At 65.5% G+C, this 169,216-nt stretch carries 147 protein-coding genes and 4 pseudogenes; 73 read left to right on the top strand and 78 right to left on the bottom strand.

The genetic code is table 11. From position 1 onward, the window contains the following. Positions 1 to 43: 43 nt before the first annotated feature. Together U5775_RS02265 and U5775_RS02260 are read right to left on the bottom strand one after the other, a co-directional pair. Positions 44 to 778, bottom strand: coding sequence for an ABC transporter substrate-binding protein (locus tag U5775_RS02265; protein WP_322056495.1), 735 nt, complete (start codon positions 776 to 778; stop codon positions 44 to 46). Positions 779 to 925: 147 nt separating this feature from the next. Next, positions 926 to 1,444 (bottom strand): YbaK/EbsC family protein, encoded by a 519-nt coding sequence (locus tag U5775_RS02260; RefSeq protein ID WP_322056494.1) that lies wholly within the window; start codon positions 1,442 to 1,444, stop codon positions 926 to 928. 711 nt (positions 1,445 to 2,155) lie between these two features. On the opposite strand from U5775_RS02260, the gene U5775_RS02255 reads away from it, so the two are divergent. The 14 genes from U5775_RS02255 (at position 2,156) to U5775_RS02190 (ending at position 18,190) form a co-directional block, all read left to right on the top strand. Beyond that, a complete protein-coding gene (locus U5775_RS02255; protein WP_322056493.1) occupies positions 2,156 to 2,977 on the top strand; it encodes a DeoR/GlpR family DNA-binding transcription regulator in 822 nt (273 codons plus the stop codon). A 286-nt stretch (positions 2,978 to 3,263) separates the two neighbouring features. Then, positions 3,264 to 4,454 carry a 2-aminoethylphosphonate--pyruvate transaminase gene (locus U5775_RS02250; RefSeq protein WP_322056492.1) on the top strand — a complete coding sequence of 397 codons (1,191 nt, stop codon included), beginning with the start codon at positions 3,264 to 3,266 and terminating at the stop codon, positions 4,452 to 4,454. Positions 4,455 to 4,465: 11 nt separating this feature from the next. After that, positions 4,466 to 5,728 (top strand): phosphonoacetate hydrolase, encoded by a 1,263-nt coding sequence (phnA, locus tag U5775_RS02245; RefSeq protein WP_322056491.1) that lies wholly within the window; start codon positions 4,466 to 4,468, stop codon positions 5,726 to 5,728. 141 nt (positions 5,729 to 5,869) lie between these two features. Then, positions 5,870 to 7,318, top strand: coding sequence for a phosphonoacetaldehyde dehydrogenase (phnY, locus tag U5775_RS02240; RefSeq protein WP_322056490.1), 1,449 nt, complete (start codon positions 5,870 to 5,872; stop codon positions 7,316 to 7,318). Between the two features lie 261 nt (positions 7,319 to 7,579). Further along, positions 7,580 to 8,611 carry a 2-aminoethylphosphonate ABC transporter substrate-binding protein gene (locus tag U5775_RS02235; protein ID WP_322056489.1) on the top strand — a complete coding sequence of 344 codons (1,032 nt, stop codon included), beginning with the start codon at positions 7,580 to 7,582 and terminating at the stop codon, positions 8,609 to 8,611. Then, the gene (locus U5775_RS02230) at positions 8,611 to 9,765 is read left to right on the top strand and encodes an ABC transporter ATP-binding protein (RefSeq protein WP_322056488.1); all 1,155 of its coding nucleotides are present in this window, start codon (positions 8,611 to 8,613) and stop codon (positions 9,763 to 9,765) included. Before U5775_RS02235 ends, U5775_RS02230 begins: the two co-directional genes overlap by 1 nt. Next, positions 9,758 to 10,654, top strand: coding sequence for a 2-aminoethylphosphonate ABC transporter permease subunit (locus U5775_RS02225; protein ID WP_322056487.1), 897 nt, complete (start codon positions 9,758 to 9,760; stop codon positions 10,652 to 10,654). Before U5775_RS02230 ends, U5775_RS02225 begins: the two co-directional genes overlap by 8 nt. Then, positions 10,638 to 11,435 carry an ABC transporter permease subunit gene (locus tag U5775_RS02220; RefSeq protein ID WP_322056486.1) on the top strand — a complete coding sequence of 266 codons (798 nt, stop codon included), beginning with the start codon at positions 10,638 to 10,640 and terminating at the stop codon, positions 11,433 to 11,435. Before U5775_RS02225 ends, U5775_RS02220 begins: the two co-directional genes overlap by 17 nt. 114 nt (positions 11,436 to 11,549) lie before the next feature. Continuing rightward, positions 11,550 to 13,229, top strand: coding sequence for a Na/Pi cotransporter family protein (locus tag U5775_RS02215; RefSeq protein ID WP_322056485.1), 1,680 nt, complete (start codon positions 11,550 to 11,552; stop codon positions 13,227 to 13,229). Between the two features lie 99 nt (positions 13,230 to 13,328). Beyond that, positions 13,329 to 14,003, top strand: coding sequence for a histidine phosphatase family protein (locus U5775_RS02210; protein ID WP_322056484.1), 675 nt, complete (start codon positions 13,329 to 13,331; stop codon positions 14,001 to 14,003). A 43-nt stretch (positions 14,004 to 14,046) separates the two neighbouring features. After that, positions 14,047 to 15,081: a phosphotransferase gene (locus tag U5775_RS02205; RefSeq protein WP_322056483.1), complete on the top strand. Its 1,035-nt coding sequence runs from the start codon at positions 14,047 to 14,049 to the stop codon at positions 15,079 to 15,081. Between the two features lie 49 nt (positions 15,082 to 15,130). Further along, positions 15,131 to 15,895 (top strand): SDR family oxidoreductase, encoded by a 765-nt coding sequence (locus U5775_RS02200; protein WP_322056482.1) that lies wholly within the window; start codon positions 15,131 to 15,133, stop codon positions 15,893 to 15,895. Positions 15,896 to 15,915: 20 nt separating this feature from the next. Next, entirely contained in the window at positions 15,916 to 17,166 is a 1,251-nt protein-coding gene (locus U5775_RS02195; protein WP_322056481.1) for an acyl-CoA dehydrogenase family protein, read from the top strand. A 73-nt stretch (positions 17,167 to 17,239) separates the two neighbouring features. Then, positions 17,240 to 18,190, top strand: coding sequence for a LysR family transcriptional regulator (locus U5775_RS02190; protein ID WP_322056480.1), 951 nt, complete (start codon positions 17,240 to 17,242; stop codon positions 18,188 to 18,190). A 21-nt stretch (positions 18,191 to 18,211) separates the two neighbouring features. On the opposite strand, the gene U5775_RS02185 is transcribed toward U5775_RS02190, so the two are convergent. Next, complete coding sequence (locus tag U5775_RS02185; protein ID WP_322056479.1) at positions 18,212 to 18,862, bottom strand: MarR family winged helix-turn-helix transcriptional regulator; 651 nt, start codon at positions 18,860 to 18,862, stop codon at positions 18,212 to 18,214. A gap of 110 nt (positions 18,863 to 18,972) precedes the next feature. Between U5775_RS02185 and U5775_RS02180 the strand changes: the two genes are divergently transcribed. Both U5775_RS02180 and U5775_RS02175 read left to right on the top strand, forming a co-directional pair. Further along, a complete protein-coding gene (locus U5775_RS02180; RefSeq protein ID WP_322056478.1) occupies positions 18,973 to 20,544 on the top strand; it encodes a sulfatase-like hydrolase/transferase in 1,572 nt (523 codons plus the stop codon). 79 nt (positions 20,545 to 20,623) lie between these two features. After that, a complete protein-coding gene (locus tag U5775_RS02175) occupies positions 20,624 to 21,958 on the top strand; it encodes an MFS transporter (protein ID WP_322056477.1) in 1,335 nt (444 codons plus the stop codon). A 42-nt stretch (positions 21,959 to 22,000) separates the two neighbouring features. Here the strand turns inward: U5775_RS02175 and U5775_RS02170 are convergent, their stop codons facing one another. From U5775_RS02170 to U5775_RS02120, 11 genes are all read right to left on the bottom strand, one after another. Then, the gene (locus U5775_RS02170) at positions 22,001 to 23,830 is read right to left on the bottom strand and encodes a chloride channel protein (protein WP_322056476.1); all 1,830 of its coding nucleotides are present in this window, start codon (positions 23,828 to 23,830) and stop codon (positions 22,001 to 22,003) included. Between the two features lie 201 nt (positions 23,831 to 24,031). Beyond that, positions 24,032 to 25,489: an APC family permease gene (locus U5775_RS02165; RefSeq protein WP_322056475.1), complete on the bottom strand. Its 1,458-nt coding sequence runs from the start codon at positions 25,487 to 25,489 to the stop codon at positions 24,032 to 24,034. 46 nt (positions 25,490 to 25,535) lie between these two features. Continuing rightward, positions 25,536 to 26,897 (bottom strand): LLM class flavin-dependent oxidoreductase, encoded by a 1,362-nt coding sequence (locus U5775_RS02160; RefSeq protein ID WP_322056474.1) that lies wholly within the window; start codon positions 26,895 to 26,897, stop codon positions 25,536 to 25,538. Positions 26,898 to 26,902: 5 nt separating this feature from the next. Beyond that, positions 26,903 to 28,129: an SfnB family sulfur acquisition oxidoreductase gene (locus U5775_RS02155; protein ID WP_322056473.1), complete on the bottom strand. Its 1,227-nt coding sequence runs from the start codon at positions 28,127 to 28,129 to the stop codon at positions 26,903 to 26,905. A 184-nt stretch (positions 28,130 to 28,313) separates the two neighbouring features. After that, positions 28,314 to 30,632: a TonB-dependent receptor gene (locus U5775_RS02150; protein WP_322056472.1), complete on the bottom strand. Its 2,319-nt coding sequence runs from the start codon at positions 30,630 to 30,632 to the stop codon at positions 28,314 to 28,316. Positions 30,633 to 30,955: 323 nt separating this feature from the next. Further along, positions 30,956 to 32,059 (bottom strand): ABC transporter substrate-binding protein, encoded by a 1,104-nt coding sequence (locus U5775_RS02145; protein ID WP_322056471.1) that lies wholly within the window; start codon positions 32,057 to 32,059, stop codon positions 30,956 to 30,958. A gap of 53 nt (positions 32,060 to 32,112) precedes the next feature. Next, entirely contained in the window at positions 32,113 to 32,523 is a 411-nt protein-coding gene (locus tag U5775_RS02140; RefSeq protein ID WP_322056470.1) for a biopolymer transporter ExbD, read from the bottom strand. Then, a complete protein-coding gene (locus tag U5775_RS02135; RefSeq protein ID WP_322056469.1) occupies positions 32,523 to 33,284 on the bottom strand; it encodes a MotA/TolQ/ExbB proton channel family protein in 762 nt (253 codons plus the stop codon). The genes U5775_RS02140 and U5775_RS02135 overlap by 1 nt, the downstream gene beginning before the upstream one ends. Before the next feature lie 67 nt (positions 33,285 to 33,351). Then, the gene (locus U5775_RS02130) at positions 33,352 to 34,173 is read right to left on the bottom strand and encodes an energy transducer TonB (protein WP_322056468.1); all 822 of its coding nucleotides are present in this window, start codon (positions 34,171 to 34,173) and stop codon (positions 33,352 to 33,354) included. 34 nt (positions 34,174 to 34,207) lie between these two features. After that, positions 34,208 to 35,293 (bottom strand): ABC transporter substrate-binding protein, encoded by a 1,086-nt coding sequence (locus U5775_RS02125; protein WP_322056467.1) that lies wholly within the window; start codon positions 35,291 to 35,293, stop codon positions 34,208 to 34,210. Positions 35,294 to 35,345: 52 nt separating this feature from the next. After that, a complete protein-coding gene (locus U5775_RS02120; protein WP_322056466.1) occupies positions 35,346 to 36,527 on the bottom strand; it encodes an LLM class flavin-dependent oxidoreductase in 1,182 nt (393 codons plus the stop codon). 478 nt (positions 36,528 to 37,005) lie between these two features. Here U5775_RS02120 and U5775_RS02115 point away from each other — a divergent pair, with 478 nt between their 5' ends. From U5775_RS02115 to U5775_RS02100, 4 genes are all read left to right on the top strand, one after another. Next, positions 37,006 to 38,082, top strand: coding sequence for an ABC transporter substrate-binding protein (locus tag U5775_RS02115; RefSeq protein ID WP_322056465.1), 1,077 nt, complete (start codon positions 37,006 to 37,008; stop codon positions 38,080 to 38,082). Positions 38,083 to 38,140: 58 nt separating this feature from the next. Next, positions 38,141 to 39,277: an ABC transporter substrate-binding protein gene (locus U5775_RS02110; protein ID WP_322056464.1), complete on the top strand. Its 1,137-nt coding sequence runs from the start codon at positions 38,141 to 38,143 to the stop codon at positions 39,275 to 39,277. Between the two features lie 82 nt (positions 39,278 to 39,359). Then, on the top strand, positions 39,360 to 40,178 hold the full coding sequence (locus tag U5775_RS02105; protein WP_322056463.1) for an ABC transporter permease: 819 nt from the start codon (positions 39,360 to 39,362) through the stop codon (positions 40,176 to 40,178). A gap of 14 nt (positions 40,179 to 40,192) precedes the next feature. Next, entirely contained in the window at positions 40,193 to 40,972 is a 780-nt protein-coding gene (locus U5775_RS02100; RefSeq protein WP_322056462.1) for an ABC transporter permease, read from the top strand. On the opposite strand, the gene U5775_RS02095 is transcribed toward U5775_RS02100, so the two are convergent. From U5775_RS02095 to U5775_RS02085, 3 genes are all read right to left on the bottom strand, one after another. Then, complete coding sequence (locus U5775_RS02095; RefSeq protein WP_322056461.1) at positions 40,963 to 42,162, bottom strand: sigma-54 interaction domain-containing protein; 1,200 nt, start codon at positions 42,160 to 42,162, stop codon at positions 40,963 to 40,965. The two genes, U5775_RS02100 and U5775_RS02095, sit on opposite strands and share 10 nt — an antisense overlap. A gap of 130 nt (positions 42,163 to 42,292) precedes the next feature. Then, positions 42,293 to 42,973 (bottom strand): class II aldolase/adducin family protein, encoded by a 681-nt coding sequence (locus tag U5775_RS02090; protein WP_322056460.1) that lies wholly within the window; start codon positions 42,971 to 42,973, stop codon positions 42,293 to 42,295. Positions 42,974 to 43,347: 374 nt separating this feature from the next. Next, a complete protein-coding gene (locus U5775_RS02085; protein WP_322056459.1) occupies positions 43,348 to 46,920 on the bottom strand; it encodes an indolepyruvate ferredoxin oxidoreductase family protein in 3,573 nt (1,190 codons plus the stop codon). 99 nt (positions 46,921 to 47,019) lie between these two features. Between U5775_RS02085 and U5775_RS02080 the strand changes: the two genes are divergently transcribed. Next, a complete protein-coding gene (locus tag U5775_RS02080; protein WP_322056458.1) occupies positions 47,020 to 47,925 on the top strand; it encodes a LysR family transcriptional regulator in 906 nt (301 codons plus the stop codon). Between the two features lie 11 nt (positions 47,926 to 47,936). On the opposite strand, the gene U5775_RS02075 is transcribed toward U5775_RS02080, so the two are convergent. Both U5775_RS02075 and U5775_RS02070 read right to left on the bottom strand, forming a co-directional pair. After that, positions 47,937 to 48,185 (bottom strand): hypothetical protein, encoded by a 249-nt coding sequence (locus tag U5775_RS02075; RefSeq protein ID WP_322056457.1) that lies wholly within the window; start codon positions 48,183 to 48,185, stop codon positions 47,937 to 47,939. 90 nt (positions 48,186 to 48,275) lie between these two features. Next, complete coding sequence (locus U5775_RS02070) at positions 48,276 to 48,539, bottom strand: hypothetical protein (RefSeq protein WP_322056456.1); 264 nt, start codon at positions 48,537 to 48,539, stop codon at positions 48,276 to 48,278. A gap of 844 nt (positions 48,540 to 49,383) precedes the next feature. Between U5775_RS02070 and U5775_RS02065 the strand changes: the two genes are divergently transcribed. Together U5775_RS02065 and U5775_RS02060 are read left to right on the top strand one after the other, a co-directional pair. Further along, complete coding sequence (locus tag U5775_RS02065) at positions 49,384 to 50,538, top strand: branched-chain amino acid ABC transporter substrate-binding protein (RefSeq protein ID WP_322056455.1); 1,155 nt, start codon at positions 49,384 to 49,386, stop codon at positions 50,536 to 50,538. Between the two features lie 150 nt (positions 50,539 to 50,688). After that, positions 50,689 to 51,207, top strand: a complete 519-nt coding sequence (locus tag U5775_RS02060; protein WP_322056454.1) for an Rrf2 family transcriptional regulator — start codon at positions 50,689 to 50,691, stop codon at positions 51,205 to 51,207. A gap of 84 nt (positions 51,208 to 51,291) precedes the next feature. Here the strand turns inward: U5775_RS02060 and U5775_RS02055 are convergent, their stop codons facing one another. Both U5775_RS02055 and U5775_RS02050 read right to left on the bottom strand, forming a co-directional pair. Next, the gene (locus tag U5775_RS02055) at positions 51,292 to 52,497 is read right to left on the bottom strand and encodes an NAD(P)/FAD-dependent oxidoreductase (protein WP_322056453.1); all 1,206 of its coding nucleotides are present in this window, start codon (positions 52,495 to 52,497) and stop codon (positions 51,292 to 51,294) included. Between the two features lie 131 nt (positions 52,498 to 52,628). Beyond that, entirely contained in the window at positions 52,629 to 52,889 is a 261-nt protein-coding gene (locus U5775_RS02050; protein ID WP_322056452.1) for a hypothetical protein, read from the bottom strand. Between the two features lie 62 nt (positions 52,890 to 52,951). Here U5775_RS02050 and U5775_RS02045 point away from each other — a divergent pair, with 62 nt between their 5' ends. The 4 genes from U5775_RS02045 (at position 52,952) to U5775_RS02030 (ending at position 57,964) form a co-directional block, all read left to right on the top strand. After that, a complete protein-coding gene (locus tag U5775_RS02045) occupies positions 52,952 to 53,788 on the top strand; it encodes an alpha/beta hydrolase (RefSeq protein ID WP_322056451.1) in 837 nt (278 codons plus the stop codon). A gap of 432 nt (positions 53,789 to 54,220) precedes the next feature. Beyond that, entirely contained in the window at positions 54,221 to 55,783 is a 1,563-nt protein-coding gene (gene hutH / locus U5775_RS02040; RefSeq protein WP_322056450.1) for a histidine ammonia-lyase, read from the top strand. A gap of 163 nt (positions 55,784 to 55,946) precedes the next feature. Further along, entirely contained in the window at positions 55,947 to 57,341 is a 1,395-nt protein-coding gene (locus U5775_RS02035) for an amino acid permease (protein ID WP_322056449.1), read from the top strand. Positions 57,342 to 57,481: 140 nt separating this feature from the next. Beyond that, complete coding sequence (locus tag U5775_RS02030; protein WP_322056448.1) at positions 57,482 to 57,964, top strand: hypothetical protein; 483 nt, start codon at positions 57,482 to 57,484, stop codon at positions 57,962 to 57,964. Here the strand turns inward: U5775_RS02030 and U5775_RS02025 are convergent. Beyond that, positions 57,961 to 58,851 (bottom strand): LysR family transcriptional regulator, encoded by an 891-nt coding sequence (locus U5775_RS02025; protein ID WP_322056447.1) that lies wholly within the window; start codon positions 58,849 to 58,851, stop codon positions 57,961 to 57,963. The genes U5775_RS02030 and U5775_RS02025 overlap by 4 nt on opposite strands. A gap of 205 nt (positions 58,852 to 59,056) precedes the next feature. On the opposite strand from U5775_RS02025, the gene U5775_RS02020 reads away from it, so the two are divergent. From U5775_RS02020 to U5775_RS01995, 6 genes and pseudogenes are all read left to right on the top strand, one after another. Continuing rightward, positions 59,057 to 59,803 carry a glucose 1-dehydrogenase gene (locus U5775_RS02020; RefSeq protein ID WP_322056446.1) on the top strand — a complete coding sequence of 249 codons (747 nt, stop codon included), beginning with the start codon at positions 59,057 to 59,059 and terminating at the stop codon, positions 59,801 to 59,803. Positions 59,804 to 59,879: 76 nt separating this feature from the next. Continuing rightward, positions 59,880 to 60,983 (top strand): alkene reductase, encoded by a 1,104-nt coding sequence (locus U5775_RS02015; RefSeq protein ID WP_322056445.1) that lies wholly within the window; start codon positions 59,880 to 59,882, stop codon positions 60,981 to 60,983. A gap of 230 nt (positions 60,984 to 61,213) precedes the next feature. Continuing rightward, positions 61,214 to 61,960: an SDR family NAD(P)-dependent oxidoreductase gene (locus U5775_RS02010; protein WP_322056444.1), complete on the top strand. Its 747-nt coding sequence runs from the start codon at positions 61,214 to 61,216 to the stop codon at positions 61,958 to 61,960. Positions 61,961 to 62,012: 52 nt separating this feature from the next. Beyond that, positions 62,013 to 63,131, top strand: coding sequence for an alkene reductase (locus U5775_RS02005; RefSeq protein ID WP_322056443.1), 1,119 nt, complete (start codon positions 62,013 to 62,015; stop codon positions 63,129 to 63,131). Positions 63,132 to 63,159: 28 nt separating this feature from the next. Next, positions 63,160 to 63,540 (top strand): DUF427 domain-containing protein, encoded by a 381-nt coding sequence (locus U5775_RS02000; protein ID WP_322056442.1) that lies wholly within the window; start codon positions 63,160 to 63,162, stop codon positions 63,538 to 63,540. Positions 63,541 to 63,562: 22 nt separating this feature from the next. Further along, positions 63,563 to 63,787 (top strand): annotated as a pseudogene (locus tag U5775_RS01995) (SDR family NAD(P)-dependent oxidoreductase); the annotation flags it as partial. Between the two features lie 232 nt (positions 63,788 to 64,019). Here the strand turns inward: U5775_RS01995 and U5775_RS01990 are convergent. The 3 genes from U5775_RS01990 to metE are packed head-to-tail and all read right to left on the bottom strand — an operon-like array spanning position 64,020 to position 66,961. Next, positions 64,020 to 64,412 (bottom strand): DUF3592 domain-containing protein, encoded by a 393-nt coding sequence (locus U5775_RS01990; RefSeq protein WP_322056440.1) that lies wholly within the window; start codon positions 64,410 to 64,412, stop codon positions 64,020 to 64,022. After that, positions 64,412 to 64,633 carry a hypothetical protein gene (locus tag U5775_RS01985; protein ID WP_322056439.1) on the bottom strand — a complete coding sequence of 74 codons (222 nt, stop codon included), beginning with the start codon at positions 64,631 to 64,633 and terminating at the stop codon, positions 64,412 to 64,414. The genes U5775_RS01990 and U5775_RS01985 overlap by 1 nt, the downstream gene beginning before the upstream one ends. A 33-nt stretch (positions 64,634 to 64,666) precedes the next feature. Then, positions 64,667 to 66,961: a 5-methyltetrahydropteroyltriglutamate--homocysteine S-methyltransferase gene (gene metE, locus U5775_RS01980; RefSeq protein WP_322056438.1), complete on the bottom strand. Its 2,295-nt coding sequence runs from the start codon at positions 66,959 to 66,961 to the stop codon at positions 64,667 to 64,669. A 229-nt stretch (positions 66,962 to 67,190) separates the two neighbouring features. On the opposite strand from metE, the gene U5775_RS01975 reads away from it, so the two are divergent. Continuing rightward, positions 67,191 to 68,432: a cystathionine gamma-synthase family protein gene (locus U5775_RS01975; protein WP_322056437.1), complete on the top strand. Its 1,242-nt coding sequence runs from the start codon at positions 67,191 to 67,193 to the stop codon at positions 68,430 to 68,432. Positions 68,433 to 68,519: 87 nt separating this feature from the next. On the opposite strand, the gene U5775_RS01970 is transcribed toward U5775_RS01975, so the two are convergent. After that, positions 68,520 to 69,668 (bottom strand): branched-chain amino acid ABC transporter substrate-binding protein, encoded by a 1,149-nt coding sequence (locus U5775_RS01970; protein ID WP_322056436.1) that lies wholly within the window; start codon positions 69,666 to 69,668, stop codon positions 68,520 to 68,522. A gap of 446 nt (positions 69,669 to 70,114) precedes the next feature. Here U5775_RS01970 and U5775_RS01965 point away from each other — a divergent pair, with 446 nt between their 5' ends. Both U5775_RS01965 and U5775_RS01960 read left to right on the top strand, forming a co-directional pair. After that, on the top strand, positions 70,115 to 72,718 hold the full coding sequence (locus tag U5775_RS01965) for an ATP-binding protein (protein WP_322056435.1): 2,604 nt from the start codon (positions 70,115 to 70,117) through the stop codon (positions 72,716 to 72,718). Positions 72,719 to 72,861: 143 nt separating this feature from the next. Further along, a complete protein-coding gene (locus U5775_RS01960) occupies positions 72,862 to 76,329 on the top strand; it encodes an adenylate/guanylate cyclase domain-containing protein (RefSeq protein ID WP_322056434.1) in 3,468 nt (1,155 codons plus the stop codon). A gap of 66 nt (positions 76,330 to 76,395) precedes the next feature. Here U5775_RS01960 and U5775_RS01955 read toward each other — a convergent pair whose 3' ends face one another. The 5 genes from U5775_RS01955 to U5775_RS01935 form a co-directional block, all read right to left on the bottom strand. Next, positions 76,396 to 77,727, bottom strand: coding sequence for a leucine-rich repeat-containing protein kinase family protein (locus U5775_RS01955; protein WP_322056433.1), 1,332 nt, complete (start codon positions 77,725 to 77,727; stop codon positions 76,396 to 76,398). A 110-nt stretch (positions 77,728 to 77,837) separates the two neighbouring features. Further along, positions 77,838 to 78,959 carry a dihydrolipoamide acetyltransferase family protein gene (locus U5775_RS01950; protein WP_322056432.1) on the bottom strand — a complete coding sequence of 374 codons (1,122 nt, stop codon included), beginning with the start codon at positions 78,957 to 78,959 and terminating at the stop codon, positions 77,838 to 77,840. A 4-nt stretch (positions 78,960 to 78,963) separates the two neighbouring features. Continuing rightward, positions 78,964 to 79,944 (bottom strand): alpha-ketoacid dehydrogenase subunit beta, encoded by a 981-nt coding sequence (locus tag U5775_RS01945; RefSeq protein ID WP_322056431.1) that lies wholly within the window; start codon positions 79,942 to 79,944, stop codon positions 78,964 to 78,966. After that, positions 79,937 to 81,034: a pyruvate dehydrogenase (acetyl-transferring) E1 component subunit alpha gene (gene pdhA, locus U5775_RS01940; RefSeq protein WP_322056430.1), complete on the bottom strand. Its 1,098-nt coding sequence runs from the start codon at positions 81,032 to 81,034 to the stop codon at positions 79,937 to 79,939. The genes U5775_RS01945 and pdhA overlap by 8 nt, the downstream gene beginning before the upstream one ends. Positions 81,035 to 81,136: 102 nt before the next feature. Further along, positions 81,137 to 81,466 (bottom strand): hypothetical protein, encoded by a 330-nt coding sequence (locus U5775_RS01935; RefSeq protein ID WP_322056429.1) that lies wholly within the window; start codon positions 81,464 to 81,466, stop codon positions 81,137 to 81,139. A gap of 260 nt (positions 81,467 to 81,726) precedes the next feature. Here U5775_RS01935 and U5775_RS01930 point away from each other — a divergent pair, with 260 nt between their 5' ends. Next, entirely contained in the window at positions 81,727 to 82,236 is a 510-nt protein-coding gene (locus U5775_RS01930; RefSeq protein ID WP_322056428.1) for a DUF1269 domain-containing protein, read from the top strand. 22 nt (positions 82,237 to 82,258) lie between these two features. Here U5775_RS01930 and U5775_RS01925 read toward each other — a convergent pair whose 3' ends face one another. Further along, positions 82,259 to 82,480 carry a hypothetical protein gene (locus U5775_RS01925; protein ID WP_322056427.1) on the bottom strand — a complete coding sequence of 74 codons (222 nt, stop codon included), beginning with the start codon at positions 82,478 to 82,480 and terminating at the stop codon, positions 82,259 to 82,261. Between the two features lie 322 nt (positions 82,481 to 82,802). Between U5775_RS01925 and U5775_RS01920 the strand changes: the two genes are divergently transcribed. Next, positions 82,803 to 83,204, top strand: a complete 402-nt coding sequence (locus tag U5775_RS01920; protein WP_322056426.1) for a hypothetical protein — start codon at positions 82,803 to 82,805, stop codon at positions 83,202 to 83,204. 20 nt (positions 83,205 to 83,224) lie between these two features. Here the strand turns inward: U5775_RS01920 and U5775_RS01915 are convergent, their stop codons facing one another. Further along, a complete protein-coding gene (locus tag U5775_RS01915) occupies positions 83,225 to 83,437 on the bottom strand; it encodes a DUF1059 domain-containing protein (protein WP_322056425.1) in 213 nt (70 codons plus the stop codon). 444 nt (positions 83,438 to 83,881) lie between these two features. Here U5775_RS01915 and U5775_RS01910 point away from each other — a divergent pair, with 444 nt between their 5' ends. Then, entirely contained in the window at positions 83,882 to 85,276 is a 1,395-nt protein-coding gene (locus U5775_RS01910; RefSeq protein ID WP_322056424.1) for an FAD-binding oxidoreductase, read from the top strand. Between the two features lie 50 nt (positions 85,277 to 85,326). After that, a complete protein-coding gene (locus U5775_RS01905; RefSeq protein ID WP_322056423.1) occupies positions 85,327 to 85,620 on the top strand; it encodes a GYD domain-containing protein in 294 nt (97 codons plus the stop codon). 79 nt (positions 85,621 to 85,699) lie between these two features. Here U5775_RS01905 and U5775_RS01900 read toward each other — a convergent pair whose 3' ends face one another. The 8 genes from U5775_RS01900 to U5775_RS01865 all read right to left on the bottom strand — a co-directional run bounded on the left by U5775_RS01900 (position 85,700) and on the right by U5775_RS01865 (position 92,984). Next, complete coding sequence (locus U5775_RS01900) at positions 85,700 to 86,056, bottom strand: hypothetical protein (protein ID WP_322056422.1); 357 nt, start codon at positions 86,054 to 86,056, stop codon at positions 85,700 to 85,702. A gap of 125 nt (positions 86,057 to 86,181) precedes the next feature. Then, complete coding sequence (locus U5775_RS01895; RefSeq protein ID WP_322056421.1) at positions 86,182 to 86,928, bottom strand: carbonic anhydrase family protein; 747 nt, start codon at positions 86,926 to 86,928, stop codon at positions 86,182 to 86,184. A gap of 111 nt (positions 86,929 to 87,039) precedes the next feature. Then, a complete protein-coding gene (locus U5775_RS01890) occupies positions 87,040 to 87,630 on the bottom strand; it encodes a J domain-containing protein (RefSeq protein ID WP_322056420.1) in 591 nt (196 codons plus the stop codon). A gap of 90 nt (positions 87,631 to 87,720) precedes the next feature. Continuing rightward, positions 87,721 to 87,984: a hypothetical protein gene (locus tag U5775_RS01885; RefSeq protein WP_322056419.1), complete on the bottom strand. Its 264-nt coding sequence runs from the start codon at positions 87,982 to 87,984 to the stop codon at positions 87,721 to 87,723. A 236-nt stretch (positions 87,985 to 88,220) separates the two neighbouring features. After that, positions 88,221 to 89,705 carry an alkaline phosphatase family protein gene (locus tag U5775_RS01880; protein WP_322056418.1) on the bottom strand — a complete coding sequence of 495 codons (1,485 nt, stop codon included), beginning with the start codon at positions 89,703 to 89,705 and terminating at the stop codon, positions 88,221 to 88,223. Positions 89,706 to 90,023: 318 nt separating this feature from the next. Further along, entirely contained in the window at positions 90,024 to 90,179 is a 156-nt protein-coding gene (locus tag U5775_RS01875) for a DUF3309 family protein (protein WP_322056417.1), read from the bottom strand. 80 nt (positions 90,180 to 90,259) lie between these two features. Next, positions 90,260 to 92,002, bottom strand: a complete 1,743-nt coding sequence (locus U5775_RS01870; RefSeq protein ID WP_322056416.1) for an ATP-binding protein — start codon at positions 92,000 to 92,002, stop codon at positions 90,260 to 90,262. A gap of 76 nt (positions 92,003 to 92,078) precedes the next feature. After that, positions 92,079 to 92,984, bottom strand: coding sequence for a LysR substrate-binding domain-containing protein (locus tag U5775_RS01865; protein ID WP_322056415.1), 906 nt, complete (start codon positions 92,982 to 92,984; stop codon positions 92,079 to 92,081). Between the two features lie 105 nt (positions 92,985 to 93,089). Here U5775_RS01865 and phnA (U5775_RS01860) point away from each other — a divergent pair, with 105 nt between their 5' ends. The 4 genes and pseudogenes from phnA (U5775_RS01860) (at position 93,090) to U5775_RS01845 (ending at position 97,486) form a co-directional block, all read left to right on the top strand. Beyond that, on the top strand, positions 93,090 to 94,313 hold the full coding sequence (gene phnA / locus U5775_RS01860) for a phosphonoacetate hydrolase (RefSeq protein WP_322056414.1): 1,224 nt from the start codon (positions 93,090 to 93,092) through the stop codon (positions 94,311 to 94,313). Between the two features lie 65 nt (positions 94,314 to 94,378). After that, positions 94,379 to 95,679, top strand: a pseudogene (locus tag U5775_RS01855) (MFS transporter). A gap of 124 nt (positions 95,680 to 95,803) precedes the next feature. Beyond that, the gene (locus U5775_RS01850) at positions 95,804 to 96,724 is read left to right on the top strand and encodes a 3-hydroxyacyl-CoA dehydrogenase family protein (protein ID WP_322056412.1); all 921 of its coding nucleotides are present in this window, start codon (positions 95,804 to 95,806) and stop codon (positions 96,722 to 96,724) included. 51 nt (positions 96,725 to 96,775) lie between these two features. Further along, positions 96,776 to 97,486: an SDR family NAD(P)-dependent oxidoreductase gene (locus tag U5775_RS01845; protein ID WP_322056411.1), complete on the top strand. Its 711-nt coding sequence runs from the start codon at positions 96,776 to 96,778 to the stop codon at positions 97,484 to 97,486. Between the two features lie 79 nt (positions 97,487 to 97,565). On the opposite strand, the gene U5775_RS01840 is transcribed toward U5775_RS01845, so the two are convergent. Beyond that, the gene (locus U5775_RS01840) at positions 97,566 to 98,183 is read right to left on the bottom strand and encodes a glutathione S-transferase family protein (RefSeq protein WP_322056410.1); all 618 of its coding nucleotides are present in this window, start codon (positions 98,181 to 98,183) and stop codon (positions 97,566 to 97,568) included. A 91-nt stretch (positions 98,184 to 98,274) separates the two neighbouring features. Continuing rightward, entirely contained in the window at positions 98,275 to 98,640 is a 366-nt protein-coding gene (locus U5775_RS01835; RefSeq protein WP_322056409.1) for a hypothetical protein, read from the bottom strand. Between the two features lie 83 nt (positions 98,641 to 98,723). Between U5775_RS01835 and U5775_RS01830 the strand changes: the two genes are divergently transcribed. Together U5775_RS01830 and U5775_RS01825 are read left to right on the top strand one after the other, a co-directional pair. Beyond that, the gene (locus U5775_RS01830) at positions 98,724 to 99,170 is read left to right on the top strand and encodes a MarR family transcriptional regulator (RefSeq protein WP_322056408.1); all 447 of its coding nucleotides are present in this window, start codon (positions 98,724 to 98,726) and stop codon (positions 99,168 to 99,170) included. Positions 99,171 to 99,209: 39 nt separating this feature from the next. Then, positions 99,210 to 99,824: a LysE family translocator gene (locus U5775_RS01825; protein ID WP_322056407.1), complete on the top strand. Its 615-nt coding sequence runs from the start codon at positions 99,210 to 99,212 to the stop codon at positions 99,822 to 99,824. On the opposite strand, the gene U5775_RS01820 is transcribed toward U5775_RS01825, so the two are convergent. The 13 genes from U5775_RS01820 to U5775_RS01760 all read right to left on the bottom strand — a co-directional run bounded on the left by U5775_RS01820 (position 99,783) and on the right by U5775_RS01760 (position 114,525). Continuing rightward, positions 99,783 to 100,148, bottom strand: coding sequence for a DUF190 domain-containing protein (locus tag U5775_RS01820; RefSeq protein WP_322056406.1), 366 nt, complete (start codon positions 100,146 to 100,148; stop codon positions 99,783 to 99,785). The genes U5775_RS01825 and U5775_RS01820 overlap by 42 nt on opposite strands. Positions 100,149 to 100,322: 174 nt before the next feature. Continuing rightward, a complete protein-coding gene (locus U5775_RS01815) occupies positions 100,323 to 101,957 on the bottom strand; it encodes an FGGY-family carbohydrate kinase (RefSeq protein ID WP_322056405.1) in 1,635 nt (544 codons plus the stop codon). Between the two features lie 27 nt (positions 101,958 to 101,984). Then, positions 101,985 to 102,713 carry an SDR family oxidoreductase gene (locus U5775_RS01810; RefSeq protein ID WP_322056404.1) on the bottom strand — a complete coding sequence of 243 codons (729 nt, stop codon included), beginning with the start codon at positions 102,711 to 102,713 and terminating at the stop codon, positions 101,985 to 101,987. Positions 102,714 to 102,775: 62 nt separating this feature from the next. Then, on the bottom strand, positions 102,776 to 104,035 hold the full coding sequence (locus tag U5775_RS01805) for an ABC transporter permease subunit (RefSeq protein ID WP_322056403.1): 1,260 nt from the start codon (positions 104,033 to 104,035) through the stop codon (positions 102,776 to 102,778). An 11-nt stretch (positions 104,036 to 104,046) separates the two neighbouring features. Next, positions 104,047 to 104,913, bottom strand: coding sequence for an ATP-binding cassette domain-containing protein (locus U5775_RS01800; protein WP_322056402.1), 867 nt, complete (start codon positions 104,911 to 104,913; stop codon positions 104,047 to 104,049). 110 nt (positions 104,914 to 105,023) lie between these two features. Beyond that, entirely contained in the window at positions 105,024 to 106,082 is a 1,059-nt protein-coding gene (locus U5775_RS01795; RefSeq protein ID WP_322056401.1) for a sugar ABC transporter substrate-binding protein, read from the bottom strand. A gap of 56 nt (positions 106,083 to 106,138) precedes the next feature. Beyond that, on the bottom strand, positions 106,139 to 107,164 hold the full coding sequence (locus tag U5775_RS01790; RefSeq protein ID WP_322056400.1) for an AraC family transcriptional regulator: 1,026 nt from the start codon (positions 107,162 to 107,164) through the stop codon (positions 106,139 to 106,141). A gap of 358 nt (positions 107,165 to 107,522) precedes the next feature. Beyond that, the gene (locus tag U5775_RS01785) at positions 107,523 to 108,872 is read right to left on the bottom strand and encodes an NAD(P)/FAD-dependent oxidoreductase (protein WP_322056399.1); all 1,350 of its coding nucleotides are present in this window, start codon (positions 108,870 to 108,872) and stop codon (positions 107,523 to 107,525) included. A gap of 64 nt (positions 108,873 to 108,936) precedes the next feature. Further along, positions 108,937 to 110,340: a cytosine permease gene (locus tag U5775_RS01780; RefSeq protein ID WP_322056398.1), complete on the bottom strand. Its 1,404-nt coding sequence runs from the start codon at positions 110,338 to 110,340 to the stop codon at positions 108,937 to 108,939. Between the two features lie 109 nt (positions 110,341 to 110,449). Beyond that, positions 110,450 to 111,664, bottom strand: coding sequence for an acetylornithine deacetylase (gene argE, locus U5775_RS01775; RefSeq protein ID WP_322056397.1), 1,215 nt, complete (start codon positions 111,662 to 111,664; stop codon positions 110,450 to 110,452). Positions 111,665 to 111,695: 31 nt separating this feature from the next. Next, entirely contained in the window at positions 111,696 to 112,118 is a 423-nt protein-coding gene (locus tag U5775_RS01770) for a RidA family protein (protein WP_322056396.1), read from the bottom strand. Between the two features lie 140 nt (positions 112,119 to 112,258). Further along, positions 112,259 to 112,930, bottom strand: a complete 672-nt coding sequence (locus U5775_RS01765) for a DUF1028 domain-containing protein (protein WP_322056395.1) — start codon at positions 112,928 to 112,930, stop codon at positions 112,259 to 112,261. A gap of 143 nt (positions 112,931 to 113,073) precedes the next feature. Then, on the bottom strand, positions 113,074 to 114,525 hold the full coding sequence (locus U5775_RS01760; protein ID WP_322056394.1) for an MFS transporter: 1,452 nt from the start codon (positions 114,523 to 114,525) through the stop codon (positions 113,074 to 113,076). 140 nt (positions 114,526 to 114,665) lie between these two features. On the opposite strand from U5775_RS01760, the gene U5775_RS01755 reads away from it, so the two are divergent. Together U5775_RS01755 and U5775_RS01750 are read left to right on the top strand one after the other, a co-directional pair. Further along, complete coding sequence (locus U5775_RS01755; RefSeq protein ID WP_415913493.1) at positions 114,666 to 115,172, top strand: PRC-barrel domain-containing protein; 507 nt, start codon at positions 114,666 to 114,668, stop codon at positions 115,170 to 115,172. Positions 115,173 to 115,270: 98 nt separating this feature from the next. Then, positions 115,271 to 115,672, top strand: coding sequence for a DUF3022 domain-containing protein (locus U5775_RS01750; RefSeq protein WP_322056393.1), 402 nt, complete (start codon positions 115,271 to 115,273; stop codon positions 115,670 to 115,672). A 29-nt stretch (positions 115,673 to 115,701) separates the two neighbouring features. Here U5775_RS01750 and U5775_RS01745 read toward each other — a convergent pair whose 3' ends face one another. Further along, entirely contained in the window at positions 115,702 to 117,486 is a 1,785-nt protein-coding gene (locus U5775_RS01745) for a glycoside hydrolase family 15 protein (RefSeq protein ID WP_322056392.1), read from the bottom strand. A gap of 410 nt (positions 117,487 to 117,896) precedes the next feature. On the opposite strand from U5775_RS01745, the gene U5775_RS01740 reads away from it, so the two are divergent. Then, positions 117,897 to 118,817: a cation diffusion facilitator family transporter gene (locus U5775_RS01740; RefSeq protein ID WP_322056391.1), complete on the top strand. Its 921-nt coding sequence runs from the start codon at positions 117,897 to 117,899 to the stop codon at positions 118,815 to 118,817. A gap of 18 nt (positions 118,818 to 118,835) precedes the next feature. Here the strand turns inward: U5775_RS01740 and U5775_RS01735 are convergent, their stop codons facing one another. Continuing rightward, the gene (locus U5775_RS01735; RefSeq protein ID WP_322056390.1) at positions 118,836 to 120,794 is read right to left on the bottom strand and encodes a potassium transporter Kup; all 1,959 of its coding nucleotides are present in this window, start codon (positions 120,792 to 120,794) and stop codon (positions 118,836 to 118,838) included. Positions 120,795 to 120,962: 168 nt separating this feature from the next. Here U5775_RS01735 and U5775_RS01730 point away from each other — a divergent pair, with 168 nt between their 5' ends. Continuing rightward, positions 120,963 to 121,337 (top strand): DUF2784 domain-containing protein, encoded by a 375-nt coding sequence (locus U5775_RS01730; RefSeq protein ID WP_322056389.1) that lies wholly within the window; start codon positions 120,963 to 120,965, stop codon positions 121,335 to 121,337. A gap of 57 nt (positions 121,338 to 121,394) precedes the next feature. On the opposite strand, the gene U5775_RS01725 is transcribed toward U5775_RS01730, so the two are convergent. Then, positions 121,395 to 122,696: an aspartate aminotransferase family protein gene (locus U5775_RS01725; RefSeq protein ID WP_322056388.1), complete on the bottom strand. Its 1,302-nt coding sequence runs from the start codon at positions 122,694 to 122,696 to the stop codon at positions 121,395 to 121,397. Between the two features lie 153 nt (positions 122,697 to 122,849). Here U5775_RS01725 and U5775_RS01720 point away from each other — a divergent pair, with 153 nt between their 5' ends. Continuing rightward, on the top strand, positions 122,850 to 123,746 hold the full coding sequence (locus tag U5775_RS01720) for a LysR family transcriptional regulator (RefSeq protein WP_322056387.1): 897 nt from the start codon (positions 122,850 to 122,852) through the stop codon (positions 123,744 to 123,746). A 48-nt stretch (positions 123,747 to 123,794) separates the two neighbouring features. On the opposite strand, the gene pyk is transcribed toward U5775_RS01720, so the two are convergent. Then, a complete protein-coding gene (gene pyk / locus U5775_RS01715) occupies positions 123,795 to 125,219 on the bottom strand; it encodes a pyruvate kinase (RefSeq protein WP_322056386.1) in 1,425 nt (474 codons plus the stop codon). A gap of 631 nt (positions 125,220 to 125,850) precedes the next feature. On the opposite strand from pyk, the gene U5775_RS01710 reads away from it, so the two are divergent. After that, entirely contained in the window at positions 125,851 to 126,705 is an 855-nt protein-coding gene (locus tag U5775_RS01710) for a pirin family protein (RefSeq protein ID WP_322056385.1), read from the top strand. A gap of 119 nt (positions 126,706 to 126,824) precedes the next feature. Here U5775_RS01710 and fghA read toward each other — a convergent pair whose 3' ends face one another. From fghA to U5775_RS01650, 12 genes are all read right to left on the bottom strand, one after another. Then, on the bottom strand, positions 126,825 to 127,655 hold the full coding sequence (gene fghA, locus U5775_RS01705; RefSeq protein WP_322056384.1) for an S-formylglutathione hydrolase: 831 nt from the start codon (positions 127,653 to 127,655) through the stop codon (positions 126,825 to 126,827). An 18-nt stretch (positions 127,656 to 127,673) separates the two neighbouring features. Next, positions 127,674 to 128,783, bottom strand: a complete 1,110-nt coding sequence (locus U5775_RS01700) for an S-(hydroxymethyl)glutathione dehydrogenase/class III alcohol dehydrogenase (RefSeq protein WP_322056383.1) — start codon at positions 128,781 to 128,783, stop codon at positions 127,674 to 127,676. Positions 128,784 to 128,868: 85 nt separating this feature from the next. Then, positions 128,869 to 129,270, bottom strand: coding sequence for a BON domain-containing protein (locus tag U5775_RS01695; protein ID WP_322056382.1), 402 nt, complete (start codon positions 129,268 to 129,270; stop codon positions 128,869 to 128,871). Positions 129,271 to 129,303: 33 nt separating this feature from the next. Further along, complete coding sequence (locus U5775_RS01690) at positions 129,304 to 130,668, bottom strand: nucleobase:cation symporter-2 family protein (protein ID WP_322056381.1); 1,365 nt, start codon at positions 130,666 to 130,668, stop codon at positions 129,304 to 129,306. Positions 130,669 to 130,915: 247 nt separating this feature from the next. Further along, a complete protein-coding gene (locus tag U5775_RS01685; RefSeq protein WP_322056380.1) occupies positions 130,916 to 131,764 on the bottom strand; it encodes a hypothetical protein in 849 nt (282 codons plus the stop codon). Between the two features lie 118 nt (positions 131,765 to 131,882). Beyond that, positions 131,883 to 132,878: a xylose isomerase gene (locus U5775_RS01680; protein ID WP_322056379.1), complete on the bottom strand. Its 996-nt coding sequence runs from the start codon at positions 132,876 to 132,878 to the stop codon at positions 131,883 to 131,885. 57 nt (positions 132,879 to 132,935) lie between these two features. Continuing rightward, a complete protein-coding gene (locus tag U5775_RS01675) occupies positions 132,936 to 134,000 on the bottom strand; it encodes an aromatic ring-hydroxylating dioxygenase subunit alpha (RefSeq protein ID WP_322056378.1) in 1,065 nt (354 codons plus the stop codon). A gap of 65 nt (positions 134,001 to 134,065) precedes the next feature. Next, positions 134,066 to 135,076 carry a PDR/VanB family oxidoreductase gene (locus U5775_RS01670; protein WP_322056377.1) on the bottom strand — a complete coding sequence of 337 codons (1,011 nt, stop codon included), beginning with the start codon at positions 135,074 to 135,076 and terminating at the stop codon, positions 134,066 to 134,068. A gap of 589 nt (positions 135,077 to 135,665) precedes the next feature. Continuing rightward, complete coding sequence (locus tag U5775_RS01665) at positions 135,666 to 137,027, bottom strand: MmgE/PrpD family protein (protein ID WP_322056376.1); 1,362 nt, start codon at positions 137,025 to 137,027, stop codon at positions 135,666 to 135,668. Positions 137,028 to 137,050: 23 nt separating this feature from the next. Then, positions 137,051 to 138,292 (bottom strand): M20/M25/M40 family metallo-hydrolase, encoded by a 1,242-nt coding sequence (locus U5775_RS01660; protein WP_322056375.1) that lies wholly within the window; start codon positions 138,290 to 138,292, stop codon positions 137,051 to 137,053. A gap of 20 nt (positions 138,293 to 138,312) precedes the next feature. Next, positions 138,313 to 139,257 carry an allantoinase PuuE gene (gene puuE, locus U5775_RS01655; RefSeq protein WP_322056374.1) on the bottom strand — a complete coding sequence of 315 codons (945 nt, stop codon included), beginning with the start codon at positions 139,255 to 139,257 and terminating at the stop codon, positions 138,313 to 138,315. Positions 139,258 to 139,306: 49 nt separating this feature from the next. Next, on the bottom strand, positions 139,307 to 140,173 hold the full coding sequence (locus U5775_RS01650; RefSeq protein WP_322056373.1) for a GntR family transcriptional regulator: 867 nt from the start codon (positions 140,171 to 140,173) through the stop codon (positions 139,307 to 139,309). Positions 140,174 to 140,543: 370 nt separating this feature from the next. Here U5775_RS01650 and U5775_RS01645 point away from each other — a divergent pair, with 370 nt between their 5' ends. The 5 genes from U5775_RS01645 to U5775_RS01620 all read left to right on the top strand — a co-directional run bounded on the left by U5775_RS01645 (position 140,544) and on the right by U5775_RS01620 (position 147,441). After that, a complete protein-coding gene (locus U5775_RS01645) occupies positions 140,544 to 141,818 on the top strand; it encodes a M20 family metallo-hydrolase (RefSeq protein ID WP_322056372.1) in 1,275 nt (424 codons plus the stop codon). Between the two features lie 55 nt (positions 141,819 to 141,873). Next, positions 141,874 to 143,349: an NCS1 family nucleobase:cation symporter-1 gene (locus U5775_RS01640; RefSeq protein WP_322056371.1), complete on the top strand. Its 1,476-nt coding sequence runs from the start codon at positions 141,874 to 141,876 to the stop codon at positions 143,347 to 143,349. Between the two features lie 130 nt (positions 143,350 to 143,479). Further along, positions 143,480 to 144,502, top strand: coding sequence for a porin (locus U5775_RS01635; protein ID WP_322056370.1), 1,023 nt, complete (start codon positions 143,480 to 143,482; stop codon positions 144,500 to 144,502). Between the two features lie 306 nt (positions 144,503 to 144,808). Continuing rightward, entirely contained in the window at positions 144,809 to 146,032 is a 1,224-nt protein-coding gene (locus U5775_RS01625) for a Zn-dependent hydrolase (RefSeq protein ID WP_322056369.1), read from the top strand. A gap of 128 nt (positions 146,033 to 146,160) precedes the next feature. After that, entirely contained in the window at positions 146,161 to 147,441 is a 1,281-nt protein-coding gene (locus U5775_RS01620; protein ID WP_322056368.1) for an MFS transporter, read from the top strand. A 54-nt stretch (positions 147,442 to 147,495) separates the two neighbouring features. On the opposite strand, the pseudogene U5775_RS39400 reads toward U5775_RS01620, so the two are convergent. Continuing rightward, a pseudogene (locus U5775_RS39400) lies at positions 147,496 to 147,558 on the bottom strand (FitA-like ribbon-helix-helix domain-containing protein); the annotation flags it as partial. Continuing rightward, positions 147,559 to 148,491: a LysR family transcriptional regulator gene (locus tag U5775_RS01615; RefSeq protein ID WP_322056367.1), complete on the bottom strand. Its 933-nt coding sequence runs from the start codon at positions 148,489 to 148,491 to the stop codon at positions 147,559 to 147,561. It lies immediately after the preceding pseudogene. A gap of 98 nt (positions 148,492 to 148,589) precedes the next feature. On the opposite strand from U5775_RS01615, the gene U5775_RS01610 reads away from it, so the two are divergent. The 6 genes from U5775_RS01610 to U5775_RS01585 are packed head-to-tail and all read left to right on the top strand — an operon-like array spanning position 148,590 to position 155,071. Further along, positions 148,590 to 149,558, top strand: coding sequence for a PDR/VanB family oxidoreductase (locus U5775_RS01610; protein ID WP_322056366.1), 969 nt, complete (start codon positions 148,590 to 148,592; stop codon positions 149,556 to 149,558). 30 nt (positions 149,559 to 149,588) lie between these two features. Further along, positions 149,589 to 150,344, top strand: a complete 756-nt coding sequence (locus tag U5775_RS01605) for an SDR family NAD(P)-dependent oxidoreductase (protein WP_322056365.1) — start codon at positions 149,589 to 149,591, stop codon at positions 150,342 to 150,344. Between the two features lie 20 nt (positions 150,345 to 150,364). Beyond that, positions 150,365 to 151,426, top strand: coding sequence for an aromatic ring-hydroxylating dioxygenase subunit alpha (locus U5775_RS01600; protein WP_322056364.1), 1,062 nt, complete (start codon positions 150,365 to 150,367; stop codon positions 151,424 to 151,426). Beyond that, entirely contained in the window at positions 151,423 to 152,241 is an 819-nt protein-coding gene (locus tag U5775_RS01595) for an alpha/beta fold hydrolase (RefSeq protein WP_322056363.1), read from the top strand. The genes U5775_RS01600 and U5775_RS01595 overlap by 4 nt, the downstream gene beginning before the upstream one ends. 47 nt (positions 152,242 to 152,288) lie before the next feature. Continuing rightward, positions 152,289 to 153,668 carry a nucleobase:cation symporter-2 family protein gene (locus U5775_RS01590; protein WP_322056362.1) on the top strand — a complete coding sequence of 460 codons (1,380 nt, stop codon included), beginning with the start codon at positions 152,289 to 152,291 and terminating at the stop codon, positions 153,666 to 153,668. Further along, positions 153,665 to 155,071 carry an amidohydrolase family protein gene (locus U5775_RS01585; RefSeq protein WP_322056361.1) on the top strand — a complete coding sequence of 469 codons (1,407 nt, stop codon included), beginning with the start codon at positions 153,665 to 153,667 and terminating at the stop codon, positions 155,069 to 155,071. The genes U5775_RS01590 and U5775_RS01585 overlap by 4 nt, the downstream gene beginning before the upstream one ends. 54 nt (positions 155,072 to 155,125) lie before the next feature. Here the strand turns inward: U5775_RS01585 and U5775_RS01580 are convergent, their stop codons facing one another. Genes U5775_RS01580 through U5775_RS01570 form a run of 3 tightly spaced genes read right to left on the bottom strand, consistent with a single transcriptional unit; the run spans position 155,126 to position 158,842 of the window. Further along, entirely contained in the window at positions 155,126 to 156,109 is a 984-nt protein-coding gene (locus tag U5775_RS01580; RefSeq protein WP_322056360.1) for a VOC family protein, read from the bottom strand. 12 nt (positions 156,110 to 156,121) lie between these two features. Continuing rightward, a complete protein-coding gene (locus tag U5775_RS01575) occupies positions 156,122 to 157,918 on the bottom strand; it encodes an FAD-dependent monooxygenase (RefSeq protein WP_322056359.1) in 1,797 nt (598 codons plus the stop codon). Between the two features lie 60 nt (positions 157,919 to 157,978). Next, a complete protein-coding gene (locus U5775_RS01570; RefSeq protein WP_322056358.1) occupies positions 157,979 to 158,842 on the bottom strand; it encodes a fumarylacetoacetate hydrolase family protein in 864 nt (287 codons plus the stop codon). Between the two features lie 142 nt (positions 158,843 to 158,984). Between U5775_RS01570 and U5775_RS01565 the strand changes: the two genes are divergently transcribed. From U5775_RS01565 to U5775_RS01530, 8 genes are all read left to right on the top strand, one after another. Continuing rightward, the gene (locus U5775_RS01565) at positions 158,985 to 159,746 is read left to right on the top strand and encodes a GntR family transcriptional regulator (protein ID WP_322056357.1); all 762 of its coding nucleotides are present in this window, start codon (positions 158,985 to 158,987) and stop codon (positions 159,744 to 159,746) included. 383 nt (positions 159,747 to 160,129) lie between these two features. Beyond that, a complete protein-coding gene (locus U5775_RS01560) occupies positions 160,130 to 161,824 on the top strand; it encodes an FAD-dependent oxidoreductase (RefSeq protein ID WP_322056356.1) in 1,695 nt (564 codons plus the stop codon). A gap of 90 nt (positions 161,825 to 161,914) precedes the next feature. Beyond that, a complete protein-coding gene (locus tag U5775_RS01555) occupies positions 161,915 to 162,364 on the top strand; it encodes a nuclear transport factor 2 family protein (RefSeq protein ID WP_322056355.1) in 450 nt (149 codons plus the stop codon). 61 nt (positions 162,365 to 162,425) lie between these two features. Continuing rightward, the gene (locus U5775_RS01550; protein WP_322056354.1) at positions 162,426 to 163,160 is read left to right on the top strand and encodes a glucose 1-dehydrogenase; all 735 of its coding nucleotides are present in this window, start codon (positions 162,426 to 162,428) and stop codon (positions 163,158 to 163,160) included. A 207-nt stretch (positions 163,161 to 163,367) separates the two neighbouring features. Beyond that, positions 163,368 to 164,447 carry a porin gene (locus U5775_RS01545; RefSeq protein ID WP_415913492.1) on the top strand — a complete coding sequence of 360 codons (1,080 nt, stop codon included), beginning with the start codon at positions 163,368 to 163,370 and terminating at the stop codon, positions 164,445 to 164,447. Positions 164,448 to 164,462: 15 nt separating this feature from the next. Beyond that, positions 164,463 to 164,885 carry a BON domain-containing protein gene (locus U5775_RS01540; RefSeq protein ID WP_322056353.1) on the top strand — a complete coding sequence of 141 codons (423 nt, stop codon included), beginning with the start codon at positions 164,463 to 164,465 and terminating at the stop codon, positions 164,883 to 164,885. Between the two features lie 160 nt (positions 164,886 to 165,045). Further along, positions 165,046 to 165,453, top strand: coding sequence for an OsmC family protein (locus tag U5775_RS01535; RefSeq protein WP_322056352.1), 408 nt, complete (start codon positions 165,046 to 165,048; stop codon positions 165,451 to 165,453). 401 nt (positions 165,454 to 165,854) lie between these two features. Next, entirely contained in the window at positions 165,855 to 167,054 is a 1,200-nt protein-coding gene (locus tag U5775_RS01530; RefSeq protein WP_415913491.1) for a transglycosylase SLT domain-containing protein, read from the top strand. 42 nt (positions 167,055 to 167,096) lie between these two features. On the opposite strand, the pseudogene U5775_RS01525 reads toward U5775_RS01530, so the two are convergent. Beyond that, a pseudogene (locus tag U5775_RS01525) lies at positions 167,097 to 167,243 on the bottom strand (DUF488 domain-containing protein); the annotation flags it as partial. A gap of 119 nt (positions 167,244 to 167,362) precedes the next feature. Here U5775_RS01525 and U5775_RS01520 point away from each other — a divergent pair. Further along, positions 167,363 to 168,751: a uracil-xanthine permease family protein gene (locus U5775_RS01520; protein WP_322056351.1), complete on the top strand. Its 1,389-nt coding sequence runs from the start codon at positions 167,363 to 167,365 to the stop codon at positions 168,749 to 168,751. 60 nt (positions 168,752 to 168,811) lie between these two features. Next, positions 168,812 to 169,195 (top strand): SgcJ/EcaC family oxidoreductase, encoded by a 384-nt coding sequence (locus tag U5775_RS01515; RefSeq protein ID WP_322056350.1) that lies wholly within the window; start codon positions 168,812 to 168,814, stop codon positions 169,193 to 169,195. Positions 169,196 to 169,216 lie beyond the last annotated feature (21 nt).

Here is a 169,216-nt window from a genome sequence, read left to right as displayed (position 1 = left end):
CGCAACGTCCGACGCAACCTCTGAATCGCGCCGCTGCGCCAGCTCAGGCAGCGGGCGCGACCGAGGCGCCCTCGATGCCGTGACGCGCGAGCGAAGCGGCGACAAAACCCGACGCCTTCATCGCCTCGACGAATTCGCCGAGCACGGCAGCGGCGCGCGGGCCCCGGCTCTTCGCCACGCCCATCGCCTGGCGAATCACCATGAAACGCTCGTCGAGCAGGCGCAGTCCTGGCGACTTGCGCGCATCGGCTTCGAGTTGCTGCTTTACGCCCGCCGCCACTTCCAGTTCCCCATCGATGAACGTCTGCACCACCGTGGGCGACGACGGCGCGCGCACGATCTGCGCGGCCTTCAGCTCGCGCGTGAGAAAGAGATCGTAGGCACTCCCCTTGCCGACCACGACGCGATTGTGCGGCTGGTCCACGTCCGCGTTCGTGCGCACGGGCGAATCGGCGCGCACCAGATAAAAGCCTTCGATCAGCACATAAGGCGCCGTGAACGCGATGGTCTCGCCGCGCTTGGGATCGACGGCAAAGAAGCCGAAATCGGCGCGCTCGTCGCTCACGGCTTCCACCGACTGGCTCGCGGTGTCGAGCACCACGAGTTCGAGCGGCACGCCAAGCTGCTGCGCGAACGCCCGCGCGAGATCGACGGATACGCCAAACGCTTCACCCGAAGCCGGGTCGCGATTCGCGAGGATCGGATTGCCGAGATTGATGGAGGCGCGCAGCGTGCCGGTGGGCGCGAACGCTTCGACGATAGCGGAATCGATGGTCATGAGTGTCCAGGCAAGTGCCGCGCATGACACGTGCGGCTCGGTGCGAAAAGGTCGCCGGAACCCCGGCGCAAGGCATTATCGCACCGTGGCCGCCAGCCGCCGGTCTCTCGTGCCTGCGCGGCTGGCGCCGCAAGGGTCAGCCTGGCCTCACTGTTTTGTGCGCATACTGCTCATGCCACTCAGAGCGCCCATGCCGCGCATGCGCCGCGCGAAGTGCGCGCGCTCGGCATCGTTCATCAGCGCCAGAAACTGATCCGCGTCCATGTGAACCAGTTCTTCGTGGTCGCCAGCCTCGAAGTAGATATCGGGCTGCCCCGCAAGGCTCGTCTCAAGATAAGTTTTCATGCCATAGGCCATGCAGATCGGCGGCAATGCGCCCGCGTCGCAGTCCTTGAACAGCTCGCGCAACTCGACTTCCGTGGCGAGCGCGAGCCGGCGTCCCGTTTTGCTCCATAGCTCGGAAAGCTGCACGGCGTAGGTCGAGGGCAGCACCGCGGCCACGTAGCCGTGCTCGTCTTCGAGCAGCACCGTTTTCGCGAGACGGTCACCGGGAACGTGCGCCGCAGCCGCCGTTTCCATGCTGGTATGGCTGTATGGGTGACGCACGATTTCGTAGCGGGAACCTTTGCTGTGCAGGCACGCCTGCAGGGTAGGCGACATCGACATGGCACACCTCCTGTCGAAAACCTGGAAGGGAATGAACCTCTGGTGTCTCTCCAGAATAGGTCACTCGCGGCCAATAAGCACGCCGGCATAGCCGAACCGCGCGGCTTCGTAATTGCTGGCTCGCCGCGCGCCTGCATCGACTGTGCCCGCGGGGCGCGCGCCGATCGCGCTGGACTGAATCAACGCAAGAATAAAAGTGGGCAGCCCGATTGGCCTGCCTTCGGACGAAGGCGAGAGCATCGCGGATAAGAGGAGATTCGCGCCACCGCATCAGGCGCCATGCCCGACTCCTGTGCAAGGCGCGAATACGATCCTCACTGCCCGAGACTGTTTAATTAGCATCCCTGAATAGATGATGAAACCAACCGGCACGGCCGTATCGTTCGCGACGATACCTTGGGACACGTCTTGCGCATCGCAACCCGTGACGAGCGGGCCTGGCAAACGAGGTCATGTCGAAGCAGGACTATCCGTAAGCCGAAGAGTGCAACATAAAACAACAAAAAACAACACCAAAACCACACGCCGAAATCCTGCCACGATCCACGCAAATCGCCCCATCGGCCAAGCCTGTAGCCAGTTTTACGCGCATTCCGCACGGGATTTCGCCACGTTCCGCCCGTATCATTCCCGCCTCAGCCACACTGCCACATCGAAACGCGCGGCATTTTGTGGTAATTTGTGACTTAACATGTCCGGGAACCCGACACCATGGCCGCTAACCACTCCGTTCCGCCCGTTGCGCCGGCCGCGCTGCTGAACCGGCGTCTCGCCGTCGGCCGCATCGACTACATCCTGCAAAGCCTCGACGCAAGCGGTTCCGTGAGCGTCGCGGACATGTCGGCCTCGCTCGGGGTCTCGCGCGAAACCATCCGCCGCGACCTGAAAACGCTGGCCGAGCAGGGCCGCCTCTCGCTCGTGCATGGCGGCGCCGCAAAGCGGCCCCAGGACGAGCCCTCACTCGCCACGCGCGAGGCGGCCAACGCGCTCGGCAAGGCGGCGATCGGCGCGGCGGCGGCGCGGCTCGTGGCCAACGGCATGGTCGTGCTGATCGACTCGGGTTCGACCACGCTCGGCCTTGCGGCCTCGCTCGCGAACCACAGCGACCTCACGGTCATCACCAACAGCCTGCCGATCGCGCTGCTGCTGTGCCGCTCGCCGGGCGTGAAGGTCATCATGCTCGGCGGCGACATCGAGCCCAACGACGAGGCGGCGTTCGGCGTCGAGACCATGGCGGCGCTCGCGCATTTCCGCTGCGATCTCGTATTTCTCGGCGTGGGCGGCATCTCGCCCGAAGGCGAGTTCACCGACTATTCGCGGCTCGCCGCCGAGCAGCGCCACCTCATGATGAAGGCCGGCAAGGAGGTCTACGTGCTCGCGGACCACAGCAAGTTCGAGCACGGCACGCCCGTGCGGATCGCGCCGGTCCCGCACATCGCCGGGGTGATCGTCGACGCCCCGCCACCCGCCCCGCTGGCGCGCGTTTTCGCGCAGAACCAGTGGAGCGTGATCGTCGCCAGCGGCCAAGGCTAAAGCCGACGCGCGTTCGCGCCCTTCCCTTGCGGCCACCTGCGCCACTGGCCGCCCTCTCCGCTAATACCCAATCCAGCGCGCCTGTGCTCCACAGACGCGCTGAGCGCGCTCGCCGTTGCCGTTCTCCGCTCGCCTTGCGCAGTTCAGGCGCAACCGTCCGACCTATCGGTATATCTCCTGGGTATGTGGCAATTTATGGCGTATTGACTGTTTTTGTTGCAAGGCCTAAAGTGGGTTTAACAATGCAGTGACGTAGTGTCAGAACCGACCTCACGGAGACACCCACATGACGGCTTCTTCCACGTCTTGCCCGCCCGCCGCTTCAGAAACCGGCGATCCGCTGCTGCTCACCCCCGGCCCGCTCACCACCTCGCGCACCGTCAAGGCGGCGATGGTCCACGACTGGGGATCTCGTGACGCGAACTTCATCGAAATCAACCGCTCGGTGCTCACGCGCCTCGCCAGCATCGCCAACGGCGCCGGCGACTGGGTCACCGTGCCGATGCAGGGCTCGGGCACCTTCGCCGTGGAGGCGATGCTCACGAGCTTCGTGCCCGCGAACGGCGAGGTGCTGGTGCTCATCAACGGCGCCTACGGCAAGCGCGCGAAGCGCATCCTCGAGATCGCCGGGCGCAAGACCGTGGTGCACGAAACGCCCGAGGACACGCCGCCCGATCTCGCCCAGGTCGAGGCGCTGCTCGCGAGCCGGCCGTCGATCACGCACGTGTTCACGATTCACTGCGAGACCACCTCGGGCATCCTCAACCCCATCGCGCAGATCGGCGCGCTCGCGCACAAATATGGCAAGGGCTATCTCGTCGATTCGATGAGCGCGTTCGGCGCGCTGCCGCTCGACGTGCAGACCATGCATATCGACGCGGTCGCCGCCTCGTCGAACAAGTGCATCGAAGGCGTGCCGGGCCTCGGCTTCGTGATCTGCCGCCGCGCAGCGCTCGAACGCACCCAGGGCAACGCCACCACGCTCGTACTCGACCTGCACGAACAGTGGACCAACATGGAGAAAACGAGCCAGTACCGCTTCACGCCGCCCACGCACGTGATCGTGGCGTTTCACCAGGCGCTCAACGAGTTCGACGCCGAAGGCGGCGTGGCCGGACGCGGCGCGCGCTATCGCAACAACTGCCGGATCCTGCTCGAAGGCATGCGCGCACTCGGCTTCAAGCCGCTGCTGCCCGATGCGTTGCAGGCCCCAATCATCGTCACGTTCCATATTCCGGACGACCCGCGCTTCGTTTTTGCTCAGTTCTACGAAAGTCTCAAGGCGCGCGGCTACGTGATCTACCCGGGCAAGCTCACGGTGGCCGACTCGTTCCGTATCGGCTGCATCGGCCGCATCGGCGAGAAGGAGATGCGCGCGGCGCTGGTGGCGATCGGCGAAGTGCTGGAGGAAATGGGCGCGGCCGGCTCAGGCGCGGCCGGCTCAGGTGTAACCCGTCCGGTTGCAAAAACAGCTTGAAGGAAGAAGCAATGAGCACATTGAACGACAACGCATTGGCCGTGAACGGCCGCGAGTACCGCTTTCCCACGGCGCCCGTCGTGGTGATCTGCCTCGACGGCTCGGAGCCCGCCTATATCGAAGAGGCCATCAAGGCCGGGCGCGCCCCGAACCTCGCGAGGCTGCTGCGCACGGGCACGAGCCGCATCGCCCAGTGCGTGATTCCGAGCTTCACGAACCCCAACAATCTCTCGATCCTCACGGGCCGCCCGCCCAAGGTGCACGGCATCGCGGGCAATTACTTCTACGACCGCACGAGCGGCGAAGAAGTGATGATGAACGACGCGCGTTTCCTGCGCGCGCCCACGATCTTCGAGACCTTCCATGCCGCCGGCGCGAAGGTCGCGGTCGTGACCGCGAAGGACAAGCTGCGCACGCTGCTCGGCAAGGGGCTCGACTTTGCGAGCGGCCGCGCGATCGCGTTCTCGGCCGAAAAGGCCGACCAGGCGACGCGCGCGGGCAATGGCATCGGCGACGTGCTGGCCTTCGTCGGCAAGCCGCTGCCCGACGTCTATTCGGCCGAGCTCTCCGAGTTCGTGTTCGCGGCGGGCGTGAAGCTGCTCGATACCTTCCGGCCCGACCTGATGTATCTCTCGACCACCGACTACGTCCAGCACAAGGCCGCGCCCGGTTCGCCGAAGGCCAACGAGTTCTACGCGATGTTCGACCGCTACGTGGGCCAGCTCGACGAGGCCGGCTGCGTGCTCGCGATCACGGCCGATCACGGCATGAACGACAAGCACCGCGCGAACGGCGAGCCCGACGTGCTCTATCTCCAGGACCTGTTCGACGAGTGGACCGGCAAGGGCTGCGCGCGCGTGATCCTGCCGATCACCGATCCGTATGTGGCGCACCACGGCGCGCTCGGCTCGTTCGCCACCGTCTACCTGCCCGAAGGCGCGGACGCGGCGGCGCTCATCGAGCGCCTGCGCAAGACCGAGGGCGTGGAGCTCGCGCTCGACAGCGCAGCCGCATGCGAGCGCTTCGAGCTGCCGCCCGACCGCGTCGGCGACATCGTCGTGGTGGGCACGCGCAGCAAGGTGTTCGGCACGAGCGCCGCGCGCCACGACTTCTCGGGCCTCACCGAGCCGCTGCGCTCGCACGGCGGGATCTCCGAGCAGGACGTGCCGCTGCTCGTGAACCGCAAGACCGACTGGCCGCAGGACCGCGCGCTGCGCAACTTCGACATCTTCGACGTCGCGCTGAACTGCGTGGTGCAAACCGCCATCGCCTGAGCGACGGCCCGCACGGCACACACTGAACGCCATGTAGACACCGAACCTACCCTGCCCGCCGCCGCCCGCCTTCGCAAGCGGCGCGCGCAGGCCCCAGCAAAGTCCCCGGGAAACTCATTGGATCCCGCAACGAGGTACGCGATGAACGTCATGACCAAACCCGCATTCAAGCAGGAGTCCATGCGCATCGCCGGCCGGCAGGTCGCGACCGACGAAGTGATCGAAGTCTTGAACCCGTACACGAACGAGGTGGTGGGCACCGTGCCCGCCGGCCGTCCCGAGCACGTGCAGGAGGCCTTCGCCAAGGCCCATGCCGTCAAGCCGTCTCTCACGCGCTTCGAGCGCCAGCGCATCCTGCAGACCACGGCCGAGGCGCTGCGCGATCGCAAGGAGGACTTCGCGCGCCTCATCACGGCGGAGTCGGGGCTCTGCTGGAAGGACTCGCTCTACGAGGCGAGCCGCGCCTACGACGTCTGGTCGTTCGCCGCGCAGCTCACGATCAAGGACGACGGCGAAGTCTATTCGTGCGACATCAGCCCGAACGGCAAGAACCGCAAGATCTTCACGACGCGCCTGCCGCTCCTGGGCGTGATCTCGGCGATCACGCCGTTCAACCATCCGCTGAACATGGTGAGCCACAAGCTCGCGCCGGCCATCGCCACCAATAACCGCGTCGTGCTCAAGCCCACCGAGCTCACGCCGCTCACCGCGCTCGCGCTCGCCGACGTGCTCTACGAAGCGGGCCTGCCGCCCGACATGCTGAGCGTGGTCACGGGCAACCCGCGCACGATGGGCGATTCGATGATCACGGACCCGCACTGCGACCTCATCACCTTCACGGGCTCGGTGCGCGTGGGCAAGTACATCGCGCAGAACGCGGGCTACCGCCGCACGGTGCTCGAGCTCGGCGGCAACGACCCGCTCATCGTGATGGAGGACGCCGACCTCGAACGCGCGGCGCAGCTCGCGGTCACGGGCGCGACCAAGAACTCGGGCCAGCGCTGCACGGCCGTCAAGCGCATTCTCGTGGTCGAGAGCGTGGCCGACGAATTCGTCGAACGGGTGCTTGTGCACGCGAGGAAGCTCAAGTGCGGTGACCCGATGGACCCGAGCGTCGACGTGGGCACCGTCATCAACGAATCCGCGGCGCAGCTGTTCGAGCGCCGCGTGGCCGACGCCGAGTCGCGCGGCGCGCGCGTGCTCTATGGCGCGCCGCGCCGGGGCGCTCTCTTCGCGCCCACCGTGGTCGATCACGTGCCCTACGACTGCGAGCTCGTGCACGAGGAAACGTTCGGCCCGGTGATCCCGATCATCCGCGTGCCCAACAACCTCGACGAGGTGATCCGCATCTCCAACTCGACGGCCTATGGCCTGTCTTCGGGCATCTGCACGAACCGGCTCGACTACACGACGCGCTTCGTCAAGGACCTCGAAGTGGGCACCGTGAACGTCTGGGAAGTGCCCGGCTATCGCACGGAGATGTCGCCGTTCGGCGGCATCAAGGATTCGGGCAACGGCTACAAGGAGGGCATGGTCGAGGCCATGAAAAGCTACACCAACGTGCGGACGTGGTCGATGCCCTGGGAGTGACGCGCGCCAGGCGCCGCACGCGCGGCACGGCCCCGGACGGGGTTCCGGGCACGGCCGCGCGCATTGTCCTCGCCTTCACTCTCGACGTCACCCCGATGGCTTCAAATGCATTGCTTCAAATAAATTGAACAGGCAGCATTGTCACGTGCCTGTCACGTTGTTGTCACACGGCAGAACCAAGAAAGCGACGCAAGCCGCCAAAAGCGCGGCCACATGAGGTTTTTCCAGCATCCGAACCCAACGCAAGGAAGGATGATGAATATGAAGACTCCACTGATCGCCGCGGTGACCTGTGCTTTCGCCCTCGCAGCGGCCCCCGTCTACGCGCAATCCAACGTCGTGACCATTTATAGCGCGGACGGTCTGCACGACGGTTCGCCCAGCTGGTTCGGCAACGAATTCGAAGCCTTCACAAAGGCAACGGGCATCAAGGTACAGTACATCGAGGCCGGCTCCAGCGGCGTGGTGGATCGCCTCGGCAAGGAGAAGTCGAACATTCAGGCCGACGTGCTCGTCACGCTGCCGCCGTTCATGCAGAAAGCCGCCGCCGATGGTCTGCTGCAACCATACACGCCGGCCGGCGCCGACAAGATCGATGCGCGCGACAAAGACCCGAAGGGCCTCTACGTCGCGATGGTCGACAACTACCCCACCTTCATCTACAACTCGGCGGTGCTCAAGAGCCCGCCCAAGGCCTACGCGGACCTGCTCGCCCCGCAGTACAAGCAGAAAGTGCAGTACTCCACACCGGGCCAGGCCGGCGACGGCACCGCGCTCATGCTGCAGACCTTCCACGCGTTCGGCGGCAAGGAAGGCGGCTTCGATTATCTGCGCAAGCTCCAGGTGAACAACCTCGGGCCGTCCGCTTCCACGGGCAAGCTCACGGCGCTCGTGAACAAGGGCGAGCTCTACGTGGCCAACGGCGACCTGCAGATGAACCTCTCCCAGATGCGCGACAACCCGAACATCCAGGTGTTCTTCCCCGCTGGCCCCGACGGCAAGCGCACCACGTTCTCGCTGCCCTACTACGTCGGTCTCGTCGCCGGTGCGCCGCACGCCGCGAACGGCAAGAAGCTGATCGACTTCCTGCTGAGCGCCGAAGCCCAGCAAGCGGTCAGCAAGACCGCCTATGGCATGCCGGTGCGCACCGACGTGCATCCCACCGACCCCAACTTCAAGACGCTCAACGCCGCGCTGCAAGGCGTCGACATCTGGGTGCCCGACTGGAATCAGGTCATGCGCGACCTGAAGTCCGACGTGGCGACGTACAACCACGCGATTTCGAGTAACTAATGGCTAATTCCCTGACCATGGAACGGGGCTCGCAGCAGCAGGCCTCCCCGGTGCCGGCCGCTCTCGCGCAAGGCGCGAGCGGGATCGGTTTCGAGAACGTATCGGTGGCGTACAGCGGACAGACGATCCTCGATTCGCTCACGCTCACCGTGAAGCCCGGCGAGATCGTCGCGCTCATCGGCCCTTCGGGCTCGGGCAAGACCACGGCGCTGCGGGCGGTCGCGGGCTTCGTGCAGCCGAGCGCGGGACGCATCGTGATCGGCAACAAGGACGTGACGCGGCTGCCGCCCTATGCGCGCAACATCGGCATGGTGGTGCAGAACTATGCCCTCTTCCCGCACATGCGCGTGGAGGATAACGTCGCGTTCGGGCTGCGCGCACGCGGCACCCACGCCGACGTGATCCGTGCGCGCGTGCCCGAGTGCCTCGGGCTCGTGGGCATGTCGAAGTATGCGAAGCGCTATCCGCGCGAGCTTTCGGGCGGCCAGCAGCAGCGCGTCGCGATTGCCCGCGCGCTCGCGATCCGGCCGCAGGTGCTGCTGCTCGACGAGCCCCTCTCGGCGCTCGACGCGCAGATCCGGCGCTCGATGCTCGACGAGCTCGCGAAACTGCACCGCAGCCTGCCCTCGCTGACCGTGCTGTACGTGACGCACGACCAGACCGAGGCGCTCACGCTCGCGAACCACATCGGCATCATGCGCGACGGCAAGCTCGTGGCCTACGGCGATACCCAGGGGCTCTACCGGCATCCGCCGAACCGCTTCGCCGCCGAATTCCTCGGGCGCGCGAACGTGCTGCCGGCGAGGCAGCTCGAACCGCTCGCCGATGGTTTCGCTCGGGTGCGCTGCGGCGACTTCGTGATCGAAGGACGCAACCACCACGGCCTTGTCGCCAACAGCGAGTGCTACGTGTGCGTGCGCCCGCACGACCTGCACTTCGAGCCGAGCCCGCCGAAGTCCAACTGCGTGACGGGCATCGTGCGCAGCGTGCAGTGGCTCGGCGAGCTGCACAGCGTGGTGCTCGAAGTCGGCGACGAGACCCTGCGCCTCACGCGCGCGCCGCTCTCAAGCCCGCCCGAACCGGGCGCCGTGCTGCCCGTGCATTTCGATGCCGCGGACGTCACGCTCGTGCCGGAGGTCGAAGGCCATGGCTGATATCGCTAACCCGGTGATGGCGCCGCCGCCGGCGCGCGCGGGCCGCGCCGGCGCGCTCTCGCGCAACCTGTGGATCGCGCCGCCGCTCGTCGTGCTCGCGGCGATCTTCTTCTACCCGTTCGGGCTCATCGTGGCGCAGGCGCTGGGCGGCGATACCCACACGCTCACGCTCGCGAACTTCGGCACGGTACTGCATTCACGGCAGTTCCTGAGCGGCCTCTATCACACGATCGCGATTGCCGTGTGCGCGTCGGCGGGCTGTCTCGTGCTCGGCTTCGTGTTCTCGCTCGTGATCGCGTTCGTGCCGTTTCCGGGGGCGCGCTTCGTGGGCCGGCTGATCGACACATTCATCGCACTGCCAACCTTTCTCGTGGCGCTCGCGTTCACGTTCGTGTATGGATCGGCGGGACTCCTGAATCAATCGCTGATGGAGATCTTTCACCTCAACCTGCCGCCCGTCGACTTCCTCTACACGCAGTGGGGCGTCGTGCTCTCCGAGATCACGGTCTATACGCCGTTCATCATGCGGCCACTGCTCGCCTGCTTCTCGCAGATCGACAACGCGCAGATCGAAGTGGCGAGCAGCCTGGGCGCAAAGCCGCTGCGCATCATCCGCCAGATCATCTTGCCGGCCGCGCTGCCCGCGCTGCTCGCGGGCGGAAGCCTCTGCCTGCTGCTCACCGTGAACGAGTTCGGCATCGTGCTGTTCATCGGCGCGAAGGACGTCATCACGCTGCCGCTGCTCATCTACGGCAAGGCCATTCAGGAGTTCGACTACACCACCGCGTGCGTGATTGCCGTCATCAACATTGCGCTGTCGCTCGGGCTCTATGCCTGCTACCGCACAGTCTTGTCACTTTTCGGAGGTCGCCGTGCTGCTCTGGGCTAGATGGGCAAGAGTCTCGACATGGAGCGCCGCCGCGCTGCTGTTCTGCGCGATCTACGGCCTGCCGGTCGCCATGATCGCGCTCGCGAGCGTGAGCGGCCAATGGAACGGCATCCTGCCGAGCCACTTCACGCTCGCGCACTACACGCGGGCACTGCATGGCGATTCCGCCGACCTGCTGCGCGTGAGCGTGCTGACCGGCGCGCTCGCGAGCGGCGCGGCGCTCGTGAGCGGCACATGGGCGGCGCTCGCGCTCAAGCGCATGAAGGGGTGCCCCAAGCGCGTGCTCGACGTGATCTTCTTCGTGCCGAGCGCGGTGCCCTCGGTCTCGATCGGCCTCGGGCTGCTCGTGGCGTTCAGCCAGCCGCCGGTCCTGCTCAACGGCACGGCGACGATCGTGTTCCTCGCGCACTTCCTGCTGATCTCGGCGTTCACCTACGGCAACGTCTCGGCGGGGCTCTCGCGGGTCGCGCCCGAGTACGGCGAAGTGGCCGAGAGTCTCGGCGCGCGGCCCTTCTACGAGCTCACTCGCGTGACGCTGCCGCTCATCGCGCCCTACCTGCTCGCCTCGTTCAGCCTGAGCTTCGCGCTCTCGATGGGCGAGCTGGGCGCCACGCTGATGATCTATCCGCCGGGATGGGTGACGCTGCCCGTGGGCATCTTCGCGCTCTCGGACCGTGGGGCGATCTTCGATGCGTCGACGCTCACGATGGTGCTAGGCGCAGGCACGCTGCTCGTGCTGCTCGGCCTCTCGCGCATCTCGACGAGGGCAGCGGTGCGGTGATGGACTGACGAAACCAGAAAGAGCAATCGCGGAGCGCGGTTGCGCGGGGCAATACCCGGCGCAACTGCCGCGGGAACGCAGGTTGCGCACGCAAAAACAACGCAAGGAGGGGCCGTGATTCTGATCGTGCTTCATCTCGCAGGTGGCGTGGCGTTGCTCACGTGGGGCCTGCACATGGTCGAGTCGGGGCTGATGCGCGCGTTCGGCGCCTCGCTCAAGCGCTTCATGGCCAGAAGCCTCGGCAATCGCTTCAACGCGTTTTTCGCGGGACTCGCCATCACGGGCGCGCTGCAAAGCAGCACGGCGACGGGCATGATCGCGTCGTCATTCGCGGCGCGCGGGCTGATGCGCCCCGTCACGGGACTCGCCGTGATGCTCGGCGCGAACGTGGGCTCGACCCTCATCGTGCAGGCCTTCTCGCTCGACTTGAGCTGGATCTCGCCCGCCTGCCTGCTGGTGGGCATGGCCCTGTTCGAGAAGGGCAAGGGCTCGCGCAACCGCGACATCGGCCGCGCCATGATCGGCCTCGGTCTCATGCTGCTCGCGCTCACCCTGCTCGTCTCGACGGTGCAGCCCGCCGAAACCGCGCCCGCGCTGCGCACGGTGCTGGGCGCGCTGGCCGGCGAGCCCGTGCTCAACGCCGCGCTCGCATGCTTGCTCACCTGGGCCGCGCATTCAAGCATTCCTGTCGTGCTGTTCGTGATGTCGCTCGCGAACCTGCATTCGATTCCCATGGACAGCGCGATTGCCATGGTGCTGGGCGCCAACGTGGGCAGCGCGCTGAACCCGTATTTCGAAGCGGCCAAAGGCGACGACCGCAGCCGCCGCCGCTTGCCCGCCGGCAACCTGCTGCTACGCGGCGGCGTGTGCATGCTGCTGCTCGGCACCTGCGGGCCGCTCGGGCGCCTCCTCGACGGCTTGCCCGGCGACGCGAGCCATACCATCGCCAACTTCCATACCGGCCTGAACGTGGCGATCGCGATCCTGTTCATCGGCTTGCTGGACCCGGTGGCGCGGCTGCTCGAACGGCTCTTGCCCGCGCCCGGCATCGCCGACGATTCGAACGCGCCGCGCTACCTCGACGAAGGCGCGCTGGAGACGCCCGCACAGGCGCTCGCCTGCGCGGCGCGCGAAGTGATCCGGATGAGCGAAGTCGTGGAGGCGATGCTGCGCGCGAGCGTGCCGGTGCTGCTGGCCAACGACCGCCGCGCCGTGAGCGATCTCGCGAGCCGCGACGACACCGTGGACATGCTGCACGACGCGATCAAGGGCTATGTCACCGAGATCACGCGCGAGCCCTTGAGCGACGAGGACCGGCGCTGGGCCTCGGCGATCATGACCGCGGTGATCAACCTCGAACATATCGGCGACATCATCGACAAGAACCTGCTGGAAATCGCGCAGAAAAAGATCAAGGCGCAACTGAGCTTTTCGCCCGAGGGCGCCGAGGAATTGCGCGTGATGCACCGCTCGGTGACGGGCAGCTTCCATCGGGCTCAGGCGCTGCTCGTCTCGGGGCGCACGCAGACCGCCGCCCAGCTCATCGCCGACAAGCAGGCGCTGCGGCGGCTCGAACGCGCGGCGCGCGACCGGCATCTGGAGCGGCTGCGCGAGGGACAGCCGGACAGCATTGCGTCGAGCTCGCTGCATCTGGACGTGCTGCGCGACCTCGTGCGCATCCAGTCGCATATCTGTGCGCTCGCGTATCCGTTGCTGGAGCGGGAGCGCGAGGAAGCGCAGACGCAGGAAACGGCGGAGGCGCATCTGCCGGAGACGGGGTTTCGGAGGTCGTGAGGATCACCAACATGAATAGCACTTCATTCACCAAATAAACTTCATCAATACCCGCCCACCCACTAAGCTAGCCCCACTACTTCAATGGCTAGCGAAGCGATGGCGGAACTCTTTCTGGTCAGGCACGGCCAGGCGTCTCTCGGCGCCGACAACTACGACTGTCTCTCGGATGCCGGTGTGCAGCAAAGCCTCTGGCTCGGCGAGCATTTCGCGCGCGACGGCGTCCGCTTCGACCGCGTCGTGACCGGCACGCTGTTGCGCCACGCGCAGACGCTCGACGCGATCCGTCGCGCGATGCCGGACCTGCCGGCCGGGTGCGATATTCACGCCGGACTAGACGAATACGATTTCCACGCGCTCTTTGCCGCGCTCCCCGACGCGCATCGCGGCCTCGCCGACGCCCTGAAGCACAGCCCGCGCGAATTCTTCAAATCCTTGCGGCAGGTCCTGTATTTGTGGACCGAAGGCGCGCTCGACGAGCGCGCGCCCGAAACGTGGGCCGCCTTCCAGCAGCGCGTGGCCAATGCGCGGACCGCCATCCAGCAAAGCGGCGCGCAACGCGTGCTCGTGGTCACGTCAGGCGGCGTGATCGGCGCCCTTGTCCAGCAGATGCTGCACGCCCCCGCCGCCACGGCCATCGCGCTGAACCTGCAGATCCGCAATAGCAGCGTGACGCATTGCTACTTCAACCGCGAAGCGCTGCAACTGTCGAGCTTCAACGGCATCGCCCACCTCGACGATCCGCAACGCCATCCGTTTCACACTTACGGCTAGCCCATCGGGCAAGCCCGCCCAGACCCGTCCTGCAGCGAACGATATGACCAGCGAATCCTCCAGCCCGTCGCTCGACCTCGACCTCGACCGGCTCACGCCTTACCTCGAACAGCATCTCGCGGGCTTTCGCGGCCCGGTGCGCACGACGAAATTCCCGGGCGGCCAGTCCAATCCCACCTGGCTGCTCGAAGCACCGAGCGGACGCTACGTGCTGCGCCGCCAGCCGCCGGGACAACTGCTCAAATCCGCGCACGCCGTCGACCGCGAGTTTCGCGTGCTCAGCGCGCTCGCCGACACGCCGGTTCCCGTGGCGCGCGCGTGGCACCTTTGCGAAGACCGCGACGTCATCGGCAGCCTGTTCTATCTGATGAGCTACGAGGAAGGGCGTATTTTCTGGAGCCCGGCCCTGCCCGAACTCGATCGCGACGCGCGGCGCGACTATTACGCGGCGATCGTCGCGACGCTCGCGGCGCTGCACGAGGTCGATCCCGAAAGCGTCGGGCTCGGCGATTACGGCCGCCCCGGCAACTATTTCCAGCGCCAGATCGAGCTCTGGACCAAGCAATACCGCGCCGCCGAAACGGAGCCCATCGCGGCGATGGAGGCGCTGATCGCGTGGCTGCCCGCGCACTGCCCGGCCGATACGCAACGCCCCGCGCTCGTGCACGGCGACTTCCGCATCGACAACCTGATCTTCGCGCCCGACGCCCCGCGCGTGCGCGCGATACTCGACTGGGAGCTCTCGACGCTCGGCAATCCGCTCGCCGATCTCGCGTACTTCTGCATGTGCCTGCGCCTGCCGTCGAAGGGGCATATCACAGGGCTGCGCGGCCAGGACCGCAGCGCGCTGGGCATTCCAGAGGAAGCCGAAATGATTGCCCAGTACTGCGAACTACGCGGCCTGCCTGGCATCGAGAACTGGAACTTCTATCTCGCGCTCAGCTTCTTCCGCCTCGCTTCGATTGCTCAAGGCGTGAAAGCGCGTGCGCTGCAGGGCAATGCTTCGAATGCCAACGCGCATGAAGTGGGAAGCATGGTGGAGCCGCTCGCCGCCCTCGCAGCGGAACTGATTGCATAACCGAACACGCGCGGAACACGCACTGATACCCCGAATCAAGGAGACGAGATTGACCACGAACCTGTTTGACCTCTCGGGCCGCATCGCCCTCGTGACCGGCGCGAGCCGCGGCATCGGCGAAGCCATCGCCAGGCTGCTGGCCGGGCAAGGCGCCCATGTGATCGTCTCGAGCCGCAAGCTCGAAGACTGCGAAGCCGTTGCCGCCGGGATTCGCGCGGACGGCGGCAGCGCCGAAGCCTTTGCCTGCCACGTCGGCCGCATGGAAGACATCCCGGCCATCTTCGCCCATATTCGCGAGCAGCATGGGCGCCTCGACATTCTCGTCAACAACGCCGCGGCCAATCCGTATTTCGGCCATATCCTCGACACCGATCTCGCCGCCTACAACAAGACCGTCGAAGTGAACGTGCGCGGCTATTTCTTCATGTCGGTCGAAGCCGGCAAGATGATGAAGGCGCAGGGCCGCGGCGTCATCGTGAATACCGCTTCGGTCAACGCACTGCAGCCCGGCGAGCGCCAGGGCATCTACTCGATCACGAAAGCGGCCGTCGTCAACATGACCCGCGCGTTCGCCAAGGAGTGCGGCCCGCTCGGCATCCGCGTGAATGCGCTGCTGCCCGGCCTCACGAAGACGAAGTTCGCCGGCGCGCTGTTCGAGAACAAGGACATCTACGACCAGTGGATGAGCGAGATTCCGCTGCGCCGCCACGCCGAGCCGCAGGAAATGGCGGGCACCGTGCTCTATCTCGTGTCCGACGCGGCGAGCTATACGAACGGCGAATGCATCGTCGTCGATGGCGGACTGACGATCTAACCCTCCGGAGTGAACGCATCATGAATTTCGCTTATAGCCCCAAGGTCGAGGACCTGATCCGCCGCGTGCGCAGCTTCATGGACGAGCACATCGTGCCGCGCCAGCGCCAGTGGCACGAAGAAGTGCACGCGGGCCACTATCCCGTCTCGTTCATGGAAGACCTCAAGGCCCTCGCCAAAGCCGATGGCCTCTGGAATCTGTTCCTGCCGCACTTGAAGGACGACGAACCCGGCACGCGCCTCACGAACCTCGAATACGCGCCGCTCGCCGAGATCATGGGGCGCGTCTCGTGGGCGCCCGAAGTCTTCAACTGCAATGCGCCCGATACCGGCAACATGGAGCTGCTGCACATGTTCGCGACGCCGGCGCAGCGCGAACAGTGGCTCGAACCGCTGCTGGAGGGCAAGATCCGCTCGGCGTTCGCCATGACGGAGCCGGACGTGCCCTCCTCCGACGCCACGAACATCACGACGTCGATTCGCCGCGACGGCGACGACTACGTGATCAACGGCCGCAAATGGTTCATCACGAACGCGGCGCATCCGAACTGCAAGATCTATATCGTGATGGGCAAGACCGATCCCGATGCCGAAAGCCACCGCCAGCAAAGCATGATTCTCGTGCCGGCGAACACGCCGGGCGTGAAGGTCGTGCGCAATATCCCGGTCATGAACCACGTCTCGCCCGAAGGCCATTGCGAAATCACGTTCAATAACGTTCGCGTGCCCGCGTCGAATCTGCTCGGCGAGGAAGGCAGCGGCTTCGCGCTCGCGCAGGCCCGCCTGGGACCGGGGCGCATTCACCACTGCATGCGCTCGATCGGCGCGGCGGAGCTCGCGCTCGAACTGCTGATCGCGCGCTCGCAGGAGCGCAAGACCTTCGGCAAATATCTCCATCAGCACGGCACGATAGGCGAATGGATCGCGAAGTCGCGCATCGAGATCGATCAGGCGCGGCTGCTCGTGCTGAAGGCCGCGTGGCTCATCGACGAAGTCGGCGCGAAATCGGCGCGCAAGGAAATCTCGATGATCAAGGCGCTGGTGCCGCAGGTTCATACCGCCGTTTGCGACCGCGCGATGCAGGTGTTCGGCGCGATGGGCGCAAGCCCCGACACGCCGCTTGCCGATCACTGGACCTGGGGACGCGCGCTGCGCTATGCGGACGGCCCCGACGAAGTCCACCTCCAGGCCATTGCAAAGATGGAGCTCGCGAGCGGCAAGGAGCGGCTTGGCACTATGGCGGCCTACCTGAACGCGCCGCTGCGCGATTGAACGCCCGAGCATCGAAGCGAACGCATCGTCACGGCGCCCGTCGTTTATGATGACGGCAAACGGAGACTGTGCGATGCGTTCACCGAGGCTGGACCTGAATCTGTTCGTCGTATTCGAATCGATCTACGAAAAACGCAATCTGACTCGCGCGGCCGAGGCGCTTTCCATCACGCAGCCCGCCGTCAGCAATGCGCTCGCGCGTATGCGCAAGGCCTTCGACGACCCGCTGTTCGTGAGCACGTCCACGGGCATGGTGCCCACGCCGCTGACCGAGAACATCATTGGCCGCGTGCGCGAGGCGCTGCAGTTGCTCGAAGCGAGCGCGACCGAAGGCGACGTGTTCGTGCCCGCGACTTCGGAACGCACGTTTCGCCTGAGCATGCCCGACCTGACCGAGGCGATCCTGCTGCCCGCGCTGGGCGAAGTGCTTCAGCAACAGGCGCCCGGCATGAGCATCGAATGCTATTTCACACCGCGCAGCGAAATGTCCACGGCGCTCGCCACCGGCAAGATCGACTTTGCGATCGACGTGCCGCTCATCGACGATCCGCAACTGCGTCAGGCGCCGCTCGGCAACGACCACTATGCGTGCATGCTGCGTCACGATCACCCGTTTGCGGGCGAGACGCTGGCCATGGACGATTACCTCGCGCTCGGCCATATCCAGGTGTCGAGCCGCCGCCAGGGCAGCGGCTTCGTGGATGCGGAATTGAAGAAGCTCGGCAGGCAGCGGCGGATACAGATGCGCGTGCAGCATTACATGGTGGCGCCGCTCGTGGCGCTGCGCACCGACCTCGCGCTGACCGCGCCGGTCCAGCTTCTGCAACGCCATGACGCGCGCATTTTCGAGCTGCCGTTTCAGCTTCCGGACCTCGAATGGCATTTGTACTGGCATCGCAGCAGCGAGCAGGATCAGGCGGGACTGTGGCTGCGCGGGAAGATTCTTGAGTTGATGAGCGGGAAGGCCAGCACGCCGAAACCATCGAGGCCGACGAAGCGCCGCAGCGCGTGGGCCGCTGCATAGCGTCCGCTGCCGCGCGCGGCGTCACACATCATCCTCCGGCGCAACCCCGCCGCTCTTCTCGATCTCACGCTGCGTGAGCTCCTCCGCGCGCTGTTCCAGCCGCGTGAGCAGCGCGTCGAGCACACCCGCCTCCTCGTCGCTCAGGCAAGCCACGAACTCGACGTTGTACTTCTGTCCTCCCGCGCGCGCCCGCTCGTAGGTCAACTTGCCCGCCTCCGTGAGCGTGAGGACCGTGATGCGCTTGTTCGACGGCAGCCGCGAACTGGCGATCAACCCGCGCTTGACCAGCTGGGCGACGCACCGGCTCGCCACCACCGTGTCGAGCGACGCGAGCTCGGCGAGCCGCGTGAGGTTCAGGTCGGGATATCGTCCGACGAAAGCGAGGATGCGCCAGTCGCGCCGGCTGATGCCCATTTCGCGGCGGAACATCAAGCCGACGCCCTGGGTGGCGAGCCGGGCGAGATTATGAATCCGGTACAGCAGGAATTCCTCGATATGCGCGGGGTGCTTCAGCGCGGGCTGGCCGGATGCGGGAGGCGCGGGAGAAGCGGGTTTGGAGCGCGGCACGGTCGGATCGAATGAAAGCTGACGGAAGCTGATGAAAGCGGATCGATCCGCCATTATGCCGCCGTTACAGGGCCCGGCGGTGCGGGACGGCGCGCCATTGTGCATCTGCACACACGTTTGACTAGGTCAATCGTCGGTCCCTTCCCTACTATTCCCAACTATCCCGGCAACACCCCCACCGGCACCACCCACTCGCATCAGGAACGGCATCCAGCATGACATCGACACGAAACGTTCTCTTCATCATGTGCGATCAGTTGCGGCGCGATCATCTCGGCTGCTACGGGCATCCGTATCTGCGCACCCGCAACATCGACGCGCTGGCCGCGCGCGGCGTGCGCTTCGACAACGCGTTCGTGACCTCGGGCGTATGCGGTCCCTCGCGCATGTCGTACTACACGGGACGCACGATGAGCAGCCACGGCGCGAACTGGAATCGCGTGCCGATGTCGCTCGGCGAGCTCACGCTCGGCGAATACCTGATGCGCCACGGCAGGACGCTCGCGCTCGCGGGCAAAACGCATGTGCAGGTGGATGCACAAGGCATGGAGCGTCTGGAGATTGCCCGCGCGAGCGCGCTCGGCCAGCGGCTCTCGACCGGCTCCTTCATCGAGCTCGACCGCTACGACGGCCATCACGAGCCCGGCAGCGAAAGCGGCTACCCGGCCTACCTGCGCCGTCACGGCTATGTGAGCGACAAGCCCTGGAGCGATTTCGTGATCGGCGTGGAAGACGAAAGCGGCGCTGTGCATTCGGGCTGGCAGATGCGCAACGTGCGCTGGCCCTCGCGCGTGGCCGAGCCGCATTCGGAAACCGCGTACATGACCGACCAGGCGATCCGCTACATCGAGCAGCAAGGCGACACGCCGTGGGCGCTGCACCTCTCGTACGTGAAGCCGCACTGGCCCTATGTGGCGCCGCGCCCGTACCACGACATGTATTCGCTCGACCAGTGCCTGCCGCTCAAGCGTCAGCGCAGCGAACTCGACGAGGCGCATCCCGTGGTGGCCGCTTACCGCCAGCACGAGGAAAGCCGCAATTTCTCGCGCGAGGAAGTGTCGAACACCGTGCGTCCCGTCTATCAAGGCCTGATCCAGCAGATCGACGATCATCTCGGCCGCCTGTGGGAAACGCTGGAGCGCCTGGGCCGCTGGCAGGACACGCTGATCGTCTTCACCGCCGATCACGGCGATTTTCTCGGCGATCATTGGCTCGGCGAAAAGGAGCTGTTCTACGACACCGTGCAGCGCGTGCCGATGATCGTCTACGACCCGTCGCCGCGCGCCGACGCCACGCGCGGCACCGCGGAAACGCGCTTCATGTCGGGCATCGACGTCGTGCCGACCATACTCGATGCGCTCGCGCTACCTGCTTACGACGAGCGCGTGGAAGGCGCCTCGGTGCTGGCGCTCACGCGCGGCGACGCGGACAAGACCCGGGGCTGGCGCGACTATGTCGTTTCCGAACTCGACTACAGCTTCCGCGGCGCGCGCCTCACGCTGGGCCGCAGCCCCGACGCTTGCCGCGGCTGGATGGTGCGCGACGCGCGCTGGAAATACGTCTACTGGCAAGGCTTCCGGCCACAGCTCTTCGACCTCGCTGCGGACCCCGACGAATACGTCGACCTGGGCGCCGATGCGAGCCACGAGCCCATCCGCGCGCGCATGCATGCACGGCTCGCCGAGTGGCACGGCGCGCTCAAGCAGCGTGTGACCATCGATCACGCGACCGTGGCAAGCAAGACCGATACGCATAAACAGTGGGGCGTATTCTTTGGCGAGTGGTAAGCGCCGCGCCCGCGAGCCGCTAAATAAAAACCGCGCAAAAAAACCAGCGCAGCAAGAGACCGGAGCCAGGAGACACACGATGCACAACCCATCGGCCACGCAGCACGACGATGCCACGTTCAGGAAGATCGCGCGCCGCATCGTGCCCTTCCTGTTCGTCTGCTACGTCGTCAACTTCATCGATCGCGTCAACATCGGCTTTGCGAAGCTTCAGTTCCTCCAGGACCTGAAGCTCGACGACGCGATATTCGGCATCGCGGCAGGCATGTTCTTCATCGGCTACGTCGTGTTCGAAGTCCCGAGCAACCTGCTGCTCGCGCGCATCGGCGTGCGCAAGACGCTGCTGCGCATCATGGTGCTATGGGGCGGCCTGACCGTGCTGCTGATGTTCGTGCACAACGCCACCACGCTATACGTGCTGCGTTTTTTGCTGGGCGCGGCCGAAGCGGGCTTCTTTCCCGGCATCGTGCTCTATCTGACCTACTGGTTTCCCGACAGCCGGCGCGGACGCATCCTGAGCCTCTTCATCATGGCGGTGCCGCTCGCCGGTGTGATAGGCGGCCCGCTCTCCGGCGCGATCATGAGCCATCTGCACGACGCGATGGGCCTGCGCGGCTGGCAATGGCTGTTCCTGATCGAAGGCGTGCCCGCCATTGCGCTCGGCGTGATGGCCCTGCTCTACCTCGACAACCGGCCCGCCGACGCGCGCTGGCTCACAAGCGCCGAGAAACAGCACGTGCAAGCCGCGCTCGACGCCGACCGCCAGCGCCGCCGCGCCCACGCGGCACCGGCTGCACGCCTGCGCGATGTACTGCGCAATCCGCGCATCCATCTGCTCTCGGCCATTTATTTCTGCATCTTCATGGGCCTGAACGCCATCGGCTTCTGGATTCCCACGCTGCTGCGTCAGGTCGGCGTGCATGAAGTGCGCGACGTGGGCTGGCTGAGCGGCGCGATCTCGGTGTGCACGGCCATCGGCATCGCCCTCATCGGCCGCAGCTCCGATCGACGCATGGAGCGCCGCTGGCATGTCGCCGCCTGCGGCTTCGTCGTCGCCGTGAGCTTCCTGCTGCTGCCGTTCGCGGCGCACAGCGTGGCGTTCACCGTCGTGCTGCTGATGGCCGCTTCAGTCTGCATCTACGCGACGCTCAGCATCTTCTGGACGATACCCACGGCGTGGCTCGACGGCGGCGCGGCGGCGGGCGGTATCGCCGTGATTACCGCAATCGGCGCGCTGGGCGGCGCCGTGAGTCCGTCGCTGGTCGGCCTGCTCAAGGCCTATACCGGCAACCTCTATGCGGGGTTCGCAGTGATCGCGCTGCTGCTCGCGGCCGGCATGGTCATGCTGTTGTGCACCGTGCCCGCGCCGCGCAACGAAGCGCGGCAAGCGGCGGCGCAGGCCGCCGTCAAATGAGGGAGCTTGCGGCGCAACCGGTACGATCTGCGCTGGCGGTATTCATCGGCCCGCATCGGCGTGCTCGTCGGGCACGTCCTGGCGCTTGCGGGTGGGGGCGAAAAGCGTGCTGCGCGGAACCCAGACCTGGCGGAACTGCTCGATCTCGCGCTCCTCAGCGAAGACCTGCATCGAAGGCTTGACCAGGTCGTGCCGCGAGACCACGCCGAGCAGGCGCAAGGTCTTTTCGTCTTCCACCACCGGCACGCGGTCGAGGCCCGTGATGGCGAGCCGCGCCGCCACATTCCGGCACGTCTCGCCAGGCAAGGCGACTTCGACGCGCGTCTTCGCGAACGCCGAGCCAATGGGCATTCCGGCCTTGCCCGTGGGAATACGGTCGAGCAGCGCGCGGTCCACCATGCCCAGCAGCACCCCATTCCTCAGCACGGGATAGGCGCGAAACTTCTGGCCCTTGCCGAAATAGTCGTCGAGCACGCTGCAAACCGTTGTGTCCGCATCGATCGTCACGACCGTGCGCGTCATCACCTCGTCCACGTAATGGCGTTCGAGCGGATCGATGCTGTATTCGCGGTAGATGTGATAGCCGCGCCTTGCAATCTTCTCGGTCAGGATCGAGCGACGCATGAACATCACTGTGAAACCATAGGCCACCGCGGCCGCGGCGAGCAGCGGCAGCAAGGCATTGGCGTCGCCCGTGAGTTCGAAGGCGAACACCGCGGCCATCACGGGCGCGCGCATCATGCCGCCGAGCGCGGCCGCCATGAAGATGAGCGGCCACAGCGCGGGATCGCCGCCGGGCATGTACGGCCCGACCAGCGCGCCCACGCCCGCGCCCATCATCAGCAAGGGCGCGAGCACGCCGCCCGACGTCCCCGAGGCCAGCGCGATGACCCAGATGATGGCCTTGACGACGACGATGCCGACCACGGCCTGCATGGCCAGGTGATTTTGCAGCAGGTCGCCGATCACGTCGTAGCCCACGCCTAGCGTGCGCGGCTGGAAATATCCGCCGATGCCCACGGCCACGGCGCCCAATGCGGGCCACCACATCCAGTGAATGGGGAGCTTGCCGAACAGGTCTTCCACTTTGTAGAGCGAGCTGGAGAGCCCCCACGACAACGCGCCCGCGATCAGCCCGGCAATGACCGCCGAGACGATGCCGATCGGGCCGATGGGGAGCGTCTGCAGCGGAAACAAGGCGCCGCTGCCGAGAAACAGCGGCCGCGTGAAGCCCGCCACGGCGCACGCGATGGCGACCGGCAGCAGGCTGCGGGGCCGCAGCTCGAACAGCAGCAGTTCGATGGCGAGCAGCACGGCGGCCACGGGCGTGCCGAACACGGCGGTCATGCCGGCCACGGCACCCGCGACGAGCAGTGCCTTGCGTTCGGCACTCGAGAGATGGAAAAACTGCGCGATGAGCGAGCCGATCGCGCCGCCCGTCATGATGATCGGGCCCTCGGCTCCGAACGGCCCGCCGCTGCCGATGGCGATAGCCGACGCGAGCGGCTTGAGCACGGCCACCTTCGGCGACATCTTGCTCTTGCCGAACAGAATCGCCTCGATGGCTTCCGGGATGCCGTGGCCGCGGACCTGCTCCGAGCCGAAGCGCGCGATCAATCCCACCAGCAGCCCGCCGATCACGGGCGCGGCCACCACGAGCCAGCCCAGCGTGTTCCCGGCCGGGGAGTGATTCGCCGTCGAGAAGGTCTGGAAGAAAAACAGGTTCGTGAAAAAGCGGATGAGGTGCAACAGAAAGTCGGCGGCAACGGTGCTCAGTGCGCCGCCCACGGCCGCGATGGCGCTGATGCGCAGAAGCCGGACATCGGTTGCGAAATCGCCCTTGTGATCGCCGTGCTCACGCTGCTCGCTCATGATTCCCCTTGGCGGGCACCGGGAGGTAGGTGGCGCCCACGGAGTATTTATATCACAACGTGATTTAACCCCGTGGTGTAACGAACTGAATTTATTCTCCGCGATTACCATCGCCTGGCGTCGAGCAAGCCGGGCCACGCGGTGGCGCCCCGGCCGGGGAGGCCGATGCCGCGCGGCCATCCCCGGACCGGCGCTGCGAGCTTACTTCGTCAACAGATCGTCCTCGAGTGCGCGCAAGCGCTCGGGATAGCGCGTCCGCAAGGTCAGGAACCACGCCAGCCCCAGCGCGAGCAGCCCGAGGAACACATACGGCAGCCGTGCATATACACCGTCGGGCACCGGATACACACTGCCCGCGAGCGGGATGGCCAGCAGCACCACGGCCACGATGCTGACCAGCACGTGCACGCCCCTGAGCTTGCCTTGGCGGCGCAGATACAGCGGTGCGCCGACGGCGACCAGCACGTAGGCGAGCAGCCAGCCATAAGTCGCGATCGAGCTCAAATAGCCGTACGAATCCAGCAGCGCCGTGCCATGCGCGGTGAACACCAGCGCCGTCGCGAGCGCCAGCACGGTCACGAGCGCGACGGCGATATGCGGCGTGGCGTTGGTCTGGTGTGCGCGACCCGTCGCCTGGTGCAGTACGCCCTGACGACCGAACGTGTAGACGATGCGCGCCGCCGCGTTGATCGACGAGAAGAACGCCGCGAAGAAGCTCAGCGACACGCCGATATCGATCAGCACGCCAATCCAGCCCGCGCCAAGCCGGTGCGCGAGCACGGCGAGCGGACCGTCCACGCGATCGAGCGAGGGCGTATGACCCTGGAACGCGCTCACCATCCCGTAAGCGCCCACCACGAAGAAAATCGCCGGCCCCAGCACGCTGATGAGCACTGCGCGCGGAATCGCCTTGAACGCGTCCTTGGCTTCGGCGCCGAGCACGGTAGCGCTTTCGAAACCCGTGAAGCTGAAGAACGCGAGCACCATGCCGAGCTGCAACTGGCTCGGCCTCACGCCTTCGAGCGAGATCTGCGCATGATCGACGGGATGGTTGCTGCTCGCGATGGTGCCGATCACGACCACGCCGATCAGCACGAGCGTGGCCAGTTCGACCAGCAGCGTGAAGCGCGTGGACAGCCGGATATCGCGGAACGTGATGTACCACGCCGCAAACGCGGTCACGACCGTGAAGGCGAGCGTCGTGCTCAGCGAGGTCGTGCTGCCGAGCAGGCCCACTTCGCGCCCGAGCACGAGAAACGTGCTGATGGTGCCCTGGAGGATGCCCGCCGCGGCCACCGCGTAGGCGATCAGAAGCGACCATCCGCAGATGGCGCCCCAGATCGGGCCGATTCCCGACGATACATAGGAATACAAAGCACCTGGCGAGGCCGAATCGCGCGCGAAGATCGAAATGCTCCACGAAGAAAACAGCAGCGCCACGATGGCGAACAGATAGGCGAGCCAGGTGCCGTTGCCCGCCGTCGCGAAGACCGCGGGAATCAGCACGCCGATGCCGCCCGACACGCCCACGAGGCCGATCGACTGCGCGATCAGCTCAGGCAGGTTCAGGTAATTGCGTCGCAGCCCGCCAGCATGGGCCGTTTCGGCCAGCACTGGTGCCGCTGGTGCCGCGGGTGTATTAATCGCTTCCAAGGTCATGGGTCTACTCCCTGTTCAATTGGCGTCCGGTCGAAAATGCCTGGACTCAGATACGGAAACGCGTGCCGTAATGGCTGTCCTGCAAGGCGTCGCCGCGGCCAAACAGTTTTTCGCGCAACGTGCCTTCCCGGTAGGCGCGCTTGTACACGCCACGCCGTTGAAGTTCCGGCACGAGCAGATCCACGATATCGGCGAAGCTGCCCGGATTGACGACCGCGCCGACATTGAAGCCATCCACGCCGGTCTCCTCGATCCACAGTTGCAGCGCATCGGCCACGGTTGCAGCCGAGCCGACGAACACGGGGCCATCGCCGCCGATGCCGCAGTAATCGGCGATCTCGTTGACGGTCCAGGTCCGCTCGGGATCGGCCGTGGTGAAGGCCTCGACCGCCGACTGGATCGCATTGCTCTCGACGTGCTCCAGAGTCTGCTGCGGATCGAACTGGCTCAGGTCGATGCCGGTCCAGCCCGACATCAAGGTGAGCGCGCCGTCGCGGCTGATATGGCGGCGGTAGTCGTCGAATTTCGCGTGGGCTTCGTCGTCGCTGGGCGCGAGCACGATCGTGATCTGGTTGAAGATCAGCAGGTCGCCGGCCGCGCGGCCCTCGCGCACGGCCTCGGCGCGCAGCGCGTCGACCTGGTGGCGCAGGATGGCGCGCGTCGGCGCCGCCACGAATACGCATTCGCCGTGGCGCGCCGCGAACTGCCGGCCGCGCGACGAGGCCCCCGCCTGATACAGCACCGGCGTGCGTTGCGGCGAAGGCTCGCTCAGATGGCAACCCGGCACGTTGAAGAACTTGCCCTCGTGGCCGATCTCGCGAACCTGCTGCGGATCGACATAGACACCGCGCTGCGCATCGCGCTTCACGGCCCCCGCCTCCCAACTGCCTTCCCAGAGCTTGTAGCAGACCTCAAGATATTCGTCGGCCAGTTCGTAGCGGTTGTCGTGCGTGAGTTGCGCCGCGTGGCCGAGATTGCGCGCGCCGCTCTCCAGATACGACGTCACAATGTTCCAGCCGATGCGGCCGCCGCTCAGATGATCGGCCGTCGACATGCGCCGCGCGAACGGATACGGATGCTCGAACGATACCGACGCCGTAACGCCAAAGCCGAGATGGCGCGTCGCGGCCGCCATCGCCGGGACGAGTTGCAGCGGGTCGTTGATCGGTACCTGGGCGGCGTTGCGCAATGCCGCGTCCGCGCTGCGGCCGTAGACGTCGTACACGCCGAGCACGTCGGCAATGAACAGGCCGTCGAACAACCCGCGCTCCAGCGTCGTCGCGAGATCGATCCAGTACCGCAGGTCCGTGTAGCGGTGCGACTGGTCGTCGGGATGCCGCCACAGTCCCGCGCTCAGATGGCCGGGACTGTTGATCGTAAAGGCGTTGAACCTGATTGGCTTGCTCATGCGCTTCAGTTCCAGGAGTGGCGCGCCGGCTTGATGCCGTTGAGGTAGTAGTTGCCGATGGCGTGATACTTCCAGCGCACCGGATCGTGCAATGTGTGGACGCGCGCGTTGCGCCAGTGGCGGTCGAAGTTGTACCTGGCCAGCGTCGATTTGCTGCCGCCGAGCTCGAACAATTTGCTCGCGGCCAGCAGCGAAATTTCGGTGGTGGCGATCTTCGCCTCGCCCACGGCGATCGCTGCCTGCGCAACGGTTTCCTCGTTGGGATCGCGCCGCGCGATATCGACGTAACGTCCGGAACGTTCGAGCATCGCCTCCGCCGCATGGACGCGATAAGCGAGGTCGCCGATCTGCGCGATCGTCAGCGGGTCCAGCGCGGCGCGTTCGACGCCGCTATCGATCCACGGGCGCGCATGCTGCTGCACGAACTCGATCGTGTCCTGCAACGCGGCGCGCGCAATGCCGAGATCGATGGCGGCCGTCGTGATCTGCGCGAACGGGCCCGCAAAGGTCGGGCGGTCATAAGAGCGCTGCGTGTGGAAGATTTCGAATGCGCCCACCCGCACGTTTTCGGCAATCACGGTGCCGCTCGCCGTGGTGCGCTGGCCAAAGCCGCTCCAGTCGTCCACGATCGTGAGGCCCGGCGTGCCCTGCTTCACGAAAGCGAGCACGGCCTGGTCCGCTTCGTCGAGCGCGAGCACGGGAATCCAGTGCGCGTAGAGCGTGCCCGTCGAATAGAATTTGCGGCCGTTCAGGACGTAGCCGTCGCCGTCGCGGCGCACCCGCGTCTGGATATCGAGCACGTTTTTGCCGCCTGCCTCAGAAAACGCGTTGCCATAGCGCGCGCCCCTGAGCACCAGGTCGAAGAAGAAGCGCTTCTGTTCCTCGGTGCCTTCGAGGCGAATGTCTTCGATCAGGCAGAAGTGATTCTGCGGAATCTGGCCGATCGACGGATCGGCCTCCGAAACGATGGCGATCACTTCCGCGAGCGTGACGTTCGACACCTCGGCCCCGCCGTATGCCTTCGGCACGGTAATGGCCCAGAGTCCCGTCGACGAGAAAAGCTCGATTTCGTCGTGCGGCAACTGGCGTTCGCGATCGCGCAGCGCGGCGTTTTGCTTGAGCTTGATGGCGACTTTGCGCGCCACGGCAAGCGCTTCGGCATCCGAAGTGATAATGGGAACCGTCTGGATGGGTGTGGCTTGCGGCGCGGTTTCAATAGCGTCGGTTGTCATGGGTTTCCTGCGATGCGAGATGGAACGGCTAAGGCGGAATACGGGGCCCCGCAACGACCTGTGCGAAGCCGCGTCAGGCCGATGCCGGAAAGTCAACAGTCTACGAATGCCCCGTGAGCCGCCCTACCATCTAGTTTTCGAATGCTTATGCCGATTTGTTATTTTCCCCGTCGCCGTGGCTGCATCAGAGTTTCGCCGTGAACGTCACGCCGAACACGCGCGGGTCGCCGTAAAGCACCGGATATGCGCCATAGGACGGCAGCAGTTCGAGCTTCTTGTAGACCTTGTTGGTCAGGTTGGTAACGTAGCCGGTGAGGATGTACTTCTGGTCTGGCGTCACATACGAAACGTGCGCGTTCAGGATCGTGTAACCGCCTTGCCAGAGATGTGAATCGGACTGCCGGGTCGCGCTGAAAAATTCGAGGCTCCGGTAGTTGACGTCGCCGCCCAGCGCCACGCTGCCGTATTCGAGCGGCACACGGTATTCGCCGCCCACGTTGATCGTCGTATGGGGCGAGCGCGCAAACGTGTTCCCCACCGCCGTCTGCACGTAATCGAATTGCGTATAGCGCGTATTGAGCAAGCCGAGATTGGCGAACAGATACACGCTGTTGATGGGCTGCGCCTTCAGTTCGAGTTCGAAGCCATCCGCGCGGCCCTGCCCCGCATTCGAGAGCGTCGATACCGGCGCGCCGCCAAGCGGATTCGGCGCGAGCGCGAAGACCTGGATGTCGCGATAGTCATAATGGAACACGCTCGCATTGGCGATCAGGCGCTTGTCGAACCATTCGCTCTTGATGCCGGCCTCGTAGTCGGTCAGGTACTCGGGCTGCACGGTCGACACGGTGCTCTGCGTATACGCGCTGCCGTTATAGCCGCCCGAGCGGAAGCCGCGCGCGTAGCGAACGTAGGCGCGCACGTTGTCGGTGAGCGCATATTCGGGCGTGAGATCCCAGGTGGGCGCGCGCCACGTGTTGGTCTGGTTCTGACGCGCGCTGACCGCCAGCGGCGACGTGATAAGCGACGGCGCCCACCACGCGTTGGTGTCGCTGAACGACACCGGCCCATCGTTCTGCAGTCCTGTGAGGTTGATGTTCTTGCGCTCGATCGTATAGCGCAGGCCCGCGGTCACGTTGAAGCGGTCGGTGAAGCGGTACTTCACGCTGCCGAACACCGCGGCGCTCTGCGTGTGCTGCGTCAGATCGGTCAAATGGTAGTACGTTGAAGACGGGCCGCCAGGCGCATCGGGCAGGCCGCCGCCCGCGCCGTCCTCGCTCAGTTCCTCGGTGAAGAAGTGCGCACCGGCGATCCAGCTCAGGCGCCGGTCCTGCGGCGACTCCAGGCGGAACTCCTGCGAAAACTGGTGGCTCGCGAGGTCGTCATGCGAGCGCGCCGCGTCGTAGGGCGAATAATCTTCGTCGTCCTGATACCAGCGATTCAAGCCTTCGAGCGCCGTGATCGAGGTGAGCGTGAGCGCGCTGTTGATGTGCCAGTGCGCGGTAAGCGAGCCGCCATAGCTGGCAATGTGGTCGCTCGACGGCGCGTTGAGCGAAACCGTATAGGGATCGCTCGAACCCACGAAGCCGAACTGGTTCGCCCCGCCCGCGCCGGTGCCTTGCGCATGCCACGGATCGCCGCCGCCCGTGTAGTTGCGGGCGTGAACGTTGAGCAGGAAGTCGGCGTTCGAAGTGGGCACGGCGAGCAACTGGAAGCGCACCGCGTTGTCGTGGAAGCCGCCGAAGCGGCCGCTCGCGTCCGCATTCGTGAAGTAGCTGTCGCCGTTCTCGTGGTAGACGGAAACGCGTGCCGCCAGCACGTCGTTGCTGCCGATCGGGCTGCCAATTGCCGCCTCGACCAGCTTCGTGTCGTACTGGCTGAAGCCCACCTTGCCGTAGCCGCTCACGTCGAAGGTCGGCTTCTGCGAGGTCACGCTGACCGCCCCGCCGATGGTGTTCTTGCCCCACAGCGTGCCCTGCGGGCCGCGCAGCACTTCGATATGGTCGAGGTCGAAAAGCGGAAAGCCCTGGCCGAACACGCTGTTGATGTAGACGTCGTCGAAGTAGACGCCGATCGGGCTCAGCGAGAGGTCGGACGGATCGTTGCTGCCCACACCGCGCAGAAACCAGCGCGGACGCTCGCGGCCTTCGGTGGACTGCCCGCTGAAGTCAGGCACGTACTTCGTGATGTCGTTGACGACACGCAGCTCATTGTTCTTGATGGCGTCGCCGCTGAGGGCGGTGACCGCGACCGGCACCTCCTGAATGCTCTCCTTGCGCCGCCGTGCGGTGACCGTCACGGTGCCGAGACTCGTCACGTGCTGCGCCCTGGCGTCCTTGCGCGCCGCCTTGCTGGCGCTCGTCCCCGACGCGGGCGTGGCCGCCTGCGCGGGCGCGCCGTCCGCCACGTTGTTTGCCGCGCTATCTGCCGCGCTTGCGGGCGTGCTCATCAGGCCACCAGACAGGATTCCCCCGAGCGCTACGACCAGTGCTTTCCTCTTGTACATTGACTTCGTTATCCTTATTTATGAGTTGCGGATTTTCGTGACGCGCTACCGCGCCTGACATCATGGAGAGCAAGACGAATGCCAGCGGCATAAGCGCTTGCGGACGGTGCTTCGCTGGCTTTTTTGGCGCCTGGTGTTGCTCACGCAACCATCGATTGCTGCACGCATGTTGCGGCCGCAACACAGGCACGGGCAAGCGCCACGCAAAAGCGAAGGGCCGCGTGCGCGGATGCGCGACGCGGCCCACGGAATTCAAAAAATTACTAAGTAGTATGAATCAACAGAAGCGTGAGATCGATCGCATGCGGCGTCAACTGGAAGCCTCAGAGCACCGTGGCCGCCGCCCGGCTCGGCGCGCGATGCGCGCGCGCCCGTTCGAGCGCGCGCGCATCGACCCAGGCGCGCACGTCGAAGTCCGCGGGGAGAAAATCCCACTCCACGAGAAAGCGCTTGAAGTGATCGAGCGCCGTAATCGACGACTCGTCGAGCCCGGTGCGCAAACGGCGATGCACGTCGTCGCCATAGGCAAGACGCAGCCAGTCGTGAGCGGAACCCGTCTCGCGCCCGAGATACGCGAGCACGTCGTCCTTGTGACTTTGCGCCCAATCCCCGACGTCGATCACGCGCGCGAGAAAGCGCGCCACGATCTCCGGGTGCTCGTCGAGCGTCGCTGCATTCACGGTCAGCGGCCGGGGCGAGCCGTTGTTCACGCGCACGTGCGGATCGGGATGGAAGCCGATGTCCACCACCGCCTCGGCGCCCAGCAGCCATGCGGTCTCCAGCCCGAGCGAGCCCTTCACGTAGATCGCGTCCACGTCGCCGCGCAGTAGCGCCGCGGCTTCGGCGGCGTAGAGCGTTCGGCTCGTGACGCTGGCCGGATTGCTGAACAGCGTCTGCACCATCGAAGCCGGCTCTTGCGCGCCCGCGCCGGGATCGCCGGCACTCGCGGCGGCCACGTCGACCCACTCCACCTCGTGCGTGCCGATTCCTTCCAGCGCGAGCACGCTCGTGAAGCCGCGCAATGCCGCCGCGCGGAAGATATCGATGCGCGCCCCGGCGCGTTTCGGCAGCGCGAGGCGGCGGCCCCGCAGATCTTTCGGCGAGCGGATGCCCGCTTGCGGCAACGCGACGATGGCCTGCGCTTCGTCGACCCACGTTAGCGCGATCACGCGCGTATCGGCGCCCGCGGCGCGGGCCCACAACGCCGGAATGCTGCCGCCCTGGCGAAACGAGTGGTCGAGCGCGTGGTCGATGTGCGATGCGCGCAGCGCGGCGTGCCGCGTCTCCTGCAGCGAACGCACGGTGATGCCGTCGCGCGCGAATTCACTGTCGAGCCAGCCGAGATGGGCGGCGATGCCGAGCGGCGTCGGCACCGGACAGCGCGTGTACCAGATCGACTGGATGTTGCTGCCATGCGTATTGCTCATGTGCTCCTCAGGTCCATGTGATGGGAGTCGGTCCGTGCGCGGCCAGGCCTCGCTCAACCGTTGCCGGTCGTCAGCACCGAAAGCCGCGTGATGCCGGCATGCTCGATCGCGGCCATCAGCTTCGCCACGGTGCCGTAGGGCACGCCCTCGTCGGCCTGCAGGTTCAGCGCGATGTCGGGGCGGTTCGCCTTCAGCGCGGCAAGCTGGGCAGGCAGCACGCTCAGGGCGGTGGCGCGCTTGTCGAGCCAGATCGTGCCTTTGGCGTCCACGCTCACCGTGACCGCGGACTTCGAATCCGCGGGCGCGGTCGCGACCGTCTTCGGCAGATTCACGTGGACCGCGTTGTTGAGCAATGGTGCCGTGACGATGAACGCGACCAGCAGCACCAGCATCACGTCGACGAGCGGCGTGATGTTGATTTCGCTGAGGACGTCGTCGTTGTCGGAGGAAGTGGAGAAAGCCATTATGCGTATGCCTCGTTCACGCGCTTGAGCGCGGGTTGGGTGCGCGGCGTTGCGCCCTGCACGCGGAAGCCCGCCTTTTGCGCGAGCGTGACGAAGTCGGTGGCGAACGCATCGAGGTCCGCCGAAGCCGCCTTCACGCGCCGCACGAAGAAGTTGTAGGCGAGCACGGCGGGCACCGCGACCGCGATGCCGATGCCGGTGGCCACGAGCGCTTCGCCGATCGGCCCGGCCACTACGTCGATGCTCGCCGACTGGCTGTGCGCGATGGCCGTGAGCGCGTGGATGATGCCGAACACCGTGCCGAACAGGCCCACGAAGGGCGCCGTGCTGCCGATGGAGGCGAGCACCGCGAGCCCCGCTTCCTGGCGGCGGCGCGCGTGCTGGATCTGCTGGCGCAGATGCCGTTCGAGCAGGTCGTGGCGGCTCCAGCTATGTTCGAGGTCGTGGGCGTTGGCCGCGTGAGCCGTGCTGGCGCCATTCGCCGCGTGGCCCAGGTTGGCCGCGTTCGCTTCGTCGGCGCCGCGCAGCGCATCGAAGCCCGCGCCCGCGAGCAGGCCCGCTGGGCTCTTTGCGTCGTCGAGCGCGGCTGCGGCCTGAAAACCGCTCGCGGCCCAGAACGCCTTCAGATAGCGGCGGTTGCGCGCGCTGTCGCGATACGTCTGTAGCGCCTTCGCTGCGATCAGCGTCCAGGTGAGGACCGAAAAGAGGCCCAGCAGCCACAGAGCGCCCTGGACGATGAAAGTCGTGGAAATGCCGTTCATGATGTATTCCCTGGTTGGGGTTGTGCGTGTGTCGGGGGGGCGTCGGTGATGGGTTGACGGTGCGGCCTCAGCCGAGCTTGAAATCGATCGGCACGTTGACCCAGCCGTCCACCGCGGTGTCGCCGCGCTTCGCGGGCACGAAGACCCAGCGGCGCACGGCAGCGAGCGCCGCGTCGTCGAGCAGTCGGCGGCCGCTGCTCGTTTTCACCTCGACGCTATCGGGCGTGCCGTTCGCGAGCACGTGCACGCGCAGCAGGACGTGCCCTTCCCATCCCTGGTCCTGCGCGATCGGGGGATAGTCGGGCGCGGGATTGTGCAGATAGGCGGCGTCGCCCACTGGCGCGGTTTCTCGAACCGGTGCCGCAGGAACTGCCGGCGCGGGCGGCGCGGCGGCGGCCGGCTGCGCCGGGGCCACGGCACTCGGCGCGGGTTGCGGGGCCGTGGGCTGAACTGGCTGCGGGGTCGCCGGTACAGGCGCGCGTGGCGGCGCCGCACGGCGCTGCTGCTGCAGCGGTCGCGGCGGCGTGGCCTGCGGCTTCGGCGGAACCGCTGCGGGCGGTGGCCGCCGCGCCTCGGGCAAGGGCACGGGCGGGCGCGTCAGCTCGACGGTCATCGGCAGCGGTCGCGGCGGCTCGATGGGCGCCGTGTCGCGCTGCGCGTGCGCGAGCCACGCAAGAACCGCGTGCAGCACGACGATCAGCAGCCCCACGCCCGCCCATTCGATCCAGGCGCCGCGCGAGGCACGCGTGCCCCGGCTCGCTTGCGCGCGCAACGATACAGCGGCACCGGCACACGACGGCGCGCGGTCCGCGCCCGCCACGCCCGCCGCCGTGAAAGCCAGTTGGCGGCGCCCGCGCGAAGCCCATGCAGGGCTGGTCGACAGCGACATCTTCGTACTCCTTTAGAACCTGCGCCTCGCGCAGCTACGCGAGCCACGCGTGACGATGGCGGCCGATGCCGGCGAGCGGAACCGGATCGATCCACGCGCGCGCGTCGAAGTCGTGGTCGAGAAAGCCCCACTCGAACAGGAAATCCTTGAACGCCACGAGCCCATCGATCGAGGTCTGCGCCAGGTTGGTTTCCAGATGCCGGTTCACCTCGGCGCCATAGGCGTAGCGGACCCATTCGTCGGAGGCGCACGTCTCGCGGCCGATATAGGCCACCGTCTGCGCGGGATGCTGCGTCGCCCAGTTGCCCGCGCCCACCACGACCGAGAGGAAGCGGCTCACCAGATCGGGCCGCTCGTCGATCAGCGCCTGGTCCACGGTCAGCGTGCGCGGCGTGCCGTTGCCGGTGCGCACGAGTGGATCGGGATGCGAGCCCAGATCGATCACGACCTGCGCGCCAATCAGATGCACCGTCGAGAGCCCCGAGACGCCCTTGACGAAAATGGCGTCGACATCGCCGCGCACGAGCGCCGCGACTTCGAGCGCGTACTCGTGCGCGCCGCGCGCCGCGAACGTGCCGGCCGGCCCGCTGCGCCGCGCGCGGCCGCCTTGCGCCGTCTCCGGTAGATCGACCCATTCGGCGTCGCCGTGACCGAGCCCTTCGAGTTCCAGCGCGCTCAGAAAGCCCTTGAGCGCGGCGGCGCGCCAGAAGTCGATGCTGATGGCGTGACGCGGCAGGCCGAGGCGCCGCCCGCGCAGGTCGCGCAACGTGCGAATGCCGCGCTCGGGCAAGGTCACGATCGCCTGAAACTCGTTGGTCCACGACAGGCCGATCACGCGCGTATCGGCGCCGCGCGAGCGCGCCCACAGCGCCGGAACGTTGCCGCCCTGGCGAAACGAATGCGGCAGGCTGTGATCGAAATGCGACTCGCGCTTGTGCGCCTCGCCGGTTTCCTGGAGCGAGTTGAGCGCGATGCCGTCCGGGCCGAACTCGTCGTCGAACCAGCCGCGATGCACGGCGATGCCGAGCGCGGTCGGCACCGGGCAACGCGTGTACCAGAGCGCTTGGGTAGCGCGCGTTGGCAAGGCCGGGGCCTCGTGGGAAAGAGCGGTGGCAGTCATGTTTTTTGCGGTTCCCTGGCGGGGTGAATGGGCCCTTGCGGGCGTCGGTCTCTCATGCCTGCGCCACGCGCAACGCGGCGGCCGTGCGCCGCGCGTCTCGCGCGCCTTCGACGAGCGGCAGCACTTCCTCGCCCACGCGATACGCCTCTTCCAGATGCGGATTGCTCGCGAGAATAAAGGTGGAAACGCCAATCTCGACGTACTCAGCAAGCCTTTGCGCCACCTGTTCGTGACTGCCGACGATCACGCAGCCGGGGCCGCCGCGAATCTGCGACATGCCGGCCCAGAGGTTCGGTCCGACGATGAGCTCGTCGAAATGCAGGGTGTTGCCCTGGTGGAGCGCGAACTGCCGCTTGCCGCCGACCGATTCCGAATCGCCGAAACCGCTCGTCTTGCGCGCATGGCCGAACCGCGTCGTGTCGCTCACGGTGGCGAACATCTGCCGAAGCTCGGCCCACGCCTGCTCCTCGGTCTCGCGCGCGAGAATGTCGATGCGCATGCCGTAGCGCAAGTCGCGCCCGGCGCCTTGCGCGTCGAGTGCGCGGCGCGCGCTGTCGATGATTTCCTTCTGCTTGTGCAACGGCTCGCCCCAGCTCAGATGCACGTCGCCGTGCTTCGCGGCGACGGCCAGCGCCGCCTCGCTCGCGCCCGCCAGATAGATGCGCGGCACCGGCTGGCTCGCGAGCGGCGGCAACAGGCCGCCCTCTTCGACGCGATAGAAGCGCCCGTCGAAGCTGAACGGCTCGCCCGTCGACGCACCCTTCACGACGCGGAGAAATTCTTCGGTGCGTGCATAACGGCTGTCGTGATCGATGAAGTCGCCATAGGCGCGCTGATCCGCGCCGCCGCCACCGGTCACGACGTTCCATTCCACGCGCCCGCGGCTGATGCGCTGGAGGCTCGCGGCCATCTGCGCGGCGTAGACGGGGTGAAGGAAGCACGGCTGCAACGCGATCAGCAGGCGCAGATTGCGCGTTTCGCGTGCGAGCGCGGCAGCGACCACCCACGGTTCCTCAGTAAAGCGAAAGATCGGAATCAGCGCGCCGTGAAAGCCCGCGAGGTCCGCCGCGCGCGCCACCTGCGAGAGATAGTCGATATAGCCGAAGTCGTCGTCGCCGTGCTTCGGCGCCACGCGCGATGCCCCCTGGCGATTCCATTCGCCGCGCGTATGCAGATCATGAGCGCGGCGCCCGTCACCATGCATCGGCAGACGCCACAAAAATTCCACAGCCATTGATTCGCTCTCCTGTTGATTTCGCTCTGGAGCGGTGTGCGCCTGATACGGCGCGGCCCGAGTTCGCATCCCTATAAGCACGGGTTGTGCCAGTTGCGCGACGCATCCCGGCGTGCGTCGCGTGCAGGTCATGCGGGACAGCGCGAAGCACGGTTTCGGGCTGCCTCGTCGAGGCGGCGCGGGCCGCCATCGCGCCTGGCTGGGCGGTCATCGCGTTGTTGCTGGCGCAACAGCTTCGCGCGCCGCTGTTGCTGGCGCAGCAACACCGGGCCAATGGAAAACACGGTCACGGTGGTCGCGAAGCTCGTTGCGAAGCATCCCGAACCGGCCGTCCCCACCACGAGAAGAACGACACAGCGGGACGACACAGCGCTCGCGAACCATTGGCCCGGAACTTGCGTGAACACGCCCGGCCCCGGCGCGACGAGCGCGCGCCGCAACAGGCCGCTCAAGCGAAAACTTCAAATGGACATCACACATGACAGACAAGCCCGATTCGACATCGGCCACGCAGCCGCCGCTCTGGTACGCACGCTCTCCCGTACCGACGCCGCTCGGCATTGCCGTTCACCTCGGCTGGCTCAATGGCGAGCTCTCGGCCGACGGCGTGGCGGTGCGCTCGCTGCGTGAATCGGCGGACCACGACGCCTCGTCGATCAGCGATCACACCCTCGCGCACTCGTTTCGCCAGGGCGGCAGCATTCCGGCCATGTGGGCGCGCTCGAACGATGCGCGCACGCGTGTGATCGGCCTGTCGTGGGTCGACGAAGCCCAACTGATTCTGGCCTTGCCGTCTTCGGGCATCCGCTCGGTGAAGGACCTGCGCGGGCGGCGCATCGCGATTCCGCAGCGGGCCGGCGACCGCATCGACATCTTTCGCGCCTCGGCGCTGCGCGGCTTCTTCAATGCGTTGAGCCTCGAAGGGCTGACGCCGCGCGACGTCGAGCTCGTCGACGTGCAGGCGCGCACGCTGCAGGCCGTCTCGACCGATCGCGCCGCCGAGCTGTTCGCCTCGCCGCAGGGATTCGCCAGCCGCGCGCTCTACGCGGCCGAGGCCGCCGCGCTGCTGCGCGGCGCCGTGGATGCGATCTACGTGAAGGGCTCGACGGGGCTCGAGATGGCCGAGCTGATCGGCGCCCGCGTGGTGATCGATATCGGCTTTCACCCGGACCCGCGCATCCGCAACAACAACGGCACGCCGCGCCCGCTCACGGTCAATGCGGACGTGCTCGCCCAGCATCCGGACATCGTCGCGGGCTTTCTGAAGCTCGTGGTGGCCGCGGGCGAATGGGCACGCACGCATCCCGACGAAACGGCGCAGTACGTCTCGCAGGAAACGGCTTCGTCGATCGACTGGGTGCGCGCGGCCTATGGGGCCGACCTGGGCCGTCACCTCGGCGTGAACCTCGAGCCCGAATCGATCGCCGCGCTCGAAGACTTCAAGAACTTCCTGTTCGAGTGGGGCTTTCTCGAAGCCGATTTCGCCGTGGCCGACTGGATCGATCCCTGGCCGCTGCGCGAAGTGCTGCAACCCGCGCTGCAGCGGCGCGCCTGATCGCCCACGCGCCCACTCTCATTCCCACGCCAGATCCACCGGCTTGAACTTCCCGAACATGAAACGACACTTCGCTCGCGCCTTTCTTGCCCCCCTTCTTGCCACCTTTCTCCCCCGCTTCGCGCGCCAGTTGCGCGGTGGCGCCCTCGCGTTATCGGCCGCCCTGCCGTTCGCCGCCGGCGTGGCGCACGCGGACGAAGCGCCCAAGGTCGTGCGCATTGCCGTGGTCGCCTTCTCGAACGGCGGCAAGACCCAGTACGCGGGCGCGTCGGCGCTGATCGACGCGGACAAGTCGCTCGAAAAGGCGCTCGCCGCGCACAACATCAAGCTCGAATGGGTGCCGGTCTCGACCGCCGCCGTGGGCACCCTCGTCAACGAAGCCTTCACGAACCAGAGCATCGACTTCGCGGCCTATGGCGATCTGCCCTCCGTCGTCGTCAATGCCGCGGGCACGCGCACGAAGCTGATCGTGCCGGGCGGCGTGGGCAGCAACGCCTATCTCGTCGTGCCCGCCAATTCGACGGCGAAATCGATCGCCGATCTCAAGGGCAAGCGCATCGCGCTCAATCGCGGGCGGCCGTGGGAAGTGCCGTTCGGCAAGCTGATCGCGGCGAACGGGCTCAAGCTCTCCGACTTCCGCATCTTCAACCTCGATCCGCAAGCGGGCGCGGCAGCCGTGGCGGCGGGACGCGTGGACGGCTTCTTCACGCTCGCCGACGCCTGGCCGCTCGTCGACAAGCAGGTCGGCAAGATCATCTGGTCGACGAAAACGGCACCCGACGACTGGAAGATGCGCGCGGAGCTCTGGGGCGACGCGCGCTTCGTCGCGCGCTATCCCGAGCTCACGCAACAGGTCGCGAACGCCTACGTGCGTGCCGCGTGGTGGATCTCGCAGCCGCAGAACCGCGATGCGTTCGTGAAGATCCTCACGGCTTCGGGGCAACCGGAGAGCGTCGTGCGGCGCGAATACGACGGCGAGAAGCTGCCCTGGAAGGATCAGTGGTCGCCGCTGTTCACGCCCGCGCTGAGCGCGCACTACCGCGACGTGGCGGCCTATAGCGTGCAGGCGCGACTCGCGTCCGAACCCGTGGACGTGAACAGCCTGCTCGCGCCGCAATTCGTCGCCACGGCGCTGCGCCAGCTCGGCATCGAGCACTACTGGGACGATGCCGCGACTGGCGTCGCCAGCCGCTGAGGCCGCGCCACGCATGACTACTCCTGTCGATATGGCGGCTTCGTCGTTGCGGCGATCGAGTGCCGGGACAGCAAAAGCGGCGATGAGCGCGACCGCCACCGCGCACGCGGTGGCCCGCCCGCGCCCGTCCGCGCGCTGGCCACGGGCGCTCTATAGCGCGTCGTTCTGGTGGCTGCTGCCGTGCGTGCTCGCCGCGCTCTGGTGGCACGCGAGCGCGCAGCACTGGGTGGCGCCGCAACTGCTCGTGCCGCCGCAGCGCGTGGCCGTCACGGCGCTCGCGCTCTGGGCCGATGGAGAGTTGCCGCAAAATCTCGTGATCACCTTGCGCCGTCTCGCCGTCGGCTTCGCGTGCGGCGCCTCCCTCGGGACGGCCTGCGGGTTGCTGCTCGCCCGCGGCCGCCTGTTCGCCGATTTCGTGCGTCCGCTCTTCGACATCCTGCGTCAGGTGCCCACGCTCACGCTGATCCCGGTGCTCGTCATCGTGATCGGCATCGACGAGCCGTTGAAGATCGTCGTGGTCGCCAAGGCCGTGTTCTTCCCCGTGGCGCTCGCGGCTTATGGCGGCGTGCGCGACGCGCCGCGCGGCCTGATCGAGATGGCACGGCACTACGGGCTCGGTCGCGCGGCGCTGCTGCGCGACGTGCTCGTGCCGGCCGCGCTCGGCCCCCTGCTCACCGGCATCCGCATCGCGCTCGCGCGCGCGTGGCTCGCGCTCGTCGCCGTGGAATTGCTGGCCGCCGACAGCGGCATCGGCGAAATGATGGAAATGGCGCGCCAGATGCTGCGCATCGACATCGTGCTCGTCGACGTATTCGTCATCGGCCTGATCGGCTTCGCGCTTGACCAGGCCATCGCGCTCGCGCAACGCTGGTCGTCGCGCTGGCAATCCCCCGCTCGCTGAAACCGGTTGCGCTCATGACCCTCACGCTCACCCTCGTCGCCCTGCTGCGCCGCGCGCGCGGCTTCGTGCTGCCGTGCGTGCTGCTCGCCGCCTGGCAGATCGCCGCGCATCGCGACGCTGCGCATCAATACGCTTTCGTGCCGCTACAGCAGATCGCCGCCGCCGCGATCGAACTGATCCGCAGCGGCGAACTCTTCATCGATCTCGGCGCGAGCCTGCGGCGCACCACCCTCGGCCTCGTGCTCGGTGTTGCGAGCGGCACCGCGCTCGGCGCGGCGATGGCGTTGAGCCTGCGCGTGCGCCAGTTGACCCAGCCGCTCTTCCAGGCGCTTCGCCATGTGCCACTGCTCGGCCTCGTGCCGCTGCTGAGCTTGTGGGCCGGCACCGGCGAATTCGCCAAGGTGTTCGTGATCTTTCTGGCCGCGCTCTATCCGATGACGACCGCGAGCGCCGACGGCTTCGGACGCGTGGACCGGCGCTATTTCGAGCTCGCACGCACCTGCTCACTCACGCGCGCCGCATGGCTGCGTGACGTGCTGATACCGGCCGCCCTGCCCGATCTGTTCGCGGGCGTGCTGCAAGCGGTGCCGTTCGCCTGGATCACGGCGACCAGCAGCGAGCTGTTCTTCAATGCGGGAGCGGGCGTGGGCAACCTGATGCAGAACGCGCAGGCCGGCGCGCGCGTGGACGCGCTGCTCGTGTGCGTGCTTGGCGTGACCGTGCTCGCGGTGGGGATGGGCGCGCTGTGCGAGCGCGCGGCGCGACACGTGCTGCGCTGGCGCGATCAGGCCTGACGGCAGTTGCGATGGGGGCCGTGGCCCGGCTCTTCGTTCGAGGCTTCGCCGGTCTCGGCGGCTTCGTTAGCTTCGCTGGCATCGCGCAGCTTGAGCAGGCCGAGCTGTGCGAGGCGCGCGCGCACGATATTGCGCGAGAGATCGAGCAGCCGCGAGGTGCGTAGCTGGTTGCGCTCGCTGTAGTCGAACACGCTACGGTAGACCGTTTCTTCGATATGCTGCCAAAGCCTTGGCGTGCCCAGCTCCAGCAGATCGACGATGGCCGCGCGCAGCGCCGTGGTCGCTTCCGCCACGTCGCGCGGACGGCGATTGCCCGCCGCCGCCTGCGCGGTCTCCGCAGCGGGCGCGCCCGCAACGCCTGCCGCCGGCACAGCGGCAGGCGCGAGCGAGAGCGCCGAGAACTGCAGATCGGCGACATCGATCTTGCCGCCCGTGCTCACGAGCAGCGCATGATGGATCACGTTCTCCAGCTCGCGGATATTGCCGGGCCACGAATGCGAGTGAAGCCGCTCGAACGCGGCCGTCGTGATGGCGGGCGGCGTCACGCGCAGGCGCCTCGCGTAGGTATCGAGAAAATGCGTGATCAGCGGCCCGATGTCGCCGGGCCGCTCGCGCAGCGGCAACAGGCTCAGCTTGACGACGTTGAGCCGGTAATACAGATCTTCGCGAAAGTTGCCCGCGCGCACCGCGGCTTCCAGATTGACGTTGGTTGCCGCCACCAGGCGCACGTCGATCTTCACGGGCTTGCGCGAGCCCACCGGCACGACCTCGCGCTCCTGCAGCACGCGCAGCAGCTTCACCTGCGCCGCCAGCGGCAGGTCGCCCACTTCATCGAGAAACAGCGTGCCGCGATTCGCGGATTCGAACCAGCCCGGCTGACTGTTCACGGCGCCCGTGAAAGCGCCGCGCTCGTGGCCGAACAGCTCGCTTTCGATCAGCGTTTCCGAGAACGCACCGCAATTGATGGCCACGAACGGACCGTCGCGACGCTCGCTGAACGCGTGCACGAGACGCGCGATCAGCTCCTTGCCCGTACCGCTTTCGCCGGTGACGAGAATCGTGGCATCGCTCGGCGCGACGAGTTGAACGCGCTCCAGCAGGATGCGCGACTTCGGGTCGTCGAAGGTGAGGGCTTTCGCCCGGATAGTGATCGCGTGCGAAGCGGGATCGGCGAAACTGAATATGGCCATGGAGCGACCAGCGCGAAGAACGATGGAAGCCCCGACAATAGCAATACCGTCTCGCCGATGAAACCAATTCATCGAGCTATCAGTATATTGAGAGCCGGATTGCGGTCGCGCCGGCCGGCCCGGCTCGCGCTCAGGCGAGACCCGTCATCTTCCATTGCTGCTCGAGGGCGCCCGGGCCAAACTCCTTCGCGCCACCAAGCGGCTCCGCGAGGCCCTGAAAATAAGCGCCTTCCTCGAGAATCAGAATGTATTTCGAAATCTCGAGAATGCGCTTGCCCCAGAACGTGGCGCCGCCATTGGCTTCGAGAATCGCGGGCACATCGGGATCGCGCTGGAGGGTATCGAGAATGAAGCGCGGCTCGCCGGGGCGCCGGTCGACATAAAGCGGAATCTCGCGCGCACGCGTGAAGCGCTGCGCGGGCGCATAGCGGATCGGCAGCGTGCGATGCGCGCTCGCCCACGCGCCGAGCCAGGGCGCGTGAACGTGGATCACCACGTCCACCTGCGGCGCTTCGCGGAACACCTGCGCATAACGCTGGCCATGGCCGCCCGCACGCTCGTGGCCATGCACCACCTTGCCGTCGAAGGTCGCGACCACGGCTTCGACGTCCTGCACCGGCGCCCACGGCGACGGCGCCGACACCGCCACGACCCAGTCCTTGCCCGGCACGCGCTGGAATGCCTGGAAGGTGTTGGTCGCCGAGAGGGTGCCGCTTTCCTTGAGCACGCGCGCGGCCTGCGCGAATTCGCGCGTAACGCGCTCGACGAACGCGACGAGCTCGCCGCTTTCCTGCGTCGGTGTTGGTGACATGTCATTTCCTCTGTGATGTGAGCACGCAATGTTGCGCGCAGCGGGCACGTGGTTCGACGCACGCCCGTTGCGGCCAGCATGAATTAGCATCAAGTATGCCAATGGGGATTGGTCAGCGATGGACCGTGTGGCGGCGCTTTGCGGGCTAACGGTGTGCATCGCGCGACACCGCGCTCACGCGGATTGCTGCGTGCGCAACAACGTGGCTTGTTTGGTTGCTGGGCGGGAAGCAATCTGGACGTCGTTCGTCGACGCGACAGTGCGCGTCGCGAATGCGGCTGTTGACACAGGGATCTTCAGTCTGCCCCTCTCGCCGGCGGAACGTCTTGCGGCGAGAGGGAAGTCGCACGGCTTATGCGTGTTTACCTGGGTACTCAAGCACTAACCGCCATGCGCACCGGATTCCGATACTCACGAAGCCATTGCTCGCGCTTGCTCGCGGCGGCACGGATATTGTTCTCCTTCACATGCCCAAAACCGCGAATGTCGTCGGGGATGCCCGCAAGCTTGAGCGCCACGGCCAGGCGTTCGGCGTCGAGCGTCGCGCAGAATTCGTCGACGAGCGCGATGTAATCGGCAATCAGTTGCCGCTCGCCGCGCCGCTCCGCCGTGCGGCCGAACACGTCCAGCGCCGTGCCGCGCAGCCCCTTCATGCGGGCCAGCGCACGCAGCGCCGGCAGCACCCACGGGCCGAAGCGCCGCTTCTGCATGCGTCCCTGTTCATCGCGTTTCGCGAGCAACGGCGGCGCGAGGTAGAAGCTGAGCTTGTAATCGCGGCCCGGCTCGCCCTCGAACTGCTCGCGCAGCTTCGCGAGGTAGGCGGGATCGGCATAGAGACGCGCAACCTCGTATTCGTCCTTGTAGGCCATGAGCTTCGCGAGATTCACCGCTACCGCACGCGTGAGCGGCAGCTTCGCATTTGCGTTGGCTTGCGTTTCCTTCGCGCGAATCCGCTCGATCACGTCGCGATAACGCTTTGCATAAGCCGCGTTCTGATACGCCGTCAACAAGGCTTCGCGCGAGGCGATCACCGTGTCGAGCGACTCGGGCATGCGCACCACGATCGCCTGCGGCGCGGGCTTCGCTTGCGCCTGAATAGCCGCATCGCCGTGATGGGCCACATGACGCCCCCAGTTGAACGCCAGGCGATTCTTCTCGACCGCCACGCCGTTGAGCTCGATCGCGCGCAGCAGGCTCGTGAGCTCCAGCGGCAGCCAGCCCTTCTGCCAGGCATAGCCCAGCAGCAGCGGATTGCTGTAGAGGGTGTCGCCGAGCAGCGTCAGCGCGAGCGCGTTGGCGTCGATGAACGCACATCCCTCGCCGATGCTGTCGCGCAGGCCCGCTTCAGTTTGCGCGCCAGGAAACGACCATTTCGGATTCCGTACGAAATCGGCGGTAGGCGTCGCGCCGCTGTTGACCGCTGCCACCGTCACGCCATGCTGCGTGCGCGAGAGCACGTCGTTCGAGGCCGTCACCACCACGTCGCAACCGATCACGAGGCGCGCTTCGCCCGTGGCGATGCGCGTCGCATGGAGCGCGCTGGGCGCCGAAGCGATCTGCACGTGGCTGAGCACGGCGCCGCCCTTCTGCGCGAGACCCGCCATGTCGAGCACAGTCACGCCCTTGCGCTCGATATGCGCGGCCATGCCGATCAGACCGCCGATGGTCACGACGCCCGTGCCGCCCACACCCGTGACGAGAATGCCGTAGGGCCGTGCGAGCGCGGGCAGCGTGGGCGCCGGCAGCGCGTCGAAATCGGGTGCGGCAGCGCTACGCGCGGCCTGCGGCTTGCGCAGTTGCGCGCCTTCGGCCGTCACGAAGCTCGGGCAAAAGCCCTTCACGCACGAGAAGTCCTTGTTGCACGACGACTGGTTGATCTTGCGCTTGGTGCCGAGCGGCGTGTCGAGCGGCTCGACAGACAGGCAGTTCGATTGCACCGAGCAGTCGCCGCAGCCTTCGCAGACCGCGTCGTTGATGAAGGCGCGGCGTGCCGGATCGGGATAGGTGCCACGCTTGCGGCGGCGGCGCTTCTCGGTCGCGCAGGTCTGGTCGTAGATCAGCACGGTCGTGCCGGGCACCTCGCGCAGCATGCGCTGCACGGCATCCAGCTCGTCGCGGTGATGAACCTTGACGTCCGCGGGAAGCACGACGCGCGCATCGTATTTCTCCGGCTGGTCCGTGACGATCACGATACGCTTCGCGCCCTCGGCATGGACCTGATGCACGATCTGCGGCACGGTCAGAACGCCGTCGATAGGCTGGCCGCCCGTCATGGCGACGGCGTCGTTATAGAGAATCTTGTAGGTGATGTTGGCATTCGCCGCGATGGCCGCGCGAATGGCAAGCAGTCCAGAATGAAAATAGGTGCCGTCGCCGAGATTGGCGAACACGTGCTTGTCGCCGGCGAAGTGCATCTGCCCGATCCACGTCACGCCTTCGCCGCCCATCTGGCTGAAGGTCTCGGTCTTGCGGTCCATCCAGATCGACATATAGTGGCAGCCGATGCCCGCGAGCGCGCGCGAGCCTTCGGGCACGTTGGTCGAGGTATTGTGCGGGCAGCCCGAGCAGAACCACGGCTTGCGCTCGACGCTCACCTGGGGCTTCGCCGCCTCGCGCTCCTTCGCCTCGATGATCGCGACGCGCGCGAGCATGCGGGCGCGCACGTCCTCGGGCAGGTCCGCGCGCGCGAGCCGCCGCGCGATAGCCTTGGCGATGAGCGCGGGCGACAGCTCGTAGTGCGCGGGCAAGAGCCAGTTGCCGCGCGGCACCGACCATTCGCCGCCTTCGTTGTCGCGCTCGTCGAACTTGCCGTAGATCTTCGGGCGCACGTCCTCGCGCCAGTTGTATAGCTCTTCCTTCAGCGCGTATTCGAGGATCTGGCGCTTTTCCTCGACCACGAGAATCTCTTCGAGACCGGTCGCGAATGCGCGCGCGTCCTGTGCATCGAGCGGCCACACGCAACCCACCTTCATGACGCGCAAGCCGATCTGCGCGCAGGTTGCGTCGTCGAGACCGAGGTCGCTGAGCGCCTGGCGCACGTCGAGATAGGCCTTGCCCGCAGTCATGATGCCGAAGCGCGGCGCCGGCGAATCGATAACCACACGATTCAACTTGTTCGCACGCACATAGGCGAGCGCCGCATACCACTTCTCGTCCAGCAAGCGGGCTTCCTGCACGAGCGGCGTATCGGGCCAGCGGATATTGAGGCCGCCCGCGGGCATCGCATAGTCGTCCGGCGTGACGATCTCCACGCGCTCCGGATCGAGGTCGATCGACGCCGTGGATTCGATCACGTCGGTCACGCACTTCATGGCCACCCAGAGGCCCGAGTAGCGGCTCATGGCCCAGCCGTGCAGACCGTAGTCGATATATTCCTGCACATTGGAGGGATAGAGCACGGGAATGCCGGCCGCGATGAACGCATGCTCGGACTGATGCGCGACCGTGGACGACTTGGCTGCGTGATCGTCGCCCGCGAGCACGAGCACGCCGCCATGAGCGGCGCTGCCCGCCGAGTTCGCGTGCTTGAACACATCGCCCGTGCGGTCGACGCCGGGCCCCTTGCCGTACCACATGCCGAAGACGCCGTCGCGCGTGGCGCCGGGCCACAGGTTGACCTGCTGCGAGCCCCAGACGGCGGTCGCGGCCAGATCCTCGTTCACGCCCGGCTGAAAGACGATGTCGTGTTCCTGCAGATGCTTTTTGGCTTTCCACAGCGACTGGTCGAGCGCGCCCAGCGGAGAGCCGCGATAGCCGGAAATGAAACCGGCTGTGTTCAGGCCCGCCTTACGGTCACGCGCCTGCTGAAGCATCGGCAAGCGCACCAGCGCCTGGGTGCCACTGATGTAAACCCGCCCGCGTTCGAGCGTGTACTTGTCGTCGAGCGAAACCGGGATGGCCGGCGAATCGATCGTTACGTCCTGTGCAACAGGGTCGCGCGCATTCATGGGGATGTGTCTCCGCTGATGATCGTTTTCCGGCGAGTATAGAAAGCCAGATTCCTATCGTAAAATCACAAATAGGCAAACCTGATATGCGAAAAACAGATGGCATTCGATCTCACTCTGCGGCAGTTGCGCTACTTCGTCGCGGCGGCGCAAACGGGCCAGTTCTCGATGGCGGCGGCCAACGAGCACGTTTCGCAATCGGCGATCACCAACGCCGTGCTCGCGCTCGAAAGCGGGCTGGGCACGCGCCTGTTCGAGCGCCTGCCCCATGGCGTCGTGCTCACGCCGGACGGTCAGGATTTTTATAACCACGCCCGCCGCGTGCTGGACGCCGCGCGTGATGCGGTGCACAAGCCGCCGTTCCGGGCGCACGACATGCGCGGAACCGTGCGCATTGCCGCGACCTATACGCTGCTCGGCTATTTCCTGCCCGAATTGCTCGCGCGCTTTCGCGCGACTTACCCATTTGTGGATTTCGACCTGCAAGACCGCGAGCGCCCCGAGATCGAAAAAGCGGTCCTGAACGGCGACGTGGAGATCGGCGTGGTGCTGCTCTCGAACGTCGACCGCCTGAGCCGCTTCGGCAGCCAAGTGCTCAATCGTTCGCGACGGCAATTGTGGGTCGCGCCCACGCATCCGCTCGCGCGCATCGACGCACCCTCGCTCAAGGACATCGCCGCGCATCCCTACATTCTGATTACCGTGGATGAGGCCGAGCAGTCGACGCTGCGCTACTGGAAGAAGAAAAGCGCCAAGCCGAATATCGCGTTTCGTACTTCGTCGATGGAAGCGTTACGCGGGCTCGTCGCGCATGGATTCGGCGTGACGGTGCTCTCGGACATGGTGTTCCGGCCGTGGTCGCTCGAAGGCAAGCGCATCGAGGCGCGGCCCGTGCTCGACGCGATTCCGCATATGGAGGCCGGCATGATCTGGCAGAAAGACGCGCAAATGAGCGGCCCCGCGGCGGCGCTTCAGCAGTTTTTGATTCATGCGTGTGGGGCGTGAGTGCGTTGATTTCACCGACTCGCCGCACACCGCCGCGAATCCTTCAGCCGCTCCAGGCGCCCCAACAGTTCTTTAGCCTGCTTCTGCGCATGCGCGCTCAACGTAGGCATGGCCAGAATCGCCCGGACTCTGGCCTGCCAATAATCAAGGCTGGCCATCGGCCCGGTTTCACGCGTGCGTGCGCTCACAGCCGACTGCTCCAGATGGCTGAGAACATGATGAATGTGCGCCAGATCCTTCTCTGCAAAATCGTAGCTCACGATCGATCCTCGTTGTTTTTATGCTTCGTGATCCTTATCGTTAGATGCATGACACACTCCCGACACGCACCTGATGCACACCTGCCTCACCTAACGCACGCGAGACACCGCCCTCAACAGCGCGTCACCGCGCGGCGTCACGCGCGCAAGCGCGGCGCCCGATTCCGGCGACCCGATATCAATGAGCTCCAGCTCGCGAAGCGCGCCCAGCTCCATCCGGTCCGGCTCGATCCGGTCGGGCGCATTCTTCACCAGCATCAACGTAGCAAGCTCGTGGGGACTCAGCATGTCACTCCTCCCATCGGGAAAGCCAAAAACAGAACAGGCGTGCGCATGCAGCAGCAGCGGCTGCATGTCAGCACTGTCGATGGAGCGCCGCGAGGCGCGACGGATGTGGGCTATCTGGGTGACAGGCCACGCTCTCGGGACGCGCGTCGTCGTCCCTGCAAGGGCATGGCCGCTGCGGACGCAGCGAGACCGGTCAACGCGAGCCGGGTGGCCGCGCGGGATTCCGGCGGGGTGGCAAATGATTGTCTATCAGGAACATTCACGCATCGTCTCCCGTTTCGCACCAACAACCTGGCCGTTGCCACAGCGGCCAATGGTCGGCTTTACGGCCGGCAGGAAGCCCTGCCGCCGTCACGCCGACGTGCTGGCAAATCTAGAGACTTCATTCTAACTTTGTTAAATCTGTCCCGTTCATGCATCCGGTTCAGGAGTTTCCCCAATTCATGCGGGAGGCCGTGTCATGGTGGAAAGCGTGGCAGGGGTGGAAGCGGGCGGCAGCGCCACCGCCGGGGCGCCGCCACCGGATGGCCGCTGTTCGTGAAGCCATGCTCGAAATCCTCGTGCGCCGCGGAAAAGACGGCGGCGATCCGCTTGCTCAGGTCTCGTCCGGTCGCTTCGCCGCGTCGTTCAGATGCTTCGGTATGCAGATCATTCCAGAAACCGCATGGGCTGGCCGCCGCTGGCAACAATCAGCGGAACAAGCCACCCAGGCGCGTATGCGCGAACCTCGCGACTATGCCGATTTCTGCATCGGCACTGTTTATTTTCCACAAGACCCGGCAACGTCACCATTCGTATATTGCTCGCAGCCGACCGAAAACCGGGACGCGAGGAGACCCGTGCCCGCAGGCCCCCAAGGGTGCACGCGTGCGGGCGCCAGCACGAGCCATCATCGAGGAGCACAACAACAATGCAATTGCATCGCACAGTCATATCCGCCGCATGCGTCCTGGGCTTTACCCTGGCAGGCGCGCCCTGCTCGTTTGCAGCGTCGCCGGTCGAAGTGAAGATCGGCTTTGCCGCGCCGCTCACGGGCGGCCAGGCCCACTACGGCGCCGATTTTCGCAGCGGCGTGGAGCTCGCGATCGACGACATGAACGCCACCAACCCGGTCATCGGCGGCAAGCCTGTGCACTTCGTGCTTGACGGGCAGGACGACCAGGCCGACCCGCGCACCGGCACGACGGTCGCGCAAAAGCTCGTGGACGACGGCGTGGCCGCCGTGATCGGCCACTACAACTCGGGCACGAGCATCCCGGCCGCGCCGATCTACGCCAAGGCCGGCATCCCCGAAATCGCCATGGCCACGGCCCCCACCTATACGCGCCTCGGCCTGCCCACCACGTTCCGCCTGCTCACGTCGGACACGCAACTGGGCAGTGTGCTCGGCGACTACGCCGTGAAGGGCCTCAAGTTCAAGCGCCTCGCGATCGTGGACGACCGCACCGCTTATGGCCAAGGCGTGGCCGAGGAGTTCACCAAGGCCGCGAAGGCGGCGGGCGCCACCGTGGTCGATCAGGAATATACGACCGACAAGGCCGTGGACTTCCGCTCGATTCTCACGAAGATCAAGGCCGCGAATGTGGATGCGGTGTTCTACGGCGGCGCCGACACCCAGGCCGCGCCGATGCTGAAGCAGATGCGCTCGCTCGCGATCAAGTCGACGCTGATCGGCCCGGACATGGTCCAGTCCGACAACCTGATCAAGATTGCGGGCGAAGCGGCCGAAGGCACGCTGGCCGCATCGGAAGGCAGCCCGCTCGACAAGATGCCGGGCGGCAAGGCCTTTGCCGATCACTATATGAAGCGGTTCAATCATCCGGTGGAACTGTACGCGCCGTATGCCTATGACGGCACGATGGCCGTGTTCAACGCGATGAAGACGGCGAACTCGACCGATCCGCACGTGTTCCTCACGGCGCTGAAGGCCACCAACATGAAGGGCGTGACCACCACCGAGCTCTCGTACGACCAGTACGGCGACCTCAAGTATGGCGGCGTCACGGTGTACAAGGTCGTGGGCGGCAAGTGGGTGCCGCTGCAGACCGTGGGCACGAAGCAATAAGCCTTGGCAAGCCCGCGCGCGCTGGAAGCACGGTTGCGCGCGCGGGCGATGACGACTTTGTGGACAACGTCGCGAATAACGTCGCGGATGACTTCGGCGCCGCACTGCGCTACGCTATCAACTCCGATACACGAAGTCGTCGTAAAACCCATGTCACACATCAGTACAGGCGTCGAATACGGGCTCCATTGCCTGCTCTATCTCGCGGGCACGCCGGCGGGCGTGCGCGAAGCGAGCGTCCGCGATCTCGCCGAAATGCAGGGCGTACCGGTCGACTATGCCGCCAAGCTCTTCACGCGCCTTGCCAAAGCCGGCATTGTCGAATCGACCGAAGGCATCCGCGGCGGCTTCCGGCTCGCCAAACCCGCGCGTGACATCTCCGTGCTCGACGTCGTGGACGCCATCGACGGCGACAAGCACCTGTTCGACTGCCGCGAAGTGCGCGGCCAATGTGCGGTTTTCGAAGACGAGCCGCCCGCGTGGGCCACGCGCGGCACCTGCTCGATTCACGCCGTGATGCAGGGCGCCGAGCGCGCCATGCGCGCGGAGCTCAAGCAACATTCGCTCGCCGATCTCGCGAGCCGCGCCTATGCGAAAGCGCCGGCCAGCTACCCGCATCGCGTGGTCAACTGGTTCACCGAGCGCGCCGCCAATCGCCGGGGTCAGTGACCGCGCATCGTCCTGATGCGAAGAAACGCGGAGACCTCCAGCGAGGTCTCCGCGTTCATCTAGTTACACAGCAGTCCGAAAGAATCAGGCAACCACGATACGAAGCGGGTCCGCGGCGGCCAGTGCCTCAGCACGGTCTGCACGAGGCGGATAGATCCATTCGGAGTTGATCTGATGCTTGAGCTTCTTCGCCTCCACGCCCTGCAGCTTCACTTCGCGCTCCCATCCTTCGGTATAAACCGCGCCCCACTGGCCGAGATCCAGACACGTCACGTACTTCGGCTGGCTATAGGGAATCGGCTCAAGGCCGAGCAGATCGGCCGCCGCGTTGTGACCCGCCGAGCGGCCCAGGTTCATCGCGTGCTGGCACGACATCATCGTGTGATTGCCTTCGTCGTCGGTGGCTGCGCGCGCGACGTCGCCCGTCGCGTAGACGCCGGGCACGCCCTCCACCGCGAGATTGCGATCGACGTAAAGACGCCCGGTGGCGTCGAGGCGGCCCGGAATCTGCGCGGTCAGCGAGCTCGCGCGCAGGCCGGCCGTCCAGATCACCGTGCTCGATTCGATGCGCTCGCCGTCCGCCGTGGTGACGCCGCCCGCATCCACTGAAGCCACGCCGGCGCCGAGCTTCCAGGTCACGTCCAGCGAACGCAGCGCCTCTTCAATCACAGGACGCGGGCCCGCGCCCAGATCGGGGCCGATCGCATCGCTGCGCTCGACGATGACCACCTTCACCTTTGCGTTCGCGCCCAGCGCCGCGCGCAAACGCGCCGGCATTTCCGCCGCCGTCTCGATGCCCGTGAACCCGCCGCCCGCCACCACGACCGTGTTGCGCGCGGGCGAGTCCGGCAGGCTCGCGAGCGCGCCGATGTGCGCTTCGAGCTCGACCGCCTCGTCGGTCTGGTCCACGCTGAACGTATGCTCGGCCAGCCCCGGAATCGACGGGCGGAACAGCCGGCTGCCCGTCGCCAGCACGAGGCGGTCGTAGCCGAGCGTGGAGGCCTGGCCGTCCGCGCCCGCCACGTCCACGGCGCGGCGCTCCACGTGAATGCGCTCGACCGTGCCCTGAATGAACTTCACGTCCGTGGCGGCGAAAATCTCCGTGAGCGGTGCGCGGAAGTTCGCGGGGCCTTCTTCATACAAACGCGGACGCACGTGCAGATGCGGATCGGGCGCGACGAGCGTGATCTCCACGTCCGTTCGCCCCTGCTCGTCGAGCAGACGCGCCGCGCTCAATGCGCTCCACATGCCGGCAAAGCCGGCCCCAATGACAAGAATACGCTTCGACATGTTGCCTCTTCAGTGAATGGATACGTGGAGCCGATGGCGCTCGCGCCTTGCGTGGCGCGCGCCGCAGTCTCCGGTCAAGGGAATCCGCGCCGCACCTGCGCAACGCATAACTCGGATTCTATGAGTCGTAGTTAAAAGACGCAAGCCCTCAGTTTGCGACGCACTGTTGACGAATCGGGCAACGATGCCGCGATCGCGCGATGGCGCGGCAGCGCCTGCACGAGGATTGCAAACGAATCGCGCCAGTGGGTAGCTTCGGCACCCTGGCTTTTCTGAACTGCTACGATGGTTTTGACGGCGCGTCCTGTGCCGTCGAAACCATCGATTTCCGCCCGGTTTATATCGTTCGCCTTCGGCGATGCTGCGCCGAAGCGCGAACTTCTTTCTGTCACATGGGCGCCGGATCATGTTGACCGGCCATTGCCTGTGCCGATAACGTCAAAGGAGCATGACCATGCCGTACGTTATGACGAAGGACAACGTCGAGATTTTCTACAAGGACTGGGGTCCCAGGGACGCGCAGCCCATCGTCTTCCATCACGGTTGGCCGCTATCGTCCGACGACTGGGATGCGCAACTGCTCTTTTTCGTCCAGCACGGCTACCGCGTCGTCGCGCACGACCGGCGCGGCCATGGCCGCTCGGCGCAGGTCTCGGATGGGCACGACATGGACCATTACGCCGCCGATGCGTTTGCCGTTGTCGAGGCACTAGACCTGCGCAACGCCGTGCATATCGGCCATTCGACGGGCGGCGGCGAGGTGGCCCGTTATGTGGCCAGGCATGGCCAGCCCGCCGGACGCGTGGCCAAAGCCGTGCTGGTCAGCGCCGTCCCGCCGCTCATGCTCAAGACCGAAGGCAATCCCGAAGGACTCCCAATCGAAGTCTTCGACGGCTTTCGCAAGGCGCTGGCCGACAATCGCGCGCAGTTCTTCGTCGACGTTCCGGCCGGCCCGTTCTACGGCTTCAACCGTCCCGGCGCGGCAATCCATCAAGGCGTGATCCAGAACTGGTGGCGCCAGGGCATGATGGGCAGCGCGAAGGCGCATTACGAAGGCATCAAGGCGTTCTCGGAAACGGATCAAACGGAAGATCTCCGGACGATCACGGTCCCCACGCTCGTGCTGCATGGCGAAGACGACCAGATCGTGCCGATCGCCGATGCGGCGCTAAAGTCGATCAAGCTGCTGAAGAACGGCACGCTGAAGACCTACCCCGGCTTTTCGCACGGGATGTTGACGGTCAATGCCGAGGTCCTCAACGCCGATCTCCTCGCGTTCGTGCGCGCGTAGCGGGAACGATAGAGACAAGCACAACGGCACGAGCCCGCGTCCGCGGGCTTTTTGGGGCGGCAGCCGCGATGACCGGCCAATTGCCGCCCCAAGCCACCCACCAGAGGCCGTGACCCGCGCGGCACCAGGCCGAAGCGATCCGGCCCTCTTCCCTGCCGATTCACCAGTCTTCCCGCGCTCCCATTCACGCCTCCGTGTGACGGCGTTTGCCTATCAGCAACCACGCCAACGCGTCACGCACGCCTCCATCTTGAATAGACAACTTCCGCCGAAGCCCCGCCCCACGCGGACCACTGAAAGCGCCCACTAGTTCCATTTAAGGCGCCTTTGCGTAAACCCTGATATCTGCCAAGTTGTCTATACAATATGCTCCAACTGTGGCGGCAATCCCAGACCGTCTTAGCTTTCAATTTCTTTCAGTGGAGGAAGTCCGTGACTTCGCATCGCCAGGACAATCATCGGGTTACGGAGCTGTGCATCACCCCCGGAACGCTCACGCTCTCGCAACTTCGCAGCGTCTACCAGAACCCCGTGCGGCTCACGCTCGACACGAGCTCCCACGCAGCGATCGACCGTAGCGTGGCCTGCGTCGAGCAGATCATCGCGGAAGACCGCACGGCCTATGGCATTAACACCGGCTTCGGTCTGCTCGCTTCAACGCGCATCGCGCGCGAAGACCTCGAAAACCTCCAGCGCTCGCTGGTGCTCTCGCACGCCGCGGGCGTGGGCGAAGCGCTCGACGACGCGCTCGTGCGCCTCATCATGGTGCTCAAGATCAACAGCCTCGCGCGCGGGATCTCGGGCATCCGCCGCTCGGTCATTAACGCGCTGATCGCGCTCGTGAACGCCGAGGTGTATCCGCACATTCCGGTGAAGGGCTCGGTGGGCGCCTCGGGCGACCTCGCGCCGCTCGCGCACATGTCGCTCGTGCTGCTCGGCGAAGGCAAGGCACGTCACGACGGCCGCTGGATGCCGGCCACCGAAGCGCTCAAGATCGCCGGCCTCGAGCCGCTCAGCCTCGCCGCCAAGGAAGGCCTGGCACTCCTGAACGGCACGCAAGCCTCGACCGCCTACGCGCTCAAGGGCCTGTTCCATGCCGAAGACCTCTACGCCGCCGCGAGCGTGTGCGGCGCACTGAGCGTGGAAGCCCTGCTCGGCTCGCGCGCGCCCTTCGATCCGCGCGTTCACGCCGCGCGCGGCCAGCGCGGCCAGATCGACGCCGCCGCGGTGTATCGCCATCTGCTCGGCGAATCGAGCCAGGTGGGCGCATCGCATGCGAACTGCGAGAAAGTTCAGGACCCCTATTCGCTGCGCTGCCAGCCGCAGGTCATGGGCGCCTGCCTCACGCAGATCCGCAACGCCGCCGACGTGCTCGAAGTGGAATCGAACGCCGTCTCCGATAACCCGCTCGTGTTCCCCGAGGAAGGCGACGTGATCTCGGGCGGCAACTTCCACGCCGAACCCGTGGCGATGGCGGCCGACAATCTCGCGCTCGCGATTGCGGAAATCGGCTCGCTCAGCGAACGCCGCATCTCGCTGATGATGGACAAGCACATGTCCAAGCTGCCCGCGTTCCTCGTGGCGAACGGCGGCGTGAACTCGGGCTTCATGATCGCGCAGGTGACGGCCGCGGCGCTGGCCTCGGACAACAAGGCGCTCGCGCACCCCGCCAGCGTGGACAGCCTGCCCACCTCGGCGAACCAGGAAGACCACGTCTCGATGGCGCCCAACGCAGGCCGCCGCCTCTGGGAAATGGCCGATAACGTGAAGGGCATTCTCGCGATCGAGTGGCTGGGCGCATGCCAGGGCCTGGACTTCCGCGAAGGCCTGAAGACCACCGACGCGCTGGAAACGGCCCGCCATATCCTGCGCCAGGTCGTGCCGTTCTATGAGAAGGACCGCTTCTTCGCGCCCGACATCGAAGAAGCGAGCGCGCTGATCGCCCGGCGCCATCTAAACGCGCTGCTGCCGGCCGCCGTTCTGCCGAGCCTGTAAAGGTTCGCGCTCCGTATCAACGGCCCTCGGCGTTGCCGCGTATCGCGCGGCAACGCTCAGGGCCGCATGCAAGAGAAGACGAAGCGGGCCGCTGTGAGCCACGCCGACCCTAGCCACGTCGGCGCGAGCCATGCCTGCCGGCCCGCTCAAGGAAAGAGACAACTTGGAAAATCTGCAGCGTAATCTCGGAGCCCGCCATATCCGCTTCCTCGCGATCGGCTCCGCCATCGGCACCGGTCTCTTCTACGGATCGGCTTCCGCGATCCAGTTGGCCGGCCCCGCAGTCATCCTCGCGTATATCCTCGGTGGCGCGGCCGTCTACATGGTCATGCGCGCATTGGGCGAGATGTCCGTGCGCAATCCGATCTCGGGCTCGTTCAGCCGCTATGCCGGCGATTATCTCGGCCCGCTCGCCGGCTTTCTCACCGGCTGGACCTATATCCTCGAAATGATCATCGTCGGCCTCGCCGACGTCACGGCCTTCGGCATCTACATGGCCTTCTGGTTTCCGCATGTGCCGCAGTGGATCTGGGTGCTGGCGATCGTGCTGCTGATCTGCGGGCTCAATCTGTGCAACGTGAAGATCTTCGGCGAAATGGAGTTCTGGCTTGCCCTCGCGAAGATCCTAGCCATCGGCGCGATGATCATCGGCGGCGCCGCCATCATCGTGCTCGGCATCAGCATGAATGGCGAGCAGGCGCATGGGCTCGCGAATCTCTGGACCCATGGCGGCTTCGCACCGCACGGCATGGGCGGCCTCATCGCCTCGCTCGCGGTGGTGATGTTCGCGTATGGCGGGATCGAGATCATCGGCATCACGAGCGGCGAGGCGAAGAATCCCGAAGAGGTGCTGCCGCGTGCGATCAACGCCGTGCCCGTGCGTATCCTGCTGTTCTACGTGCTCACGATGGTCGTGCTGATGGCCGTGTTCCCGTGGAGCAAGATCGACGGCCAGGGCAGCCCGTTCGTGCAGATTTTCACGGGACTCGGCATCAAGTCCGCGGCGACGATCCTGAACGTGGTCGTGATTTCGGCGGCGGTTTCGGCGATCAATAGTGACATCTTCGGCGCGTGCCGCATGATGTACGGCATGGCCGCGCAAGGCCAGGCGCCGCGCATCTTCACGACCACGTCGCGCGCGGGCGCGCCCTGGGTGACGGTGCTCGTGATGGGCGTGGCGCTGCTCGGCGGCGTGCTGCTCAACTACCTGATTCCGGACCAGATCTTCCTGATCATCGCGTCGATCGCGACCTTCGCCACGGTCTGGGTCTGGTTGATGATCCTGCTTTCGCAGGTGGCCATGCGCCGGCGTCTGTCCAAGGACGAAGTGCGCGCGCTGAAGTTCAAGGTGCCGCTGTGGCCCGTCGGCCCCGCTATTGCCATCGCGTTCATGCTGTTCGTGATCGGCATTCTGGGCTACGAGCAGGACACGCGCATCGCGCTGTTCGTGGGCATTGGCTGGATCGCGGTGATGACGCTGGGCTGGTGGCTGTGCAGCAAGCTCAACGGCCCCACGGCATCGGCCGATGAAAACCGAGAGATGGTCGAGCAGAACTAACGCGTTTTACGTACCACACTGCAACGCGCCCCGTAGCCGGCATGGCTGGTTACGGGGCGCGTTTTTTTGTCTATAACTCACAAGTAGGTGGCGCCGAATAAATATTTAGTCACTCATTTTCTCGCGGCAGAGAGGCAAATATGAAGTTAACCGCTTCGGAATGGCTTGACCGTGCTGAAGTGAAATTCGAATTGTACGGTCAGGCCAAAGGATCGCCCGTGTACCTGACGATGGGCCAGCAACTCATTGGAACTTACGCGGATCTCGAACACTATCGGGCGCGCGATGGCGCGGCAAACGGCAATGCCTGGCACCAGGGCTGGCAAGCGCACCATATAGTCGAGGAACACGATCTCGGGCGCCTTCATATCAAGCACCTGGCCCCGTCCAGAGACGATCAATTATGCGTGCTCTTACCTGAAAGAGCGCATATCGGGCGAATAAACAGCATATTGCGCAGCGTGGCGCCGCTAAGAGATATCGTGTCCCCTGAATATTTACTTAGGTCATACAAGGAAGCGTATGACTTGATCGACGATTACTCAGGCGGCGGCCAGGTCTTGATCAAAAGAGAGCTGGTTTCGATCGTGCATGCCACCTTTCGCGCGTATCAGCTCATTTAGCTTTGCGGCTCGGCAGCGAGTTCGTCGAGCCGCGAGAGAAATAGCTGCAAGGTAGGCGAGGTGTTGGCGCGGTGATACCCCACCACGAGATCGACCGTGGGCGCCTCGCCTTCCAGCGGCCGGCTCACGACCGACCACGGCAGCAGATTGTTCGCATACTCGGGCATGAGCGCGAGGCCGCGCGTGGACGCCACGAGCGACATGGCCATCGCGAGATTGTCCACGTCGTGCTCGGTGCTCACCTCCACGCGGTGCGCCCGCAGATAGCCCACGATTACCTCGTGCAGCACGCGCGCCTTGTTGGACGCCATCACGAACGGCTCGCCCGCGATGTCTTGCGGGCGAATCGCGGCTTTCGCCGCGAGCCGGTGATCGCTGGGCATCAGCACAACGAGCCGCTCACGGTTGACCACGCGGTATTCGAGGTCGAAGCCGGGCTCGGCGCGCAGGAAGCCGAGATCGAGCTTGCCGCGCGCGAGCGCGTCCGCCACGTCGGGCGAGTAATAGCTCGACACCGTCACATCGACATTGGGCAATTCCTCGCGCAGCACGTTCATCGCGCGCGGCAGCCAGGTCATTTCCTGGCCCGTGAGAAAGCCGAGCGCGAACACCTTGCGCGCGGGTAGCGCCGCGCGACGCGCGGCCTCGGCGGCGGCGTCGACCTGGGCGAGCGCAAGCCGCGCGTGATCGAGAAACGCCTTGCCCGCCGCGGTCAACTCCACGCCGCGGGCGCTGCGGCTGAACAACTCGACGCCCACCTGGTCCTCCAGATCGCGGATCTGGCGGCTCAGCGAAGGCTGCGACGTGAAAAGCCGCTGCTCCGCGGCCACCGTCAGGCTGCCGGTTTCGGCCACGGCCACGAAATACCGCAGATGCCGCAATTCCATCGCTCCCTCCGTCCGAGGCCATGCCTCGCAGGTATGCCGGCAAGCCTACAAAGTCTTTTTCCGCTGCGCAAGCGCGCTCTAGAGTTGCGCTCATGGCAGTGCGCGGGGCAGCAAGAAAGCAACGGCCGCCTGCGCAGTCCGGCCCGAGAGCCATCGCTCGCGGGTATGGCTCAACCCATTCAATCCATTGATCAGGAGATTCGACATGTCCCAGCTCACCGGCAAGACCGCGCTCGTGACGGGCGCCTCGCGCGGCATCGGCCGCGCCATCGCACTCTCGCTCGCCCGCGCCGGCGCGCAGGTGCTCGTCCACTATGGCAGCGCCGAGGATGCCGCGGACGCCGTTGTCGCCGAGATTCGCGCAGCGGGCGGCAAGGCCCAGAAAGTGGCCGCGAACCTGCGCGAGGCCGAAGGCCCGCATCAACTGGCCAGGCGCGTGCGGGCGATCGTGGGCGACCGGCTCGACATTCTCGTCGCCAACGCGGGCATCTCGAAGTCGGCGCGGCTCGAAGACACGAGCGTCGAAGACTTCGACGCCCTCTTCGCCGTGAACGTGCGCGCCCCATATTTCCTCGTCCAGCAACTGCTGCCCACGATGTGCAAGGGCAGCAGCATCGTGCTGCTTTCCTCGCTCGCCGCGCGCAGCGCCGTGGGTGCGATCTCGGCCTACGCGGCCAGCAAGGGCGCGGTCGATACGCTCGTCGCGCATTTCGCCGCGGCGCTCGGCCCGCGCGGCATCCGCGTGAACGCGATCGCCCCCGGCGTGGTGGCCACCGACATGTCGAACTTCACGAAGACCGAAACGGGCCGCGCGACGGCGCTGGGCATGCAGGCGTTCAAGCGCATCGCGCAGCCCGAGGACATTGCCGATGCCGTCACGTTCCTCGCTTCCGACGCGGCGCGCTGGGTGAGCGGCGACACGTTGCGCGTCGACGGCGGCTCGCGGCTCTGATCGCCTGATCTTAAATCGTAGCACGCACAACTTCTTTCATTATTCTGGATTACGAACCAATATACGGAGAACCGTCATGACGACCCTTTTCACCCCTGTGAAGGTTGGCCCCTACACCCTCTCGCACCGCGTCGCGCTCGCGCCGCTCACGCGCATGCGCTCGGAAGCCGGCGACGTGCCGGGCAACTTGATGGCCGAGTATTACGCGCAGCGCGCGAGCGAAGGCGGCTTGCTGATCGCCGAAGCGACGCCCGTCTCGGTGCGCGGCAACGGCTATCTGGGCGCACCGGGCATCTATGCCGATACGCAGATCGCCGGCTGGAAGCGCGTGGCGAATGCCGTGCACGCGAAGGGCGCGCGCATTTTCCTCCAGCTCTATCACTCGGGCCGCCAGTCGCACAGCGACCTGCAACCGGGCGGCGCCGCACCGCTCGCACCCTCGGCCATTGCGTTCGACGGCAGGGCGCACACGAAGGACGGCTGGCAAAGCGCCACGCCGCCGCGCGCAATGACGCTGGAGGACATCGAAATCGCCATCGACGAATTCCGCGCCGCCGCTGTACGCGCGCAGACGGCGGGCTTCGACGGCGTCGAGATTCACGGCGCGAACGGCTACCTCGTCGACCAGTTCCTCCAGGACGGCTCGAACCGGCGCACCGACGCCTATGGCGGCTCGCGCGAGAACCGCGCGCGCTTCCTGCTCGACGTGACCGCAGCGGCGGCCTCGGTGTTCGGCGGCGAGCGCGTGGGCGTGCGCATCGCGCCGGGCGGGACCTTCGGCGGGATGGCGGACAGCGACCCGGCGGCCACCTTCGCCCACGCCGCGCGCGAACTCAATGGCTTCGGCCTCGCGTGGCTGCACGTGATCGAGCCGCGCGTGGCGGGCGGCCAGGAAGTGGCCGAGGGCGCACATGCGGTCGCCGCACGAGCTCTTCGCGCGCACTTCCATGGCCCGATCGTCGCGGCCGGCGGCTTCACGCCGGAAACGGCAGCCGCCATCGTCGAGGCCGGCGACGCCGACCTGGTCGCCTTCGGACGCCACTTCATCGCCAATCCGGACCTGCCGCACCGCATCCGCCACGGCCTGGCGCTCAACGCGTATGACCGCAGCACGTTCTATGGCGGCGATCATCGCGGCTATACCGACTATCCGGCTGTGCCGGAAACCGTCGCCTCGTAACCCGTACACGCAGTTCCCAGGTCCATCAAAGGCCGCCATGCCCAGCAGGGATGGCGGCCTTTGCGTCTTCGCGCGCCCCATCTGGGCGGCGCATGGAACGGCGGCAACAAGCCATGCTTTCCAGGCATGCCCACCCACTTACAAAGTCTTTTTCCCGCGCCTCTCTCGCCACTAAATTAGTTTCCAGCAGCAGCGTTTCACCCCCTTCCCAAGTTCTCAGGAGAACGATCATGTCGAAGCTCAACGGAAAGACCGCCCTCGTCACCGGCGCATCGCGCGGCATCGGACGCGCCAGCGCGCTGGCCCTCGCGCAACAGGGCGCCTATGTGCTGGTCCACTACAACCAGGGCGCGGCAGCCGCGGACGAAGTCGTCGAGGCGATCCGCGCCGCCGGTGGCCGCGCCGACAAGGTGCAAGCCCACATGGGCGCCGCCGACGGCCCGCATACGCTCGCCGCACGCGTGCGCGAGATCGTGGGCGAGCGCCTCGACGTCGTGGTCGCCAACGCCGGCATCGCGAAGGAACTGAGCATCCAGGACACCACCGTGGCCGACTTCGACGAGCTTTTCGCCGTCAACGTGCGCGCGCCGTACTTCCTCGTGCAGCAGTTGCTGCCGGTGCTCGGCGTCGGCAGCAGCGTCGTGCTGCTCTCGTCGCTGGCCGCGCACGCCTCGGTCGGACAGCTCAGCGCCTATGCGGCCACCAAGGGCGCCATCGACACGCTGGTCCTGCATTTCGCCGCCGCGGTGGGCGAGCGCGGCATTCGCGTGAACGCCGTCGCGCCGGGCGTCGTGGCGACCGACATGTCCGCCTTCGCGCGCACCGACGCCGGCCGCGATTTCACGCTCGGCCTGCAGGCGCTCCAGCGCGTGGCCAACGCCGACGATATCGCCGACGCCATTGCCTTCCTCGCCTCCGACGACGCCCGCTGGATCACCGGCGACACGCTGCGCGTGGACGGCGGCTCGAAGCTCTGAGCCAGCGCCCCGGCATCGGGACAACCCCTCGCCAAATAATCAGGCATCCGAAATGAATACGAACGAACTCAAGCTGCTCTCGCCCGTGCAAGTGGGCCCGCTGCAACTCGCTCACCGCGTCGTGCTCGCGCCGATGACGCGCCTGCGCTCCGCGCCCGACGACAGCCCCAGCGCGATGATGGTCGACTACTACCGCCAGCGCGCCTCGGCGGGCGGCCTGCTCATCACCGAAAGCGCGCATCCATCCTACGACAGCCGCGGATATATCGGCGCGCCGGGCATCTATACCGATGCGCACGTCGAGGCCTGGCAGAAGATCACGCAAGCCGTGCACGCCAAAGGCGGCCGCATCTTCATGCAGATCGCGCACGATGGCCGCCAGTCGCATGTGGACCTGAGCTGGGGCAACGCACCGGTCGCGCCCTCGGTGGTCCCCTACGAAACCACGGTGTTCACGCAGAACGGCTGGGTGCCGAACTCGCCGCACCGCGCGCTGGCGCTGCACGAGATTCCCGCGCTGGTGCAATCGTTCCACCGCGCGGCCGAGCGCGCGAAAGCGGCCGGCTTCGACGGCGTGGAACTGCACAACGCGAATGGCTATCTCGCCGATACCTTCCTGCAGGACGGCACCAACAAGCGCACCGACGCCTACGGCGGCAGCATCGAAAAGCGCGCCCGCTTCTCGCTGGAGGTGGTCGACGCATTCGCCTCCGTGTGGGGCGCGGACCGCGTGGGCGTGCGCGTCTCGCCCAGCGGCCGCTGGGGCGCGATTTCGGACAGCGATCCGCAAGCCACGTTTGGCTACTTTGCCGAGCGTCTCGACGCTTATGGTCTAGCTTATCTGCACGTGATCGAGCCGCGCGTCATGGGAACCGAAACGCTCGTGGAGGGTGAGGCGCCGGTGGCGGCGTCGTTCCTGCGCCGGCACTTCAGCGGCCCGATCATCGCCGCAGGCGGCTTCGACCGCGCCGGCGCCGAGCAGATCCTGGCGCGCGGCGACGCGGACCTCGTGGCCTTCGGCCGCTGGTTTTCCTCGAACCCCGACTTGCCCGAGCGCCTGCGCCACGGGCAGCCGCTCACGCCCTACCGTCGCGATGCGTTCTGGGGCGGCACCGAGCGCGATTACAGCGACTTCAGCACCTACGAAGAAGCGCAAACCGTAACCGAATAACCCCCTTCCTTCGAAAAGGATGACTGCCATGAATACGAAGACCATCAAGATTCCCGGCCCCGACCATCCGATCACGATCGAGCCAACCGGCTCGCGCGTGGTCGTCAAGGCGGGCGGCCGCGTGATCGCCGATACGCGCGCGGCGCTGACGCTGCGCGAAGCAAGCTACCCCGCCGTGATCTACGTGCCGCGCGAAGACGCCGACATGAGCCTGCTCGCGCGCACCGATCACTCAACCTGGTGCCCGTACAAGGGCGACTGCGCCTATTACTCGATCGTGCCCGGCGGCGAGCGCGCCGTGAACGCCGTATGGACCTACGAGACGCCGCACGCGGCCGTGGCCGCAATCGGGAATCACCTTGCGTTCTATCCCGACCGCGTGGATTCGATAGAAGTCCTGCCCAACTGATGACCCTCACTGGAGCCGCAACATGAACACCCAACCAGTCGTATTGATCACCGGCGCGCTGACCGGCATCGGCCACGCCACCGCCCTCGCCTATGCGCGCGACAAGGCACGCGTGGTCGTTTCGGGCCGCCGCGACGAGGCCGGCCGCGCACTGGCGGAAGAACTCCGCGCACTGGGCGGTGAAGTCGAATACATTCGCGCCGCCGTCAGCAAGGAAGATGAAGTGCGGGCGCTGGTCGAAGTTGCACCTATCTCGTGGCCATGGAGCGTCAGTTTCGGCAGTGCCAGAGTCGGGCGACTTAGCAGCTTCGACAACGGATAGGACCAGCCGACACCAGCGCCGCCATAGTGGAATTTATGATTGTGTCCTTCGGGGTCCGTGAGCACGAACATCCCCGACGAAATAAGAACAGAACCCGCTCCACCGGCACCGCCCGCGCTCGTGAAAAACTGCCAGTCACTTTCCTTCCTGAGATTGATCACGTCTTTGGCCCCCATCCTCTAGATGTAAGGTTTCGGAATCCCGCGATGGCAAAACCAAGCGCCATTGCCAGCAGGAATAGCGTCGTGCCCCAGAGACTCCCGAATGTGTCCAGTCGCGCACTGCGCGCGGGGTTTTCCTGCCGGTATCGGACCTGAACGTGATCACCCACGTTTTGTGTGATATCGCCGTTCGCGTTAAAGTTGATGACGTTCCCGCCTGAATCGGTGAACGTGACTCTCGGGTGATGAGGGCCGATTGGTATATCGACCACGACGCCATCGGCTGCCAACGTGGAGGCGATATAGTCAGTCGCTCGATTGATAGAGAAGCCAGTCATGACTACGAACACGGCACTAATACCTAGCGCGAAATAGTTGAACTTCGCCATTATCGGTCGATGTTTTCCTTGATATCGAAAGCGGCCGTAACGGTTCCCGCACTTCCGCCGATATTGCTTTGTACGATGTATTCCTGTTTGACGCGAGCAAACGAGAGCACTACGTGCTCCCAGTATTTTCCGGCTCCGCAGGTAGGCTCAACGCTGGTGATAACCACATCGCCAGGTAGTTCGTCCAATGTCGAGGTCCAGCCAAAACGAGCTGCCGACATTCTAGCGCATGAAATGCGGGGCTTTCTCGGACCTTACTGCACCTGGCTGCGCAGCACCCTGGCCGCGGCCACCATGTTGGTCAGCGCGGGAATCACTTCCTGCCACTGGCGCGTCTTCAGCCCGCAGTCCGGGTTCACCCACAGGCGACCGGCCGGAATACGCTCGGCGGCCTTCTGCATCAGTTGCACGATATGCGCCTCGGTCGGGATGTTCGGCGAGTGAATGTCGTACACGCCCGGCCCGATTTCATTCGGATACCTGAAGTTGTCGAACGCGTCGAGCAGCTCCATGTCCGAGCGCGAGGTCTCGATCGTGATGACGTCCGCGTCCATATCGGCGATCGACGCGATGATGTCGTTGAACTCCGAATAGCACATGTGGGTGTGGATCTGCGTTTCGTCCTCCACGCCGTTCGCCGTGATGCGGAACGACTCCACGGCCCAGCGCAGATACTCGCCCCATTGCGCGCGGCGCAACGGCAGACCTTCGCGCAGCGCGGCCTCGTCGATCTGGATCACGCGCACGCCGGCCTTTTCGAGGTCGAGCACCTCCTCGCGAATCGCCAGCGCGAGCTGGTAGCACGAGACCGAACGCGGCTGGTCGTCGCGCACGAACGACCAGTTGAGGATCGTCACCGGGCCCGTGAGCATGCCCTTCATCGGCTTGTTCGTGAGCGACTGCGCGTAGGCGATCCACTCGACCGTCATGGCCTTGGGGCGGCTGATGTCGCCGTACAGAATCGGCGGCTTCACGCAGCGCGAGCCATACGACTGCACCCAGCCGAACTGGCTGAACGCGTAGCCGTCGAGCTGCTCGCCGAAGTATTCGACCATGTCGTTGCGCTCGGCTTCGCCGTGCACGAGCACGTCGAGGCCCAGCTTTTCCTGTTCGCGCACGCTGCGCTCGATTTCCGCGCGCATCGCGGCCTGGTAGCCCGCATGGTCGAGCGCGCCGCTCTTGAACTGGCTGCGCGCCTGGCGGATTTCGGCGGTCTGCGGGAACGAGCCGATCGTCGTGGTCGGGAACGCGGGCAGCTTGAGGCGCGCGGCCTGCTTCGCGGCGCGCTCGGCGTAGGCGTGCTGGCGATTGCCGAGCTGCGCGTCGATGCGGGCAATCGCGGCCTTCACCGCCGGGTTGTTCACGCGCGGCGAGTTGCGGCGCGCCGCGATGGCGGCCGCGTTGGCGGCGAGCGCGTCGGCGACCTTATCACGGCCTTCGTTGAGCGCCGTGGCCAGCACCTTGAGCTCGTCGAGCTTTTGCAGCGCGAACGCGAGCCACGAACGGATTTCGGCGTCGAGCTTCTCCTCGCTCGCGAGATCGACCGGCACGTGCAGCAGCGAGCACGAGGGCGCGAGCCACAGACGATCGCCCAGTTGCTGCGCCAGCGGCGCGAGCCATTCGAGCGTGGCGTTCAGGTCGGTCTTCCAGATGTTGCGGCCGTTGATCGCGCCCACCGAGAGCACGCTCTGCGCGGGCAGCTTCTGCGCGGCCAGCGCGAGTTCTTCGCGGGCGTTGATCGCGTCGATGTGCAGGCCGTCGACCGGCAGACCGCAGGCGAGGTCCAGGTTCTCCTGGAGCTGGCCGAAGTACGTCGTGAGCAGCAGCTTGACGCGGCGGTCCTCAAAGCCCTCGTATGCGGTCTTGAACGCTTCGCGCCACGCGGGATCGAGTTCGGTCACGAGCACGGGCTCGTCGATCTGCACCCACTCGACGTCCATCACGCGGAAGTAGTCGAGCAGCGCGCGGTACACGGGCATGATGCGCGGCAGCAGCGCGAGCTTGTCGGAGTCGTCTTTGGCCTTGCCCAGCCACAGGTACGTGAGCGGCCCGACGATCACGGGCTTGGCCTTCACGCCCAGCTCGCGCGCTTCGCGCAGTTGCTCGGACAGGCGCGAGGTGTCGAGGTTGAACTGCGTATCGGCCGTGAATTCAGGGACGATGTAGTGGTAGTTCGTGTCGAACCACTTCGTCATTTCGCCGGCGGCCACACTGCCGCAGCAGCCTGCGTGCTCTTCCGCGCCCGCTGCCGAGCGGCCGCGCGCCACGCGGAAGTAGTTGTCGAGCTTGTCGCCGTGGAAGCCCTGCACGCGCTCGGGCAAGTTGCCGAGCGTGAAGCTCATGTCGAGCACCTGGTCGTAGAACGCAAAGTCGCCCGCAGGCACGAGATCGAGACCCTTCTGGTCTTCCCAGTGGCGTGCGCGCAGTTGCGCGCCGAGCGCCTTCAGTTCGTCGCGCGAAGACTCGCCCTTCCAGTAGCGTTCGAGGCCGAACTTGAGTTCGCGTTTTGCGCCGATGCGCGGGAAGCCGAGATTGTGCGTAGTGACCATGTGCGCTGCCATCCCTTGAAAAGTGCTGAAACGTTCGAGAGTGGAAGCGATGATAGGGCTATGTGGCAATGAATAAAAATGGCATTATTTCATCCATCCATTAGTTTTGTTCATTCATTGCCGTTTGGCTTTTTCCATGCTCGAACGCTGATGCGCGACACGGCCCACGGGTTACCGGCGATAATCAGCGGAGCTGAATCGACTTGACGACTTGAGAAACGGAGAAGGAATGGGCAAGCAAGGCTTTACCACAGACATCGTTCACGGCGACAGGATCACGGGCACCGAGCATGGCGGCGTGCGCCAGCCGATTCATACGTCCGTGCAATATGGATTCGAGCGCGTCGAGGATCTGATCGGCGTGTTCCAGGGCACCAGGAAAGGCGGCTTCAATTACGCGCGCCAGGGCACGCCCACGACCGCCGCGCTCGAGCGCAAGATCACCCAGCTCGAAGAAGGCACCGGCACGATCTGCTTCGGCACCGGCATGGCCGCGATCACGGCCACCTTCCTCACGCTGCTGCGCGCGGGCGATCACCTCGTGTCGAGCCGCTACGTGTTCGGCAACACCAACAGCCTGTTCGGCACCTTGCGCACACTCGGCGTCGAAGTCACGACCGTCGATGCGGGCGACGCCGAAAACGTCAAGAACGCGATCCGGCCCAATACGCGCATGGTGTTCGTCGAAACCATCGCGAATCCGGGCACGCAGATTCCCGACCTGCAAGGCATCGGCGACGTGTGCCGGGAGCACGGCCTCGTCTACGTGGTCGACAACACGATCACCTCGCCCGCCCTGTTCAAGCCGAAGGCGGTGGGCGCGAGCCTCGTCATCAACTCGCTGACGAAGACCATCGCGGGCCACGGCGCCGCGCTGGGCGGCGCGGTCACCGATACGGGCCTGTTCGACTGGAGCGCATACCCGAACATCGCCGACGACTACCGGCGCTCGGCCGCAAAGGAACAGGGGCTCCTGCAGATCCGCAAGAAGGGCCTGCGCGACATGGGCGCGGCCTTGTCGTCCGAGCAGGCACACTCGATCGCGATGGGCGCGGAAACGCTCGCCTTGCGCGTGAAGCAAAGCAGCGACAATGCGCTCGCCCTCGCGCAGTTTCTCGAAGGGCACGCGGCCATCGGCAAGGTGTTCTACCCTGGCCTTACGAGCCATCCTCAATACGAGCTTGCGCAGAAGCTGTTCAAAGGCGCGTCGTGGCTGCTGTCGTTCGAATTGCTCAACGCGGAGCGCATGATCGATGTTGTCAACGCGCTCAAGCTGCCGATCAAGGCGACCGGCCTTGGCGACACGCGCACGCTCATCATTCCCGTCGCGCCGACGATCTTTTTCGAAGCCGGTGCGGAAACGCGCAAGGCGATGGGGATCTCCGACGGCATGCTGCGGCTGTCCGCCGGCATCGAGGATATCGACGACCTGATTGCGGACTTCGACCAGGCGCTGAAGCTGGCAGCGTAAGCGTTGGCGTCCCGGCTTGCGCGGACCTCGCCACGAGGCGGGCCCGCGCATGCGCGCTCGGCTCGGCGCAGATCAGCCTGGATCAGGTCAGAGGCCGCTAACCGTCTTGACGGTCACCCACTGGCCGTTCTTCACCTGATACACGGTGGACGAACCGTTCTTCAGCGAGCCGTTCGCGTTGAACTCGATATGGCCGGTGATACCGTCGAAGCTGATGCCTTGCAGCTTCGCGCGATAGTCGTTGGGCTTCGTCGAGTTCGCGGCCTGCATCGCCTTGATGGCGGCCCACGCGGCGTCATAGCCGAACGGCGCATACGAGAGCACGTCCTCGCCGAACTTCTGCTTGAAGCGTTCGGCGAACTTCGAACCGACCGGCGTGCTGTCGAGCGGACGGCCGTATTCCCATGCCATCGCGCCTTCGGACACGTCGCCCGCGAGCTTGATGAAGTCGACGTCCTTCACGCCGCCGCCGCCCACGTACTGCGCCTTGATGCCGAGCTGGCTCATCTGCTTCATGATGCCGGCCGCCTGCGGATTGAGCGCGCCCACGAAGATCAGATCGGGGTTCTTGCTCTTGATGGTCGTGAGCTGGGTCTTGAAGTCCGTCGCCTGATTCGTGGTGTATTCGCGGTCGACAATATCGCCGCCGTGCGCCTTGACCGCCTTCACGAACTCGTCGGCCTCGCCCTGGCCGAAGGCTGTGCGGTCGTCGATCACGGCGATGCGTTTGGCCTTCGTCGTCGTGACCGCATAGGCGCCTGCGGTGCCCGCGTTCTGCGCGTCGCTCGAAATCACCATGAAGATGTTCTTGAAGCCGCGGCCGCTGATGACCGGGTTCGTGGCGGCCGGATCGATGTCGGGCAGGCCCGCCTTTTCGTAGAGATCGGAAGCGGGAATCGTCGTGCCCGAGTTGAAGTGGCCGACGACGACCGACACGCCCTCGTCCACGAGCTTTTGCGCGACCTGCACGCCGACGCGCGGGTCGGCCTGATCGTCCTCGGCGACGAGCTCGAACGAGACGGGCTGGCCATTGATCTTGACGCCTTGCGCCTTGGCGTCGTCGAGCGCCATCTTGACGCCGTTCTCCAGATCCTTGCCGTAGTTGGCGTTAGGTCCGGTCAGCGGAGCGGCGAAGCCGATCTTTACGACGGTATCCGCTCGGGACGCGAGCGGGGCAACAGCGAGCAGTGCTCCAACGGCAATGGCGCCAGGGGTAAAAATCTTCGCAAAACGCATGTTGTTTCCTTTTTTGTCGGCAAGCATGGGTTCACTGCGCTTCGAATGAGAAACGCCGCGCGGGGCACTGAAAGCGAAACGAAACAAAGCGAAACCAACTATAGGAAGCCAATATCGCCCCGTCTTGTCCTTTTGCGACGATTCCTATGCGCATTTCGGCACAGCAGGCCAAATGGAATCAATCAGGACAAATACGCCTATCGGTGCGCGATCCAACAGTCTGATGAATGGTTGGCTGGGGTAAACCACGGGCCTTGGCTGTCGCGAGCGCGGCCCGGCCTGGGCGAGCGCATCGGAATATGTGCGTTAGCGCACATATCGCCCCGATCGCGCGAGGATCAAATGTGGGATTGGCGCCAACCCCAAACGGCATTTCCGGCTGCGACGAGGCGAATACCCTGCGCGACAAACTCGTCGGTCGGGCCGTATCGAATTCGAGGTCTGAAATGATGGACGAAGACTCCTCCGGATTCGCCGACGAGCGCGGCGAGTCGCACGACCTCGAAGTGCACATCGACGAGCTCAAAAAGATCGATGAAGTCAGACAGAAAAGCGCCCAGTTCCGCGCCAAAGGCAACGACGCGCTCAAGGACCTGATCGACGGAAAAGTCAAACCCGTTAGCACAACGCACTATGAGCAAGCCAAGGCGGTGCGCGTCGCGCTTCAGGTCTCCCGCGCCTTCGAGGAGCCGCCGAAATTTCTCGAGAACCTGACCTGGGTTGGCGACCTGGGCGGCTTGAGCAGCGAAGGACGTTCGATCCTCGTTGCCGCGGAATCCATGCGCGCCTTCGTGGCGACCAACGAACATACCTTGTCCAAACCGGTGATGCGCTGCTGGTACTGGATCATCCGCGAGCTGTTCACGGCTTCGGAGCCGGACTGGGCCGTGGGCGGCGCGAGGGCGGGACATGGCGGCAGGGTGACGGGCTATACGACGGCGCACTGCGTTTATGCGGTGATGGAACTGGCGAATTCGCTGCTGGCCACCAATGAGGTATGCCGCTATCTGTCGAACGTTTCGGACAAGCTGAAAAGAATCTCGGCGTCGAATATTCCGCCCCAGTGGCAAGCCATCGACCGGGAAAGAATCGCGGTGTCGTGCGAAAACGCCTTGAAGCGGCAATTGCCGTTTCTCGCTTTCAAGCTGGTCAAGATCGAAGACGCCAACGGCAAGCGAAAATCGCTCACGGGAGAAAACGTCGAGCAATACGTCGACACGATTCTGAAGAATCACGTTGCCGAGGCGCTCACCAACGTCAAGAAGGACCTCAGGGCGCTGGTGAGCGAGATCGCGCGATACCGCAAGTCGGAGGGCGGCCAGCGCAGCCATGCACAGTCCGAAATGGGACATAGCACGGCTTTCGCGGGCATACGCAAGGCGTCGGCGCGTGCGGTACTGGCCGTGCGGGCGCTCAAGGCCTGCGATAACCAGTGGGCCGTCGCGGGCGAGCAGTTCAGGCTCGCGGGCATCGCGCTGAGGGACGGCTTGTCCGCGGCAAAGCAGTATCTTTCGGGCGTTATCGACGAGCAACTGGCTTCGAGCGCGCTCGGCGACGGCAGCCAATGGGAGCCCTCGGAACTCGCCTTCGCGGCCAATGCCTATGTCGCGTTGACGAAGCACGAGCCCGCGCGCGACGACGAGCGGCTCCAGCGCGCCGCGTCGCTGCTGCAGAGCAGCTTTGGCGCCGACGGGACTGTCATCGTGCGCCGCAGCTACCATATAGAAGGCACCACGGGCTATCGCGCGGCCAACAGCGCCGTGGTGGCCGCCGCCGCGGAGTTCCTGCGCGCCGTGGATTTCCCGCTCGACGTCAAGTTCGTCCCTCGCCTGCTGCCCTCGCTGATCCGGCGCGCGATCACGACCGAGTTCGGCATCGTCGGCTGGCCGAGGGGAACCGGCAGCGTGGACATGCTCGAAACCGCGTCGGCCGTCGAAGCGCTCGCCGCGGTCAATCGCCTGCTGGACGACGGCATCAATCGCATCATCCTCGATCACTTTTCGGTCAAGTATCCGCAGGCGGGCGGATTGAATCTGGACGACCTGTTCTATCCGGATTACGGCCTCGCGTGCGCGGCCGAGCCCAAAGACGCCGCCGTCAAAAAGCTTGTGCGCGTCAGTTGCGCCATCCGGTTTCAGCACATGCAGGCGCACGTCAATCGCACCGGCACCAGGTCGCTGCACTCGCTGGTTTTGCACGGCCCGGCGGGAACCGGAAAGACCACGCTCGTGGAAGCCCTTGCGCAGACATGCGGGGTGCCGATGGTCGAGGTCACGCCCAGCGATCTGGCCAAGAGCGGCGAGGCCAAACTGGAGCGGCGCGCGCGAACCGTTTTCGAGGCGCTTTCGTTACTGACCCATGTTGTCGTGCTATTCGACGAGTTCGATCCGATCTTGCGCCGCCGCGACGCGACCGGGAAAGACAAGTTCACGTACTTCTCGTTCCTCACGCCGGGCATGCTGCCGAAGCTGAAAAATCTCAGCGAAAAGGCGAGGAAGCAATCGGTCGCCTATGTGCTGATTACGAATTTGCTGGGCACGCTCGATGAGGCCGCCGTGAGAAAGGGCCGCTTTGAAGAAAAGCTGGCCGTCTTTTCGCCTGATCCGCTTTCCCGGCTGGGCCGCCTGACGATGCTGGCCAACCAGATCGCGGCCGCCGGCGGCAAAGACGCGGCCGCGCCGAAGCCGGACAGATTGCGCGAGGTCGCTTACAAAACGGGCGGGCTCGGCATGCCCGCGTTGACCGAGGCGGGCTGGTACGTGAAGCCGCGCAAGGATAGTCCCGACGAGATCTGTCCGATCAACTATATCTTCGGGCGCACCGAAGCATTCAGTGTCGATGACCCCGAGCCCGAAGACCGCTTCGACGGTGCGATGCGAGGCCAGGGAAAGGCGGCCGAGCGCGAACGCGACCAGTGGCAATGGGTGTATCAATGGGACAAGGCAGTCAAGAAGCTGCCCGCGGCCGATGATCTCGACGTGCTGGCGTCACGGCCCAGCGAGCTTGCGCCGCCACGGCGCGTTCAGAGGAAGACGCGCCGGCAGTCGTGACGGAGGCCTTCGGCAGGGATACGGTCTTGCTGCGAACGCCCACCGCGCCTAATGTTTAACTGCGGTTTAAAGGCGGTTTAACTACGATTTAAACGTGGTTTAACTGCGCCTTAAACGCGGGCACGGAGCAAGGGCCAGGTCATATGCACTGCTCAAACTGCGGATTCGACAACCTCACCGGGGCCAGATTCTGTGAGGCTTGCGGCGCCATGCTGTTGCGCGCCTGCCCGCGCTGTGGGCATGAAGCCAGCCCATCGGCCCGATTCTGCAGCGCCTGCGGCGCGCCCCTCGCCGACACGCCAGCCACGCCCTCCGCACGCGCCCCCGCCGATTCGTGCCCCCTCCCCGCGCCCATTCAATACACGCCGCACCACCTGGTCGAACGCATCCGCGCCGAGCAGGCGGCCATGGAGGCACGCGGCGAGACGGCCGGCGAGCGCAAGATGATCACGGCGCTATTCGCCGACATGGCCGGCTCCACGGCGCTCATCCACAATCTCGATCCCGAGGAGGCCCACCGGCTGATCGAGCCCGTCGTCGCGCTGATGATGGAGGCCGTCCACTACTACGAGGGCTATGTGGCCAAGTCGCTCGGCGACGGCATTCTCGCGCTGTTCGGCGCGCCCATCGCTCACGAAGACCACGCGCAGCGCGCGCTCTACGCGGCGCTGCGCATGCAGCAAACGATGCGCCGCCACAGCGACCGCATTCGTCTGGAGAAAGGCATCGCGCTGCAGATTCGCGTAGGGGTCCATACGGGCGAGGTCGTCGTGCATTCGATCCGCACCGACGACCTGCACACCCATTACGATCCGGTCGGGCAAACGATCCACATTGCGTCGCGCATGGAGAGCATCGCCACGCCCTCGTCGATCCTCGTGAGCGACTCCACCCACAAGCTGGCCGAGGGCTATTTCGAGTTCAAGGCGCTGGGCGCCACGCAGGTCAAGGGCATTCCCGATCCGCTCGTGGTCCACGAGGTCCAGGGGCTCGGCGCGTTGCGCACGCGCTTGCAGCTCGCGGCGCATCGCGGGCTCGCGCGGTTCGTCGGTCGGCAGGCCGAGCTCGATCAGTTGCGCGAGGCGCTGGAGCAGGTTCAGCATGGACGCGGGCAGGTCGTGGCCGTGGCGGGCGAAGCCGGGGTCGGCAAGTCGCGGCTCTTCCACGAGTTCAAGGAGCGCTCGCGGCGCGGCTGTCTGCTGCTGGAAACGTTTTCGGTTTCGCATGGCAAGGCCTTCGCGTATCTGCCGCTCATCGATCTGCTGAAGAACTATTTCCAGATCGCCGCCCAGGACGACGAGCGGCAATGCCGCGAAAAAGTCATGGGCAAGGTGCTCACGCTCGAACGCAGCTTCGACGATCTCGTGCCCTACCTGCTCTATCTGCTCGGCATTGGCGAGCGCGGTTCGGCGCTGCCGGAAATGGACCCGCAGATCCGGCGCGACCGCACCTTCGAGGCCATCGTCAAGCTGCTCGCGCGCGAGAGCGAGGATCAACCCGTCGCGCTGCTGTTCGAGGACCTCCAATGGCTCGATCGGGAGACCGAAGCATTCCTCGCGTGCCTGATCGAGCGCTCCACGCACGCGCGAATCCTGCTGTTGCTGAACTATCGGCCCGAGTACAAGCCCGGTTGGGCGGGCCATTACGTCCAGCTCAGGCTCGAGCCGCTGCGTCCGGCCGAGGCGCAGGGGCTGCTGGCCGCGCTGCTGGGCAACGATCCCTCGCTCGCCGCCCTCAAGCGGCTCATTCAGGAGAAGACGGAGGGCAATCCGTTCTTCATGGAAGAAGTCGTCCAGACGCTTGCCGAAGAACAATCGCTGCTCGGCGAACCCGGCCGCTACCGGATCGCGCACACGCCCACGGCTCTGCACATTCCCGCCACCGTGCAAGGCGTACTCGCGGCGCGCATAGACCGGCTGCCCGTTGCCGAGAAAGAGCTGTTGCAGACGCTCGCCGTGATCGGCAAGGAGTTCCCGTTCAGCCTGCTTCAGTGCATATGCATCGGTGAGGTCGCGCAGACGGACAGCGATCTGCGCCACCTGCTCGCGCGCCTCGCGGCTGCGGAATTCATCTACGAGCGCGCCGCGTATCCCGAGGTCGAATATTCGTTCAAGCACGCGCTGACCCAGGAGGTCGCCGGCCATTCGCTGCTCACGGAGCGGCGCAATGTATTGCACGAGCGCACGGCGCAGGCCATCGAAACCTTGTTCCCCACGCGGATCACCGACTATTGCAGCGAACTCGCGCACCACTATAGTTTGAGCGGCAATATTCCGAAGGCGGTGGAGTATTTGCACCGGGCCGCGCAACAGGCCGTTCGGCATGCCGCGCATCTGGACGCGATGCGGCACCTCCGGGCCGCGCTCGAACTGCTCAAGCGTCTGCCCGATACGCCCGCCCGCGGGCGTCGAGAACTCACGCTGCTGCTTTCGCTGGGTCCCTCGCTGATGGATGTGCAAGGCTATGGCGCGCCCGAGGTGGCGGCCACTTATACGCGCGCGCTGCAATTGTGCGAGCAGATCGGCGAGACGTCCGGGCTCTTCGCCGTGCATCTGGGATTGAGGATTCACTACATCTCGCGCGCCGAGTACAGCGCCGCGCGCGAGCTCAGTGAACGGATGCTGCGCATGGCCGCCGATGAAAAGGACTCCGGATTACTTGTCGAGGCCCATAGCGCGCTCGGTGTGTGCCTGTTCTTCCTCGGCGAATTCGCCGCGGGCCGCGAGCATCTGGAGCGCGCGCTGGCGCTCTACGACCCGGCGCAGCATCAGGCCCATGTGTTCACCCACGGCGTGGAGCCCGGCATCCGTGCCCTGAACTATCTGGCGCTGACCTTGTGGCATCAGGGCTACCCCGATCAGGCGTACCAGCGCAGCCTCCAGGCGCTGGCGATCGCACGGCAACTGGCCTACGGGCCGACCCTCGCATTCGCGCTGGCTTACGCCACCGAGTTGCACCAGCTTCGGGGCGAGGTCTCGCTGGCGCTCGAACACGCCGAAGCCGCGATGGCGATCACGTCCGATCAAGGGTTGCCCTACTGGCTCGCCTGGGGGACCGCGCTGCGCGGCTGGGCGCTGGCCCGACAGGACCGGCTTCAGGAAGGGATTGCGCAGATGCGCGAAGGCTTGGCCGATCAGCGTGCCCATGGCGGCGAAGAGGGGCGCTCGTACTTTCTGGCGCTGCTTGCCGAAAGCTACGGGATCGCGGGAGACCGGGAAGCGGCGCTCCCGGTGCTCGAAGAGGCCCTGTCGATCGCCACTAAGGCGGGCGAGCGTTACTACGAGGCCGAGTTGCATCGGCTAAAGGGGTGCTTGCTGCTCGGCGATGGCCGATCCGCGCTCGGCGCTCAGTGTGGTGAGGAGGCCGAGGGCTGTTTCCGCAAAGCGCTGGAACTGGCGCACGAACTGGGCGCGAAATCGCTGGAATTGCGCGCGGCGCTGTGCCTCGCCCGCCATTGGCAGCGCGCGGGCAAACTGGCCCAGGCCCGCGCGATGCTCTCCGAAATCTACGATGGATTTACGGAAGGCCACGATACGGCCGACCTGCAAGACGCGAAGGCATTGCTCGACGAACTCGCGATAGTCGAAGGGAGTCCTCAACATCTTTCGTGAAGTGAGCAACCAGGCGCCGGGTGCCCGCGCAAGCGGCGCCATGCAAAACCAACCCGCAGGCCCGGCTTAATCGCTCAACGCATCGAGCCGCTCGACAATGTCGTCGAACGATGGCCGCCTCTCCACCTGCTCGCCAAGACAGTCCGCCATCAGCGCGTCGAGCCCGGCGGCGCGATCGTCGGCGTTCCCGGTCAGCCGTTGCACGAGTTCTTCGAGCAGGCACCCGAACGCGCGCACCTCGATGCGTTCGAGCGCCTGGGCCCGCGCGCGGTCGGCGACATCGTGAAACGACGCCGCGCCGAAGTCGCCGAGCAGGACGTGCCCCGCGCCGTCATGCAGGATGTTGTGGGCGTAAAGATCGCCGTGCATGATCCCGCGCCGGTGCAGATGCCGCGCCGCCGACGCCATCCCGCGCGCGATACGCAACGCGGTCGGCCGGTCGAAGCGCACGTCGTCGGCATAGACGTCGCGCGTGCACGATGCGAGGCTCGGCGGCCCCGCGAGATTGCGGAACGCCGGATCGATCAAGGCCATCACGAGGCCATGCTCGTCGAGCGGATGCCCCGTGATCTTGCCCAGCACCGGGATGAGATTCGGATGCGCGCCCGCTTGCAGGCAGGCGGCCATTTCGAGGGCCGGCAAGCCGTCGCTCGTCACCGCGCCCTTGAACAGCTTCACGGCGACGGCCTCGACCGGATGCCCGTCGCGCAACAAGCGCGTCGCGCGATGGATCACGCCCGAGGCGCCCTCGCCCAGCGTCTGCCCGAGCGCGAGCGTATGCCAGTCGATATCGGGCACCGCTGCGTCGGCCATGGCGGCCTGCTCGCGCGCCGCGTTGAGCGGATTGCCGGCGTAGGCGAGCCACGCGAGACGCGGCAGGCGCAGCAGCCATTCGGGCAACGCGTCGAGATGGTTCGCGGAGATGCGCAGCAACTCCAGGCGGCTCAATGCGGCCATCGTCCCGGGTAGCACGCGCAGCCGGTTGCCGGCGAGCATCAGCTTCTGCAGATGCGCGCGCTCGCCGATCTCGGGCGGCAGCGCCTCGATGGCGTTATCGGTGAGGATCAGCCAGCGCAATTGCGGCGGCAGCGCGCTCGCTGGGACATGGCGTATCTGGTTCGTCTTGAAGCCGACCATGCTGAGCGCTTCGCACTCGCCCAGCACCGCGGGCAATTCGGTGAACGGATTATTCGAGGCGAACAGAATGCGCAACTTGCGCAGCCTCGGCAGATCGTCGGGCAATGCGCTGAGCGCATTGCCGGAGAGGTCGAGCGCTTCGAGTGTGTCGGCGAGCTCGAAGATCTCGCGCGGAAATTCGCTCAGCCCGCAGGCGAGCTTGAGCTGTCGTGCGCCGGCGAGCTGTCCGTCGCGCAGTTGTTCGAGGGTGGAGGTCTTCACGCGTGGATCGATCGGCGAATGGCTTTAAACAAGGGCAAAAAAACGCAGACCGGCGCGCAACGTGGCGCCGGCCACGGCCATTCTAGCGGCAGACGCCGGGCGCGCCATCGCTATTGCGCCCGTTCGAGGTCTTCAATCGCGGCGGCCAGAAAGCGCGCGGCCTCGCCGCCCGTGACCACGCGATGATCGAACGTCAGGCTCAGCGGCAAAATCCTGTGCACGGCGGGCGCGCCCTCGTGTGCGACGACCTGGTCGTGGATGCGCCCCGCGCCCAGGATCGCGACCGTGGGCGGCACCACCACGGGCGCCGCGTATTTACCGGCGATCATGCCGAAGTTGGACAGCGTGATCGTGTTGCCGCGCATTTCCTCGGGCGGAATCTTGCGCGCGCGAATGTCGGTGCGCATGCGCTCAAGTCCGGCGCGCAGGTCGGCCGCGTCGCGATGCGCGACGTCGCGCAGCACCGGCACGAACAAGCCCTCGGGCAGATCGACGGCGATGCCGAGATCGATTTTCGCGAGCACGTGGCGCCGCTCCATCTTCGCGTCGAACCAGGCGTTCAGGCCCGGCTCCGCGCGGCACCCGGCCACCAGCGCGCGGACCAGGCGAATCGTCACGTCGGTATGGGGCGGCCACGCGTGAATGTCGGCGTCGTCGATGACAGTGGCGGCCGCCACTTCGTGCTGGGCGCGCGCCATGTTCTGCGCCATCGCGCGCCGCACGCCGCGCAGCACCTCGGGCGGCCCGAGCTCGGCGAGGAGTCTCGCCGCGCGTTGCACGTCGGCGGCCGTGATGACGCCCTCGGGCCCCGAAGGCGTCACCATCGCGAGGTCGATGTCGAGCTTGCGCGCGAGCGCGCGCACCGCGGGCATCGCCTTGATGGCGCCATGTGCCCCACCCGCGCCGCCGCCGGGCACGGCAGGCGCCTCCTCCTGCATGGGTTGCGTGCCCACTTCCATGTGGCCGACCACGGTGCCCGCATCGGCATCGTCGGCGCCTTCGCCTTCGAACGCGGCCAGCGGCGCGCCCAGATGCACGATGTCGCCGGGCTTGCCGAACAGCTTTGCGATGCGGCCCGCTTGCGGCGATGGAATCTCGACAATCGCCTTGGCCGTCTCGACCGAGACGAGCGGCTGATCGGCGCGAATCTCGTCGCCGCTCTTGACGTGCCATTCGACGATTTCCGCTTCCTGGAGGCCTTCGCCCAGATCGGGCAGCTTGAAGATCTTCATGGTTTCACTGCGCCTCCAGCGCTTGCCTGACGGCGGCGACGATGCGCGCCGTCGCCGGCATGTAGTGGCTTTCGAGCCGGTAGAGCGGGACCACCACGTCGTAGCCCGTCACGCGCTGCACCGGCGCAAGCAGCGTATAAAGGCCGCGCTCGGCGATACCGGCAGCAATCTCCGCGCCCACGCCGCCCGTGCGCGAGCCTTCGTGCACGATCACGCAGCGGCCCGTTTTGGCCACCGAGGCGAGAATCGTCTCCATGTCGAGCGGCTTGAGCGTGGCCACGTCGATCACCTCCGCGCTCACGCCCTCCTGCGCCAGCCGATCGGCGGCCGCCAGCGCCTCCTGGAGCGCGCCGCCCCAGCTCACGAGCGTCACGTCCGCGCCGTCGCGCAGCACGTAGCAGCAGTCGAGCGGCAGCGCTTCGCCGTTGTCCTCCACGGCCTGCCTGAAGAGACGATAGAGACGCGTGGGCTCGAAGAAGATCACCGGATCGGGGTCGCGGATGGCCGCCAGCAGCAGGCCATAAGCGCGCGCGGGCGACGACGGGGTCACGACGCGCAACCCCGGTATGTGCGCGAACAACGCCTCGGGGCTTTCGGAGTGATGCTCGGGCGCGTGGATGCCCGCGCCGCTCGGTGCGCGCACCACGAGCGGGCACGCGAGCCGGCCGCGCGTGCGGTGCCGCAAACGCGACGCATGGTTCAGCAAGTGGTCGATGGCCGGATAAATGAAGCCGCTGAACTGGATCTCCGCGACGGGCCTCAGGCCCATCGCCGCCATGCCGACCGCCGTGCCGCCGATCGCCGTTTCCGCGAGCGGCGTATCGAGCACGCGCTGCGCGCCGAAGCGCGCCTGCAAGCCCGCCGTCGTGCGAAACACGCCGCCGTTCACGCCGATGTCCTCGCCGAGCAGCACGACGTCGGGGTCGTGCTCGAGCGCCCAGGCGAGCGCGAGATTGATCGCCTCGACCATGTTCAGATCAGCCATGGCCGTTCTCCGCAGGCGGCGCGAGCTCGGCAAAACGCTGCGCCATCGCCCTTTGCTCGCGCAGCGCGAGCGGCAGGACCTCGTGGAGATGATCGAACATCGCGGCCACCTCGGGCGGTGCGACCGCGAGATAGGCCTCGACAGCCTCTTCGACCTCGGCGCGGCAGGTCTTGCCGATCTGCTCGTCCTGCGCCTTGTCCAGCACGTTCATGCGCATGAGCCAGAGCCGCAGGCGGCGCAGCGGCTCGTATTCCCACTGCTGGCTCAGCACTTCGGCGTCGCGATAGCGCGTGGCGTCGTCGGCCGTCGTGTGGTCGCCGAGGCGATAGCTGAGCGCTTCGATCAGAGTGGGGCCTTCGCCGCGCCGGGCTTTCGCGAGCGCGGCCTCCGCCACCTCGCGCACGGCGATCACGTCGTTGCCGTCGACCTGCAAGCCGTCGATGCCCGCGGCGATGGCTTTTTGCGCGAGTGTTTGCGCCGCGCTCTGCCGGCTGCGCGGCAGCGAAATCGCCCACTGGTTGTTGTTGATGATGAGCACGAGCGGCGCGCGCCACGCGCCGGCGAAATTCATCGCCTCGTAAAAATCGCCCTTCGAGGTCGCGCCGTCGCCGAAGATCGTCACCGCGACGCGCGGCTCGCGGCGCAGCAAGAACGCATAGGCGGCGCCCGCCGCGTGGCAGACCTGCGTCCCGATCGGCACGCAGTTCGGAAAGTCGAGACGCGGCACGCCGAAGTCGCTGCCGCGCTCGTCGCCGCCCCAATAGAGCAGGCTTTCCGTCATCGTGACGCCGCGCAGCAATTGGGCCGCGTGATCGCGGTAGGAGGGAAACAGCACGTCTTCGGGCCGCATCGCGCTGGCCACGCCCACGCCTGTCGCCTCCTGGCCCAGCGACGAGGCAAACGTGCCGAGCTGGCCCGTACGTTGCAGGGCCACCGCCTTGGTGTCGAACGCTCGCGTCAGCACCATGGCGCGATAGAGCGGCAGGAGCGCGGCGGGATCGCTTGCAAAGGGCGGCAGCGGTTGAACGGGCTCGCCGTCGGGGCCGAGATACTGCGTGTAGCCGATTTGAAAACTGGCAGCCGTGGTCATGACGGCCATCTCCTTGGTGTTTTCAAATATCGTAGGTCTTCTTGCGCGTGCGTGCTGGTGGGTGGTTATGCGTGGATATGCGTGCCTGTGCGTGTGTTTTCCCTACGCCGCGCTGAAAACCACGGCGCCCTGGTTGGCGACCTGGGTGAACGCCCGCACGAAGCGGTAAGTCTGCCCGCCGATGGTGAGCTCGTTGAACCCCGACTGCGTGACGCCCAGCACGGCGCTCGCCATTGCGTTTCGAATCGCGCCGTGACGTGTCCAGCCTTCCTCAGGCTCGCTCGCGTCGCCAAGGAAAATGTCGCTGCTCTCCGCGTGGCTGCGAACCAGAATCAGGCTCTGCCCCTTGTCCAGCAGCAGTTCGAGATATTCGGCGAGCGTCGCCAGCGCCTCGGCATCGGCGTGGTGAGGCTCACGAGAGATTGAGGTCATAGGGCACCTGCGCTGATTCGCTAATTCGTTTTAGTTCGCTGATTCGCCGGTTGTGGCGGGTTGGAACGACGCTTTCTATCCCGCTTTCTATCCTACACGCCCGCGTTGCAATTGCGCGCGGATATGTACCGCGGCGATGCACGGCGCTCAGGGGATTAGCGGTGAATAGTGGCCGAGGCGCGACGCGCCAGTTCGCTGTGGCAGGCGTACCATCAATCATTACCCCGCGACCATCGTCGCTTGAGCAAAGGGGAGCCAACATGAGACGTCTTTATTTCCTGGCACCTGACATTCCCACCGCGAGGGCCGTCGTGGACGACCTGTTGCTGGCGCGCGTCACGTGGCGGCATTTGCACGTGCTCGCGAACCATACGGTCCAGCTCGATCAATTGCCGGGCACTTCCTTGCTGCAAAGCAGCGACGTCGTGCACGCGCTCGAGCGCGGCGTGGCGCTAGGCGGCGCGGCGGGCGCGATCGTGGGTCTCGCGGCGCTCGTGTTTCCGCCCGCGGAACTCGTCATCGGCGGTGGTGCCGTTGTGGCATTGACGCTGGCGGGCGCGGGCTTTGGCGCATGGACGGCCGCCATGATCGGCGTGGACGAGCCCAACACGCGGCTCGAACGCTTTCGCGAGGCCATCCGCGACGGGCAGTTCCTGATCATGGCCGACGTGCCGGCCTCGCGCGAGGAGGAAATCGCGCAGACGGTCGCAAAGCACGTTCCGAAAGCCGATCCGGAAGGCGCAGAACCTACGACGCCGATTTTCCCGTGACCTTGACGGCCACTCCGGGCGGCTACTGGTCGTGTGCAAGCGCCTCTAAACGGGCGTCGCCCGCGTCTTTCGCCGCGCGCTGATTGGTGTAGGTTTCGTCGGATACCAATACACGGCGCACGTCGCGCGCCGCGAAGTCGACCAGCGAGATAACCCACACCCAGCCGCCCGTCCGCTCGGCCGTATGCACGAATGCGCGCACGTCGCCCTTGTCACCCTTATCGCCCTTGTTACCCGTGTTCATGTGACCTCCGTTGAAGAACCCCATGGAGAGCATGACTCGTGCCGGCCAGGCCCGCTATGACGGTTTCGTTGCATGAGTCGGCCCACGCGTCGTTTCATTTTAGGCAATGGGGATAGGGATACTACGCGATCGGTGCGTCCCCACGGGCGTTTATATGTCACTATTTAATCGCTGCGTTTGATCCTGAGATCACGCGTCACGCGTCGCTCATGAATTTGCTTCGTTTTCCGAATTATATTCGGTCCCCCAACCGCAAGCGCCCCACTCCCCTTCACGCGGTAAAATTCCGCGAAACCTCACGTCCTACCTCGTGGAGCCCGTCATGGGAAGCGAATGGCGACGCCGCATCAAGCTGTTTATCCAGCGCTTCTGGCAGCCCACCAGCGCATGCATGACCTGCATGCCGGGGAGCTGGGGCAACATCATGAGCCTCGCGCACTGGGCCATCGCATTCAGAACGGGATTGCTCACCGGCGTGCTGGCCGTGCTGCTGACCTTCACGCCGGCGTCGAAGCTGTATGCGAACCGCTATGGCAATGCGCTCGTCGTCGGCTGTCTGACCGCGTTGGGCGACGCCTATTCTCACAAGAGCCACTATCGCATTCCCGTTCTCGAGCACCTTCTCACGGGCTGCATGTCGGGATTGTTCGCGCTCGCGGCGTCGTGGTTATTCGAAGACCGTGCGCGCCGGATTCGCACCGCATGGCTGTATTTGTTCGGATAATTCAGTGTATTTTCGATGCCTCACGCTGGACGCGGCGCGTCCGCGGGCGGCGTGCCTTCATGGAACAGCGTGGCGAGCTGCGCGCGCAATTCCGGCGTATCGGCGTGGCGATGAATCGTTACCGCGTGCTGCACCGCGGCCTCTAGAAGCTCCTTTTGCGAATCCGCGGAGATGGCAACCGTGCAGTTCATCTCGCTGGGGAACTCCCTGCAGTCGATATACATGCGAGTCATATCGGGGCTCCTGGTTAATCAATTAAATGCATGCTTCCGGCCATGCCGGAGCACACGAACAAATTTTAGGTTCCGTGCAAACAGCTTGCTAGAATATCGAGAGACGACGCGACATTCACGACATCTCGCGCCGGATCCGGCCGGGTATTCTTCATAACGATTCAGGATTGCTAACCATCCTGAACGCTCCGGCAACCTGATACAGCCGCGCCCCGTTCACAGAACATCCATCCGCGAGGCTGCGCAGCTTCGCCTTCCCTGGCGCGCGAGCTGCCTTCACGAAAGCCCGCTCTTCCTGCTTTCCCCACGGGACATCTTGCGTCCCGCCCAGAGCAACCCGCATCCAGAGTCCGCAGATGACGCCGGACCGGTCTGTTGCGCCGCCCGCCGCCGTTGGACCGCGCCATGCGGCCTACGCGTTTCTGCCCAAATGAGAGGTGTGCGATGTCGAGCCTGCCGAGCGATTCCATCGAAACATTGAAAAGCGCGCTGCGCGGTCAGGTGCTGCAGCCAGCGGACGCGGGCTACGACGAAGCCCGGCAGATATGGAACGCCATGATCGATCGGCGCCCCGCGCTGATTGTCCGTTGCCAGGGCGCCGCCGACGTGCGCTGCGCCGTGAACTTCGCCCGCGACGCGGGTCTCGCGATCGCCGTGCGCGGCGGCGGCCACAATATCGCGGGCAGCGCGATGTGCGACGGCGGGCTCGTGATCGATCTCTCGCCGATGAAATCGGTGCGGGTCGAGCCGTCCACGCTGCGCGCCTATGTCGAACCGGGCGCCACGCTGGGCGACTTCGATCACGAAGCGCAGGCGTTCGGTCTCGCCACGCCGCTCGGCATCAATTCGACGACGGGCGTGGCCGGTCTCACGCTCGGCGGCGGATTCGGCTGGCTGAGCCGGCGCTTCGGCATGACCGTCGATAATCTGCTTGCCGCCGACGTCGTGAGCGCGGAGGGCGCACTGCTGCGCGCGAGCGCCGACGAGCACGACGATCTCTTCTGGGCCATTCGCGGCGGCGGCGGCAACTTCGGCGTGGTGACGTCGTTCGAGTTCGCGGTTCATCCAGTGGGCCCCAAGATCTACGGCGGGCTCGTGGTGCTGCCGCTCGCGGCCGCGCGCGACGCCCTGGTGAAATACCGCGAAGCCGCGGCCGCCATGCCCGACGAGCTGACCGTCTGGAGCGTGCTGCGTCTCGCGCCGCCGCTGCCGTTCCTGCCCGCCAGCGTGCACGGCACGCCCGTGATCGTGTTCGCGATCTGCTACACGGGTCCGCTGGAAAACGGGCCGGCCGCCGTCGAGCCCGTGCGCGGCTTCGGCCCCGCCTGCGGCGAGCATCTCGGGCCCATGCCTTATGCAGCGTGGCAACAGGCCTTCGATCCGCTGCTCACGCCGGGCGAGCGCAACTACTGGAAGTCGCACAACCTCGCCGAGATACCGGACGGTCTCATCGACGCGCTCCTCGCCGCGATCGACACGTTGCCGTCGCCGCAGTGCGAGATCTTCTTCGGCCAGATCGGCGGCGCGACGCAGCGTGTGGCGCCCGAGGCCACGGCCTATCCGAATCGCGACGCGCTTTACGTCATGAACGTGCATGGCCGCTGGACCGATCGCGCCGACGACGACCGCTGCGTCGCCTGGGCGCGCAGCTTTTTCGAGGCGTCGGCGCCTTATGCGCTCGGCAGCGTCTATGTGAACTTCCTGACCGAAGACGAGGCCGCGCGCGTGGCGTCCGCCTATGGTCCGAACATGGAACGGCTCGTTGCGGTCAAGACCCGCTACGACCCGCACAATCTCTTCAGCCGTAACCAGAACATCCGGCCCGCCGCCCATTCGTAGGGTGCATCTAGCGTGAGCCGCTTTGGCAAGCCCTGGTAAGGAGAATCGTTATGCCAACCTATGTGGTACTCGCGGAATTTACGGATCAAGGCATCCGCACGATCAAGAACAGCGCGCAGCGCGCCAGCCAAACCGCCGAAATGGCCAAGGCCTACGGCTGCGAGATGAAGCAGATCTACTGGACGCTGGGTCAGTACGACATTGTCACGGTCATCGAAGCCGCCGACGAGGCGGGCTTCATGGCGTTCGGGCTCGCCCTGGGCTCCGCCGGCAACATCCGCACGCAAACGCTGCGTGCCTTCAACAAGGATGAATTCAGCGCGATGCTCGGCAAGATTGGCTGACGCGTGCAAGCCGTGGCGAGCGTGCGATCCTGCGCGCTCGCCTTCGCCGTCTCGACGCTATGGGTCCACAAGATGGCGCTTAGCTTGGCGCGCCGCTTTGCTTCGTGCGCCGCCTGCGCCTGCGCTCCCACCAGCTCATGCAATTCGCCACGGCGGCCGCAATGAACGTGACGAGCGTGGAAGTGGACGACGTGATGAGTATCCGCTCCTCGGGTTCCAGTGGCGTCGCTGCACGTTGCGATGAGGATGCGAATGACGTTGCCGGTGCGCTCGCCGGCAGGGCTCGCGACGTGTCGTTCGACTGCACGGCAGTCACTTGCTGAGGGTGATTCGCCGTCTTGTATCGAACGAAAAGCGCGGCGGTCACGCAGAAGAACCCCACGAAAAGCCCAAGGAACAAGCGGCAAAACAACTCCAGCCTGGTGGCGTTTCCCATGGTTGCCTCCCTCGTCTTTTATGGTGACCGCCCGTCTATATTGCGCCGGAAACGTTCACGGCGCTCATGCGGGCGTTGAAAGACGAAAGGGCAAACGAAGCTGTTATGGTGCGATACCAGCGCGATCAGGCAAGAAACTCCACCGCGCCCGTTCCCAGGTTGTACATCGCACCGACGATCCGGATCTTCCCCTGGGTCTCCAGCTCCGCGAGCACCGGACTGTTCTGACGAATATTGGCGATGGTCATTTCGACATTCTTGCGCGCGACCGCGTTGACGAACGTGTAGTTCGATGCCGAGCGATCGCCTTCATAGGTCGTGGCCTGCACGGCGGGTTTGATTCTGTCCAGCAAGCCGGTGAGATTGCCCAACTCGACGTTGGCAATGGCGCCCTTGATGGCGCCGCAGGCCGTGTGTCCCATCACGACGATGACCTTCGCCCCGGAGAGCTTGCACGCGAACTCCATGCTGCCGAGGATGTCGTCGTTCTCGACATTGCCCGCGACGCGGCAATTGAAAATATCGCCAATCCCGAGATCCATGATGACTTCGGCCGGTGCGCGCGAATCGATGCAACTGAGCAGCACCGCGGCGGGAAACTGGCCGCCCGCACTCGCCCGTTGCTCGCGAAGATAATTGCGCGACTTGCGCTCGCCGAACTGGAAGCGCGCGTTGCCCTGCTTCATGAGCTCGATGATCTGCTCGGGCGTCAGGCGTTCGCGTTGCGCCTTCGTCAATGCGTCGGCGCGTGCCGGCGTCGTGGCGGCCGGACCCGTCGCGAGGCCAACGACCGCAGCCGTACCCGCGAGCTTGAGAAATCGCCTGCGCCCCGAACCGCGGTATTGCTTCGGATACCACACTATCTTGCACATGGCCGGATTCCCCCGATTCGATCGACGCGCTTCACGAATACGGATTCAATATAGGCCATCGCAAGAGCGGTTCAAGCGAGGTTCAAGCGCACCCGGCCCCATCATGCGGGGTCAAGGGTGCAGACCGAACATCCCGCGCCAGATTGCGCTGAAGAAGTCCGTCTGGGCGCGGCCGGCGCCCGGCTCGTCACTACGCGCGCGCGGCTCGGCGGATTGCGGGCGCTCCTCGTGCGCTGGCTCGCTCGTTTGCTCGCTCGTGGCCGTGCTCGCCTGACGCGACAAATGCAACTCGACCGCACCATCGGCAATACGCCCAGCCAGCTGCGCTTCGCAATCACGCCCGAGCAATACCCCGAACACCACGTCGCGATTGTGCCCCTCCCCGGCAAAGCGCATCGCAACGGCCACGTGCCGCGCGTACTCCGCGTCGCGGGCGGCCTGCACGCGCGCCGCTTCCTCGTCGCGCTCGCGGGCGAGGCGCTCCATTTCCTCGGCGTACACCTCATCGTAGACGCGGCGCTGCTCGGGATCGGCGAGGATCGCGTAGGCCTCTTTAATCTCCTGGAACTGCGCATGCGCGGACGCTTCGCGCCCCACGTTGCGGTCCGGATGTACTTTCATCGCGGCCCGCCGGTAAGCGCGCTTGATTTCCGCGTCGCTCGCGTCCGCACGAACGTTCAGCAAGTCGTACAACGTCGCCATGGCTCACATCGATCGAAGTGGATGTCACGTCGATCGTAGCATGCGAGACGCGCCCCCACGGAGCGGCCGCCGATTGTGAACGTTGCAATCTCAGTCGTCGAATTTCCCGGCCTGAAGCGCGTCGTCGAAATCCGTGATCCACGGAGCGAAGTGGTCGGTATCGTAGGTTTCCGTCTTGCCGTTGGTGATGCGCGTCACGCAAACCTGGCGGCTCGCGGCCTTGACGCCGCCGGCCGGATCGTCGCCCCGGTGAGTGAAGCTGAACTCGCCGAGCTCGAACCCCCGGCTCGTCAGCACCGCCTTGACGTCTGCCTGTTCATCCCAGGAAAACCCGGCAAAGTCGTGGGCAGTCATGTTCATCTCCTCGGCGCGGCGAGCGCAAATATCCTGGCACGGTGACGGGGCGAAACGGATCGAGCGGCACGAATCCCCGTCGCTCTTGCCGACACATTGCCATTGTTCGGCCAAAGTTGCCATGGGGGACCATCAGGGGCCATCAGGTGCCGTCATGCGCGGCGCTCTACGTTCGTTCCCAAACGTTTAATGGAACGACGGAGAACGCCCGGCTAAAGCGGAGCGCCCGCGCGAGCTCAGGACCCGGTCTTGAACCCCAGCGCGGCGGCCTTGGCGCGAAGGTCCGCGAAGCGGTCCGAGGTCGGATTGTTCGCGAGCTCCGCCTGATCGATGGCCGATACCGCGCTCGACGCCGCGGGCGCCGTCGCCCCCGCGCAGACCGCGCCGAACGGACCCTGCGCGACGTTGAACGCCGGGGCGTCGGTGCGCGCGGCATCGGTGAAGTCGAGCGCATAGGCGAGGTTGAGCGTCGCCGAATCGGTGCCGCGCACGCCAAGCGGTTGCAGGCCGAAACGCCATTGCAGCAGCGCATGGATCGAGCTCGGATCGAACGGATAGCGCGTCACCGTGCCCGCGCGTACGCGTGGGCCAATGAGCGCGAGCGGCACGCGAAAACCGAGCTTGCCGTCGTTGCCGAGCGCAAGCTCGTTTTTGCTGATCGGCCTGACCGGCGGCGCCACGTGCTCGAGAAAGCCGCCCCATTCGTCATACACGACGATCATCAGCGTGCGGTTCCACGCCGGGCTCGTGCGCAGCGCGTCATAGACCTGCGCGAGAAACGCCTCGCCATTGCGGATGTCCGCGTGCGGATGATCGTCGGAGGAAACGCCCTGCTCCTCGCCGGCGAAGGCCGGGTCGACCATGCAGAACGGCGGCAGCGTGCCTGCCGCCGCATTGGAAAGAAAGTCGGAGAACGGGTGGGAAATGCCGAGGTAGCGCTCGCCATAGAGCGCCGTGAACGGCACGTCGTGATAGTAATAATTGCAGCCCACGTTGGCCGCGCTCAGGTTGTCCCAGATCGTCGCGAGCGAGCAGTTGTCGAGACTGTCGTCGAGGCGGTCGGTCGTTCCGCTATGCAGATAGATGCGGTTAGGAAACGTGCTGGTCAGGATGCCGCTGAAATAAAAATCGCCGATCGTGTAATTGCTCGCGACGGCGCTAAAGAATTCGAGGTCCGCTGATGTGTAGTAGCCAATGGGCAGCAAATCGCCTTGCGTCTGGCTCGTGCCTGGCGTAAGCAGCCAGCCGTTCATCGCGCCGGAAGCCAGCTGCGTGCGCGCCCCGGCGTAGCTGTGATTGGGATCGTTGTATGCGCACGCCTGGTAGCCATAGGCAGAATTCGCGGAAAGCGGGAACGGTGTCTGTGGCGTGCCGAAGGCGTCGGTGAACTGCTGGTTCGAGGGCATGCCCTCGGCGCCGGGCACCCAGCTCATGAAGTGGTCGAACGAGCGATTCTCCATCGTCACCAGCACGATGAAGTCGATGCCCGAACTCGCGGGAACGGGCAGCGAGGGACGCGGCAGGCTATAGCGGTCGCCGGCATCGGGAGAGGGAACGTCCACGACCGAGGGCGCGGGTGCGCCGCCGTCGCCGCCTGACCCGCCACCGCCACCTCCGCCGCCACCGCAACCCGATAGCGCGACACTGCCGGCAACCGCGGCCACGCCCGCCAGAAAGCGACGGCGGTCGTATCGATAAAGCAGTTTATTCCCGTCTTGCATGGCAACGTCTCCCTGGCAGGACGCCGCGCGTCTGACGACGATGAAGCGCCCATAAAACGCCAATAAAGCGCCGATGAAGCGAACACGCTCGAACAGCAGGACGCCGATTCATAGCAATGTTCGCTCCCGGCTTGGCCGATGCGGCCGCGGGACGACCAGGGAATGCAGTCCCGCGCGACAGGGAACGCCGCGACAACGACAACACCACGACAACACTACGACACCGCGAGGCATCACCCTCGCGGCACAACGATTAGACATCCGAACAATATCGGCCCGGCAACGGGAAATGCCGGGAAATACAGGGAAAAGGAAGGGCTAGATCATCCCCATCACGACGAGCACGATCACGATAATGAGGACGACCCCCAGCGTGCCAGATGGTGCATAGCCCCACGAGCGGCTATGTGGCCACGCGGGAAAAGCGCCGATCAGCAGCAGGATCAGGACAACCAGAAGCAAGGTGCTGAGCATGATGCCTCCATGTTTATCGAAAATGACCTGCTATGTGGAGCAATGCGAGTGCCTGACGCCCCGCGGCCGGCTCCCGGTCTTCACCCCGCGGGCGTATCGAGCACCTGGCGAATGGCCCGCGCGAGTTCATCGAGCCGGTACGGCTTGCTGATGAGCGCCACGCCCGGATCGAGCTTGCCGTCGTGGAAAATGATGTCGCGCGTGTAGCCCGATGCGAACAGGACCCACGCATTGAACGGCGGACCACTGGCGATCCGTGCGAGTTCGCTGCTGCGCACCGTGCCCGGCATCACGACGTCGGTGAACAGGAGATCGAAGTGCTGACGGCTCTGAATGATCCGGAGCGCGGAATCGCCGTCCTGGGCGGAAAGCACCTTGTAGCCGAGCTGCACGAGCATTTCGATCGCGGTCATGCGCACGTCGGCATCATCCTCGACGATGAGCACCGTTTCGCCGCCGCGTTCCTGGCGTGCGACGGCCGGCCGGTGCGATTCGGTTTCCGTGTCGATGCTGCGCGGAAAGTAGAGATCCACGGTCGTGCCACGGCCTTCCTGGCTGTCGATGAAAACGTAGCCCGAGCTCTGCGACACGAAGCCATGCACCATGCTGAGGCCGAGCCCCGTTCCGTGGCCTTCGGCCTTGGTCGTGAAGAACGGTTCGAACACGCGCGCCTTCACGCGCTCGGGCATGCCCCTGCCGCTGTCCCGCACGGAAAGGCGCACATATTGCCCCGTCGGCACGCCGGCCTGCGCGGCGCGTGCGTCGTCCTGGGCCTCGATGCTCGTGACGCTGATATGGATCTGGCCCGGCCCGTCTATCGCGTCGCGCGAATTGATGACGAGGTTCAGCAGCGCGCTTTCGAGTTGACTGCGATCCGCGCAGACATGCCAGCCCTCGTGCCCATCCGTGATGGAAAGCGCGATGGATTCGGGCAAGGTATGGCGCAGCATCTCGGCCATCCCCTCGACGAGGCGCAAGGGATTGAGCACGGCCGGCGCGAGCGGCTGGCGCCGCGCGAACGCCAGCAGTTGCGCCGCCAGCTTCGCGCCTCGCGACACGGCAGCGCTCGCGGCGGCCACGCGCTTTTCGAGCACCGTCGTGCCCCTCGTCGCGAGCTCGATGAGCTGCAGATTGGCCGAGATCACGTGGAGCACGTTGTTGAAGTCATGGGCAACGCCGCCGGTCAGGCTGCCGATGGCCTCCAGCTTCTGCGCCTGCCGCAGTTGTTCTTCCATCGCCACGCGCGCGGCGACTTCGGTGGCCACGCGCTGCTCAAGCGTCTGGGTCAGTTGCAGCAGCGCCGCCTCGGCCTCGCGACGCTGCCTTTCAGCGAGGATCTTCTCCGTGGTCTCGAACACGATGGCGATGACGCCGGCCGGCTGCCCATCGTCCTCCACAACGGGGCTGTAGCTCAGGTCCAGCCACACATCCTCGGCATGCCCCTCGCGGTAGAGCACGAGCTGCTTGTCCTTGTAAGTCAGCGTGCGGCCCGCGAGACAGGTGTCGATCACATGCCGGTTGAACGAAGCGACCTCGGGCCAGCCGACCTCGACCGGCTTGCCCAGCAAGAACGGATGCCGGCCGCCCGCGAACACCGCGTACGCATCGTTGTAGATCATCGTGCCTTCGCGGCCCCAGAGCATCACGAGCGGCGAAGGCGAGGCGAGCAGCAGCTTCGCGGTGGCAACGAGGCTGGCCGACCAGTTTTCGCGCGGGCCCGGCGCGGTGCCGCGCCAGTCGAAGGCGTCGATGCGCTGCGCCATCTCGCCATGCCAGCCGGAGCACTGGCTGGCCATCGAGGGCGAGGTTTGCGCGTCGTCCATGGTTTCCGCCTCTTTGTGCTCCAGATAACATCTGCGGATAGTGCGCAATTCCCGCGCCCGCGCGAACCGTCCTGCCTCAGCGATCGGCCGGCTGGCTGCTCGCCGCCCCGTTGGCCTGCAGCCAGTCGAGGAAATCTCTCATGTGCACGGGCTTGTCGGCGTCCAGCGGCACGAGCGCGTGATAGGTCGTCCCTTCCGAGACCAGCGAGGGAAACGGCTTCTGCACGCGCCCCGCCACGCAATCGGATTCGAGCGTCGGAAACGGGCCGATACCGAAGCCCAGCCCGTCGACCACGGCTTGCAGCGTCACGAAAAAATGGTCGAACCTCAGGGTCCGGTTCGCCCGCAGTTCCGCCTGGCCGACCGCGGCCAGCCACGCTTCCCAATCGCCGGGGCGCGTCTCGCTCGTGAGCCAGGTCTCGGCGGCCAGCGCTTCGACCTCGGTGAGCCCCGTTCGCGCGATCAACCGGGGGCTCGCGATAACCGTGTTGTGCTCCCGGAACAGCGGCCAGCTCTGAAACTGGCCGCCCGGCGGCACGTGGGGCCGTATCGCGACGTCGAAGCTCCCGCGCAAGCCGGGCTCCGTCGACATCGCCGTGGATACGCGCACGTCGACGTCCGGGCACACCTCGGCAAAACGCGGCAGGAGCGGGATCAGCCAGCGCATCGCCACCGTTGCCGAAGCGCTCACGCGGATCACCTTGACGCGCTGATTCTTGCCGTAGCGCTCGGCCGCGTCGCCGATATGGTCGAACGCCGCGCTGATTTCGCGGGCGAACGCGCGCGCATGCGAGGTGGCCACCATGCTCTGGCCCTCGCGCGCGAAGAGCGGCTGGCCGAGCCAGTCTTCGAGGATCGCAATGTGGCGGCTCACGGCGCCGTGCGTGAGGTGTAGTTCGCGCGCAGCCGCCGAATAGCTGCCCGCGCGCGCGGCGACTTCGAACACCCGCAACGCATTGAGTGGGGGAAGTTTGTCTCTCATATGTGAGTTTTTGTGACAGATAGCGCGTGATTTTTTCGGTTGTGTGAGCGGATTGTCCAATTTACGCTTGGACCAAGTCAACCAGAAAGCCAGAAAGGTCCCCCGATGTCCCAGCCCCTTACCGTCAATGCCCGCACCTACCGCCTGCCCGCCGCCCCGACCATCGTGATTTGCGTCGACGGTTGCGAGCAGGAGTACATCAACCAGGCGATCCTGGCCGGCCAGGCGCCGTTTCTCGCGAAACTGGTCGAGTTCGGCACGGTGCTGACCGGCGACTGCGTGGTGCCCTCGTTCACCAACCCGAACAACCTCTCGATCGTGACCGGCGCGCCGCCTTCGGTGCACGGCATCTGCGGCAACTTCTTCTTCGACGAGGAAGCGGGCGCGGAAGTCCTCATGAACGATCCCAAGTACCTGCGCGCGCCCAGCATCCTCGCCGAAATGGCGCGCGCGGGACAGCGCGTCGCAGTCGTCACCGCGAAGGACAAGCTGCGCGCGCTGCTGGGGCACGGCTTGCAGGGGATCTGCTTTTCGGCGGAGAAGGCCGACCAGGTCACGCTCGAACAGAACGGCATCGAGCGCATTGTCGAGCGCGTGGGCATGCCGGTGCCGTCCGTGTACAGCGCGGAGCTCTCGCAGTTCGTGTTCGCGGCGGGCCTCTCGCTGCTGCGCGAGGAACGGCCCGACCTGATGTATCTGTCGACGACCGATTACGTGCAGCACAAGCACGCACCGGGCACGCCCGAGGCCAACGCGTTCTACGCGATGATGGACCACTATCTCGCGGGCTATCACGCCGAAGGCGCGGTGCTGGCCATCACCGCCGACCACGGCATGAACGCGAAGACCGACGCGGCGGGCCGACCCAACATCGTCTATCTGCAAGACCGTCTGGACGAACAGTTCGGTGTACGAAGCACGCGGGTGCTCTTGCCGATCACCGATCCTTATGTCGTGCATCACGGCGCGCTCGGCTCCTATGCCACGGTCTATCTCGGCGACAGCCAGGCGGCCGGCGCGGTGACGGAGTTTCTGCGCGGCATTAACGGCGTCGAGGCGGTGCTGACGCGCGCGCAAGCGAGCGAACGCTTCGAATTGCCGCCGGACCGCATCGGCGAGCTCGTCGTGCTGGGCGAACGGTTGACGGCGCTCGGCAGCGCGGCCAGCCAGCACGACCTCTCGGGCTTGAACGTGCCGCTGCGCTCGCACGGCGGCGTGTCCGAGCAGAAAGTGCCGCTCCTTTTCAACCGCAAGCTCAGCGGGATCGAGAGCGCCCGCCGCCTGCGCAACTTCGACGCCTTCGATCTCGCCCTCAACCACCTCGCCTGAAACTTCACCTCGTTCCTCACAATAACGGCCAGCGCGACATAGATCGCGCGCCGCAGGAGACAGCCATGCCCGTCGATACGCCCGAAGCGTTGTCTTGCACAGCGCTCGAACGCAACGCCCTGTTCGCGCAATACAAATGGCGCGCGCTGACAGGCGTGACTTCTGCTACCTGTTCTATTACACGGGACGGCAAACGCTCGGCTTTGCGGTCGCCGGCATCCAGCACGATTACGGCCTCTCCAAGTACGAGATCGGCTGGATCAGCGCGACCATGCTCTGGTGCTATGCGGGTGGGCAATTCATCAACGGCAATCTCGGCGACAAGCTGGGCGGCAAGACGATGATGATTGCCGGCGCCGTCCTTTCGCTCGCCGCGAACTGGCTGTTCAGCTTCGGCCACACCTTCGTCTTTTTCCTGCTCGCGTGGGGCATCAACGGCTATTTCCAGTCGATGGGTTTCGCGCCCGGCAGCCGGCTTCTGTCGAACTGGTGGGACCACAAGCATCGCGGCTTCGTGTACGGCATCTATGTGGGCTTTTCCGGATTTTCCTCGGTGCTCGCCTATATTCTGCCGGTCCTGATTCTGGGCACGCTGCACTTGAGCTGGGTCTGGATATTCCGTCTCGCGCCGCTCTCGATGCTGCTCGGCGCGCTCGTGCTGCTGCTGTTCGTGACCGAGCGCCCGGAATCGAAGCAGTTGCGCGACGCCGATGAATCGGATAACGAAGCAACTGACGACGCAGCGCCTGCCGACGCGGACGAACCCTTGACGAGCCGCCAGCGCTACATGCTGGTGCTCAAGAACTGGAAGCTCTATATCACCGGCCTCGCCATCGGGTTCCAGAATGCCGCGCGCTATGCGCTCGTGGTCTGGGTCCCGGTGCACTTTCTCGGCCTGCACTGGCAGGCGTCCAGCTCGGTATTCGACCCGAAGTGGATCACGGTGGCGTTGCCCGTGGGCATGGCGCTGGGCTCGCTCTCCAATAGCTGGATTTCCGACGTGCTCTTTCAAGGCAAACACTATGTGGCGATTGTCTGGTACATGGTGCTCGCTTCGGCAACGGCCATGAGCATGATGCTGTTCGGGCACGGCAGCATGGTCGCGATCGGCCTGCTCTTTCTGTGCGGCTTCTTTGTGTTCGGGCCCGCGTCGTCGTTCTGGGCGCTGTGCCCGGACATCTTCGGGCGTCGCGCGGCGGGCACGGCAACGGGCGTGCTCAACACCATGTCGTATGCGTTCGCGGGGATCGGAGAGCCCGTCGTCGGACATATCATCGACGCCTCGGGCAACACGAGCATCATCTTCCCGATCGTCGCGGGGCTCTGCACGGCGAGCGCGGTGATGTCGCTGCTGATCAAGCGCTGATCGAGCGTTAAACACGCCGCCGCGCAGGCGGCACGCCCACGATGGCCTCCAATGAGCAGCAGACATGGCGCAACGCGCTATGCTTGCGGTCTCGGCAAACGTCTCGGCAAGGAGGCCAGCGGGCATGGAAGCAACGGTGACAGTGGTGGGTGTGGTCGGCACGGGCCTGATGGGCGCCGGCATCGCGACACAATGTGCGCTGCATGGCCTGCGCACGATCATGCACGACGTCGATCCCGCGCGCCTCGCGAGCGTGGCCGCGAAGGCCGGGGCCGTGCTCGACGAACTCATCGACGCGGGCCGCATCGACGCCGCCACGCGCACGGCGGCGCTCGCGCGCATCGAAACGAACGCGCGGCTCGACGCCCTCTCCGAAGCGCAATTCGTCTTCGAAGCCGTGCCCGAAGTGCTCGATCTCAAGCACCGGCTCTATGCGCAGCTTGGCGCCGTGCTCGCGCCCGATGCGATCCTCGCGAGCAACACGAGCGGCTTCGAGCCCGACCGGCTCGCCGGTCCGCTGCCCGCGCCCGAGCGCTTCGTGATCGCGCATTTCTGGAACCCACCCCACATGATCCCGCTCGTCGAGGTGGTGCCGGGCAGCACCACCTCGCCCGAAGTCACGGCGCGCGCCGAGGCGCTCATGAGCGCGATCGGCATGGAGCCCGTCGTGCTCGCCCGCGCGATTCCAGGCTTCGTCGGCAACCGGCTGCAGTTCGCGGTGCTGCGCGAGGCGCTCAACATCGTGCGTTCAGGCGCGGCGAGCCCCGACGTGGTCGACCGCGTGATGAAGGCGTCGCTCGGCCGCCGCTGGGGCAGCGTCGGGCCGTTCGAGAGCGCGGACATGGGCGGCCTCGACACCTTCGTCGACATTGCCTCGCATCTCATGCCCGCGCTCGCCAAAGACGAAGACGTGATCGATCTGCTGCGCGATCAGGTGAGCGCCGGACGCGTGGGCGTGCGCAGCGGTGCGGGCTTCTACGACTGGGACGAGGCGCATCTCGCGCGCGTGAAGGCGGCGCGGCGCAAGCTGATTGCGGGCGGTTGAGCGGGCGCGCGCTACGATTAAGTTCGATCGCTCATTGAAGGACACTTCGCCATGTCAACACAGTCATCTCCTCCCACCCTGCTGCTCGTCGGCGCGTCGCGCGGTCTCGGTCATGCGATGGCCGCCGAGTTCGTGAAGCGCGGCTGGAACGTCATGGGCACGGTGCGGGGCGGCACGGCTCGAACCCTGCTCCACGATCTGGCCGACGCGCACCCAGGGCACGTCGAGATCGAGGTCCTCGACATTTGCGAGCCGCTTGAACTGGCGGCGCTGAGCGAGCGCCTTGCGGGACGGACCTTCGACATGCTGTTCGTCAACGCGGGCACGACCAACCGCGACCCGTCGCAGACGATCGGCGAGGTCTCGACCGAGGAGTTCGTGCACGTGATGATCACCAACGCGCTGAGCCCGATGCGCGTGATCGAAACGCTGGCGCAATACGTCGGGCCCGCGGGGCTGATAGGCGCGATGTCGTCGGGGCAAGGCAGCATCGGCAACAACGAGACCGGCGCGCGCGAGCTGTACCGCGGCAGCAAGGCCGCACTGAACATGTTCATGCGCAGCTTTGCAGCGCGCCACGCCGATTCGTCGCGCGCGATGGTCCTGATGGCGCCGGGCTGGATTCGCACCGAAATGGGCGGCGCGGGCGCGCCGTTTACTATTGAGGAGAACGTACCGCGCGTCGTCGATGTCCTGCTTTCGAAGCGGAGCACGCCGGGGTTGCAGTATCTCGACTATCTCGGCCGGACGGTTCCCTGGTAGTTTCCTGGTAGCCTGTTGGCCCGGCTGCGCGCGCCGCACGGCTTCCGCATCGCTCGCCGGGCCAGGACCCACCGCGCAGTCACGCTGCCTTGCGCGCCTCGGCGATACGCTTGGGCGCCTCGGGACGCGCATAGAGACGTTCCAGATACGCCTGCAAACGCGGGAACGCGTCGATCAAGCGGACTTCATTGGCCCAGTCGATCAGATACGCCGTCACGCAGTCGGCCACCGTGAGCCGGTCGCCGACGATGAAGTCGCGCGCGTCGAGATGCGCTTCGAGAATCGCGGCCATCGTCGCGAAATCGGCTCGCGCGAGTTCGATGTCGGCCGGCAGGCGCTGGTCCGGCGGATAGACCAGGGTGTGCCGCGTGATTCGCCATAGCGGCTGTTCGAGCTCCGTCACCGCGAACAGCGTCCAGCGATAAACCTGCGCCCGTTCGTTCAGATCGGCGGGCAGCAATCCTTTCTGCGGATACTTGTCCGCGAGGTACAGCACGATGGCCGCCGATTCGGGAATGACCTGGTCGCCGTCGACCAGCACCGGAACCTTCCCCGCCGGATTGAGGCGCAGGAACTCGGGCCGCTTGTGCTCGCCTTCGAGCAGATTGACCGATATGAACTCGAAATCGGCATCGACTTCCTTGAGCCCCCAGAGCGCACGCTGCGAACGGGTTCCCGCAAATCCGTAAAGCTTCATCACGATCCTCCAGGCTGTGGAAATACGCTTGCATGGCGGGCAACGGCCGCGTCGTTTCTCGCGGCGCTCGCTGCCCCCGGGTCTCGGCCCCTCAACCGCCGGGGATCGGCAGAACGGGCATGACCTCGACGCGATCCCCGGGGAAGATCGCGAAATGCGGATGGCCTTCGAACAGCCTGGCCGCCGCCTCGTGCGAGGTGCTGCGCACAACCGTAAAACCCGTTAGCGCATTGGACGCATCCTCGATGCCGTGCTCGCCGATGCTCTTGGTCTTGCCGAGCGGCCCGCCGAAATCGACGATATCGGCCTTGTGCTCCTCCACCCACGCCTTCCATGCGGCAATGCCCTCGCGCTCCCGGGCATGCCGCGTTTCTTCGGGCTGCGCCCACCACGCCTGCGCGCGCGGGTTGTCCTTGCTACCGATAAAAACGGCGAGAAACAGTTTCTGATCGCTCATGCGGCCTCCAACTGATGAGGAGAGCAACGGGATGTTGCTCGTCCGGCGTTGACAATATAGGTTGATATCAACATAATTGCAACATGGCCAACGTAAAGAAAATCCCTTTCGATACCACGCTCATGGTGCGCGATTGCTGCCTGTGCCTGCACATGCAGCGCGCGGCGCGCAACCTTGCGCGGATCTTCGACGAAGCCTTGCGTCCGCTCGATCTCACGAACGGCCAGTTTTCGCTGCTGATGTCGCTGAACCGGCCGCATCCGCCGGCGATGAAAGACGTCTCGTCGCTGCTGGCGATGGATCGCACCACGCTCACGGCCGCTCTCAAGCCGCTGGAGCGGCGCGGCCTCGTCCGCGTCGAGCAGGACCCGGACGACAAGCGCAGCCGTCTCATCGGCTTGACGCCCGACGGCCACAAGCTGCTCGCGCAGGCATTCCCGGTTTGGCAGCGCACACATGAAGAAGTCGAGCAGCAATTCCCCCCCGGCGAGGTCAACCGGTTGCGCCAGCAACTGCGCGCGCTATCATAGTTTCCGTTCATTCCCCACCCGCCCCGCCACGGAAACACCATGCCCCATTCCGCCAGTCTTTTACTTGCGCTCGCCGGCGTCCTGTTCCTCAGTGTTGCGAGCCCCGGCCCCAACTTTCTGATCGTGACCTCGACGGCAATGGCCTCGCGCTACACCGGCGTCATGACCAGTCTCGGTCTTGCGGCTGCCTCGGGCACCTGGGCGCTGGTCGCGATCGCGGGGCTCAGCCTGATCGTGACGCACGTCGCGTGGATCACTGCGGTAATCCGGCTCGCGGGCGCCCTCTATCTGATCTGGCTGGGAATCAAAATGATCCGCACGGCGCGGCAGCCGCTGCCCGTTGCGGCCGTGGCCGCGAGTTCGGGCTGGGCCGCCGCGAAGAAAGGCTATCTCGTGAGCATGACGAATCCGAAAGCGATTGCGTTCTATGGCAGCATTTTCGCGGTGATGGTGCCGGCCCACGCGAGCGCGTGGTTCGATATCACCGTCGTCGTGCTCTCGATCGGCATCTCGGGCGCGTGGTACGGCTCGATGGCGCTACTTGCCTCCCACCCCACCGTTCGACAGACGCTGCTTCGGCGCAAGGCGGCGCTCGAAACCTCCGCAGGTTTGCTATTGATTGCGCTGGGCGGGCGCATGCTCGTCGCCCGCTGACTGGGGATGGCTGCCGAGCGTCTCGTATTCGATGCGGGTGCGCGTATAGCAGAGGCGAATGCCGCCCTCATGAAGTTTGGCCAGCAACGGGTCGATCGCATCATCGCCAGCGACGACCGTGACGGCGACCGATTGCTCGGCCAGTTCGAAGAAACGCGCGGCGTGGTATTTGCCGTTCGCGTCGATGCCTTCGGCAATCTCGACCACCGTCGCGCCCTGGATGCCGGCATGCTTCGCCTCGCCCAGAATCCATTCGACGACGGGCATATGCCGCACGCGGTGACGCCGGTTGATAACGTAGACGGTGAGCTGACTGCCTTGCATGATCGCCTCCTGGGTTCGTCAGGCGGGCCACGCCATGGCCTCGATAATTAGACTGGCTTCCAACTGCGGGGCTGCTCGCTCGACGAAATGCAGGCGTGGGGATCGTGAGCGGGCCCTTCGGTCCTTGCCTGCCGGATTCGACTGATTTTGTGCAGCCAGAATACTTCTGTATAACTACCGAATCTCCCTGGCCACGTTCTGCAGGCGCCTGAAAGCGTCGTAGCGCGTCTCGTGCAAGGCCGCGATGTGGCCCGCGTCGGGCGCGTAACGCTTGCTGATGCGCGACATGTTCACCATGGCCGTGCGCACGTCGCCGAACACCCCGCCCGCCACGGCGCCCAGCATCGCGGCGCCCAGCAGCACGGGCTCCTGCGCCTGCGTGGCCAGCACGGGCTTGCCCGTCGCATCGGCAAGCAACTGGCGCACGAGGTCGAGCCGCCCCGCGCCGCCGCTGATCACCACCTGCTCGACCGGCGCACCGGCGCTCGCCTGCGCTTCCACGATCTGGCGCAGCCCATAGCCTATGCTGCATACGCTCGCCACGTAAAGCGCCACCAGGCTGTCCATGTCCGTTTCCATCCCGAGGCCCGCGATCACCGCTCTTGCGTGAGGATCGGCGAACGGCGCGCGGTTGCCGAGGAACTCGGGAACGATATGCAGCCCTTGCGCGAGCAGCGCCGCGTCCGACAAGCGGTTCGAGACCAGCGCCGCAAGACCGGCGAGCATGGCCGGCAGCGACTGCCCCTCCTGCGCCGCGCGGGCCTGTGCCTCGGGCGCCAGCGGGTGCATCGCGAGCAGGCGCTCGATCGCGGCGCCCGCCACCGACTGGCCGCCTTCATTGAGCCACGCGTCGGGCACCATCGCCGAATAGTAAGGACCCCAAACTCCCGGCACGAACACGGGCTCGCGCGTGGTCGTCATCGTGCATGACGACGTGCCGAACACATAGCCGAGACTCGACTCGGGATGGCCCTCGGCGCCCACGGTGCCGATGCCTCCCGCATGCGCATCGATCGCGCCCGTGGCGACGGGCGTGCCGGCGCGCAGGCCAAGCTCCTGCGCGGCCTGCGCGGTCAGCCCGCTGCCGAGCGGCGTGCCCGGGTCGACGACGCGCGCGCCGATGCGCGCAAAGCCTTCGTCGGCGAGCACGCCCAAGCCCACGGCCCGAAAATAGCTTTCGTCCCAGCGACGCTCGTGCGCCAGGTAGGTCCATTTGCAGGTGACCGTGCAGGTCGAGCGCGCGAGGTCGCCGCTCGCGCGCCAGGTCAGGAAGTCGGTGAGATCGAAGAACTGCCAGGCCGCGTCGAACACGGCGGGCCGGTGTTCGAGCAGCCACAGCAGCTTGGGCGTCTCCATCTCCGGCGAGATCTTGCCGCCCACGTAGTTGAGCACCGCGTGCCCGGTCGCGTTGATGCGTTCGGCCTGCTCGACCGCGCGATGATCCATCCAGACGATGATGTCGCGCTCGGCGCGCTCGGAGGGTCCCACGGGCAGCGGCTGGCCGCCCTCGCCCAGCACGACCAGCGAGCACGTGGCGTCGAACCCGATTCCGGCAATCTGCTCCGGCGCGATGGCGACCTGCGCGAGCGCCTCTCTCACGGCATGGCAGACCGCGCGCCAGATCTCGGCGCTCGACTGCTCGACGATGGCGCCGCTCGCATGAAACACGGTGATGTCCTGCTTCGCCGAGGCCACCATATCGCCGGCCGGATCGAAGATGCCCGCGCGCGCGCTGCCCGTGCCGACGTCCACGCCGATCACGTAGCGCGCATCGGCGGCGGCGCGGGCTGTGGGGTTCTCAGAGGTCATGGTTTATTGCCAAGGTCCGTACGGGAGTTAGAGATCCACGCTGTTCGGCAGGATCACGAGGTCGCGAATCGTCACGTTGCGCGGCCGCGTGAGCATGAAGAGCACCGCATCGGCGACCTCCTTCGGCTGCATCAGGCTGCCCGCGGCGAGCGCTTCTTCCATTTTCGCTTTCGGCCAGTCGTCGAGCAAGGCCGTGACGACGGGGCCAGGCGCCACCGCGCCCACCCGCACGCCGTACTTGGCGACCTGGCGGCGCGTCGTGTGCACGAAGGCCTGCACGGCGAACTTGGAGGCGGTGTAGATGGGTTCCCACACGACGGGCACGATACCCGCGATCGAGCTCGTGAAAATAATATCGCCCGACTTCTGCAGGACCATGTGCGGCAAGACCGCGTGAACCGAACGGAATGCCGCGTTGATATTGAGGTTGAGCATGCGGTCCCAGTCGTCGGGATTGCCGCCCACGATCTCGCCGCCGATATAGGCGCCCGCGTTGGCGTGAAAAATGTCGAGGCCGCCCGCGAGCTGGAGAATCTTCGGCAGCATGCCCGAGACCTCGGCCGGCTGCAGCAGGTCCACCTGCAACGCCAGCGCGTTCGGGCCCAGCTCCGCGCAGCAGGCTTCGAGCCGCTCTTTCGCGCGGTCGATCAGCACGACCTTCGCGCCCTCGGCGATCAGCGCGCGCGCGCATTCGAGGCCGATACCCGAAGCCGCCCCGGTGATGGCGGCCACCTTTCCTGTCATGAATGCAGACATAAACGATTTTCCTCCTTTGCATACGGACGCCAACGCGGATGCAAACGCATCCCGTCGCGAACTCAGGCGCGGCCGTGCGAAACGCGCGAGCGCCGGGCCAGCGAATCGACGATGACCGCGATCGCGAGCACCGCGCCCGTGATCATGAAGCGCAGCGACGACGACAGGTTCAGCAGCGTGAGCCCGCTCGCGATCGACTGGATCACGATGATGCCGAGCACGGCCGACCAGGCGCTGCCGCGTCCGCCGAACAGGCTCGTGCCGCCGATCACGGCCGCCGCGATCGCGTTGAGGTTCACGTCGCCGGTGCCGGCCTGCTGGCTGGCCGAGGCGAGCCGCGCCGCCGTGAGCACGCCGCCGAGCGCGGCGAAGCTCGCGCACAGCACGAAGGCACTCGTGTAGATGCCGCCGACCTTGATGCCGGCGCGCCGCGCGGCTTCGCGGTTGCCGCCCACGGCGTTCATCGAGCGGCCCCAGCGCGTGCGCTTGAGCGCATAGTCCATGGCCACGGCGAGGCCGAGGAATACGCCGAACATCAACGGCACGCCGCGCCCCTGGTCGAGGTAGCTCACCACGATCTCGAGAAACACCGTGATGACCACCCCGCGCGCGAGCAGGCCGCCCACCGAGGGCGCCGAGAGCCGCGCCTCGCGGCGGCGTGCGCGCGTGCGCAGGCCGAGCAGCACGATCACGATGCCGGGCAGCAACGCGATCAGATGCGAGACGATGGCCGGAATGATCATCAGTTGTCCGAAGTCCACCATCGCCGAACCATAGGGCAGATTGATCGAGCCGTTCGCGCCGAGCACGTAGAGCTGCATCCCGAGAATGGCGAGCAGCCCGGCCAGCGTGGAGACGAAGCTTGGCATGCCCAGGCGGTTGAGCAGCAGCGCATACAAGGCGCCGATCAGCGCGCCCACCACGACGGCGGCGAGAATCGCGAGCAGCACGGGCCAGCCTTCATTGACCCAGAGCGTGCCCACGAGCGCCGACGCAAAGCCGCTCATCGAGCCCACCGAGAGATCGATCTCGCCCACCAGCAGCACGCAGACGATGCCGAGCGAAATGACCCCGACCGTCGAGCAGTCGAACAGCAGGTTCACGAGATTGTCGGCGGAGAGAAACACCGGGTTCAGGCTCGTGAACACGGTCCAGATGATGACGAGACCCACGATGACGGGCAGCGACCCGAGATCGCCCGAACGCACGCGGTCCACGAATGCCGAGACGCTCTCGCCCACGCCCGCGGCATGCTTCACGCGCACGTCGCTGCGGTCGAGCAGCGGGGATGGCTGCGGCGCGCCCTGTGTTTGCTTGCTCATGATCGTTCCTTTCACTGCACGTCCTGTGGGTTCTGCGGGTCTTGCGGATCTTGCTGATCCTGCTGCGCCTGGCGCCGGCCCGCGCGGCGCGAGACCGCGTTTTCGGTCGCGCCGGTAATCGCGGCCACCAGCTCCGCGTTCGAGGAGTCGGGATAGAAGATGCCGTTGTTGCGGCCGAGCCGCAGCACGACGATGCGGTCCGCCACGGCGCGCACGTCCTCCATGTTGTGGCTGATCATGATTACCGCGTGACCCCGGTCGCGCACGCGCTCGATCAGGTTCAGCACCTCGGCGGTTTGCGCCACGCCCAGCGCCGCCGTGGGTTCGTCGAGCATGATGAGCTTCGGGTCGAGCAACAGCGAGCGCGCGATCGCCACCGTCTGCCGCTGGCCGCCCGAGAGCGAGGCCACCACGTCGCGCACGCTCGGAATGCGCGCCGAAAGCTCGTTCAGGAGCGTCCAGGCGCGTACCTCCATCTGCACCTCGTCGAGACGCATCGGACTCAGCTCGCGGCCGAGAAAGATATTGGCGACGACGTCGAGGTTCTCGCACAGCGCGAGGTCCTGGAATACCGTGGCGATGCCGAGATCGAGCGCCGTGGCCGGATCGGAAAGCGTGACGGGCTGGCCGCGAAACGTGATCGTGCCGGCGCTCGGCTGATGGACGCCGGCGAGCACTTTCACGAGCGTCGATTTGCCGGCCCCGTTGTCGCCCACGAGGGCGACCACTTCGCCCGCATGCACGTCGAGCTCGATGTCCGTGAGCGCGGAAACCGCGCCGAAATGCTTCGAGATGCCGCGCAGGCTCAGCACGAGTTCGCAGGGATTCGCGCGCGCCGTGGAGGGTTCGGTCAATTGCACAGTGGATTGCTCAGTCATGGGAGGTGTTCCTCCGGGTTCCGCTTGATGAGATCCGGCTTGCGCCGGATCTCATCGTTCAGGATGCCGTATCAGTTCAGGAAGTCACGCGACGGCATCGGTTCGCTGCATCAGTCCGCAATCCCCAGCTTCTTGCAGCCGTCCGCATAGCGGCCGGTGCACAGGTCCTTCGCGCTGGCGATGCCCTTGTCGACGACTTCCGCCTTGATGTTCTTCGTGGTGATCACCGTGGGCTGGAACAGCTGCGTCGGCGTCTTGAACAGCGTCGTCTGGCCCTTGGGCGCGTGGCCCGACAGGAACCCGACGGCCACCTTGGCGGCCGCGCCCGCGACGATCTCGCTCGGCTTGAGGATGGTGTTGTACTGGTCGCCCGCGATGATGAGTTGCAGGCCGGCCAGCGTCGCGTCGTTACCGGTCACGGGCGGCACCGGGTTCACGCCGGCCGCCTTGAACGCGGCAATGGTGCCGCCGGCCGTGCCGTCGTTGGCGGCCACGACGCCCACGATCTGCGTGCGAAAGCGCGTGATCTGCCCGCTCACCCATTGCTGGGCCTTGGGCGGCGCCCACTCGGGCGTGTCGTACTCCGAAAGCGTTTTGTAGCCGCTGCCCGCGAGCCCTTCGTGAATGCCCTTCTTGATGAGCCCCGCGGCGGCGTCGGTGGGCGAGCCGTTCACTTCGAGCACGCCGCCCTTGCTGGCCGAGACGCCCGTGTCCTTCAGATGCTGCACGAGCGACTGCGCGATGGATTTGCCGATCTGCTCGTTGTCGAACGAGACGTAATAGTCGGCCGGCGTCGAAGGCACGGGCCGGTCATAGGCGATGACCTTGATGCCCTGGCTCTGCGCCATGTGGACCAGCGACGCGGCGGCCGTGGAGTCCACCGGATCGAGCACGATCACTTTCGCGCCCTGCGCGATCACCGAGTTGAACTGTTGCTGCTGCTGCGAAGCGTCGGCGTTCGCGTTCTGGTAAAGCACCTTGCAGTCGGGACACAGCTTGGCCATCTCGGCCTTGAAGCCCGGAAAGTCGTGCTGCTCGTAGCGCGTGGACGCCTGGTCGGGCATCAGGAACGCGACCGTGCCGCTGGGCGCCGCCAGCGCCGTCGTGCCGCTCGTGAGCGCGACGCCCAGGATGGCGGCGCCGATCAGTTGGTTCGATACGTGGGTCATCGAGTGTCTCCGTTGTTAGTGAAATGCCGGTGCGGGTACTGCCTGACAAACATGAGCTAGCCGGGTATGGGCGCCGCGTCGGCCGGTTCCGACGATGCCGGGGATGGCTCCAGTTCAGCGGATTCGGCCGCGCTCGCGGCGTTGAGCTGCTGATACGCGCGCCAGCGCGAAGGCGACATGTCCTTGAGCAACAGGAACTGGCGGTTGAAGTTCGAGAGATTATTGAAGCCGACCTGATAGCAGATATCGGTAATGCTCAGTTTTCCTGACAATAGCAACTGGCAGGCGAGATCGATGCGCAGCCGGTTCACGTACTGCACGAAGGGCATGCCGGTATGGCGCCGGAAGTAGCGCGAGAATGCGCTCACGCTCTGCCCCGAAAGCTCGGCCAGCTCCGTTTCGCGCAGTTCCTGCGAGAGATTCTTGCCGATATAGGCCAGCACGTGATTGATGCGGGTTCCGGCGTAGCGCGTGGGATCGGCGCGATAGGCCGCGCTCGCGAGCTTCACCGGCCCGGGGCTTTGTGCGAGCAGCTCGAACAGCGCGATGAACAGCACGATGCGCCGCAAGCCTTGCGCGCCCAGCATCTCGCGCATGATGGGCCCGGCGGCCGCGCCCGTCTCCGGCGTGAACAGCAGGCCCCAGCGCGACGCGTCGAGCAAGGGCTCCACGCGCCTGAACTCGGGAAAGGCCTCGAACGCGCGCTCGACGAACGCCGTATCGAATTGCAGCACGAGGCAGCGCTCGTCCACGCGCTCGCCGGACGGTACGCTGCTGACCCAGTTGTGCGGCAGGTTCGATCCCATCATCACGAGATTGCCGGGCTCGAAATTGCCGATGTAATCGCCCACGAAATACTTGCCCGTGGTGGCCGTGATCAGGTGGATCTCGTACTCGGGATGGAAGTGCCAGCGGACCGTGCGATACGGGTAGCCATGCGACCAGACCTTGAACGACTCGTCGCGCGGGACCGCGACCAGCTCCAGATCGGGCTGGTCGATTCGCGTGGGATGGCCCTGCGTGGGGCGGCGGTCCGCGGGCCGGCCCGGTTCACGCGCCGTCGCATCCTGAGTGGCTTGCATCTGTCGTCCTCCTGCGCCGGTTCTGTTGTTTTTGTGCGGCTCGCCTCTGCGTCCTTGCATTCTGCGATCGCCATGACTGAGAAATTAGCCCGCTCGGCGATATGTCACCACTGAAAATAAGACCGCTAACTGATACTTTTTTGCATTCGGGTAAGCCCGTACCGGATCAAAAGTCAACTTTTGTGCAAAGCAGCAGCCTCGTCCGCCTGCCCTGGTCGTCGCGAGTCGAGGGGGGCAAATATTGGGCCCACATAGAACCTGCATGTGGCCGCCAGAAATGGCCGAGCGGCCCATCCGCGCGCGTAAAGCGCGGATGGGCCGCTCGATCCAGCCGGTTCGCGAGCGCTCGCTGACTGCGTCAGCTCACGTTCACGGCGCTCAGCTTGCGCATCTGCAACGCCGCCGACTCGCGGCTCGTCGCCTCGTCTTCAAGCGAGCGAGCCTCGCGCTGCACAGCGTCCTGGTAAGCAAGATATTTGCGCTGCGTGACGATATGGTCGGCAATATGCCTGGCGTCGTGCCATACGCCCCAGATGAAGCTGGAGCCGCGGCGCGAGAGCCACGGCAGCCCCAGGAAATAAATGCCGGGCTCGCTCGACACGCCGCGCTGATGCCGGGGCTTGCCCTTCTCGTCGAACGCATTCACCTGGAGCCAGCCGTAATCGACGGCATAGCCGGTCGCCCAGATGATCGACGTGACACCGGCGCCCGCCAGATCGAGCGCGAGAATCGGCTCGGTCACGCAGGCCGGGTCGGGATGCACGCGGCGTGCTTCGGGCTCCAGTGGCAAATCGAGCCCGTTGCGCTCGATATACGCATCGGCGGCGTCGAGCAGCGAGAGATAGTTCTCGTCGCCGCGCTTGAGGTTTTCGGCCAGATCCGTTTCGAAGGTCACGACGCCGTTCTCGAACGACTTCGTCAGGCCGACGAGCGTCATGCCCTGATGCGCGAGCGCGCGGAAGTCGACGGTCTGACCGCCGCGCGCGCCGCTCACCGCGATGGTGACGTGCTCGCGGCCCGCCCGCGGAACCTCGGCATCCCATTCGCCGAGCACGCCCAGCCACCAGCAGAAGTCGCGATTGCGATAGGCGCGCGGCGGCCGGTCGTGCGGCCCCACCGAGAGATAAACCTCGCGCCCCGCACGGCGCAATTCGTCGGCGATCTGCACGCCCGAGGAGCCCGCGCCCACCACGAGCACCGCGCCTTCGGGAAGCTGCGCGGGATTCTTGTAGGATGCCGAATGAATCTGGTGAATATCGCCGTCCTTCGGTGCGATCGGCGCAATGACGGGACGCTGGAACGGCCCTGTCGCCACCACCACGCGACGCGCCTCGATCACGCCGTCGCTGGTCTCGACGACAAAGCCGGCCTGACCGCTCATGCGCGCGACCTTCGTCACTTCCACGCCGGTGCGGATGGGCGCCTCGATCTTCTGCGCATAGGCCACGAAGTAGTCGGCCACCTGGTCTTTCGAGGCAAAGTCGTCGGGGCCGATGCCGTCGAACTCCATGCCGGGGAAGCGATCGTGCCACGCGGGGCCGTTGGCTACCAGCGAATCCCAGCGGCCCGTGCGCCAGCGCTCGGCAATGCGCTCGCGCTCCAGCACGAGATGCGGCACGCCGAGCTTGCCCAGGTGCTCGCTCATGGCCACCCCGGCCTGGCCGGCGCCCACCACGAGCGTATCGATCGAAGTCCTAACGTTTGTCATTGCTGTTTCCTTCCAAATATTCATTGAATTCATGCAAACCACCGGTTCAGCTCGATTCAGCCCGTCACACCGCCATGCCGGCGTGCTGGCGGCGGCGGTAGGCGCTGTCGCGCGAAGCCAGCCAGTAATAAAGCGGCGAAGTCACGAGCAGCCCGACGAGCCAGGACAGATCCGCGCCGTCGATGTGCGCGGCAACCGGGCCCGCGTAGAGGGGCGTGTTCATGAACGGAATCTGCACGGCGATCCCCACCGCGTAGGCGATCAGCGCCTGCGGGTTGAAGCGCCCGTAGATGCCGCCGTCCACGCGGAAAATCGAGCTGATGTCGTACTTGCCCGCGTGAATCACATAGAAGTCGATCAGGTTGATCGCCGTCCACGGCACCAGAACGACCAGCAGCGCGAGCACGAGATCGACGAAATGGCCCACGAAATTGCTCGACGCGCCGATGGCCGCATAGCAGCACGCCACGAGGATCACGACCGAAAGCACCGCACGTGCCTTCGAGGTGGGAATCCAGCGGTACGCGAAGGTCTGCAGCGAGGTGATCGCCGAGAGCACCGCGCCGTAGAGATTGAGCGCGTTATGGCTGATCACGCTGAGCAGGAACAGCACGAGCATCAGCGGGCCGAGCGCGCCGGTCGCCTGCTTGACGGCGTCCATCGTGTCGACGCCGGGCGGCACCGCAAGCGCCGCGACCGCGCCGAACACGAAGGCAAGCGTGGAGCCCAGCGTGCAGCCGAGGTAAGTGGCCCAGAACGTCGAGCCCACACCCACGTTGGCGGGCAAGTAGCGCGAATAGTCGGAGACGTAAGGCGCGAACGCGATCTGCCAGAGTGCCGAGAGCGAGACCGTGGCGAGCCAGCCCGCGAAGTTGAAGCCGCCGCGCGTGAGGAAATCGGCGCTCTGCACATGCGAGAAAATGGTCCAGAAGCCCACCATGATGCCGATGCCGAGCACCCAGGTGCCGATGCGGTTGAGCACGTGAATGAAGCGGTATCCGATGATGCCGATGCACCCCGAGCCCACCGCGCCGATCACGATGCCCACCGGCACCGGCACGCTCGACGCGATGCCGTGCATCGACTTGCCCGCGAGCACGATGTTGGACGCGAAGAAGCCCACGTACATCACGCCCGCGATCACGGTCACGAGCAAGGCGCCCCACGAGCCGAACTGCGCGCGGCTCTGGATCATCTGCGGGATGCCCATTTGCGGACCTTGCGCCGAATGCAGCGCCATCAGCACGCCGCCCAGTGCCTGCCCCACGACGATCGCGACGATCCCCCAGAACAGATTCAGGTGATAGAGCTGCACGCCCAGTGCGCCGGTCACGATGGGCAGCGGCGCGATATTGCCGCCGAACCACAGCGTGAACAGATCGCGCACTTTGCCGTGTCGCTCCTCGGGCGGCACATAGCCGATCGTATGCTTTTCGATAAGCGGGACGGACCCGCGCTCTGCTGACATGACATGTCTCCGGTTCAGCGCGTCAAGCGCGCTGTGATGATTCCGGCGCTCGTTCTGGCGGCGCCGGTTCTGGGCTGGCGCGTATGACGTCGCGCCCTTGTGGCTTTTTTCAGGCTTGCGCGAGCGGGCTCGCGGCGCGCAGCGGCAACTGCGCCGCGAGCCGTTCGAGAAAGCCCAGGCAGCGTTCGAGCTGCGCGATCTCGACGTACTCGTCGGCCTTGTGGCCCTGCTCGATCGAGCCGGGGCCGCAGACGATGGTCGGGATGCCGATGCGCTGGAACAAACCGCCTTCGGTGCCGAAAGAAAGCGTGCGCAGCGTGGCGTCGCCGGTGAGCTCGCAGGCCATGTCGCGCAGCCAGTGCGCCGACGTGTCGGCGGCCAGCGCGGGATAGTCCACGAGCTCGTGCCACTCGATGCCGGTTTGCGCCGATACCGCGTGCATCTGCGTTTCGAGCTCGTCCTCGGCGAAGCGCCGCGCCGCCTGCACGATGTCGTCGATGGCATCGTCGGGCAGATTGCGCACCTCGAATTCGAGCTCCGCGCGATCGGGGATCACGTTGAGCGCAATGCCGCCGTTGAGCTTGCCCGTGTGTACGGTGGTGTACGGCGGCTCGAAGCGCGCGTCGTGGTTGCCGTGCTCGCGCAAGGCGCGGCTCGCGCGGCGCAGATGCACCGCGAATTCAGCCGCGAAATCGACCGCGTTGACGCCGAGATGCGTGAGCGCCGAATGCCCCGCGAGCCCCTTGAAACAGCAGCGATACGCACGCTTGCCCTTGTGCGCGATGGCCACCTGCATGCTGGTCGGCTCGCCGATGATGCAGGCGAGCGGCTTGAACGGCGCACGCTCGAGCTCGTCGAGCAGTCCGCGCACGCCGCGGCAGCCCACCTCCTCGTCGTAGCTGAACGCGAGATGGATCGGCAGCGTGGTGCAATGCTCGACGAAATACGGCACGCTCGCGAGCACGCACGCGAGATAGCCCTTCATGTCGGCGGTGCCGCGGCCCAGCACGCGATCGTCCTGGCGCGTGAGCGCGAACGGCGGCACGGTCCACGGCTGGCCATCGGCGGGCACCACGTCCGTGTGGCCCGAGAGGCACAGCCCCGCGCGGTCGCGCGGCCCGATGGTGGCGTAGAGATTCGCCTTGTCGCGCGCCGCGCTGTAGTTGAGCGTGGCTTCGATGCCGAAGCCCGCGAGATAATCGCGCACGAATGCGATCAGATCGAGATTCGAGCGAGCGCTGCGCGTATCGAATTCGACGAGCGTCTGCAACAGCGCCAACGTCGTATCGAGTCGTGCGTGGGGCTTGGCGTACGGGTTGGACATGGTGCGTCTCCGGCTTTTCGCGGCGTGGCTTTTAATGCTGACGATCGCGCGGAATCACGGCGATCACATCGATCTCGACGAGCCATTCGGGCCGTGCGAGCGCGGAGACCACGAGGCCGGTCGAAACCGGAAACACGCCCTTGAGCCATTTGCCGACCACGTTGTAGACGGCTTCGCGATAGCGCACGTCCACGAGGAAGATCGTGATCTTGCAGATGTCTTCGAGACGGCTGCCCGATTCTTCGAGCAGCATCGCGATGTTGGCCATGGCCTTTTCGGCTTGCGCGGTCACGTCGCCGATGCCGACCGATTCGCGCGTATCGAGGTCCTGGCCGATCTGGCCGCGCACGTAGACGGTGTCGTTGGCGACCACGGCCTGGCACAGGTCGTTATCGAGCTTTTGCTCGGGATAGGTTTCGCGGGTGTTGAACTTGCGAATGCGGGTATGACTCATGTTTGCCTCTGTGTTCGGTGCCGCGCGCGGCAACCGGTTTGATCGATGCGGTAACGCGTACCGCGGTGCGTACAAAACTGAATTATTTACGTAAGCAATCGAAGGGCGTTCGAAGGCGCCCTAATGAAACTTCGTGAAAATCACTCGTCGCCGGGCACGCCATACGAGGGCGCCCGCGTGGGATCGGTGGCGCGCAGGACGTAGTCGTTCATCTGCGGTTCGTAGCGCGTCCACAGCGCGCGCAAGTCGGCAATCGGCTGGTCGCTCCAGTCCACGCGCAGCTCGGCAACGGGCCAGCTCGCGCCGTCGAACACGCAGAGACCCGCCGAATGCACGGGGCCTGCCTCGCCGCCCGCGGCCAGCCCCACCTCAAGCGCGCGCAGCAGACGCTCCGGCAAGGCGCGCGACGCGTGCTCGGCGAACGCCTCGATCATCGCGGCCGGTACGCCCTCATTCGCGAGCAGGTTGCCGACCGCCACGCAATCGGCGCCGCTCGCGCCCGCATGGAGGCCTAGCCCGCGCTCGCCGGTGCGCCACGCGCTGAAACCCGCTGCATCGAGCACCGCAAGCTGGCGCCATTGGCCGTGCGCACGCGCATGCGCGAGGCGCTCCAGCACCGCCTGGGCGCCATAGCCGCGCGCCAGTTCGTCGAGGCCGATCTGGCCCAGGCGCGGATCGGTCACGTTCTGGCTCAGCACCACGCCGTCGCGGCTCGCCCACAGGCAGCGGCTGGGCACCGCGATGCTCGAACTCGTCACGATGCCGCCCACGGCGCCCGTGCGGGCGCAGCGGCCTGCAATCGAAAAAGTCATGAGGGAACTCCCTGATGTGGATGAATGGTCGATCAATGGAAAACAATCTATCGATTCAAAAACCATTCGGAAAATATTGTTTTTCTATATTTTGGAAAGGATAAGACTATGCAGGCGGCCAGACGCCGCCCACGGCGCTCCCTTCACGACTCATCCGATACCGCCGAAAGCGGCGCGGCCACGTGCTCCAGCGACTTGCGCTCGGCGTCCACACCCCAGATCGCGGCGATCAGCGCGGCGCCCAGCATTAGCGCGGAGCCCACGAGGTAGCCCGTGAGCACTTCGCCGCGCTGGTGCGTATCGATCAGATGTCCGAAGAAAACCGGCCCCACGATGCCGCCGAGCGCCGTGCCGAACGCATAGAACACCGCAATCGCGAGCGCGCGGATTTCGAGCGGGAACGACTCGCTCACGGTCAGATAAGCCGAACTCGCGGCCGCCGACGCGAAGAAGAAAATCACCATCCACGCGAGGGTTTGAGTCGTGACGGTCAGCAAGCCGTGCGCGAACAGATAGCCGCTACCCGTCAGCAGCAGACCCGAGATCGCATAGGTGGCGGCAATCATCTTGCGGCGGCCGAGCACGTCGAAGAGACGCCCGAGCACGAGCGGCCCGAGGAAATTGCCGAGCGCGAATGGCAGCAGATAGAAGCCCACGTCGCCGCCCGGCACGTGATAGAAGTCCGTGAGCACCAGCGCGTAGGTGAAGAAAATCGCGTTGTAGAAGAACGCCTGGGCCGTCATCAGCGAGAGGCCGACGACCGCGCGGCGGCGGTGCTGCACGAAGATCGCGCGCAGCACCCCGGCGAGCGGCGTATGGCTGCGGGCGCGCAGCCGCAGCGGCTTGCCCGCCGGTTCGCCGAGCACGTGACCCGCCTTGCGAAAGCGCGCTTCGATCGACTCGACGATGGAGCGGGCCTCGTCGTGCTCGCCGTGCGTGAGCAGCCAGCGCGGGCTTTCGGGTATCCACGTGCGCATGGGCAGGATGATGAGCGCGAGCACGGCGCCGATGAAAAAGCACACGCGCCAGCCCCAGTCGGGCGGCAGCAGATGCGGCTCGAGCACGACCAGCGAGCCCGTGGCGCCGATGGCCGCGCCCACCCAGAAGGTGCCGTTGATGCCGAGGTCGGTCCAGCCGCGCACGCGCGCCGGCGTGAACTCCTGGATGGTCGAATTGATGGCCGCGTACTCGCCGCCGATGCCGGCGCCGGTCAGCGCGCGAAACACCACGAAGCTCGCAAAACTCCACGAGAACGCCGTGGCGGCGGTGGCGAGCAGATAGACCGTGAGCGTGATGAAAAAGAGCTTGCGCCGCCCCAGCCGGTCCGTGAGCCAGCCGAAGCCGAGCGCGCCGCAAACCGCGCCCGCGATATACGCGCTGCCTGCAAGACCCACCTCGGTATTGTCGAAATGGAGCATCGGGCTCGTCTTGAGCGCGCTCGCCACCGCCCCCGCGAGCGTCACTTCGAGCCCGTCGAGCAGCCAGGTGACGCCGAGCGCCACGACGATCAGCACATGGAAGCGGCCCCACGGCAGGCGGTCGAGCCGCGCAGGGAGGTCGGTTTCGACGATGGATTGCGTTTCGGTCGTATGCATCGCTTGGGGCAGGTCTCAAGTCGTTGGCATGGGTGCAGCACCAACGTTGAATCGCACGCATAGGGCATGCCCGCATAGTTGAGGCACGCGCGATGCGACAAACAAGGTGTCGACAGAACCATTAATTGAGGGAGCACATCATGCCTATGAACCCCGCTTCTCCGCCCGATTCGCCGCACATCGGGGCGCGTATCGTCGGTAAGGGCAGTCAGACCGCTGCCGGTCCCGGCCCCGATCTCATGGGGGCGAGCACGCTCGTTGGGGATAACGTTTTCAGTTCGGATAACGAAGAAGTTGGCAAGATCAAGCAGATCATGCTGGAGGTCGAGAGCGGGCGCATCGTCTACGCGGTGATGTCGTGCGGCGGCTTTCTCGGTCTCGGCGGCAAGCTGCTGGCGCTGCCCTGGCCCGCGCTCACGCTCGATACCACCCACAAGTGCTTCGTGCTCAACGTAAGCGCCGAAAAGGTCAAGCAGGCGCCCGGCTTCGACAAGGATCACTGGCCCGCGATGGCCGATATCGGCTGGGCCACCACGCTGCACGAGTACTACGGCACGCGCGCGCACTGGGAAGAGGATGCGCCCGCGCCAGGCGGCGGCCAGGACGAGCCACCCGAGCCACCCGAAGCAGGCGGCGTGAAGCTATGACGCGTGCGGCCCCTTTGCGGCAACTGCATGTGGCAACTGCATGCAGCAACACCATCAAGCAACCCCCGGCGGCCATCCCATACGCCGATGGAGAGACTATGAAGATGAAGAAATTCGATTTCGACCAACGGCTCGAAGAGATCCAGATCGCACTGGCCAATCTCTTCGACTCTCCGAAGACTTCCACCGTAAGTCTCCTTGAAGAAGGCGACACGGTTACCGTCCATCTTTCCTGGGTGGTGGAATCGCATGGCGACTCCACGCTCGATGCGCGCTGCGCAGCCACGATCCGCGCGACACGTGCGCAGCTCGAAGGCTACGCGGCGCTCGATACCGTGCAACGGCGCACCATCCAGCAACGCATCCGCCAGCGCGTGCGCACGCGTTTCGAGGAATGCGAGGATCCCGCGAAGCCAGGCAGCGCCTGCTCGTTCGACGTGGCGCTCGACGACGCGACCTTCCGCGCCGACAAAGACGACTACTTCCCGAGCATCGAGTGAGCGAGGCCGAAGCAGCGCGCGCTCGTGTATTAGTACGCCGCCGCGCTGCGATGACGCTTCGCAGTCCCACTCAATAGCAGCGCCGTCTTGACGACCGCCATATGCGTGAGCGCCTGCGGAAAATTACCGGCGAGGCAACGCGCGCGCACGTCGTATTCTTCGGCGAGCAGGCCGACATCGTTGGCCACCGCGAGCACGCGCTCGAACTGTCGGCATGCCGCGTCCTCGTCGCCGCGCAGATACAGGCAGTCGGCCATCCAGCACGAGCACGCGAGAAACGCACCCTCGTCGGGCGCTTCGCCGCCGCGCCGCCAGCGGCGGATCAGGCCGCCGTCGCCGAGCTCGGTGCGCAACGTATCGAGCGTCGCCGACATGCGCGGGTCGTCGGCGCGCAGGAAGCCCACCAGCGGCATGAGCAGCACGCTCGCGTCGAGCGCCGTGTCGTCGTAGCTGCGCACGAACGCGCGGCGCTCCGCATTCCAGCCGCGTGTGAAAATTTCCTCGCGCAGCGCGCGGCGCAGCGCGATTGCCTGCTGCATGAGGGCGTCGCCGCGGCCGGGGCCGGCCTCGCGCCAGTGCGTAACGAAGCGGTCGAGCGCGACCCAGGCCATCACACGCGAGGTCGTGAAATGGCATGGCGTGGTGCGCGATTCCCAGATGCCGGAGCCCGGCCGGTGGTAATGATCGAGCAGCCAGCGCACGATGCGCGCTTCGAGTTCGGCCTCGCCTTCCACGGAGTCTATGCCCGCCTTGCGCGCGAGATAGAGGCAGTCGAGCGCCTCGCCGAATACGTCGGGCTGGTATTGCGTAGCCGCCGCGTTGCCCATGCGCACCGGTCCCGCGCCGCGCCAGCCCGCGAGCGCGGGAATCGTGCGCTCGCGCGGCACGCGCTCGCCCTCGACGCAATACATGATGTGGAAGGTGTCCAGGGTCTCGCCGAGCGAGCGCAGCAGCCAGTCGCGCCAGGCCAGCGCCTCCTTGTGAAAGCCTGCTTCGATCAGCGCTTCCAGCGCGAAGCTCGCGTCGCGCAGCCAGCAATAGCGGTAATCCCAGTTCATGCCCCCGTCCGGCGCCTCGGGCAGCGAGGTCGTGGGCGCCGCGACCATCGCGCCGCTCGGGCGGTAGATCAGCGCCTTCAAGGTGAGCAGCGAGCGCCGCACGGCCTGCGGCCAATGCGTGCGGCGATCGTCGAAGCCGTCGATCCAGTGCCGCCAATGGCGCCGCGTGTCCTGCAGCGCGAGCGGCGCGGTCACCGTGTCGATGCCGGGCGCCTCGCCATGGCACAGCGTGAAGACGACACGCTTGCCTGCCTGCAGCGCAAACGACGCTTCGAGCGCGTGTCCGCGCGCGCGTAGCGGCACGTCCGCGCGCAGCGTCATCGCGCCGCTCGCCGTGCGCATCGTCACCACGCCCTGCTCGGGCACGAGCACGGGCGGCGGCGCATCCGCATCGGCACGGGGATGCAGAATCGCGCGCATCGTGACGCTGCCGTGCAGTCCCTCGACCATGCGCACGATGCACGGCTCATGCGTCTCGACGGCCATGAAGTCGGTGAGCCGCACGCAGCCGCCGTTGCATTCGAAATCGGTTTGCATCACGAGCGTGTCGTCTTCGTAGCCACGGCTGATGCTGTGCGCGGGCTCGGCGGGCGCCACGCGCCAGTGGCCGTTTTCAGACGTACCGAGCAGCGCCGCAAGGCTCGGCTCGCTGTCAAAGCGCGGCCAGCAGAGCCAGTCGATCGTGCCGTCGCGGCTGAGCAGCGCGGCGCCACGGCCGTCCGCGAGCAGCGCGTAGTCTTCGATGCGGCGGCTCATGAGCAGCGGTTCCCGCATCGCCCGAGGCGCGCGCCCGCCAGCGAAGCCGCCGCGAGACGCCGCAGCAAGAGCCGTCGACCCCACGCGCCGATGCAAAATGCTTCGGACATCGTAGCGTTCCCGTTGGTCCCGATCGTCCCGATCGTTCTGTCTGTCGTGGCCATATCGTCCTCGTTTTACACCCGCGCCATGCATGCCGGCATCAGCACCGGCGAGCCCCGGCGTGCATGCCGTGCGCGCTGATGCAATGCGGCATCCACCGCTCCCGATCGCCGGGCACACACGAGGAGCAAGCGACGTGCCACTACGCCCCCGGCTGGCCGCAGACATGCGGTACGTCGCTTGCGCTGCCTGACACAACGAAAGAATCGACGCGGTGCGCGCTGCCGCCGACGCCCCGCTCATCGCCTATGTCCGCCAGGGTCCCCCGCGCCGTCTATTACGCACTCGCCTCCAACATCGTGGTGGCGCTCTGCAAATTCGCGGCCGCCGCCTACACGAACTCGGGCGCGACGCTCGCCGAAGCCGCGCACTCGAGCGCCGACTGCCTGAACCAGGTGCTGCTCATCGCCGGCCGCCGCGCTTCGAGCGAACAGCCCGACGAGATGCACCCGCTCGGCTTCGGCCGCGAAACGCATTTCTACGCCGTGCTCGTCGCGCTGCAATTCTTCCTGATCGGCGGGCTGCTTTCGGTGGGCATCGGCGTGTGGCGGCTCTGGCATGGCGCCACGCTCGACCATCTCGGCATTGCCGCCGGCGTGCTGCTGGGCTCGGCCGCCGTCGAGGGCTTCGCCTTGCGCGCCTCGATCCGCTCGATCGATCGCCGCCACCGTAAGGGCGGCCTGTGGCGATGGTTTCGCGAGACCGGCCAGGTCGAGGTCATGCTCTCGATCGGCGAGGACAGCGCCGCGCTCGCGGGCGTGCTGGTCTCGCTCGCGGGCACGGCGCTCGCCGCCGCGACCGGCTGGCCCGGCTTCGACGCGCTCGGCAGCATTGGCGTCGGCTGCGTGATGATGACCACGGCCGTGGTGTCGCTACGCGAGATCAAGTCGCTGATCGTCGGCGAGGCCGCGCGCACCGGCGTGCGCAACGAGATGCGCGCATGGCTCGAAGCGCGCGAGGAAATCGAGCGCGTCGTGAGCCTCGTCGTGCTGCGCTGGTCGGACAGTCTCGTCGTCGCGGTTCAGGCGGAAATGGTCGCGCAGCGCAGCGCCGACGAGCTCGTGCGCACCGTCGACCGCATCGAGCACGCGCTGCAGGACGCCTTTCCCGACGCGCGCTGGGTGTTTTTCGAGCCCGAATTGCTCGAGCACGGCGATCATCCGCCTTGAGGTCGTGCCGTGGAAACGTCACAACGCGACCTGTACGCCCAGCTCCACCACATGCTCGGGCCGCAAGCCGTAATACTCCGCGCTCGATGCCGAATGAAACGACATGAACGCGAACAGACGCTGACGCCAACTGCTGATATGACGATTCGCCTGCGGGTGCAGTTCTTCGTCGCGCGGCAGGAAAAAGGTGGTCTGGGCCGGATCGAAGCGCCAGTCGCCCAGCCTGCCGCCCAGCGATTCGAGCAGATGCGGCAGGTTCGGACGCTCGACAAAGCCATGATGCGCGACGACCTCGTAGCAGCCGTCGCCGAGGTCGCGTACGTCGATGCGGGTTTCTTCATCGGCCTGCGGCGCCGACTCCGAGACGTTCGCGAACACGATCACCGTCCGATGCAGCACGTGGTTGTGCGCCACGTTGCTCGCGAGCGTGGCCGGCGTCATGCCCGGCGCGCTGCCGGGATAGACCGCCGTGCCCGGCACGCGCGCGTGCGCGGTCTGTCCACCCTGCTCTCCGCCCCCGCCCGCGCATGCTCTGCGCAGGAAAGCGTCGAGCGATTCGCCGTGCGATGCGTGCCGCGCCGCGAGCTCGCGCCCGCGGTTCCATGTGGTCATGACCACGAGCAGCAGCGCGCCGGCCGTCACCGGGAACCAGCCGCCGGTCGGAATCTTGGGCACGTTGGCCGCCACCAGCAGAAGGTCCACGAGCAGTAACGGCACGCAGACGAGCGCCGTCGCGAGCCGCGACCAGCCCCAAACCTTGCGGCAGACCGCCAGCATCTGCAGCGAGGTGGTCAGCATCGTGAGCCCCACCGCGAGCCCGTAGGCCGACGTGAGCTTGCCCGAGCTGCGGAAGAACAGCACGAGGAACACTACGGCAACGCACAGGCCCAGATTCACGGCGGGCACGTAGACCTGGCCGCGCCGCGCGTGCGAGGTCTCGATCGTGCGCATGCGCGGCAGGAAGCCGAGTTCGATGGCCTGGCTCGTCATCGAGAACGCGCCGGAAATGACGGCCTGCGAAGCGATGATGGTCGCGAGCATCGCAATGCCCACGGTGGGAATCAGCGCCCAATGCGGCACCGAATGGAAGAACGGCTGGCTCGCGCTGCCGGGATCGGAAAGGATGGTCGCCGCCTGGCCGAAATAGCCGAGCACGATCGCGGGCAGCACGACGGCAAAGAAGGCGATGCGGATCGCGCGCTTGCCGAAATGGCCGATGTCGGCGTAAAGCGCCTCGGCGCCGGTCAAGGCGAGAATCACGGCGGCCAGCACGGCGAACGCGAGGCCCGGACGCGCGAGCGCGAGCCGCACGGCCCACGCGGGCGAGGCGGCCGCGAGGATGTGCGGATAAAGCACGATCCGGTAGATGCCCACGGCGGCGAGGCTCAGAAACCAGAGCGCCATGACCGGCCCGAAGGTGCGGCCGACCACGGCGCTGCCGCGTCGCTGGAACAGGAACAGCGCGACGAGAATCGCCACGGAGATGGGCAGGATCGCCGCGCCGAACGCGGGATTGATCTCGTGCAGCCCCTCCACGGCCGAGAGCACGGAAATGGCGGGCGTGATCATCGAATCGCCGTAGAACATCGCGGCGCCCGCGAGACCGGCGAGCAGCAGCGCGCGCGGTGCGCCCCGTCCTGCGCGCGCAAAACCCGCGCGCACGAGCGCCGTGAGCGCGACGATGCCGCCCTCGCCTTCGTTGTCGGCGCGCATGACGAAGCATGCGTACTTGAGCACGACGACGATGAGTACGGCCCAGAGGATCATCGAGAGCAGCCCCATGATCTCCATCTCGGCGTTCGAGTGCGCAGTAAGTGCCGCCTCGCGCAACGCGTAGATGGGGCTCGTGCCGATGTCGCCGAACACCACGCCCAGCGCGCCGAGCACGAGCACGGCCTGGCCGCTGCGGTCCTGCTCGCCGCCCTGGGTGTGTTGCTGCTTTTTTTGCCTGAGAAGACCGATTCGTTCGCGAAGCATGGCCGCATGGCGCTCATGAAGGCATGGTGCCCCGTTTGCGCAAGCCGGATGCCCGATGCTGGGGGTGGGGTATCCCGGCGCGTGATGCGTGCGTGTCCACCCGCTCATGCGCAAAGCGCGGAAAATGCAGCGAATACGCGTGGAAACAATCGATCAGGAAAGCGTAGCGTGAACTGGCTGGCCAACATCGTTCTCGTGCTGCACGCGCTGCTGGTGCTCTTCATCGTCGGCGGGCTGGCCGCGATCTGGGTGGGCGCGGCGTTCGGGCAAGGCTGGGTGCGCAATCGCGTCTTGCGCATCGTGCATCTCGCGGCCATCGGCATCGTCGCGCTGCTGGCCGTGCTCGACATCCCGTGCCCGCTCACGGTGCTCGAAGACTGGCTGCGTACCGGCAGCGTAAGCCAGGAAGGCTTTGTGCAGCGCTGGGTCAGCGACTGGCTCTACTACAACTTTCCGGGCTGGGTGTTCGCGGTGGCCTATGTGATGTTTCTGCTCGTGGTGGCGATCACCTGGTTTCGCGTGCCGCCGCGCCGCCGTTTATGATTGGTTGATCGATGAAGCGCTTCGTTCCGTGCGCGCGCCAGGCGCGCGCACGGACGATTACAGCGACCGCTCGATCGCCTGCCCCAGCAGCGAAATACCTAGGTCGATCTCTTCCTCGCTCACCGTCAGCGGCGGTGCGATCCGGAACACGCCGCCCATGCCCGGCAACTGCACGATATTCATGCTGAGCCCGAGATTCATGCACTCGCGCGTGATCTTCGCGCCCAGCCCGTCGGCGGGCTCCTTCGTGCGGCGGTCCTTGACGATCTCCATGCCGAGCAGGAGCCCGCGCCCGCGCACGTCGCCGATGCACTCGAAACGCTCCATCAGATCGAGCAGGCCACGCCGGAGCCGATCGCCCATCACGTTCGCGCGCGCCACCAGCCCCTCGCGCTCCACCACCTCCAGCACCCGCAGGCCGACGGCGGCCGGCAGCGGATCGGACACGTGCGTCGTGTAGAACAGATAGCCGAGCTCGTGCGCGCGCTCCTCGATCTCCTCGGAGGTCACGACGGCCGCGAGCGGCAGCCCCGCGCCCAACGTCTTCGAGAGCGTGAGAATGTCGGGCGTCACGCCATCGCGCTCGCAGGCGAACATCGTGCCGGTGCGCCCCACGCCGGTTTGGGCCTCGTCGAGTATCAGCAGCATGCCGCGCGCTTCGCATTTGCGCTTGAGCGCCGCCATATAGCCTTCGGGCAGCTCGATGATGCCGCCCGAGCTCAGGATCGGCTCCGCGATGAAGGCCGCGAGATTGCCGCTCGACTGGCGATCGATGAGATCGAACGCGTAGTCGAGCTCCGCAAGCGGGTCGTAGTGGCCGTTGTGCTCGAAGCGCGGCCGGTACGCGAACGGCGCGGGAATCGCGAACGAACCGACCGCCGCGGGACCGACGCCCTTGCGCCCCGCGCTATAGGTTGCCGACGCCGCGCCGCCCGTCATGCCGTGCCACGACTGCGCAAAGCCGACGATCTCATACTTGCCCGTCACGAGCTTCGCCATGCGGATGGCGGCCTCGTTCGACTCCGCGCCGGTGCTGAGCAGCAGCGCGCGATCGAGCCCGTCGGGCGTGACGTCGGCCAGCCGCGTCGCGAGATCGACCACGGGCCGCGAGAGCATGCCGCTGAACAGATGGTCGAGCTTGCCCGCGTATTCGTTGATGACCGAGACGATTTCCGGGTGGCTGTGCCCGAGCACCGCGCTCATCTGCCCCGAGGTGAAGTCGAGGATCGCGCGGCCATCGGCGTCGTAGACGAAGCTGCCCTGGGCGCGCTCGATGATCATCGGCTCGAAGGTGCCGCCGTAGCGGATGAGGTGCTGCCTGGCGTTGCGCCAAAACGTTGCGTCGTCGTTCCGGGTCACCGTGCTTCTCCTGGCGGTTGCGTGTGGATACGGGTGGAATCTGGCGGGAATGACTTGCAGTGTAGGCGCGGCTCTGGTTTTATAGAATCGAATAGTTCTAATGCGAGCCAGCAAAATGGCTAATATCGGCGTTGGATACCGGGAGCGAATATCGTGAGCCAGTCGCTCGAAATCGATCTGCTGCGTTCGTTTGCCGTGGTGGCCGAAGTGCGCTCGCTGAGCCGCGCGGCCAGCCGCGTCGGCCGCACGCAGTCCGCGCTGAGCCAGCAGATGAAGCGCCTGGAGGAAATCGTCGATCAGCCGCTGTTCCAGCGCACCGGGCGCGGCGTGGTGCTCACGAATCCGGGCGAGCGCCTGCTGATGCACGCGCAGCGCATGCTGCGGCTGCACGACGAGGCCATGGCCGATCTGTGCGGCAAGGGCTTGACGGGGACGATCCGCTTCGGCTGCCCTGACGACTACGCCGCCGTGTTTCTGCCCGCGCTGCTGCGCCAGTTTTCGCGCCAGCACCCGCAGGCGCTCGTGGAAGTCGTGTGCGGACCCACGCCGCGCCTCATCGAGCAACTGGAAAGCCGCGCCGTGGATCTCGCGATGATTTCGCTGCCTGAAGCCACAGACACCACGGGCGCCGCGCATGAAACCACAAAAGACCACACTGACGACGACATCATCCGCCACGAGCAGCTCGTGTGGATCGGCTATCCGGGGCTCGATCCCGCGCATTTCGACCCGTTGCCGCTCGCGCTCTCCGACCCGGACACGCTCGACCACGTGGCCGCATGTGAAGCGCTGCAGCGCATCGGCCGCGCTTACCGCGTGGCCTACGCGAGCAGCAGCCTCTCGGGTCTGACTGCGCTGGTGCGCTCGGGGCAGGCCTTCGCGGTGATGACGCAAACGGCCGTGCCCGCCGATCTCGCGATCCTGCACGGCGATCCGGGGCTGCCGCCCTTGCCCGCCGTGGGCATTACGCTGAAGTTCGAACGCAAGCGCCCCTCACATCTCACGGCGGCGTTTGCCGAACACATCCGGCTCACGCTGCCGCTGCTGTGAGGGGCGCTGCATTGTCCTTCCAGTTCTCGCTCTCGGTCTAGTCCGGCTTTACGCCTCGCCCGAGATCTTCGCGATCTGGAGCAGGTTCGTCGTGCCCGATTCGCCGAACGGCAGGCCCGCGGCAATCGCCACAAGATCGCCTTCACGGCCGAACCCTTCGCTCACCGCCGCGCGGCACGCGAGGCCGATCATCTCGTCGACGTTGGACGCCTCCACGCGCGGCACCGCATGCACGCCCCAGGTCAGCGCGAGCCGGCGCGCGACCGTCTCCGAAGGCGTCAACGCGACGATGCGCGACGAAGCCCGCTCGCGGGCCGCGCGCAAGCTCGTGAAGCCCGAGCTCGTATACGTGACCGTCACGGCCGGCTCGATCAGCTGCACCGCCTTCCTGAGCGCGCAGCAGATCGCGTCGGCGACCGTGGCGTCGGCGCGCGTATGCGAGGCGTCGATCTGCTCGCGGTAGGCCGGATCGCCCTCCACGCGCTCGATGATGCGGTTCATCGTGGTGACCGCTTCGAGCGGGAACTTGCCGCTCGCCGATTCGGCCGAGAGCATCACGGCGTCGGCGCCTTCGTAGATCGCCCCGGCGACGTCGGAGGTTTCCGCGCGCGTGGGCACCGGCGAATTCGTCATCGATTCGAGCATCTGCGTCGCCACCACGACCACGCGGCCGACGCGGCGGCATTCGCGGATGATGCGGCGCTGCAGCTCCGGAATCTGCTCGGCGGGCAGCTCGACGCCCAGGTCGCCGCGCGCGACCATCACGCCGTCGCAACGCTGGACGATGCCTTCGAGGTGATCGATCGCCAGCGGCTTTTCGAGCTTGGCCATGATCCACGCGCGGTCGCCGACCAGCGCGCGCGCTTCCTCGATGTCCTCCACGCATTGCACGAACGAGAGCGCCACCCAGTCGACGCCGAGTTCGAGACCGAACGCGAGATCGGCGCGATCCTTCTTCGTGAGCGGCGAGATCGGCAGGTGCGAGCCCGGCACGTTCACGCCCTTGCGGTCGGAAATGCGGCCGCCCGCGAGCACGACGGTCTCGGCGAAGCTGTCGCTCGATTCCTCCACGCGCAGACGGATCTTGCCGTCGTCGAGCAGGAGTTCCGAACCGGGCTTGATGGCCTGGAAGATCTCGGGATGCGGGAGCGGCGCGCGCGCCTGGCTGCCCGGCGTCGTATCGAGATCGAGACGGAAACGGGCCCCGACGGCGAGTTCCGCCGAGCCGTTCTCGAAGGTGCCGAGCCGCAGCTTCGGCCCCTGCAGATCGAGCAGAATGCCGACCGGGCGCCCATATTCCTGCTCCAGGCGGCGGATTTCCGCATGACGCTCGCTATGGTCGTCGTGCGTGCCGTGACTGAAATTCAGTCGGAAGACGTCGACACCCGCTTCAAAAAGCGCGCGGATGACCTTCGGGTCCGAACTGGCTGGCCCGAGCGTCGCTATGATCTTGGCATTACGATTTCGCTTCATTTCCTCTCCGCGGACTGCGTTGCGCCGCGCTCACCGGCGAGTGGCGCGCGAAACTCATGAACGTTCGTCCGTGTGGGGCTGCACACTGGCGACACTGGAATCTGTACCGGCGCGCGGGCGCGCCGGGCTGCGGGGCGTGAGGTTCGAATGCGGGAGAGCGTAGAAAATGCCGCCCGGCGCGCATAGCACTGGAAAACCCCTGGCGAGCGGCGGGAAACGGGCAATGGCTTGCCGGTCAACGGTTGCGCCGGCTTATCCCTCGCGCGCAATACTGATTTCCCGCGAGGGGTATTCCGGGCGTCCCGGCGATCTTCTATGATCCCGGGCCATGCGAATAGCCGATCAAAACATCTGCATAACCAGGTTGATATGTTGAATTGGTTGGCGACGCGGCGGATAAAGCGTGTAAGGCGTGTAAATGCAGCTTTCCCGCCCCGCAATTCCCCCTGGATTCCCCTGAATAGCACCGCCGTTCGGTAGCAACGGCCCCGCGCCACACGAACGCTCGTGCCCGCGTTCCACCCATGAGACGCTGTGGACCGCCGGCGCCCACTACCGGAAACCGGTGCGCGATCCTATCTTCTCTTCATGTCAACGAGGCCGTTCCGGCCGGAAGATAAGGATTCGCCCCATGAAGAAGATTCTCGGCAAGTACCGCAACCCCAGCCAGCACTGGGTCGGCGACGGTTTCCCGGTTCGCACGCTGTTTTCGGACCATACGGTAGGCCGTGACCTGAGCCCGTTCCTGATGCTCGACTACGCGGGCCCCGCGAAATTCGATCCGGCCACGCACCGGCGCGGCGTCGGCCAGCACCCGCACCGCGGCTTCGAAACAGTGACGATCGTCTACGAGGGCGAGCTCGAACATCGCGACTCGTCGGGCGGCGGCGGCAAGATCGGCCCCGGCGACGTCCAGTGGATGACCGCGGGCGCAGGCATCATTCACGAGGAGTTTCACTCGGCCGATTTCGCCAAGTCGGGCGGCACGCTCGAAATGGCGCAGCTCTGGGTGAACCTGCCCGCGAAGGACAAGATGACGCCGCCGCGCTACCAAACGGTGCTCGCTGACGCGATTCCGTCCGTGGAATTGCCCGGAGAAGCGGGCAGCGTGCGCGTGATCGCGGGTGACTATGCGGGCCATGCGGGACCGGCCCTCACGTTCACGTCGATGGACGTCTGGGACATGCGTCTGAAGGGCGGCCAAGGCACGCGCCTCGTGTACCCTGCGGGACGCTCGCTGGCGCTGGTCGTGCGGCACGGAAGCATCGTGGTGAACGGCGAGCCGGTGGGCGACGGCGAATTGGTGCTGTTCGAGCGCGCGGGCACCGACGTGCAGATCGACGCCTCCAGCGACACGACGATGCTGGTGCTCGGCGGCGAGCCCATCGACGAGCCCGTGGTCGCGTATGGCCCGTTCGTGATGAACACGGCGGATGAAATCCGCCAGGCGGTGCTGGATTTCAATAACGGGAGATACCAACGCTGAACCCCCTAACCCCAGACCTTGAACCTGGCCGCGGCACACTTTGCCTCACATATTGCCGGGGCTGGCAACCTGGGGCATTCCTCTCTAGAGAAAAGGCGCTCCTTTCCGGGCATGCGGGGTCACGTCAAAGCATTGGCGTGAAACTTCATGTGTTCGCCAATAAAGCTGGAGACGAAGTAGTAGCTGTGGTCGTAGCCTTCCCGCATGTTGAGTATCATCGGGTGCCCGACTTTCGCACACACATCCTCCAACAGTTCCGGTCGCAGGCGCGAGTCGAGAAATTCGTCATCCTGACCTTGATCCACGAGTAGCGGCAGTCGTTCACTGGCCTTGGCCACCAGCTCCACAGCGTCATACTGCATCCACGCCTGGCGGTCGTCACCCAGATACGCGGTGAGTGCCTTTTCTCCCCAGGGGACCTGGCCTGGGGCCACGATAGGTGCGAACGCCGAGACCGACCGGTAGCGGCCAGGATTGCGCAGCGCCACGATCAGGGCCCCGTGGCCGCCCATCGAGTGCCCGCTGATCGACCGCGCCCCGTTGGTCGGGAACGTGGATTCGACAACGGCTGGCAGTTCGTGAGCCACGTAGTCGTACATGCGGAAATGCGAGGCCCATGGCTGCTGGGTAGCGTTCACGTAGAACCCCGCGCCCTGGCCAAGATCGTACTCAGGGACGTCGGGAACCCCTTTCCCCCGTGGACTGGTGTCCGGGGCAACGACGATGACCCCGTGTTGTGCCGCATAGCGCTGCACGCCGGACTTGGTGATGAAGTTCTGTTCGGTACACGTCAGGCCCGAAAGCCAGTACAGCACCGGACATTCCTGCCCACGCAATGCTTGTTCGGGCAGAAACACGCCGAAATTCATTTCGCAATTGACGGTAGTCGAGTTGTGTTTCCACACCTCCTGGCTCCCGCCAAAGCTCACGTGATGCTCGATGCGTTCCATACGCTGCGTCCCTGGCGATCAGTAGTTAATGACGGTGCGGATCGACTTACCTTCGTGCATCAGGTCGAAGGCTTCGTTGATGTCGGAGAGAGCACGCGTGTGGGTCACGAACGGAGCGAGATCGATGCGGCCTTCCATCGCGTCTTCGACCATACCAGGAAGCTCCGAACGGCCCTTCACGCCGCCGAAGGCCGTGCCCAGCCAACGGCGGCCAGTGACGAGCTGGAACGGGCGCGTCGAGATTTCCTGCCCCGCGCCCGCCACGCCGATGACAACCGATTGACCCCAGCCGCGATGCGCACATTCGAGGGCAGCACGCATGACGTTCACGTTGCCGATGCACTCGAAGCTGTGGTCCACGCCCCAGCCCGTCATTTCAACGATCACCTGCTGGATGGGCTTGTCGTAATCCTTGGGGTTCACGCAGTCGGTGGCACCGAAGGCCCGCGCGAGTTCGAATTTGCCCGGATTGGTATCGACAGCAATGATGCGGCCGGCTTTGGCAAGCTTCGCGCCTTGAAGCACGGCCAGCCCGATGCCGCCCAACCCGAACACGGCAACCGTATCGCCTTCCTGCACCTTGGCCGTGTTCTTCACCGCACCCAGACCGGTGGTGACACCGCAACCCAGCAGACAGACTTGTTCCGGGTTGGCATCCGGGTTGATCCTGGCGAGCGACACTTCGGCCACCACGGTGTACTCGCTGAACGTGGAGCACCCCATGTAATGGTACAGAGGCTGGCCGTTGTAGCTGAAGCGAGTCGTGCCATCAGGCATCACGCCCTTGCCCTGGGTTGCGCGGACCGAGACGCACAGGTTGGTTTTGCCGCTCTTGCAGAACAGGCACTCGCCGCATTCAGCGGTGTACAGGGGGATCACGTGATCACCAGGCTTCACCGAAGTCACGCCTTCACCGACCTCAACAACGATACCCGCACCTTCGTGGCCCAGCACGACGGGGAACAGGCCTTCGGGGTCGTCCCCGCTGAGTGTGAAAGCATCGGTGTGGCATACACCCGTGTGCGTGATTTTGACCATGACCTCGCCCTTTTTCGGTGGCTCAACGTCGATCTCAACGATTTGAAGGGGTTTGCCCGGGGCGAACGCAACAGCGGCGCGTGATTTCATAGTAATCCTATATAAATTGAGGTTTTACGTAGCAGGGATTGATCGGGAGCACCTGGTCATCAGGAGCCCCCCGGAGTGGGATGGACTAGCGTCCCAGACCGCCGTGGGGAGCGACCACGAGTTTGTTCGTCACCGAAACGACACCAGGCACGGATTGGGCGATCCGCTGGGCGGTGGCAATCTGATCCGCATTCGGCATCGAGCCTTTAAGCGTCACCTCGCCTTCGTGTGCGCGAATTGCCACCCCGGTCGTATCCAGCCCGCGCTCCTTCTGCATTGCGGCACGAACGGCTTTGGACAGGGTACGGTCTGCGGCCTTCGTCGTAGAAGCCGCTGTAGCAGACCCGGTGATGACACCAGACGTCGTGGCGGCTCCGCTAGCCGAGGTTCCGGGCTGGGCCATCGCAGGGGTCAGGCTGGAGATCGCGAGCGCCGACAGTATGCACAGCGCGCCGCAACTTTTGTTCAAACGTGATTCCGATTTCATGGTTGGTCTCCCTGTTGCCTGGTGAGAGGTCGATCAGTGATGTCCTGCGCCCGCGGCAGCCGTGTCCTTTGTGTCATTGAGGCTGGTCTTCGATGTCCCATTGAAAACGCGATTCAGAATCACGGCAGTCACCGAAGCCAACAGAATGCCACTATGCAGCAGCGGCGAGAGACTCGCGGGCATCGCGTGAAAGAACTTCTGCGACACCATGGGGATCAATCCCACGCCGAGGCTGATGGCGACGATATAGAAATTATGTGGATTCCTCTGGAAATTGCTGTCGGCGAGGATACGGATGCCCGTGGTGGCCACCATGCCGAACATCACGATGCCGGCGCCGCCGATGACGAAAGGCGGCACGCAGGCAACAATCGTCGCCAGTTTCGGCAACGTTCCCAGCACGACAAGGATGATGGCGCCGGCCACGCAGACCCAGCGTGAGCGGACACCCGTGACGCCTACCAGGCCAACGTTCTGCGAGTAGGAGGTGTAGGGAAACGTATTGAATACGGCACCAATCACAGTGCCCAGTCCATCCGTGCGAAGCCCCCGTGTCAGAGCCTGGCCATCCACGGGCCGACCACAAATCTCGCCAACGGCAAGGAACATACCGGTGGACTCGATGTAGCACACGAGCAGCACGATGGTCATGGCCGCAATGGATGCGATGTCGAACCTGGGCCAGCCGAAGTGGAACGGCGTGACCACATTGAACCACGGCGCGTATTCGACACCCGCCAGGGTGAGCTTGCCACACAGCGCAGCCACGAGGGTGCCAAACAAAATGCCCATCAATACGGCGATGCGACTCATGAAGCCCTTCGCGAACTTCATCACACAGACAATGAAGACCAGCACGGAGAGGGCGATGGCGAGATATAGAGGATCACCGAAATTCGGATTACCCACACCGCCGCCGGACCAATTAATGGCCACCTCCATGAGGGTGACGCCGATCACGGTGATGACGGTTCCGGTAACCACGGGCGGAAACCACGCGATCAAGCGACTCATGGCCGGTGCCAGCAAGATGCCAATCAAGCCGGCGACGAGGCCCGCGCCGAAGATGTGCTGAATGCCCAATTCCGGACTCGTACCGATGGCAATCATGGGGCCGACAGCAGCGAAGGTCACACCCATCATGACCGGCAGGCGGATGCCGAAACCCCAAAAGCCCAACGTCTGGATGAGCGTAGCAATGCCGCTCGCAAACAGGTCGGCGTTGATCAGAAATGCGACCTGGTCCGGAGGCAATTTCAACGCGCCGCCAATGATGAGCGGCACAGTAATCGCGCCCGCGTACATGACAAGTACGTGCTGAATGCCAAGCACGGTCAATGGACCGAGTGGCAACTTGCGGTCCACTGCGTCGGTGGTCTGGATAGTCTGCGCTTGCATCTCCGTCTCCTGAGTGTCGCGCCGTTCACTGGACGGGCGACTTTCTGTTGAGGCACACGAGCACCGCACTATGCGATGCCGTCATGCGATCCGGCGGTCATTCAGTCATTCAGTGGCGGCGCACCACGGCGGCCCATCGACCTGCCCCGCGCTTTATCTGATCGAAGCCCTGGTTGCTGCGATCGAACGATGCGGTTCGAACGATGACAGGTGAGACCCGATGGCTTCGGCGCCGATCCCAGCCAGGTTAGAAATGGATATCGGCGGTCACGAAGGGCGTGCTCTGCAACGCGCCGGGCGTCGTATGATGGTTGGTCCCGTATTTGTTGACCCAATACTCCCAACCGGCGCCGAGCCGGAACACATTCTTGTGTCCGAACAGCGCACCAACGTCGAACATCACTTTCGGGCGGAACAGCAGTTCGGTCTTCGTATCGTCGCCGAAGCCATCCTTGCCCTTGGGTCCCACGACATCGAGGAAGCCTTCGAAGCTGGCTGCCATGGGGCCAACGTGAAACGGCACCCCCCACGACGATTCAATCGACCATGTGGAGTTGAAGGTCACGCGCTGGCCAACGATGCCGTTGTTGTTGTTTTCCTTGTAGTACAGGAGTGCCACATCCCAGCGGCCGGGGACGTTGAGCTCGAAGTTCGGCCCGATCACAATCGCACGCTTGCTCGAAGCGAACGCGTTGTTCTTGCTGCCGAGGATGAAACCCGCATCGAGTGTCAGATCCTTGAATGGGCCCCATGTGAAGGCCTGCGAATGCGTGAGCGCATTCATGCTCAGGTTGTGCCGGTAGATAGCGTAGAACTCCGTCGCCCCCATGTTCGAATTGTTCGCGGGATCGGCGCTGTTCGACAGCAGCATATCGACGTTGAAGAAGTTCGTCCCGTACGTATAGCCATCCGCGTGCGTGAACGTGACCGTGTTCTTGCCGACGTCCTTGGCGTTGCCTTGCGCATCGGTAAGCGACGGTTCATGATAATCCGGCCCATAACTCCAGCCCAGCGACGTATCGCTCCAGGTAAATGCACATGCCGGAGCCGAAGCGCATGCCGCAGCGAGGGCCACCAGGCCCGCAAGCTTTTTCATCCTTTGTCTCCTCCGCGAGCGAGCCCCCGGTCCGGGACTGGACCTGGGTGGCTTCGCTTCGTTTCTTCTTCTACCTGGCTGAGGGCCGGATTCAACCCTCAGGCGCTGGCGTTGACGCTCAGGCGCCGGCAGCGATCGTGCGCTCGGCCTTGATCGATTCCCACGTGCTGCGGAACCACTCGGCAATTGCGACGTTCTGCTCGAATAGCGAATACTTCACGCCGCCACCGTAATCCGGCATGTCGATCATGTCGGTGGTGATGTAGCGCAGCGGGGAATCCGGCGTATCGCGGTGGTGACGGAGCACGCGGCGAACGACGTCCTTGCAGGGCTCAACACGCCAGGCGTGCCAGGGCAGATGCCATTCACCTTCAGCAGGTTTGAAGAACGGGTACTGGCAGGCGCGCCCCCAGGTGCCGCCGTCCTTCAACTGCCACGGATTCTTCGGGCCATTCGGGCTCACGGGACGGATTTGCAGCCAGTGGGTCATGTTCATCCCGATCCACTCATCGATCACGTTCCCTGGCTCAAAGGGGTCGATGATGAAGCGGCCGGACTCCACGTCCGCACGGATACCGCTCGCGTCCTGCTCTTCGGGGCTCTCCACTTTCAGCAGCACGTGAGAGTGATCGAGCACGAAGTTGAACGGCACACCCTGTGCCTGAACCTGCCTGGCAATCGGCGTGATCCTCCGCAGGTCTTCCGACCACATGTAAATATGGACCTCGAAGCCGATCTCGATGCCGATTTTCTGGCCGAGATCGTGCGCATGCAGATAGAAGTCGACGATCTGCTGATCGGTCACCTCCTGACCACTTGCGTGGTTACGGTACAGCATGATGTTGTGGAACTCGCCGCCCATTTCCTTGCAGAGGCGCAGGTTATGCTCGAGCGCTTGTTCGTCGCGACCCGCCGTGTACGACCACAGACCGGTGCGGATCGGAATGCCATGGCGCTCGGCAGCGTCCAGATACTCGCGCTCCACGCCCGGCTGCGGCATGCGGTCGAAGTGATCGAAAACGCGCGACTCCTTGATCATCCGGAACTGCTCGTCCACCGAAACGGGTTTCGTGTGCTGAACACCCCGACCATTGCAGCCAATTGAAAACGTCATCTCTCTGTTCTCCTGATTAATCTTTGCATTACGGCCCGGACTACGTGGCTACCTGGATCAGGATCCCGCCACTTCCTCTGCTTCTGCCCCTGCCGGTGCTTGTTCCCTGGCGATGAGCCGGTCAACCATGCGGCGGATACGTGCTGGCGCGTTGTCGATGCCGAGTCTCGTGTATTCGCGAACACCCGTGCGCTCCTGCTCGCGCTGCACGTGTTCCAGCAGCGTCGCGTCTTCCTCGAACGTCAGCGTCATCAGGCGAACGACATCGGTCGATACCTCGGCGTCGTGCGCGTGGTAGTTGCGCAGATGCAGCCAGAAGTAATGCGTCGTGGCTTCGGTCTCAGGCGTCAGGAAGTTGAAGCTGAACGAGCGGAAGCCCTCATCCTTGTTGGCCTCCGTGGGTTCCACGCCAGTGTCGATGCAACCGAAGTCGACATACGAGGTCGAGGGCAGATGCAGGTAGTAGTACTGCCAGCGATCAGTCAGGCCCTTGAAATTCGCCATCTTCTCCACGAGCGGCACCGGCGCTGCCTCCTTGATCCAGCGGTAGGCCAGCACGTGGCTGTCGCCCTGCTCGACTTTGACGCCTACGTCCTCGCCAGCCGAGTTGCCGATGGTGTTCTTGTGCACATAGGTCGTGTGCGCCGGATCAACCAGGTTGTCGGTGATGTTCAGATAGTTGGACTTGAAGTGCAGGTAATTGCCGTCCACCAGGCCCCAGTCCGGGTCGCCGTAGTGCGGGACTTCCGTGATGGTCGCGCCGGCGTCGGCGAGCTCGGGGTCGCCCATCCAGATCCAGACTGCGCCGTAGCGTTCAACGAGCGGGAAGGAAGTGACCCGGGCGGTAGGCGGAATGTTGGTCTGACCCGGAACACGCACACAGGCTCCAGCGCAGTCGAACATCATGCCGTGGTAGCCACATTGCACGGTGTCGCCCTTCAGTTCGCCCAACGACAGCGGCGCAAGCTTGTGGGGGCAACGATCGACGAGCGCCACCGGTTTGCCGTCCAGTCGGCGATACAGCAGCACTTGCTCGCCCAACAGCGTACGCGACAGAAACCCGCGCCCGACTTCGCGGCTCCACGCCGCTACATACCAGGCATTTTTGACAAACGTAGTCATGATTTTTCCGTGATTCGTAATTCGTGATCTGAAGATGGATGTGAATTCGTTGCCCGGTTATCGGGTCAGCAGTCGAGCACCAGCTTTTCTCCCTTCGCGCGAGAAACGCAGACACACATCTGTTCTGCGCGATCTTCGCCGGAAAGCGCGTAGTCGCGATGGTCAACCTGGCCCTCGAGGACGCGCACGGCGCAGACACCGCACTCGCCTCGCCTGCAATCGAACATGGGATCGAGGCCGGCATCGATCATCGCGTCGAGAATGCTTTGCTGGGGACCCACGTTGAGCACTCGCTGACTACGGCGCAATTCGACCGAGCATGTGCGATCGCCTGCGGCCGCCACCGGAGCACCAAACAGTTCGAAGTGGACATGGCCGGCGTCCCAGTTCAATTCCCTGGATGTCGCAATCAGCGCATCGATGAGCGGCCGGGGGCCGCACACATAGACATGCCGCTTCGCACTCGGGCACGCCAGGACCTTCTTGAGGTTCATACCCCGCGACGGGTCGCCGTGGTCGAAGTACATGTTTGCCGACGAACCGCACGACTGCATGACTTCCTGGTGAAACGCGGTGCTTTCAGGTGTTCGGCATGCATAGTGGAACTCGAACTTCGTGCCAGCGGCAGCCAGCGCGCGGGCCATCGACAATATGGGCGTGATCCCAATGCCGCCGGCGATCAGCACAGCTTCTTGAGGTCCAGCATGCAGGGAGAAGTCATTCTTGGGCAGCGTCGCCCGCACACGGTCGCCGAGCTTCAGTGCGTGCATACGCCGTGAACCACCACGGCCGTTCTCTTCAAACTTCACGGCGATCTCATACTGCCCAGACTGATCGACGCTGTTGATCAGGGAGTAACTGCGTTCGGTGTCCAGCGACATGTCTTCCGTCGTTATCGTCTGCACACCGATGTGAGCCCCTGCCGAAAACCCGGGCAACGACGCACCCTGGACGGACTTGAAAGTGAAGCCCCGAATTTCGGCCGTATGCCTTTTGCTGGCTACGAGCTCAAGTTCAAGCGGCCAACGGGAGCCTTCGGACTTCTGGATTTCGGACTGCTGGGGTTGATGTGTCATTTCCTCTCCTTCTGCCAATGCTGAAGCGGATGCTGATTCGCGAGCGCGCAAGTTCTCCCGCCTGGCACCGTGGTGCTTCGGGCGTAATCGTCGACTGTGGGGGGGCGCTGCGGGCCGTGTGGCCCTGGAGACGCGCTGTGCGCAGGTACCGCGCCAGTGCGTCAAGCGACATCAGGAGAGCCCGGGTGGGGCCGTACGTTTGGCGTTGCGATACTGGAGTACGGAGGGTGCGTGCTTGCACTGCCATTGCAAGGGAACACGGCACATCGTGTGGTGCCGGAGGTCGGCGCTACGCGCGGATTTGACTGCGAAGCCCGACATCTTGTCTCCTTGTTTCGGTGTTGTGAAATGAGTATAAGGAGATTTGCAGCGCTACAGGCAGCGGCGATTAAACAGCAGGGTGCTGCATTATTTGCAGCGTCCGGGTCAACACCTGGATCGCCGCCAGCTGCCGCATCAGCTTTATCGCTGCGCCGTAGAGCGCTGCGCGTACCGGTGCGCCAGGATCGACTGGATAGCCGCTCCTGTCGAAGTAACGAATGGGGCGGGAATGAGTCTTCACGCCCCAATGCCGGCAGACATCACAGAATCAGGAGCATTGCACCTGTAAGCGGCTTCCCGTCAATTCACGAACGTCCGCGAACTCATCGCAGCGCGTGATCGCCTCGAACGTCCGTCTCGCTTCTTCCTGCTTCCAGTAGCAGGCAGTCAGACGCGCAAATTTTGCGGGCAGAACGTCTGGCGCAAAGGGTCGGTCGAAATCTCCCGTATAGTGGTCCGCCTCGCCATGGAGGATTGCACCGTTGTCGAGCATCAATTCAATGCGCGTGCGCAATGCATACGCCTGATCGGATGAAGGAAGGACTACCAACGAAATACGTCGAGCCAACGACCTGATGTCGGCGTTGGCGACCGCTGGCGGCTCAAAGGCCTCGACATCGGCATGGCCGTGATATAGCCACGTCGCCACCACGAACGGAATGGAAAACTTCGCTGCGATCGTGTTGACCGGCTCGACGTTATCCATCGCACGCGCCGCAGGCGGCACATGGAGCCGTACCTCCCGGACCCGCCGAAACAGCCCCGGGTGCCACGTCGCGGGCGCCAGTGCAACGTTCAGGGCTTCGAGCGCGCCCTGCGTGTCCCGGCAGCACGCGTGGCGCTTCATGAAGTTTTTCGTGATCATCCAGTGCGTGCCCAGCCCTTCGACCAGCCTGCCCGCATCGAACCGTTCACCCAGGACGCGCCCGAATATCGTTTCGAGATCGTGGGCGCCTCCCGTGACACCGGCTTCAGCCAAGGTGCAGCAGAGCAACGCATTTGCTCCCGCTATTCCGGCATAGAGATTCCGGATGGTCCCGCCTTCGAGCGGCGCTTGCCGGCTCGTCGCAAGCGCGGTCGAGGCGCTGACGGCCAGCAGGCGCGTCAACTGCTGCGCGTCGAAGCCGAGCAGCTTGCCCCCAGCCAATGCGCCGCCGCACCCGCCCCACGTCCCGTGCGGGTGCACTTCCGGCCGCAATCGGCTCGCGGCGCCGATGCGGGCGGCGACTTCGTAGCCCAGCACCAGCGCCGTGATCAGCGCCGCGCCGCTGGCGGCGCGTTGTTCGGCCACGGCGAGCGCAGCCGGAATCACGTGGATAGCGGGATGGCCGCCCGAACCGTAGTGCCCTTCGTCGAGTTCGACCCAGGTTCCTGCCGCGCCGTTGAACAGCGCCGCGTGGCCCGCAATCGTGCGCGTGCCTGTTCCGAGCATCAACGCGCGGCCGGGCGGCGCACCGGCGATCAGCGCATGCAGTTCTGGCGCCTTTGCGCCAGCCATGCACGCGCCAACCGTGTCCGCAAGAACCACGGCCGCGTGCTGCCGTACCGAAACGGGAATATCGTCATCGCGAAGCGAAGCGGCAAATTCGGCGAGGCGCGCCAGGGCGCGCGGGGTTTCGATTGAGCTCATCCTGTTGTTCCCTTCCGCTCCGGTCAGGCGCGCACGCCGGACAGCCAGTCGTAGACGAAACGCGCGACGACTTCCGTCGCCTGGCGCAAGTCCGACACCCGGATACGCTCGTTGGCGCGATGGACGTTGGCGTCCAGCGGGTCCTTCGGTCCCGTGCCGTAGAGAATGGTCGGCACGCCCGCCGACGCGTAGTGGCGGGCGTCGGTGTAAAGCGGCACGCCGCACGTGCCCACTGACGTTCCAAAGACCTCCGACGCATGCCGCTTGAGCACGTCCGCCATCTGTATCGACGCTTCGCTGGGCACGAGCGGATGAGCCACAATCAGGCGCGCGACCTCGACCGTAATACCCGGACACGCCTTGACCGCCCCGTCGATGACCTCGCGCAGCGCAGCCTCAACCTCGTCCGGACGCTCCTCGGGGATCATGCGCCGGTCGAGGCGGAACGTCACCTTGTCCGGCACGACGTTCGTATTGATACCGCCCTGGATCAAGCCAACCACGAGCGTCGGCGACTCGATGCCGGGCACGCCCGAGCGGATATTCCGGTACCCCTTTCGATGCTGATACAGGGCTTCGAGTACGCGCGTCGCGGCCTCCAGCGCATCGAAGCCCGTTTCCGGCCACGCCGCATGCGCCGACTTGCCGGCAACGCTCACTTCGAGATGCAGGACGCCGTCGTGCCCTGTCACCACGTCATAGGAAAACCCCGGACAGATCGCGTAATCGGGCCGCGTCAGGCCCTCGTCCAGCAGGCGTCTGGGACCGATGTAGCCGCCCGCTTCCTCGTCATAGGTGACGTGCAGCTCCAGCGTGCCGCCGGGCATCGGCGACAAGGCCTTGAGCGCGAGGATCGCATAGGCATACGTAGCAATATCGGACTTCGACACCGCCGCGCCGCGACCATACAGGTATCCATCGGCGATCTCGCCGCCGTAGGGATCGAAGGTCCATCCGTCGCCGGGCCGGACCGCGTCGCCGTGCGCGCTCAGCGCGATGACGGGGCCTTGTCCGAACACCGTGCGGGCAATCAGGTTGGTCGCGCTACGCATGCTGTGGTCGGCGCACAGCGCTGGCGGAACCGGATGGCGCTCGACCTGAAAGCCGAGTTGCTCCAGCAGCCTCGCCGTGACCTGCGCGTGCGGTGCGCAATCGCCTGGCGGGTTGTCGGCCGGCGTGCGCACGAGCGCGCGCAGGAAGTCGATCTGCTCCCCGGCGTGTTGATCGAGAAACTGGGAAATGGCGGCGGTAATCGTGCTATTCATGAATGGGTCCGGGGCGGGAATCAGGCAGGCGTTGGGTCGGTATTGACGATCAGTTGCGGCTGACGAGGCAACTCGCGATGGCAGTGCTCGGCGATGTCGATGCGGCGACAAAACCAGACGCCCGAATGCCGCTGCGCATAGTCGAGAAATCGTTCGAGCGACGGCAAGCGGGCCGGGCGTCCGATGAGCCGGCAATGCAGGCCGATCGACATGATCTGCGGATCTTGCGCGCCCTCGGCGTAATGGGTGTCGAAGGCGTCCTTGAGGTACTGGAAGAACTGTTCGCCGCTGTTGTATCCCTGGCTGGTCACGAAGCGCGCATCGTTGACATCGAGCGTGTACGGCACGACCAGCAGTGCACGGCCGTCGTATTCCTCCCAGTAAGGGAAGTCGTCGGCGTAGCTGTCGGCGCTGTAGCGAAATCCCCCTTCGGCCGCCACGAGCCGGCGCGTGTTGGGCGAGCTTCGCCCCGTGTACCAGCCGAGCGGGCGCGTGCCGGTTAGACGCTTCTGGATCTCGATCGCCCGCATCATGTGTTCGACTTCCTCGGCTTCCGGGAAGTGCTGGTAATCGATCCAGCGATAGCCGTGCGAGGCAATCTCCCATTGGGCGTCCATCATGGCATCGACCGCGCGCGGATTGCGCTCGAGCGCCATGGCGACGCCGAACACGGTGGCAGGAATGTCGCGTTCGGCCAGCACCCGCAGCAACCGCCAGAACCCCCGGCGGCTACCGTACTCGTAAAGCGACTCCATGTTGGCGTGGCGCGCGCCGACCACCGGCTGTGCGCCGATGATCTCCGAGAGAAACGTTTCGGATGCCCGATCGCCATGCAGCACGCAGTTTTCGCCGCCCTCCTCGTAATTGACGACGATCTGAACCGCGACGCGTGCTCCTCCGGGCCAGTTCATCCCCGGGCCGTGCGGGCCGTAACCGAACATTTGCCGCGGATATTGCGCACTCATGGAAGTCTCCTTGTCTCTCGTGGAAGGAACACCGGCGCGCGCGTCTTGCCTACTCGCGCACCTGGCTGAAAAGCTCGACCAGGTTGATGTCGTTGACCTGATCGCGATCGCGCTGGGTCGATTGCTCGATTGCCAGCAAATGCTCGTCCATCAATTGCACGGCGACGTTGGCGTCGCCCGATTCGATCGCCTGAAAAATGCGCTGGTGATCGTGGATATCGCAAAGGCCCCGGACATCGGGATGGAAATCCGATACCAGCAGCGTTGTCCTTGAAATCAGTACGCCTAATAAATCGGCGACGATACGGTTGCCGGCCGCCTGGGCGATCTTCAGGTGGAATCCGCCCGAGAGCTTCAGCGCGTTCACGGTGTCGCCTCGCAGACGCGCTTGCTCTTCCTGCGCCACCAGTTGCTTGAGCTCGTCGATCTGATGCCGCTGCGCGTGCTGGCACAGCATCCGCACGGGACCCACCTCCACGAGCCTGCGCGCCGAGAAAACCTCGCGCAGATCGTTCAGGTCCGGCTCGGCCACCGAGGCGCCCTTATTGCGCGTCAAAACCACGATCTTCTCCAGCACCAGCCGATTGAGCACCTTGCGCACACGCGTACGGCTCACGCCGAACGCCTGCGCCAGCGACTCCTCCGGCAGCTTCGTGCCGGCGGGCAAGCGCCGCTCGATGATCGCCGCAAGGATCTGCGAATGCATAAAGTTATCGCTCGGCGAATCGTCCGCACCATCCAGTTCGTCGAACTCCTCGCTCACCTCCGGTTCGCGCTTGCGGCGAGCCATTGCCGCTTTGCCTTCCCCAGGGGCCTTCTTCGGTTTCATCGCCTCATCTTTGCTCATAAATTGTCCTTTTATATTACACGATAAAAATACAAAGTAAACGTGATTTCTCGCGACAAGCCTTTCCATTTCAGCTACATCCGAGCCGCTCGCTCTGCAACGCCAGCAGGCGCAATCGGATGCCAGACCGCCCAAGCCATGACGTCCAAGCAGTATAAGCAGTTACCGCCGCGGCACAGCCACATCCCCTCTCGCACCGGCCCGGCAGGGCGGATTCCCGTCGTGGCGGCCCGGGCATCGTGTGCGTGATACGCGTTTCCCCCAATACGTTTGAGTTTGACTTCTTCTTTTCCTCCTGATGTACTCGTATATAGATTTTTTTGTACTTTTATTTTTCAAATATTGTTCCTACTAAAGATCCGCACCTCCGGAGCGGCGACCCGCTCCATTCCCAACGCAACTTGCGTTCTCAACCTGAAGACACGAGGAGTCGAAGTCCATGAATAGCCCTGCCATTCCCGCACAAGCCGCCACCGTGCGCCCCTCATCGTTCGTCGACACCGACCGGCTGTGGCAGCGGCACGCCGCCATGGCCGAACTCGGCGGCACTGCCGCCGGCGGCGTCACGCGCCTCGCCTTGAGTACCGAGGACATCGAAGCGCGCGTCCTGCTGCGCGACTGGGCGCGGGAGAGCGGCTTCGAATTCGCGATGGACGATATCGCCAACGTCTACATCCGCCGCCCGGGGCGGCGCAACGATCTGCCGCCGGTGATGACCGGCTCGCACATCGACTCGCAACCCAGGGGCGGCCGCTTCGATGGCATCTACGGCATCCTGGCGGGACTCGAAGCGCTGCAGGCCATTGACGCGGCCGCGATCGAAACCGTGCGCCCCATCGAGATCGTCGGCTGGACCAACGAGGAAGGCGCCCGCTTCGAGCACTCGTTGATGGGATCGAAGGCCTACGCGTTTCCCGATCGTCTGGAGAGCCTTCTCGACATCAAGGACCGCGACGGCATTTCCGTGCGCGACGAAGTGCTGCGCGCGTGGCAAACGCTCGGACCGACGCCGCGCCGCGCGCTTGGCGTCGTCCCGGGGGCCTATCTCGAAGCGCATATCGAGCAGGGGCCGATCCTCGAAGCGCGGGGCAAGCGCGTCGGCGTCGTGACCGGCATCCAGGGCTGGCGCCGCTTCGTCGTGCGGATCGAGGGCGAGGCCGCGCATGCGGGCACGGCGCCGCAAGCGAGCCGCAAGGACGCGCTGATGGCTGCGAACCGCGTCATTGGGGCATTGAGCCATCTGATGGCCGATCCGGACGACATCGTCCGTTTCACCGTGGGGCGATTCAACGTCCTGCCCAATTCGCTCGCAGTCGTACCGTCGCAGGTCGAGTTCACGATCGACTTTCGCCATCCGGATGAGCGCGCGCTCGTCGAGCGCGGCGACGCCATCGCCGGACTGCTCCACGAGCATGCCCGGCCCTGCGCCGCGACGCTCACCGAGATCTCGCGCGAAGCCCCGATCCGTTTCGAGGACGACGCATTCGCCGCCGTGCGCGAGGCCGCGCGCGGCCTCGATCACCCGTTCATGGAGATCTACTCGGGCGCGGGCCACGACGCGCAGAACATGTTCAAGCTGTGCCCGACCGGCATGATCTTCGTTCCGTGCGAAAGAGGGATCAGCCACAACGAAGCGGAGAACGCGAGCCCGGCAGACCTGGCCGCAGGGGCGCAAGTCCTCTGCGACGCACTCGTCACGCTCGCCGGACGATAAGCCCTCGTCCCCGAAAGCCCGAGAGATCGCCTGGTGACCACCAAGGAATAGCCATATGGAACGCGAATCTGTCCCGAGCGGCTACAGCCCTCGCCTCTACAACGAAGATCTGGCTCCGGTTCCGGAGGAAAAGCGAAACTGGAAAACCTACAACCTCTTTGCACTATGGATGACCGACGTGCACAACGTCGGCACTTATGTGTTCGCGGCGGCCTTGTTCGCGACCGGGCTGACCGGGTGGCAGGTACTCACCGGCATGCTCGCGGGCATCCTGCTCGTCTTCCTGTTCATCAATCTGATGGGCAAACCGAGCCAGCGCCTCGGTATTCCCTTTCCGGTCGCCGCGCGCATGTCGTTCGGGGTGTTCGGCGCCAATCTGCCCGCCTTGATGCGCGCCACGATGGCCATCGTCTGGTATGGCGTGCAGACCTACCTCGCATCCGTGTCGCTGCAGATCGTGCTGCTTCGCTTCTTTCCGTCGCTGCAGCCGTGGGCGACCCCCCAGCACGGCTTCGTCGGGCTGTCGGCGCTCGGCTGGGGATGCTACCTCGTCATGTGGGGATTGCAACTGCTGCTGTTCTACAAGGGGATGGAGACGGTGCGATCGTTCATCGACTGGGCCGGCCCCGCCGTGTACGTCGTGATGTTCCTGCTGGCCATCTGGATCGTTTCGAAGGCCGGCCTCGGCAACATCGGGCTGAGCCTGACGAAGAAAACCTTGAGCACACCGGAGGTCGTAACCGGGATGATCAAGGTCGCGGCGCTGATCGTCAGCTACTTCTCGACGCTGCTGCTGAACTTCGGCGATTTCACGCGCTACACCCCGACGGCGCGCGACATGAAGCGCGGCAATCTGCTCGGTCTGCCGATCAACTGGATGCTGTTCTCGATCGTCACGGTGGTGGTCACGTCCGGAACGACCGCCGTATTCGGCGAAGCGATCATGGACCCGATCGAAGTCGTCGGCCGCATCGACAACAGCACGGCGATCGCGCTGGGCTCGATGACGTTCATCATTGCCGCAATCGGCGTCAACATCGTGGCGAACTTCGTGTCCGCGGCCTTCGACCTTGCCAACATCGCGCCCTCGAAGATCAGCTTCCGCAAGGGTGGCCTGATTGGCGGCGGCATTGTCCTGCTTACGCTGCCGTGGCACTTCTACGGCTCGCCGACGGCGATCAACTTCTTCGTGGGCACGATCGGCGGCGTGCTCGGCCCGCTCTACGGGATCATGGTGGCCGACTACTATCTGGTCAAACGTCAGCACATCAAGCGCGATGATCTGTACTCGGACTCGCGCACCGGCTCCTATTACTACACGGGCGGCTGGAATCTCGTGGCGGTCGGGGCGCTGATCCCTTCGGCGCTGCTCTCGATGATCATCAGTCTCGTGCCCGCACTCAGTTTCGTGGGGCCGTTCAACTGGTTCGTCTCGGCAGCCGCGGGCGGCCTGCTCTACACCACGCTTGCGAGACGGCGTCTGCACGCCTCGCAACACCACCCCATCGTCGCCTCCCAGGCGGGCGAATAGCCGTCAGGCGTCAATCCCGGTAGCGCCCCGGCCACGGCGCGCTGCCTCCGATCCATTCCATCAGCCAGCCGTCGACTGCGCAAGCCAGCTTGCGCAGCGCCGGCTGCTGCTTACCCCTATGCGATTCGCCATGAAAAAAATCGCCATGACTTCAGCATTCCTTATTGCCTCGCAGGCGGCAACCGCGCAAAGCAATGTGACGCTCTATGGCTTCATCGATACCGGGCTCGTGTCCGCGAGCGAGGTCTACGATCGGACGACCGGAAAGTCCGGCAGCCAATTCATGATGGGCGACGGCATTTCCCAGGGCACATCCCGCTTCGGATTGATGGGAAGCGAGGATCTCGGCGGCGGACTGAGCGCCATCTACAAACTGGAGGTGGGGTTCGACACGCCCAATGGACAGCTCGCGGGAACCGCGCTCTTCAACCGCGGCTCCTGGGTCGGCCTGAACGGCAAATTCGGCTCGGTCACACTGGGCAGGCAATGGAACCTGAGCGATGACACGATGGTCGGCAGCTTCTTCCGCGGCGGCTACAACCTCTCGGTGTTCCGGCTAACCGGCTTCGACGAGGTCAGCGACCTGGTCGACAACGCCATCAAGTACAAGACACAGACCATCGCCGGCTTGCAGGCATCGGCGCTCTATGCCCCCGGTGGCGTCCCGGGCAGCCCCGGTGCGAATCAGGTTGTGGAAGCAGCCCTCGCCTACGGCAACGGTCCGTTCAATCTCGGTGCGGTTTACCACAAGCGCAACGACGCCATCGCGCCGTTTACGTCCGAGCTTTGGGAGATCGGCGCGAACTACTCCGTGGGACCGGTGCGGGTGCGCGGCGGCTACGCCAACAGCCGTTACCCCCTGGGCGACGGAACCTTCAGCCGTGCGATGGTGTATGGAGTCGGGCTCGACTACACGGTTACGCCGGCACTCGTGTTGTCGGGCGACGCCGTGCTCAGAAAGCGCGCTGGAACCTCGGACAGCGCCTCATTCCTGCGTTTGACCGCCGATTACAGTCTCAGCAAGCGCACCGGCGTCTTCACCAATGTCGGCTTGCTGAAGAACCATCATCTGTCGGCGGAATCGTTCTATGGCGACGGGATGCCCGGCCAAAGCCAGGTCGTCGTGAACGTCGGGATGCGGCACGCATTCTGAATGTGCATCTCCGGGTGCTTTCGCGGGAACCACAAGGCTGTTTAAGGTAGTAACAGGAAGTCCAGCAAGACCCCCGCCGGCTGCGTGACGACGAGCGCCCTGGCCGCGCCGCGAATGGCCCGGTGCCCGGCGACCGCGGGAAAGGCATTGGGCGGCTTGAGTTTCCTGGGCGACTGGTCGTGAACGAGAGACGGAATTCCTGGGGGAATGCTGGATGAAAAGAGAAATTTATCGCATGTAAAAAAATTTTAAATTTCCCTTATCAACCCAGGTATATATGCTCGGTGCTTTTGAGGAGTGACCGCGATGATTTTCGTGAACCAGCAAAGGCTCTGGGATTCGCTGATGGAGATGGCGACGATAGGCGCGACCGCGCATGGCGGCAGTTGCCGGCTCGCGTTGACCGACGAGGACGTAGAGGGGCGGCGCCGCTTCATCCGCTGGTGCGAGCAAGCCGGCTGCGAAGTCCGCATCGATCCGATCGGCAACCTGTTCGCGCGCCGGCCCGGCACGCAGCCCGACGCGCCGGCCGTGATGTGCGGCAGCCATCTCGACACGCAGCCGCTCGGCGGCCGCTTCGACGGCGTCTACGGCGTGCTCGCCGGCCTGGAAGCCATTCGCACGCTCAACGATCTCGGCGTGGCGACCCGGCATCCCATCGACGTCGTGGCATGGACCAACGAAGAGGGTTCGCGCTTCACGCCGGGCATGATGGGCTCCGCCGTCTACGCCGGCATCCTGGATCTGGACTTTGCACGCGGCCGCCCGTGCATGCAGACCGGCGTGCTGCTCGGCCAGGAACTCGAGCGCACCGGCTTTGCCGGTTCCGGGCGCGAACGGCAGATGCCGAAGGCTTACTTCGAAGCCCATATCGAGCAAGGTCCGGTGCTGGAAAATGCCGGCAAGCCGATCGGCGTCGTGACCGGCGTGCAGGGCATGTGTGAACTCGACGTCACGGTGACCGGCTTCGAATCGCACGCGGGCACCACGCCAATGAGCGTACGCAAGGATGCAATGGGCGCGGCTGCCGCGATGATCGCCGCGATCGTCGAGCACGGCCATGCGTTCGATGCCGATGCGCGCGTAACTGTCGGCCATGTCGCGTGCCAGCCGAACTCGCCGAGCACGATACCCGGCAAGGTCTGCTTCACCGTCGACGTCCGCCACCCTTCGAAGCCGGCGCTGCAGCGGCTCGTGGCCGACATCGAGGCGATCTGTCTGCAGCGCACCGCGCTACGCGGCGCGACTGTGCGGGTGCAGAAGGTCGCCGAGTACGAGCCCGTGGTTTTCGATGCGCAGTGCGTCGAGCGCGTGCGGGAGGCGGCGGCCGTCGCTGGCTATCCGTATCTGGAGATGTGCAGCGGTGCGGGGCACGACGCGGTGAACCTCTCGTACGTCGCGCCGACTGCGATGGTATTCGTCCCGTGCAAGGCCGGACTCAGCCACAACGAGGCGGAAGACGCCGATCCGGTGCACCTTGCGCAAGGGGCGTCGGTGCTGGCGAACCTGCTGGCCGATTGCGCGCGGTAACAGTCGCCGTCGCGTAGCGCAAACAATCAAAGGAGGAGACAAATGAACCCGACGCAACAAATCGACCCGAATCTCTCAGGCAGCGATGTGCAGGCTCGCTTGCGATTTCACATTCAACAGGAGTCCGCATGAACCAGGTATGCGCCGCTTGCCCGGGCGACAGGGCGGTCAGCCCCTCGGCCTGGCGCGTCATCGTATCCGCGTCGATCGGCAATGCACTCGAATGGTTTGACCTGGTCGTGTACGGCTTTTTTGCGCTCACGATCTCCCGGGTATTCTTTCCGGCCGGCAGCCCGACAGTCTCCTTGCTGCTCACGCTCGGCACCTTCGGCGTTTCGTTCTTCATGCGTCCGCTCGGCGCGGTCGTGCTGGGCGTGTATGCGGACAAGGCCGGTCGCAAGGCGGCCCTGACGCTATCGATCCTCCTGATGATGGCCGGCACCTTGATGATCGCCGTGATGCCGACCTATGCATCGATCGGCCTGTTCGCGCCGCTGGGGATCGTGCTCGCCAAAATGATCCAGGGCTTCTCGGCTGGCGGCGAATTCGGGAGCGCCACCGCGTTCCTGGCCGAATACACGCCGTCGCGGCGCGGCTTCTTCACGAGCTGGCAGGCGGCCAGCCAGGGGCTCACGACCCTGCTTGCGGCCGGCTTCGGCACCGTGTTGAACACCGCACTGAGCGACGTGCAAATGCAGAGCTGGGGTTGGCGGATCCCGTTCCTGTTCGGACTGGTCATTGGTCCGGTCGCGTACTACATCCGCACGCATATCGACGAAACGCCGGAATTCTCCAGTACCGTTCGCGACGAGCGGCCTCTCGCCAGCACGCTGGCGAACCAGAAGAGGCATCTTCTGCTGGCGATGGGTGCCGTCGTGCTCGGAACGGTCGCGCCGTACCTGATCCTGTTCATGCCAACCTATGCGGTCAAGCAACTCGGCATCCCGTCTTCTTCCGCGTTTTCGGCGATCATCGTGTCCGGCGTGGTGCAGATGATCGGTGCGCCGATCGCCGGCCACTGGTCGGACCGTCATGGCCGCACGGGCATCATGCTGGTTGCAGCGGTACTTTTCCTGGTGCTGGCCTGGCCCGCCTTCGCCTGCCTGGTTGCCTCGCCGACGTTTGGCGCGATGATCGGCTTCCAGCTATTCGTCGGCATCCTGACGACCGCGTATTTCGGCGCGTTGCCCGCGTTGCTCAGCGACCTGTTTCCGACGCAGGTCCGCACGACCGGCATGTCGATCGCTTACAACATGTCGGTGACCGTGTTTGGCGGCTTCGCGCCATTCATCATCACCGGACTCATGAGTGCGAGCGGCAGCGCGCTGGCGCCGGGCTTCTACCTGATGGCGGCAGCGGTGGTCAGCATCATTGCGCTGCTGCGCGTCAGGGCGATCGGCCTGCGTTGAACGCGCCGGCCGATCGCCAGGACAGGCAGGGGCAAAAGGTCGGAAGGGGGCGCTGCGCAGGATGTCGCGCGCCGCCTCCTCCATCGAGCGCCGGTGGCGGGCGGCCTGGACGCGCAGCTACCCTGACGAAGGATCGACCTGAACGGTCAATTGCGAGCGATGCGCCCGGACGTAATCAAGTAGCAACGTATGGAACAGCCCGGCGGCGGGCGATAGCGATCTGTGCTTGAGATGGAATGCGCAAACGCGTCGCATGAGCTTCGGCTTGCCGAGGGGACGATAAGCGATGCCCGGCATGTTCATCAACTGTCGCGAATTCGCGGGCAGCACCGCAATCCCCATCCCGTTCGACACGAGCGCAAACACGGTGGACGGAAAAGACGCCTCATAGGCCACATCGAGCCGGATGCCCTGGGCGGTGAGATGCGCGTCGAGGTCGCGGCGGATCGGGCTGCCCGGCGAAAGCGCGATGAACGGCCATTGCGCGAGTTCGGACCACGCGACCGAACGCTTGCGCGCGAGCGGGTGTTGCTCCGGAATCAGCGCGACCAGCGTGTCGCGAAACAGTTCGGTTTCCGTAATTTCTGACTGAGCCTCCTCGTACGTGCCGATGCCGATATCGGCCTCCTCCGCCAGCAAGGCGTCCCTGATGTTCTCCTCCGCCGTGTCCCGCACCACCACGCGCACGCCCGGATAGGCGGCCTGAAACTCGCGCATGAACGGCACGAGCAGCGTGACGGCCAGCACGGACGCGCTCGCGACCGCGACCTTGCCGTGCTTGCAGGCGGCCCGCTCGCGCGAATTCAGCACGGCGATATCGAGATCCTGCAAGACCCGGCGTGCGGCGCCGAGAAACTCGCGCCCTGCCTCCGTCACCCGAACCATCCGGGTATGGCGATCCAGCAGCTTCACGCCGAGCTCGCTTTCGAGATCCTTGATCAACATGCTCAACGCCGACGGCGTCAGATGAAGATGTTCGGCCGCGAGCGCGAACCGGTTGTGCTCGGCGACCGCGACGAACGCACGGAGCTGGCGTAGGGTGAGATTCATCAGCGTTTCTCAACAATCATTCAGTTTATATCGATTGTATTGGATAAATTGTCGCGCTCAAATGAGTTCCAGCAGTTTTGGCGCTAACGGAGAGAGCGATGGAATCAGCGGGGACTCTGGAAGTCGAGGTACGCGGGATGCGCGTGGAAGCCGAGACGGTGCGCTCGTTCGAGTTGTGGCCGGTCGTGGGCGAACTGCCGCCGTTCGAGGCCGGCGCACACATCGACGTGCACCTGCCCAACGGCATCGTCCGCCAGTACTCGCTGACCAATCCGCAGGAGCGGCACCGCTATGTGATCGGCGTGAATCGCGATGCGGCGAGCCGCGGCGGATCGGTGCATATGCACGACGCGCTCGCGCTGGGCACTCGCCTGACGATCGGCGTGCCGCGCAACCACTTCCCGCTCGACGAAGCCGCCGGCCATTCGGTCCTGGTGGCGGGCGGCATCGGTATTACACCGTTGCTGGCGATGGCCCGGCGGCTCAACGCACTCGGACGCCGCTGGGATCTCTACTACTGCGCACGGACCGCACGCCGCGCGGCGTTCCTGCCGGAACTGCGCGCCCTGGCTGACGCGCATTCGGGCGGCACGCTGCACTGCGTGTTCGATGGCGAGCCCGGCGGCGCGCCACTGGACCTTCGCGACGTGCTCGCACGGCACGGCGCCGAAGCCGATTACTACTGCTGCGGTCCCGTGGCGCTGATGGACGCGTTCAACGCCGTGCTTGCGTCACTCCCGCCTGGGCGCATCCACACCGAGTACTTCAAGGCGCCCGAGCCGTCGAGCGCCGCCGGAGGCGAGGCCTTCACGGTGCGGCTCGAGCGTCAGCAGAAAAGCTTCGTCGTGCCGCCCGGACGCTCGATCCTCGACGTGCTGGAAGCACACGGCGTGCCGGTCATGTGCTCGTGCCGCGAAGGCGTGTGCGGCACCTGCGAGACCGCCGTCATCGCCGGCGAGCCCGATCACCGCGACCACGTGTTGAGTCCCGACGAACGCGCGGCCAACCGCACGATGATGATTTGCGTCTCGCGCTGCAAGGGCGAATGGCTTGCCCTCGATATCTGAGAATCCACCCACAGGAGGAGCGTGTTTCCCATGAATGACTCGCTGAAAGACAAGACCATCATCGTGACCGGCGCCGGCGGCAATATCGGACGCGCCTATTGCGACGCGCTGATCCGCAGCGGCGCGAACGTCGTGCTGGCCGATCTCGCGGATCTGTCCGGCGTCGCCGCGGAGTATCGCTCGACAGGCGGCTCGGCGCTCGCGTTCAGGCTCGACGTGGCCGACCCGGAGTCGGTCGAAGCAATGGCGAAGGCCGCGTACGAGCGCTTCGGCGCAATCGACGGCATCGTCAACAACGCCGGCTTCTTCAAGGGTTGCACATTCGGCTCGTTCATGGACATTCCCGTCGACGAATGGGACCGCTGCTACCGGATCAACGTGCGCGGCGTCTGGCTTTGCTGCCGGGCGGTGGTGCCGTATATGAAGCGCAGCGGCGGCGGCAAGATCGTCAACATATCGTCGAACACACCCTATAAGGGCGTGCCCAACTTCCTTCATTACGTCTCGTCGAAGGCGGCCATCATCGGCCTCACGCGCGCGCTCGCGCGCGAAGTCGGCGAGTTCAACATCCAGGTCAACACCTTGTGCCCCGACCTGATTCCGGACCCGGACATCGTCGCGAAGCAGGGCACGGCAGCCGACGAAAAGACCATCGCGCAACGCTGCCTGAAGCGCACGCAAACGCCGGACGACATGGTCGGCTCGCTCATCTATCTGCTCGACGGCGGCTCGGACTTCGTCACGGGGCAAAGCCTGCTCGTCAATGGCGGCGCATTTTTCCAATAAGCAAAGAACAGGAGATCGACATGACAGCGCTTGCGGATATCAAAGTATCCCTCGCCAACGAAGCCGATGCGCAGCCGCCGTTGTATCGCGCATTGCGCAGGTACTGGCACCCGGTCGCCTATGCGGGCGATCTGCTGGACAAGCCGCTGGGCGTCACGCTGCTCGGCGAGCCGGTGGTGATCGCGCGGCTGAACGGGGTCGTGACCGCGCTGCATGGCCGGTGTCCGCACAAGGGGACGGCGCTGGCGCTCGGCGATATCGTCGACGGCACGATCGAATGCCCGTACCACGGCTGGCGCTTCAGCGACGCCGGCAAGTGCGTGCGCGTGCCCGCCCGCGAGGAAATGACCGGCGCGATCAACGCGTCGGTCGCCTGCTACCACGCGGCCGAACACGCGGGCCTCATCTGGGTCGCCCTCGAGACGCCCGCGATGCCGCTGCCGGCCTTTCCGGAGCTCAACGACGGCGACTATCGGGTGCTGCGCGGCCAGCCCTACGACTGGGCGACGAGCACGCCGCGCCGGCTCGAGAACTTCGTCGACTTCTCGCACTTCGCGTACGTGCACGACGGCACGATCGGCAGCCGCGCCAACCCGCGCGTCGAGCCGGTCAAGGTCTGGCGCGACGGCCATGTGCTGCGCTTTGACCGCAGCGGCGTGAAGGAGCCCGGCGTCGGCCTCAAGAAGCAGTTGCTCGGCATCGACGACGAATGGATCGAGCCCATCAACGAGTATCACGTGACGATGCCGCATACGGTGCACCTGAAGCGGACCTTCCCGAACGGCAAGCGCTACGTGCTGTTCATGGCCGCGTCGCCGATCGATGCGACCCGCACCCGCAGCTTCTGGTGGCAGGCGCGCGACTTCGGCACCGATCCCGGCTACGACGCGTTCTTCATGGATTTCGAGGCCGAGGTGCTGCAGCAGGACAAGCCGATCATCGAGTCCCAGCGGCCGGTCTGGTTCAGCTTTGCAGGCGGCGGCGAGAACGAGCGCGAGACGCCCGTGCGCGGCGCGGACGTCGTCACCGTCGAATATCGCCGCTGGCTGTTCGAGATGCTCAACGATGCGAGGGCATCATGAGGGCGGCGGCGAGCGGCCCGGTGCGCGAAATGTTCGTGCCGGCCGGCACGGGCGCGCTGCATGCGCTCGAGTTTGGCCGCGACACGGGCAAGTTTCCCCCGCTGGTGTGCCTGCATGGCGTGACCGGCAGCGCGTGGCTGTGGCACGACGTGGCGCAGAAGCTGGCAAAGACCCGGCGCGTGATCGCGCTCGACCTGCGTGGCCACGGCGAGAGCTACTGGTCGCAGTCGCACGCGTATTCGACCGAAGACCATATCGCCGACCTGGAAACGCTGGTGGATTCGCTCGACCTGCCGCGCTTCGATCTGGCCGGCCTGTCATGGGGCGCGCTGATCGCGATCGGGTATGCCGCGCGATTTCCGGAGCGCGTGCGGCAGTTGGCCGTGGTCGACGTCGAGCCCAGTTTCGAGCGCGGGGAACACGAGGTCGAAGCGCGTCCCACGCATTTCCCGCATCGCGTGGCGGCCCTGAACCACGAGCGCCAGGCCAATCCGGCCGCCTCCGACGCCCTGCTCGAGATCTACGCCTTCCACTCCGTGCGGCCCACCGACGGCGGCTGGGCGCGCAAGCATGATCCGTTCTTCCTCCGTTGCTGGCCGTTCCGGCGCGACAACCACTGGGACGCGCTGCGCCAGATCGCCTGCAGGATGCTCTTCGTGCACGGCGAGCACAGCTTCGTGCGCGGCGCCGTGATGCGGCAGATGGCCGAGTCGACCCGGCGCGGCGAGTTTGTCGAGATTGCCGGCAGCGGGCATCTGGTTGCGCTGGAAGCGCCCGCGGCGCTATCCGCGGTGCTGGCACAATTCCTGGACTGAATTCGGGCACCCCGCAAAACCGACCTGAAAAACGTGGAGAGAGACACATGAATACCGCAAGCGATACGGACGATATCGACAGAAAGCTGCCCATCGGCAAGACGCTGACCCTTGGCCTGCAGCACGTGCTGGTCATGTACGCGGGGGCCGTGACCGTGCCCCTGATCGTGGGCGGCGCACTGCACCTCTCGACGGAGGAACTCGCTGCGCTGATCAACGCCGACTTGCTGTGCTGCGGCGTGGTCTCGCTGCTGCAGGCGCTCGGCCTCGGCAAACTGGTCGGCATCCGGCTGCCCGTGATGATGGGCGTCTCCTACGCGGGCATCGGTCCGATGATCGCCGTCGGCCTGATGCCGGGCATGGGATTGCCCGGGCTCTACGGCGCGATCATCGCGGCGGGCGTGATCGGCTTCCTGCTCGTGCCCGTGGTGATCCGGCTGCTGTGGCTATTTCCGCCGCTCGTGACCGGCACCACGCTGACCTCGCTGGGCGTGGGGCTGCTCGGCGTGGCCATCGCCTGGGCAGGCGGCGGCTACGACGTGCCCGACTTCGGCAATCCCGTCTATCTCGCGGTGGCCGCCGTCGTGCTGGCCGTCACGCTGCTGGTGGCGCGCTTCGCGCGGGGCTTTCTCGGTAACATCGCAGTGCTGGCGGGCATCGCCGCCGGCATGGCGCTCGCCATGGCGCTGGGCAAGGTGACGTTCCATGGCTTGCGCGAAACGCCGTGGATCGAGATGGTCCGGCCGTTCCAGTTCGGCTGGCCCAGGTTCGAATTGAGCGCGGTCGCCACGATGGTGCTGGTGGTGATCGTGACGATGGTCGAATCGATCGGCCTGCTGTTTTCTCTGTCCATCATTCTCAATCGCAACCTGAGCCCGGCCGATTTCGCGCGCGGCCTGCGCGCCGACGCGCTGGGGGCCACCATCGGCGGCATTTTCAATGCGTTCCCCTATACAACGTATGCCCAGAACATCGGGCTCGTGGGCATCACCGGCGTGCGCAGCCGCTTCGTGTGCGTGGCCGCCAGCGGCATTCTCGTCACGCTGGCGCTGCTGCCGAAGATGGCCCACATCATTGCGTCGATTCCGCACTACGTGCTGGGCGGCGCGGCGATCGTCATGTTCGGCATGGTGGCGGCCTCGGGCGTGCGCATTTTGCACAGCGTCGATTTCAAGTCCAACAAGCACAATATGTTCATCTTCGCCATCAGCCTCGGGGCCGGCCTGATTCCCACGCTGTCGCCCAAATTCTTCGACGCCTTCCCGCCGCTCTTGAGCCCGCTGCTCCATAGCGGCGTGCTGCTCACTGTGGTGGCGGCCGTGATCCTCAATCTGTTTTTCAACGGCATGCAGGGCGCCTCGGTCCAGCTCGAAGGCGAGACGCAGCCCCGTCTCGACGCCGCCGAGCAGAAAGGAGTCGTGCAATGACATCGACGTGTGATGTGCTGCTGAGCGGCGGCATCGTCGTCACCATGGACGACACGCGCCGCGTACTCGAAGACGGCGCCGTGGCGATCGCCGGCAACCGCATCGTCGCGGTCGACACCGCCGGCGCGATGACCAACTGGCGTGCGGACACTACCGTCGATTGCCGCGGACAGGTCATCATTCCCGGACTGATCGACTGCCACAACCACCTGTTCCAGGTGGCCGGGCGCGGGCTCGGCGACGGCATGGCACTGTGGCAATGGCTAGGCGAGTTCATGCTGCCGCTATCGGCCGGCATCACGCCGGCCGAAGCGCTCGCGGCGGCGCGCCTGGCCGCCATGGAAGCGCTGAGCGCCGGTACCACGACCATCGTCGACAACCACTATGCGCCGGCGGACGTGCAAACCACGCTCGACATCGCCGCCATGCTCGACCAGTTGGGCTTGCGCGGCGTGGTCGCGCGCGGCATGTTTGGTCCCTATACGGCGATTGCCCGCGACAACGGCCTGAGCCCCGCCCTCTTTCGCAGCGACACGGATAATGAATTAGCCAGCATGCGTGCCTGCCTTGCCACGTGGCGCAGCGAACGCGTGAAAATCTGGCCCGCGCCGATCAACCTGATCTACAACGATCTCGAACTGGTGCGCGGGTCCGTGGCGCTTGCGCGCGAATACGGCGTCAAGTGGCACACGCATTGTTCGGAGGCGCGGGTCGACCCGGAGATCTACGCACAAGCGTACGGGATCAGGCCGTTCGCCTGGATGGCACAGGAGGGGCTGCTGGGACCGGATGCCACGTTTGCTCACGCCATCTGGCTGGACGACCACGAGGTGGCGCTGGCCGGCGCCCAGCGTTGCGGCATCGCGCACAATCCGATGTCGAATGAATACCTCGCCTCCGGCGCGGTGCGGCTGCGGGCGCTGCGCGAGGCCGGCGTCACCATGGGCATCGGCGCGGACGGCGCCGCCGGACACCTGATGGATCTATTCCAGATCATGAAGCAGGTGGTGTACGTTCAGCGGCTCGCCACGCTCGATCCGCAAGCCACGCACGCGTGGGAAGCGTTCGAGTTGGCCACGCGCGAAGGCGCACGGCTCGCAGGCATCGACGCGGGGCAACTGGCACCGGGCAAGCTGGCCGATCTGGCCGTGGTATCGCTCGCCGGTGCGCACATGGCGCCCTGTTTCGACGTGGTGGCCAACCTGGTCTATTGCGCGTCCGGGCGGGATGTGTCGCTGACGATGGTCGACGGGCGCGTCGTCTATGCGCACGGCAAGCCCACGTTTGCCGACCAGGATGAAGTAATCGCCGAAGCGCGCGCACGCTGCAGGGCGCTCGTGAATCGGTTGGGAACCCCGGTGCGCGGGCCGATGTCGAGGGTCATTTGCGGTGGACCAGACTAAGCGCTATCAACCGAAAAAACCACGCCCCCGGCTTCGGCAAGCCGCCGCGCCGCATCAGGACGCTTCCGTATTCTCGAAGAAATAGTCGGGCACGTCCGGGCCCCAGAGATACAAGGAATCCTCGGGCGGATGGTTGCCGCGCGGCCACTCGGTCCCGGCGCCGACGTAATCGATATCGGCAGAATATTCCCAGTACGATCCCCACGGGTCGCGCACGTACTGAAAGTAGTTCGATCCCAGCACGTGGCGCCCGACGCCCCAGCCCTCCTTGTACCCCGCATGCGCCATCTGCATCTTGCCGAGCCCCACCTCGTCGACCGTGGGGACGTCCCACGCGCTGTGATGCCAGCCCTTCGCCGTGCCCTGCGCAAACGCAACCATGTGATGATCGCTGCCGTGCCTTGCATGAAGGAACGCAACGATGCCCTCGGAGCCATCGGAGAGCCGCAGGCCCAGCGCACGCTCGTAGAAGGCCACGGCGCGTCCGACGTCGGGCGTGAACATCAGCACGTGCGAGAGGCGCGTCGGCCGCGCGGGCGCCGCGTGGGCCCTGAAGCTCGCTCCGCGTAGCTTCGGCGGCTGCGCTTCATGGCGCGCGGACAGCTTGCAGCCCGGCGACGTCTTCACGCCGGGTCTCACCTGGAGCAGATTGCCGTCCGGGTCCTCGAACCAGAAGCCGTCCTGCGGCGCGTGCGCCGGCGCCGGGGCCTCGCGCCCCCCCGCACGCAGGATCTGCGCGCGCAGCGGCTCGAAATCGTCGGCGAAGCAGTTGAACGACAGCCACGCGAGCCGCTTGCGCCCCCCCTGGCGAACGCGGGCCCAGACATGGGGGCTGGCCGAAGCGCGCAGCAACAGCTCCGTTTCGGGTGCTTCGCGGTCTTCGATATCGAAGCCGAACGCGCAGAGGAAGCGCCGCGCCTCGGCAAGATCCGGCACGTCGAGCGCGAAGTGGTCGACGCTATGCACGCCAAACGCAGCGCGATCTGTGATGGAACCCGTGGTTGAACCCGCGGTTGAGTCCGTTATTGACGATGTCATGAATGCCCTCCCTCATGCGCCGGCCGTCGCTGCGGTACGCGCGGCGTCCTGCGCTGGCTGGCCCGGCGCCTTGCCGAGAATCTGCGAGAACACGCGCCGCAGCTCGCCCGCGGGATCGTCGGCCAGCGCCTCGGAGCGCCATGCCACGAAGCGGTCCGGCCGCACCAGCAGGCAGCCGTGGTCCTCGATCTCGCGCTGCCGCGCCCAGTCGCCATAGGCGTCGAACGTCCCGGTTCCATGCGCGATCGTCACCGCGTTCACCTCCACGCCGAACGTGTCGGCCATCTGCTTCGCGGCTTCGATCCACGCCTCTCCACCCGCGCCGGTGAGCACCGTGAACGCGCCGTGGCCGACCAGATCGAGCGTCGAGACGAGTTCGCGATCGCGCTCGATCCACGCGTGCGGAATAGAGGCGCCCGGCGTGGTCGTTGCGTGATAGTACAGCTCGGGATCGCGGGTGGGCGCGGGAAACGTCGCGCCGTCGCGCACGATCGCCGGCGACGTATAGCGCTGCCCCAGCTCGACGCCGTGGCAATTGAATTGATAGTTCTGCAAATCGATGGCCTCGGCGAGCGCCTTGCGGCGCGCGCGGCCCGTTTCGCCTTCGGAAAGCAGTTCGTCGAGCGACTTCCAGCCGTCCGCGACGCTCTGCCCTTCGGTAAAACCGAGCGCCTTCGCGATCGGCAGCATCTCGCCCACCGACTTGATGGCGCGGTTCACGACGCCCTCGGCGACCGGCTGGCGCTCGTCCGAGTAGGTCTGCAGCAGCGCGGGCGACGCCTGGCCCTTCACGATCATCGCGAGCTTCCACGCGAGATTGAAGCCGTCCTGAACCGAGGTATTCGAGCCAAGCCCGTTGGCCGGCGGATGGCGGTGCGCCGCATCGCCCGCGATCGCGACGCGGCCCTTGACCATGTTGCGCGCGTGCATGCGGTTGATCGTCCACTTCGAGACGGCCTTCACGCGGATGGGCACGTCCGGGTCGCCGATCGTCGCGCGGGCGCGTGCGATCACGGCTTCCTCGCTCAAGTCGGGCTCGCCGTCCCTGGGGTTGTACATGAACAGCAGCACCCACTCGTTCCAGGGCCGCACGCAGATCCAGGTGCCGCTGCCCACCCAGTAATCGCTGCCCGGCTGGCACATCCAGTACAGCACGCCGGGCCGATGCGCGACGTACTTCGTGAGGTCGGCCTCGAGCCAGCAATTGACCGCGCAGCCGAGCCCCATCTCGCCGTCGAGCTCGAAGCCGAGCTGCTTGACGACGAGGCTCTGCGCGCCGTCCGCGCCCACCGCGTAGTCGGACACGATCTCGAACTCCTCGCCCGTGAGCCGGTCGACCACGCGCGAGTACACGGCTTCGTCGGTCTGCCGGATCGACACCAGCTCCGTGTTGAACAGCATCTTCGCGCCATATTCGCGCGCGGCCGTGAGGATCACGGGTTCGAGCAGATGCTGGGGCGCATTGCACATCTGCGAGGGACTCGCGGCCTCGTAATCGGACTTGCGCTTGATTCCCGTGCCCCACGTTTGCAGGCGCGCGAACTCGGTGCCCGCGAAGCTCGTGGCCCACACGTTATTGCTCATCAGCGCGTGCGACGTCGCGAGCGCGCGCACGCGATCCTCGATGCCGAGATCGCGAAACACCTCGACCGTGCGCTGATTCGTGATGTGCGCGCGCGGCGAATGCGCCGTGCCCGGATAGCGCGTGATGGCCAGCACTTCAACGCCGTAGCTGGCCAGCAACGCGGCCGTGGTCAGTCCGGCGGGACCGGCCCCCACCACGAATACGGGTACGCGAATCTGTCTCATGTCTGCTCCTGTGTCCTCTATTTTGTCGGGGCCACTTGTTTGTGGCCGCTGCCCGCGCGCTCAGCGCTGCGGGACTTCGTCGCGCACGACGTTGCGCAGCACGCCAAGGCCTTCGATCTCGACCTCGCAGACGTCGCCGTCGCGCATGATCAGCTTCGGTTCGCGGGCCCAGCCGATGCCGGCCGGCGTGCCGCTCACGATCACGTCGCCGGCTTCGAGCGTGATCGCTTCGCTGATCACGGCAATCAGGGTGGCCACGTCGAACAGCATGTCGTCGGTGTTCGCCGACTGCACGACCTTGCCGTTCAGGCGCGTCTCCAGCTTGAGCCCCTTGCCGCCGGCCGGCACTTCGTCGGCGGTCACGAGCGTGGGGCCGAACGCGCCGGTGCCGTCGAAGTTCTTGCCGACCGTCCATTGCGGCGCCTTGAACTGATATTCGCGCACCGAGCCGTCATTGAACACCGAGTAGCCGGCCACGCAATCGAGCGCTTTCGACTGAGGAATGTGACGGCCGCCGCGTTTGAGCACCACGGCCATCTCGCCTTCGAAGTCCAGCGAGTCGGACACGAGCGGGCGGATCATCGGCGCGTCGTGCGCAATCAGGCTCGTGTTGAAGCGCGGAAACAGGGTCGGGTAAGAGGGCTGCTCGTACGGGCTTTCCTTCGTATGATCCGCGTAGTTCAGACCCACGCAAACGATTTTGCCGGGCCGCGTGAGGGGCGGCAGCAGCGTGACCTCGCTCGCGCTGTAGATGGTGCCGGATTGGGTGCCGGACGGCCGCCGGGCCTCGGCCCAGACCCGCAGATCCGTGCCTTGCGTCAGCAACTGCTCCAGCGTGGCATCGCCCAGCGACACGATCGTCGAGCCTTCGAGCAAGCCCAACTGACGGGTCTTCCCATCGGGCGAAAAATTCACGTAACGCATGACTTCTCCAGTTCAGGTGAGGGGTGGCGACCGGTGCGCCACCGTTGGATACAAAAGTACAAAATATATATATTTTCGTCTTTGATCGTTAACCCTAAGCTCTGCATACATAGGCGTTTTTGAATATAATCAGGCCCACCACATGCAGGAGAACTTTGTGGACATCACGCTCGACAACGCAGACACCGGCGCATCGCGCACCATGGCATCGGTGCTCGCGGACGCCATTCTTCAGGACATCGTCACGGGCGCCCTGCCGCCCGGATCGAAGCTCAAGATCCGCGAGCTCGCGGAGCGCTACCAGGCGGGCGTCATTCCGTTGCGCGAGGCCGTTTCGCGGCTCGCGATGAGCGGCTTCGTGGAGGCCGAGGACCAGCGCGGCTTCCGGGTCACGCAGGTGTCGCGCGAGGATCTCGAAGACGTGACTTCGGTGCGCCAGTGCATCGAATCCGAGGCGCTGCGCGATGCGATCGAAAGCGGCAATCTCGAATGGGAAGGCGCCGTGCTTTCGGCGTTCCATCAGGTCAACAGCCTGCCGACCGTGATTGGCGACCCGCCGCGCATGAACCCGGCGTGGGAGCGGGCTCACGACAACTTCCACACCACGCTGCTCGCCGGCTGCCGCTCGAAGTGGCTCAAGCATTTCGCGGCCACCTTGCGCGCCCAGACGGCGCGCTACCGTCATATGTCACTGGGCAGCGCGCACGCGGGGGAGCGTAACGTGGCCAAGGAGCACGAAGAGATCGTCAAGGCCGTGCTCGCGCGCGACGCGGACCTCGCCTGCGAGTTGCTGGTCCAGCATTTCGCCGTGACGACTCAACTGGTGCTCGAGCGCGCGGCTGAATCCGGCGCGCCGCGCAAGAGCCCGGCCGCCGCCGCACGCAAACGCCGCGCGACGTCCTGAATCTCCGCATGACCCGGCGCTACGGCGCCTGAAACAGCTCAACCGTGCCTCGTGCCCCGGCGCCAGCCGGCGGCTTCTCTGCGCGCACGCGCGTTCATCGCGCTCGTCGCCCTCATCGCGCCGGTGCGTGCGCGTTCTCTCTCATCGCCCTCCATCGCCATTTCGACGCGCCCGTCTTCGCGGGCGCATTGCCTTGCGTCTCGTCCGCTTCGTCCCTCGCACGACACCGTCGCCGCGTCGATCCAGGCATCGGCATACATTCCTATCGGCGCCATAGTTTTTATCTTTTTGTATATTTTTTGTTATCACGTATATTTATCGGCAGATCGGAGCCCGCCCTCGGAAGGCTCCATCGACCACCGAAAAACATATGGAGGAAGACGATGCATCAAAGCTTGAAATGGGCCGGGCGCGAGACGGCCACGCCCGCGGTACAGCCTGCGGCCAGTGACGGCGAATACGATGTCGTGGTGGTAGGCGCGGGCGGCGGCGGCCTGCCTGCCGCGCTCTTTGCGCGCTGGCTCGGGAACTCGGTGGCGCTCGTCGAGAAAGCCGACGCCGTGGGCGGCACCGCGCGCAAGGCCGCGTTCTGGTACTGGGTGCCGAATAACCATGCGATGCGCGAGGCGGGCCTCGTCGACGACAAGGACGACTGCCTGCGCTACATGGCGCGGCTCGCGCGCCCCGAGCGCTACCAGCCCGATGCGCCGCTGCTTGGCCTGGAACCCTGGGAGTACGAAGCCTTCGAAGCCATCTACGAAAGCGCCTCGCCGGCGGCGCAAGCGCTGCACGAGCGCGGCGCGCTGCGCTACCGCCATTGCGCCGACGTTACCGATTACTGGGCCGAGCTGCCGGAAAACAAGGCGCCGCGTGGCCGCGTGCTGCTGCCCGCCGACGCGTGCGAGTCGATGTCCGATGGCGGAAAGGTCGCCGTCGAATCGATGCAGGCCGCGGCGCGGCGCGACGGCGTGCAGATCATGACGGGCGTGCGCGTGCAGCGGATCGTGCGCAACGGCGCAGGCGAAGTCGTCGGCGTGCAAGGCACGCGTGCGAATGGCGATCCGCTCACGCTCGCCGCGCGCAAAGCCGTGATCTTCGCGACCGGCGGCTTCACGCACGATCCCGCGCTGCGAGCGAATTTCCTGCACGCGCCGTTCGTCGGCGGCTGCGCCGCGCGCAGCAACGAAGGCGACTTCGTGCGCATCGCCAGCGCCGCCGGGGCGCAGCTACGCAACATGAACTACGCCTGGATGTGCCCCGTCGCGCTCGAACGCGTGGCGGCCGGCGGCGACGACTTCACGGGCACCTTCTCGGTCGGCGGGGACTCGATGCTCTGGGTGAACAAAGCCGGCGAGCGCGTCGTCAACGAGAAGCTCGCCTATAACGAAATCGCCCAGACGTTCTTCGCATGGGACTCCCAGCGCGCCGAGTATCCGAACTTCGTCCAGATCGCGATCTGGGACGAGCGCAGCCAGCAACATTGCGCCAGCACGGAGTATGGCCGGCTGATCCGTCCGCGTGCGGGCAACGAGGCGTTCGAGCTGCGCGGCGAAACGCTCGACGAGTTGACCGACGCCATTCGCGAGCGCTTGCGCAAGTATGCGCATCTGACCGGAAACGCCCAGCTCCACGACGATTTCGCCACGCATCTGCGTGCGTCGATCGCGCGCTTCAATGCGTTTGCGCGCGAAGGCAAGGACCATGATTTCCACCGCGGCGACCGCCTGGTCGAGCGCATGTTCAACGGCCCGACCGGCGAGCCGCTCGACCACGGCAACCCCACGCTCTACCCGCTCGCCGACTCGGGGCCCTACTACGCGGCATTGGTAGCCGGCGGCACGCTGGATACCAAGGGCGGCCCGTTGACCAACGCCCGCGCGCAGGTCCTCGACGATCTCGGCGCGCCCATCGCCGGCCTGTACGGCGTGGGCAACTGCGTCGCCTCGGCTTCCGCGCGCGCCTACTGGGCCGGCGGCGGCACGCTGGGGCCGATCATCGCGTTCGCATGGCGCGCGGCCCACGCGGCGCACGACGAGGCCATCAAGCAGACCACGCCCGCCGAAGCCGCCCCTGGCTGAGCGCGCGCCCGCATCACGACCTCTTCCAGCCGTTCACATGACCCCGTCGCGGCGGTATGGCAATCCGCTGCGCGTTTCAAGGAGACACACATGCAGATCCAGTCGATGACCGATGAGCAACGCAAGGCCGTAGCGCTCGAATACTTCAAGCGCATGGATCGCGGCGACGAGATCCTGAGCCTCTTCGACGAGCACGCCCAGGTCTATTTCCCGAAGTGGGGCATCGCGAGCGGCCGCAGCGAAATCGCCAGACTGTTCGACGACCTGCTCGGCATTCTTGCCGAAATCGGTCATGACGTGATGTATGCGAATTTCGTTCAGCAGGGCGATCTCGTCGTGGTCGAGGCGACCTCGCACGGCCGGCTCAAGAGCGGCGAAACGTGGCGTGCCGGCACCTCGCACGCGGGGCGCTGGTGCGATGTGTTCGAAATCCGCGACTTCAAGATCCAGCGCTGCCATATCTATCTCGACCCGGACTATGCCGGCGCCGATACGGCGCGCTACCCGTGGCTCGCGAAAGACGGCGCGCGCCGCTACTGATGCGCGCACGGGTCCGGGGGTTTCACTTCATAGGGAACAGCAACCAGCAAGGAGCACGATCATGAACCGGTTCGAAGGCAAGACAGTGGTCATTACCGGCGCCGCCCGCGGCCAGGGCGCGGCCGAGGCAAGGCGCTTTTATCGCGAAGGCGCGAACGTGATATTGACCGATCTACTCGCGCAAGAAGGCGAGGCGCTCGCGCGCGAGCTAGGCGAACGCGCGGCCTTCGTCGCGCACGATGTTACCGACGAGTCGTCGTGGATACGCGTATTCGAGCGCACCGCGAGTCTCTTCGGGCAATGCGACGTGCTCGTCAACAACGCCGGCATCTATCGGCCGGCGGCGCTCGGCGACACCACGGCGCAGATGGCCGAGCAACATTTTCGCGTCAACCAGCTTGGCACGCTGCTCGGCATGAAGCACGCGATCCAGCCGTTGAGCGCAAGCGGTCAAGGGGCCATCGTCAATATTTCGTCCGTTGCCGGGCTGCGCGGCTTCGCCAATGCCATTTCATACGGCAGCACCAAGTGGGCCGTGCGCGGCATGACCAAGGTTGCGGCGGCGGAGCTGGCTCCGCACGGCATCCGCGTCAACTCGGTGCATCCGGGCTTCATCGCCACCGACATGCTCAAGGAGAACCCCGACGAAACCAACCGGATCGGCGCCGAAGCCGCACCGCTGAAGCGTCACGGCACGCCCGACGAAGTGGCCGCGCTGGTCGCCTTCCTCTCGAGCGACGAGAGCGCGTTCATTACCGGCGCCGAGATCGCGATCGACGGCGGCTGGGCGATCTAGACGCGGCACGCGGGCACCGGCGCAGCGCGCTCCGGTGCCCGCCGGTATCGCATCCGCCCGCCAGTCCTGTCTACATAAGCAGGACTACCCATCTTTACCACGATCTCGACCCGTGTGTAATACCACGCAATTTAATTAGCATTCCCTACATTTAAACCCATCAACTTCTTGCCATTCGGGTAAACGAAGACGTGAGAGGAGACACTTATGCTGCAGGAAAAAAGGCGCGCAGGGCGTCTTGCCGGATGCACGGCAGGCATGCTGCTTTGCGCGGCGGCGCACGCGCAAAGCCATGTCACGCTGTTCGGCCTCATCGACGGCGGCCTGCTGTACACGAGCAAGACGCTCGACGCCGCCACGGGCGCCAACGCCGGCAAGCAGCTTTCAATGATCGACGGCGGGTCGTCGTATTCGCAGTTCGGGATACTCGGCACCGAGGATCTCGGCGACGGAATGCAGGCCAAATTCAAGCTCGAAAGCGGGATCAGCGTTGCCAACGGGGCGCTCGCGCATTGCGACGGCAACCTGTTCGGCTGCGAGGCGTGGATCGCGCTCGACAGCCGCTATGGCGAAGTGAAGGCGGGCCTGCAATTCTCGCCGTTCTTCCTCGCGCTGTACGCGTCCGACCCGCGCAACATGTCGTTCTTCGGCAGCGGCGGCGTCAATCTCGTGGACAACGTGCTCGGCACGAGCATTTTCAGCGCGAACTCGGTCTCGTACACGAGCCCGTCGCTCTGGGGCCTGCAAACCCGTCTACTGTATTCGTTCGGCGGCAAGCCCGGCGACTTCCAGGCGGGCCGGCAATACTCCGCCAGCATCCAGTACGAATATGCGGGCTTGATGGTCAATGCGGCGATCTTCGACGGCAACAGCGGCGCCACAACCTCCACGCCCACGCCCATCGACCTTGCCGCCGAAGGCCGCACGCTCGGCGCAGCGCTCAAGTTCGGCGCCGTCACGGTGAAGGCGTCGTTCGTCAACTACAAGGTCGCCGGCTCGTTCGACAACAACGTCTATGGCGGCGGCCTCTCGTGGTACGTGACGCCCGCGCTCGATCTGGACGGCGGCGTGTGGGTGACCAGCGACCGCAACCACACGGCCAATCATTCGCTGCTGGCTGCGCTGGGCGCGAGCTATTTCCTCTCGAAGCGGACCACGCTCTACGCGCAGGTGGCCTCGGTGGACAACCACGGCGCGATGAATACGGGCTTGTCGGTCAACGGCGCGCTGTACGGCGTTGCCGGTACGACGGTGGGCGCGACGGTCGGTATCCGTCACGCGTTCTGATCAGGGAGAGATCCATTGAAACACGCTTGTTCGTTCAGTTACCCGATTGCGCTTTGCATCGCCTTGTTCGCAGCGGCGAGCGCCATAGACGCGCGGGCGCAAACGGCGCATGGCAACGTGCCGACGGCGTTGCAGCCCGTTGCGGCGAGCGATTCATTGGCCGCAACGGGCACGAAGGGCACCCAAGGCACGCAGGGCACAGCAAAAGCCGCGAAGGCCGCCAACCGGGCGCTGCGCAAAGTGGTCATGCGCCAGCTTTCACGCACGCGCGGGCTCGATGTCGACGGCATCAACGTCACGGCGGCCGACGGTGTCGTGACGCTGCTGGGCACGGTGCCCGACACCGGCCAGATCGATCTGGCCGCCGACGTGGCGCGTGACGTCGCGGGCGTACGTGCGGTCCGCAACGGCCTGACGCTGCAGACCAACGGAAAGTGAGGCCAGGGCGGCCACGCTCCGCACGCGCCGATGGCACAATCGTCCAAACCGGCACGCCCTGCGTGTCGGCTCCCCCGACCGAACCGGCGCCTCTCGCTGCCCGCCGCCCGCCTGCGGACGCCGGCCGGCACGCGAAACGCCCTGCCCCGAGGAGTGAACCATGCCGCTCGCCACCGCCACCGCCCATCTGGCCGCCGATGCGCCCAACTACGTCGTCGCCCTCGAAGCCGGGCGCCATGCGCTGACCGGCGACGAAGGTCCGCACGAGGGCGGCGAGGATCGCGGCCCGGCGCCGTTCGCGTTCGTGCTCTCAGGACTCGCCGCCTGCACGGCCGCCACGCTGCGCATGTACATGCAGCGCAAGACATGGCCGAACGCGACAATCGGCGTGGAAGTCAGCCTGCACGCCGAGGAGGACGGGACGCAGTACATCCGCCGCGGCGTTAGCGTGGACGGACCGCTCGACGAGGCGCAACGCGCGCGGCTCGCCGAGATCTGCGAAAAGACGCCGGTCACGCGCTTCATCAAGCGCGGCACGCGTATCGACACGACGCTGCGCGTAGCGTAAGGCACGCGTTATCTTTGGAGGCCTCGCGCCGCATGGACGGCGCCTTCGACAAGCATCACACGCCTATATAGTTCGAAATCCTCATTAAATAAACGCGCAATCGCCAAAGCCCGCAATTCAAAATGCATATTAAATCGCACTCTCGTTTCCAGATTGCGCCAGGCACTAAATCATGTATTTTTTGCCGAATTATAACTTTCACGATTATTTCAGCAATAAATACCGAGGGGTATTCGCCGCACGCGTCGCCATTTAACAATCTCTATTAACCGGAGCGATTCAACACCGCAATTCTCCGATAAAATCCGTACCCGAGAATCGGATGCATGCGTCATCCGCAGAAGCAGGTAAATGAAAAGGGCATAAAGGGCGCGCAAGACCACGCGCCGGCCATTAAAATCATGCAGTACCGAAAATCAGCTTCGTTCCGCGATTATCTGCGCGTATTGCTGCCCGCCTTGCTGATGCAGGCCGTCATGCTGTGCGCCGTGCCCACGCTGGCTCACGCCGATTGCATCGACGATGCGGCCTCGTTTCATCACGTCAACGTGAGCCTGATGCGCGCCATTGCACAGGTTGAATCGGGCACGCAAACCCATGCCGTCAACGCCAATAGCAACGGCACGGTCGATATCGGCCTCATGCAGATCAACAGCTCGTGGCTGCCGCGCCTCGCCCGCGAAGGCATCTCGGAGCAGAGCCTGTTCGATCCGTGTACGAATGCGTACGTCGGCGCATGGATACTCTCGGAGAATATCCGCCAGTACGGCCCCACGTGGAGCGCGATCGGCGCCTATAACGCCTCGTCGCCCGACAAGCGTCTCGCGTATGCCCGCAAGGTCTACGCCACCGCGCAATCCATCACCAGCTCGCCGGACTCGCCCATGCCCATCCTCCCGCCCTCGTATGTGCCGCCCGAGACCTATAACCCGTTCGCGACGCTGCAGGTCAACCAGGTCAAGATGAATGCGTCGCGCGGCATGCAGCCGGTTGCGGCAGCGGCACCGCCCGCCACCGCATCGGCCCCGGCGGGCGCCTTCAACTTCGGCTGGAGCGTAACGGGCGCGGATGCCGCGAAACCCGTGCAGGTCTTCGACGACGGCGCCAAGGTCTATGTCCAGTTCAGCGACATGAAGCGCGTGCCGGCCATCTTCGCGGAGACGCCGCGCGGGCGCGTGGTGCTGCGCTGGGAGGCGCAGCCGCCCTATGCGGTCATTGCGTCGCCGGAGCGCAAGCTGGTGTTCCAGATCGGCTCCGCCGAGGCGATCGCGCAGAAGACGGGCGCAGCGGCGGGAAGCGCGACGGCGCAAGCGCCGGCCACGGCGGCATCGGGAGCGAGCGTGGCCGCCGCGCCGAAGACGGCCGCTGCGCGCGACACATCGGGCATGTCCACGGATGCGCTCTGGTATGTCACGGCGTCGTCGTCGGGCAAGGCGCCTGCGCCGCAGGCCAGCGCGAGCCCCGCGCAGACCTTGCCGGTGAGCGTGCCGCAAGCGGCGACACAAGCGTCAACACAGGCAACCGGCGCAAGCCCGGCTCCGGCGCCCAGACGGCAAACGAGCGCGCCTGGAACCAGCGCGCTCTGGTACGTCACGAAGTGACATTCGCGCAAGGCGCGCGGTGAATGCGCCACGCCTTGCCGATCAAACCTCCGCGTCCGGCTCGCCAGGATAAACGAGCGTTCCATCGGCTTGCATCACCGCACCCGCGCTCAGCCGCGCGGGCTCGATCCTCCCCGCCCCCATGATGTGAAAGACCGTCTCGCCGCGCGCGATCACAGAGTCGGCGATTCATGCCTCTCGCGGCTTTTCCAGGCGCGCGCCCGGTCTTGCCGTTAAAATCTCGCACTTTCGTGCGTTTTCCGAGTTTCCCTCCTTCGACCCTTGACCGCCTGAGCCGCCGTTCCCCGATGCAACCCGCCTCCCCCGCCCAGCCCGCTTCCCACGGCGACGACGCCGCCGACCTCGCCCGCGATCTCGTCTACGGTCCCGACGACCGGCCCGCCCCCACGCTCGCCTTCGTGGCCGCCCTCCAGCACCTGCTGGCCATCATCGTGCCCATCGTCACGCCGGGCCTCCTGATCTGCCAGGCGCTGGGCGTTTCCAGCCGCGACACCACGCTGATCGTCTCGATGTCGCTCGTGATCTCGGGCATCGCCACCTTCCTCCAGTGCAAGCGCTTCGGGCCGCTGGGCGCGGGCCTCCTGATCGTGCAGGGCACGAGCTTCAACTTCGTCGGCCCGCTGATCGCGGGCGGCAGCCTCATGGTCAAAGAGGGCGCGCCCGTGACCACGGTGATGTCGGCGATCTTCGGCGTCGTGATCGCGGGATCGTTCGTGGAGATGGGCGTCTCGCGCATCCTGCCCTTCATCAAGCGGCTCATCACACCGCTCGTCACCGGCATCGTGGTGCTGCTGATCGGCCTCACGCTTATCAAGGTCGGCCTCATCAGCATGGGGGGCGGCTATGGCGCCATCGCCAAGGGCACCTTCGCGAACCCCGAGAACCTCACCCTGTCGTGCGTCGTGCTCGGCACCATCATTGTGCTCAACCGCGTGCCCATCGTCTGGGTGCGCAGCACGGCGCTCGTGATCGCGCTCGCGATCGGCTACGTGGTGGCCGGCGCGATGGGCCGGCTCGACTTCACGGGCGCGCGCGAAGCCGCGCTGTTCCAGATTCCGACCCCGCTGCATTTCGGCCTCGGCTTCTCGTGGTCGCTGTTCGTGCCGATGCTGATCATCTATCTCGTCACCTCGCTCGAAGCCATCGGCGACGTCACGGCCACCAGCAAGATCTCGAAGGAGCCCGTCGAAGGCCCCGTGTGGATGCGGCGCATCAAGGGCGGCGTGCTCGTGAACGGCGCCAACTCGCTGATCGCCGGCGTGTTCAATACGTTTCCGAGCTCGGTCTTCGCGCAGAACAACGGCGTGATCCAGATCACCGGCATCGCGAGCCGACATGTGGGCATCTGGATCGCGGGCATGCTCGTGGTGCTCGGCCTGTTCCCGCCGGTCGCGGGCGCGCTGCAAGCCGTGCCCGAGCCCGTGCTCGGCGGCGCGGCCATGGTGATGTTCGGCGCCGTGGCTGCGTCGGGCATCAATATCCTCGCGGGCGTCCGGCTCGACCGCCGCGCGCTGCTCATCATCTCGGTCTCGCTGGCGCTCGGACTCGGCGTTTCGCAGGTGCCCGAGATCCTCGCGAGTCTGCCGCACGCGCTCAAGAACGTGCTGGAATCGGGCGTCGCGACGGGCGGTATCTGCGCGCTCGTGATGAACTGGTTTCTGCCCGAGAAGTCGTAAGGGCCACGCGCTGCAAAGCCATTGCAGCGCCATTGCAACGCCACTGCAAAGGAGCGCGACATGAGCGACGACGAACGAGCCATCCGGCAGGTCGTGGAAAGCTGGATGGCCGCCAGCCAGCGCGGCGATACGGCCACCGTCCTCGGCCTGATGACCGACGATGCGGTCTTCATGGTTCCGGGGCAGGAGCCGTTCGGCAAGGCAGCGTTTGCCGCCGCTTCGAAGGGCATGGAAGGGATGACGATCGAGGGCAAGACCGGGATCGTGGAGTTGAAGATCCTCGGCGACTGGGCGTTCATTCGCAACCAGATCGACATCGCCGTCACGCCACCGGACGGCGACACGGTGCGCCGGGCCGGCTACACGCTCACGCTGCTGCAAAAAGGCGCCGACGGCCAATGGCGCCTCGCGCGCGATGCCAATCTGCTGACCGTGCGTAGCTGAGCGCACGGTTGCGCGCCTGGT

Origin of the sequence: Paraburkholderia sp. J63 (genome assembly GCF_905220245.1) — a bacterium.
GTDB lineage: Bacteria > Pseudomonadota > Gammaproteobacteria > Burkholderiales > Burkholderiaceae > Paraburkholderia.
The sequence above is the reverse complement of the archived record's forward strand: the minus strand, read 5'-3'. Positions and strand labels throughout refer to the sequence as shown.

Excerpts from the sequence above, each read along its gene's own strand:
- U5775_RS02265 (WP_322056495.1), bottom strand. The coding sequence starts at position 778 with ATGACCATCGATTCCGCTATCGTCGAAGCGTTCGCGCCCACCGGCACG.
- U5775_RS02260 (WP_322056494.1), bottom strand. The coding sequence starts at position 1,444 with ATGTCGATGTCGCCTACCCTGCAGGCGTGCCTGCACAGCAAAGGTTCC.
- U5775_RS02255 (WP_322056493.1), top strand. The coding sequence starts at position 2,156 with ATGGCCGCTAACCACTCCGTTCCGCCCGTTGCGCCGGCCGCGCTGCTG.
- U5775_RS02250 (WP_322056492.1), top strand. The coding sequence starts at position 3,264 with ATGACGGCTTCTTCCACGTCTTGCCCGCCCGCCGCTTCAGAAACCGGC.
- phnA (WP_322056491.1), top strand. The coding sequence starts at position 4,466 with ATGAGCACATTGAACGACAACGCATTGGCCGTGAACGGCCGCGAGTAC.
- phnY (WP_322056490.1), top strand. The coding sequence starts at position 5,870 with ATGAACGTCATGACCAAACCCGCATTCAAGCAGGAGTCCATGCGCATC.
- U5775_RS02235 (WP_322056489.1), top strand. The coding sequence starts at position 7,580 with ATGAAGACTCCACTGATCGCCGCGGTGACCTGTGCTTTCGCCCTCGCA.
- U5775_RS02230 (WP_322056488.1), top strand. The coding sequence starts at position 8,611 with ATGGCTAATTCCCTGACCATGGAACGGGGCTCGCAGCAGCAGGCCTCC.
- U5775_RS02225 (WP_322056487.1), top strand. The coding sequence starts at position 9,758 with ATGGCTGATATCGCTAACCCGGTGATGGCGCCGCCGCCGGCGCGCGCG.
- U5775_RS02210 (WP_322056484.1), top strand. The coding sequence starts at position 13,329 with ATGGCGGAACTCTTTCTGGTCAGGCACGGCCAGGCGTCTCTCGGCGCC.
- U5775_RS02205 (WP_322056483.1), top strand. The coding sequence starts at position 14,047 with ATGACCAGCGAATCCTCCAGCCCGTCGCTCGACCTCGACCTCGACCGG.
- U5775_RS02195 (WP_322056481.1), top strand. The coding sequence starts at position 15,916 with ATGAATTTCGCTTATAGCCCCAAGGTCGAGGACCTGATCCGCCGCGTG.
- U5775_RS02190 (WP_322056480.1), top strand. The coding sequence starts at position 17,240 with ATGCGTTCACCGAGGCTGGACCTGAATCTGTTCGTCGTATTCGAATCG.
- U5775_RS02185 (WP_322056479.1), bottom strand. The coding sequence starts at position 18,862 with ATGCACAATGGCGCGCCGTCCCGCACCGCCGGGCCCTGTAACGGCGGC.
- U5775_RS02180 (WP_322056478.1), top strand. The coding sequence starts at position 18,973 with ATGACATCGACACGAAACGTTCTCTTCATCATGTGCGATCAGTTGCGG.
- U5775_RS02175 (WP_322056477.1), top strand. The coding sequence starts at position 20,624 with ATGCACAACCCATCGGCCACGCAGCACGACGATGCCACGTTCAGGAAG.
- U5775_RS02170 (WP_322056476.1), bottom strand. The coding sequence starts at position 23,830 with ATGAGCGAGCAGCGTGAGCACGGCGATCACAAGGGCGATTTCGCAACC.
- U5775_RS02165 (WP_322056475.1), bottom strand. The coding sequence starts at position 25,489 with ATGACCTTGGAAGCGATTAATACACCCGCGGCACCAGCGGCACCAGTG.
- U5775_RS02160 (WP_322056474.1), bottom strand. The coding sequence starts at position 26,897 with ATGAGCAAGCCAATCAGGTTCAACGCCTTTACGATCAACAGTCCCGGC.
- U5775_RS02155 (WP_322056473.1), bottom strand. The coding sequence starts at position 28,129 with ATGACAACCGACGCTATTGAAACCGCGCCGCAAGCCACACCCATCCAG.
- U5775_RS02150 (WP_322056472.1), bottom strand. The coding sequence starts at position 30,632 with ATGTACAAGAGGAAAGCACTGGTCGTAGCGCTCGGGGGAATCCTGTCT.
- U5775_RS02145 (WP_322056471.1), bottom strand. The coding sequence starts at position 32,059 with ATGAGCAATACGCATGGCAGCAACATCCAGTCGATCTGGTACACGCGC.
- U5775_RS02140 (WP_322056470.1), bottom strand. The coding sequence starts at position 32,523 with ATGGCTTTCTCCACTTCCTCCGACAACGACGACGTCCTCAGCGAAATC.
- U5775_RS02135 (WP_322056469.1), bottom strand. The coding sequence starts at position 33,284 with ATGAACGGCATTTCCACGACTTTCATCGTCCAGGGCGCTCTGTGGCTG.
- U5775_RS02130 (WP_322056468.1), bottom strand. The coding sequence starts at position 34,173 with ATGTCGCTGTCGACCAGCCCTGCATGGGCTTCGCGCGGGCGCCGCCAA.
- U5775_RS02125 (WP_322056467.1), bottom strand. The coding sequence starts at position 35,293 with ATGACTGCCACCGCTCTTTCCCACGAGGCCCCGGCCTTGCCAACGCGC.
- U5775_RS02120 (WP_322056466.1), bottom strand. The coding sequence starts at position 36,527 with ATGGCTGTGGAATTTTTGTGGCGTCTGCCGATGCATGGTGACGGGCGC.
- U5775_RS02115 (WP_322056465.1), top strand. The coding sequence starts at position 37,006 with ATGACAGACAAGCCCGATTCGACATCGGCCACGCAGCCGCCGCTCTGG.
- U5775_RS02110 (WP_322056464.1), top strand. The coding sequence starts at position 38,141 with ATGAAACGACACTTCGCTCGCGCCTTTCTTGCCCCCCTTCTTGCCACC.
- U5775_RS02105 (WP_322056463.1), top strand. The coding sequence starts at position 39,360 with ATGAGCGCGACCGCCACCGCGCACGCGGTGGCCCGCCCGCGCCCGTCC.
- U5775_RS02100 (WP_322056462.1), top strand. The coding sequence starts at position 40,193 with ATGACCCTCACGCTCACCCTCGTCGCCCTGCTGCGCCGCGCGCGCGGC.
- U5775_RS02095 (WP_322056461.1), bottom strand. The coding sequence starts at position 42,162 with ATGGCCATATTCAGTTTCGCCGATCCCGCTTCGCACGCGATCACTATC.
- U5775_RS02090 (WP_322056460.1), bottom strand. The coding sequence starts at position 42,973 with ATGTCACCAACACCGACGCAGGAAAGCGGCGAGCTCGTCGCGTTCGTC.
- U5775_RS02085 (WP_322056459.1), bottom strand. The coding sequence starts at position 46,920 with ATGAATGCGCGCGACCCTGTTGCACAGGACGTAACGATCGATTCGCCG.
- U5775_RS02080 (WP_322056458.1), top strand. The coding sequence starts at position 47,020 with ATGGCATTCGATCTCACTCTGCGGCAGTTGCGCTACTTCGTCGCGGCG.
- U5775_RS02070 (WP_322056456.1), bottom strand. The coding sequence starts at position 48,539 with ATGCAGCCGCTGCTGCTGCATGCGCACGCCTGTTCTGTTTTTGGCTTT.
- U5775_RS02065 (WP_322056455.1), top strand. The coding sequence starts at position 49,384 with ATGCAATTGCATCGCACAGTCATATCCGCCGCATGCGTCCTGGGCTTT.
- U5775_RS02060 (WP_322056454.1), top strand. The coding sequence starts at position 50,689 with ATGTCACACATCAGTACAGGCGTCGAATACGGGCTCCATTGCCTGCTC.
- U5775_RS02055 (WP_322056453.1), bottom strand. The coding sequence starts at position 52,497 with ATGTCGAAGCGTATTCTTGTCATTGGGGCCGGCTTTGCCGGCATGTGG.
- U5775_RS02045 (WP_322056451.1), top strand. The coding sequence starts at position 52,952 with ATGCCGTACGTTATGACGAAGGACAACGTCGAGATTTTCTACAAGGAC.
- U5775_RS02030 (WP_322056448.1), top strand. The coding sequence starts at position 57,482 with ATGAAGTTAACCGCTTCGGAATGGCTTGACCGTGCTGAAGTGAAATTC.
- U5775_RS02025 (WP_322056447.1), bottom strand. The coding sequence starts at position 58,851 with ATGGAATTGCGGCATCTGCGGTATTTCGTGGCCGTGGCCGAAACCGGC.
- U5775_RS02020 (WP_322056446.1), top strand. The coding sequence starts at position 59,057 with ATGTCCCAGCTCACCGGCAAGACCGCGCTCGTGACGGGCGCCTCGCGC.
- U5775_RS02015 (WP_322056445.1), top strand. The coding sequence starts at position 59,880 with ATGACGACCCTTTTCACCCCTGTGAAGGTTGGCCCCTACACCCTCTCG.
- U5775_RS02010 (WP_322056444.1), top strand. The coding sequence starts at position 61,214 with ATGTCGAAGCTCAACGGAAAGACCGCCCTCGTCACCGGCGCATCGCGC.
- U5775_RS02005 (WP_322056443.1), top strand. The coding sequence starts at position 62,013 with ATGAATACGAACGAACTCAAGCTGCTCTCGCCCGTGCAAGTGGGCCCG.
- U5775_RS02000 (WP_322056442.1), top strand. The coding sequence starts at position 63,160 with ATGAATACGAAGACCATCAAGATTCCCGGCCCCGACCATCCGATCACG.
- U5775_RS01990 (WP_322056440.1), bottom strand. The coding sequence starts at position 64,412 with ATGGCGAAGTTCAACTATTTCGCGCTAGGTATTAGTGCCGTGTTCGTA.
- U5775_RS01985 (WP_322056439.1), bottom strand. The coding sequence starts at position 64,633 with ATGTCGGCAGCTCGTTTTGGCTGGACCTCGACATTGGACGAACTACCT.
- metE (WP_322056438.1), bottom strand. The coding sequence starts at position 66,961 with ATGGTCACTACGCACAATCTCGGCTTCCCGCGCATCGGCGCAAAACGC.
- U5775_RS01975 (WP_322056437.1), top strand. The coding sequence starts at position 67,191 with ATGGGCAAGCAAGGCTTTACCACAGACATCGTTCACGGCGACAGGATC.
- U5775_RS01970 (WP_322056436.1), bottom strand. The coding sequence starts at position 69,668 with ATGCGTTTTGCGAAGATTTTTACCCCTGGCGCCATTGCCGTTGGAGCA.
- U5775_RS01965 (WP_322056435.1), top strand. The coding sequence starts at position 70,115 with ATGATGGACGAAGACTCCTCCGGATTCGCCGACGAGCGCGGCGAGTCG.
- U5775_RS01960 (WP_322056434.1), top strand. The coding sequence starts at position 72,862 with ATGCACTGCTCAAACTGCGGATTCGACAACCTCACCGGGGCCAGATTC.
- U5775_RS01950 (WP_322056432.1), bottom strand. The coding sequence starts at position 78,959 with ATGAAGATCTTCAAGCTGCCCGATCTGGGCGAAGGCCTCCAGGAAGCG.
- U5775_RS01945 (WP_322056431.1), bottom strand. The coding sequence starts at position 79,944 with ATGGCTGATCTGAACATGGTCGAGGCGATCAATCTCGCGCTCGCCTGG.
- pdhA (WP_322056430.1), bottom strand. The coding sequence starts at position 81,034 with ATGACCACGGCTGCCAGTTTTCAAATCGGCTACACGCAGTATCTCGGC.
- U5775_RS01935 (WP_322056429.1), bottom strand. The coding sequence starts at position 81,466 with ATGACCTCAATCTCTCGTGAGCCTCACCACGCCGATGCCGAGGCGCTG.
- U5775_RS01930 (WP_322056428.1), top strand. The coding sequence starts at position 81,727 with ATGAGACGTCTTTATTTCCTGGCACCTGACATTCCCACCGCGAGGGCC.
- U5775_RS01925 (WP_322056427.1), bottom strand. The coding sequence starts at position 82,480 with ATGAACACGGGTAACAAGGGCGATAAGGGTGACAAGGGCGACGTGCGC.
- U5775_RS01920 (WP_322056426.1), top strand. The coding sequence starts at position 82,803 with ATGGGAAGCGAATGGCGACGCCGCATCAAGCTGTTTATCCAGCGCTTC.
- U5775_RS01915 (WP_322056425.1), bottom strand. The coding sequence starts at position 83,437 with ATGACTCGCATGTATATCGACTGCAGGGAGTTCCCCAGCGAGATGAAC.
- U5775_RS01910 (WP_322056424.1), top strand. The coding sequence starts at position 83,882 with ATGTCGAGCCTGCCGAGCGATTCCATCGAAACATTGAAAAGCGCGCTG.
- U5775_RS01905 (WP_322056423.1), top strand. The coding sequence starts at position 85,327 with ATGCCAACCTATGTGGTACTCGCGGAATTTACGGATCAAGGCATCCGC.
- U5775_RS01900 (WP_322056422.1), bottom strand. The coding sequence starts at position 86,056 with ATGGGAAACGCCACCAGGCTGGAGTTGTTTTGCCGCTTGTTCCTTGGG.
- U5775_RS01895 (WP_322056421.1), bottom strand. The coding sequence starts at position 86,928 with ATGTGCAAGATAGTGTGGTATCCGAAGCAATACCGCGGTTCGGGGCGC.
- U5775_RS01890 (WP_322056420.1), bottom strand. The coding sequence starts at position 87,630 with ATGGCGACGTTGTACGACTTGCTGAACGTTCGTGCGGACGCGAGCGAC.
- U5775_RS01885 (WP_322056419.1), bottom strand. The coding sequence starts at position 87,984 with ATGACTGCCCACGACTTTGCCGGGTTTTCCTGGGATGAACAGGCAGAC.
- U5775_RS01880 (WP_322056418.1), bottom strand. The coding sequence starts at position 89,705 with ATGCAAGACGGGAATAAACTGCTTTATCGATACGACCGCCGTCGCTTT.
- U5775_RS01875 (WP_322056417.1), bottom strand. The coding sequence starts at position 90,179 with ATGCTCAGCACCTTGCTTCTGGTTGTCCTGATCCTGCTGCTGATCGGC.
- U5775_RS01870 (WP_322056416.1), bottom strand. The coding sequence starts at position 92,002 with ATGGACGACGCGCAAACCTCGCCCTCGATGGCCAGCCAGTGCTCCGGC.
- U5775_RS01865 (WP_322056415.1), bottom strand. The coding sequence starts at position 92,984 with ATGAGAGACAAACTTCCCCCACTCAATGCGTTGCGGGTGTTCGAAGTC.
- phnA (WP_322056414.1), top strand. The coding sequence starts at position 93,090 with ATGTCCCAGCCCCTTACCGTCAATGCCCGCACCTACCGCCTGCCCGCC.
- U5775_RS01850 (WP_322056412.1), top strand. The coding sequence starts at position 95,804 with ATGGAAGCAACGGTGACAGTGGTGGGTGTGGTCGGCACGGGCCTGATG.
- U5775_RS01845 (WP_322056411.1), top strand. The coding sequence starts at position 96,776 with ATGTCAACACAGTCATCTCCTCCCACCCTGCTGCTCGTCGGCGCGTCG.
- U5775_RS01840 (WP_322056410.1), bottom strand. The coding sequence starts at position 98,183 with ATGAAGCTTTACGGATTTGCGGGAACCCGTTCGCAGCGTGCGCTCTGG.
- U5775_RS01835 (WP_322056409.1), bottom strand. The coding sequence starts at position 98,640 with ATGAGCGATCAGAAACTGTTTCTCGCCGTTTTTATCGGTAGCAAGGAC.
- U5775_RS01830 (WP_322056408.1), top strand. The coding sequence starts at position 98,724 with ATGGCCAACGTAAAGAAAATCCCTTTCGATACCACGCTCATGGTGCGC.
- U5775_RS01825 (WP_322056407.1), top strand. The coding sequence starts at position 99,210 with ATGCCCCATTCCGCCAGTCTTTTACTTGCGCTCGCCGGCGTCCTGTTC.
- U5775_RS01820 (WP_322056406.1), bottom strand. The coding sequence starts at position 100,148 with ATGCAAGGCAGTCAGCTCACCGTCTACGTTATCAACCGGCGTCACCGC.
- U5775_RS01815 (WP_322056405.1), bottom strand. The coding sequence starts at position 101,957 with ATGACCTCTGAGAACCCCACAGCCCGCGCCGCCGCCGATGCGCGCTAC.
- U5775_RS01810 (WP_322056404.1), bottom strand. The coding sequence starts at position 102,713 with ATGTCTGCATTCATGACAGGAAAGGTGGCCGCCATCACCGGGGCGGCT.
- U5775_RS01805 (WP_322056403.1), bottom strand. The coding sequence starts at position 104,035 with ATGAGCAAGCAAACACAGGGCGCGCCGCAGCCATCCCCGCTGCTCGAC.
- U5775_RS01800 (WP_322056402.1), bottom strand. The coding sequence starts at position 104,913 with ATGACTGAGCAATCCACTGTGCAATTGACCGAACCCTCCACGGCGCGC.
- U5775_RS01795 (WP_322056401.1), bottom strand. The coding sequence starts at position 106,082 with ATGACCCACGTATCGAACCAACTGATCGGCGCCGCCATCCTGGGCGTC.
- U5775_RS01790 (WP_322056400.1), bottom strand. The coding sequence starts at position 107,164 with ATGCAAGCCACTCAGGATGCGACGGCGCGTGAACCGGGCCGGCCCGCG.
- U5775_RS01785 (WP_322056399.1), bottom strand. The coding sequence starts at position 108,872 with ATGACAAACGTTAGGACTTCGATCGATACGCTCGTGGTGGGCGCCGGC.
- U5775_RS01780 (WP_322056398.1), bottom strand. The coding sequence starts at position 110,340 with ATGTCAGCAGAGCGCGGGTCCGTCCCGCTTATCGAAAAGCATACGATC.
- argE (WP_322056397.1), bottom strand. The coding sequence starts at position 111,664 with ATGTCCAACCCGTACGCCAAGCCCCACGCACGACTCGATACGACGTTG.
- U5775_RS01770 (WP_322056396.1), bottom strand. The coding sequence starts at position 112,118 with ATGAGTCATACCCGCATTCGCAAGTTCAACACCCGCGAAACCTATCCC.
- U5775_RS01765 (WP_322056395.1), bottom strand. The coding sequence starts at position 112,930 with ATGACTTTTTCGATTGCAGGCCGCTGCGCCCGCACGGGCGCCGTGGGC.
- U5775_RS01760 (WP_322056394.1), bottom strand. The coding sequence starts at position 114,525 with ATGCATACGACCGAAACGCAATCCATCGTCGAAACCGACCTCCCTGCG.
- U5775_RS01755 (WP_415913493.1), top strand. The coding sequence starts at position 114,666 with ATGCCTATGAACCCCGCTTCTCCGCCCGATTCGCCGCACATCGGGGCG.
- U5775_RS01750 (WP_322056393.1), top strand. The coding sequence starts at position 115,271 with ATGAAGATGAAGAAATTCGATTTCGACCAACGGCTCGAAGAGATCCAG.
- U5775_RS01745 (WP_322056392.1), bottom strand. The coding sequence starts at position 117,486 with ATGAGCCGCCGCATCGAAGACTACGCGCTGCTCGCGGACGGCCGTGGC.
- U5775_RS01740 (WP_322056391.1), top strand. The coding sequence starts at position 117,897 with ATGTCCGCCAGGGTCCCCCGCGCCGTCTATTACGCACTCGCCTCCAAC.
- U5775_RS01735 (WP_322056390.1), bottom strand. The coding sequence starts at position 120,794 with ATGCTTCGCGAACGAATCGGTCTTCTCAGGCAAAAAAAGCAGCAACAC.
- pyk (WP_322056386.1), bottom strand. The coding sequence starts at position 125,219 with ATGAAGCGAAATCGTAATGCCAAGATCATAGCGACGCTCGGGCCAGCC.
- U5775_RS01710 (WP_322056385.1), top strand. The coding sequence starts at position 125,851 with ATGAAGAAGATTCTCGGCAAGTACCGCAACCCCAGCCAGCACTGGGTC.
- fghA (WP_322056384.1), bottom strand. The coding sequence starts at position 127,655 with ATGGAACGCATCGAGCATCACGTGAGCTTTGGCGGGAGCCAGGAGGTG.
- U5775_RS01700 (WP_322056383.1), bottom strand. The coding sequence starts at position 128,783 with ATGAAATCACGCGCCGCTGTTGCGTTCGCCCCGGGCAAACCCCTTCAA.
- U5775_RS01695 (WP_322056382.1), bottom strand. The coding sequence starts at position 129,270 with ATGAAATCGGAATCACGTTTGAACAAAAGTTGCGGCGCGCTGTGCATA.
- U5775_RS01690 (WP_322056381.1), bottom strand. The coding sequence starts at position 130,668 with ATGCAAGCGCAGACTATCCAGACCACCGACGCAGTGGACCGCAAGTTG.
- U5775_RS01685 (WP_322056380.1), bottom strand. The coding sequence starts at position 131,764 with ATGAAAAAGCTTGCGGGCCTGGTGGCCCTCGCTGCGGCATGCGCTTCG.
- U5775_RS01680 (WP_322056379.1), bottom strand. The coding sequence starts at position 132,878 with ATGACGTTTTCAATTGGCTGCAATGGTCGGGGTGTTCAGCACACGAAA.
- U5775_RS01675 (WP_322056378.1), bottom strand. The coding sequence starts at position 134,000 with ATGACTACGTTTGTCAAAAATGCCTGGTATGTAGCGGCGTGGAGCCGC.
- U5775_RS01670 (WP_322056377.1), bottom strand. The coding sequence starts at position 135,076 with ATGACACATCAACCCCAGCAGTCCGAAATCCAGAAGTCCGAAGGCTCC.
- U5775_RS01665 (WP_322056376.1), bottom strand. The coding sequence starts at position 137,027 with ATGAGCTCAATCGAAACCCCGCGCGCCCTGGCGCGCCTCGCCGAATTT.
- U5775_RS01660 (WP_322056375.1), bottom strand. The coding sequence starts at position 138,292 with ATGAATAGCACGATTACCGCCGCCATTTCCCAGTTTCTCGATCAACAC.
- puuE (WP_322056374.1), bottom strand. The coding sequence starts at position 139,257 with ATGAGTGCGCAATATCCGCGGCAAATGTTCGGTTACGGCCCGCACGGC.
- U5775_RS01650 (WP_322056373.1), bottom strand. The coding sequence starts at position 140,173 with ATGGAAAGGCTTGTCGCGAGAAATCACGTTTACTTTGTATTTTTATCG.
- U5775_RS01645 (WP_322056372.1), top strand. The coding sequence starts at position 140,544 with ATGAATAGCCCTGCCATTCCCGCACAAGCCGCCACCGTGCGCCCCTCA.
- U5775_RS01640 (WP_322056371.1), top strand. The coding sequence starts at position 141,874 with ATGGAACGCGAATCTGTCCCGAGCGGCTACAGCCCTCGCCTCTACAAC.
- U5775_RS01635 (WP_322056370.1), top strand. The coding sequence starts at position 143,480 with ATGAAAAAAATCGCCATGACTTCAGCATTCCTTATTGCCTCGCAGGCG.
- U5775_RS01625 (WP_322056369.1), top strand. The coding sequence starts at position 144,809 with ATGATTTTCGTGAACCAGCAAAGGCTCTGGGATTCGCTGATGGAGATG.
- U5775_RS01620 (WP_322056368.1), top strand. The coding sequence starts at position 146,161 with ATGAACCAGGTATGCGCCGCTTGCCCGGGCGACAGGGCGGTCAGCCCC.
- U5775_RS01615 (WP_322056367.1), bottom strand. The coding sequence starts at position 148,491 with ATGAATCTCACCCTACGCCAGCTCCGTGCGTTCGTCGCGGTCGCCGAG.
- U5775_RS01610 (WP_322056366.1), top strand. The coding sequence starts at position 148,590 with ATGGAATCAGCGGGGACTCTGGAAGTCGAGGTACGCGGGATGCGCGTG.
- U5775_RS01605 (WP_322056365.1), top strand. The coding sequence starts at position 149,589 with ATGAATGACTCGCTGAAAGACAAGACCATCATCGTGACCGGCGCCGGC.
- U5775_RS01600 (WP_322056364.1), top strand. The coding sequence starts at position 150,365 with ATGACAGCGCTTGCGGATATCAAAGTATCCCTCGCCAACGAAGCCGAT.
- U5775_RS01595 (WP_322056363.1), top strand. The coding sequence starts at position 151,423 with ATGAGGGCGGCGGCGAGCGGCCCGGTGCGCGAAATGTTCGTGCCGGCC.
- U5775_RS01590 (WP_322056362.1), top strand. The coding sequence starts at position 152,289 with ATGAATACCGCAAGCGATACGGACGATATCGACAGAAAGCTGCCCATC.
- U5775_RS01585 (WP_322056361.1), top strand. The coding sequence starts at position 153,665 with ATGACATCGACGTGTGATGTGCTGCTGAGCGGCGGCATCGTCGTCACC.
- U5775_RS01580 (WP_322056360.1), bottom strand. The coding sequence starts at position 156,109 with ATGACATCGTCAATAACGGACTCAACCGCGGGTTCAACCACGGGTTCC.
- U5775_RS01575 (WP_322056359.1), bottom strand. The coding sequence starts at position 157,918 with ATGAGACAGATTCGCGTACCCGTATTCGTGGTGGGGGCCGGTCCCGCC.
- U5775_RS01570 (WP_322056358.1), bottom strand. The coding sequence starts at position 158,842 with ATGCGTTACGTGAATTTTTCGCCCGATGGGAAGACCCGTCAGTTGGGC.
- U5775_RS01565 (WP_322056357.1), top strand. The coding sequence starts at position 158,985 with ATGCAGGAGAACTTTGTGGACATCACGCTCGACAACGCAGACACCGGC.
- U5775_RS01560 (WP_322056356.1), top strand. The coding sequence starts at position 160,130 with ATGCATCAAAGCTTGAAATGGGCCGGGCGCGAGACGGCCACGCCCGCG.
- U5775_RS01555 (WP_322056355.1), top strand. The coding sequence starts at position 161,915 with ATGCAGATCCAGTCGATGACCGATGAGCAACGCAAGGCCGTAGCGCTC.
- U5775_RS01550 (WP_322056354.1), top strand. The coding sequence starts at position 162,426 with ATGAACCGGTTCGAAGGCAAGACAGTGGTCATTACCGGCGCCGCCCGC.
- U5775_RS01545 (WP_415913492.1), top strand. The coding sequence starts at position 163,368 with ATGCTGCAGGAAAAAAGGCGCGCAGGGCGTCTTGCCGGATGCACGGCA.
- U5775_RS01535 (WP_322056352.1), top strand. The coding sequence starts at position 165,046 with ATGCCGCTCGCCACCGCCACCGCCCATCTGGCCGCCGATGCGCCCAAC.
- U5775_RS01530 (WP_415913491.1), top strand. The coding sequence starts at position 165,855 with ATGCAGTACCGAAAATCAGCTTCGTTCCGCGATTATCTGCGCGTATTG.
- U5775_RS01520 (WP_322056351.1), top strand. The coding sequence starts at position 167,363 with ATGCAACCCGCCTCCCCCGCCCAGCCCGCTTCCCACGGCGACGACGCC.
- U5775_RS01515 (WP_322056350.1), top strand. The coding sequence starts at position 168,812 with ATGAGCGACGACGAACGAGCCATCCGGCAGGTCGTGGAAAGCTGGATG.